Annotated in this window: 184 protein-coding genes, 2 tRNA genes, 1 other RNA gene, 1 pseudogene and 1 riboswitch (1 of these 189 only partly in view); of the genes and pseudogenes, 58 read left to right on the top strand and 130 right to left on the bottom strand. The window is 39.5% G+C overall.

Translation table 11 applies throughout. From position 1 onward, the window contains the following. Window positions 1–485: 485 nt before the first annotated feature. A tRNA-Arg gene (locus tag IFO69_RS16900) sits at window positions 486–559 on the bottom strand. 242 nt (window positions 560–801) lie between these two features. On the opposite strand from IFO69_RS16900, the gene IFO69_RS16895 reads away from it, so the two are divergent. Then, window positions 802–1,539: a porin family protein gene (locus IFO69_RS16895; RefSeq protein ID WP_192011300.1), complete on the top strand. Its 738-nt coding sequence runs from the start codon at window positions 802–804 to the stop codon at window positions 1,537–1,539. A gap of 56 nt (window positions 1,540–1,595) precedes the next feature. Here the strand turns inward: IFO69_RS16895 and IFO69_RS16890 are convergent, their stop codons facing one another. The 3 genes from IFO69_RS16890 to rpoN all read right to left on the bottom strand — a co-directional run bounded on the left by IFO69_RS16890 (window position 1,596) and on the right by rpoN (window position 4,452). Continuing rightward, entirely contained in the window at window positions 1,596–2,375 is a 780-nt protein-coding gene (locus IFO69_RS16890) for an enoyl-CoA hydratase/isomerase family protein (RefSeq protein ID WP_192011299.1), read from the bottom strand. A 2-nt stretch (window positions 2,376–2,377) separates the two neighbouring features. Next, window positions 2,378–2,914 carry a phosphatase PAP2 family protein gene (locus IFO69_RS16885; protein WP_317173480.1) on the bottom strand — a complete coding sequence of 179 codons (537 nt, stop codon included), beginning with the start codon at window positions 2,912–2,914 and terminating at the stop codon, window positions 2,378–2,380. 86 nt (window positions 2,915–3,000) lie between these two features. Next, window positions 3,001–4,452 carry an RNA polymerase factor sigma-54 gene (gene rpoN, locus IFO69_RS16880; protein ID WP_192011297.1) on the bottom strand — a complete coding sequence of 484 codons (1,452 nt, stop codon included), beginning with the start codon at window positions 4,450–4,452 and terminating at the stop codon, window positions 3,001–3,003. Window positions 4,453–4,657: 205 nt separating this feature from the next. Here rpoN and asnS point away from each other — a divergent pair, with 205 nt between their 5' ends. Next, window positions 4,658–6,109, top strand: coding sequence for an asparagine--tRNA ligase (gene asnS / locus IFO69_RS16875; RefSeq protein WP_192011296.1), 1,452 nt, complete (start codon window positions 4,658–4,660; stop codon window positions 6,107–6,109). Window positions 6,110–6,158: 49 nt separating this feature from the next. Here the strand turns inward: asnS and IFO69_RS16870 are convergent, their stop codons facing one another. The 14 genes from IFO69_RS16870 to IFO69_RS16805 form a co-directional block, all read right to left on the bottom strand. After that, window positions 6,159–7,670, bottom strand: coding sequence for an NAD(P)H-hydrate dehydratase (locus IFO69_RS16870; RefSeq protein WP_192011295.1), 1,512 nt, complete (start codon window positions 7,668–7,670; stop codon window positions 6,159–6,161). Between the two features lie 11 nt (window positions 7,671–7,681). Then, entirely contained in the window at window positions 7,682–8,980 is a 1,299-nt protein-coding gene (locus IFO69_RS16865; protein WP_192011294.1) for an MFS transporter, read from the bottom strand. A gap of 83 nt (window positions 8,981–9,063) precedes the next feature. Beyond that, complete coding sequence (locus IFO69_RS16860) at window positions 9,064–9,528, bottom strand: ExbD/TolR family protein (protein WP_192011293.1); 465 nt, start codon at window positions 9,526–9,528, stop codon at window positions 9,064–9,066. A gap of 2 nt (window positions 9,529–9,530) precedes the next feature. After that, window positions 9,531–10,163, bottom strand: a complete 633-nt coding sequence (locus IFO69_RS16855) for an ExbD/TolR family protein (RefSeq protein ID WP_192011292.1) — start codon at window positions 10,161–10,163, stop codon at window positions 9,531–9,533. Window positions 10,164–10,169: 6 nt separating this feature from the next. Next, entirely contained in the window at window positions 10,170–10,499 is a 330-nt protein-coding gene (locus tag IFO69_RS16850; protein WP_192011291.1) for a hypothetical protein, read from the bottom strand. A gap of 58 nt (window positions 10,500–10,557) precedes the next feature. Continuing rightward, entirely contained in the window at window positions 10,558–11,373 is an 816-nt protein-coding gene (locus tag IFO69_RS16845) for a MotA/TolQ/ExbB proton channel family protein (protein WP_192011290.1), read from the bottom strand. Window positions 11,374–11,672: 299 nt separating this feature from the next. Further along, window positions 11,673–11,760 (bottom strand) — tRNA-Ser (locus IFO69_RS16840). Window positions 11,761–11,967: 207 nt separating this feature from the next. Continuing rightward, window positions 11,968–13,044, bottom strand: coding sequence for an asparaginase (locus IFO69_RS16835; protein WP_192011289.1), 1,077 nt, complete (start codon window positions 13,042–13,044; stop codon window positions 11,968–11,970). Continuing rightward, window positions 13,041–13,817, bottom strand: coding sequence for a TatD family hydrolase (locus IFO69_RS16830; RefSeq protein ID WP_192011313.1), 777 nt, complete (start codon window positions 13,815–13,817; stop codon window positions 13,041–13,043). The genes IFO69_RS16835 and IFO69_RS16830 overlap by 4 nt, the downstream gene beginning before the upstream one ends. After that, the gene (locus IFO69_RS16825; RefSeq protein WP_192011288.1) at window positions 13,817–14,911 is read right to left on the bottom strand and encodes a glycosyltransferase; all 1,095 of its coding nucleotides are present in this window, start codon (window positions 14,909–14,911) and stop codon (window positions 13,817–13,819) included. Before IFO69_RS16825 ends, IFO69_RS16830 begins: the two co-directional genes overlap by 1 nt. Continuing rightward, window positions 14,908–15,534 (bottom strand): polysaccharide deacetylase family protein, encoded by a 627-nt coding sequence (locus IFO69_RS16820; RefSeq protein WP_192011287.1) that lies wholly within the window; start codon window positions 15,532–15,534, stop codon window positions 14,908–14,910. The genes IFO69_RS16825 and IFO69_RS16820 overlap by 4 nt, the downstream gene beginning before the upstream one ends. Window positions 15,535–15,540: 6 nt before the next feature. Further along, a complete protein-coding gene (locus tag IFO69_RS16815) occupies window positions 15,541–16,752 on the bottom strand; it encodes a PP2C family protein-serine/threonine phosphatase (protein ID WP_192011286.1) in 1,212 nt (403 codons plus the stop codon). A gap of 11 nt (window positions 16,753–16,763) precedes the next feature. After that, complete coding sequence (locus IFO69_RS16810) at window positions 16,764–17,015, bottom strand: hypothetical protein (RefSeq protein WP_192011285.1); 252 nt, start codon at window positions 17,013–17,015, stop codon at window positions 16,764–16,766. A gap of 42 nt (window positions 17,016–17,057) precedes the next feature. Continuing rightward, entirely contained in the window at window positions 17,058–18,179 is a 1,122-nt protein-coding gene (locus tag IFO69_RS16805; RefSeq protein ID WP_192011284.1) for a glycosyltransferase, read from the bottom strand. A 26-nt stretch (window positions 18,180–18,205) separates the two neighbouring features. Between IFO69_RS16805 and ruvC the strand changes: the two genes are divergently transcribed. Next, on the top strand, window positions 18,206–18,778 hold the full coding sequence (gene ruvC, locus IFO69_RS16800) for a crossover junction endodeoxyribonuclease RuvC (protein WP_192011283.1): 573 nt from the start codon (window positions 18,206–18,208) through the stop codon (window positions 18,776–18,778). Window positions 18,779–18,863: 85 nt separating this feature from the next. Here the strand turns inward: ruvC and thiL are convergent, their stop codons facing one another. Continuing rightward, the gene (thiL, locus tag IFO69_RS16795; RefSeq protein ID WP_192011282.1) at window positions 18,864–19,892 is read right to left on the bottom strand and encodes a thiamine-phosphate kinase; all 1,029 of its coding nucleotides are present in this window, start codon (window positions 19,890–19,892) and stop codon (window positions 18,864–18,866) included. Window positions 19,893–19,930: 38 nt separating this feature from the next. Continuing rightward, complete coding sequence (mce, locus tag IFO69_RS16790; RefSeq protein ID WP_192011281.1) at window positions 19,931–20,344, bottom strand: methylmalonyl-CoA epimerase; 414 nt, start codon at window positions 20,342–20,344, stop codon at window positions 19,931–19,933. Window positions 20,345–20,439: 95 nt separating this feature from the next. Here mce and IFO69_RS16785 point away from each other — a divergent pair, with 95 nt between their 5' ends. The 6 genes from IFO69_RS16785 to IFO69_RS16760 all read left to right on the top strand — a co-directional run bounded on the left by IFO69_RS16785 (window position 20,440) and on the right by IFO69_RS16760 (window position 26,265). After that, on the top strand, window positions 20,440–20,766 hold the full coding sequence (locus IFO69_RS16785) for a HesB/IscA family protein (protein WP_192011280.1): 327 nt from the start codon (window positions 20,440–20,442) through the stop codon (window positions 20,764–20,766). Window positions 20,767–20,887: 121 nt separating this feature from the next. Then, the gene (gene gcvT, locus IFO69_RS16780) at window positions 20,888–21,982 is read left to right on the top strand and encodes a glycine cleavage system aminomethyltransferase GcvT (RefSeq protein ID WP_192011279.1); all 1,095 of its coding nucleotides are present in this window, start codon (window positions 20,888–20,890) and stop codon (window positions 21,980–21,982) included. A 57-nt stretch (window positions 21,983–22,039) separates the two neighbouring features. Beyond that, window positions 22,040–22,765, top strand: coding sequence for a 2-phosphosulfolactate phosphatase (locus IFO69_RS16775; RefSeq protein WP_192011278.1), 726 nt, complete (start codon window positions 22,040–22,042; stop codon window positions 22,763–22,765). A 618-nt stretch (window positions 22,766–23,383) separates the two neighbouring features. Further along, complete coding sequence (locus tag IFO69_RS16770; RefSeq protein ID WP_192011277.1) at window positions 23,384–24,505, top strand: aminotransferase class I/II-fold pyridoxal phosphate-dependent enzyme; 1,122 nt, start codon at window positions 23,384–23,386, stop codon at window positions 24,503–24,505. A 1-nt stretch (window position 24,506) separates the two neighbouring features. After that, window positions 24,507–25,103, top strand: coding sequence for a dethiobiotin synthase (bioD, locus tag IFO69_RS16765; protein WP_192011276.1), 597 nt, complete (start codon window positions 24,507–24,509; stop codon window positions 25,101–25,103). Then, complete coding sequence (locus IFO69_RS16760; protein ID WP_225444176.1) at window positions 25,072–26,265, top strand: beta-ketoacyl synthase N-terminal-like domain-containing protein; 1,194 nt, start codon at window positions 25,072–25,074, stop codon at window positions 26,263–26,265. Before bioD ends, IFO69_RS16760 begins: the two co-directional genes overlap by 32 nt. A 66-nt stretch (window positions 26,266–26,331) precedes the next feature. On the opposite strand, the gene IFO69_RS16755 is transcribed toward IFO69_RS16760, so the two are convergent. Genes IFO69_RS16755 through dtd form a run of 3 tightly spaced genes read right to left on the bottom strand, consistent with a single transcriptional unit; the run spans window position 26,332 to window position 28,675 of the window. Next, entirely contained in the window at window positions 26,332–26,658 is a 327-nt protein-coding gene (locus tag IFO69_RS16755; RefSeq protein ID WP_192011275.1) for a nucleotide pyrophosphohydrolase, read from the bottom strand. A gap of 54 nt (window positions 26,659–26,712) precedes the next feature. After that, entirely contained in the window at window positions 26,713–28,218 is a 1,506-nt protein-coding gene (locus IFO69_RS16750) for an ATP-binding cassette domain-containing protein (RefSeq protein WP_192011274.1), read from the bottom strand. A gap of 4 nt (window positions 28,219–28,222) precedes the next feature. Continuing rightward, window positions 28,223–28,675, bottom strand: a complete 453-nt coding sequence (dtd, locus tag IFO69_RS16745; RefSeq protein ID WP_192011273.1) for a D-aminoacyl-tRNA deacylase — start codon at window positions 28,673–28,675, stop codon at window positions 28,223–28,225. Window positions 28,676–28,711: 36 nt separating this feature from the next. Between dtd and IFO69_RS16740 the strand changes: the two genes are divergently transcribed. Next, on the top strand, window positions 28,712–29,896 hold the full coding sequence (locus IFO69_RS16740) for a hypothetical protein (RefSeq protein ID WP_192011272.1): 1,185 nt from the start codon (window positions 28,712–28,714) through the stop codon (window positions 29,894–29,896). Between the two features lie 32 nt (window positions 29,897–29,928). Here the strand turns inward: IFO69_RS16740 and IFO69_RS16735 are convergent, their stop codons facing one another. From IFO69_RS16735 to IFO69_RS16720, 4 genes are read right to left on the bottom strand one after another with little or no spacing between them, the layout of a single operon-like run. Then, window positions 29,929–30,648, bottom strand: a complete 720-nt coding sequence (locus IFO69_RS16735) for an NAD-dependent epimerase/dehydratase family protein (RefSeq protein ID WP_192011271.1) — start codon at window positions 30,646–30,648, stop codon at window positions 29,929–29,931. An 18-nt stretch (window positions 30,649–30,666) separates the two neighbouring features. Then, window positions 30,667–31,278, bottom strand: a complete 612-nt coding sequence (locus tag IFO69_RS16730) for a thioredoxin family protein (RefSeq protein WP_192011270.1) — start codon at window positions 31,276–31,278, stop codon at window positions 30,667–30,669. 35 nt (window positions 31,279–31,313) lie between these two features. Next, the gene (locus IFO69_RS16725) at window positions 31,314–31,730 is read right to left on the bottom strand and encodes a YkvA family protein (RefSeq protein WP_192011269.1); all 417 of its coding nucleotides are present in this window, start codon (window positions 31,728–31,730) and stop codon (window positions 31,314–31,316) included. A gap of 13 nt (window positions 31,731–31,743) precedes the next feature. Further along, window positions 31,744–32,265 (bottom strand): DUF7935 family protein, encoded by a 522-nt coding sequence (locus IFO69_RS16720; RefSeq protein ID WP_192011268.1) that lies wholly within the window; start codon window positions 32,263–32,265, stop codon window positions 31,744–31,746. Between the two features lie 104 nt (window positions 32,266–32,369). Between IFO69_RS16720 and IFO69_RS16715 the strand changes: the two genes are divergently transcribed. Further along, window positions 32,370–32,690 carry a HesB/IscA family protein gene (locus tag IFO69_RS16715; RefSeq protein ID WP_192011267.1) on the top strand — a complete coding sequence of 107 codons (321 nt, stop codon included), beginning with the start codon at window positions 32,370–32,372 and terminating at the stop codon, window positions 32,688–32,690. A gap of 17 nt (window positions 32,691–32,707) precedes the next feature. Then, window positions 32,708–33,208 (top strand): DUF6265 family protein, encoded by a 501-nt coding sequence (locus IFO69_RS16710; RefSeq protein ID WP_192011266.1) that lies wholly within the window; start codon window positions 32,708–32,710, stop codon window positions 33,206–33,208. Here the strand turns inward: IFO69_RS16710 and IFO69_RS16705 are convergent. Genes IFO69_RS16705 through IFO69_RS16690 form a run of 4 tightly spaced genes read right to left on the bottom strand, consistent with a single transcriptional unit; the run spans window position 33,203 to window position 35,786 of the window. Continuing rightward, window positions 33,203–33,664, bottom strand: a complete 462-nt coding sequence (locus IFO69_RS16705; RefSeq protein WP_192011265.1) for a DUF4268 domain-containing protein — start codon at window positions 33,662–33,664, stop codon at window positions 33,203–33,205. The two genes, IFO69_RS16710 and IFO69_RS16705, sit on opposite strands and share 6 nt — an antisense overlap. 3 nt (window positions 33,665–33,667) lie before the next feature. Next, window positions 33,668–34,030, bottom strand: coding sequence for a dihydroneopterin aldolase (gene folB / locus IFO69_RS16700; protein WP_192011264.1), 363 nt, complete (start codon window positions 34,028–34,030; stop codon window positions 33,668–33,670). Further along, window positions 34,030–34,869 carry a DivIVA domain-containing protein gene (locus IFO69_RS16695; protein WP_192011263.1) on the bottom strand — a complete coding sequence of 280 codons (840 nt, stop codon included), beginning with the start codon at window positions 34,867–34,869 and terminating at the stop codon, window positions 34,030–34,032. The genes folB and IFO69_RS16695 overlap by 1 nt, the downstream gene beginning before the upstream one ends. Before the next feature lie 5 nt (window positions 34,870–34,874). After that, window positions 34,875–35,786: a WD40 repeat domain-containing protein gene (locus IFO69_RS16690; RefSeq protein WP_192011262.1), complete on the bottom strand. Its 912-nt coding sequence runs from the start codon at window positions 35,784–35,786 to the stop codon at window positions 34,875–34,877. A gap of 39 nt (window positions 35,787–35,825) precedes the next feature. Here IFO69_RS16690 and IFO69_RS16685 point away from each other — a divergent pair, with 39 nt between their 5' ends. Together IFO69_RS16685 and IFO69_RS16680 are read left to right on the top strand one after the other, a co-directional pair. Then, window positions 35,826–36,455: a 4'-phosphopantetheinyl transferase family protein gene (locus IFO69_RS16685; protein WP_192011261.1), complete on the top strand. Its 630-nt coding sequence runs from the start codon at window positions 35,826–35,828 to the stop codon at window positions 36,453–36,455. 59 nt (window positions 36,456–36,514) lie between these two features. Continuing rightward, window positions 36,515–37,099 carry a redoxin domain-containing protein gene (locus IFO69_RS16680; RefSeq protein WP_192011260.1) on the top strand — a complete coding sequence of 195 codons (585 nt, stop codon included), beginning with the start codon at window positions 36,515–36,517 and terminating at the stop codon, window positions 37,097–37,099. Here the strand turns inward: IFO69_RS16680 and IFO69_RS16675 are convergent. The 3 genes from IFO69_RS16675 to IFO69_RS16665 all read right to left on the bottom strand — a co-directional run bounded on the left by IFO69_RS16675 (window position 37,092) and on the right by IFO69_RS16665 (window position 40,609). After that, on the bottom strand, window positions 37,092–37,940 hold the full coding sequence (locus tag IFO69_RS16675; RefSeq protein WP_192011259.1) for a transglutaminase-like domain-containing protein: 849 nt from the start codon (window positions 37,938–37,940) through the stop codon (window positions 37,092–37,094). The two genes, IFO69_RS16680 and IFO69_RS16675, sit on opposite strands and share 8 nt — an antisense overlap. Window positions 37,941–38,013: 73 nt before the next feature. Continuing rightward, window positions 38,014–39,639 (bottom strand): acyl-CoA carboxylase subunit beta, encoded by a 1,626-nt coding sequence (locus IFO69_RS16670; protein ID WP_192011258.1) that lies wholly within the window; start codon window positions 39,637–39,639, stop codon window positions 38,014–38,016. 172 nt (window positions 39,640–39,811) lie between these two features. After that, a complete protein-coding gene (locus tag IFO69_RS16665) occupies window positions 39,812–40,609 on the bottom strand; it encodes an N-acetylmuramoyl-L-alanine amidase family protein (RefSeq protein ID WP_192011257.1) in 798 nt (265 codons plus the stop codon). 64 nt (window positions 40,610–40,673) lie between these two features. On the opposite strand from IFO69_RS16665, the gene IFO69_RS16660 reads away from it, so the two are divergent. After that, window positions 40,674–43,436, top strand: a complete 2,763-nt coding sequence (locus IFO69_RS16660) for a putative LPS assembly protein LptD (protein WP_192011256.1) — start codon at window positions 40,674–40,676, stop codon at window positions 43,434–43,436. A gap of 13 nt (window positions 43,437–43,449) precedes the next feature. On the opposite strand, the gene IFO69_RS16655 is transcribed toward IFO69_RS16660, so the two are convergent. From IFO69_RS16655 to IFO69_RS16645, 3 genes are all read right to left on the bottom strand, one after another. After that, window positions 43,450–44,667, bottom strand: coding sequence for an arginine deiminase (locus IFO69_RS16655; protein ID WP_192011311.1), 1,218 nt, complete (start codon window positions 44,665–44,667; stop codon window positions 43,450–43,452). A gap of 197 nt (window positions 44,668–44,864) precedes the next feature. After that, a complete protein-coding gene (lysS, locus tag IFO69_RS16650) occupies window positions 44,865–46,583 on the bottom strand; it encodes a lysine--tRNA ligase (RefSeq protein WP_192011255.1) in 1,719 nt (572 codons plus the stop codon). 18 nt (window positions 46,584–46,601) lie between these two features. Then, on the bottom strand, window positions 46,602–47,789 hold the full coding sequence (locus tag IFO69_RS16645) for a proline dehydrogenase family protein (protein ID WP_192011254.1): 1,188 nt from the start codon (window positions 47,787–47,789) through the stop codon (window positions 46,602–46,604). Between the two features lie 544 nt (window positions 47,790–48,333). Here IFO69_RS16645 and IFO69_RS16640 point away from each other — a divergent pair. The 6 genes from IFO69_RS16640 to IFO69_RS16615 all read left to right on the top strand — a co-directional run bounded on the left by IFO69_RS16640 (window position 48,334) and on the right by IFO69_RS16615 (window position 54,732). Further along, window positions 48,334–49,437: a chorismate mutase gene (locus tag IFO69_RS16640; RefSeq protein ID WP_192011253.1), complete on the top strand. Its 1,104-nt coding sequence runs from the start codon at window positions 48,334–48,336 to the stop codon at window positions 49,435–49,437. A gap of 31 nt (window positions 49,438–49,468) precedes the next feature. Next, the gene (gene aroB, locus IFO69_RS16635; protein WP_192011252.1) at window positions 49,469–50,506 is read left to right on the top strand and encodes a 3-dehydroquinate synthase; all 1,038 of its coding nucleotides are present in this window, start codon (window positions 49,469–49,471) and stop codon (window positions 50,504–50,506) included. Continuing rightward, window positions 50,503–51,714 carry a 3-phosphoshikimate 1-carboxyvinyltransferase gene (locus tag IFO69_RS16630; protein WP_192011251.1) on the top strand — a complete coding sequence of 404 codons (1,212 nt, stop codon included), beginning with the start codon at window positions 50,503–50,505 and terminating at the stop codon, window positions 51,712–51,714. The genes aroB and IFO69_RS16630 overlap by 4 nt, the downstream gene beginning before the upstream one ends. A gap of 144 nt (window positions 51,715–51,858) precedes the next feature. Continuing rightward, the gene (locus IFO69_RS16625; RefSeq protein ID WP_192011250.1) at window positions 51,859–52,692 is read left to right on the top strand and encodes a prephenate dehydratase; all 834 of its coding nucleotides are present in this window, start codon (window positions 51,859–51,861) and stop codon (window positions 52,690–52,692) included. A 6-nt stretch (window positions 52,693–52,698) separates the two neighbouring features. Further along, complete coding sequence (locus IFO69_RS16620; protein WP_192011249.1) at window positions 52,699–53,859, top strand: pyridoxal phosphate-dependent aminotransferase; 1,161 nt, start codon at window positions 52,699–52,701, stop codon at window positions 53,857–53,859. Between the two features lie 18 nt (window positions 53,860–53,877). Next, window positions 53,878–54,732, top strand: a complete 855-nt coding sequence (locus IFO69_RS16615) for a prephenate dehydrogenase (protein ID WP_192011248.1) — start codon at window positions 53,878–53,880, stop codon at window positions 54,730–54,732. 10 nt (window positions 54,733–54,742) lie between these two features. Here the strand turns inward: IFO69_RS16615 and IFO69_RS16610 are convergent, their stop codons facing one another. Both IFO69_RS16610 and IFO69_RS16605 read right to left on the bottom strand, forming a co-directional pair. After that, the gene (locus IFO69_RS16610) at window positions 54,743–55,501 is read right to left on the bottom strand and encodes an ABC transporter substrate-binding protein (protein ID WP_192011247.1); all 759 of its coding nucleotides are present in this window, start codon (window positions 55,499–55,501) and stop codon (window positions 54,743–54,745) included. A gap of 519 nt (window positions 55,502–56,020) precedes the next feature. Further along, a complete protein-coding gene (locus IFO69_RS16605; RefSeq protein ID WP_192011246.1) occupies window positions 56,021–56,488 on the bottom strand; it encodes a type I restriction enzyme HsdR N-terminal domain-containing protein in 468 nt (155 codons plus the stop codon). A gap of 50 nt (window positions 56,489–56,538) precedes the next feature. Here IFO69_RS16605 and IFO69_RS16600 point away from each other — a divergent pair, with 50 nt between their 5' ends. Continuing rightward, window positions 56,539–58,176, top strand: coding sequence for an amidohydrolase (locus IFO69_RS16600; RefSeq protein ID WP_192011245.1), 1,638 nt, complete (start codon window positions 56,539–56,541; stop codon window positions 58,174–58,176). Here the strand turns inward: IFO69_RS16600 and IFO69_RS16595 are convergent. Continuing rightward, window positions 58,173–58,889 carry a ComEA family DNA-binding protein gene (locus IFO69_RS16595; protein WP_192011244.1) on the bottom strand — a complete coding sequence of 239 codons (717 nt, stop codon included), beginning with the start codon at window positions 58,887–58,889 and terminating at the stop codon, window positions 58,173–58,175. The two genes, IFO69_RS16600 and IFO69_RS16595, sit on opposite strands and share 4 nt — an antisense overlap. Window positions 58,890–59,133: 244 nt before the next feature. Between IFO69_RS16595 and hemA the strand changes: the two genes are divergently transcribed. Beyond that, complete coding sequence (hemA, locus tag IFO69_RS16590) at window positions 59,134–60,405, top strand: glutamyl-tRNA reductase (protein WP_192011243.1); 1,272 nt, start codon at window positions 59,134–59,136, stop codon at window positions 60,403–60,405. Window positions 60,406–60,557: 152 nt separating this feature from the next. Then, complete coding sequence (locus tag IFO69_RS16585) at window positions 60,558–62,129, top strand: WG repeat-containing protein (protein ID WP_192011242.1); 1,572 nt, start codon at window positions 60,558–60,560, stop codon at window positions 62,127–62,129. A 66-nt stretch (window positions 62,130–62,195) separates the two neighbouring features. Here IFO69_RS16585 and floA read toward each other — a convergent pair whose 3' ends face one another. The 3 genes from floA to proS form a co-directional block, all read right to left on the bottom strand. Further along, window positions 62,196–63,203, bottom strand: coding sequence for a flotillin-like protein FloA (floA, locus tag IFO69_RS16580; RefSeq protein ID WP_192011241.1), 1,008 nt, complete (start codon window positions 63,201–63,203; stop codon window positions 62,196–62,198). Between the two features lie 3 nt (window positions 63,204–63,206). Next, window positions 63,207–63,668, bottom strand: coding sequence for an NfeD family protein (locus tag IFO69_RS16575; RefSeq protein WP_192011240.1), 462 nt, complete (start codon window positions 63,666–63,668; stop codon window positions 63,207–63,209). Window positions 63,669–63,862: 194 nt separating this feature from the next. Continuing rightward, complete coding sequence (gene proS, locus IFO69_RS16570; protein ID WP_192011239.1) at window positions 63,863–65,344, bottom strand: proline--tRNA ligase; 1,482 nt, start codon at window positions 65,342–65,344, stop codon at window positions 63,863–63,865. Between the two features lie 132 nt (window positions 65,345–65,476). Between proS and IFO69_RS16565 the strand changes: the two genes are divergently transcribed. Next, window positions 65,477–66,751 (top strand): hypothetical protein, encoded by a 1,275-nt coding sequence (locus IFO69_RS16565; RefSeq protein WP_192011238.1) that lies wholly within the window; start codon window positions 65,477–65,479, stop codon window positions 66,749–66,751. A 110-nt stretch (window positions 66,752–66,861) separates the two neighbouring features. Continuing rightward, entirely contained in the window at window positions 66,862–68,361 is a 1,500-nt protein-coding gene (locus tag IFO69_RS16560) for an OmpP1/FadL family transporter (RefSeq protein WP_225444175.1), read from the top strand. Here IFO69_RS16560 and IFO69_RS16555 read toward each other — a convergent pair. The 3 genes from IFO69_RS16555 to IFO69_RS16545 are packed head-to-tail and all read right to left on the bottom strand — an operon-like array spanning window position 68,351 to window position 70,518. After that, window positions 68,351–68,881: a shikimate kinase gene (locus tag IFO69_RS16555; RefSeq protein ID WP_192011237.1), complete on the bottom strand. Its 531-nt coding sequence runs from the start codon at window positions 68,879–68,881 to the stop codon at window positions 68,351–68,353. The two genes, IFO69_RS16560 and IFO69_RS16555, sit on opposite strands and share 11 nt — an antisense overlap. A gap of 1 nt (window position 68,882) precedes the next feature. Next, a complete protein-coding gene (locus IFO69_RS16550; RefSeq protein WP_192011236.1) occupies window positions 68,883–69,974 on the bottom strand; it encodes a BT_3928 family protein in 1,092 nt (363 codons plus the stop codon). Continuing rightward, window positions 69,967–70,518, bottom strand: coding sequence for a DUF1599 domain-containing protein (locus IFO69_RS16545; protein WP_192011235.1), 552 nt, complete (start codon window positions 70,516–70,518; stop codon window positions 69,967–69,969). The genes IFO69_RS16550 and IFO69_RS16545 overlap by 8 nt, the downstream gene beginning before the upstream one ends. 15 nt (window positions 70,519–70,533) lie before the next feature. Here IFO69_RS16545 and folP point away from each other — a divergent pair, with 15 nt between their 5' ends. Continuing rightward, on the top strand, window positions 70,534–71,418 hold the full coding sequence (gene folP, locus IFO69_RS16540; RefSeq protein ID WP_192011234.1) for a dihydropteroate synthase: 885 nt from the start codon (window positions 70,534–70,536) through the stop codon (window positions 71,416–71,418). Then, on the top strand, window positions 71,415–72,281 hold the full coding sequence (gene cdaA, locus IFO69_RS16535; RefSeq protein WP_192011233.1) for a diadenylate cyclase CdaA: 867 nt from the start codon (window positions 71,415–71,417) through the stop codon (window positions 72,279–72,281). Before folP ends, cdaA begins: the two co-directional genes overlap by 4 nt. Before the next feature lie 44 nt (window positions 72,282–72,325). Here cdaA and kbl read toward each other — a convergent pair whose 3' ends face one another. Beyond that, entirely contained in the window at window positions 72,326–73,519 is a 1,194-nt protein-coding gene (kbl, locus tag IFO69_RS16530; protein WP_192011232.1) for a glycine C-acetyltransferase, read from the bottom strand. 169 nt (window positions 73,520–73,688) lie between these two features. Here kbl and IFO69_RS16525 point away from each other — a divergent pair, with 169 nt between their 5' ends. Continuing rightward, entirely contained in the window at window positions 73,689–74,645 is a 957-nt protein-coding gene (locus tag IFO69_RS16525) for an NAD-dependent epimerase/dehydratase family protein (RefSeq protein WP_192011231.1), read from the top strand. 8 nt (window positions 74,646–74,653) lie between these two features. After that, on the top strand, window positions 74,654–75,139 hold the full coding sequence (locus IFO69_RS16520) for a copper resistance protein NlpE (RefSeq protein ID WP_192011230.1): 486 nt from the start codon (window positions 74,654–74,656) through the stop codon (window positions 75,137–75,139). A gap of 17 nt (window positions 75,140–75,156) precedes the next feature. Here IFO69_RS16520 and IFO69_RS16515 read toward each other — a convergent pair whose 3' ends face one another. Next, complete coding sequence (locus IFO69_RS16515; RefSeq protein WP_317173482.1) at window positions 75,157–75,498, bottom strand: Spx/MgsR family RNA polymerase-binding regulatory protein; 342 nt, start codon at window positions 75,496–75,498, stop codon at window positions 75,157–75,159. 168 nt (window positions 75,499–75,666) lie between these two features. Between IFO69_RS16515 and IFO69_RS16510 the strand changes: the two genes are divergently transcribed. After that, window positions 75,667–76,713, top strand: coding sequence for a DUF3667 domain-containing protein (locus IFO69_RS16510; RefSeq protein WP_192011228.1), 1,047 nt, complete (start codon window positions 75,667–75,669; stop codon window positions 76,711–76,713). 33 nt (window positions 76,714–76,746) lie between these two features. Here the strand turns inward: IFO69_RS16510 and hemL are convergent, their stop codons facing one another. From hemL to IFO69_RS16455, 11 genes are all read right to left on the bottom strand, one after another. Further along, window positions 76,747–78,036: a glutamate-1-semialdehyde 2,1-aminomutase gene (gene hemL, locus IFO69_RS16505; RefSeq protein ID WP_192011227.1), complete on the bottom strand. Its 1,290-nt coding sequence runs from the start codon at window positions 78,034–78,036 to the stop codon at window positions 76,747–76,749. 11 nt (window positions 78,037–78,047) lie between these two features. Then, window positions 78,048–79,718 (bottom strand): ABC transporter substrate-binding protein, encoded by a 1,671-nt coding sequence (locus IFO69_RS16500; protein ID WP_192011226.1) that lies wholly within the window; start codon window positions 79,716–79,718, stop codon window positions 78,048–78,050. A 222-nt stretch (window positions 79,719–79,940) separates the two neighbouring features. Next, complete coding sequence (guaA, locus tag IFO69_RS16495) at window positions 79,941–81,470, bottom strand: glutamine-hydrolyzing GMP synthase (protein WP_192011225.1); 1,530 nt, start codon at window positions 81,468–81,470, stop codon at window positions 79,941–79,943. A gap of 207 nt (window positions 81,471–81,677) precedes the next feature. Next, complete coding sequence (locus IFO69_RS16490; RefSeq protein WP_192011224.1) at window positions 81,678–83,087, bottom strand: Gfo/Idh/MocA family protein; 1,410 nt, start codon at window positions 83,085–83,087, stop codon at window positions 81,678–81,680. An 80-nt stretch (window positions 83,088–83,167) separates the two neighbouring features. Further along, complete coding sequence (locus tag IFO69_RS16485; RefSeq protein WP_192011223.1) at window positions 83,168–84,148, bottom strand: amidohydrolase family protein; 981 nt, start codon at window positions 84,146–84,148, stop codon at window positions 83,168–83,170. Next, window positions 84,149–84,973 carry a class II fructose-bisphosphate aldolase gene (locus IFO69_RS16480; RefSeq protein WP_192011222.1) on the bottom strand — a complete coding sequence of 275 codons (825 nt, stop codon included), beginning with the start codon at window positions 84,971–84,973 and terminating at the stop codon, window positions 84,149–84,151. 8 nt (window positions 84,974–84,981) lie between these two features. Continuing rightward, window positions 84,982–85,926 carry a carbohydrate kinase family protein gene (locus tag IFO69_RS16475; protein WP_192011221.1) on the bottom strand — a complete coding sequence of 315 codons (945 nt, stop codon included), beginning with the start codon at window positions 85,924–85,926 and terminating at the stop codon, window positions 84,982–84,984. Continuing rightward, window positions 85,919–86,842, bottom strand: coding sequence for a 1-phosphofructokinase family hexose kinase (locus IFO69_RS16470; protein ID WP_192011220.1), 924 nt, complete (start codon window positions 86,840–86,842; stop codon window positions 85,919–85,921). Before IFO69_RS16470 ends, IFO69_RS16475 begins: the two co-directional genes overlap by 8 nt. Before the next feature lie 8 nt (window positions 86,843–86,850). Next, window positions 86,851–88,020, bottom strand: coding sequence for an SIS domain-containing protein (locus tag IFO69_RS16465; protein WP_192011219.1), 1,170 nt, complete (start codon window positions 88,018–88,020; stop codon window positions 86,851–86,853). 482 nt (window positions 88,021–88,502) lie between these two features. Next, window positions 88,503–89,570, bottom strand: coding sequence for a M42 family metallopeptidase (locus IFO69_RS16460; RefSeq protein ID WP_192011218.1), 1,068 nt, complete (start codon window positions 89,568–89,570; stop codon window positions 88,503–88,505). A gap of 97 nt (window positions 89,571–89,667) precedes the next feature. After that, entirely contained in the window at window positions 89,668–91,251 is a 1,584-nt protein-coding gene (locus IFO69_RS16455; RefSeq protein ID WP_192011217.1) for an acyl-CoA carboxylase subunit beta, read from the bottom strand. A 200-nt stretch (window positions 91,252–91,451) separates the two neighbouring features. On the opposite strand from IFO69_RS16455, the gene IFO69_RS16450 reads away from it, so the two are divergent. The 3 genes from IFO69_RS16450 (at window position 91,452) to IFO69_RS16440 (ending at window position 94,153) form a co-directional block, all read left to right on the top strand. Then, window positions 91,452–92,417, top strand: coding sequence for a Ppx/GppA phosphatase family protein (locus tag IFO69_RS16450; protein ID WP_192011216.1), 966 nt, complete (start codon window positions 91,452–91,454; stop codon window positions 92,415–92,417). A gap of 52 nt (window positions 92,418–92,469) precedes the next feature. Continuing rightward, window positions 92,470–93,546: an Ldh family oxidoreductase gene (locus tag IFO69_RS16445; protein ID WP_192011215.1), complete on the top strand. Its 1,077-nt coding sequence runs from the start codon at window positions 92,470–92,472 to the stop codon at window positions 93,544–93,546. Window positions 93,547–93,661: 115 nt separating this feature from the next. Further along, window positions 93,662–94,153 (top strand): OsmC family protein, encoded by a 492-nt coding sequence (locus IFO69_RS16440; protein ID WP_192011214.1) that lies wholly within the window; start codon window positions 93,662–93,664, stop codon window positions 94,151–94,153. Window positions 94,154–94,167: 14 nt separating this feature from the next. Here IFO69_RS16440 and IFO69_RS16435 read toward each other — a convergent pair whose 3' ends face one another. Further along, complete coding sequence (locus tag IFO69_RS16435; RefSeq protein ID WP_192011213.1) at window positions 94,168–95,244, bottom strand: mannose-1-phosphate guanylyltransferase; 1,077 nt, start codon at window positions 95,242–95,244, stop codon at window positions 94,168–94,170. Window positions 95,245–95,252: 8 nt separating this feature from the next. After that, window positions 95,253–96,221 carry a KpsF/GutQ family sugar-phosphate isomerase gene (locus tag IFO69_RS16430; protein ID WP_192011212.1) on the bottom strand — a complete coding sequence of 323 codons (969 nt, stop codon included), beginning with the start codon at window positions 96,219–96,221 and terminating at the stop codon, window positions 95,253–95,255. 100 nt (window positions 96,222–96,321) lie between these two features. Between IFO69_RS16430 and recQ the strand changes: the two genes are divergently transcribed. Genes recQ through IFO69_RS16410 form a run of 4 tightly spaced genes read left to right on the top strand, consistent with a single transcriptional unit; the run spans window position 96,322 to window position 101,781 of the window. Further along, complete coding sequence (gene recQ, locus IFO69_RS16425) at window positions 96,322–98,499, top strand: DNA helicase RecQ (RefSeq protein ID WP_192011211.1); 2,178 nt, start codon at window positions 96,322–96,324, stop codon at window positions 98,497–98,499. Between the two features lie 17 nt (window positions 98,500–98,516). Beyond that, entirely contained in the window at window positions 98,517–99,809 is a 1,293-nt protein-coding gene (gene purD, locus IFO69_RS16420; RefSeq protein WP_192011210.1) for a phosphoribosylamine--glycine ligase, read from the top strand. Between the two features lie 57 nt (window positions 99,810–99,866). Further along, the gene (gene ricT, locus IFO69_RS16415; RefSeq protein WP_192011209.1) at window positions 99,867–101,312 is read left to right on the top strand and encodes a PSP1 domain-containing protein; all 1,446 of its coding nucleotides are present in this window, start codon (window positions 99,867–99,869) and stop codon (window positions 101,310–101,312) included. A 7-nt stretch (window positions 101,313–101,319) separates the two neighbouring features. Continuing rightward, on the top strand, window positions 101,320–101,781 hold the full coding sequence (locus IFO69_RS16410; protein WP_225444174.1) for a gliding motility lipoprotein GldH: 462 nt from the start codon (window positions 101,320–101,322) through the stop codon (window positions 101,779–101,781). Between the two features lie 6 nt (window positions 101,782–101,787). Here IFO69_RS16410 and IFO69_RS16405 read toward each other — a convergent pair whose 3' ends face one another. Both IFO69_RS16405 and IFO69_RS16400 read right to left on the bottom strand, forming a co-directional pair. Continuing rightward, entirely contained in the window at window positions 101,788–105,768 is a 3,981-nt protein-coding gene (locus tag IFO69_RS16405; protein WP_192011207.1) for an AAA domain-containing protein, read from the bottom strand. Between the two features lie 6 nt (window positions 105,769–105,774). Further along, window positions 105,775–106,587: an SDR family oxidoreductase gene (locus tag IFO69_RS16400; RefSeq protein ID WP_192011206.1), complete on the bottom strand. Its 813-nt coding sequence runs from the start codon at window positions 106,585–106,587 to the stop codon at window positions 105,775–105,777. Between the two features lie 195 nt (window positions 106,588–106,782). Here IFO69_RS16400 and rlmD point away from each other — a divergent pair, with 195 nt between their 5' ends. After that, window positions 106,783–108,189: a 23S rRNA (uracil(1939)-C(5))-methyltransferase RlmD gene (gene rlmD, locus IFO69_RS16395; RefSeq protein ID WP_192011205.1), complete on the top strand. Its 1,407-nt coding sequence runs from the start codon at window positions 106,783–106,785 to the stop codon at window positions 108,187–108,189. A gap of 2 nt (window positions 108,190–108,191) precedes the next feature. After that, complete coding sequence (locus tag IFO69_RS16390) at window positions 108,192–108,566, top strand: hypothetical protein (RefSeq protein ID WP_192011204.1); 375 nt, start codon at window positions 108,192–108,194, stop codon at window positions 108,564–108,566. Window positions 108,567–108,621: 55 nt separating this feature from the next. Here the strand turns inward: IFO69_RS16390 and IFO69_RS16385 are convergent, their stop codons facing one another. The 5 genes from IFO69_RS16385 to rsmA form a co-directional block, all read right to left on the bottom strand. Then, the gene (locus IFO69_RS16385; RefSeq protein WP_192011203.1) at window positions 108,622–109,020 is read right to left on the bottom strand and encodes an HIT family protein; all 399 of its coding nucleotides are present in this window, start codon (window positions 109,018–109,020) and stop codon (window positions 108,622–108,624) included. Between the two features lie 49 nt (window positions 109,021–109,069). Continuing rightward, a complete protein-coding gene (greA, locus tag IFO69_RS16380) occupies window positions 109,070–109,543 on the bottom strand; it encodes a transcription elongation factor GreA (RefSeq protein ID WP_192011202.1) in 474 nt (157 codons plus the stop codon). 153 nt (window positions 109,544–109,696) lie between these two features. Then, complete coding sequence (locus IFO69_RS16375; RefSeq protein ID WP_192011201.1) at window positions 109,697–110,632, bottom strand: 2-hydroxyacid dehydrogenase; 936 nt, start codon at window positions 110,630–110,632, stop codon at window positions 109,697–109,699. A 48-nt stretch (window positions 110,633–110,680) separates the two neighbouring features. Beyond that, a complete protein-coding gene (gene mgtE / locus IFO69_RS16370; RefSeq protein ID WP_192011200.1) occupies window positions 110,681–112,048 on the bottom strand; it encodes a magnesium transporter in 1,368 nt (455 codons plus the stop codon). Further along, window positions 112,036–112,818 carry a 16S rRNA (adenine(1518)-N(6)/adenine(1519)-N(6))-dimethyltransferase RsmA gene (gene rsmA / locus IFO69_RS16365; protein ID WP_192011199.1) on the bottom strand — a complete coding sequence of 261 codons (783 nt, stop codon included), beginning with the start codon at window positions 112,816–112,818 and terminating at the stop codon, window positions 112,036–112,038. The genes mgtE and rsmA overlap by 13 nt, the downstream gene beginning before the upstream one ends. Before the next feature lie 54 nt (window positions 112,819–112,872). On the opposite strand from rsmA, the gene IFO69_RS16360 reads away from it, so the two are divergent. From IFO69_RS16360 to accC, 8 genes are all read left to right on the top strand, one after another. Continuing rightward, window positions 112,873–114,309 (top strand): leucyl aminopeptidase family protein, encoded by a 1,437-nt coding sequence (locus IFO69_RS16360; protein WP_192011198.1) that lies wholly within the window; start codon window positions 112,873–112,875, stop codon window positions 114,307–114,309. A 6-nt stretch (window positions 114,310–114,315) separates the two neighbouring features. After that, complete coding sequence (gene pdxA / locus IFO69_RS16355; RefSeq protein ID WP_192011197.1) at window positions 114,316–115,338, top strand: 4-hydroxythreonine-4-phosphate dehydrogenase PdxA; 1,023 nt, start codon at window positions 114,316–114,318, stop codon at window positions 115,336–115,338. Window positions 115,339–115,412: 74 nt separating this feature from the next. Next, window positions 115,413–115,985, top strand: coding sequence for a YceD family protein (locus IFO69_RS16350; RefSeq protein WP_192011196.1), 573 nt, complete (start codon window positions 115,413–115,415; stop codon window positions 115,983–115,985). A gap of 18 nt (window positions 115,986–116,003) precedes the next feature. Continuing rightward, the gene (rpmF, locus tag IFO69_RS16345) at window positions 116,004–116,195 is read left to right on the top strand and encodes a 50S ribosomal protein L32 (RefSeq protein WP_015264052.1); all 192 of its coding nucleotides are present in this window, start codon (window positions 116,004–116,006) and stop codon (window positions 116,193–116,195) included. Between the two features lie 315 nt (window positions 116,196–116,510). Next, on the top strand, window positions 116,511–117,509 hold the full coding sequence (locus IFO69_RS16340; protein WP_192011195.1) for a beta-ketoacyl-ACP synthase III: 999 nt from the start codon (window positions 116,511–116,513) through the stop codon (window positions 117,507–117,509). A 24-nt stretch (window positions 117,510–117,533) separates the two neighbouring features. Next, complete coding sequence (gene efp, locus IFO69_RS16335) at window positions 117,534–118,097, top strand: elongation factor P (RefSeq protein ID WP_192011194.1); 564 nt, start codon at window positions 117,534–117,536, stop codon at window positions 118,095–118,097. A gap of 103 nt (window positions 118,098–118,200) precedes the next feature. Then, on the top strand, window positions 118,201–118,668 hold the full coding sequence (accB, locus tag IFO69_RS16330) for an acetyl-CoA carboxylase biotin carboxyl carrier protein (RefSeq protein WP_192011193.1): 468 nt from the start codon (window positions 118,201–118,203) through the stop codon (window positions 118,666–118,668). Window positions 118,669–118,698: 30 nt separating this feature from the next. Continuing rightward, window positions 118,699–120,048 carry an acetyl-CoA carboxylase biotin carboxylase subunit gene (gene accC / locus IFO69_RS16325; protein ID WP_192011192.1) on the top strand — a complete coding sequence of 450 codons (1,350 nt, stop codon included), beginning with the start codon at window positions 118,699–118,701 and terminating at the stop codon, window positions 120,046–120,048. Between the two features lie 130 nt (window positions 120,049–120,178). Here accC and IFO69_RS16320 read toward each other — a convergent pair whose 3' ends face one another. Next, the gene (locus tag IFO69_RS16320; protein WP_192011191.1) at window positions 120,179–120,799 is read right to left on the bottom strand and encodes a hypothetical protein; all 621 of its coding nucleotides are present in this window, start codon (window positions 120,797–120,799) and stop codon (window positions 120,179–120,181) included. 1,093 nt (window positions 120,800–121,892) lie between these two features. Here IFO69_RS16320 and IFO69_RS16315 point away from each other — a divergent pair. Further along, the gene (locus IFO69_RS16315) at window positions 121,893–122,858 is read left to right on the top strand and encodes an NAD-dependent epimerase/dehydratase family protein (protein ID WP_192011190.1); all 966 of its coding nucleotides are present in this window, start codon (window positions 121,893–121,895) and stop codon (window positions 122,856–122,858) included. A gap of 35 nt (window positions 122,859–122,893) precedes the next feature. On the opposite strand, the gene IFO69_RS16310 is transcribed toward IFO69_RS16315, so the two are convergent. Beyond that, window positions 122,894–123,457: a DUF3109 family protein gene (locus IFO69_RS16310; RefSeq protein WP_192011189.1), complete on the bottom strand. Its 564-nt coding sequence runs from the start codon at window positions 123,455–123,457 to the stop codon at window positions 122,894–122,896. A gap of 135 nt (window positions 123,458–123,592) precedes the next feature. Here IFO69_RS16310 and rnpB point away from each other — a divergent pair. Further along, window positions 123,593–124,015: RNase P RNA component class A (rnpB, locus tag IFO69_RS16305), an RNA gene on the top strand. Window positions 124,016–124,039: 24 nt separating this feature from the next. Next, complete coding sequence (locus tag IFO69_RS16300; protein ID WP_192011188.1) at window positions 124,040–125,197, top strand: sigma-54-dependent transcriptional regulator; 1,158 nt, start codon at window positions 124,040–124,042, stop codon at window positions 125,195–125,197. A 187-nt stretch (window positions 125,198–125,384) separates the two neighbouring features. On the opposite strand, the gene IFO69_RS16295 is transcribed toward IFO69_RS16300, so the two are convergent. Next, window positions 125,385–126,389, bottom strand: a complete 1,005-nt coding sequence (locus tag IFO69_RS16295) for an acyl-CoA synthetase family protein (RefSeq protein WP_192011187.1) — start codon at window positions 126,387–126,389, stop codon at window positions 125,385–125,387. 75 nt (window positions 126,390–126,464) lie between these two features. Here IFO69_RS16295 and IFO69_RS16290 point away from each other — a divergent pair, with 75 nt between their 5' ends. Further along, on the top strand, window positions 126,465–127,136 hold the full coding sequence (locus IFO69_RS16290; protein WP_192011186.1) for a hypothetical protein: 672 nt from the start codon (window positions 126,465–126,467) through the stop codon (window positions 127,134–127,136). A gap of 59 nt (window positions 127,137–127,195) precedes the next feature. Here IFO69_RS16290 and IFO69_RS16285 read toward each other — a convergent pair whose 3' ends face one another. Then, complete coding sequence (locus IFO69_RS16285; protein ID WP_192011185.1) at window positions 127,196–129,610, bottom strand: alpha-ketoacid dehydrogenase subunit alpha/beta; 2,415 nt, start codon at window positions 129,608–129,610, stop codon at window positions 127,196–127,198. Window positions 129,611–130,043: 433 nt separating this feature from the next. Here IFO69_RS16285 and ald point away from each other — a divergent pair, with 433 nt between their 5' ends. After that, complete coding sequence (gene ald, locus IFO69_RS16280) at window positions 130,044–131,159, top strand: alanine dehydrogenase (protein WP_192011184.1); 1,116 nt, start codon at window positions 130,044–130,046, stop codon at window positions 131,157–131,159. 82 nt (window positions 131,160–131,241) lie between these two features. Here the strand turns inward: ald and IFO69_RS16275 are convergent, their stop codons facing one another. The 4 genes from IFO69_RS16275 to hutH are packed head-to-tail and all read right to left on the bottom strand — an operon-like array spanning window position 131,242 to window position 136,695. Beyond that, window positions 131,242–132,240 (bottom strand): formimidoylglutamase, encoded by a 999-nt coding sequence (locus IFO69_RS16275; protein WP_192011183.1) that lies wholly within the window; start codon window positions 132,238–132,240, stop codon window positions 131,242–131,244. Window positions 132,241–132,249: 9 nt separating this feature from the next. Further along, window positions 132,250–133,479: an imidazolonepropionase gene (gene hutI / locus IFO69_RS16270; RefSeq protein WP_192011182.1), complete on the bottom strand. Its 1,230-nt coding sequence runs from the start codon at window positions 133,477–133,479 to the stop codon at window positions 132,250–132,252. After that, complete coding sequence (gene hutU, locus IFO69_RS16265; protein ID WP_192011181.1) at window positions 133,479–135,152, bottom strand: urocanate hydratase; 1,674 nt, start codon at window positions 135,150–135,152, stop codon at window positions 133,479–133,481. The genes hutI and hutU overlap by 1 nt, the downstream gene beginning before the upstream one ends. Window positions 135,153–135,165: 13 nt before the next feature. After that, window positions 135,166–136,695, bottom strand: a complete 1,530-nt coding sequence (gene hutH, locus IFO69_RS16260; protein ID WP_192011180.1) for a histidine ammonia-lyase — start codon at window positions 136,693–136,695, stop codon at window positions 135,166–135,168. A 110-nt stretch (window positions 136,696–136,805) separates the two neighbouring features. On the opposite strand from hutH, the gene IFO69_RS16255 reads away from it, so the two are divergent. From IFO69_RS16255 to IFO69_RS16245, 3 genes are all read left to right on the top strand, one after another. After that, entirely contained in the window at window positions 136,806–137,684 is an 879-nt protein-coding gene (locus IFO69_RS16255; RefSeq protein ID WP_192011179.1) for a LysR family transcriptional regulator, read from the top strand. A 203-nt stretch (window positions 137,685–137,887) separates the two neighbouring features. Continuing rightward, window positions 137,888–139,810, top strand: coding sequence for a family 20 glycosylhydrolase (locus IFO69_RS16250; protein WP_192011178.1), 1,923 nt, complete (start codon window positions 137,888–137,890; stop codon window positions 139,808–139,810). 70 nt (window positions 139,811–139,880) lie between these two features. After that, complete coding sequence (locus tag IFO69_RS16245; RefSeq protein ID WP_192011177.1) at window positions 139,881–140,684, top strand: endonuclease/exonuclease/phosphatase family protein; 804 nt, start codon at window positions 139,881–139,883, stop codon at window positions 140,682–140,684. A 76-nt stretch (window positions 140,685–140,760) separates the two neighbouring features. Here the strand turns inward: IFO69_RS16245 and agaR are convergent, their stop codons facing one another. Beyond that, entirely contained in the window at window positions 140,761–141,522 is a 762-nt protein-coding gene (agaR, locus tag IFO69_RS16240) for a transcriptional repressor AgaR (protein WP_192011176.1), read from the bottom strand. 659 nt (window positions 141,523–142,181) lie between these two features. Between agaR and IFO69_RS16235 the strand changes: the two genes are divergently transcribed. After that, the gene (locus IFO69_RS16235; protein ID WP_192011175.1) at window positions 142,182–142,889 is read left to right on the top strand and encodes a hypothetical protein; all 708 of its coding nucleotides are present in this window, start codon (window positions 142,182–142,184) and stop codon (window positions 142,887–142,889) included. On the opposite strand, the gene IFO69_RS16230 is transcribed toward IFO69_RS16235, so the two are convergent. From IFO69_RS16230 to IFO69_RS16215, 4 genes are all read right to left on the bottom strand, one after another. After that, window positions 142,873–143,934 carry a hypothetical protein gene (locus IFO69_RS16230; protein WP_192011174.1) on the bottom strand — a complete coding sequence of 354 codons (1,062 nt, stop codon included), beginning with the start codon at window positions 143,932–143,934 and terminating at the stop codon, window positions 142,873–142,875. The two genes, IFO69_RS16235 and IFO69_RS16230, sit on opposite strands and share 17 nt — an antisense overlap. Window positions 143,935–144,069: 135 nt before the next feature. Next, window positions 144,070–145,014: a fasciclin domain-containing protein gene (locus IFO69_RS16225; protein ID WP_192011173.1), complete on the bottom strand. Its 945-nt coding sequence runs from the start codon at window positions 145,012–145,014 to the stop codon at window positions 144,070–144,072. Between the two features lie 131 nt (window positions 145,015–145,145). Then, window positions 145,146–145,616 (bottom strand): hypothetical protein, encoded by a 471-nt coding sequence (locus IFO69_RS16220; protein ID WP_192011172.1) that lies wholly within the window; start codon window positions 145,614–145,616, stop codon window positions 145,146–145,148. A gap of 1 nt (window position 145,617) precedes the next feature. Then, window positions 145,618–146,871: a sulfite oxidase gene (locus IFO69_RS16215; RefSeq protein ID WP_192011171.1), complete on the bottom strand. Its 1,254-nt coding sequence runs from the start codon at window positions 146,869–146,871 to the stop codon at window positions 145,618–145,620. A 313-nt stretch (window positions 146,872–147,184) separates the two neighbouring features. Here IFO69_RS16215 and IFO69_RS16210 point away from each other — a divergent pair, with 313 nt between their 5' ends. Continuing rightward, window positions 147,185–147,496 (top strand): hypothetical protein, encoded by a 312-nt coding sequence (locus IFO69_RS16210; protein ID WP_192011170.1) that lies wholly within the window; start codon window positions 147,185–147,187, stop codon window positions 147,494–147,496. Window positions 147,497–147,556: 60 nt separating this feature from the next. Here the strand turns inward: IFO69_RS16210 and IFO69_RS16205 are convergent, their stop codons facing one another. From IFO69_RS16205 to rplJ, 49 genes and pseudogenes are all read right to left on the bottom strand, one after another. Further along, on the bottom strand, window positions 147,557–148,210 hold the full coding sequence (locus tag IFO69_RS16205) for a TenA family protein (protein WP_192011169.1): 654 nt from the start codon (window positions 148,208–148,210) through the stop codon (window positions 147,557–147,559). Next, complete coding sequence (gene thiD / locus IFO69_RS16200) at window positions 148,194–149,033, bottom strand: bifunctional hydroxymethylpyrimidine kinase/phosphomethylpyrimidine kinase (RefSeq protein WP_192011168.1); 840 nt, start codon at window positions 149,031–149,033, stop codon at window positions 148,194–148,196. Before thiD ends, IFO69_RS16205 begins: the two co-directional genes overlap by 17 nt. Further along, on the bottom strand, window positions 149,030–149,677 hold the full coding sequence (gene thiE / locus IFO69_RS16195; protein ID WP_317173479.1) for a thiamine phosphate synthase: 648 nt from the start codon (window positions 149,675–149,677) through the stop codon (window positions 149,030–149,032). The genes thiD and thiE overlap by 4 nt, the downstream gene beginning before the upstream one ends. Next, window positions 149,667–150,467 carry a hydroxyethylthiazole kinase gene (thiM, locus tag IFO69_RS16190; RefSeq protein WP_192011167.1) on the bottom strand — a complete coding sequence of 267 codons (801 nt, stop codon included), beginning with the start codon at window positions 150,465–150,467 and terminating at the stop codon, window positions 149,667–149,669. The genes thiE and thiM overlap by 11 nt, the downstream gene beginning before the upstream one ends. A gap of 54 nt (window positions 150,468–150,521) precedes the next feature. Next, window positions 150,522–150,621, bottom strand: a riboswitch (TPP riboswitch). 55 nt (window positions 150,622–150,676) lie between these two features. Then, window positions 150,677–151,678 carry an LLM class flavin-dependent oxidoreductase gene (locus IFO69_RS16185; RefSeq protein ID WP_192011166.1) on the bottom strand — a complete coding sequence of 334 codons (1,002 nt, stop codon included), beginning with the start codon at window positions 151,676–151,678 and terminating at the stop codon, window positions 150,677–150,679. A gap of 138 nt (window positions 151,679–151,816) precedes the next feature. Beyond that, window positions 151,817–152,695: a cysteine synthase CysM gene (gene cysM / locus IFO69_RS16180; RefSeq protein ID WP_192011165.1), complete on the bottom strand. Its 879-nt coding sequence runs from the start codon at window positions 152,693–152,695 to the stop codon at window positions 151,817–151,819. Continuing rightward, entirely contained in the window at window positions 152,696–153,538 is an 843-nt protein-coding gene (locus IFO69_RS16175; protein ID WP_192011164.1) for a serine O-acetyltransferase, read from the bottom strand. It lies immediately after the preceding gene. Between the two features lie 15 nt (window positions 153,539–153,553). Next, the gene (locus tag IFO69_RS16170; protein ID WP_192011163.1) at window positions 153,554–154,126 is read right to left on the bottom strand and encodes a hypothetical protein; all 573 of its coding nucleotides are present in this window, start codon (window positions 154,124–154,126) and stop codon (window positions 153,554–153,556) included. Then, on the bottom strand, window positions 154,107–154,394 hold the full coding sequence (locus IFO69_RS16165; RefSeq protein WP_192011162.1) for an FtsB family cell division protein: 288 nt from the start codon (window positions 154,392–154,394) through the stop codon (window positions 154,107–154,109). The genes IFO69_RS16170 and IFO69_RS16165 overlap by 20 nt, the downstream gene beginning before the upstream one ends. Before the next feature lie 167 nt (window positions 154,395–154,561). Continuing rightward, window positions 154,562–155,839, bottom strand: a complete 1,278-nt coding sequence (gene eno, locus IFO69_RS16160; protein WP_192011161.1) for a phosphopyruvate hydratase — start codon at window positions 155,837–155,839, stop codon at window positions 154,562–154,564. A gap of 25 nt (window positions 155,840–155,864) precedes the next feature. After that, window positions 155,865–156,959, bottom strand: a complete 1,095-nt coding sequence (carA, locus tag IFO69_RS16155) for a glutamine-hydrolyzing carbamoyl-phosphate synthase small subunit (protein ID WP_192011160.1) — start codon at window positions 156,957–156,959, stop codon at window positions 155,865–155,867. 130 nt (window positions 156,960–157,089) lie between these two features. Beyond that, window positions 157,090–157,623, bottom strand: a complete 534-nt coding sequence (gene rplQ / locus IFO69_RS16150; RefSeq protein WP_192011159.1) for a 50S ribosomal protein L17 — start codon at window positions 157,621–157,623, stop codon at window positions 157,090–157,092. Window positions 157,624–157,629: 6 nt separating this feature from the next. Then, window positions 157,630–158,619 carry a DNA-directed RNA polymerase subunit alpha gene (locus IFO69_RS16145; RefSeq protein ID WP_192011158.1) on the bottom strand — a complete coding sequence of 330 codons (990 nt, stop codon included), beginning with the start codon at window positions 158,617–158,619 and terminating at the stop codon, window positions 157,630–157,632. A 34-nt stretch (window positions 158,620–158,653) separates the two neighbouring features. Then, window positions 158,654–159,256 carry a 30S ribosomal protein S4 gene (gene rpsD, locus IFO69_RS16140; protein ID WP_192011157.1) on the bottom strand — a complete coding sequence of 201 codons (603 nt, stop codon included), beginning with the start codon at window positions 159,254–159,256 and terminating at the stop codon, window positions 158,654–158,656. Between the two features lie 18 nt (window positions 159,257–159,274). Further along, window positions 159,275–159,673, bottom strand: coding sequence for a 30S ribosomal protein S11 (gene rpsK, locus IFO69_RS16135; RefSeq protein ID WP_192011156.1), 399 nt, complete (start codon window positions 159,671–159,673; stop codon window positions 159,275–159,277). A gap of 15 nt (window positions 159,674–159,688) precedes the next feature. Continuing rightward, a complete protein-coding gene (gene rpsM, locus IFO69_RS16130; RefSeq protein WP_192011155.1) occupies window positions 159,689–160,066 on the bottom strand; it encodes a 30S ribosomal protein S13 in 378 nt (125 codons plus the stop codon). A gap of 5 nt (window positions 160,067–160,071) precedes the next feature. Further along, window positions 160,072–160,188: a 50S ribosomal protein L36 gene (gene rpmJ / locus IFO69_RS16125; RefSeq protein ID WP_009034194.1), complete on the bottom strand. Its 117-nt coding sequence runs from the start codon at window positions 160,186–160,188 to the stop codon at window positions 160,072–160,074. A 6-nt stretch (window positions 160,189–160,194) separates the two neighbouring features. Further along, window positions 160,195–160,413: a translation initiation factor IF-1 gene (infA, locus tag IFO69_RS16120; protein WP_186754549.1), complete on the bottom strand. Its 219-nt coding sequence runs from the start codon at window positions 160,411–160,413 to the stop codon at window positions 160,195–160,197. Window positions 160,414–160,415: 2 nt separating this feature from the next. Further along, complete coding sequence (gene map, locus IFO69_RS16115) at window positions 160,416–161,189, bottom strand: type I methionyl aminopeptidase (protein WP_192011154.1); 774 nt, start codon at window positions 161,187–161,189, stop codon at window positions 160,416–160,418. Between the two features lies 1 nt (window position 161,190). Then, a complete protein-coding gene (secY, locus tag IFO69_RS16110; RefSeq protein ID WP_192011153.1) occupies window positions 161,191–162,507 on the bottom strand; it encodes a preprotein translocase subunit SecY in 1,317 nt (438 codons plus the stop codon). 3 nt (window positions 162,508–162,510) lie between these two features. After that, on the bottom strand, window positions 162,511–162,957 hold the full coding sequence (rplO, locus tag IFO69_RS16105; protein ID WP_192011152.1) for a 50S ribosomal protein L15: 447 nt from the start codon (window positions 162,955–162,957) through the stop codon (window positions 162,511–162,513). Window positions 162,958–162,959: 2 nt separating this feature from the next. After that, window positions 162,960–163,139 carry a 50S ribosomal protein L30 gene (rpmD, locus tag IFO69_RS16100; RefSeq protein WP_225444173.1) on the bottom strand — a complete coding sequence of 60 codons (180 nt, stop codon included), beginning with the start codon at window positions 163,137–163,139 and terminating at the stop codon, window positions 162,960–162,962. A gap of 4 nt (window positions 163,140–163,143) precedes the next feature. Further along, a complete protein-coding gene (rpsE, locus tag IFO69_RS16095; RefSeq protein WP_192011150.1) occupies window positions 163,144–163,662 on the bottom strand; it encodes a 30S ribosomal protein S5 in 519 nt (172 codons plus the stop codon). Between the two features lie 6 nt (window positions 163,663–163,668). Continuing rightward, window positions 163,669–164,019, bottom strand: coding sequence for a 50S ribosomal protein L18 (gene rplR / locus IFO69_RS16090; RefSeq protein WP_192011149.1), 351 nt, complete (start codon window positions 164,017–164,019; stop codon window positions 163,669–163,671). Between the two features lie 7 nt (window positions 164,020–164,026). Continuing rightward, a complete protein-coding gene (gene rplF, locus IFO69_RS16085; RefSeq protein WP_192011148.1) occupies window positions 164,027–164,584 on the bottom strand; it encodes a 50S ribosomal protein L6 in 558 nt (185 codons plus the stop codon). Between the two features lie 10 nt (window positions 164,585–164,594). After that, window positions 164,595–164,990, bottom strand: coding sequence for a 30S ribosomal protein S8 (rpsH, locus tag IFO69_RS16080; RefSeq protein WP_192011147.1), 396 nt, complete (start codon window positions 164,988–164,990; stop codon window positions 164,595–164,597). 82 nt (window positions 164,991–165,072) lie between these two features. Continuing rightward, the gene (gene rpsN, locus IFO69_RS16075; protein ID WP_015264104.1) at window positions 165,073–165,342 is read right to left on the bottom strand and encodes a 30S ribosomal protein S14; all 270 of its coding nucleotides are present in this window, start codon (window positions 165,340–165,342) and stop codon (window positions 165,073–165,075) included. A 2-nt stretch (window positions 165,343–165,344) separates the two neighbouring features. Then, the gene (gene rplE / locus IFO69_RS16070; protein ID WP_192011146.1) at window positions 165,345–165,905 is read right to left on the bottom strand and encodes a 50S ribosomal protein L5; all 561 of its coding nucleotides are present in this window, start codon (window positions 165,903–165,905) and stop codon (window positions 165,345–165,347) included. Then, window positions 165,898–166,242 (bottom strand): 50S ribosomal protein L24, encoded by a 345-nt coding sequence (gene rplX / locus IFO69_RS16065; RefSeq protein ID WP_225444172.1) that lies wholly within the window; start codon window positions 166,240–166,242, stop codon window positions 165,898–165,900. Before rplX ends, rplE begins: the two co-directional genes overlap by 8 nt. Window positions 166,243–166,244: 2 nt before the next feature. Beyond that, on the bottom strand, window positions 166,245–166,613 hold the full coding sequence (gene rplN / locus IFO69_RS16060; RefSeq protein ID WP_015264107.1) for a 50S ribosomal protein L14: 369 nt from the start codon (window positions 166,611–166,613) through the stop codon (window positions 166,245–166,247). 2 nt (window positions 166,614–166,615) lie between these two features. Beyond that, on the bottom strand, window positions 166,616–166,876 hold the full coding sequence (gene rpsQ, locus IFO69_RS16055) for a 30S ribosomal protein S17 (protein WP_192011145.1): 261 nt from the start codon (window positions 166,874–166,876) through the stop codon (window positions 166,616–166,618). Window positions 166,877–166,883: 7 nt separating this feature from the next. Further along, window positions 166,884–167,078: a 50S ribosomal protein L29 gene (rpmC, locus tag IFO69_RS16050; RefSeq protein WP_192011144.1), complete on the bottom strand. Its 195-nt coding sequence runs from the start codon at window positions 167,076–167,078 to the stop codon at window positions 166,884–166,886. 8 nt (window positions 167,079–167,086) lie between these two features. After that, complete coding sequence (rplP, locus tag IFO69_RS16045; protein WP_192011143.1) at window positions 167,087–167,506, bottom strand: 50S ribosomal protein L16; 420 nt, start codon at window positions 167,504–167,506, stop codon at window positions 167,087–167,089. A gap of 24 nt (window positions 167,507–167,530) precedes the next feature. Further along, window positions 167,531–168,262, bottom strand: a complete 732-nt coding sequence (gene rpsC, locus IFO69_RS16040) for a 30S ribosomal protein S3 (protein WP_192011142.1) — start codon at window positions 168,260–168,262, stop codon at window positions 167,531–167,533. 9 nt (window positions 168,263–168,271) lie between these two features. Beyond that, window positions 168,272–168,661, bottom strand: a complete 390-nt coding sequence (gene rplV / locus IFO69_RS16035) for a 50S ribosomal protein L22 (protein WP_192011141.1) — start codon at window positions 168,659–168,661, stop codon at window positions 168,272–168,274. Window positions 168,662–168,663: 2 nt separating this feature from the next. Beyond that, a complete protein-coding gene (rpsS, locus tag IFO69_RS16030) occupies window positions 168,664–168,942 on the bottom strand; it encodes a 30S ribosomal protein S19 (RefSeq protein WP_018475621.1) in 279 nt (92 codons plus the stop codon). A gap of 2 nt (window positions 168,943–168,944) precedes the next feature. After that, window positions 168,945–169,769 carry a 50S ribosomal protein L2 gene (gene rplB / locus IFO69_RS16025; RefSeq protein ID WP_192011140.1) on the bottom strand — a complete coding sequence of 275 codons (825 nt, stop codon included), beginning with the start codon at window positions 169,767–169,769 and terminating at the stop codon, window positions 168,945–168,947. 13 nt (window positions 169,770–169,782) lie between these two features. Further along, on the bottom strand, window positions 169,783–170,070 hold the full coding sequence (rplW, locus tag IFO69_RS16020; protein ID WP_192011139.1) for a 50S ribosomal protein L23: 288 nt from the start codon (window positions 170,068–170,070) through the stop codon (window positions 169,783–169,785). A gap of 4 nt (window positions 170,071–170,074) precedes the next feature. Continuing rightward, the gene (gene rplD, locus IFO69_RS16015; RefSeq protein ID WP_192011138.1) at window positions 170,075–170,704 is read right to left on the bottom strand and encodes a 50S ribosomal protein L4; all 630 of its coding nucleotides are present in this window, start codon (window positions 170,702–170,704) and stop codon (window positions 170,075–170,077) included. 4 nt (window positions 170,705–170,708) lie between these two features. Beyond that, window positions 170,709–171,341, bottom strand: a complete 633-nt coding sequence (rplC, locus tag IFO69_RS16010) for a 50S ribosomal protein L3 (RefSeq protein WP_186754497.1) — start codon at window positions 171,339–171,341, stop codon at window positions 170,709–170,711. 250 nt (window positions 171,342–171,591) lie between these two features. Next, window positions 171,592–171,897, bottom strand: coding sequence for a 30S ribosomal protein S10 (gene rpsJ, locus IFO69_RS16005; RefSeq protein ID WP_192011137.1), 306 nt, complete (start codon window positions 171,895–171,897; stop codon window positions 171,592–171,594). 11 nt (window positions 171,898–171,908) lie between these two features. Next, on the bottom strand, window positions 171,909–174,029 hold the full coding sequence (gene fusA / locus IFO69_RS16000) for an elongation factor G (protein ID WP_192011136.1): 2,121 nt from the start codon (window positions 174,027–174,029) through the stop codon (window positions 171,909–171,911). A gap of 6 nt (window positions 174,030–174,035) precedes the next feature. After that, a complete protein-coding gene (gene rpsG, locus IFO69_RS15995; RefSeq protein WP_192011135.1) occupies window positions 174,036–174,503 on the bottom strand; it encodes a 30S ribosomal protein S7 in 468 nt (155 codons plus the stop codon). 22 nt (window positions 174,504–174,525) lie between these two features. Then, window positions 174,526–174,906 carry a 30S ribosomal protein S12 gene (gene rpsL / locus IFO69_RS15990; RefSeq protein WP_186754486.1) on the bottom strand — a complete coding sequence of 127 codons (381 nt, stop codon included), beginning with the start codon at window positions 174,904–174,906 and terminating at the stop codon, window positions 174,526–174,528. Between the two features lie 96 nt (window positions 174,907–175,002). Then, a pseudogene (locus IFO69_RS15985) lies at window positions 175,003–175,331 on the bottom strand (DUF3467 domain-containing protein). A 63-nt stretch (window positions 175,332–175,394) separates the two neighbouring features. Then, window positions 175,395–179,708, bottom strand: coding sequence for a DNA-directed RNA polymerase subunit beta' (rpoC, locus tag IFO69_RS15980; protein ID WP_192011134.1), 4,314 nt, complete (start codon window positions 179,706–179,708; stop codon window positions 175,395–175,397). Between the two features lie 51 nt (window positions 179,709–179,759). Beyond that, on the bottom strand, window positions 179,760–183,635 hold the full coding sequence (rpoB, locus tag IFO69_RS15975) for a DNA-directed RNA polymerase subunit beta (protein WP_192011133.1): 3,876 nt from the start codon (window positions 183,633–183,635) through the stop codon (window positions 179,760–179,762). A 153-nt stretch (window positions 183,636–183,788) separates the two neighbouring features. Next, window positions 183,789–184,166: a 50S ribosomal protein L7/L12 gene (gene rplL / locus IFO69_RS15970; RefSeq protein WP_192011132.1), complete on the bottom strand. Its 378-nt coding sequence runs from the start codon at window positions 184,164–184,166 to the stop codon at window positions 183,789–183,791. A gap of 53 nt (window positions 184,167–184,219) precedes the next feature. Beyond that, a protein-coding gene (gene rplJ / locus IFO69_RS15965; RefSeq protein ID WP_192011131.1) for a 50S ribosomal protein L10 crosses the window boundary here: on the bottom strand, window positions 184,220–184,486 show its 3' portion. The gene runs 270 nt beyond the window's last position; only the last 267 of its 537 coding nucleotides appear in the window; its start codon lies beyond the right edge, outside the window; it ends in the stop codon at window positions 184,220–184,222.

Below are 184,486 nucleotides of genomic sequence, written 5' to 3'. Positions count from 1 at the left end.
TCGCTGTGCAAAGCTCCGAAAAAGAATCCTGTTTCGCAAAACAATCTTTCAATTATTTTTTTGAAACCTTTTCACTGCAAAACCTCCGCTTTGTTCCGTCTTTCCGAAACCCGATCCCCCTTTGGGTCTGCAAAGGTGAGGATTTTTTTCCGTTTCGCAACAACTTTTTTATAATTAATTTTGCGAAAGTTTTTTGAGGTTAATTCACCAAAAGAACCCATTTAACTCGGCTACTTTTTATTTTCAAAACCTAATTCCCTCGTTTGGGATTGCAAAGGTGAGGAAGTTTTTTTTAACCACAAAGATTTTTTTCAACTTTTTATTTAATAAAAACCAAGACAACTGATTTTCAAACCAATAAAGAGTAAAGCCCATCGTGATTCTTCAAACATTTCTAATACGCCCCTTCTTTCAAGCATAAATGAACCCCGAAAATTCTGAAAGTCCATTAAAAAAGCTCTTGTTTCTTTTAACAAGAGCTATTGTGACCTCGCCAGGATTCAAACCTGGAACCTCTTGAGCCGTAATCAAGTGCTCTATTCAGTTGAGCTACGAGGCCATCATTTAGGATTGCAAATGTAGATGTTATTTAAATATAATCAAAACCATAAAGCCATTTTGTACACAAAAAACCAAAACACCTTCAAAATCACTCTGTTAATATAATATAAAGGAATAAAAACCTTCCCTTCTATGCTTCAGGACATCCTTCAATTAAGAATAATTAAGATAAAAAGCCCCTACAATCAAGTAAGTTTTTATAATTTAGCCCATTGAAAATTAAATACAAAATACTCTTTCATGAAAAGACTTATAATTATTTTGCTCGTTTTTGTGCTCCCTATCAGTTTATTTGCACAAGAAGGTAAAACTACCAACCCTATACAAGGAAGGCCAGACATTAAAGGAGACCTATTTTTGGATCTAGGTTTTAATATACTTAATAATCGGCCTGAAGATTTAAGCACAAAGTTTTTCGCTTCTAAAACCGCAAACATTTATTTCCAAAGACCAATAAATTTGGGAGAAAAATCAGGATGGACACTTAATCCTGGAATTGGTCTTGGCCTTGATAAACTCGCCTTCAAAGACAACATGACTTTGATCAATGACCCCGATAAAGGAACAAACTCAAGCCAGTTAGTTGATATTGATGACATATATGGTGAAGGCATTTCTGTAGATAAAAACACCATGGCACTAAATTATGTAGATATTCCGGTCGAAATACGTTACCATTTTAACAAAAGCGACTACAACGAAGGCTTCAGGATTGCTCTAGGAGGTAAAGTAGGTATGCTATATGAAGCGCATACTAAAATCAAATTGACAGATTCGGATGGTGTAAATAGAAAAATAAAAGACTCCCAAGAGTTTGGGCTTAATAAATTCAGGTATGGCGTGTATACTCGAGTAGGACTATCAGGCTTTAACCTTTGGGCTTATTACGGACTGAACGATGTCTTCAAATCAGGACAAGGCCCTTACGAAACAGAATCTACCCAATTTAATTTCGGGATGTCTGTAGCACTGTTTTAAAGCTATATTGTTAAAGACTTAAGTTTAAAAAGCCTTCCAGCTAGCTGGAAGGCTTTTTATTTGAATTTGGGTTTCCTCTTTTCTAAAAATGCCATCACCCCTTCCTTAAAGTCGGAAGACTTGCCTGCTCTCTCCTGAAAATCGGCCTCCATGGAAAGGACCTCTTTTAGGTTCATTTCTTGGGCATTATTTAACATCTCCTTAATTAGCCCTACCGAACTAGCAGATGAATTTGCATAAATCTCCACAAACTGTAATACGACATCATCCAAGTTCATGGCCTCGACAGATTTATTGATCAAACCAAGCTTTTCTGCTTCATCTGCATAAACCTTTCTCCCCGTAGTGGCCAATTCAAATGCCAAGGGATACCCCAGTCTTTCAAGTAGAAAATAATTGGAGCCGGCATCCATAATCAATCCAATGTGAGCAAAAATTTCTGCAAGATACGCCTCTTTGTTGGCTATGATTATATCTGTAGCCAACGCCAAAGAGCAACCCGCACCGGCAGCCACTCCATTTAGTTTACAAATGATTGGCTTTTTACTATTTCTCATTTTCAGAATTAAAGGATTGTAAAGATCCTCTATAATTTCTCTGAATGGGATATTCTCCAAATCTCCACCAACCGATTTCAAGTCTTGGCCACTGCAAAACGCTTTTCCTTGCCCTGTCAGCACTACACTCCTTATACCATCGTCCTTTTTTACTTCATCAAAAGCCCAGCTAAGCTCAAGTAATAATTTCTTATTTAAGGCATTAAATACATCAGGGCGATCCAACACCAATTCTACACAAGTTCCTTTATGATGATATTGAAGATGTCGTAATTCCATATTTAACTTAACAAATAATAGTAAAAAGAAACAAAACAAGTCCCAAAGCCCAAACAAAAGCCTGCCAATAATTCTCCTGGTTTATGGGCATTGAGGTAAAGCCTACTGGAAGCTACTGCGCCACATAATACAATCGTTACGATCATCGGATACAATAACGAAGCACTTGGGTATTTCCAGCTAAGTACAACCATTATAGCCAATAATCCTGAAAGGCCTGTTAAGTGAGCACTGATCTTCCAAAAAAAAGTAACCAGCGTCAATAAAACAATTGAGCCTGTCATAGTAACCAGACTAAAAACAATTAAATCATCATAATTAAGCCTGAGATAAAAAAAATAGGTTACTATAATATAAAAGATACTCACCGTGGTAAATGGCAAATACCTTTCCCTTTTACTTGCCATATGCAAACTTGGGATGGACTCCATATATTTCATACCTATTACACTAAGCATAGGAATTAATAATGTACTGACTACAACCATCAACAACATCGACCCTTTTATTTCATGAGGTACCTGTGTCGCTTGTGGCACAAGATACAAAATTAGTGTAAACACCAAAGTAGGCACTAATAAGGGTTGAAATATTATAGAAAGGGTCAGGGCAATATTTCTGTTCACTACAGTTCTTTTCTTAGTCTAGCAACAGGAATCTGAAGTTGCTCTCTGTATTTGGCCACAGTTCTCCTGGCAATATTGTACCCTTTCTCATTTAATAGCTTTACTAACTTATCATCCGAAAGCGGCTTTCTTTTATCTTCATTATCTACCATCTTTTGTAACACACTTTTTACTTCTCTGTTACTCACATCTTCTCCACCATCTGTAGAGATCCCTTCAGAGAAGAAATATTTTAATGGGTATACACCGAATTCTGTTTGAATCGCTTTACTATTGGCCACTCTGGAAACAGTGGAGATATCCATATCTATTTTCTCTGCAATGTCCTTTAGGATCATAGGCTTCAACTTGGTTTCATCCCCTTCCACAAAAAATTCCGACTGATAATCCAGTATTGCATGCATGGTTTTTAAGAGCGTTTGTTGTCGCTGCTTAATCGCATCAATAAACCACTTCGCTGCATCTAACTTCTGCTTAACGAAACTTACCGTATCTTTCAGCTTTTTATCCTTCTTATCACTCTTCTCATAAGCCTCGAACATTTCAGAGTAAGATCTGCTCACTCTAAGTTCAGGCGCATTTCTCGAGTTAAGGCTGATTTCAAATTTTCCATTTACATTATTCAAAATGAAGTCAGGAATTATATACTGCGTTCTCATCAAACCATCTGAACCTCCTCCCGGCTTTGGATTCAACTTGGTGATCATATTAATCACTTCTTTCAAGTCCTCCTCTTCGAGGTTACACCGCTTTAAGATTTTCTCGTAATGTTTTTTGGTGAATTCCTCAAAACAATCACTCAAAACTTGCAGTGCTTTTTGAACGATTTCATCTTCCTGATGCTCTTTTCGCTCCAACTGAATAATAAGACATTCCTGAAGGCTTCTAGCTGCTATCCCGGCCGGATCAAAATTCTGGATTTTTCTGAGAACTTCCTCAACCTCGTCCAAGTCAGTCTCTATATTTTGACTAAAAGCAAGGTCATTAATAATTGCCTCCAAGTCACGCCTGATATATCCATCACTTTCAATGCTGCCTATCAATTGTCTTCCGATTACTTTCTGATGCTCATCCAATCTTAAAAAGCTTAATTGGGAAAGCAACTGCTCGTGTAAAGAGGTACCACTTGAAAGAGGCATTTCCCGATCTTCATCATCTGGAGAATAATTCCCATCCCCCTGCATTTTATAGCCCCCATAATCATCTGTCAAATAATCGTCCAGATTGATATCCTTATCATCTTTATTATCTTCCTCATAGTTGTCCTGCAATATCTCCTCTTGCTGTTCGCCGTTCTCTTCCTTTCCTTCTTCTAAAGCGGGGTTGATTTCAAGTTCTTCTTCTACCCTTGCCTCCAGCTCAGCAGTTGGTACTTGTAACAACTTGATAAATTGAATCTGTTGGGGACTCAATTTTTGTGAAAGTACCTGATTTAAATTAAGTTTTTGCATATATAGCGTACTCTAAAATATTTCTTTTCTTAAAAATAATTGGCTTTTCAAAAGGAACCTACTCCTTGGTCAATTTGCCCATTCAAATTTAGGAAATTACAGCAAAATTTTGACAAAAAGCTTATTATATCGTTTTTTTGCATTCCATTTTAAAACATTGATTAGCTTTACTTGTCAATTATATAGCAGATAACATTCAACTCTTATGGCATTCAACAAACGATCAAAGATTAAATTATTGCTGGAAAGTGATAAAATCGGAGAACAGGCTACTATCATGGGCTGGGTCAGAACAAAAAGAAGCAACAAAAGCGTATCTTTTATTGCTGTTAATGACGGCTCTATTATTAACAATTACCAAGTAGTTGCAGACCCGAATGTCATTAATGAGGACACTTTAAGGAGAATTAATACAGGTGCTTGTATTAAAGTAACTGGAAAAGTAGTCGCTTCTCAAGGATCAGGTCAAGATTCTGAGCTAGTAGCGGAAAGTATTGAGGTATTGGGTGAGGCTGATGCTGAAAAATACCCATTACAGCCTAAAAAACATTCCATGGAATTCCTTCGTGACATTGCCCACTTGAGGATGAGAACCAATACTTTTGGCGCTGTATTCAGAGTCAGACATGCCTTGGCTTTCGCCGTGCACCAATATTTTAATAACAAAGGTTTCTTTTACATTCACACTCCTATTATCACTGCTTCTGATGCCGAGGGAGCAGGTGAAACTTTTAAGGTTACCACTTTAGACCTTAAAAACCCACCTTTAACTGAAGAAGGTAACATCAATTATACTGAGGATTTCTTTGAAAGAGAAACCAATCTAACCGTATCTGGTCAATTGGAGGGTGAGTTGGCTGCCATGGCCCTATCAGAGATTTACACTTTCGGCCCGACATTCAGAGCTGAAAACTCAAACACAACAAGGCATTTGGCTGAATTTTGGATGATCGAACCAGAAATGGCTTTCTACGATGCCGAAGACAATCAAGATTTAGCTGAGGATTTCCTTAAGTCCATCATCTCTTATGCGATGGAAAACTGTAAGGAAGATCTAATGTTCTTAGATAAAAGAGCTGCGGAAGAAAATGCCAAGAAACCGGTGAACGAACGCAGCGAAATGGGATTGCTAGAAAGACTTCAATTTGTGGTAGAACATGACTTTGAAAGGTTGACCTATACTGAGGCCATTGAAATCCTTCGAAACTCTAAGCCGAACAAAAAGAAAAAGTTCAAATACCTAATTGAGGAATGGGGAGCTGATCTTCAATCTGAACATGAAAGGTTCTTGGTGGAAAAACACTTCAAAAAACCAGTCATCCTGACAGACTACCCTAAGGAAATCAAAGCTTTCTATATGAAGCAAAACGAGGATGGGAAAACTGTTGCTGCAATGGATATTCTGTTCCCAGGTATTGGTGAGATTGTTGGGGGATCCCAAAGAGAAGAAAGCCTTGAAAAACTAACAGCCAGGATGGATGAGTTGAAAATTAGCCAAGAAGAACTGTACTGGTATTTAGATACGAGAAGATTCGGGACCACCCCACATGCTGGTTTTGGGCTCGGATTTGAAAGAATGGTCCAATTTGTCACTGGAATGGGGAATATCAGGGATGTGATAGCCTTTCCAAGAACACCTGGAAACGCAGAATTTTAAGAAAGATCAAGTTAAAAAGAAAGCTCGAAGATATCTTCGAGCTTTCTTTTTAGTCTATTTTCAGTAAAATATATGTTCTTGGGATCGCCTCAACAATATCAGAAGCTATTGTCCCCCTTAATCTATTTTTTGAAGCTATTTGTCCGGCCAAGCCATGTTGATAAACTCCACAAACAGCCGCATTTTCGACAGAATAACCTTGACCAAGAAAAGAAGTAATCATTCCCGTAAGCACATCACCAGAACCTCCAGTTGCCATATGCTTATTTCCAGTTGAATTAAAATACTGTTTTCCATTAGGAAGTGAAATTGCGGTATGTGCCCCTTTAAGTATCAATATGCATCCGTGTTTCATAGAAAATTCCAGAGCCTTGTCAAGTCTTTCTTTATGATTTTGGCAAGGGCCCACCAGTCTCTCAAATTCCTTCACATGCGGGGTAAGGATTACATTCTCATTCAAATAATTTAGAAGACCTGGTTGTTTGGCAAGGATATTTATGCCATCCGCATCAATTACCAAAGGGCCTTTATAATTTTCAAGAAATTTTCCCAGAAAACAGCTAGAGGTTTGGCTTGTTCCCATTCCAGGCCCTATGCCAATGGCATCGAACCGAGACAAACTTTCGCTGTCCACTGAACCAGCCAGTTCATTTTCACCTTCTCCAGTTAAAACTTGAGCTTCAGGCAGACTACTTTGCAATATCCCCATGCCACACTTGGGAGCTAAACAAGTAACAAGGCCACTTCCTGTCCTCAATGATGCTGTAGCTGCCATTTTTAAAGCGCCCATAGAACCATAGCTTCCACCACAGACCAAAACTTTCCCAAAATCCCCTTTATGGCTAAACCTTCCAAATCTTAAATGCCGCTTAGCCACATCTTTATATTGCAAATAATACTTACCTTCTGAAAACTGCCCAAAGAAAGGCTGGCTAATACCAATATTAGCTACCTTCAAATGACCAACAAATCCTGCATGCTCTGGGAATAATAATGAATATTTAGGAAACTGAAAGCTAATAGTAATATCAGCAATGAAAGCGTCACCTTCAACACATTCATCGGATGGCAAACCAGAAGGAATATCCACTGCTATTTTGTTTACATGGATAAGCCTATTTAACCTTTTTACCAAAGCTAAAAAATCGCCAGACAGCGGTCTATTAACTCCAATTCCCAAAAGAGCATCTATGATCACATCAAAATCAAATTCGATATGTTGGATATCTTCTTCTGTCAAGCTTACTGCAGGTAATTTGTCAGGTAGCAATTCTCTATTTAACCTACAGTCAGCTGATGCATTATCATGATCCCCTACCAAGAAAACAACTACATCAAACCCTTTTCTCCATAATAACCTTGCAATTGCTAAACCATCTCCCCCGTTATTACCGTGCCCACAGCAAATACCAATTCTATCATTTCTATGGTATTTCTTTTCAAACCAATCACAAAATGCCTGGGCGGCATTTTCCATAAGTCGGTGCGACGTAATTCCTCTATCACTAATAAAGTCAGCATCTAATTTCTTTACTGATCTTCCAGAAATTATTTCAAGCATCTTTCTTTTCGTTAAGTATTTACCAATTTATATCCCGGGAACCTAACTCGCAACAAAAACATCATACCCAATACAAAAAATATTCCAAGTACTAAAGAGCTAACTCTCATACTTCCAGTAAACTGTTCTATAAACCCATATGAAAAAGTACCAAATACAATCCCAAACTTTTCAGTAACATCATAAAAGCTAAAATAGGAAGCAGTATCTTTTGTCCCTTCTGGAATCAGTTTAGAATATGAGGATCGGGAAATAGCTTGAATTCCTCCCATAACTAAACCAACCACAAATGCCAATGCGTAAAACTCCAATTCTGTAGTTACAAAGTATGCAGCAAGGCAAATTCCTATCCATATGATCACCATGCTCATAAGGGAAAACTTATTCCCTTTTAGCTTAGAAATCCAAGCAAAGAAGTAGCTTCCCAAAATAGCCACTACCTGAATGATCAAAATTGTAATGATCAGTTTATCACCTTCCAGTGCCAATTCCTTATCTCCAAATGAAGCAGCCATATACATTACTGTCTGAACGCCCATGCTGTAAAACAAAAAGGAAAGCAAAAACTGCTTCATATCAGACTTCCTCCTTACTTCATTAAAGACAGTACGGATTTCTTTGTATCCAGCCCAAAGCAAAGAAGTCTCTTGATCCTTTTTCCTGGAATTTCTAGGCAAAACATTAAACGGAATCAATGCAAAGCCTGCCCACCAAACACCTGTCATCAAAAAAGACCATCTAGCAGCAACTCCTCCATCTTCAATTCCAAAGAACTCTGGCTTTTGAATCATCAAGAGATTAATGATGAGTAAAATTACACTTCCTATATAACCTAATGCGAAACCCTTCGCACTAAGCATATCATATTCATCACTATTACTTATCTCAGGTAAGAAAGCATTGTAGAACACAATACTACCGGCATATCCTATACTGGCCAAAACACTACAAATAATACCAAATTCAAGATTCGATCCATCAAAGAAAAATAAACTTATACAAGATATAGAACCCAATAAGGCAAATATCTCCATAAAGAGTAATTTCTTTCCACCATAATCAGCCATACCGGACAAAAGTGGTGAAAGGATGGCTATAACAAGGAAAGAAAAGGAAATCGACCAGGAATACAAAACCGTATTCACAATATCAAATCCAAAAAAAGATACTATATCACCCCCAGAAACAGACTTGGTGACACTATTATAATATACTGGAAATATCGTGGAAGTAATCACTAGACTATAGACTGAATTGGCCCAGTCATACATAGCCCATGCAAAATGCACTTTTTTACGGTCAAGATTCATCCATGTGGATTTTATTTGATATCAAAATAAAAAAGCTACCTTATGCGATAAGGTAGCTTTTTTTAATCTTCAACTATTTCCAGTTACTCAGCTGTTGTTTTACCAACCGAAGCATAAAGAATTTTTCTTGCATCTGCTTCTCTAAGTTCTAGCTGTATATCAGCTATCGGCCCCATTTTCACATCACGGTCAGCCTTTAGGGAAATATAAATTTGATCTCTTTCAGCTTCCGATAAGTTATCCTTCTCTTGGTTAACCCAAAGCAAAATATCATTGGTAGTGATCAAAGCATCATTTGCCTGAATTCTTGGTTCGCTACCATACATACTAGGATTTTTAGGCTTACCTACGTAAAGGTAAGATATCAGAGACTTTTTCTCTAGCTTTTGAAGCTGAGAAGCCTGAGGCAACTTCTGCTCTACCAGTAACTCTTGTTCTCTCAATACAGTGGTCACCATAAAGAAAAACAAAAGCATAAAGATAATATCCGGCAAGGCTGATGTAGGAATACTTTCCTCAGTCTTTGTTTTTTTCTTAAACTTAGCCATAATTATTCTCCTGTTTTATCTGGTTCAGCGATCGATATTGCCATTGGGATATTCTCCTTACCTCTTTCCATCAACTCTTTCTCGGCTGCACTTCTACTGGACAGTGCCCTGTATTCATCAGCTGTCAATCCCACTCTTTCAGCATAGATCTCAAAATACGCTTTCTTAACTAAATCAAGCACCTCTAGGTATAGCTCGTAGCTGGTACCACGATTGGTCTTGATAGATACTACTGCTTCATTAGGGTGATCAGAGGACTCTGGACTTCTACCTGCCTCTCCTTTCAGTGAAGGAGGTAGGCTATTAAAAAGATCCATATTCTCTTGATCAGGATTTCCAAAGTTTAAAACAAACTCTTTAACTTCCTGATCCAATCCCTCGGAGTTATCCCTGAAATCATCTTCAACCAGTAATTGGTCGTTTGAATTGATCAATATTTTAAAAATATTTCTCTCATTCTTTTTAATATCAGGTGGTGGCACATTAGGATCTTGCTTAGGAGGCAAGATGGTCGTGATACCTTTGTCAGAAGCAATTGTTGTTGTTACAAGAAAGAAGATAAGTAGCAAGAAGGCGATATCCGCCATGGAACCTGCATTTACCTCCTGACTCATTCGGTTTTTCTTTCTTGCCATCTTAAATTACTTTATGATTTTACTTATTTCAGTAAATACAATTCCTACTAATGAAAGAAAGAATAGTATGTAAGTAGTTAGCAATACTCCTCCAACAGCCTTAGAAGCTCCTGGGGTTAAGTTGAACGGTTCAACGGCGAATTTTGGTAATACCTCATCTCCAGACACAGAGTAGGCAATGAAGAACAATACCGCAACACCAATTACACCGACACCTATCTTAAGCAAACTTTTTGGGTTATCGATTGACTTGATCAAGGGCATTACTATTGCAAATAATATCCCCAATCCAATCAACAAATAACTCACATATAGCATGATATCGTAAGAATCCATATCGTTTAGTTCTTTGGTTGATAAATTTTATTTAATGAAAGCTACAAACAGCAGACTATTATTTAGTCAACTTGTGCTTAACAAGGATATCTACCAAAGTGATAGAAGCATCCTCCATATCGTTTACCAAAGAGTCGATTTTCGCCACACAATAGTTATAGAACAACTGTAGGATAATCGCTACGATCAAACCAGCTACAGTGGTCAAAAGGGCAATTTTAATACCACCTGCTACAAGAGATGGAGAGATATCACCAGCTGCTTCGATAGAGTCAAAGGCACCGATCATACCAATTACTGTACCCATGAAACCAAGCATTGGAGCAAGGGAGATAAATAGGGAAATCCAAACCAATCCTTTTTCCAAACGGCCCATTTCAACAGAACCATAGGCAATGATTGACTTTTCAACCATCTCAATACCTTCAGAATATCTCATCAAACCTTGGGTAAAGATAGAAGCTACTGGACCTTTAGTGCTTTTAGTAACATCTTTAGCAGCTTCGATACCGCCTTGGTCAAGAGCATCTTCTACTTTAGCAAGAAGTTTTTTGGTGTTGGTAGTAGAAAGGTTAAGGGTAATGATTCTTTCCAAAGCTACTGCAAGACCCAAAATCAAACAGATCAATACCGGAGTCATAAAGGTAGGATCACCTTCGATGAACTTATCCTTGATTATTTGGTGGAACGGTTGGTCTTCTACCACGATCTCGTCATCAGCCATCACTGGCGCAGGATCTGGAGCGACTTCTTCCTCCATCATCATTTCAGTAGTGTCTCCAGCAGAAGTCTCTTCTGCGGTGTCTTGTGCTTTTGTGATAACCGGAGATAAAAGCAGTCCGGTAAGCATGAACAAAGCGATTAACTTTTTCATAATTTAGTTTTTAATAGACTTTAAATAAAGGTTAAACGGTTTCTAATTTTAATATTGAGCTTTTAAAGATATAATTTTTTCAATTCAAATGACAAGGGATGATGTTATAATTTTTTCCTTATATCTAATACTACTCCCCATTTTCCATACTTCCTTACAAGGTAACCATCTTTTTATGAACTAAAAAAGCTTTACTTATAAGAATGACAAACGGTAAAATAATTATGAATCAGAGCAGTAGTTTGAAAGAACATTATTGGCCATCCTATATCCAAATGGTATTGACAGGGTGTAAAGTGCAGAGAGGAAGGGATTCGAACCCTCGATACCCTTTAGGGGTATACACGCTTTCCAGGCGTGCTCCTTCGACCGCTCGGACACCTCTCTGTATTTCTCGCTAACAATCGAAGCGACAAATAAATATATAATATTTAGTTCCTGCAAATAAACGAAAGCTTATTTAAGCAAAAATACGCGATTTCAGGCTGTATTCAAACATTACCCATTACTAGCAACCTGATTATCAACCCTTTGTTTTATTGAAAAATTTTATATTTCTTATGGCTATTTGCAAGAAAATTCATCGAAGCCTGATCAATTGCTGGTCAATGACATCTCTCCTGCAATAGGAGTTATCAGCTTCCTTCTAATTTCATCCTCATCCGTCTCATTGGCAAGCAGGAACATCATCTTACATATGGCAGCTTCTGAAGTAATGTCTCCTCCACTAAGCACCCCAAGTCGCTTTAGTTCTTTACTTGTTTCATACCTACCTTGGATTACCCTACCACCATTACATTGGGAAACATTTAGAATAATTATCCCTTTCTCTACTGCTTTCTGAACACTTTCGATAAACCAAGGCTCAGTAGGACTATTTCCCGAACCATAGGTTTCCATTACCACTCCCCTTAAACCTTCAATTCTGAAACAACTGTCTATGACTTCAGATGTAATCCCCGGAAACAGCTTTAGGATCATTACCCGCTTATCCAGCTTGTTGAGGTACTTTAACTGCACCCCTTCCTTAAATGGCTTAATGGCAGAGTAATTATAATCGATCACAATGCCCGACTCAGCCAGTGGAGGATAATTTTCAGACTCAAATGCATCAAAATGCACACTCTGCATCTTCTTGGCCCTATTACCTCTCAGCAACAAGTGGTTAAAAAAGATACAAACTTCAGGTACGATAGGCTTGCCATTGGCTTTGGAAATAGCTATCTCCAAAGAAGTCATCAGGTTTTCCCTAGCATCTGAGCGCATTGCACTAATGGGAAGTTGGGCTCCAGTAAAGATCACGGGTTTACTCAGTCCTTTTAGCATAAAGCTCAGCATTGAAGCCGAATAGGCCATAGTATCTGTCCCATGAAGCACCACAAAACCATCATAAGTATCATAATTTTCATATATGATATAAGCCATATCCACCCAATGCTGCATATTGACATTAGAAGAATCTATCGGTTCGGGAAATGATATCACCGTAATGGCAATATTCATATTGGTCAAATTGGGTATCTTCTCCAGGATCTGACCAAAGTTAAAGGGCACCAAGGAACCTGACTCATCATAAGCCATTCCCAAAGTCCCCCCTGTATAAATGATCAAAACTGAGGATTTGATTTCGCTCTTTGCGGCGGTATTTAATCTTACGATCTTATAATTCATACATTAGATCGGTTAAAAACTTTGTTGGCATTCAAATTAGTAATTTCAGCGACCTTATCAATTGTACTCTCTGTCAAATCGCCTACTCTTTCTGCTATAATTGGAATATATTCTGGAGAATTTCTTTTCCCTCGATGCGGCACAGGAGCCAAATAAGGCCCGTCCGTTTCCAAAACGAGATGTTCAAGGCCTATTTCAGGCAACACTTTATCCAAACCTCCATTTTTAAATGTTGACACACCACCTATGCCCAACAAAAATCCCATATCAATAATTTCCTTTGCTTGACTAAGGGAACCAGTAAAACAATGAAAAATCCCAGTCAAAAGATCATCTTTCTCTTTCCTTATAATTTCAATGGTCTCATCAATGGATTCCCTACAATGAAGTATGATAGGCAGATGCTTTTCTTTTGCCCAAGCAATCTGAACCTTCAAAGCCTCCTTTTGCAATTCAAAAAGACTTTTATCCCAATAAAGATCCGTACCTATCTCCCCGATGGCGACAAACTCACGCTTGGCCAACCAATCCTCCATAATGTAGAGCTCTTTTTCAAAACCCTTCTTCACATCACAGGGATGCAGCCCCATCATGGGGACGCACATGTCTGGGTATTTTTGCTCAGCTTCCAACATGGCATCTATGGATTCCACATCCACATTGGGCATATATATCTTATCCACACCATTCTCCCTACACCGTTGAATCACCTCATCTCTATCACTATCGTACTTTTTGGAATAAATATGGGCGTGGGTATCAATAAAATGCATCAGTATCTCCTCTCTTTCCAATTAATTTTCGAAGGCCAAAAATAATACACTATTGTTGACCATGAAATTACTAGATGATAAACTTCAAAAATAAATAATTCTCCCCAATTCACTTTACCCTTACAATTATGGGTTAACTTCTTAATAAACGCAGCTTGAACCCATATTTTCCCTAACCATATTAATCCTCCAAGCCATATGTTAAAAACAAGCACTGTAATGATGGCAGGAAAAAACAAAGCCTGCAGTACCAGCAAAAGTTTCCATCGAAAGGGTAAGCTCAAAGCTCCACGCATCCATCGCTTTCTTTGGCGCATCAGCTGAAAAAAGTTTTTTTCGCCCTTAGTATATACCAAACTTCTAGAAGTCATTTGATGAACTGGATGATACCCTTTTTCCATCACGGCTTGTCCAAGTGCAAAATCTTCCGTCACTGAAAATCCAAGTGACTCATAGCCTCCAATAGCTTCATAAGCCTCCCTGCTTACCAGCATATTGTTCCCGACAGCAGTTAATAGTTTCCCCAAATCTGCGGTGACTTTAATCATCCCAAGGGTAATCCACCAATCCATTCCTTGAAGCCTCTCAAAGATATTTTCACCCACCACCTCTGTCACTCCAACTATTAGCCCATATTGGGGTTCAAAAGCGCTAACCATTTCCTCTACCCAAAACTCATTAGCCCTGCAATCCGCATCTGTAAACAGCAAAAGCTCTCCATTGGCCACTTGTGCCATTTGTGCCAAAGCATTGGCCTTGCCATTAAGATGGGAATAGCGCGTTTCTATTTCCACATAAGTACGATTGGAAACTTTATTGGACCAACCTCTTAAAATCTGTCCCGTATGGTCTTCACTTTGGTCATTACCTACTATAAATTCAATCTTTTGAGGAGGGTAATTTATAGACTCAAAAGACTTAAGGCATGCTTTTATAGTACCGGCCTCATTTCGAGCAGGTAAAAGAACCGACACCATAGGTAAATCAACATTCCTTTTACTGTAATCTTTAAAATTGAAACGAATAAAAAAAAACAATAGGAAGTCCTGGACCAATAACAAAACAACTAATATCAATGCAATGAAGAGCATCATAACACTTCGGTTTGATATTTTTGGTCTTGTAGATAGTCTAGGTATGATGGTAAAACTTTCTTGATAATAGAGACCGTTTTTAGCTGATCATGAAATAATATAATTGAACCATTTTGGGTGTATTTTATTGTTTTGGACAAACATTGCTTTGGAGGTTGTCGCGGATCATAATCTCCCGAAAGCACATCCCACATGATGATTTGGTATTGATCTGAAAGCACTGTTAACTGGCTCCGTTTTAATCTCCCATAAGGAGGCCTAAACAAGCCTGTCACTTTACCGGTTACCTCCTGGATGATATCATTGCAAAAAGACACATTATTAATATAAGTTGCGGTGTTTACTCTATTCCCCTGTAAGTGGTTAAAAGTATGGTTACCGATTTGGTGTCCTTCTTCCACTACCCTCTGAGCAATTTCCGGGTATTTCTTAACATTATCTCCTACCATGAAAAATGTTGCCTTCATTCCCCTTTCAGATAGCTGATCCAAAATATAAGGGGTGATTTCCGGAACAGGTCCATCATCAAAAGTCAAATAAACCTTAGCCTCCTCCCTGGATTTATTCCAGACATATCTTGGAAAAAGGCGTTTGATAAGTCGAGGCACATAATGAATGATCATAGCCCATTATTTGAAGCGAATACTCAACAAGGTGATGTCATCCCTACGAGCTATCTCTCCAGAAAATTCATTCCATTCCTCAAAAAAAACTTCATGGAAATATTCAGGGGAAATGCAATTGTTCCTATTGACAAAAGACATAAACCGTTCCTCTCCATATTCTTCATCATTTGCATTGAAAGCTTCTGTCAAGCCATCTGTATACATGTGTAAGGTAAAGTCACTTAATCCAGAGCGCTCACCTTCTTCTAAAAACGGTAACTGCTTAAAGGCCCCCAAAATGGTAGTCCCTGCTTCCAAAAGCTCACTTTTACCTTCTTTCTCCCAACAAAGCACAGGCGGATTATGACCTGCATTGATAAATTTCAGTGTTTTGGTCTTATAATTATAATGCCCTAAAAAGAAAGTAATGAACCTTTCCCCATTAGTGTTTTCAAATATGGTAAAGTTTAACTGTTCCGCAACCATCTTCAAGTCAGATGAGCTTCTGAGCAAAGTTCTCAATGCCGCCTGAAAGTTGGACATTAACAAAGCCGCTGGCATGCCTTTGCCTGACACATCAGCAATACAAAAGAAAACTTCATCTTCCGATTTCTCTATCAAATCATAATAGTCCCCACCAACCGTGCTATGGGGGTAGTAAGTTACTTTTGCATCAATTTTATCCTTAACAGGTAAGGTAGCCGGAAACAACATCCGCTGCACATTGCTGGCGATTTCCACTTCACGCTTCAACCTTTCTTGCTCCAATTGCCTTCTAGCAAATCGTTTGTTTTCTAATGCCACTACCAGGATATTGGTCAACGCCTGTGTAAAGTCGAGATCTAACTCCTGTTCAGTATCTTTTATTTTTAGCAGTAAAATAGCGAGCATCTTATCCTTATGATAAACCGGAACATATATATCCAGTTCATTAAATGAATAATCCTCCGGCATCACTAAATTCAGCTTCCCAATTTCCCGATTATCATCCACATCAGTGTGAGGAATAAGCTTGGGAATATTTTGCTTCACCCCATGTTTTACCCTTTCTTCAAATCCTTCTGAATTGGCCACATACAAAACCAAAGACCTAATATTAAGATGCACCAAACAGGTAAACTTAAATATGTTGAGTAGAACAGATTCTGTTTTGTTCTCATTGATGGCCTGCGTGATTTCCAGCAGAGCCTTGAGCTCAAGTTCTTTTCTTTGATATTTTACTGTTTCTGCAGTCAAACCCTTGTCATTTACATTGTATTGTGTTCCATAAGGCCTTTCTTGGTAGCCAGATAATAATAAGCCCTTCCTTCTTTCACTACCTCCACTTCATCAAAAATCTCTCTATCAGGCTCCTTTAAGCATTTGATCAGTTCCCTTTCATAAAGCCCTTGTAAGACCAGCAATAACCGCTCTTCTTCCCAACCAAGCGTCTCTTTAAGGTAGCTAAAAGGCTGTACAAAATACAATTCGTCCATTAATTCATACTCTTCCTCTGACATCCTAATCTAATGTTTAAGTAAATTTAGGTCTATTCAAACACATTACCTTCCTTTCCACTTGAATTTCCCGAAAAATGAAGACAAAGCCACAACAATCACAAAACAAGGATGACAGAAACTCGCGTAAATAAAACTTAAAAAAGGTGCTTTTATTTCATATCCTTCCAAAACTTTATTCATCACAACATACTCCACACCTAATTTAAGTACCCAATAAAGCAAAAAAAGAAGCGGCATCCAGCCAGACCCCAATAGTAGCAGCGGACTTAACAAACTAGCCAAGGAAAACCCAGCGGTCACCACTGCTCCAAATGCATTTTCCATGGATTGATGCTGGTTCCATTTACTAATCCATCGCGCCCTTTGTGCAAGGAATAAGCTCCAGCTTTTTTGTGCCTTGGTCCTAACCAATACTTTTTTATCAGTGAAATAATGAATTGCATGATGTCCAAATGCCCTTACCATTTTCTCCAACAAAAACGAATCATCTCCTGAGCGCTGTTCACTGTTTCCTTGATAACCACCCAAATGTTGGAAAGCTTCTTTTCTGTAACCCATATTAGCAGCACTACACATGATGGGTTTATTGATCTGAAAAAAGAAATTGGTCATCAACAAAATACTGGACCATTCTATTTGTTGGAATTGATTGAAGTTACTTTTTCTGTCTTCTGACATCACAGGCCCAGCCACCATTTGAACTTTGGGGTCGTTAAAAGGCTGAAGCATATTTTCGACCCAATCTGTAGGCAAAACACAATCAGCATCAGTCGTTAAAATAATATAGCCGTTGGAAAGAACCACTCCTTGTTCAATCGCTCCTTTTTTCCCTTGCTCCTGACTTTGGACCATTAAAAAATGGCTATAACTTTTTCCTTTGATCCAGGACTCAACGTATTCTGCCCCACCATCTTCGCTGTCATCATCAATCAAAATAACCTGCAAGCTTGGATAAGTTAATTTCTCCAAGCTTTCCAACAACTTGGGTAATTGGCTCTTTTCATTCCTAAAAGGAACCAATAAGGTAACTGGATAATCGAAAATATTCATTTTCTCTGTAGTCTTGCCCTTTGACTTACGCCAAAAAACGGCCAGCATCACCAATATGGCCAAATAAATAACCAAGGCTCCAAAAAAGAAAAATGCCAAAAGATTCATGCCCATGGGAGGATTTCTACTAAATTGCGCTAATGGGCAAAATAGCGAAAAAGGAGGTGAAAGAACAAATCATTTTAGGAATTGATCCCGGCACAAATGTGATGGGCTATGGATTGATTTTGGTAAAAGGAAATAAATATGAGACCATACAATATGGTGTTATCCACCTTAAGAAATATGGTTCTCATGAACTAAAACTGAAAAAGATTTTTGAACGGATTATCGGCATTATCGATGAATTCTTGCCGGACAAAGTAGCTTTGGAAGCTCCCTTTTATGGACAAAATGTCCAGTCTATGCTGAAGTTAGGGCGGGCTCAAGGAGTGGCGATGGCAGCAGCGTTGGCCAGGGATATCCCCATTGCCGAATACTCTCCCAAAAAAGTAAAACAATCTGTCACTGGAAATGGTAATGCCTCCAAAGAACAAGTGGCTGAAATGCTCAAAACACTTTTAAAAATTGAATCAATCCCCAAGCTATTGGATGCTACCGATGCATTGGCTGTGGCACTATGCCACCATTTCCATGATGGACGATTACAAACACGAGGAAGAACCGCAGGATGGAAAGCCTTTTTGGAAGAAAATCCTGATAGGGTCAAATAAAAAACCACAGCTGGTAGCAAAAAAGAATCAATTCTCTCTTTTCATCTTTCCAACTGTGGTTAATAATACTCAATAGCCTTTGCTTCTAAAAGTGCACCCAGCCTTGTGCTTTTAGCTGAACGGCCGTTTCACTTTTTGTCACCATAAACTTCCCTTCATCTGCTTTGGTCACATGACCGATAAAATGAATATCTGGGTGTTTTTCCAACTTATGAAAATCATCTTGACTGATCGTAAACAACAATTCATAATCCTCTCCCCCATTCAAAACACAAGTAATCGGATCTAAGTTGAACTCTACCGCTGTATCAAAGGTTTGCTTATCGATTGGTAATTTATCCTCATAAATCATTACCCCGACATTGGATTCTTTACAGATATGAAAAAGTTCAGAGGCTAGTCCATCTGAGACATCCATCATAGCTGTAGGAACCACATCCAACTCCTTTAGCTCATGGATGATATCCATTCTGGCGTCGGGTTTAAGTTGCCGGCCTGTCACATAAGAGTACTTATCCAATTGAGGTTTCATATTAGGGTCAGCCATAAATACCTCTTTTTCTCTTTCCAAAACCTGAAGGCCGATTAAAGCTGCTCCTAGATCCCCAGTAACACAGATAATATCATTTACTTTGGCTCCAGAACGATATACTTCCTTGCCTTTTTCTACCTCTCCAATAGCAGTTACAGAAATTACCAAACCGGACCTTGAACTGGTGGTATCTCCTCCGATAACGTCAACATTATAATGTTCTGCTGCGGCATTAATTCCTGCATATAAAGCCTCCACCGCCTCCACAGAAAATCTATTGCTCAAGGCAATACTTACAGTTATCTGTTTGGGAAAGGCGTTCATAGCTGCTACATCTGAAATATTGACAGCAACCGCTTTGAACCCCAAATGATGAAGTGGTGCATAGGAAAGATCAAAATGAACCCCTTCAAGTAAAAGGTCAGTAGTGATTACCTTTACCTTGTCCCCTGCATCCAATACCGCTGCATCATCACCGATTCCTTTTAAAGTTTCCTGATGTCGTATTTTTATTTTACTATTCAACTGATCAATCAGACCAAACTCTCCCAGTTCTCCTATTTCTGTTCTCTTTTCACTCATGATATACTTTTCTTAAGCTTTTCTGTTCTTTCAAGAATTTATTCTAAACTTGAATCTATCTCCTGACACAATTCCACCAAAACACCATTGGTGGATCGAGGGTGCAAAAATACAATTAATTTATGATCCGCACCTCTTTTTGGTACATCATTGAGCACTTCGAAACCTGCTTCTTGAAGTCTTTTCATTTCTGCATAAATATCATCAACTGCAAATGCAATATGGTGCAATCCTTCATTTCTTTTTTCGATAAACTTACGAATAGGACCTTGACTATCACTTGACTGAAGCAGTTCTATCTTGGTTTCTCCCACTTGAAAAAAAGAGGTAACAACTTCCTCTCTTTTTACCGCTTCTTCTTTATAAGATGGCTTACCAAGGAGCTTTTCAAACAATTCTGTGGATTTTTTTAGGTCTTTCACAGCTATTCCTAAGTGCTCGATTTTTCTCATGCGCTAAATTTGTATATTTGTAGTAGGAATTATTTCTAAGTTAAGCATGTTTATAGCTTAATCTAAATTCACTTGAACATTAATCTACAGAAAATATGATCATCGTTTCAGACAAAGCAAAAGAGCGGATCCTAGAATTGAAACAGGAAGAGGGCAGAAAGGACAATGAGAATATCCGAGTATCGGTAAAGGGCGGTGGCTGCTCGGGCTTGATGTACGACCTAGGCTTTGACGAGAACATTGCCGATAGTGACAAAGTATTTGAAGACAATGGAATCAAGATCCTTGTAGATAAAAAAAGCTTACTTTACTTGGCTGGCACCACCTTGGAATTCACCGATGGCCTGAACGGCAAAGGTTTTCAATTTGTCAACCCTAATGCTTCCCGCACTTGCGGATGTGGAGAAAGCTTCGCCATCTAAAAAGCAAATCGAACAAACTCATTTTAAAGACCGGCCTAAATAGTCGGTCTTTTTTGTTTCCTTTCTCGTTTTTTAGGGCTCATTTATTACCTTTGCCGAAAAGGAAATAAGACCCAAGTATATGGAAAACACAATCAAAAAAGTCGCGCTTAACGACAAGCACATTGAATTAGGAGGAAAAATGGTGCCTTTTGCAGGATATAATATGCCTGTCAGGTATTCCTCAGACAAAGAAGAGCACAATACTGTTAGAAATGGCGTAGGCGTTTTTGATGTTTCCCACATGGGCGAATTTATGGTCAAAGGCCCCAATGCTTTGGCCTTGATCCAAAAAGTCACTTCCAATGATGCTTCCAAGCTGGTCATTGATCAAGCACAATATTCTTGCTTTCCAAATGAAAAAGGAGGAATCGTGGATGACTTGATCGTCTACAAGATGGGCGAAGAAGAATATATGCTGGTAGTCAATGCTTCCAATATCGATAAAGATTGGGATTGGGTAAATCAACATAACACTGTAGGAGCCGAGTTGGAAAACATTTCTGATGAAATCTCTCTATTTGCTGTTCAAGGCCCCAAAGCAACTGCTGCATTACAAAAATTGACATCAGTGAAATTGGATGAAATCAAATTCTATCATTTTGCTATCGGTGAATTTGCAGGTATACAAGACGTCATTATTTCTGGAACGGGATACACTGGAGCTGGTGGCTTTGAGATTTATGTCAAAAATGAAGATGCCCTTGCTGTTTGGGATGCGATATTTGAGGCGGGTGCTGAATTTGACATCAAGCCTATTGGCCTTGGTGCCAGAGATACATTGAGATTGGAAATGGGGTACTGTCTGTATGGCAACGACATTGATGACACCACCTCACCTCTTGAGGCAGGTCTTGGCTGGATCACCAAATTCACCAAAGATTTTATCAATAGTGATAATTTAAAGCAGCAAAAAGAGGAGGGTGTTTCCAGAAAATTGGTAGGTTTTAAGTTTAAAGACAAAGGTATTCCAAGAGCCCACTATCCGATTCTCAATGAATCAGGTGAACAAATAGGAGAAGTTACTTCTGGAACCATGTCACCTAGTATGGGGATTGGCATTGGTTTGGGGTATGTGGATATCGCTTATGCAAAGCCGGGTACAGAAATCGCCATTAGTGTGCGAAACAAAAACTTGGCTGCTGTAGTGGAAAAACTACCTTTGCTAAAGAAATAAAAAAATCATTTAAATATAGAGTTCCTGTGCTGTATACAGGAACTCATTGCTTTTATTATGCCTAAAATCGAAGTCTGTCTAAGCCCTGAACTGGTACATCTGCACGATTTAAAAAACAAAATTGTAGTAGTTGTTGATATTTTTCGTGCCACCTCTACCATGATCACAGGATTGGCCAATAAGGTATCTTCAATAACTCCGGTGGCGGGTTTGGAAGCTTGCAGAAACATGAAATCCAAAGGCTATATCATAGCTGGAGAAAGGAATGGTCAAACTGCAGAAGGTTTCGAACTGGGAAACTCGCCACTAAGCTATCTGAACAATGCTTATGCCGGAAAGAAGATTGCCGTTACTACTACCAACGGAACACTGACAATTGAGAAATCAAAAAAAGATGCCGCTGAAGTTTTAATAGGGGCATTCTTGAATTTGCAGGCTACAGCAGATTACCTTATTCAGCAAGGCAAAGATGTGGTCATCCACTGTGCCGGATGGAAGGGGATGTTCAACTTGGAGGACTCTTTATATGCTGGCGCTTTAGTAAGTGTTTTGGCCAATGAGTTTGACTTTGATTGTGACGGCGCCATTGGAATGAAAGCCCTTTTTGAACAAAACCAAGGGGACCTTAAAAGCTTTCTGAGCCAAGCTTCCCACGCCAAGAGATTGCAAAACCACAATATTGATGCGGATATTGACTTTTGCCTGACTTTGGACAAATACAACTTCGTCGGAAAACTCGAAGGTGAGGAATTAGTAAAAGTATCACTTAATAAGGTGGTTTAACCACGGAGGTCACCAAGGATTCACAGAGAACACAGATATTTTATATTAAACATCATTTTGACCACAAGATGTTTAGTCTAAGAATCTATCACTCACCATCAATCCCCTCCCCTGAAGTGTATCTTCCCTTGCTTTACCAGGACTTAAGGTGTGGACAAGCCTAAGTCATTGATAAGAGAAACACGGATAAAACACGGGATAAACACGGGTTAAAGCAGGAACGTTAAAAATGTTAAATTCGTTAATACAGGACCGTTTTCATATCAGTCACCTGATTTTCCACAGACTGTCCAGTCCGTGTCGGTGATTTTCTTGTTCTAGCTGGCGGTATACAAGATGAACCAATCATTTCTGTACGATCAGTGCTGTCTTTGTGAGAATATTCTGAAGCGTAAAATATACTGTTGTGATAGCGGATATATTTAATAATAAATACACCTGTTATCAATTTTTCCCAAAATACAACTTTCTCCTTCACCTTCTTTAACCAAACCTCAGAGCACTTTGGGGCACCTCTGCTTTTTCTGTGATTCTTTAGACTATATTTCACTTGGGTCTTCCATCTACTTTGTGGTTTATCCTTTGCAATTCGGTCAATAGAATTTACCTTTGTGTTCCATGGAAAAGCACCACCAATTTATCCAGTCCAGATTGGATCAAGCGGCCTCTTCCAATAAATTGAGGACGCTTAAAACAACTTCCCCTCATAAAGTGGACTTCTTTTCTAACGATTACCTTGGTTACTCCACAAAAGGTCTGCTCAATCAACCAACCCCTCAAACTTCCTCTCCGCAATGGACAGGAGCCACTGGCTCCAGACTAATCAGTGGAAACCATCCTGAAATAGAGCTTTTGGAGCAGGATTTTGCTGATTTCATGGACAGCCCGGCAGCGCTACTTTATAATTCCGGCTATATGGCCAATGTAGGTCTACTTTCCGCATTGGGAGATAAGGAAAGCTGTTTTGTTTTTGATGAGCATGTCCACGCCAGTATTAAGGAAGGAATGCGTCTGGGCTTTGGACAAAAGATAGCCTTTAAACATAATGATCTGTTAGACCTCGAAAGAAAGCTTAAATTGCAGGCAGAAAAAGGCAAAAGAATTTTGGTGCTCACAGAAGGATTGTTTTCCATGCATGGGGATATCCCTGACATCAAAGAAATGCTCGCTCTTTGCCAAAAGTACCAAGCAGCCTTGATCATTGACGAAGCCCACTCTCTTGGAACTTTGGGACAGGATAAAAAAGGAATTTCAGCTTCATCCTACGGTCATCCAAACCTTTTTGCCAGGGTGATTACCTTTGGTAAAGCTGCCGGAGGGCATGGAGCAATGGTATTGGGTTCTAGCAAGCTCAGGGATTTCCTGATTAACTTTAGTAGGGCATTTATATATACCACTGCACCATCTATCGACCAGGTAAACAGCATTAAGGCTGCTTTAGACTTATTTAAAAATAAATATAATTTTCACCAACTTGATCAAGCAATTCAAACCTATTTGGACATGGTCAAGGAGTTACCTGGTAACTTTTCCCGAAACCCAAGTCCAATTCAGTATTGGCAATGTGCTGATATCCCCAGACTGAAGGAAAAAGTGAAATTATTACATCAATCAGGCATCAATTGCTATGCTATTCTATCACCTACGGTAAAACCTGGAGAGGAAAGAATTCGGCTGGTACTACACGCCTTTAATACTAAAAAAGAAATACAAGAGCTTATCTGCTTGTTGAATAAATAAAATGAACAATAAGGTATTTGTTACAGGAATAGGAACAGGAATAGGCAAAACAGTTTGTTCGGCAGCCCTTTGCAAAACATTTGGACACGCGTATTGGAAACCTGTGCAATGTGGTGATCTCGACCAATCTGACACCATTTTTATTTCCAAATATTCGCCAGGGACTTATATTCATCAAGAAGCTTACAGGTTAAAAACACCTCAATCCCCTCACTTGGCTGCACAGCTGGAGGATATTGAAATTTCCCTTCCTGCTTCACTTATTCCAAAAGGCACCGAAAAACTTTGTGTAGAGGGGGCCGGAGGACTTATGGTTCCCTTCAATGAAACTCAAACCTATCTGGATTTTCTATTGGAATCAAAACTGCATCCGGTAGTGGTCATCAGGCATTATTTGGGCAGCATCAACCATAGTTTGCTGACACTGCAAGCATTGACCTCGGCAGGAATTAAGGATTTCACCATAATCTGGAACGGTGAAGAAAATACTTCTTCCGAAAGTGCTATTTTGAAACGATTCACCCCTGTAGCACAATACAGAATGGATGAATGGGATATAGATAAAAATGAATTGCCGCATCTTAAAAATATCGGGTGAGATGAATTATCGTGAAGAGATGAGACCGGAGAAGAATAAAATTGGCATCACTAAAGCCATGGGAATTAATCCTTTAGGGCTATATGAATCTCAAGAAAGACAGAGGTACACTAAAAAGGAACATTCTTTTGACCAAAACCATAGTGGAGATTGGAAAGCAAGCGTTTCTCTCAGTTTATGGAAAAACATAAACGCGTACATCCAAGACCTGGGGCATAAACCAGAACGCTTTCCAGAGGAAGCCAAACTGCTTTCTTACCTCATCAACAAATTGGATTTACAACCTTCAGAAGGTCAGATGATCAATGCGGCCACTTCAAGGGGAAGCATTGATTTCCTATCCAGAATGCAGCTGGAAAACCCAAGTCTGCCTGTCTGGACTTCCCCTCATTCTACTTTAGGCTTTGCCAGCAGTTGGCCCAGCTTATTGCATGAATCAGATAGTTCCCTTTTCTTTCAATCCTCCACTTGTAGCAGCTTTGGACTGACTTTACAAAATGCCTTTGCATGGCTGAGTAGCGGTATGGCGGATAGTTTTATCGCCGCAGCAGTGGAATGCCCCACGGGTCAATTGACCATAGACCAAATGAAGGCGATTCGAATTTATGCCAATGGAGCGAATAATAACTACCCTTGCAGGTCCATGGATTTCGAGAAGGAACAAAATACCATGGTACTCGGTGAAGGGGCTTACGCTTTCGAGCTAAAGAAAAACAATAACAATGTACTTGCCTATTTGGATGGGGTGGGTTCGGCTGTAGAAAAGATCCACCATTCCACCGAATTATCCTCCCAAGGAAATTGCATATTAACTGCAGCAAAAAGGGCCTTAAATGCTGAATCTACTTCAGGTATTGATTTAATCATCGGACACTTTCCTGGCACCAAACTGGGAGATATAGCTGAAAAAAATGCTTACCAAACCGTCTTTGGCAACAAAGTTCCTTATACTATTTCCAACAAGTGGAAGATTGGACATTCACTTGGTTCCAGCTTAGCGGCCAATTTGGATTTGGCCATCTCCATCTTGCAAAACCAAGAACTGCCGGCATTACCCGACTACATCAAAAATGACTGTGCCCCACCTATTGCCATCAGAAGAATCTTGATTACAGCCTTAGGGTTTGGCGGGCAAGCTATCTGTGCGGTGGTTGGAAAATAGATTTATGATATTAGACGCTAGACATGAGAAAAATCTTATATCTAGGGTCTAATATCTAACTTCATATCATTTCAGCTTGTCATTGTTTTTGTGCCGATCAATATCTCTGATATTTTTCTTCTCAAAATTCTTTTCCAGAGCCTTAGTTAGGTCCACCCCTGTTTGATTGGCCAAGCAGATTAATACCCAAAGCACATCGGCCATTTCATCTCCTAGATCTTTGCCCTTGTCGCTTTCCTTAAAGGACTGTTCACCATATTTCCTGGCCATGATCCGCGCCAACTCTCCCACTTCTTCTGTCAAAATAGTCATATTCGTCAGCTCATTAAAATACCTTACCCCAACCGTTTTGATCCAATGATCTACCTTTTCTTGTGCTTCTTCTATCGTCATCTTTTTTTATTACAGCTTCCTTATAAATAATCGTTTTTTCTTTTGAGTTTGACATCAAACCATCTTCACTACTTTCCCTTCTTCCAATACCAATTCTCTATCCACCACTTTTGGAATATCTTCTTCATAATGGCTTACATAAATCATCGAAACATCGGGATGCCTTCCAATATGGTCGATCGTCTCACGGAACAAAATCCTTTGCTCATCATCCATGCCTTGAGCAGCCTCATCAAGGATCAATAGAGCAGGAGATTTTATTAGGGCCCTGGCCAAAAGGCAAAAGCGCTGGTTCTCCAATGGAATCTGGTGCAAAAGCATTTGGGCCACATGTTCTATCCTAAAGAGCTTCAACCATTCCATGGCAAGTTGCTCTTGCTCCTCACTTACTTTTTTAAACAAGCCAATAGAATCAAATAAACCAGAAAGCACCACCTTCAAACAGGTCTGGTTTCTGGGAAAATACCTGGCCAGTTCTGGTGACACAAAACCTATGGGGCGCTTGATATCCCAAATCGTTTCTCCGGTTCCTCGCTTTCTTCCAAATAGCACAATATCATTGGCATAAGCCTGAGGATTCTCTCCATTGATCAAACTTAGCAAGGTAGATTTACCCGCTCCATTGTGTCCTTTTAGAACCCAACATTCTCCTTGTTCCACTTCCCAGTTGACCTGATCCAAAATCACCTTGCCATTATATTGTATATGGATCTGGCTCATCTTTACCAGCGTATCAAATCGCTTAACCGGATTATTCTGGATCAATTCATCCAGCTTTTTATGATCAAATTGTGAAAGCGCTGCATGGTTGATCAGATCTCTTTCGTGAAAATCTTCTCTTCTCTCCAACTGCACAATTTTACCTCCATCCAATATAGCCACGTTTGTGATGGCATTGGGAATTTCCTCTGGAGAAGTCGTCATGATCACCTGAATCCCGGATGCTACCATGGCTTCCAATACCTCTCCAAAATGCTTTCTGGTATCTACATCCAAGCCGGTCATAGGTTGGTCCATTAGGAAAAGCTTTGGATTGCGTAAAAGCGCTCCCGCAATGGCCAGCCTCCTACTTTCACCATTGGAAAGCTTGATCAGAGATTTATCTTTTAAAACCTCCAAATCCAGTAACTCCATCACTTTTTTGACCGTCCAAGGTCCATCTTGCTTTGCCTCCACTTCTATCAGGTGTTCTACAACTGTGTCAGCCTCTTCAGATTCGGATGAATTGAAGCGTTGCTGATAATAAAAGTTTTGAAGGTTAGATTTATTGGTAAAAGTATATCTCTGGGAGACTACGGCAATCAAATCCCTAAAGCTATTGATCTTCCCTTGAGCTGTCATTTCCTTTTGATAATCCACGGCAAAGTCCCTAGTTACCCTACCCTCTGAAAGTACAGTCTTACCCAAAATGGTATCCAAAAAAGCGGTTTTCTCCGAACCTGAAGCACTTAGAATAGCCCAATTCTCTCCTTCCTGCATTTGGAAGTTCAGGCCCTGAAAAATGTTCCGGTCTAAATACCTGACATGAGCATTTTCGGTTGATAGAAACAAGGCACCCATCCTTTTAAACTTTATTTTTTGAATCAATACTGATGGTTACCGGCCCATCGTTCACCAAAGCCACTTTCATATCCGCCCCAAACTCTCCTGTTTGAATGGTTTTGCCCATTTCACTTTCCAACTGCTGAATAAATGACTCATACAACCGAATGGCTGTATCAGGCTTGGCCGCTTTGATATAGGATGGCCTATTTCCCTTTTTAGTACTGGCATGCAAGGTAAACTGGCTGATCAAAAGTATATCCCCGTCCACATCCAACAAGCTCTTGTTCATCACTCCATTCTCATCACCAAAAATCCTCAAGTTGACAATCTTCTTACTTAGCCAAGTGATATCCTCAGCATTGTCTGCCTCTTCAATCCCCAACAAAACCATCAAGCCTGCCCCTATTTCTCCCTTAATTTCTCCATCAATTTTCACTGAAGATTCCGAAACCCGCTGAATAACTGCTATCATTGTAATCGTATTTTTGAAATAAAACCTTGAAGTTAATTGAAATCAGCTAAGATTTACAGTTTTCCGGATGTCATTTTGGCTATTATCATCAGCCTAATGGGCTTTGTGGTTTTTAATTGGTTTCAATATTCATTACAGCATGAGTTGAATGGGCTTTTTGATGCCAATCAATATCAAAAGTCCTATGAATTCTTCAGGGGAAGCTTGGAAACCTATAGACTCAACTACCCCTTTAGTGTCCGCATATTAGTTCCTTGGTTGGCCGCCCAACTTCCATTTGATGACATTTACACAAATTTTAAAATTATAAACCTTCTTTTTGGAATAGCCTGGATACCTGTTTGGTTTTATGTTGCTCCGACTGTGGGATTGGACCGATTCAAAACTTGGCTGGGATGGTTTTGGATAACTTTCCATTGGGTGGGCATTTGGAAGGCCAATCTTTCCGACCCTATTACCGTAGACTTACCGCTTTACCTATTCCAACTTTTGCTGCTTTTGGCTTTGACCCAAAGGAAGTGGTGGCTTTTGATATTAATCGCGCCTATTGCTACCATTCAAAAAGAATCTTTTTTACCTATCCTTGTTGTGCTCTGCCTTTATCCCGGGATTCGATGGTTTCAAAAGGGTAAAAGAATACAGTTTATCTATTTGTTAGTGGCACTGGCATTAAGTTTTATTACCTTAAAAACTACCAGTCTTTATTTCCCCGGAGCAAATACTGGAAAAAATGCCATTATCAACCTTTTTAATAATACACTTGGTTTGATTGGTCATCCCGACCTGTTGCTTAGATGGGGGCTTTCACTATCCTTGGCTTATGGAGCTTTTATATGGATTATGATTTGGAATAGAAAACTTTTGATCTATTCAGAAAATGAATTCCAAAAAGTATTGTTTCCATTAGTTGGTGTATATCTATTCTTTAGTCTCTTTGCGGGAGGAGATTTTACAAGAATCGCATTTCTTGGAGCTCCATTTATGATGCTCCTGTTTCTGCAGAAATTAACCCTGTCTTTCCGCCAATGGATCATATTATTGGCGATAAGTATTCCAGTTCAGCGTTTATTCGAATTTATTCCTGATGGTGGAAGTGATTTTGAAAATTGGAAGACATGGTATCCTGAATATGCGCCTTGGAACTGGGTAGTAATCTACTTGGTATATACATTGCTTTTAGCTTTGATTAGCAAAAAATACTTAAAGGTAAATCCATCATAGTCACTAAGAAAGTGTCTTTTCTCAATTTACCTTCATTCAAAAACCTGCATTTGTTTGGATTCTATAATTTTCACCACTTCCAGTTCATCATTGAGCGCTTGGTGAATCATGGCTTTTGCCACCTGATGATCATAGATGGGTTTGTACTTTTTGAACAGGCCAAATGAAGTAAAGGCTTTCATCACAGCTTTACCGACTGACTCCCCTATCCTCGTCTCCTTTCGATCTCCCAATAAAATTGAAGGCCTGAAAATGCCTAAGTATTTGAAAGGAATTACCTTTAAGTCCTCTTCCACTTCTCCTTTTACTTTATTGTAAAAAATAGATGACTGTTGATCTGCCCCAAGCGAACTAACATACAAAAATTTACTGGCTCCCCACTGGTGTGCCCACCTTGCAAAGTTGATCACAAAATCATGGTCAATTTTATAGAAATTCTCTTGCGACTTGGCCTTTTTGATCGTTGTTCCCAAAGCACAAAAAGCATGCATTTGCACGTCCTTCGTTTCTATTGATCTTATCAGTTCATGATTATCGCCACCAAAATCAAACTCCCTGAGTTTATCCAACAGACTGATTTGATCAATTTTTTGAAAATCCACTACCACCTGAATTAATTTATGATGCTTAAAGGCCAGTTCCCTTCTTGAAACTGAAACCACATAATCATAGGCCTTTTCCTTGAACAGTTGATGAAGCAACTGTACACCTATTAACCCAGAAGCTCCCGAAACTAATGCGATGGTCTTCATACTGAAATTGGTATATTTCTACTTACTTAATAAAGTAATAAAATCACGCTCAAGCGTTTGATTTTTATCTTTGGCGTACCATAAATGGACACGATTATTAAAATCTTGTTGGGATATACCTTGTGGATCTGCTTTGTAATTCATCACCATTTTTTGTAATTCACTAGGCCTAGGACCCCAGGTAAACAACTCTTCCAAAGTTACCATGTCCAAAGCAATCAATTTTGGGATGGAACGACCTCCATTGGTAAGGTAACCGTCCATTACTTCCAAGTTTTCATCTCTTAGGATGTACTTAACTTCAACAAGGTCAGAAAAGGCTGCCAACTTTTCAAGATAAGGCATATTTTGTGCACCATCTCCACACCATCCTTCCGTCAAAACCAACCACACTTGTTTTCTGTCAATTTTCTTAATCAGTTCAACTGCTTCCTCTCCTACAGTGGATGTTTTGTCCCAACGTTTCATCCTTTGGATATTGATCCGTGTATATTCGATCATAGAATCCGAATGATTGTTACCTGTAGTCTTCTTTTCAGAAAACAGTTGATCAATTAATTCTTTGTATCGTGTATAGCTCATCGCTTGGTCAATTAGCTCATGGCTAATCGAAGAAGTAATGGTATTCATATCGTTTCCTTGTTTTTCAGCCTTAACAAGACTGACTATACCTTAGTTCTTTCCCATTCTAAAAAATCATAAATATCACTTTGGACACTTTTGGTAATGGCCAACAAAACGGATAGATCATCGACAAACCCTAAACCAACGATAAAATCAGGAATTAGGTCAAAAGGCATAACAAAGTAAAGCAAACCTAAAACCAAAAGCACCAATGTTTTGGTAGAAAAACTACGATACTCATTTTTATAATAGGCTTTCACCATTCTGAGCACCACATCGATATAGAATTTTGATTCCTTGACAGTAGGGTTTTCAGCTAATTGGTGGAGTTTATCAGTGACTTTTTGAATAAGTTGCTGCACTTTCTCTTTGCTCTCCACTATCTTTTCAGCTTTGGCCTGATAAAGCCCTTTTGCTCTATCCAGTAAATTCCCTTGTTCACTCTTCCAGTTTGCCATAATGTCTTTTTCCTTAGAAGTATACCCTGATTTCAGATTTCACCTTTTGTAACGCAAAAGAAATGCCATCGTTTTTCTGTTCTAAAGATAACTGGAATATCTTCTTGGCCAAATCCATTCCCTTGGCTTCAGGATTTACTTCTTGCATGGCCCTATTGACCAAGGTAATGACTCCCTCTACAGCATTGCGAACACTCTCCCAAGCCTCATCAGAAAAGTAAACTTGCTGCGCCAAATTATGGTTGAACTCTTCCCTGATTTCACTCAGCAAGAGACTATGAAGTTCCCTAGCGGAATAAGCTTGATCATTCACCCTCCTTACCAAATTATTGGGTGTGAGCCTTTCAAGCAATAAACACAAGCGCTCTGCAGCCTGAAGACGAATAGGTAATACAGTGTCAGAATTTCGGGTTTTCAAAGTAATCAACTTGGCTTCCCTTTCTTTGGACAAAAAGGACACAATAACCAAATACATCCCATAAATTACCAGCCCGGCTGGTACAATGATCTTTAACAATTCAATAAAATACGCCATTCACTATTTTCGATTAATACCCGAATATCTAAAATATTTCAAAGAGAAGTTGATTATTTGTCATTATTTTTGAACTAACAAATCAATCAGAACATTTACTAGGCATGCTGATACCGATTACCATTACAGAGAAGGCCCAAGAAGAAATTAAAAGTATCATGGAGACCAAGAACATCCCCTCAGACTACTCCTTGAGAGTAGGTGTTAAAGGAGGAGGTTGTGGCGGCATGTCCTATGCTTTGGGCTTCGACAAATCAAAGGATGGAGATGAGCAATTTGAATTGGAGGGAATCCCTGTGCTGATTGAAAAAAAACATGTGATGTTCTTGATGGGCATGCAAGTAGATTTCTATGAGGGTAATGATGCACGCGGATTTACCTTTGTCAACCCTGACATTCCTAAAAGACATGATGTAAAAGAGTAAAACCTAACCCCACTGCTATGAAAAAGATCTTCTTATTCCTTGTTGCCTGTTTTGTAACTATTAACCTTACTTTGGGTCAAGAGGTTCTCAAACTAAAAGAGGGTGAAAAAGCGGCACCTGGTAACCTTTCTGATTTGAACTGGATGGTTGGATTTTGGAAAGGAAATGGTTTTGGTGGTGAATGCGAAGAACTTTGGTTGCCACAACAAGGGAACAGTATGGTGGGTATTTTTAGGTTTATAGAAAATGGGAAGTTGGTCTTTTCAGAGTATATGGCTATTCTGGAGGAAGAAGGAAAACTTCAACTAAAAGTCAAGCATTTCGGGGCCAATTTCACTGGATGGGAAGAAAAAGAAGAATGGGTCAATTTTCGCTTTATCAAAACTGAAGAGCAAACGGCATATTTTAGTGGACTTACCATTCGTCGTGAAGGAGAAAAAATGATCCTTAAGCTGGCTATGGAACATAATGGAGAATCCTCCATTGAAACATTTGAGTATATTAAAGAGAACCTATAAAAAGTCTTCAAAAGCCGGTTTCACATTAGACCAAAATTCATCAAGGGCAATGATGCGGGGCTTGAGGAAAGAAATGATTTCAGACCAGCTATCACGTTCCATAACATTGACACCGTCAATTCTTTTTTCTATTATCGAAACCACCTTGCCATATTCATCTTGGGCATGAAGCTGCCAATCCCACTCTTCTCCCAAAGTTCCGTGCAATATCTTCTTGAAAGTCTCGAACTGCTCAAATACCAATTCCTGTATTTCTGTATCCTTGTGGTTGATCTCTATTCCAATAGAGGCATAGCCTCTTTCGGCTTTCATCCTAAAAAACACTTGACCAACATGGGTTTTGTAGTTTTGCCAGTTGACCCGACTTCCTTCAGCTGAAGGTACCGGTTTCATATATTGCCCAAAGGCTGTCCAAAAATCCTTTTTGGTTTTGGTGATTTCCGCTCGTTTATACACTTATTAATAATCTTCTGGATAGGATACTTTTACCACTGAGTAATTGACCACTCCTCCCAATGCAGGGTTATGCTTTTTGATAATGATGTCGATGGATTTCAACTGAGGATAAGCTTTTAGAATATCCTGAACCATCAAATGTCCCAAATGCTCCAAAAGCTTTACAGGCTCTTCCATATGAGATTTGGCGATTTGGTAAAGACGTGCATAATCCACCGTTTCATTCAAATCATCCTCCAGCATTGCCTTTTTGAAATCAGTATCCACATGAATATCTACCGTAAATCGGTTTCCCAATTTCTTTTCTTCAGTAAATACTCCATGAAATGCATGAAACTCTATTCCTTCTAAAGCTACCTTTCCCATCAATCAAACTGGTCAAAAAACGAACCTGACTCTTTTTTCCTACTAGTATTTTCTGAAGGTTCTTCAATCTTACTTGGGGTTTCTACTTTTATTTCAGGTACTTCAGTTTTTTCTGGTTTTTCTCCTTCCTTCTTGCTTTCCAAGGGAAGTTCTGCTTGCTGGGAAATTGGAGGCTTTTCTTCCGGAATTTCACTTTTCTTTTCAATTACAAAAGTATGGGACTTTTCCTTTAGTTGGTTGGGAGCACTTTCATGACTAAAAGAAGGTGATTGTCTGCTCAAATCTTTGACAGCCTTGGTATGGGTAGCCATATCCAAGCGTTTGATATCTTCTTGGGATTGCTTGATGTTTTCTAAACTATCAGTAGCCAAGTTTTTCAAGTTCCGTATTATTATCTCCCTCTGTGCCAATAAATCTTCATAACTCTCCACCAAGGTTCCAACATCAGCTTTGAGGTCTTCAATAATCCTCTTGGCTCTACTTTCAGCCTCTTCTATGATGCTACGGGATTTATTTTTAGCCTCAGAAATCATCGCATCCGAATTCATCTGGGCTTCCTTTAAGATCAGTTCTGCCGTCTTGTTCGCCTGCTCTATCATGCTGGCTCCTGTATCCTCAGCCGCTTTGAGTGTTTTAAAAAGTGAATCTTCCACTTCCCTGAGCTTTGCAGATTCTTTTTCCACCTGCTCCAGCTTGATTTGAAGTTCCCTTTTTTCATCCATTTCCCTTTCCCATTCCTGAGAAAGAGACACTAAAAAGGAACTCACTTCATCTTTATCAAATCCTCTGAAGTTTTTCTCAAATGTTTTTTGGCGGATTTCTAACGGCGTTATTTTCATATATCTTATTGAAGTTCTATTTCCCAAATGGAAATGGTCCGGTCATCACTCACTGCTATAATTTGTTGGGTATATTTACTCCAAATCACCTTGTTGACTGAAGTTCCATGCCCTGCATGTCTGGATTTATCAATTACCTTTTTAAGCTGCAAAGTAGCAGTTTCCCACAGCTTAATGGATTTATCCATACTACAAGTTACAAAATATTTACCATCTTCTCGAAAGGCAAGATAGTTGATCGCATACATATGCGCAACGATATTTTCCTGCAGCTTATATGCTTTCGTGTCCCATATTTTTAGATGCGCATCCCGACCTCCACTGATCAGTAATTTCCCATCAGGAGAATAACGAAGTGCAAAAACGGAATTAGTATGTTCGTCCAGTTTTTTTACCGGAGAAAAACCATTGAGATCAAACACCTTCACAGTATTATCACTGGACCCAATGGCCAAATGCTCTTTTTCGACATCCAGGGCCATTACTCTAATATTCTTTTCCCCTAGTTTGACGTGCTTCAAAATAGAACGCTCCTCAATATCCAAAACTGTAATAACACCATTCCCAGTTCCTACAAAAGCTTGGTTCTTAAAGATCTTAATATCAAAAATTGCATGATCCGTAATTTTCAGAGACCAAATTTCCTTATTGGTGTTTAAATCGATGACATGTACGCCTTCAAAATTGTGTCCAATAAACAACAAATCGCGCTGATCATCTATGGCCAAAGCATAGACGGAGTGAGGTAATTTAGCGATCAGTTTTCCATCTTTGGGAGCGTCCAAATCCCACTTCACTACCATCCCATCTCCCGCACCAGTATAAAAATAACGAGGATCATTTCCCTCTACCAAAGCAAAAATACTATCATTGTGTCCAGTAAGTGTATAAAGTTTATTTACTTGAATTTTTGGCATATATTGCATTTTGAATCACGTAACCTTCTCCTCGGCTGTATGCAAGCAAAAATAGAAAAAATAAGTCCTTTATCTGCTTTAGCCATTAAGAATATTGAAGAGCAGGAAAATAAAACTGTGGATTTTTTGAGTTTCAGGGAGAAGCTTTCTTTTGCCAACATCAGTCATCCAGAGAAGCGTAAAGAATGGAAAGGGGCACGGCTGGCCATCAAGTCAGCTCTGGATGCGATCAACATGGCCTATCCTGGTTTCTACAAAGATGAACATGGAAAATCCTACCCAATGGATGGATATGGCAATGTTTCCTTGACCCATACCCAAGGGTTAGCTGCTGCTATTTTTCATAAGGAAATGCCAGTGGGAATAGACATCGACTACATCAAAGAAAAAGTGGTTAGGCTTGGCCCCAAATTTCTTGACCCGACAGAAATAGCGTTCCTTAACAATGATCCTGTACTGTACACCATTGCTTGGTCTGCGAAAGAATCTATTTTCAAGTGCCAAGGCAGAAAAGGGATCAGCTTAAGACAACATATCCTTTTATCTCCCTTCGATATCAATGATAGAGTTATAAAAGGAAAAATTTATGACACCGACTTTGCCGACCATTATTACTCTGTAAAGGTGGAAAGACAGCATGACTTGATCATGACCTACACCATTTGGTAATTTAACAATCTCTTTAGCCTGATTTTTGTAATAAAAGAAAACAATCAACCACTCTCCAAATGAAAAAACTTGTATTATTGATATTAACCGTTTTAATCTTTAACGTGGCCTCTAATGCAAGGCAAATAGTATCCTTTGAATTGGAGGACATTACTGGCAATACCACTTTTAAACTTCAATATTACAATAAATCTCCTGCTGTTGTTTTGATTTTCACATCCAACAATTGTCCTTTTGCCAAGCTATATGAAGATCGTTTGATCAGCCTGCAGAAATCATATGTAGATAAGAGTGTGATCTTTGCCTTTATTAATCCCCACCATGGGCAAAGTGAAGAAGAGTCCACAAATGCCATCAAATCCAAAATTGCTCAGAAAGGAATTAGCTTTGCTTATTTGCTTGACTCTAATCAATTGGTCACCAAAAGTCTAAAAGCTTCAAAACTACCAGAAGCTTATGTGCTGACACCCAGCCCAACTGGGTTTTCTATTGCCTATCATGGCGCGATTGATAATAATGCCCAACTACCCAATCAAGTTACCAAGCAATACTTAAAAACAGCCATCGACCAAGTAATGGCCGATCAGCACCCCATTCCTAACAGTCTCCGAGCAGTAGGCTGTAATATCGTTCCCCTCAATTGATTGATCCAAGAATTTCCAAAAGCTGTCGAATTTCCTCCACCTTCTCTGGCTCTCCCAATTTTTCGAAAGAAACAGTTAAGTTTCTTAAAGTTCTTCGGAGAATATCGATATGGGCACAAGGCTCAAAAAACTCCTCTTTGGGCTCAATCTTCAGGTGCTCCAAATAATTATTGATATCCTGCTTGCTAAAAATCAGCCCTTTATTAAATGCATTGATATAAAATGTAGTAGCTTCTGACTTGTAGGTCAACACGAACAAATTCGGCAAATTGACACCAAAAACCGGCAGACCTAATTTTTGAGCTACCAAATAATAAACAGCACACAAACTTATCGGGTTTCCTTTTCGAGTGTCCAGCACATTGCTGATCATGCTGTTCCCGGGAGAATGAAAATTTTTTGTATTAGCTGAAAACTTCAGTTGATTGAACAATACATTATTGATCAGCCGAACTTGGTCATATGGAGAAATATCCGTTTTGAAAGCCGTCCACACTTCAAAATAAATTTGGTGCATATCCGCATTCATGGACTCAAAATCCAAATCGGGATATTGATAAGTATTCAATATCCAAAGCCCTTTCAACAAATCCTGTTCTTCAGACAGTTTCCATTGCTCCAACCTTTCTTTAAGGAGTGAAAACTGAAGCTCGTGTACGAGCTCCTCTATTTCCTTTTGTAATTCCGGGTTAAAGCTACTTTCCCACTTCTTTTCCAAAAAAGGAATTACGGCATTACCTAGAGAGATGATTTTATCTTTCACATGATCTTTTACTTCACGATCTGAATCATCCAACAAAGAAACCAATGCATGTAATTCTTTTTCTGTAAGCTTTCCCATATAGTATTGCCCCGATAACAGGGTTTGAAAACATCTAGATTAATGTCAAATTTTACTAAGCTCAAATTTACGATCAAGTTTGAATAACTCCTACATTAAAGCGTTCAATGATGGGCGCATGATTGGCTGCCGTTATGCCTGTTGAAATCACTTTTCTGGTTTCTTGAGGGTCTATCACCCCATCAACCCATAATCTTGCAGCCGCATAGTACGGGCTCAATTCCTCTTCATATTTGTCCGAAATATCCTTTAATAGTTTCGCTTCATCTTCAGGGCTTATTTCCTTGCCCGCCTTTTTAAGTGAAGCCACTTTTATCTGTAGTAAAGTCTTTGCTGCAGATGCCCCAGACATCACTGCCATCTGAGCTGTAGGCCAACTGTAAATCAATCTTGGATCATAGGCTTTGCCGCACATGGCGTAATTTCCTGCCCCGTAAGAATTGCCAATGATAATGGTAAACTTGGGAACCACGGAATTGGCCATTGCATTGACCATTTTGGCCCCATCTTTAATGATCCCCCCATGTTCCGCCCTGCTACCGACCATAAAACCACTTACATCCTGAAGAAATAACAAAGGTATTTTACGTTGATTACAGTTCATGATAAATCGTGCCGCTTTATCCGCTGAGTCTGAGTAAATCACTCCTCCCATCTGCATTTCCCCCTTCTTGGTTTTTACCATTTTCCTTTGATTAGCTACAATGCCCACAGCCCATCCATCTATCCTTGCCGTACCACAAACCAAGGTCTGGCCGTAGTCGGGTTTGTATTCGTCAAAAGAACCTTGATCTACTAAGCCTTTCAACAGTTCATGCATATCATAAGGTTTGGCCCTATCGATAGGAAAAAGGGATAATAATTCTTCGTAAGAACACTCTGGTTCGAGAGCTTCCACCCTATCAAAACCGGCATTCTCTCTCGCCCCAAGTGTATTGAAAATACGCTTGATCGCATCTAAACAATCTTGGTCATTATCATATTTATTATCAGTGACCCCTGAGATCTCACAGTGTGTGGTAGCTCCACCTAAGGTTTCATTGTCTACGGACTCTCCAATCGCTGCTTTTACCAAATAAGACCCTGCCAAAAATATGGAACCTGTATTATCCACGATCAAAGCTTCATCGGACATAATCGGCAAATATGCCCCTCCTGCCACACAGCTTCCCATAATGGCCGCAACCTGAACAATCCCCATAGCCGACATCTTCGCATTGTTTCTAAACTGTCTACCAAAATGTTCTTTATCCGGAAATATTTCATTTTGCTTCGGAAGAAACACACCAGCACTATCTACCAAATAAATAATGGGGAGTCTATTTTCCATGGCCACTTCTTGTGCCCTAAGGTTCTTCTTGGCGGTCATGGGAAACCAGGCACCAGCTTTCACAGTGGCATCATTGGCTACTATCACACACATGCGGCCACTAACCTGGCCTATGCCTGTTATTACGCCAGCGGACGGACAGCCCCCCTCTTCCAGATACATTTGATCTGCAGCCAAAGTACCAATTTCTAAAAATTCACTCCCTTCATCCAATAAATAGTCAATCCTCTCTCTTGCTGTCAGTTTGCCTTTTTCATGTTCTTTGGCGATTCGCTTCTCTCCTCCCCCCTGCTTGACTTTGGCGACCTTTTCCTTTAAAAACCGAAGTAATTCTTCGTGCTGTTCTTTGTTTGTTTTGACTTCACTCATGGGTTTATAAACTTGATTGCATTTGCCAATCGCCATTTGTCGATTTAATGGATGGCGAAAAATTGACTTATTCCAATATATAAAAATTCAAATGATATTGGTCTTGATTTCTTAAAAACTCAACCATAAAAAAGCCAGCTGGTCAGCTGGCTTTTTTAATTAGTAGGGCCTTTCAATATGACTCAATCTCTTCCTTATAGGCTTTAATGGATCTGTATATGGCCGATGCCAAATAAGCTTGGCCATTCTCACTGTTCAGGTATCTTTCTTCATTGGAATTGGAAAGAAAACCAGTTTCCACCAACACACTGGCCATACTGGATCTCCAAAGGACCATAAGAGGCAGTTGCTTTACACCACGACTTCTTCTGTTCAGCTTGTTCTTGAAATCGTTCTCTATCTTTTGTGCCAAAGAAAGGCTGCTTGCAAAATAAGCCTTCTGCATCAAATTAAACATCATATAGGATTCTGGAGATTTAGGATCAAAACCCTCATAGTTCTCTTTATATCCATCCTCCATGAGTATCACGGAGTTTTCTCTTTTTACGATTTCGAAGTTTCTCTTCAAATCATAAGATCCCATCACGTAGGTCTCTGTACCATAGGCAGCCGAAGGTCCCGCATTGCAATGAATGGACACAAATAAATCTGCTTTATTTCTATTGGCAATGTTAGCCCTCTCCTCCAGTTCAATAAACACGTCTGTTTTTCGTGTATAGATCACTTCAACATCTGGAATATACTTTTCTATGTAATTACCCACTTTGAGCGCAATGGATAATGCTACATCCTTTTCTTTTGACCTTCCTCCGAGTGTACCAGAATCCTTACCTCCGTGTCCAGCGTCTATAACAACCCTTCTCAATTTAAACTCCCGAACCTTCTCCCCAGCAGGAACAAAAGCCGAAAGCAATGCAAAGCAGGTGAGAAAAGAAATTATTATAACATTTTTGATACTGGTTCGTTTCATAAACATTATTAACGTTAACTTTACGCGAAATTTAAAAATTTTTGAAGCAAATAGAAGTAAATCTGTGCAGAATATTAAGGTAGCTTATCTTTCCTTTATCTTACTCATAATTTCCCTTGGAGCCTCCATGGCTCAGAAAACTTTCAGGAACCCTGCTGAGAAAGAGATCATTGCACCAGAGTTACCCTCACCAATCGATTCTATCTCCCCTACACTGCCCGATAGTTTAATTTTGAATGACTCCATTCCTTCAATTGACTCAGCAAAGGTTGTGCCCAAAGGAGACATTGAGACCACCATTAGGTATGCTGCTCAAGACAGTATTCTCTCCAACTTCAAAGAAAAGAAAGTTTACCTTTATAATAAGGCGTGGTTTGAGTATGGGGACATCCGGTTGGATGCTGATTACATAGAAATCAACTGGGAGAAAAATGAACTTTATGCCTCTGGTGTCAAAGACTCCACTGGCACGGTACAAGGAAGCCCTATCTTTAAGGAAGGAAGTAGTACTTATGAAATCCGAAAGGACATGCGCTACAACTTCAAAACCAGTAAAGCCATTATTTCCGACGTAGTTACAGAACAGCAAGAAGGACTCCTACGCGGCGAAACAGTAAAAAAAGATGATGAAGGAAATGTCTATCTAAGCCATGGCTTTTACACCACTTGTAATCTAGCAGAGCCTCATTGGCACATTTCTTCCAGTAAAATAAAATCCGTAGAGGGCAAACAAACCATTTCTGGTCCCTTTAACCTTTACTTCAATGGCATCCCAACACCAGTAGGTTTGCCTTTTGGTTTTATTCCAGATCAGAAAGAAGAACAAGTTTCCGGAATTATTATCCCTTCTTATGGAGAAGAAAGAAGGAGAGGTTTTTACCTGAGGGATTTTGGCTATTACTTCGCTTTTAATGATTACATCCATAGTCGATTGACTGGAGAAATCTACTCAAAAGGTGGCTATGGCGTAAAAGCTGCTACAGCTTACAAAAAGCGTTATCGCTACAGTGGTGGATTCAATGTGGATTATCAACAATTCCGAAGTCCAGAAACAGAAGCAAACCCGCTGGACTATACCACTATTTGGGTCAACTGGAGTCACAGTCCTGAATCAAGAGGTAATTCGCGGTTTTCCGCTTCCGTAAACGCAGGTACTACCAATTATAACAACTTAGTGGTAAACCCTACCAATTACATGCGGAATACCAATTCAGAATTTACTTCAAACATTTCATATAGTAAAACCTTTACGGGAACCCCATTTAGCATGTCCGCTAATCTAAGACATTCGCAAAATGTTCAGACAGATGAGGTTTCTTTGGTTTTACCTAATGTTTCGGTCAATATGAACCGCCAAACACCTTTTAAAAACTCCAAGTTCGAACCTTTGAAAACCTTGAACTTTGCCTGGAATTTTGAGTTACAAAACTCCATCAATAATAAGGTGGTTCAGGAATTGGGCATTGAAAACGAATATTTGCAAAATGATGCTTTTGAGGATGATTATGAGGCACCTGATGTAATTCCATTTACTTGGGCTAACCTACCAAAACTCTTCAAACAAGCAGAAAATGGTTTCAGACAATCCATCCCGGTTTCCTCTAATTTCACCCTTTTTAAGTACTTCACAGGAACTGCGGGCTTCCAATACACAGAACTTTGGTACTTGGACAGGATCAATTATTTCTACAATGCACCAGAAGAACGTGTGGATAGAATCTTAGAAAATGGCTTTAGCAGAGTAGGTTATTATAACACCTCCTTTAACATGGCCACCAATATCTATGGTTTTTACACTTTTGGCAAGAATTCAAAAATCGAAGCCATCAGACACCATGTGCAACCGACTATAGGCATGTCATTTACGCCTGATTTCTCTGACCCAAAATATGGTTATTATCAAACTGTTCAGGTAGATGAAGAAGGAAATACGCAAATGTACAGTAGGTTTCAAGGTTTTCTTTATGGAGGGGCACCAAGAGGAGAATCAAGGTCACTGAATATTTCAATTAGAAACACGTTGGAGGCCAAAAAGAGAATTGAAAGTGATACCACAGAAGCCTCAACGAAGAAGTTTCCATTATTACAGTCATTCAACATCTCAACCAATTACAACTTTGTGGCTGACTCCTTTAACCTTGCTCCCATCAGCATGAGCACAAGAACTACTTTCTTTGACAATAAAATCTCGGTTGCTCTTTCTGCGACCTTAAACCCTTATGCTACCCAGGCCTATTACAATGAGTCTACAGAAGAATACTACACCCGTAGAACCAGTGAATACGCATGGAAAAACGGCCAGGGCATAGGAAGTTTTAGCAGGGCCAACTTAAACATCAACGGTAGTTATAACCCAAGAGGTGCCGAAAAAACTCCAGCAGATACCCGAGAAGAACTTACCAATGACTTCCTCCAGCAAGGTGGGCAAATGAATGATTTCGTCGAAAACGAAATTGAACGAATAGCCAATGACCCTAGCCAATACATCGATTGGAGTATCCCTTGGAACATCAACTATGGTTACAACCTGAGTTATAGTAAAAGTGACAATTCTGGGAAGACCAATATCACCCAAGCCATCAATTTATCCGGAGACATCAGTTTCTCAGAAAAATGGAAAGTCAACTTCAACACCGGCTTGGACTTGTCCACTCAAAAGATCACCCAATCCATGATCGGCATCGCCAGAGACCTTCACTGCTGGCAAATGAATGTCAGCTGGATTCCATTCGGCTCATTCACAAGTTATAACATTGACATTAGGGTAAAAGCTAGTATCCTACAAGACCTCAAGGTATCCAGAAGAAGATCCTTCTTCGATTATTAATGTAAACAGCGAATTAAATTTTAGCTCGGCTCAACGGCATGGTCATGCATCTTGGGCCACCTAAGCCTCTACTCAGTTCTGAAGAAGGAATATCTAACACTTCCACCCCCATGTCCCGCAACGCCCTGTTGGTATGCTTGTTTCTTCTATAGGAAATTACTTTTCTCGGGCCAATCGCAAAAACATTAGCACCATCAAACCATTGTTCTCGCAAAGCAATATCTTTATTGCCGTTTCCTCCCAAATGAATCACTTCCAAATACGGAATTTCCTTCTCTAAAACAGTCAACAATGACTCTTTCAGTACAGTCCTCTTAATATGCACCTGATCTCCATCGTTGCTTTTAAGGGTATAAAGAGAGGTTTGTAAAACTGACTCCAAAGCATCAGGATAGGTCAAAACCAAATTCTCATCCAACACTGTGAACACTGTATCCAAATGCATAAAATTTCTTTGCTTGGGCATATGAACTTCATAAACCCGCTCCACGGTTCCCTCAGCCAGCAAAGCCTTGGCCACATGGTAGATGGCTTTCTCATCTGTTCGCTCAGAATTACCAATAGCTACTGCTTTTTCTGAAAGCACTATCACATCACCTCCTTCTATACAAGCAGGGTTGTTGTGCCCATCTACCGGATAGATTTTATTTACACCCCCTTTAAAATCCGGATGATTTTCAAAAATTGCCCTGATAACATTGGCTTCCCTTTGACGACCTTCCATCTTCATACTTGAAAAAATCATTCCTCCTGGAGTGAGGGCAGCAGGGTCTCTTTGAAAATATAAATTGGGACAAGGTGGAATAATAAAAGCATAATCCATAAGGTCCACCAAAGGCAGCTTACTAATCTTTTTTTTGAGTTCATGTACCTTGATTCCTGCAATTAATGCAGTAGCGCATTCTGAAGTAGACAACCTCCCCAAAATACTTTCCGTGAAATGGGACAACCTAGAAAATGAAAGCGCCTCTTCCATCATTTTAAAAAGTATTTTGTCATCTGCCATGGTTTCCATCAAAAGCTCATGAAGACTTAAAACCTTAGCACCAGTGGTTTGTTTGATGATATTGGTAAAGTAATCATGCTCCACCTGCATGGCCTCTAAATAAGGAACATCCTCAAAAAGCAACAACTCTTTATTATAAGGTGTAAGACGATCTATTTCCTTTCCAGGACGATGCATAAGCACTGTCTTAAGTGTTCCAAATTCAGAGTTAATTCTCAGGTCCATCATGTTTTTACTTACCTAAATTTATTTCATATTTAACAACAATGTACAATAAATACTACCAATTACGAAACAAATTACCTCCATCATTATCATTGACATAAAAAAAGGGTTGTACTGTCTGGTACAACCCTTTTTTATAATGTGTTTTCAGTGAATCACAAAATCACAACTCACTGACAAGAAGCCTCCTACAGATTTTAAGCCAACCAACTGGCTACTTCATCCTTGCTAGGATTCTTTGCGTCCAGCTTAAGCTTTTTCCTCCTTCCACAAACATCATTAAAGAGTTTATTGGCATCTTGCTCCTTTAATTGCTCGATAGTGTGAATATTCAAATCCCTAATGGCAGGCACCAAGGCAGGATCAACACCCAAGGCAATAAAGTCTTCGTCCGTAGCGATTTTCACTTTTTTCTCTGGTCTCATCTGAGGGAAGAAAAGTACCTCTTGAATAGTAGAATTATCTGTCAACAGCATGGTTAGCCTGTCTATCCCTATACCCAAACCAGAAGTTGGAGGCATCCCATATTCCAAAGCTCTTAGAAAGTCTTCATCCATCGCCATTGCTTCATCATCTCCTCTTTCTGCCAACTTCAATTGGTCCTCAAAACGTTCACGCTGATCAATCGGGTCATTCAACTCTGTATAGGCATTGGCTATTTCCTTACCATTCACAAACAGTTCAAAACGCTCCACCAAACCTTTCTCCGTTCTGTGCTTTTTGGCCAAAGGTGTCATTTCGATTGGGTAATCGGTTATGTAAGTTGGCTGAACTAAATTGGCTTCTACTTTTTCACCAAAAATTTCATCAATCAACTTCCCTTTGCCCATGGTGTCATCCACTTCAATGCCAAAGTCAGCACATACACCTCGCAGTTCTATCTCATTCATTTTACTCACATCAACTCCAGCATATTCCTTGATGGAATCAAACATGGTCAATCTTCTGTAAGGACCGGCAAAATCAATTTCTTTATCCCCTACTTTAACTTTAGAAGTGCCATGGACAGAAACAGTAACCTTTTCCAATAGGTCTTCTACCATTTCCATCATCCAGATATAGTCCTTATAGGCCACATAAATTTCCATAGAAGTAAACTCTGGATTATGAGTCCGATCCATCCCTTCATTTCGGAACATTTTCCCAAACTCATATACTCCATCAAACCCTCCTACAATCAATCTTTTTAGATAAAGCTCATTGGCAATACGCAGATAAAGTGGCATGTCCAATGAATTATGGTGAGTACCAAATGGTCTGGCAGCAGCACCACCATGAACAGCCTGTAAGATAGGAGTCTCTACTTCCAACCAACCGTGATCATCAAAATACCTTCTCATGTTTGAGATGATTCTTGACCTGGTGATGAAAACATTTTTCACTTCTGGATTAACGGTAAGGTCAACATATCTCTGTCTATACCTTAATTCCGGATCAGTAAACCCATCAAAAACATTTCCTTCTTCATCTCGTTTCACGACAGGAAGTGGCTTCACTGACTTTGCCAAAACGGTCAACTCAGTAACATGAAGCGAAATTTCTCCAGTTTGTGTCGTGAAAACATACCCCTTTACACCAATGTAATCCCCTATTCCAAGCAACTTTTTGAAAACTGTATTGTAGAGCGTCTTATCCTCTCCTGGACAAATATCATCCCTCCTTACATAAATCTGCAATCTACCTGAGGAATCCTGAATTTCACCAAAAGAGGCAGACCCCATGATCCTTCTGCTCATCAAACGTCCAGCTATAGAAACATCCTTATAGTCCGTTTTATGGTTTTCATAGTTCTTATGGATGTCTTTCGAAGTGACATTGATAGGAAACTGAACAGCAGGATAAGGATCTATCCCCAGTTTCATCAAGGCTTCCCTGTCTTTTCTTCTTTCTATCTCTTGTTCGCTCAGTAATTGCATTTGCTTAGATATATTAATTTATTTTTTGATAGCTGCTCTTCGTGCTATCTCATTTTTAATCAAATCAAACTCTCTACTGCTTTGACCAGCCACACTGGTATTTTCCGCAGCTCTTCTATATAAATAAGGCATCACAGACTCCACAGGCCCGTAAGGCACATATTTGGCTACATTATAGCCAGCAAAGGCCAAGTTGTAAGATATGTTATCACTCATCCCATAAAGTTGAGCAAAAAACACTCTCTCATCCTCTGGTTTCAAACCATGAAGATTCATCAATTCAGTAAGGATAATATTACTCAGTTCGTTGTGCGAGCCACTGACCAGATAAATACGATCTTTATTCTCAATACTGAACTTTAGAGCTGCATTGTAGTCTTTATCAGAATCCTCTTTTGTATCCTGAATAGGACTTGGATAGCCCATATCTTCTGCTCTATCTCTTTCCTTTTCCATGTATGCCCCTCTCACCAACTTGGCACCAACATGGTAACCTTTAGATTCAGCTTCTTGATGGGCCGACTTCAATAAACCGAGCATATCTTTTCGGTACATTTGAAAGGTATTGTAAACAATGGCTTTTTCCCTATTATACTTCTCCATTGCTTCATAAGCTAGATCGTCAATTACATCCTGGAACCAACTTTCCTCTCCATCTATCATGATGCGCACATCGTGCTCATAAGCTGATTTACATAATGCATCCACACGGTCTTTTAGCCTCTCAAAAGCCTCTTGTTCTTTTACACTGAGCTTTTGACCAGCTTGTACCTTTGTCATGATCTTGTAGCTTCCTAGCCCTGTAACTTTAAAAACAGTAAAAGGAATCTCCGTTGCTCCGGCTGATCTTTCAATGGTTCGAAGGATCTCATCCCGGGTGAAATCATAACTTTTTTCTGTCCCCTTCCCCTCTACGGAATAATCCAATATGGTACCTATACCATACTGTTTTAATTCCTCAATGGACTTAGAGCAATCTTCAATGCTCTCTCCTCCACAAAAGTGGCCGAACATGGTTTTTTTCATGATCCCTTTTATTGGCAATTTCAATTTAAAAGCTACATCAGCCAGACCAGTGCCCAACTTCACAGCCAGATTACTATCCATCACCGCAAAAATGAGATACATTTTTTTCAACTCTACATCCGTCCTGGATGCAAAGGCAATCTCTGTATTCTCAAAAGAAATATTGGGTTTTGTATTCATCGTTTTGAATCAAGGTGCAAATATATAAAAAAACGTCTTCAGACGCTGTTTTTAATCCTTATTTATATTGAACAAGAAGCCTGCCAAGCTCTATGATCGACATGCCACCAACTCTCTAATTTCCACTGAGTAATCTCAGTCCGCGAATGTAATATTGAATCAAAGAATTTTATGCATATTTTCCCGAAAAAAACACACAAAATTTGTTTTTGCATTTTTAAAAAAAACACCTTTTTACACCAAATAAAATACCGCAAAAAAGCCACATCCTTTCATATTATATCTCTCAGAACAGAACACAATTAAGAAATACTGAATTCACAAAAAAATAATTTAGTTTTTATTGTTTTTTAAATTTCCACATCCTAATTTTGAAACCATGATTAAACAAGCAGCAACATATTTTATCTTTTTCTTTTTTTACTTTCGTCCTCAAGGTCGAATCGGAGCTGCTTATTGTCTGGATAAAAAATAAAATTCATACATAAACTTAAAAAGCCCGATTCGAAAGAGTCGGGCTTTTTTATTTCAATCAAATAACAAAATGAAAGATCACTTAAAAACGTCAGAATGGGGCTTAGGCCTAAAAGGTCACACGATCATCGCCGGACCTTGTAGCGCTGAAACTCCAGAGCAGGTAGAAAAAGTTTGCCTAGAAATGAAAAAGGAAAATATCATTCCTTCAATTTTCCGTGCTGGAATCTGGAAACCAAGAACTAGACCAGGAAGCTTCGAAGGCATTGGTGAAGACGGACTTAAATGGATGGAGATTGTCAGGCATCATCTTAATATCCCTATCACTACCGAAGTTGGTAATACTGCCCACGTTGAATTGGCCTTAAAACACAAGGTTGATGTGCTTTGGATTGGTGCCAGAACAACTGTCAACCCTTTTGCCGTTCAGGAAATCGCCGAAGCGCTACGAGGAACTGATATCCCTGTTATGGTCAAAAACCCAATGAATCCTGACCTTCAATTGTGGATCGGTGCTCTGGAAAGACTTCACGCTGTGGGAATCAACAAGCTTGCAGCCATTCACAGAGGTTTCAGTGATGCATATGATAAGCGATTCAGAAACAAACCTAACTGGTCGATGCCTATCCACCTTAAGAGAGAATGGAAAGGAATGGAAGTGATCAATGATCCAAGTCACATTGTAGGCAAAAGAGATGGTATTCTAGAAGTTTCTCAAAGAGCCATCAACTTTGGCTTGGATGGCTTGATGATTGAAACCCACCATGATCCTGATAATGCATGGAGTGATGCCAAACAACAAGTTACACCTGCTCAACTAAAAGATATTCTTTCTAAAATCGATTTCAAAAGCACTTTGGGTGCCGAAAAACCAAGCGAAAGACTTAGCGACCTAAGAACAGCTGTTGACCATTTGGACGATCAGTTAATCGATCTTTTGGTTGAAAGATTCTCAGTTATTGACCAAATCGGTTCACATAAGAGAGAGCACAAATTAACGGTATTTCAATCTGACAGATGGAAACAAGTGATGGACTCCAGAACCGATAAAGGTGTGGCGAAAGGACTAAGCGAAAAATTCATGAAGGAGTTGCTTTTCACTATTCATGAGGAGTCTGTAAAAAGACAAGAAAAACAGCTTAGATCAGGCGATCCAGTAAAAAAAGATGCCTAAGTAATTTATATTTGTAAATAAATAAAATCCCTTGGAATCAATCATTTTCTCATCGCAAATAGCAACCGACTTGGAAAGGTATCTTAAAAGCAAGAGCTTTTCCAAATTAGGTCTTATAGCAGATAGTAATACCTATCAAGCTTGTTATCCATTAGTTCAGGAAACACTTCCTCCTCACGAACATTTTCAGTTTGAAGCAGGAGAAATCAATAAAAACCTGGACACCTGCAAGGACATTTGGCAATGGATGACAGATTGCGGATTTGACAGAAAATCACTGATCATCAATCTAGGAGGTGGAGTTACTGGAGATATGGGTGGATTTTGTGCCAGCACCTACAAGCGTGGCGTAAAATTCATCAATATCCCCACCTCTCTCCTTTCACAAGTAGATGCCAGTGTGGGCGGTAAGCTTGGCATTGATTTCAACGGATTCAAAAACCACATTGGAGTATTCAATGAACCAGAAACTGTAATTATCTCTGATGCTTTTTTGAAGACTTTACCCCTACCGGAACTTAGATCTGGTTACGCGGAAGTCATCAAACATGGACTGATCAAAAACGAGAATTACTTCAGAAGTCTAAAGCTACATAATTGGGAAACCCAAGCCTGGAAAGACATTATTGAAAAATCGGTTTACATCAAAAAAGATGTGGTCAACAAAGACCCAAAAGAAGAAGGGTTAAGAAAAATCCTCAACTTTGGTCACACTGTTGGTCATGCAGTGGAGTCCTTTTATCTTGACACAGAGAGGCACCTTCTGCACGGAGAAGCAATAGCCATTGGAATGATTGCTGAGGCCTATTTATCCCATCAGCACATTAGACTTCCCAAAGATGAACTTGATACCATTATCGAAACCCTTTTGGGAATATTTGGCAAAGTTGAAATCCCTAAGGAAGACCTCGATGCCATTGCTCAACTGTGCTTCCAAGACAAGAAAAATGATGGAAAGACCATCAATTGTTCTCTCTTGAAAAAAATAGGAGAGTGCGATTACAATATTGCCGTTAGCCTTGATGACATCATTGAATCCCTAAATTTTTACAACGCTCAACATCCATGAACAATATAACATTAGCGCCTAAACCAGGTTTTGGTGAGGTCACTATCCCATTGCCTTCCTCAAAAAGCGAAAGCAACAGGGTATTGATCATTGATGCGCTTACAGAGGGAGAAAACGATATCTCCAATTTGGCAGAAGCAAGGGATACCCAAACCATGATCAGACTTCTTCGAGAAGATCCTGAGATTTTGGATGTCTTGGACGCTGGTACCACCATGCGTTTTTTAACCGCTTATGCCGCTTTGTCAAATAGAAAAAAAACGCTGACAGGCACTCCTAGAATGTGTGAAAGACCAATTGGCATATTGGTGGACGCACTTAGAAATATTGGAGCTAAAATCAAATACAAAGGGAAAGAGGGATACCCTCCATTGGAAACCCAAGGCTTTTCTGAGCAACTCACCGATCATGTCAAAATCCGTGGAGACGTAAGCAGCCAGTATATTTCTGCTTTATTGATGAATGCCCCCCTGCTTCCCAAAGGGTTGACTTTGGAGCTAACCGGAAAAATTGGATCAAGGACTTATATTGAAATGACACTGGAGCTGATGAAACAGTTTGGTATCCAATATACTTTCCATGATAATATCATTAATGTACCTCACCAATCTTATAAAAACACAGCCTTTGCAGTGGAAAGCGATTGGTCAGGAGCCAGCTATTGGTTCAGTCTTTTGGCCTGTGCTGAAAAAGGCTCATTGTTCCTAAAAGGTCTCAAAAAAGACAGCCTTCAAGGAGACTCAAAAGTCGTAGACATCATGGACAAATTGGGCGTTCAAAGTGAATTCACCAATGAAGGAATACAACTCACCAAAAAGCCAGTTACCGGTCTTCAGGAATTTGACTTTACCCATTGCCCAGACCTGGCCCAAACAGTTGCAGTGACCTGTGCTATCATTGGGCAAAAAAGTAAATTCACAGGACTGGAAAGCCTAAGGATCAAAGAGACGGACAGGATTTATGCTCTTCAGCAAGAGCTGGCCAAATTCAATGCCCAATTAGTGGAAGAAGAAAACGAAGTGTTTACACTTATTCCATCCACAGGTATTCCTGAAACAGTAACCATTCACACCTATGATGACCACAGAATGGCCATGGCATTTATGCCTTTAGCCACCAAAACGAAAGTCATCATTGAAGACAAAGAAGTAGTCAACAAATCCTATCCAAGCTTTTGGAAACATTGCGAACTGGTGGGCGTTTTGTAAATACTTAAAAGCTGTCTATCAAATGTGGACAGCTTTTATTTTCCCCACAGGAACCATTCTAGTAAAAGTCAATCTATTGATATTTTGCATGGACTGATCTAATTACACAGGACAATTCTAACACTTGACCTAACCTCCACAAAATTGAAATCTCCACAACAACGAGTAGCCATTCAAGGCATCAAAGGATCCTACCACTATCAAGTAGCACTAAACAAATTTGGTTCTGAAATCAATGTCATAGAATGTTTGAGCTTTTCCGAATTAGTGCGAAAAATTATCAATGAGGAAGCTGATATTGGGGTATTAGCTTTGGAAAACTCTATTGCTGGAGCCATCCTTCCCAATTATGATTTGATGGACAGAAACAACCTCAGCATCATTGGGGAATTTTATCTTCCCATCGCCCACCAACTGATGGCATTGAAGGGTCAAAGTATTGAAGATATCAAAGAGGTACGCTCCCACCCAATGGCTTTATTGCAATGCAAAGCTTTCTTTGAACATTATCCCCACATCAAATTGATTGAGGATCTTGACACTGCTGCGGTAGCCAAAACCATTAATGATGAAAAACTAAAAGGTGTCGGCGCGATTGCCGGGAAATCAGCTGCCGAATTCTACCAATTGGACATTCTGGCTTCTGACATACAGACGATCAAAAATAACTTTACAAGGTTTTGTATTGTCCAAAAGGAAAACAAGGCTAGTGAAAACAGCTCTTTCGACAAAGCTTCAATCAAACTGATCATTAAAAATGAACCTGGAAGCCTAGCTAAAGTACTGACTACAATGAGTGAGCACAATCTGGACCTCTCCAAAATCCAGTCACTCCCTGTTATAGATGAACCTTGGAATTATGCTTTTTTTATTGATATGATATTCAACAATATTAAAGACTATCATGAAACAATCGAGATCCTCACCAACAGAGGCCATAAAATCAAAGTTTTGGGAGAGTATAAAAGCACTAAATAACCTACCATGATCAAGCCCGCAGAAAGACTAAACCAAGTTAAAGAATATTATTTTTCTAAAAAGCTCCGAGAAGTTGCCAAACTAAAAGCAGAAGGTCACCCAATTATCAATATGGGAATTGGCAGCCCAGACTTGCCTCCCCACCCAAGTGTAATTGAGGCATTAAATAGCACCAGCCAAATGGAAACATCCCATGGCTATCAAAGCTATCAAGGCAGCCCCGCACTCCGGGAGTCCATTGCTGCTTTTTACCAAAAATATTACGACACCACTTTATCTCCTGTGGATGAAATACTTCCCATGATGGGGTCCAAGGAAGCCATCATGCATATTTCAATGGCTTACTTAAACCCTGGAGATAAGGTCTTGATCCCAAATCCCGGCTATCCGACATATTCGTCTGTCACTGAATTGGTAGGTGCTAGAGCTATGTATTACGATTTAAAGGGTGATAGTCGTTGGCTCCCTGACTTTGATCAGTTAAATAAACTGGCAGAGGAAGGAATCAAACTAATGTGGGTCAACTACCCCCATATGCCCACTGGGGCAACAGCCAATATTGAAATCTTAAAGAAACTAGTAGATTTTGCTAAGGACCACCAAATCCTATTGGTCAATGACAATCCTTACAGCTTTATCCTTACAGAAAAACCTTTTAGCATCCTTTCCATCGAAGGAGCTAAAGATATTGCTTTAGAGCTTAATTCCCTAAGCAAAACTTTCAATATGCCCGGTTGGCGCGTAGGGTTTCTTTGCGGCCAAGTCAATTACCTTAAGGAAGTTTTAAAAGTAAAAAGCAACATGGACTCAGGCATGTTTTTGGGAATTCAAGCAGGAGCCATTGCCGCCCTAAATTTGGAAAGTAGTTGGTTTGACCAAATGGACAGTATTTATCAAAAACGTAGAGAACTTGTCTGGAAATTAGCTGAAAGAGTAGGTGCTATTTGCGAAAAAGAAAGTGCTGGCATGTTTGTTTGGGCCAAATTAGCTGATAAAACCGATCCGATGGCCTTGGTGGACAAACTGCTTTATGAAAACCATATTTTCATCACTCCCGGTGATATTTTTGGAAGTAATGGCCATGGTTATATTAGGTTTTCCTTATGTGTGCCTGAGGACACCATACAGGAAGCTTTGGATCGTATCAATATATCTTGGAATAAATAGTCTGTAAAACAAAACAATATGGAGCTAAAAAAAATACACATCATTGGATTAGGACTTTTAGGTGGCTCATTTGCTTTAGGGATTAAAAAAGCCTTTCCATCCGTTAAAATAAGCGGAACAGACAGAAATCCTACGCACCTAGATGAAGCGATTTCCTTGGGTATTATTGATGAAAAATCGGACCATCACCCGCAGGGTGCGGACATCATCATCATCGCAACGCCGGTACATACCATCAGTCCACTCCTTCAAAAAATCCTGGATGAAATCCAACCCGAGACTTTAGTCATGGATTTTGGCTCAACCAAAGAGGAAATTTGCAAAGCAATTAGCCTACACCCCAAAAGACAAAACTACTTGGCTGCTCATCCAATTGCTGGCACGGAATACTCTGGACCTGCAGCAGCTCTTCCGGACTTGCTTCTCAACAAAATCATGATTTTATGTGAGCTGGAAAAAACTGACCTTCAACTCAAAGCTAAAGCCTATGAAATATTTGAAGCGCTTAACATGAAAATTAGGTTTATGGAACCTCACGATCATGACAATCAACTGGCCTTTGTTTCACACCTTTCCCACATCAGTTCCTTTATGCTAGGCAAAACAGTTTTGGACAAAATGGAAAATGACAAAAACATTTTCAATATGGCCGGAAGTGGCTTCGCTTCCACTGTTCGATTAGCCAAAAGCTCCCCCGATATGTGGACACCGATTATGCAGGAGAACAAAACAAATATTCTAGAAGCCCTAAATGGTTACATAAAAAATCTGATCGATTTCCGTGATAATTTAGTCAATGATGAATACGAAGAGCTTTTCGATAAAATGAAAAATACCAATCAAATTGGAAACATTTTGGATCTGAAAAAATAATGGATGACTGTTAGATTGATTTGAAATACTCTGGAGCCTGTAACAGTCTTGTTCCATACCAAGAAAACATTTCTCCATCCACCAGTTTCACTCTTGCCCTTGGTATTGCTGTCCTATAAAAACCCATGTGTTTTTCCTTAAAGGGAAAGGGCTCCGAGCTTAGCAAAACATAATCAGGGTCTAGTGAAATGAGCTCTTTCAATGAAATAGAAGGATAACGTTCTTCTTCGATTGGGTTTTTAAAACCCGCTTTCCCCATCATATCGTTGATAAACGTATTCTTCCCTGCCACCATGATAGGATCTTGCCAAATCAAATACACTGCTGTACCTCTTTGAGGGAAAGTCTGTTTAAACTTTTCAGTTAAATTTTTGGCAATAATGTAAGCTTCCTGTTCTTTTCCTGTTATCAGCCCGACTTCTCTTATCATTTCTAAAGCATCCTCGAGTTTGAAAACATCACTCATCCAAACCGGATAATCTTTGGCCAACCTCTCAATTCCTTCTTTGTAATTCTCTTCTTTATTCCCAATAATCAAATCTGGACGAAGTTCCTTAATCACATCAAAACGAAACTGCTTAGTACCACCTATTATCTTTTTCTCTTGTTTTATACGAGAAGGATGAATACAAAATTTAGTCACTCCCACCAGCCTATCTTCCAGCCCAAGATCCAATAAAAGCTCCGTTTGAGATGGTACCAATGAAATAATCCTTTTGGGGATTTTCTCTATCCAAACCTCCCTTTCCATTTGATCTCTATAATACATGATCCTATGATAATTGTCTTCTATTCACTAAAAACGGAGCAATTGTAGAAATAGCAAAAAAAATCCCCGAAAATTTCGGGGATTTTTTTCACCTATTAAACCGTATAAAGAAAGTTCTACTGTTTCATTTAATCAAATAAGTTTTTAAAATTCTGTTAGGGCGTTGACAAATTGAAATTTCTCAACCCCTATCCAATAATCTTAGGGTTTATACCTGAAAGGCCTTGATTCTATCAAAATTAGAAAAAGTTTTTGAAATTAAAAACTTTCATTACCTTTTTAATAAAACATAAAAACTTATGATTAACATTCATTTATCAATACCGTCCGCTTTCACGATTTAGCATTATAAAAAATTAAGTATAGCAATTATTTAAAATTTTTAGTAAACCATGGATTTAGATCCTGTGCATAGTTCATTATCAATCAACACATTAATCGCTCAGCTAGATTTACAGAAAATAGGATTTTACTTTAATATTTAAATAGGTTCAAAAAAACAACTCAAAGCTCTCCTCTTTAAAACTGAGGAAAAGTTTGTATTTGCCGGTAAGATTTTGTGTGTTCCACATACTCTAAACATACATGCTGGACGCCATTGCTAATCGCCATAAACCGAGCATTGATGGTTTTGTTATAGACACAAACTTGTTCTACCACTTTCTGGTCTAGTTTCACTTCAGGAGCTTTACATTCTACCAATAAAAACGGACTGCCTTCTCTATCGAGCACCAAAATATCAAAACGCTTGCTCAGTCGATTATACCTCAGCCCCCTTTCCAAAGCAAAAAGACTCTTGGGGTATTTTTTGTACTCTACCAAATAATAGATAAGGTGCTGCCTAACCCATTCTTCGGGTGTCAAAACCAAAAACTTCTTTCTTAAAGCATCGAAAATACTTAATTTCCCATTTTCAGTTGTAATCTTAAAATCTGTAGTTGGCAAGTTAAGTGGAGCCTCTAGAAAAGGAAAGTCTGCTGCTGTCATGCTACAAATATCCAAGCTTAATACATTAAATGAAACTAAGCACTCGAAAAATGAAATCGCCTCAAGTAAAATATCTATTTAGCGCACTTCTTTTCTCCTTCTTTTCTTGCCAAGAAAAAGAAGCCGTAGATCTAATCGTGCACAATGGAATTGTGTATACAGTAGACCGTGGTTTCTCCAAGACTGAAGCTTTTGCTATTACGGACGGTAAATTTACTGCTATTGGTTCTAATGATGAAATTTTAAACTCATTCAATGCTCCTGAAATCATCGATCTGAAAGGCAAGTTTGTTTATCCAGGGCTAATAGACTCTCACTCTCATTTTTACCGATATGGCCTTAGCTTGAAAGTAGCCGACCTCAATGGCATTGATTCTTTCGAAAAAATAATCGAGGCTGTTAAATCCCACAAAGAGCAACACCCCAATCAAGCTTGGATTCTCGGTAGAGGGTGGGACCAAAATCTGTGGAATGAAAAAGTTTTCCCAAACAAAAAACTTCTGGATGAAGCTTTTCCAAACACCCCCGTTTTACTTACAAGGATCGATGGTCATGCTGCTATTGCCAACCAAAAAGCCCTAGATATGGGAGGTATAACAAGCAATACCAATGTTAGTGGAGGAAAAATCGTTGTGGAAGCAGGTGAAGTCACTGGTGTTTTGGTAGATAATGCAATAGACCTAGTATCTTCCAAAATCCCACCAGTCAGCAATATTCAAGCAAGAAAAGCTCTGCTTGAAGCCCAGAAAAATTGCTTTGAAGTAGGATTAACAACCGTTGTGGATGCTGGGCTGGACAAAGAAACCATTGAATTGATCGAAATCATGCAAAAGGAAGGTAGTTTAAAAATGAGAATTTATGCCATGATCACCCCTTCCAAAAACAATCTCAAATATTACTTCGACAAGGGCCCGTTCCAAAACGAGTCATTGACAGTCAGAAGCTTCAAGGTCTATGGTGACGGGGCTTTAGGTAGTAGAGGAGCAAGCCTGCTCGCCCCTTACCATGATGCCCCAGAAGAAATTGGCTTTCTACTCGATACCCAAGAAAACTTCCTTAAACTTGCCGAGCAGTTCAACGAACACGGGTTCCAGATGAACACACACTGCATCGGTGATTCGGCCAATCGGGTTTTATTGAACATTTATGCCAAAGTACTCAAAGGAGAAAATAACAAAAGGTGGAGAATAGAGCACGCCCAAGTAGTCAATCCTTTAGATGTTGAAAAATTTTCCATCTACAATATCATTCCATCCGTACAACCGACCCACGCTACTTCAGACATGTACTGGGCCAAAGACAGGCTTGGCCCTGAAAGGATCAAACACGCTTATATTTTCAAAGATTTGATGAATCAGAATGATATGATCGCATTAGGAAGTGACTTTCCTGTAGAGAGCATAAACCCTTTATTCGGATTTCATGCTGCCGTAGCCAGAAAAGACGCCAATAATTGGCCCGAAGAAGGCTTCCAATCAGAGAATAAGCTGAGTAGGAAACAAGCTTTGAAAGGAATGACAATTTGGGCTTCTTATGCTAATTTTGAAGAAAACTTAAAGGGAAGTATCGAAAAAGGCAAGGTGGCTGACTTCGTTATTACTGAAAGAGACATCATGACCGCTCCTGAAGAAAACCTGCGAGATATCAAAATAAGCTCAACTTATTTGGGAGGTGGGAAAGTTTATTAAAAGCTCAAATAAGGCTTGAGTCTATTGACCCATTCCTCCGAAAATATTTTAATGGTCAAAATATCTTCTGGAGATTGGTAATTCCCATGCTGCTCCCGATATGCCACAAGAACCTTGGCTTCTCCATATTTTATATAGGGATGGGCTGAAAGCTCTTTTGCGCTAGCTGCATTTATATCCAATTTGTGCGAGATGGAAGGTTCAAAGGTGAAATAATCAAAAACCCGCTTAGCCACTTCCTCATCAAGACCATAAACTTCCATTATTTGCTCTCGGTAATATAGACCTCCTAGGCTTTCCCTGAATTTCACTATCCTGCCAGCAAGCTTCTCTCCAATCCCGGGCACAATTTGTAATACCGAGGAATCTGCCTCAGCAAAGCTTATCTTATTAAGTACAGGATTTTTTGTTGCAGCCTTTCTCCACCGATTAGTATCTTTTTGCTCTTTGGAAGGTGTAGAAACTAAAGTAAAGGAGTTTTTCTTCACCACACTGTCTTCCTCCTTTATTTCCATATCCGCCAATAACAAACTATCCGCCAAAGCTAAATAGGATTTATAGTCAGCCTCCAATTTTTGACGTTGATAAGCCTCCCAAATGATAGGTAAAAAAGCCGTAAATAAAATGAAAGGAATTACCAACGTAAAGCCTCTGGCTTCTCGCTGGCTAAAACCAAAGTAACTTTTCAAAAAGTAAAAAAATGATCTTTTCATAACAACCGAGCTTAAACAATCCGCAACAAATAAGTATCAAACAATTACGCTCAATAGACTTCATCTATTGTCCATAAATTAATCATATTGGAATTAATTTCAAATATTTAGCATTATTGCAGTGACATAGAACAGAAAGAAAGCCCTGAGTTATTTAGACAGATTTTAAATTACCAACAGCAATTGCGAAATAATTCATTTCGTGCGCTTTCTGTGATAAATTTGTAGTCTAAAATTACTGATAATGCAGCATAAGTTTAAAGCCATTAGTCTTTCCTATAAAAATGCTCCTGTAGAAATCAGGGAAATTATAGCGCTGGACGACAAGGCGATTCACTCACTTCTTGTAAAATTAAAGGAATTTTTCAATGTTAAGGATACTTTAATTTTATCTACCTGCAACAGGACAGAAGTGTATTATGCGCATGAGCTTGACTTAAGTGTTGAAATTATCAAGCTTATCGGAACTGAAAAGGGCCTTCATAATGTCGTTTCTTATCTAGAGTATTTTGATATTATCCAAGATGATAAAGAAGCTATCCAACACCTTTTCAAAGTCTCTATGGGCTTAGAAGCTCAGGTAGTTGGTGACATGCAAATCTCTAATCAAGTCAAAAGAGCTTATCAGGCAGCCTCTGACATGGAAATGGCTGGGCCTTTCCTTCATAGGCTGATGCATACCATCTTTTTTACAAACAAAAGGGTCGTTCAGGAAACGGCTTTCAGGGATGGAGCAGCCTCTGTTTCCTATGCGGCTGTAGAACTGATTGAAGAACTTACTTCCAACACTATCAATCCACGAATTCTTTTAGTGGGATTGGGTGAAATTGGAGAAGATGTAGCCAAGAACATGGTTTATATCCCAAATGCCGAAGTAACCCTGACCAACAGAACCCATGAAAAAGCGGTTCGTATGGGGGCTGAACTTGGCCATAATGTCATTCCATTTGAAGAAGTTTATGATGCCATGGACAAAGCAGATGTGGTCGTATCTTCCATTGCAGCATCAGACCCTTTTATCACCAAAGAACTGACCAAAAAGTTCAACATCCAAAGCTATAAACTGTTTGTTGATTTATCTGTGCCAAGAAGCATAGAAACAACTGTGGAAGATGTTCCCGGAGTACTTCTTTATAATGTAGACAATATCCAAAGCAAAGCCACAGAAGCTTTGGAAAGAAGGCTTGCTTCAGTACCTCAGGTTGAAGGCATCATCGAAGAAAGCATAGAGGAGTTTTACGATTGGAAAAAAGAAATGATGGTATCCCCTACTATCAACAAATTGAAAAATGCCTTGGAGCAAATCAGAAAAGAGGAGTTAGAGCGTTATTTAAAAAATGCCAGTGAACAGGAATATGCTGTAATTGACAAGATCACCAAGAGCATGATGCAGAAGATCATTAAAGTTCCTGTAGTACAACTCCGTGCTGCCTGCAAAAAAGACCAAGCTGAAGGAATGATTGATATCATATCGGATCTTTTTGATCTTGAAAAGGAGAACACCAAGCACGCATAAACAATATTTATTTTACCAAAATGCTTTTCAAACCTGCTTAAGCAATGCTTTTGACGGTATTTTTTACTTAGTCCCTTTTTGTTTTTTACATTTTTTGAAAAACACCAACATTCCTCTTACTTTAGAGTCCAAATTTAAACTGCATCTTTTCAATGACAAGTAATTTAAAGAAGTGGATCATCACTGCATCCATGTCACTGATTGCTTTTAGCGTCTGCCAAGCCCAGGTATATGAGGTCTATGACACCCAACTAAATCTGGTACAAAAAATCAACAATGATCACATCTTCTTATTGAGTGAATCCATCCGTGTAAGTGATAAAGATCAAAAACTAAAACTACTCAATAATAATTATGAACCTTTTCTTAACCTGGAAGGATCAGAAATATATCAATATCTAAGCCCTTGGATACTGGTAAAGGGCAATGACAAATATGGCGCCTATCATGAATATGGAGAGCAAATCTTGAAGCCAGAGTATGACCATATTGACACGCATTATAACCAGCTACTAGGGAGAAAGGGAAACACCTACTTCCACTATGATATTGGAACCAAGGTACTGAAACCGATTGGATCTTTTGAGTCAGCTTATATAGCACAAAATGGACAGGTTATTGCAAAAATCCCTGCTGGATATATGTTACCTCTATCTGATAACCCCAACCAAATTTATCAAGACCTACAACCAGTTTCAGACGGTGCTATTATCTCCCATGAGCCAAGTGGATACGGTCTGATCAATCGGAAAGGTGATTACATTTTAGAACCAATTTTAGATACTCTAAAGCACTTGGAAGGTGAATTTTTCTATGGCTATAATGAAAACCAGTACATGCTGCTAAAAGCGACAGAGGATGATGCTGACATCAGGTACAGCAGTTACCACAAAATCACATTGGAAAATGATGTAATCCTTGAGTACATTCATGGAAGACTACGAAGGATAATGAAGAATGATGGAATTCTTCTGGATATTATGGGTATGGACCATGTAACCCGTATCGATAAAGATCACTATAATGTTTACTTCAAAAACGGCAGGGTCGGTCTTTTGGATAGCAAAGGTGTATGGCGAGTAGTTCCATGCGACAGTGTCACCTCGATCCTTCCTGGGCAAGAAGAACTTTATGGAGCCTTAAAAGACAGGCATTTTGGCTTTGTAAATAGAGCTGGGAAATTGGTTATCCCTAACAAGTTCGAAGCTGTCAACAAATTCTCAGAGGGCTTAGCTGGTGTAAAGTTGGGAAATCTTTGGGGCTACACTGACAGGAATGGAACAACTGTCATTTCACCACAATACGATGAAGTAGGGGAATTCCATCGTGGTGTAGCTATTATAAAAAAGGATGGTCGAGTGAACCTGTTAGATAAAAGCGGCAAGGAACTGCTGCCCCAATATTATGAGCAGATTTCTCTCTCAGATGACCAATATTACATCACTGAACAAGAAGGCCTCTATGGCATAATAGACCCATTGGGAAAAGAAATAACCGCACCAATTTTCGAATCTCTCCGCAGGGAAGGATATGATAAAATAATAGTTCAAAAAAATAACAAGTTCGGTATCCTTAACGAATCAGGAGAACTTTCATTACCAGTCTATTATCAAAATATACTGATCGATAATGGAACTCAAAAAATACTGGCAGAAGACATTTATACCCCTCCTGTTTTAGAGGAAGCTAAAGGAGGAAGAAAGAAAAAGAAGAAAAGTAAATAAGGCTTAAAAAGTAAAAGCCAAGGTTGCTCCACCTTGGCCTTTACTTTTTTATTTCTTAGAGCAACTCTATTTGTCTCCCTTCGATTTGTTATCTCCTTTTTTACCTTCATCGGGCTTCGCAATGGAATCCCGCATTTCTGTATCGGATTTAATGTTTTCCATTTTATAATAGTCCATAATCCCGAGATTTCCAGAACGAAAAGCTTCTGATATGGCTTTTGGCACTTCTGCTTCTGCCTCTATCACTTTCGCCCTCATCTCTACATTACGGGCTTTCATTTCTTGCTCCAATGCAACCGCCATGGCTCTTCGCTCTTCGGCTTTGGCTTCGGCTACCTTTAAATCGGCAGAAGCTTGGTCAATTTGTAGTTTTGCCCCAATATTTGTTCCCACATCTATATCAGCGATATCAATGGACAGGATTTCAAAAGCAGTCCCTGCATCCAGTCCTCTTTCGAGCACCAGCTTAGAGATTTTATCAGGATTCTCCAATACACTCTTATGCGTTTTGGCTGAACCGATGGAGGTAACAATCCCTTCTCCTACCCTTGCCAAAATGGTATCTTCTCCAGAACCACCAACCAACTGAGCGATATTGGCCCTCACTGTTACCCTTGCCTTGGCGATAAGCTGGATACCATCAGCAGCCACTGCTGCTACACTTGGTGTATTGATCACTTTAGGGTTAACGGAAATCTGTACCGCTTCAAACACATCTCTACCGGCCAAGTCAATGGCAGTAGCTTGCTTAAATGACAAGTTGATATTGGCTTTATCGGCGGAAATCAAGGCCCGGATCACATTGGGAACATTCCCTCCAGCCAAATAGTGCGTTTCCAGTTCGTTGGTGGTCAAATCCAAGCCTGCTTTCGTTGCAGTTATCAAAGAATTGACGATAATGCTTGGTGGTACTTTCCGGATCCTCATACCAATAAGTTCTCCAATACCCACCTTGACATTGGCGAAAACGGCCGTAATCCATAAGTTGACAGGCACAAAATAAAGAAAGATAAATAGCAATATCAGCCCACCAAAGGCTGCTATTAAGATGATTGCCGAATTAGACACTTCCATAGTTTATTGTTTAATGATAATTCTATTATTTTCTAATTGTTGAATTTGTACTTTCTGACCGGCAGATATAAACCCCATATTGGACTTTACTTCATATATCTTATCTCCAAACTCTGCCTTTCCGTATGGCTTGATATCTGAAATTGTTTTCCCCTCCTGCCCAACGGTCAAGCCTGCCAGCCGATCATCATAGGCACGACTACTCACAGTATCTTTCAGTGAAAATCGTTTCCAAACACCTGACTTAAATCCATAAAGAATCACCCCAACATTCGCCAAAACAGCTCCACCAAGAACATACATTGCCACTTGAAAGTCATAATGCTGAAAACTGTAATAAACCCCAAGGCCACTAAAAATTATTCCTAAAATCCCTACCAAGGTAGTTCCTGGAACGAAAACAACTTCCAGAAGTACAAGCACAAGACCGACGAGCAATAGCCCAATAATAATAGCCCAAGTCATAAAAATTCAAATTGATTAGCTGAAAATAGAGAGATTTTTCGGGATTATAAAACTAAACAAAAAGTTTGATTTTTTGAGCAACAGGAGCTCTCCCCCCATAAAAACACAAACCGCATCAAACTAGCTGTCTATGGTTCAGTTACCATTCACAAACTGTCTGATGCGGTTGATTTATTTTTCAGGAAAATAATTATTTAATAGGCTTTAGCAAAAAACACTCTGCCTTTTGACGGATTTCCAGTGAGCACACAGCTTCCGGACTCTTCAACGCGACCCAAAGGAATGCACCTGATAGTTGCCTTGGTCAATTCTTTGATTTTCTCTTCTGTTTCAGAAGTACCATCCCAGTGCGCTGACACAAAACCTCCTTTTTCTTTGATCACTCTTTGAAACTCTTCCCAGCTGTTTACCTCAGTAGTATTTTCTTCTCTGAATTTCAGGGCCTTTTGGTAAATGCTATTCTGAATATCATCCAACATTTCTGTAACGTATTGACCAATTTCCACCTCATTTAAGTTGATCATCTCTTTTGTCAACGTATCTCTCCTCGCAACTTCTACGGTATTGTTAGCCAAGTCCCTTGGACCTAAAGCTATTCTTAAAGGAACACCCTTGAGCTCATATTCCGCAAACTTCCAGCCCGGCTTATGGGTATCTCTGTGATCAAACTTAACTGAAACCCCCAATGGTTTAAGTTTGTCCATGATCTCATGAGCTTTCTCTTCTATGGCCTGCAATTCTTCCTCACTTCTAAAAATCGGAACAATCACTACCTGGATAGGCGCCAATTTAGGAGGTAGGACTAAACCATTATCATCTGAATGCGCCATAATCAAAGCTCCCATCAAACGGGTACTTACACCCCAAGAAGTCCCCCAAACCAGATCAAGTCCTCCTTCTTTGGTAGCAAACTTCACATCGAAAGCTTTGGCAAAATTTTGACCGAGAAAGTGGGAAGTCCCAGCCTGTAAAGCCTTTCCATCCTGCATCATTGCCTCAATACAATAAGTCTCCTCTGCTCCTGCAAAACGTTCATTCTCTGTTTTTACCCCTTTCACTACAGGTACACCCATAAACTCTTCCGCAAACTGTGCATAGACATCCATCATCTGCACGGTCTCCTCAACTGCCTCTTCTCTTGTGGCGTGAGCCGTATGACCTTCTTGCCATAGAAATTCAGCTGTCCTTAGAAAAAGCCTTGTTCTCATTTCCCATCTGACCACATTCGCCCATTGATTTACTTTTAAAGGCAAATCCCTGTAAGATTGAATCCAGTTTTTATACGTGCTCCAGATAACCGTTTCAGAAGTTGGGCGTACAATCAATTCTTCTTCCAATTTCGCTTCCGGATCCACAATTACCGATTTCCCATCTTCAGAATTTTTTAATCGGTAATGGGTCACCACTGCACACTCCTTGGCAAAGCCCTCCACATGGCTTGCCTCTTTGGATAAATAGGACTTGGGAATAAATAAAGGAAAGTAAGCATTGCTATGCCCCGTATCCTTAAACATCTGATCGAGCTGCTGCTGCATTTTTTCCCAGATAGAATAGCCATATGGCTTAATAACCATACAGCCTCTTACTGCCGAATTCTCTGCAAGGTCAGCCTTTTTTACTAGTTCGTTGTACCACAGTGAGTAGTCCTCACTTCTCTTGGGCAGTCCTTTGCTCATGAGTATAATTTGTTGTTTTGAAAAAACTCTTTAACTTTCGCTTCCATTTTGGGAAGCAAATATAATTTAAAAAATTATAACCCTCCTCCGAAGTGCACGTATATAGTGTTACGAGTTGTAAACTAAATAACTATGAGAAAATTTACATCATACCGATATCTTGGTTTCCTTGCTGCTTTAGGCCTTGTATCATGCAGCAGTAGCTATAGTGCTATGCAAGGAGAGTCGGATGACTTATATTTTATGGCATCAGATGATGCGGTGGTTATGTCCAATGCCGTAGCCAACAATACACCTAAAAACTTTACCGACTATGCTGCTGTTAATGCGGCTAGTCAATATGATCAAGAAAGTTTTTCAGCAAAAAATGTTAATCCGGAATATATCGCCAAGTATCAGGTTCAAAACGATACTGTAGCTGATGAAATTGTTTACTTTGATGATGCCGCCGTTCAGAGCACTGAAGGAGATGGTGACGTTAATGTATACAATAATTTTTATGGTTACAATGACCCTAATGGTAACAATAGGTCGTCATGGAATTTCAGTCCTTCTTTTGCCTTTATGTATCCGGGGCCTTTCGGATTCTATCCTTCTTTTGGCTATGGAGGCTTCTACGACCCATTCTGGCCAGGGTATGGATTCAGGCCTGGTTTCAATATGTCCATTGGATTCGGAATAGGTTTTGGAGGTTGGGGTTCCAGACCTTTTTATAGCCCATTTTACGACCCTTTCTGGGGACCTAGTTTTGCTTACGGTGGATATTATGGAGGTTACTATGGCGGATATTACGGTAGACCTGTAATCATCAACAACATATATACTGGTGAAGGAAGACAAATCGTAAGGGCTGCCAGATCCAGAAGAGGTAGTTCAGTAGCAACCAACTATACCAGAAGAAGTGTTGCTACAAATCCAGGTACTTCACGTACTGCAGCCCGTCAAAGCGCTGTAAGTAGAGTCGATAATTCTAGAAGAAGTAATACTGATTTCAGTAGATCTGAAAATGATTATTTCAGTGGAAGAAGTAGAGTAGCTTCAGCTTCTCCAAGTAGAAGAAGTACCAACTCAGCAGTAATGACTCGTCCTAGCAGCTCTACAAGATCTAGAAGTGCTTATGCTCCTACATCTAGCAGTAGCCAAAGAAATGTGACTACAAGATCTGCAAACAACTCAAGATCGAGTTATTCTACTCCAAGTAGAAGTTCTTCTCCATCTTATAATAGAAGCAGCAGTTCTTCAAGTAGAAGCACATATTCTACACCATCAAGAAGTTCAAATAGTACATATACACCTTCCAGAAGTAGTAGCGGAAGCAGCAGCAGAAGCGTTGGTAGTTCATCGCCATCCAGGAGCTCAGGAGGCACTACCAGAAGTTCTGGAGGATCAAGAAGAGGGGGAAATTAATCCCCCTTTTTTTACCACTTTTTTATCTCCAGCCGTTAAATAATCAAACACCTTCTTAAAATTTAATGTTAGCCATTTTCATGGCAAAAGGGAATTGTATTAGTAAAAATATGAGAGGAATAAAAACGACTATATTGGGAATGCTTCTTTTTGGAGGAGGATTCTCTTTAACAACAGCCCAAGCTCAAACATTCGAGGATGCCTTGCGATATAGTAAATACAATGCTTCAGGATCTTCCAGAATCATGGGAATTGGTGGAAGCCAAATGGCCATTGGTGGAGATGTTTCCAATATTTCTGGAAACCCTGCAGGTTTAGGCTTCTTCAGAAGGTCTGAATTTAGCTTTACTGCCGGATATGAAAATTGGAAGTCCAATGCAAGCTTCATGGGACAGACTCAAGAAAACAACCAAGGCAATTTTTCATTACCCAATGTCAGTGTGATTATCAATAAGACCAAGGATCCTCTCAATACAGATAGTTGGAGGGGACATTCATTTGGGATCAGTATCAATCGCACCGCCAATTTTAATAGTAGATATGGCTACTACTCCAACTTGGGAGGTACAACTTCACTGTTGGATTATTATGCGGATGACTACAACCAGTTTGGTGAACCCGCTATTGGCGACCCTGCCGGACTTCCTTTAGACGTAGGGTTAGTTTACAATGATGGAGGAACTTTCTACCCATCTGACTACACTTATAACCCAAATGATGATGGCTCTCCAAATTATAATGATCCCATCTTCCCTTTTCAGGACGAATATGTAGAAACAGAGGGAAGTATGAATCAGATCACATTTGCCTATGGTTCCAATTTCAAGAACAAATTGTTTATAGGGGGATCACTGGGCATCACTTCTATTACTTTCTCTTCTATCAAAACCTATAATGAAGAGTTTATAGATGATAATGACAACAACTCATTATACTATTCTTTAAGGGAAAACCTATATCATAATGGCACGGGAATCAACTTAAACTTAGGTTTGATTTACAAACCAATTGACCAAGTCAATTTAGGACTATCTTTTAGCTCTCCTACTTGGACCAGGTACGATGAAGAATTTGATGCAGATATCTTTGCTGATTATTATGATCTTAATGGGAACCCAGAGGATAACGCAGATGCGGTTAGTGACATCTACTTATCTTCTATCAACTTAAGAACACCTATGAAATTAAGCGCTGGAGCAGCCTTTTTTATTAATAAAAATGGGTTCATTTCAGCGGACATAGATTATATAGATTATTCCACGATGCACCTCTCCTCTCCTGATTATTCCTTAGACGGATCAAATGATGTCATTTCATCACTAGCTGGCAGTGCCATTAACTATAGGGTAGGCGGAGAATTGAGATTGAATATGTTTAGATTTAGAGCAGGGACTGCCTATTATGGCGACCCTTTCAATGACTCTGATTTGGATAGATCACAAATGCAGTTTACTGGAGGTATCGGGGTTAAGCTTCCTAAAATGTACATTGATTTAGGAATAGTCAATAGCCAGTTTGATACCTTTTACACTTCCTATCCTGGCGCAGAGCTAACGACCATTGAGAATAACGCTACAAAAGGTCTATTGACCCTTGGGTTTAACTTTTAAAGTAGGACATCAACTCAGAAATTAAATGCTCAGTGGAAATATCATCTCCACTGAGCTTTATTTTTGCCTTATCATAAAAGACACCCCGCTCCGCTAGTAGATTTTGTAGCTTCAGGATTATTTCACCGGTATCCAAACCTTGGAACATAGGGCGTTTTTCTACCTCATTCTTGGTAAGCCTTTGCAAAATCTGATCTAGATTTACATCCAAAAACACAGAAATCCCACTATCATTGATCAAATCCATGTTATCATTAAAACAAGGTGCTCCACCCCCTGTAGAGAGTACAAATGACCGATCAATACTCAATAAATCTTGGAGAACTTTTGTTTCTAAATTTCTAAAATACCCTTCTCCCTTATTCAAGAATATTTTAGGAATTTCCAAGCCCTCAGTCTTTACGATTTCCTCATCCAAATCATAAAAGTCAAAATTAAGTTGCTTCGCTACCTGCTTCCCTAGAGTCGATTTCCCACAACCTGGCATTCCTATTAAAACAATCTTCGGTGAATATGTCATATCAATGGCTTAGCAGGCTAGAAACCTCTTCTATATTAGGAGTATTATTAATATGATATTTTTTGATAACCGTTCCATTGTCCATAATCACTATCCCTGGATTGGATCGGATAATGGTTTTAAGGACAGTGGCATCACCATAATAATAAGGCAGATCCCAATCATGCTCCTCCATCAACCCTTCAACCTCTTCTGATGAACTCGCTGTAATGATCATAGTCTCCAGTCTATCTTGGTTTATCAAACCATCTAAAGCATTTAAGGATGCCTTGTCCATCTTTTCAAAATTACTGATCAATATCAATATTTTCTGACCTCTGAGCACCTCATCCGTAAAATCACCATCATCATTCCAAATCGCAAAATCAGAAATTTTCGGTAGAGCCTCAGGATTCTTTAATTGCATATCCACAAACTCAAAACTTTCATCTGAAGGATATTCATCCATCACTACCTCTTCCCCATCCTTTTTCATGATATAGCGATATTCCAATGTACCGGAAGGCTGCATGGCTTCAGGTATATTCACCCCTATCTTGTAAGCTCTAAAGTCAATAAATGGCAAATTTCTCACAGCTAAGACAGAAAAAACTAAAGTGAGCAACAAGCTACTTGCTACCACAATACCAACTCCCATTGATCGGTTATCCTTAAGGTCCTTCTTGAAAACAAACAAAACCAAAATCATCCCCAATAAAATAATATCCTTGATAAAGGACTCCCAAGGGGTCAATTTAATGGCATCTCCAAAACATCCACAATCTGTGACTTTGTTAAAATAGGCAGAGTAAAAAGTCAAGAACGTAAAAAACACTATCAAAATTAAAATTAAGTTTACTGTGATGTTCTTACGGTAGTTCAGTAACAACATGACACCCAAGCCTATTTCCAACACAATAAGAAAAATAGAAAGTGACAAAGCGAATGGTCTTAACACTTCAAAAAAGCCAGCTATATCATGAGAAAACACTTCAAAATATTCTTCCAGTTTGATAGATGTTCCGACTGGATCATTTGCCTTGATCAGTCCTGAAAAAACAAATAGACCACCAACTAAAAACCTGAATAGGGTCAATATAATTTTTTTAAGCATTTTGGGCTTCATTTAATTTAATAAGACAGAAAACAGAGTAATTGATCATATCTTGATAATTGGCGTCCACCCCTTCAGAAGCCAATGTTTTCCCTTTATTATCTTCTATTTGCTTTACTCTGTATAATTTCATTAGGATAAGGTCTGTCATGGAAGAAACACGCATATCTCGCCAAGCCTCTCCATAATCATGGTTCTTATTTTCTAAAAGTCCCCGAGTCGCATCTACCCACTTTTCATACATAGGTTCAAGTTCTTCATATCCTATTTCCAACCGTTCATCATCTAGCAAATCCAATTGGATAAGTGCTATTAGGCAATAATTAATAATACCGATAAATTCATCCTGAATAGGGTCACTTACACGCTGAGACCCTTTTTCCTGAATAGATCTAATTCGCTGAGCCTTAATGAATATTTGATCAGTTATTGAAGGCAACCTGAGCACTCTCCAGGCAGTGCCATAATCGATGGTTTTCTTCTTAAAAAGTTCTTTACAAAGGCTGATAACTTGATTATATTCGCTTACTGTTTGCGTTTTCAAAGCAATTTTAATTAAATGAAAGATAGTCCAAAGTCTTCTTCAGAAACCGAAGATAAATTATTTCATTCAAAAATAACACTTCAAATTAAAGGAAAGCTCATTATGCTGGATGATCCCTGTGTGATGGGTATTTTGAATGTCACACCGGACTCGTTCTTTGCGGATAGTAGAATTTCTGATGACGAAAGACAGCTCCTCAGCAAAGCCGAAAAAATGGTTGAGGATGGCGCTGTAATTTTTGATCTGGGAGGATATAGTAGCCGCCCTGGCGCTGTAAATGTGTCTACAGGAGATGAAATCAAAAGAGTTATTCCTGCTGTCCGCTCTTTAAAAAAACATTTTCCAGATATATTACTTTCGGTTGATACTTTTAGGCATGAAGTAGCCAAAGAATCCATATCCGAAGGCGCTGATATTGTGAACGATATATCCGGAGGAGAACTTGACCATAATATGATTCCGACTGTTGGATCAATGGATGTTCCTTTTATCTGCATGCATATGCGTGGAAATCCCGAAACCATGCAGTCCAAAACGGAGTATAATAATATAGAAAAAGAAATTTTATCTTTTTTTAACGAAAAACTGAACCAATGTCATAAAGCTGGCATTAAAGATGTAATAATTGACCCTGGGTTTGGTTTTGCGAAAACGACATCACAAAATTATAGGATTCTTAAAAATTTATCTTATTTTAAGACTATAAAAAACCCTATATTAGCAGGAGTCTCTAGAAAATCTATGATTTACAAAACTTTGGACATTTCTCCAGAGGAGGCCCTTAACGGAACAACCGCCCTGAACATGGCAGCTCTGATTAATGGAGCTAAAATTTTAAGAGTACATGATGTAAAAGAAGCAACCCAAACCATAAAATTATATAAAAACATATACCCTTGACACTACTTTTCAAAATAGGATTTTTAGACGTTTCTATCGTCAATATTATAGACATCACATTGGTAAGTGTACTCATTTACCAAGTCTATAAATTGATGCGAGGTAGTGTGGCCATCAAAATATTTTTAGGCTTCTTATCGCTATACCTAGTTTACTTGGTGGTAAATGCCGCAAAAATGGAGTTATTATCCATCATCTTGGGGCAATTTATGGGAGTAGGTGTTATTGCTGCAATTATTCTTTTTGCTCCAGAAATCAGGAAATTCCTCCTCATCATAGGGAAGACATCCATCTTATCCAATGAAAACGTCCTTCAGGAATTGCTTTTCTGGAGAAAAAAAGGAACCATGGCTTTCAACATTACCCCCATCATTGAAGCATCTAAATCCTTGGCAGGAACCAGCACTGGAGCTTTATTGGTGATCTCCAGAAATTCTGAATTGAAATTTTATGCTGAAAGTGGTGACTTGATTGACGCTGTCGTCTCCAAAAGATTATTGATTTCTATTTTCAACAAATATAGCCCACTTCACGATGGTGCTGTAATCATTTATAATGGAAAGGTAAAAGCCGCAAGATGCATCCTTCCTGTCACAGAAAAAGAGGTCCCAGCTCAATTTGGATTAAGACATAGGGCTGCCATAGGAATGTCCGAGGCCACTGATACCTTAGTCTTGATCGTTTCAGAAGAAACAGGACAGGTATCCATGGCCAAAAATGGAAATATCCTCCATAACCTTTCTTTTCAGGAACTAAGAGAAATGCTCAACAGCTATTTAGCTGGTGCAGACATTGATGATAAATTTGAATTCATCAACTCTTTTGAAAATAAAAAATTAAAACAGCGAACTGCTGAGGCATAAAAAAAGCAACTCAAATGAGTTGCTTTTTTTATGCTACTTTTTGGTTAAATAACACCAAGCTCCTTTCCTACTTCCGTAAAGGCATCAATGGCTGCATCCAAGTGCTTTTTATCATGTCCAGCAGAGATCTGTACCCTGATTCTCGCCTGACCTTTTGGCACTACAGGATAATAGAAACCAATTACATATATGCCTCTTTCTAGCAACTTTTCTGCCATCTTTTGAGAAAGCACCGCGTCATACAACATAATTGGAACAATCGGATGTACCCCTGGCTTAATGTCAAACCCAGCGGCTGTCATTTTTTCTCTGAAGTACTGTGTGTTTTCTTCCAGCTTATCCCTTAATTCAGTTGTACTGGACAAAAGGTCAAATACTGCTATTGAAGCACCTGTGATAGACGGAGCCAAAGTATTTGAAAATAGATAAGGACGTGATCTTTGTCTCAAAATATCAATGATTTCTTTTCTTCCAGAAGTAAATCCTCCTGAAGCACCGCCCAAAGCCTTCCCGAGTGTTCCTGTAATGATATCCATCTTGCCCATCACACCCTTCAATTCATGAACACCTCTACCAGTCTTACCAATAAAGCCTGTAGAATGACACTCGTCAGACATGACAATCGCACCATATTTTTCAGCTAATTCGACTATCTTATCCATTTGTGCAATTGTACCATCCATAGAAAAAGCACCATCTGTCACAATTAACTTTTGCTTTGCTCCCTTTTCATTCGCATCCTTTAGCTGCTGCTCAAGGTCCTCCATATCATTGTGCTTGTAGCGAAACCTCATGGCTTTGCATAAGCGCACCCCATCGATAATAGAAGCATGGTTCAAAGCATCTGAGATAATGGCATCTTCAGGGCCTAACAATGGCTCGAAAACTCCCCCATTCGCATCAAAAGCAGCTGCGTAAAGGATGGTGTCCTCCGTGCCTAAAAACTCACTGATCTTATTTTCAAGTTCTTTGTGGATATCCTGTGTTCCGCATATAAATCTCACAGAAGACATTCCATAGCCATGACTGTCAATCGCATTCTTTGCAGCTTCGATCACTTTAGGGTGACTTGACAATCCCAAATAATTATTAGCGCAAAAATTCAATACCTCTTTCCCTTCTTGGGTTTTGATCTCTGCCCCTTGTGGAGAGGTAATGATTCGCTCTGTCTTATAAAGCCCTGAATCTATTATTTCTTTCAGTTCCTTGTCTAATTTTGATTTTAAACTTTCGTACATAATATATTTGGATTTTTATTTCGTATTATTGCTACGGAAAAACTTTCGTATAAATGTAATTGAAAATATTTATAAATGGTAAAATTGAATTTATTAATTTTACCATTTATAAACCCTAAACTATTAAAAAAGACCTTGCTAAAAAGATTTAGCTAGGCTGCTAGAGATTATGGAAAGGATTTTAATAACGGGAGCAGCAGGCCAATTAGGCTCAGAACTTACGCAAGCTTTGGTTGATATTTACGGAGGAGACAATGTAATTGCCACTGATATCAATGGAGCTGCAGCCCATAAATTTGACTATTGTCAATTTATTCCTCTAAATGTGCTGGACAATGACCAAATGGTCAAAATTATCAAAGAGGAAAAAGTCACACAAATTTACCATTTGGCAGCCATTCTTTCTGCAACAAGTGAAAAGAACCCGTTATTTGCTTGGAAACTCAATATGGACAGCCTATTATCCATTTTGGAAATAGCTAAAGAGTACAAGCTCAACAAAATATATTGGCCTTCTTCAATTGCCGTTTTTGGCCCGAGCACTCCTATGAAAAATACACCTCAGGACTGTGTCATGGATCCCAACACCGTATATGGTATCTCCAAACAAGCAGGAGAAAGATGGTGTGAATATTATTTCCAAAAATACAATGTCGATGTAAGGAGCCTTCGTTACCCTGGATTGATCGGTTACAAATCATTACCCGGTGGTGGCACCACGGATTATGCGGTTGATATTTTTCATAAAGCAATTGAAGGGGAACATTTTGAATGCTTCTTAAGAGAAGATTCATACCTTCCTATGATGTACATGCCTGATGCAATCAAAGCCACTATCGACCTAATGCATGCTCCAGCCGAAAAAATCAAAGTGAGATCAAGCTATAACTTGGGAGGAATCAGCTTTTCACCAAAAGAAATTTACGAAAGCATTAAAAAGCACCATGCTGACTTTGAAATAAGTTATAAGCCTGACTTCAGACAAAACATTGCGGACACTTGGCCAGATAGCATTGATGACAGCGCTGCTAGAAACGACTGGGGGTGGGAACATTCTTATGGATTAGAAGACATGACTAAAGATATTTTGGCTAACTTGCCTACCTATTTAGTCAACTTTAAATAATCAACCGCATGAATAAGAATTTAGTGTTAGCCCTTGGGATGGCAGGGATCTTGGCTTCCTGTGATGCACCAACATCGGAAACAGCGAATGAAGAATCTTCTTTAGAAAAAGTAAATGAAGCAGATCATGTTCTAGCAGAGGGAGCTTCAACTTGGACTACTTATGAAGGAAGTATCCCTTGTGCAAGTTGTAGTGAAATCCAAATGACCCTACGTATAGAGAACAAAGCTGACAAAACTGAAAGGGAGTACACCCTTACCGAGGTATACAAAGGCCGTCAAGAGGGTGAAAGAACTGTTGAGTCAAAAGGAACCTATGAGGTCTCTTATGGAATAGAAGGCGATCAAGGAGCGATGTTAATTACATTGCTGGACGAAAATGGCAATCCAGTAAATACTTTCCTCCAAGATAAAGAGAGCAACAACTTCATTTTGTTAGATAAAAACAATAAAATTATCAAATCAGATCTGAATTATACATTGACAAAAAAATAAAGCCTGAGTTTCAGGCTTTATTTTTTCTCCACGATTCTATCTTTCTGAAAACCTACCAATACCTCTCCATCGGGATAAACCATCACTGGTCGCTTGATCATACTACTGTTCTCAATGAGCAGCTGTAATGCTGATGAGACTGCTTCCAGCTGACTCTTATCCTCTTCACTAAGCTTTCTGTAAGTAGTTCCTCGCTTATTTACCAAAATATCCAAAGGGATTTTCTTTAAAAAAGACTTCAGCAAGTCCTCAGAAGGAGCCTGTTTTTTATAATCCACAAAATCATAATCTACATTTTGCTCCTCCAACAACTTGAATGTTTTCTTCATAGTATCACAGTTTTTGATACCATAAACCATTAATTTATCCACCATATATTTTTTTAGCTTTAAACAGTTTTACAATTCCTCACCAAAACTAATAGCAAATTCTCACACCATCAATTTTTGAGAGAATAATCAGGCTACTCATAACTGTTTCAAAACTTCATACAAAACTGTATATTAACATGCTCAATCCATGATTTTATGAAAGACGAAAGAAAATTAGCTTTTTGCCTTAACTGTGATCAAAACCTCGATGAAAATGACAACTTTTGTCCAAACTGCGGCCAAGAAAACATGGATCAAAAAGTACCTTTCCAAGTTTTTATACATGATTTCTTTTCCAATTATCTCAACTTTGACTCTACTTTTTTCAGAACCATCCCACCTTTTCTGAGCAAACCCGGGAAACTCACTCAAGTATTTAATGCAGGCCAAAGAAGAAAGTACATTCACCCAATCAGACTGTATTTAATGCTGTCACTTTTCTACTTTTTTGCCATCAGTATCATTATCCCCCCTGATATTGTGGATCGAATCATGACTAGTCAGCTGACTGATGAAAAAACCAAAAATGCCATTAAAGTCAACTTAAACGACTCCCTTAACTCAAGTGATAAAGCTGAACTGGAAAAAATAGTTGGGAAAGAAGAATTGAATAACCTCAACAAACAATTAACATCTGCCGACACTTCTGCTTTTGACTCTATTCCAACCAGATCACCTTGGCTAGAATTAAAGTTAGCTGCCCAAGACCAACAAATTAGCGATAGTTCCTTCAAAGCGTCACTTCAAAAAAGCAGCTTTGGCCTCACTAATAACTTTGACATAAAGGCTCAAAGAAACTTCATTGCTAACTCTAACATTTACATTATCAATTCAGCAAGAAATCTCCCAATCATGATGTTTTTTCTGTTGCCGTTTTTTGCATTGCTTTTGAAACTACTCTTTTTAAAAAGTTCCAAATACTACATTGAGCACCTTATCCATTCATTACATATCCATAGTTTTGCCTATTTGATTTATGGATGTGGCATCTTTCTGCTCAATTACGAATTAGGCAACTTATCCTTAGTAGGCATTGTCTGTTTTGTTGGAGTAACCACCTATGCCTACATCAGTATTTTGAAAATCCACACGCAAGGGTGGCTTAAATTACTTATAAAGTTCTGGATCCTAGGATTTATTTATTTTAACCTTCTTGCTATTGCTGTTGGCACTGAACTTTACCTTTCCTTAATCACCCTATAAAAAAGTCTGCTTAAAAGTAAGCAGACTTTCAGTTTATAAAATCTCTTTCAAGGATTCTTCATTTGCCTGAATAATGTATTCTATATGCTCTTCTTTGAGGGATGTAGACAAAAACAAACTCTCAAATTGTGAAGGAGGCAAATAAACTCCCCTCTTCAGCATGGCTTGAAAGTATTTGCCAAACAGTGCAGTATCGGAAGTTTTAGCTGTTTCAAAATCTATGATTTTTTCTTCAGAGAAGAATAAACTGTACATACTTCCTAAATGATTCATGGAGTAGTTCAATCCTAGCTTAGACAAACTTTGTTTGACACCACCTACCAACTTATTCCCAATTGACTCCAATTGATTATACACTCCAGGCTCTTGATCCAAGTATTGTAACATTGCCAAACCTGCAGCCATGGCAATAGGATTGCCAGAAAGAGTTCCTGCCTGATAAACTGGCCCCACAGGAGATACAAAATCCATGATTTCTTTCTTACCGCCATATGCTCCCACAGGCATTCCACCTCCAATAATCTTACCCATGGTAGTCAAGTCTGGAGTTACACCAAAGACTTCCTGCGCACCTCCTTTGGCCAATCTAAAACCTGTCATCACTTCATCAAAAATCAGTACAATTCCTTCTTCATCACAGAGTTTTCTTAAACCTTGTAAAAACCCCTCCTCTGGAAGCACAAGGCCCATATTCCCAGGGACTGGTTCAAGAATAATGGCTGCTACTTCTGCCTTATTAGCCTCTATTAGTTGTTCAACTGACTCTAGATCATTATATAGGGCAAGAAGTGTATCCTTTGCTGTACCTATTGTTACACCTGGAGAGTTGGGTGCCCCCATTGTGATGGCTCCAGATCCAGCAGCTATCAAAAATGAATCGCCATGTCCATGATAATTACCTTCAAACTTGATAAACTTATCTCTGCCGGTAAAGCCTCTTGCTAATCTCACTGCAGACATAGTGGCTTCAGTACCTGAATTCACCATCCTTACTTTCTCTACAGAAGGCACCATTTTGGTTATAAGCGCTGCAATCTCAATTTCTTTTGCTGTTGGAGCACCAAAAGATGTCCCACTTTCCATTGCCTTGATAACTGCTTCCTTTATAACAGGATGGTTATGTCCCAAGATCATAGGCCCCCAACTATTAATAAGCTCTATATAGCGATTATCATCCTCATCATATAAATAAGCCCCATCAGCCTTTTTGATAAACAATGGATCACCTCCAACTGCCTTAAAAGCCCTTACTGGAGAATTAACTCCTCCGGGTATAAAATTTTGAGCGTTCGCAAAAAGCGATTTACTATTACTAATATCCATTAAAACTGTAATTACTTAATTTCTTCTAGTTTGCCTTGGTTCAATTTCAAAACAGGTACATATTGATTTGAGTGACTGTTTCTGAAGTTAAGACCAAAACCCAATCCGCCATCAGTTTGACCTCTCTGATCCAAGTTCTTTCTAAAATCAAACCCTGTGCGGCTATTGATTACATTGGCTACCCATCCCATCAAATCATACCCTATATAAGCATACGCTCCAGGATAAGCATTGAACCTTTCAAAAAACCTAAACCGATAATCCTCCACCTCTTTCTTGCTTAAGTTAATTGAGTTGTTGCCGATATAATTCAAATCATTCCCTTCCAGCATATCAAAATTGGCAAAATTGAAATACAACCAGCTATCCATTACAAAAACCGGTGTTTCAGTTGTCAAAGACTCTAGAAGTGATAATGTCGGCGATGCTATATAAGGATCGTCAGAGAAAATCACTACCTGATCAACATTGGCGGTCATGCCTGGTCTCATTCCTATTTGCTCTAAGAAATTGCGAATATTGTTAGACCCAACCTTTTGATTATAAGCGACGCGATAACCTCTCTTTCCTGCTTCACTTGCAAACTGACTGGCCATAAGTTCATCTCTGGAAGAGCCTGAGTAAGCTAGGGCAATTCGGTTTCCGGTAACGTGTCTTCTACTATAATCCAATAGCTTATCTACAATTACTTCCGTGGAAGGTCTAAATAAATAAGCATAATCTTTCCCTTCAAAATTGGCCTTCATATTTGATACGGGATTGATAAAAGGTATTTTATGTTGCTCTGCAAATGATGATACCAGCTCTGTCTCTTCTGGATAAATCGGACCGATGATGATATCTGCCTTTTTGAAGAAAGAATCCTCCAAAATTTTTCTAACCACTTCATTTTTTCTTTCCGTATCGAAAGATTTTACATTGATATCAAACCCCTTCCTTTTTGCATCCTCAACGGCCATATCAATGCCTTGATAGAGTTCAAAAACAAAATTATTCCCCTCTAAATTCCTCACCCCTGATCCACCTTGATAATTAAAAGGCAAAATGATTGCCACATCAAGCTCTTGATTTTTTATTTTATCCATTGATGTGCTTCCCTCAGCACCACCGATGTTCATTTCTTCAAGTTCTGCCAAAACTACTTTTTCATTGGAAGACAAAACTGACTGAGACAATAACTTCTCTTTCAAGGCAATACTATAACCCTCATTGTTCTTGAAAGCTGACCAGTGTGCTACCATAAAACTTACAGCAGCATTCTTGCTCAAAAAATCATAACTTGCTTTATACCCATCTTCAACGAGGGATTGATCATCGATTTTTGCAATCTCACTTAAACCTGCATAAGCCTCATTTTGGGCAAAATCACTAAGGGCCAAAAGGTACAATGCCTCATCTTCCCTTTCCCATTTATAGTTTTTTAACAGCTGCTCTAAAGTGGCCTGTGCCAATTGATACTGTTGGTTCTTATAGGCAGCCCTTGCAAAATGGTAATGAGCGTATAAAGATAATTTGCCATATTTTTTATAGTCCAAATATGGACGCAACTGATCCATCGCCTCTTCCTGTTTCCCGCTATCTATCATTTGAACTGCTGAACTGTACCCAGTACCTGTCTCTTGGGCAAAAAGAGGAAGCTGAATCAGCATAATCAGCAGAAGGAGTATATTAATTTTTTTCATGGATAAACATTAACTTACTGTGTGGTTACTTACAAGGCAAAGGCCGTGACTCTCGACAACTATAGCAGACAAGGTTAAGTTGACGGACCCAAGTGAGGCCATCACCAATGACTGCTGTCATTTTGAATCAAATTTTATACCTTTCTAAGGCGGTTCACGAATTTAATTGATTTTGATACAAAACCAGACAAAAAAAGCCTGATTTACACCAGGCTTTAATTATTATTCCCACTCAATAGTTGCAGGTGGTTTTGAACTGATGTCATAAACGACCCTGTTCACTCCTTTTACTTTGTTAATAATTTCATTAGAGATTTTCCCTAAAAACTCATACGGCAAATGAACCCAATCAGCAGTCATGCCATCAACTGAAGCTACTGCTCTAAGAGCCACCACTTTCTCATAAGTCCTCTCATCACCCATTACCCCTACAGATTGTACTGGCAATAGAATCGCACCTGCTTGCCAAACCTCATCATAGAGTTGATCATCTTTCAACCCTTGGATGAAAATATGATCAACCTCTTGCAGTGTAGCTACCTTTTCAGGAGTAATATCTCCTAGAATCCTGATAGCTAACCCAGGTCCAGGAAAAGGATGTCTTCCGATTATATTTTCGGGGATTTGCAAAGCTCGTCCAACTTCTCTAACACCGTCTTTAAACAAGGTATTTAATGGCTCCACTACTTTAAGCTTCATAAAGTCTGGCAAACCTCCTACATTGTGATGTGACTTAATCGTAGCAGAAGGACCATTTACAGAAACAGACTCAATTACATCAGGATAAATGGTTCCTTGGCCTAACCATTTTACCCCCTGGATCTTGTGTGCCTCATCATCAAACACCTCAATAAAAGTATTTCCAATTGCTTTACGCTTATCTTCAGGGTCGGTCTTTCCAGCCAAGGAATCATAAAAACGTTGCTTGGCATCAACCCCTATCACATTAAGTCCAAGGTGCTTATAAGAGTCAAGTACCTCTTCATATTCGTTCTTACGTAGCAATCCATTGTCCACAAATACACAAGTAAGGTTATCACCTATCGCCCTATGGATCAAAGTAGCCGCAACAGAAGAATCTACTCCACCTGACAAGCCCATCACGACTTTATCATCTCCTAACTTCTCTTTGAGTTCAGCGATAGTAGCATCTATAAACACATCTGATGTCCAATCCTGGCTACATCCACAAACTTGAACCACGAAGTTTCTCAGTAGATTTTTGCCTTCTAAGGAATGGGTCACTTCAGGGTGAAACTGGATGCCAAAGGTATCTTCATTAGGTACTTTAAATGCTGCAACTTTTACAGAAGGAGTACTTGAAATCACATCCCATCCTTCTGGGAGATCCTTGATTGTATCTCCATGTGACATCCAAACTTGAGAGCCGTGAGACACCTCGTGAAATAAATCAACATGTTTATCTATAAAGCTTAGATTAGCTCTTCCGTATTCTCTGATTTCTGATGGGGCTACATTTCCGCCGTATTTCTGGGCCAAAAGCTGAGAGCCATAACAAACTCCTAACAAAGGTAATTTGCCGCGAAATTGATCAAGGTCCAAATCTGGAGATCCTTCATCCCTAACGGAACAAGGACTGCCCGACAAGATGACACCTTTGATGTCTGAAGTAATTTCCGGGATGTTGTTGAATGGATGGATTTCACAATATACATCGAGTTCTCTTACTCTTCTGGCTATAAGCTGTGTATACTGCGAACCAAAATCTAGGATTAGTATCTGTTCTGCCATGCGCAAAGTTAACCACACTTCAAGAAACGAAAAAATAGTTTTATAAAATTTCGAAATAATATTTGGAAAAGGATCAATATCCAAGACCTACTCACAGAACTCACCTCTTGGTTATCTTTCATCATTGACCCCTTTTTTGACCTATTACTGAAAAGGAAAAGCCCTGACCGTAAGGGTCAAGGCTTTAAAGACTATTTTTGTTTAACCTTAAACTCTTACTTTAGTAGTTCCACCACCTTCTAATGTAATGCTTACTGGAGCATTGGTTTTCCAAGCACCACCAGTGAAATCAGGCACATCGATAGAGGTAGCTCGATTGGCAACAGACCATTCTGACAAAGGAGAGATCGCACTCCAAAGCGCTGCATCATAAACATCCTGATCCAATGGCAAACCATTTCTCAAGCAGTCCACTAATCTCCAAGTCATCATGAAGTCCATACCTCCATGCCCACCAATTTTCTTGGCCATCTCACCCACTTTCTTGGTGATTTCAGGAGTATACTTCTCTTTTAGCTCATTCATTTGCTCATCAGTAAACCATCTGTGACCAGTAGCCACTCCTTCCTTAGGCCATTTTCTAGCGATCCCCTTTGTTCCACTAACCAAGTGAATTCTAGAATATGGTCTTGGAGAAGTCACATCATGCTGGATCATAATGGATTTACCTTTTTTGGTTTTCACCACCGTTGTGTTCATGTTGCCTCTGAAGTCCATATTGGCATAGGAAGCAAAGAAATCATCTTCTTCAGCCAATTCCTGAGCATGTCTCTTCATCATAAAGTCATTACTGGACAAAGAAGTCAAATAATCCATTTGGTCTCCCCTGTTGATGTCCATGATCTGGCAAATTGGGCCTAATCCATGTGTTGCATACAAGTTGCCATTCCTGGTACCATTCTCTTTTAGCCTCCACATATCTTGATACCCCTCTTTGTTGAAATTCAATCCCAAAAGGTCATGCAAATAAGCTCCTTCCCCATGAATAACATCACCAAAGAAACCATCTCTAGCCATGTTTAAGGTCATCATTTCGAAGAAATCATAGCAGCAATTTTCCATCATCATGCAGTGCTTCTTGGTGCGCTCCGAAGTCTCCACCAATTGCCAGCATTCTTCCAATGTTTTCGCTGCAGGCACTTCAATTGCCACATGTTTACCAGCTTCCATGGCATATACCGCCATTGGCACGTGCCAATCCCAAGGAGTAAGGATAAAGATTAGGTCAAGATCATCACGATCTACCATTTTTTTCCAGGCATAAGCAGAGCCTGAATAGGTCTCTGGTTTGTGAGGCGTACCTTTAAGCTTTTCCTTAACCTTATCTACATTTTCTGGAAGAAGGTCACAAATCCCCTTGATCTCAACACCCTGGATTTTGCTCATTCTCTCTACGTGACCTGGACCACGCATCCCCAAACCGATAAAGCCCACACGAACTACATCCAGCTTAGGAGCTGCATAACCTGACATGTTAAAGCGTTGGTCATGCTTCTTTCTACTTTGTTTTAATACATTATCTAATTCTGCTTGAGTAAAACCACTCATTCCAGCGCCTACCAACCCCATACCGGCCAGACCAGATAGCTTAAGAAAATCTCTTCTATTATTGCTCATAATAATGACTTTATGGTTAGTGTTATTGTTTTATTTTTATCCAATGACCAAAGGCAAAACAAGGTTATTGCTCAGTAACCTTAGAAACCATACACCTTTGCAGCATTGGAGTAGAATACTTTTTGAAGCACCTCTTCAGGTAAGTTGAGACCTTTGAATTTGCCCGAAAACTCTGGGGCCTCCAATTCTTTGTCTGTTGCAAAGAATTCCCAGTGGAATTTCCATAAGTGCTCAAACCTTTGGGCCAACTCATCATTCCCAAAAGATCCATCATCGATCACATCTGTCCCATAGATGATTTTATCTTGGTACTTGATCATAAAATCCCGCACATCTTCCCATCTATCCTTGGCCTGTAACTGTAAATGACAAATACGCTCTGCAAGGTCTGTGATCAGATTTGGGTATTTATCCAGACGTTTGGCCACTTCATCAATACTCCATTCCATACTCAACAGGTGCAACCCTACAAACTGAAGCTTAGGGTATCTCTCCAGGATTCTATCCCTGGCTTCCATTTGAGCTTCGTAGGATGGACATTCTGGATGAAGGTACATATGGTATTCTGGATGTCCTGAAAAGTAGTTACGATCAGAGTCCACCGTCATTTCCTCCAGTGGCAACCAACAATTTTTTGGTTCTCCTTGATGTCCTATCAACAAAATATTGTTGTCTTCAAGATACCTGAAAATTGGACTGAGACTTTCATCATCAATCATGATAAATCTACCATCCTTATCCTGAAGGTCCATTCCGATGTTCTTCCAAATTTTAACACCAACAGCACCGTTTGCCAAACCTCTTTCTATCTCTTGGATGGCTTTTTCAGCCCAACCGGGCTCTCCCCAGCCATCAGCTGAAAAGGAAGTGATATACCTGATTTTGCCTGGATATTTTTGATCCAATTCCTTAAGGACTTTCTCCTGATCAACAATCGAATCGAAAAAAGGGATATCAGTATTGATGGATAGAAATGAAACCCCATGCTCTAGCGCCTTTTCCATTTTGCCAATGGAATTAGTATTTAAATGAACATGTGCGTCTATTAATGGGCGAATCATTTACTTATTATTTTTCATAATGTCCAACTTATAGCTTACCAAGTCAATTACTTGTTGGGTAGCCTTAGGAAAGACTTTTCTCAAATCAATCTCTTCATTTTCCTTCAGCAATTGCTGCAAGGTCTTCATGAAGATATTTTTAATTTCAGTAGCTAAGTTCACTTTACAAATCCCTCTTGAAATCGCCTCTCTCAACTGCTCTTCTGGCACACCAGAACTACCATGAAGCACCAAAGTGGCCGGAGTGACTTCAGCAATACTGCTCAATAAATCAAAGCGCAATTTAGGCTCTTCTTTGTAAAAGCCATGGGCTGTTCCAATAGAAATCGCCAAGGCATCTACTCCTGTTTCCTCCACAAAGGTCTTTGCTTCCTCTGGTGTAGTAAAACCCTGATGCTCGTGTGACTGACCAAGCTTTGCAACAAAACCTAGCTCTGCCTCAACGTGTGCACCATACTTATGGGCCCTCTTCACTACTTCTTGGGTGATTTTTACATTTTCCTCAAAAGGCAACTCACTGCCATCTATCATCACCGAATCAAAACCTGCATCCAGGCAAGCCTGAGCCAGTTCCACACTTCCTCCATGATCCAAATGAATCCAACCTTCAACACCATACTCCTCCAATGCTGCCCTACCCATAGCAACAGCCGTATTCAATCCCATATAATCTATAGAACTCTTGGTTAGCTGAAGGATAATAGGTTCGTTTAATGCTGACGCTGCCTTTAAAACCCCTTGCAAGGTCTCCAGGTTGTAAAAGTTGGTAGCCAACAAGCCACGCTTCTGACTCGTAAATTCTCTTAACTTATCTTTGATTTTCATGACAATGATTATATTTCTTGATCTAAAATCGTTTTTGCTCTCTCCCTCACTCCATCTAGAGATTCAAAGGCCCCCGTTCCTCCAGCTGCTGTTGTGTTCAATGCTCCAGTAAGGTTGCCAAAACTGAGACACTCTTCCCATTTTGCACCTTGCAAAAACTTGTAAATAAAACCTGCATTAAAGCTATCACCCGCTCCAATGGCATCAATAAATTGATTGTTTATAAATGGTTCTGCCTTGATGATCTCTCCTTGGTGATATACCAAACCGCCTTTGATTCCCATCTTGAGTGCGACAATATTCGCATGTGCCTTTAAAGTTTCCAGTCCAGCTTCGATTGTTTCCTTTCCGGTCAGAGAAAGTAACTCGGACTCATTCGGAAGAAAAATATCCACATAGGGAAGGCAGGATTGATAATCAAAATCCCACTTATTATCAGGATCAACCTGTAAGTCCAAAGAAGTGGTCAACCCTGCTTCCTTCGCCTTTTTGAATATTTCGGTAATATCTTGCTGGATTCCTTTTTGTAAAAAGTAATTGGACAAATGAAAATGTCGGTACGCACTTACCTGTTCCCAAGGAATATCATCAATGGTCAAAGCTTCCATAGCCCCGCAATAAGTCACATTGGCACGATCCTGATCATAGTTCATCACGACGGTCAGACCTGTTTTCAACTCCTCATCACTAGAGATAAATGTAGTATCTACCTGTTTTGACTGAAGGGTGTTACATACCAATTGGCCAAAGTCATCTTTACCTACTTTTCCACAAAAGGCAGTCCCTACCCCCAGCGTTGCAATATTAGAAGCAAAAATGGCTGAAGAACTACCTAAGGTCACATCCATCTTCCCTGCAACCTTTTCTTCACCCATCTCAGGAAACCCTTGAATTTGATTGAGTATAAGATCAATATTTAGTTCTCCAACAACAAATAGATCCTTTTTATACATAGTTTAGTTCTTTAATCTTAACCTGAGTAAGCAATCGCTCCACATCAGACTGATATAACATCCCCAAATCCTCTCTTAAACAATTGGCTGCACCAAAAGCTACTCCATAGCCCGCTATTTCTTCCACGGAAAGTCCTCTATACACACCCAAGGCAATACCTGCTGTCAAACAATCTCCACTCCCAACAGTACTCACCACCTTGTCAATGGTAACATTAGCATGAATAACTTTACCGAGATATCCCAAAAAAAGTCCTTCCTTACCTCTGGTCAAAGCTACCAAATCCACTTTTTTACTTAGCTGTTGGATAGCTTCCAAAGGATCCTCTGTCTGACAAATTGCTTTAGCTTCGTGCTCGTTGAGGTGCAGGCCAAAAAATCCCTTATCCAAAGCTTTTTCCAGCATGACACCAGAGCAATCCAGAATTACTTTCTTTTGTTGTTGCTTCGCAATGTCTATGAGATCACTATAAGCAGTATCAGGAGATTGTTTAGGCCAAGAACCAGACAAAACAGCTAAACTGGCATTTTCCAAATTTAGCTTAAATGTCTGTAACATTTCTTCATAGCTCTCTTCAGCCATAGCTGGTCCTGGCTCCAGTAACTCTGTATGATTCAAGTCTGAACCAGCAGACAAAAAGGTGTAACACTTTCTGTTTGCTCCATTTAGCTCTGGACCAAAACAGGGGATACCCAAGTCCTTACAGGCTTCCTTGATCCATTGACCTGAATGACCAGCCCAATTACCTAACAAACCTGTATCCTGCCCCATCTCCCTAAGCGCCATAGCTACGTGCACCCCTTTACCTCCAGGGAATTCCTGCTGCTTTGCAATGCGATTGGCTACTCCTCTTTCGAAAGAGGGTAGCCACGCATAAGTGTCTATAGAAGGATTGGGGCAAACTGTAAGAATCATTTATCCTATTACTTTTCGTAAATTATCACACCTTGAACTACCCGGCTAATCGCTCCACTCACGGAAGGATTGTCTGGCTTAAGCCCTAACTCCAGGCATTTATAGAAACCTAAGAGTTGGCCAACCATAGTGGCAGGCAAAACATTGAAAACATCTTGACCTTGGCCTCCGGCAACTTTGATGTCCATGATAGAATTGAAGCCTTCAGTAGCATTGGCCGCAAAACTAATTGTCTTTATATCTCGCTTATCTTGTCCGATGCTATCTGCCAAATCCTTTTCATATTGAGCTACATGGGCATCTTTTGAAAACAGGTAGACCACGATAGAATCTTCATTCGCTACAGCTCTAGGCCCATGCCTGAACCCTAAGAACGAGTCGTGTTTACAAACCACCTGACCATCTGTCAACTCCTGAAGTTTCAAGTGGCATTCTCTCGAAATACCAAGCATAGGACCTGAACCAAGGAAAATCACACGCTTAAAATCACGTTTCGCCACAGCCTCAAACTCAGAAAGCTTATTTCTCAAAATATCATTGGCAGTCTCTACAGAAGCATTAAATGCAATTTGTAATGCATCTATCTCATTGATTCCGGCCACTAGTAAAATGGTCAGCAACATGGAAGTAAAGCTTCCAGTCATGGCCAAACTATTGTCATTGGACGCCTCTGGAAGAACGATTGAAAAACAATTGCCCTCACAGTCATCCGCATATGCCGCTAACTTACCTTCTGCATTACAAGTAATGATCAAATGATAAATATCCGAACAATGCTTATCTGCCAACCTTACTGCTTCTACACTTTCAGGACTATTCCCAGACCTAGCAAATGAAACCAAAACAGTCGGAACCTCTTTAATAAAAAATAACTCTGGATGGGTCACTAAGTCAGTAGTCGCAAGAGCTTGCGTAAGCAAACCCGTCTTTTGCTGAACCACTCCTTGTGCAGACTCTCCAATAAATGCAGAAGAACCTGCTCCCGTAAGGATAATTCTAGCATTGCCTTTTTCAAAAATTGGCTGCAAGAAGGCCTTGATCTCTTCCTGCATTTGAGAAATCTGATCAAAAACATTCACCCAAAGTTCCGGCTGTCCAGAAATCTCCTTGGCTGTGTGAAACGCCCCCATCTCTTCTGCCTTTTCGGCATCCAAAGTCAAATAAGTCGTTTGTATCATATCTTTGTTTATGGTAAAGTCACTTTTTATTTTTTTACTCTCGCCTCCTCCTTAATCCTCGATACTGATTTTATCTGGTGATTGAAACTTGTAACACTTTATAAATCACCAGTAAACTCTTTCGTTTCATATACACATCAAATTAAACGAAATAAAATGAAACAAAAAAACTTCAATTTATTTTTTATTCAAATCAAATCATTCACTTCAATGATGTTAAAGAAGAAATTAAAAAAAATTCCGCCTGACAAGTATTCTACAAAATCAAAATAAGACTGAAGACCCTAACACAGTAATTTAAATAAAACCGCAAAAACTCCGATCGATTCCACTTCATTTTACAAAGGCCATAAAATAAACTATTGACTGGTTTAAAAAATTTCACAACCTTTCGATATAATACTGCCTTTTATTCTCAACCTCCATAAACAAAAAAAGTCGGGATTCTCCCGACTTTCATAACTATCCAACTTTTAAGATTATTAGTCAAAATATTTGAAATTATAATCTGGGTCCAATTCTTCCAAAAATGCAGTAATAAGGTCAATAACACTTTGAATATCCTTTTTACTGGCTGTCTCAACTGTGGTATGCATGTACTTTAAAGGTAAGGAAATCAATGCTGAAGGAACCCCTTCATTGGAATAGGCAAAGGCATCCGTATCTGTTCCTGTACTCCTAGAAGCAGCAGCTCTTTGAAAAGAGATTGTTCTCTTCTTGGCCACTCCAATGATCAAATCCAATAGCTTTTTGTGAACAGAAGCCCCGTAAGTAAGTACAGGACCATCGCCCGCTACCTGTTCACCACTAGTGATCTTATTGTACATGGGAGCCGTAGTATCATGGCAAACATCCGTGATGATCGCTACATTGGGCTTTATTTTAGCAGCAATCATTTCTGCTCCTCTAAGCCCTATTTCCTCTTGGACGGCATTGACGATATATAGGCCAAAGGGAAGCTTTTTACCTGAATCATGAAGTTTCTTGGCGACTTGGGCTATCATATACCCACCAATGCGATTGTCCAAAGCTCTTCCAGCGTAAAATTTTCCGTTGAGATCCATTAACTCATCCTTAAAAGTCACCACACATCCCACATGGATTCCCATTTCCTCCACTTCCTCTTTTGTGCGAGCTCCTACGTCTATGAAAATGTTTTCCAAGGATGGCTTACTTTCTTTTTCCCCTTTTCTCACATGAATGGCTGGCCAGCCAAAAACCCCTGGAATGATTTTTTCATCTGTATGGATATTGACCCGCATGGATGGTGCGATCATATGATCAGAACCTCCATTTCTTCTCACATAGATATATCCTTCTGGTGTTATATAATTCACAAACCAACTGATTTCGTCAGCATGAGCCTCAATAACCACTTTAAAAGGAGCTTCAGGATTGATCACACCAACAGCTGTTCCATAACTGTCTGTAAAATACTGATCGACGTAAGGTTTTACATAATCCAACCAAATCTTCTGCCCTGAAGCTTCAAAGCCAGTTGGAGAGGCGTTGTTAAGGTACTTGAATAGAAACTGTTCTTCTTGCTGCATATTGATAAAATACGTTTGGTATTTACTCTATTATTTAAACTTATTTGACTGATTCGTTATTTCTCTGAAATTGATTCAAGTTAATACAAAGGAAAATTTATAGTGGAATATTGCCATGTTTCTTTTTGGGAAGAACATCCACTTTGTTCTGAAGCATCTTAAATCCACTGATCAATTTCTGCCTAGTGGTCGATGGAATAATTACTTCATCAATATATCCTCTGTGTGCTGCCTTATACGGATTAGCAAATTTCTTGGTGTATTGATCAATTTTCTCCTGCAGTTTTTCATCTGGTTGATCAGATTTGGCAATCTCCTTTCTAAAAATAATTTCTGAAGCTCCTTTCGCACCCATCACCGCAATTTCTGCTGTTGGCCAGGCAAAATTGAGGTCAGCGCCAATATGCTTGGAATTCATCACATCATAAGCTCCTCCGTAGGCCTTACGCGTAATTACAGTAATTCGTGGAACGGTTGCTTCTGAAAAAGCATAGAGCAACTTGGCTCCATTGGTAATAATACCATTCCACTCCTGATCTGTACCCGGCAAGAAACCAGGGACATCGACCAACACCAAAAGCGGCACATTGAAACAATCACAAAACCGAACAAAACGTGCTGCTTTGACAGAAGCGTCATTATCCAAAACTCCAGCTAAAGACTGTGGCTGATTACCGACCACTCCTACACTACGTCCAGCAATTCTCGCAAAGCCCACCACCATATTATCTGCAAAATTCTTGTGTACTTCTAAAAACGAATCTTCATCTACAATACCATGGACAACCTCTCTCATATCATAAGGGTGATTAGGGTTTTCAGGAATTACACTATCCAATATTTTTCTTGACTCATCTTCTTTCAAATCATAAGGATAAATGGGCGCATCATCTTCACAATTTTGAGGGATATAACTTAGAATACTTTTAATATGTTTGATACAATCCACTTCATTCGTACATGAAAAGTGGGTCACGCCACTTTTCACGCTATGGGCACTTGCTCCTCCTAACTCTTCTGCAGTTACATTCTCCTGGGTAACCGTCTTCACAACATTTGGACCAGTTACAAACATATAAGATGTTTCTTCCACCATTAGTATAAAATCCGTTATGGCGGGAGAATAAACAGCTCCTCCAGCACATGGTCCCATTACTGCTGAAATTTGGGGTATTACTCCTGAAGCTAAGGTGTTTCGATAAAAAATATCGGCATACCCACCAAGGGAGTTTACACCTTCTTGAATCCTGGCCCCACCGGAATCATTCAACCCTATAATAGGGGCGCCATTCTTCATGGCCATATCCATGATTTTGCAAATTTTTTCAGCGTGGGTCTCAGAAAGAGACCCTCCAAAAACAGTAAAGTCTTGTGAAAACACATAGGCCAACCGGCCATGAATCTCCCCATAACCTGTTATCACTCCATCGCCCAGATAGTATTCCTTATCCAAGCCAAAATCCTTACAACGGTGCATCACGAACTTGTCTATTTCCTGAAAAGATCCTTCATCCAACAATAAATGAATCCGCTCTCTTGCAGTTAGCTTACCTTTTTTGTGCTGAGCAGCTATTCTGTCCTTCCCTCCCCCCAACAAAGCTTCTTGATTCTTTTTTTCCAATAACGCCAGTTTCTCTTTATTTCCCGGTAATGTATACACACCTTTTGTTGAACTTTTCATGGATTTATCGCAGTAAAAATTGTTACAAAATATTTTTCAATACCCTTTAAGGTAAGAAATTTTCCGATGCTTTCTGGCACATTCATACCACCGACCCTTTCTACATCGAGTTTATCAATTCCCTCGTATATATCTCATTATTAACATAGAGCTTTTTTAAATAAACTTTATATATTCGCACAACTAAAAATAAGGGCTTAATGACACATGAGAAAGTAGCCATTATCGACATGGGCACCAATACATTTCACTTGTTATTGGTTGAATTAACTTCAGAAGGTTTCCAAACCATCTATAAGGAAAAAATCCCTGTAAAAATTGGGCAGCAAGGTATCAGCAAAAATGCCATTCACCCTGATGCCCAAAAAAGAGCCATGCATACCATCGGCCATTTCAGGAATTTGATCAATGGAGAGGAAATCCAAAAAGTATATGCTTTCGCTACAAGTGCCGTTAGAAGTGCTACCAATGGTCCAGCCTTGGTTCAGGAAATAAAGGAAAAATTTGACATTAAAGTAAATGTCATCGATGGAGAGCAAGAAGCCCAGCTCATCTATGAAGGCATTCGCTTTAGTGGATCACTTGGAGATGAAAATAGCCTGATGATGGACATTGGAGGTGGATCTGTTGAATTTATCATTGGCAATGAACAAGAAGCGCTTTGGAAACAAAGTTTTGAAATTGGAGGCCAAAGGATGCTGGACTTGTTCCATTACCATGACCCCATCCATACGGAAGAAGTAACCAAACTTAAGACTTATTTAGAAGAAAGACTCCAGCCCCTTATTACTGCTTTAGAAGTTTATAAACCGAAAAGGTTGGTAGGTGCCTCCGGTACTTTTGACACGCTTACCGATATGTACTACGCCTCTGCCCATCGGACCAAAACCAAAACCCAAAAAGTCTTCCACCTTCCCCGCACAGAGTTTGAATTGCTTGCCCAAAAGCTGGTCACGCTTAATAAGGATCAAAGGCTAAAAATACCCGGAATGATCCCCATGAGAGTGGACATGATTGTGGTAGCTTCCTGTCTAATTGAATTTATCCTTCAATTTGTAGATGCATCAGAACTTGTTTGCTCCAATTATGCGTTAAAGGAAGGAGTTATTGCAAAAATAATCTCAAAACAGCCTATCATTCCTTGCGAAGGCATAGAAAAATCATGATTTCTAATCAATATCAACTTATCACCGGATAAGTCAAAATATATTTTGCGCCATGAATTTTAACTTTGAAGGATTATTCTCGTTCACGAAGAATATTTTCCTTAAAATCGGATGTCCAGAAAAGGATGCCCAAACTGCTACCGAAGTCTTATTGTCAGCGGATTTGAGAGGTGTCGACTCACATGGAGTCGCAAGGCTCTCTGGGTATGTCAGGTTATGGGAAGCCGGCCGAATCAATGCCACTCCAAATGTACGCGTAGTTCATGAAACACCCAGTACAGCAGTAGTTGATGGTGATGCAGGGTTAGGACTGGTGGTAGCACCAATCGCCATGCAAATCGCCATTGAAAAGGCTAAAAATGCGGGTACAGGCTGGGTATCCGTAAAAAACTCCAACCATTACGGCATTGCAGGACATCATGCCATGCAAGCCTTAAAAAACGACATGATAGGTCTTTCCATGACCAACGCAAGCCCTTTGGTAAGCCCTACATTCAGCAAAGAGCGCCTTTTAGGCACCAATCCAATTGCTGTTGCTATTCCTGCCAATAAAGAACCAGCATTTGTTGCAGACATGGCTACTACTACAGCAGCCAATGGAAAACTGGAAATACTACAAAGAAAAGATGAGCAGGCCCCGTCCGGCTGGATACAAGACAGTGAAGGTCATCCAACCACCAACCCTTATGGTGTAAAAGAAGGAGGAGCCTTATTACCTCTAGGCGGTGATAGGGAACACGGTTCTCATAAAGGCTATGCTTTGGGATCCATAGTCGACATCTTCTCAGCTGTGCTTTCAGGAGCCAATTATGGCCCTTGGGTTCCGCCATTTGTTGCATTCCTCCAGCCAGACCCCAACCCAGTTGGAGACGGCATTGGCCATTTCTTCGGTGCCATGCGTGTAGATGCTTTCAGACCCGCTGATGAATTTAAAGACCATATGGACAACTGGATCAAAAGATTCCGATCGGCCAAAACAACTCCTGGAAACGAAAAGGTATTGATCCCGGGAGACCCTGAAAGAGAACTGGAGCAAGAAAGAATGAAAAAAGGCATCCCTCTTCTGAAACCTGTAGAAGACGATCTTAGAACACTTGGAGAAAAATTCGACGTGCCTTTTAAGTTTTAAACAATTAAAAATTAACCTTTACTCATCGCTTCTCTGTGATATCAGGGAAGCGATTTTTTCTTTTTGTAAAGCGTTTGTTTTGGAAAATTCAATTGATTTTTCATAACTTATCCACATGTCAAAATTCCATCATTACCAGACCGTTTTGGAGTGGACCGGCAATACAGGCATGGGCACTCGGGGCTATTTGGCCTACCAAAGAAACTTTGAAATCACGGTAGAAGGCAAGCCTCACCTCTTGGGAAGCTCTGACCCACATTTTAGAGGAGATAAAAGCAAATACAATCCTGAGGAGCTTTTTCTGGCCAGTATTGCCTCTTGTCACATGCTCTGGTATCTACACTTATGTGCCGAAGCAGGTGTAAGTGTGACAACTTATGAAGACCATTCCGAGGGAATTATGCAGGAGAATAAAAACGGATCAGGACAATTCAATGAAGTAGTCCTATATCCAGTGGTAACAGTTGAAAATGAAAGCATGAAACCCAAGGCCATGTCACTGCATGAAGAGGCCCACAAACATTGTTTCATTGCCAATAGCTGCAATTTCCCCATTCGGCATAAACCTGTGGTGAGAATAGCCCAGAAACATTCTTTAGACAAATAACTGGAAAGGTCTTTCTAAATATAATCTTCACCTTTGTTCTTTGCATCTGCAACAAACTCCTTGAACTTATTTTCAGCATCAAGCTTACAGATCAAGATCACATTCTCAGATTCATTGATCAAATAATTATCCAAACCATGGACAACCACAAGCTTTTGAGGGGACACTTTGATATAGCTGTTTGTGGTGTCATACAACACCGCATTGGCATCAACAACATTATTATTCTTATCTCTTTCCTTGAGCTGGTGAATACTCAACCAAGAGCCCAGGTCTGACCAACCAAAATCACCGAGCAACAAATAAACTTCATCCGACTTTTCCATAATGCCCAAATCAATGGAGACATTCTTCACAAGAGAATAAGCGCGCTTAATAAATCCGGCTTCATCTGGAGAATCATAAAATTCCATTCCCTCTTCAAACACTTCAGCCATCTCAGGCAAATACTTTTCAAAAGCCCTAATAATCGATTCATTTTTCCAAATGAACATCCCACTGTTCCAAACAAAATCACCACTCTCCAAAAAAGTTTTGGCCAGCTTTTTCGTAGGCTTTTCTGTAAAAGTCTTTACCTTTTTGACCAAACCTAACTTAGGCTTCTCGATGTATTGGATATAACCATAACCGGTCTCTGGTCTATTGGGTTTGATGCCAATGGTAATTAAATGATGGGCTTTTTCAGCCTCCTTAAGTCCTTGCTTGATCTTTTGCTGAAATGGCAATTCATTAATTACCAAATGATCGGAAGGGGTTACAATTACCCTAGCATTAGGGTCTTTTTTCTTTATTTTATAGCTGGCATAGGCAATACAGTTGGCCGTATTTCTTCTTAAAGGTTCTCCCAAAATTTGCTCATCAGAAATTTCCGGCAACTGTTCCTTTACGATATCTACATACATTTTATTGGTAACCACCAAAAAAAGTTTAGGATCCGAAAACTTCACAAAACGGTCAAAAGTCATTTGTAGCAAAGTCCTGCCTGTGCCTAAAATATCCAAAAATTGTTTGGGGTAATTGTTTCTACTATATGGCCAAAATTTAGAACCAATTCCTCCGGCAAGTACTACAATATATGGTTTATTTTGCATAATTATTTTTAAACAATCCCCTCCTTCATTAAATCATGAATATGAATAAAGCCTAAAAGGCTTTCCTTTTTCATGACAACAAGCTGAGTAATATTATGCTCCTTCATCTTGTTCAAAGCCCTGATGGCATATTCTTTATGTTCAATGGTTTTTGGATTTTTCGTCATAATATCTTTTGCTTTCACTTGGCCAAGATCCCCCCCTTTTTCCAGCATTCTCCTCAAATCCCCATCAGTAACAATCCCAACCAAGTTTTGTGCTTCATTTAAAACTGCCGTAGCCCCAAGTCTTTTACCACTAATTTCTAAAATAACTTCCTTTAAATCTGCCGTTTCTTTCACCATCGGTACAGATTCTTTTACCACCAAATCGTCTACAGTAAGATACAATTGCTTGCCCAGCGATCCTCCAGGATGGTACTTGGCAAAATCATCACTACTAAATCCTCTAGCTTCCAGAAGACAAACAGCCAATGCGTCACCCATGGCCATATGGGCCGTGGTACTGGTTGTGGGGGCTAAATTTAACGGACAAGCTTCAGCTTTAATCGTTGCATTCAAAACAAAATCAGCATGGTCAGCAAGATAACTATCCGTATTGCTCACCAATGCCACAAGTTTGGACCCCATCCTTTTCAGCATGGGTACTAAAACTTTTATTTCTGGCGTATTACCACTCTTCGAAATACAAATTACAAAATCTTCTTTTTGAATCATACCCAAATCTCCATGAATAGCATCCGCTGCGTGCATAAATAATGCTGGCGTACCAGTAGAGTTTAGGGTGGCTACAATTTTTGTGGCAACGATGGCACTTTTCCCTACCCCGGTAATCACCACACGTCCGTTTGAATTCAGGATTCCAGTTACACAAGACTCAAAATCTCCATCAATATTATTGGCTAAATTCTGTACCGCTTCTGCTTCTGTCTGAAGAACTTTTATGGCGCTGTTTTTAATATTTTTTATTATATTCAATTTTACCGAGGGTTATTATTAAATTTGTACAAAGGTAAAATTATTTACTTTAATTATTTAATGAAAAGCATTCGGCACATCATTAAAAAGACAGAATGGAGTGGATATAAAAGTTAAAGAAAACCTCAAGAAGATTTTTGGCTTCAATCAATTCAGAGGTAACCAGGAAGCTATAGTTGATAATATTCTGCATGGCAATAACACCTTTGTCATCATGCCCACCGGCGCAGGAAAATCACTATGTTATCAACTCCCGGCCGTCACCAGTGAAGGGACAGCTATTGTTATTTCTCCGTTGATCGCCTTGATGAAAAACCAGGTAGATCAGTTAAACGCATTCGGCATCAATGCCCACTTCCTAAACTCTACTTTGAGCAAGTCAGAGTCAAACAGGGTAAAAAAAGAAGTCCTTTCCGGAGCCACCCAGTTACTGTATGTAGCTCCTGAATCCCTCACTAAAGAAGAAAACATTGAATTTCTAAAATCAGCCAAGCTCTGCTTTGTAGCTATAGATGAGGCCCACTGTATTTCAGAATGGGGCCATGATTTCAGACCAGAATATAGAAAGATCAAGTCCATCATTGGTCAGATAGGAGATAATCTTCCAATCATTGCGCTTACCGCTACCGCCACGCCAAAGGTCCAACAAGACATTCAGCGTAACCTGAACATGGAAGAGGCGGATTTGTTTAAATCTTCCTTTAACCGGACCAACCTATATTATGAGGTTCGGCCAAAAGTAAAAAATGACACCAAAAAGCAACTGATCAAGTATGTAAAGTCCCATAAGGGGAAATCCGGAATCATCTATTGTTTGAGCCGTAAAAAAGTGGAAGAAATAGCTGAACTGCTTAAGGTAAACGGGATCAATGCAGCGCCTTACCATGCAGGACTTGAATCAGCAACAAGAATCAAAAACCAAGACGACTTCTTGAATGAAGAAGTGGATGTAGTTGTGGCTACGATTGCGTTTGGAATGGGCATAGACAAGCCCGACGTTCGCTATGTCATTCACTATGACGTCCCTAAATCACTGGAAGGATATTACCAAGAAACTGGAAGAGCAGGAAGGGATGGATTGGAAGGACATTGCTTGATGTTCTACAAGTATGATGACATCATCAAGCTTGAAAAGTTTAATAAGGACAAGCCTGTCAACGAAAGGGAAAATGCCAAAGTCCTTTTACAGGAAATGGCAGCCTATGCAGAAAGTTCAGTATGTAGAAGAAGGGTCTTGCTCCACTATTTTGGAGAAAGTCTCAATGAAGACTGTGGTTTCTGTGACAATTGTAAAAAGAAAAAAGAGTCCTTTGACGGACAAAAAGATATTCAAATAGCCATAGAGGCTGTAAAAGAGACCAATCAAAGATTCAGTCTCGAACATGTTGTCAATGTCATCCGTGGTGAGCAAAACGAATACATGGAAAGCTACAATCACGACAGCCTCAAAGTTTTTGGTGAAGGCCAAGACTTTGATGAAAGGCATTGGAAATCTGTCATCAGGCAAGCCATGATTCTTGGCTTTCTGGAGAAAGACATCGAAAACTACGGTGTCATCAAGCTCTCTCCCCTCAGTGAGGAGTTTTTGAATTCTCCTCATGAAGTTATGCTAAGCAAAGATCATGATTTTGAAGAGATGATCGAAAACGATGAAGCCGAAGAAATCAGCAATTCCAACAAAGCTTATGATGAAAAGCTTTTTGAACTGCTCAAAACAGAAAGAAAAAAAGTAGCTAAATCCAAAGGACTACCTCCTTATGTGATCTTCCAAGACCCTTCTTTGGAAGAAATGGCGACTGTATACCCTACCACAAAGGAAGAACTTGCCCAAATTAATGGGGTTGGTATGGGAAAAGTCGCTAAATTTGGAGCTCCGTTTCTGAAACTAATAGAGAGTTACGTTGAGGAAAACGACATTATTACTGCTTCGGATGTTGTGGTTAAAACAGCAGGCACTCGCTCCAAAGTTAAAATCTCCATCATCCAACAAGTGGACAGGAAAGTCGATTTAGACGAAATCGCCTCCAACCTGAACATTAGCATGACGGAGCTGCTTCAAGAAATAGAGCAAATCATCTATAGTGGGACCAAATTGAACATCAATTACTATATCCAAAATATCATGGATGAGGACAGGGAAGACACCCTTCACGACTATTTCATGTCAGCTGAGACAGACAACATCAGAGAGGCACTAAGCGAACTTGAAGATGAAGATTTTGGTGAAGAAGAAATCCGAGTCTACAGGATCAAGTTCATTTCAGACCATGCCAATTAAAAATTAGATTTAAATTCATGAATATATTATTATTAGGTAGTGGAGGTAGAGAGCATGCCTTTGCTTATAAAATTGCCAATAGCCCAAAATGCAATCAACTTTTCGTAGCCCCTGGCAATGCTGGCACAGCATCAATAGCTACGAATGTATCCCTTGGAATTACAGATTTCCCAGCACTTAAATCCTTTGTGCTAGACAATGCTATCGACATGGTTGTGGTAGGCCCTGAAGAACCTTTAGTCAAAGGTGTAGCAGACTATTTTGCAGACCAGGAAGAAACCAAAAACCTACCAGTAGTAGGACCAAAGCAACTAGGCGCTACTTTGGAAGGGAGTAAGGATTTTTCCAAACAATTCATGCAGCGTAACAATGTTCCTACCGCCGCTTCAGAAACCTTCACTAAAGAATCCATCGAAGAAGGTCTCCAGTTTATCAAATCCCAGAAATTACCGATCGTTTTAAAAGCGGATGGGCTTGCGGCTGGAAAGGGCGTTTTGATCTGTGAGAGTTTAGAGGATGCTGAAAACTCTTTCAAAGAAATGTTGCTAGAAAGCAAGTTTGGAGCTGCTTCGGATAAGGTAGTCATTGAAGAGTTCCTTACTGGAATTGAACTATCTGTGTTTGTAGCAACCGATGGGAAAAGCTATAAAATCCTTCCAGAAGCTAAAGATTACAAGCGTATTGGAGAAAAGGACACCGGATTAAATACGGGAGGCATGGGAGCTGTAAGCCCTGTCCCTTTTGCAGACGCATCTTTTATGCAAAAGGTAGAAGAAAAAGTCGTGAAACCGACCATTGAAGGACTTGAAAAGGAAAAGATTGATTACAAGGGCTTTATCTTCATAGGACTAATGAACACCAATGGGGAGCCTTATGTAATCGAGTACAATGTCCGTATGGGTGACCCTGAGACCCAGGCTGTACTCCCACGAATCAAGAGTGATTTTGTGGACCTTCTTTATGCTATCGGCTCTGGTAAACTTGCCGATTATTCCCTTGAACTAGAAACATTCACCGCCACTACTGTAGTAATGGTAGCTGGAGGTTACCCCGGTGCTTATCCAAAAGGCGATGTGATCAGTGGCCTGGGAGATTCCAATGGCAGCAGCATCACCTTCCATGCTGGCACCACTCAAAACGAACAAGGTAAAGTAGTAACCAATGGAGGAAGGGTCCTAGGAGTGACCGGTAAAGGAGGAAGTGTTGAAGAAGCGTTATCAAACGCGTATACCAGAGTAAATGAAATTACCTGGAAAGATGTCTATTACCGAAAAGATATCGGGCAAGACATCCTAAATTATGGTAAATGATACCATAATTTATTCACGAGGAATCCCCTGTGGATTCCCTAAATAATAGATAGAGTTATGGCAGGATGTAGTAGCTGCTCGACCACTTCAGGAAGTGGAGGGTGTCAAAACAATGGCACTTGTGGTACGAGCGATTGTAATAAAATGAATTCCTTTGACTGGCTGTCCCATATGGGCATTCCGTCAGTGGACACCTTTGATATAGTAGAGGTAAAGTTTAAAGGAGGCAGAAAGGATTACTTCCGAAATGTAAATCACCTAAAACTGACCACCGGTGACCCTGTGGTCGTAGACGTCCCAAATGGCCACCATATCGGATATGTTTCCTTACAAGGTGAATTGGTGAGGCTGCAAATGCAGAAAAGGAAAATCAAGAATGATGACAATATCCTTAAGATTTACAGACTTGCCAATCAGAAAGACTTAGAAAAATGGGAAGAATCCAAAAATCGTGAAATCCCAACTTTATACAGGACCAAGCAGATTATTGATGAAGTGAAATTGGAGATGAAGTTGTCTGATGTCGAATACCAGGCAGATAGTTCCAAAGCCACTTTTTACTATTCAGCAGATGATCGTGTGGATTTCAGGGAACTGATCAAAATTCTTGCCTCAGAGTTTAAAATCCGTGTGGAGATGAGACAAATCAGTCTTCGCCAGGAAGCAGGAAGACTGGGAGGTATTGGTGTATGCGGGCGCGAGCTTTGTTGCTCCACTTGGATTCATGACTTCAAAAGTGTCAGCACATCAGCGGCAAGATATCAGAATTTATCTCTAAACCCCACCAAGCTTTCAGGCCAATGTGGAAGGTTAAAATGCTGCCTTAACTATGAATTGGACACTTACATGTCTGCTTTGGAGGATATCCCAAACATAGAAAAACCATTGCTGACTGAAGCAGGGCAGGCAAAACTCCAGAAAACCGATATTTTCAGAAAGTTGATGTGGTTCAGCTACAACAATGAAAATAATTGGTATTCGATAGATTGTGATAGGGTCAAAGAAATCATTGAAATGAACGAAGAGGGCAAAAAGCCTTTTAGTTTGGAGTTAAATGACATGATGGATGTTGAGGATGACAAAAACAAATCCAATATGGATTTGGAGATGCTCGACAAAAAATTCCAGAGCAAAAACAAAAAACGGAAAAAACGGAAGCCTAAAGCCAAAGCTCCTAATCAATCTGCTGGCCAGCAACAACAGCCAAAGGCTAATCAACCAAACGCTCCACAAGAAAACCAAGGTGAGCGCCAAGGTAACACGCCTTCTAGGTCTAAGAATCAAAGGAGAAAGCCCTCAAACAGAAAACGAGGTGAAGGAAGCCCTAAACCGGCCAATGCTTCTCCTCAAAACAAACCTGCTAGAGAACCCAAAAGTACTCCTAGCAAAGAGCCAAATACTCCTCAAGCATCCAATCAACGACCTAAGAGTAACAAAAGAAGAAATAATAATCCAAGAAGGAAAAACAACCGCGGAAATCAAGGCAACAACAACAATGATTAGTCAACCGATGTTAAGTCGATTAGTAACTTTAGCATTAATTCTTACATCATTTTCCGCTTGTAACAATTCTCGGGTTTACGAGGAGTATCAAGGAATGCAGAAAATGTCATGGGCAGTAACTGACACGGTTACCTTTGAAGTAGATAGTCATAAAGAACGAAAAGTACTATCAACCTTCAGGGTAAAATACAATGACAGTTATGATTATCAAAACCTTTATGTGAGGTACATTTTAAAAGATAGCCTTAACAACACCTTGGACAATGAGCTTTTAAATTTAAATCTCTTTGATCCAAAGACAGGAAAACCACTTGGTGAGGGGTTTGGTAATGCATTCACCCAAATAGACACTCTTCCCCTTAAAAACCTAAGTACCAATAGCAAAATCAAGGTTCAGCTCATCCAATATATGAGAAGCAATGAGCTAAAGGGAATTGAATCTGTAGGAATCAAATTAGAGAAGGAGTGATGATCATCACTCCTTCTCTTTTTCCAGTTTTATCTTGGTTTGCAGTAAATCTTCTCTATCCATCCAATGTTGTCGGCTGAAAACAAAGCTGACATTCCAGCCTTTTTCTTTCAATAGCTGGGGATGATAAACAAACGCCTCCTTGGCAGTCTTGGCTGCAAAAAGTCGATTATCGTCTGTCAATATCGCTCCAATGTATTGATCTCCTTCCAGTAATTCTAAGTCCATCATTCTTGAAACCGAACTATCTTTCACCTTATGGTTACCATAAGTACCTATTAATTTATCCTTAAGATACCAAGATGCCTCAAAGCCACCCGCTGTCTTTTCCTCAATGCTTATCGATTCTCCTTTAGATACTTTTTCTGCATACTCCAAGTAATCCCTTAGCACTTTTACTCCGGGGTTGATCAAATGGCTGTTTTTAAAATCCGAATGGTCAATACTGGATACTACAATAACCTTTCTTCTGGCCCTTGTAACTGCTACATTAAGTCGGTTAGCTCCGCCCTCTTTTGAAAGCAGCCCAAAATTCGCACTAAATTTACCCGCTTTGTTCTTGGCATAACCAATGGAAAATATAATGATGTCAAATTCATCTCCCTGAACATTTTCAATATTTTTGATCTTTATCTTTAAATTTTTCAGTGCCTTATTTTCCACGACCTTATCATTGATCAGCTCCATCTGAAAATAGTTAAAGGTAATGACTCCAACCGAGAGTGGCTTTTCCTGATCCTTCAAAAAGTTTAAAATCTCTAACACTTTTTCTGCCTCCACTTGGTTGGTTTGCTTATCCCAAACCCCATCCACTTTGATCCATTGATAAGCTTGTTGTTCCTGATTCATGGATGTCATTTCAGGAAGCATGGTCAATTGCCCCTCATAAAAGTGTTTGTTTGAAAACTCAATCAAGGACAAATGCCTACTTCTGTAATGCCCCTCTAAACTGTATTTTTTGAAATAATTGGAAGCCAAATCAAGTAAAGATGTTGATTCCAACTCTATCCCCTCTTCCTCAGTTTCCAACCTCACCTTATAAAGATCAAATGGTTGCAACTGCTGACTATCTCCTGCAATTACTACTTGCCTGCCCCTGAGCATTGCTGGCAGGCCTCTTTCAGCAAAACATTGGGAAGACTCATCAAAAACCACTAAGTCAAACCTACTATTCATGGGAAATAAAGCAGATACAGTTTCTGGTGATGCTAACCAACATGGCACCAATTTGAACACTTCTTCCTCAAACTTCTCTACCAATTTTTTCACACTCCATATTCGCTTCTTCTTATTTACCTGATGGGACAAATCCCTATAGGTAACTAGGTTGTTGAGGCGGTTATAAGTCAGTTTTTTAAAGGTGTTTTCCCGTAATCTTAGTTCTGTAATGAAACGACTCAATTTTAACTTTTCCTCTACCGCCAAAGAAAACCCTTCCAAAATATCCTTGACCTTATGCAAGCTCATTTGCTGCAGTACAGGATATTTTTTTTCAATATGTTCAATCCAGCCAAACCTCAATCCAGCCAAAAAAATTTGTCTTAAGCCTTCAAAATCCCTACCGGGATATTCATCAATCAGTTTATTGATCACCTCTTTGTCAATAGCTCTTAATTTTCTTTTTAGCCTGTCCAAAGCTACCATTTCAGTAAAATCCTGAGTAATGGTCTCTTGGACTTTGACTAACTTTTCATCATCAGAAGCGGTTAGCAGGTGCTTTATCTGAATATCACTGAAATAATTCCTCCAAACCTGAGATTTGAACTCTATCAATCCATTGATTCCAATAAACTCATGCAAAATCCTTCTAAACTGTTCATGATCTACCTTTTCAAATATTAGATAAGGAGTCAGCACTCCTAAATCCTCCAAAATAAACCTAGCCTTCATGGCTTCTGTTAAGATGTGTAACTCATGGTTGAAAACAGTAAAATCAAAAGGCTTTTGAGGCAAGCTAACCCACTCCTTTCTCTCCAAAAGCGTATATTGGTGATTGATATTCAGCCTATTCTCCAACATCTTCACCAATACCATTAAGCCTTCTTTATCGTCTTCTAGCCCATTGGTTTTCAGGAGACTCCACACTTCTTTGAATTCCTTTTTATAAAACTTCAAAGACAAAGACTTCCACCAGGAATCTTTTATTTGAAGGAAATGAAGCACTTTTTGATACATATGCTCCACCTCAACATCTAAAACTGACCATTCTACTCCTTCCTCAGAAAGCAACTTCTTCACAATATCCACTTTGTTTTCTAGCCATAACAAATCCAAATCTCCCTTGGGGTATTTCATCAGCCTCTTTAAGACCAAATAAATATCCTCATTGGAGATCACACCTCGCAACTCCTCCAGTCGCTTATTTTGCTCATAAGACTGGTACATCAAAGGAAAATCAAATGGTTGGTACAACAGGTCAGAAAGGATATTTTCCGCTGTAGATTTCAAATCTTTGATTTCATCCAAATTCTCATTGAACCGATGAATGGCATTGGCTGTAAACTCTGCAAAATCTACCCGGTGAAGCCAGAATGAATCGGCGCTTTCATACTTTGGATAGTAATATACATACTCTTTGAAATCCATTAAAAATTCATCCAAATCTCCCCAGTGATAGTACTTATAATACTGTGTAAGGTTCAAATGTTCATCATCAAAAGAAGAACTGATATAAAGTTCCTTGATAGGCGCTCCGCACTCTTCGGTATTGAAAAGGGCATGCCGGTAATCTTCCAGAAACTCTGAATGGTTTTCTATTGCCCGTACTGTCTGGCTGAAACTTCTTTCAAGCTGGATGGCATCTAGACTCCTATTCAGTTCTTGATAGTTTTCCAAAGAGCTTATCTGGCTAGAAAGCTTCTTAAAAAGGTCATTTCTATCAGCACGAAAATCATGCACTAAAGCCAAAAAAGCCCCAAAACCTTGTTCTCTTAGGCGTTGATTTACTACATCCAGGGCAGCACGCTTTTGTGACACTACCAAGACTTTTTTCCCTCTGGAAACAAAGTCAGTAACCAAATTGCAAATCAATTGGGACTTTCCTGTTCCTGGGGGGCCTTCTACAACACAAGAACCTCCTTCTCGAACAAAATTTAAAACCTCTTCTTGACTTGCATCCAACGGAAAGGTATTAAACAAATTGCCTTCGACATAAGTAGATCTATCTTCCTTATCCTGTGTAAACCAATCCGTGAAAAGCTCTTCCAAATCTTTGGCGGAATATTGGGACTTAAGCTCTTCATAATCTCTCACCAAAAAAGAACTTTTCTGAGAAAACTGTCCAAGAATCGCATAAGGCTTTAGTTCCAGTATGCCTGTTTTCCAATTCTCTTCTGATGTTGACCGATTGGTATCTTTAAACTCCTCTAGTTTATTTTCAAAAAGCTCCTGTGTAAAATTAAGAGACAGCTCTTTTTTGAGATATTGATACAGCTCGGTCCTAAAGGGTGTCGGTTCTTTACTGAAATTCTCCAAGGCATTTTCCCACCATTCTTTTTTAAATACCTGCTGGTTAGCCTGGGCATAAGCCAACAGAAAGGCTTTATTAATAAAAGGCTGGTCACCGGACTTTTTCTTGATTTGCCACTCCCGACCTTCCAATGCCAATTTCACCGGAAAAAACAGCAATGGGCATCTGATCAATTGGTCATTGGCCAACTTCCCCTCCACAAATGGCCAAGCTACATAAAGGTTCTTTTCTCCACTTTCCTCCTCTGCCAACTTTACTTGCAACTGAAGTCTTTTTAGTCTATTGGATATTTTATTTATAGATGAATCACGGGCATCTTCAGAAGAAATAAGTGGAATTGTTTTCTTCCTACCCAAAAGTTCTTCAACATAATCAAAGGGATTATCCGTTTTTAAAAACTGGAGTTCTTTCAGGTCTATCATTTGAGAGGTAATCAGCTTAGGAAGGTAGATGGATCTGTTTCTAGCTGACAAATCCATCAGCCTATTCATATAAACCTGAAAGATATCCTGTATCATAAGCAATTATTTAAATGGAGAATCCTTTTCTTTAGCCATGTGATTATAAACGATTCCATCCATTATTCCTGGTATCCATTTATTCAAAAACACAGCCAGTTTTCCTTCTCTGGTCAAAACCAAGTCCCTCCGTCTCTTTACAGTTGCTTTTAGGATATGTTGAGCCACTTCTTCAGCCGACATCATGTCATTCTCATTCCTTGGAGACTCTCCTTGTGAGCTGCCATCAGCTGTCAAAGCATTATTTCTGATATTGGATGCTGTAAATCCTGGGCAAGCCACCAGTACATGCACGTCCCTTTTCATGACTTCTGTTCTGAGTGATTCCAAGAAGCCATTCATGGCATATTTACTGGCGGTATAGGCAGTTCTTGCAGGTGTTCCTCGATACCCGTTTATAGAGGAAACTCCAATGATTGAACCCTTGTTTTTTATTATTTGTGGCAAGCAATATTTGGTAGCATATACCGTCCCCCAAAAATTGGTATCCATCACTTTATGAAATATTTCTGTATCCAGTTCCTCAAACAAGGCCCTCATGGATATGCCAGCATTATTGACCAAGATATCTATCTTTCCAAAATGTGTTTGCACTTTTTCAGCCATCATGCGATTGTCATCTTCAGAACCCGCATCTGCCAAAATCCCCAAGCATTCTACCCCTTCTCGTTGTAATGTCACCAAGCTATTATCAAGCTTTACTTGATTTCGTCCAGTTATGGCTACTTTAGCCCCTTCTTTCCCAAAAATCATTGCACACGCCTCTCCAATTCCAGAGGTCGCCCCTGTCACGATAACTACCTTGTCTTTAAACTTCATTGTTCATTAAAACTTTAAGCCTAAAGATAATCAATTCACAATATTTGGCAGGATTCGAAAAAAGAATATTGTTCGAAAGATCTATTTTACATTTCCCCTCCTATTGAAGAACATTATTCAAAAACCCATCAGAGTTCCTTTGACACTTGCCGTAGCCTTGTGGCTTTTCAAAGATTATGATTAATTTTGCAGCCTATGTCGAGAAAGATGAAAAATAAGGTTCTAGAAAACCTTACGATAGAGCGGATAGCTTCTGAGGGCAAAAGTATAGCCCATTATGAAGGCAAAGTAGTATTTGTGCAGCAAGTTGCGCCAGGAGATGTGGTGGACGTCCGCATCACCAAAGGGAAAAGCAGCTTTATGGAGGGTGAAGCGATTAAAATCCACAAATATTCGAATGACCGTGTGGAGCCTTTCTGTTCTCATTTTGGCGTCTGCGGTGGATGCAAGTGGCAACACATCAACTATGACCTACAGCTTACCTATAAGCGCCAACAGGTCTTGGACCAGTTTCAGAGAATTGCCAAAGTGCCCATTCCAGAGGTCAAGCCTATCATTGGCTCTGCCAAAACCCAGTATTACAGAAACAAATTGGATTTCACCTTCTCCAATAACCGTTGGTTGACCCGAGAAGAAATCAATTCCGGAAAAGAGTTTGAGCGAAATGCTCTTGGCTTTCATATTCCTAAGCGGTTTGATAAAATCGTAGATATAGAACATTGTTACCTGCAAGGGGACATTTCCAATGATGTCAGAAATGAACTGAGGGACTTCGCCTTAAAAAACAATATCAGCTTCTTTGATATGATCAAGCAAGAAGGTGTCTTAAGGAACTTGATCATTCGCACCACTTCAACAGGAGAGACCATGGTGATTGTTCAGTTCGGAGAAGATGCATCAGAGGAAATTCAAAAAGTAATGGAATTCTTGGCAGATAGATTCCCAAATATCACTTCTCTGCTTTATATCATCAATCTCAAAAAGAATGAAACGTTTCATGACCAGGAAATTCATATTTTCAGAGGTCGGGATTATATCATAGAGCAAATGGAAGGCCTCGAATTTAGAATTGGCCCTAAATCTTTCTACCAGACCAACTCTGAACAAGCTTACGAGCTGTATAAAGTCACCCGGGAGTTTGCCGGATTGCAAGGTAATGAGGTAGTGTATGACCTCTACACCGGAACAGGAACCATCGCCAACTTCGTGGCCAAAAAAGCCAAACAAGTCATTGGAATTGAATATGTGGAAGCTGCTATAGAGGACGCAAAACTAAATGCCAAAGTTAACGGACTGGAAAACACCCTGTTTTACGCAGGGGATATGAAAGACATGCTTACAGATGAGTTCATTAGTGAACACGCTGCCCCTGATGTCATCATAACTGATCCTCCTAGAGCTGGAATGCATGAAGACGTGGTTAAGATGCTTCTCAAATTAGAAGCTCCTAAAATAGTTTATGTTAGTTGCAATCCAGCCACTCAAGCCAGAGATGTAGCACTTTTGGGAGAGAAATACCAAGTGGATATTGTTCAACCAGTAGATATGTTCCCACAGACTTACCATGTAGAGAATGTAGTATTACTGACTTTAAAAAAATAAAGATGAGAGACGATAATGATCCAGAATTGAACGGCAAATACTTGGGTACAATCACCAAGGATTTTGTAAAAGTAGCCGATACGTTAAAGGAAGCATCTTACCAAGTAAGGTCTAGGAAATTTTCTAAGCACCCAATCTTTCCAGTTTGCAAAACAGAACAGCCAATAGGTCAATTATTGATCGGTAACAAAGAAGTAAAAGTGGATTGGAATTATTACATCACTTACCTAGATGAATTCATCCAGAGGAAATTGGTGGATGAAAAATCAATAGAGGATTTTAAAAAGGCTTATAAGGATCCTGATGAGTTCTGCTGTTTATTTGTAGTAGATGAAGAATTCACCAATTTTGTATATATCCCCTATCCAAATGATTAAAATTAAAAAGGCCCTGCATGTACTACAGGGCCTTTTTAATGAAATTAATTTTCTATTAGAGTTCTACAACCCCTTTGATTTTTTTAGCAATCTCCGCCATTTCTTCATTTTCCAATTTAAGCTTTGGACGAGTGAAATTGATATCGTCCATGGTATTCAAGGGTACCAAGTGAACATGAACATGAGGGACTTCCAAGCCAATTACTGCTACTCCCACCCTTGTACACTTTATGGTTTTGTCAATGGCCTTTGCTACTTTTTTAGCAAAAATATTTAAGCCTGAAAGGACATCATCTTCCAAATCGAAAATATAATCTACCTCTTGCTTGGGAACAACCAATACGTGTCCTTTTACTAGGGGCATAATATCTAGAAAAGCGATGTAATGATCATCCTCAGCCACTATGTGGCCAGGAATTTCTCTATTGATGATTTTTGTGAATATACTTGCCATGGGATAAAAATAAAAAATCCCGAATGGATTACCATCGGGATTAAGCTATTTAGTAATTAATCTCTAATACTTCAAATTCCACTACTCCAGCCGGGGCATTAATCTGGGCTATCTCTCCCACTTTTTTACCTAAAAGGCCTTTACCAAATGGAGAAGCCAATGAAATTTTATTGGATTTCAAATCTGCCTCCTCCTCGGAAACAAGGGTATAAGCTACTGTCATGCCATTTTTGACATTTTTGATTTTAACAGTACTAAGAATGCCCACTTTTGACATATCCATTTTGGAATTATCAAGCACTCTGGCATTTCCCACAACCTCTTCCAGCTTAGATATTTTAAGTTCAAGCAATCCTTGAGCATCTTTGGCTGCATCATATTCAGCATTCTCACTCAAATCTCCTTTGTCCCTTGCTTCTGCGATTTGCTTCGCAATATCATGTCTTCCTTTAGTCTTCAATTCTTGAAGCTCATCCTTTAGCTTCTTAAGACCCTCTTCAGTGTAATATTGTACTTTTCCCATAGTCAATTTAATTTACAAAGCTTGAAAAATAAAAGAACGGCCTCATTGCTGAAGACCGTTACCTATTCTTGCTTTTATTTGTGTCTTAGGCAAATATAAACATTAGTAAACGATAATACAATTTTAAGGTTTAGATTTGTAAACGCCCTAATATCATTTAAGGGGGAATTTTCCCTTGATTTTAGCCACCAAAACCTGATTGATTTTTTCATAGGATTGAAATGTCCAACCAGCAATATGAGGAGAGAACATGACATTATCTCGCTGCACTAATCTGTCGAAAGACATTTTTTGTGCACTGCTTAAAGTGTGTAGCTTTTCATTTTCCAGTACATCCAGCAGTGCCCCTTTCAAAACTCCATCTGACAAGGTTTCATTAAGTGTATCTAAGCTAATAACTTCGCCTCTGGCAGTATTGATCAGATAAAAAGGCTTCTTAAACCCTCTCAACACTTTCGTGGTAAAGAAGTTTCTGGTTTCATCAGTTAGCGGAACATGAATACTCAAAATATCTGCTTGCTCTTGAATAGTTTCAAAACTAGCTTCATTTGCATTTTCATCCCCGTAGCCTTCTCGGTATTTATCATAAGCAAGTACCTTTACACCAAAGCCCTTCAACCGCCTGGCAAAAGCTTGGCCCATATTACCATACCCAAAAACCCCAACAGTTTTACCTTGAAGCTCTTCTCCTCTATTTCCTTCCCTATCCCAAATCCCCTTTCTTACTTCACTATCTGACTTATGAAGGTTATTAAAAAGTGACAGCAACATGGCCACTGCATGTTCCCCAACGGCATCCCTATTCCCCTCAGGAGCATGGAAAAGTTCAATATTATTTTCAGCTATATAGTCTAAATCAATCTTATCCAACCCTGCTCCGGCCCGGGCAATAAACCTAAGCTTATTTGCTTCTTTTAACAAAGGCTCATCCATAGGAGTTTTGGAGCGAATGATCAACCCTTCATATTCACCGACAACTTCCAATATTTCCTTTCTGTTGATTTCAGGACGGTAATTAACTTCAAACCCAGCTTCCATTAAAAGAGGTGTAATGCTAGGATGCATTTCATCTATGATTAAAATTTTCATTGGTTCAAATTTTCAAAAACTAATTTAGTGGTTATTATATGATTTGTTTTATAGTTTCAGGAGCATCATTGCTACCAGGAAATAAACCGCCAAGCCCAAAAGGTCGTTGGCCGTGGTAATGAACGGACCTGAGGCCATGGCTGGATTGATTCCAAATTTGTCCAAAACAATAGGGGTCACTGTACCCATAAAGGATGCGAGCAAAACCACACTAAACAACGCCAATCCCACCACAATACCAAATTCCACTTTATTTCCATATACAAACACCACTGTTCCAAAAACGAGTAAAGCCAAAACGATTCCATTTAAAACCGCTACCAAAAGAACCTTTGCGAAACGTTTTCCTATACTTTCTGCAAAGACGGATTTTGCTGCCAATGACTGAACCACTAAGGAAGATGACTGAATGCCTACATTCCCTCCTGTCGCGGTGATCAAGGGTATAAATGAAGCCAACTCAACATATTGCCTCAAACCTTCATCAAAAATCCCAATAATACGGGCTCCCATCAAGCCTCCAAAAATACCGATCATAAGCCAAGGTAATCTTGCCTTGGAAAGTCTAAAGACGGAATCAGATTCTTCTACATCATCTGAAATACCCGTCATGGCCTGCATATCTTCTTCTGCTTGGTCGCGAATTACGTCCAATACGTCATCGACCGTTATCCTTCCCACCAGTTTATTCTTTGCATTAACTACCGGCAAAGCTTCCAAATCATATTTACGCATGATTTCTGCTATCTCTTCCTCGTCCATATATGTCGGTACGGAAATCAAATCCTCTTCGTATATGTCCTTTATTTTTGTGTCGGAGGAAGACAAGATGATCTTTTTCAAAGCCACTCTGCCTATCAAACTCTCTTTGTTATCCACCACATAAATAGAATAGATTTTCTCTACATTTTCAGCTTGGCGTCGGATTTCATCTATGGTTTGTACGACTGTCCAATTGAGGTTAGCTTTGATAAATTCCTTAGCCATCAAGGCACCTGCGCTACCTTCCTCATAACGCAGCAGCTCAAGAATATGTCCTGATTTTTCTTTCTCCTGAAGGAAACTGATGACCTCTTCCCTATCTTTCACCACCAACTGATGAAGGATATCCACAGCATCATCGGACTCCATTCGGTCAAGCAATGAGGCTAGTTCTGGAGAATCCATTTCCTGCACTATCTTGAACTGAGGTTCTTCATCAAGCTCAATCAATATATCAGCCGCAAATTCCTTGTCCAACACCCTTAGCACAAAAAGGGCATCCTCCATGTCTAACTCATCAAGCAATGAAGCTACGTCAGCTTCATTGGCCCCATCCATAGTATCGCGGATAAAAGCTATATCTTCTGCTTCAACACTCTCCTTTAAGGACTCGAGGTATTCTTTGGAGAGTTCAAATTCTCTTATTTTTTCCAAGATGCTTGCAGTTTATTGGTTAGTGAAATAAACTCTTGTACACTTAGTTGCTCGGCACGTTTATCTAAAATTGGATCTTCTCGCATTTCCTCTGACAATCCCATGGACTTTAAGGCATTTCTCAAAGTCTTCCTTCTTGTACTAAAGCCTTGTTTTACCACACGAAAAAATAGTTTTTCATCACAAGGCAGGATTTCCACCTCATTTCTTTTCAACCTGATCACCCCGCTATCTACTTTGGGCGGCGGGTCAAAGACATCAGGCGGAACAGTGAATAAATATTCTATATCATAAAACGCCTGTAAAAGCACACTTAAAATCCCATATTCTTTGTTGCCATGTGGCGAAGCGATTCTTTTCGCTACTTCTTTTTGAAGCATGCACACCACTTCTACCACTTTATTCCTTTCACTCAACACTTTAAAGAAAATCTGGGAAGAAATATTATAGGGAAAATTACCGGCAATGATGTACTCTCCATCAATAACCTTTCCAAAATCATGTGCCAAAAAATCAGCTTCTATGATCTTATCTCCCAGCTGAGAGTACTTTTTATTCAAATAGGCAACAGACTCTTTATCAATATCTACCAAATACAGATCCCAGTTTTCTTGTAAGAGAAAATCTGTCAAAACACCCATACCTGGGCCAATTTCCAACACCTTCTTCACCCCCCGATGTCCAGACACCGCCTTGGCTATATTTTCTGCTATGCCCAAGTCCGTCAGGAAATGCTGGCCTAAATGCTTTTTTGCTCTGACTTTCTCCATCTTTAGTTCTCTGATAAAATTATAGTAAATTGCCAACCAAAATTAAGACAATATATGCTAACCGCCATAAGATTACTAGACTCTCCAGCAAATCTTCTCAATGAAACAGGAGTAGTTTTTGTATCAAAGGAAGATGATATCAAAAACATTCCGATAGAAGATTCCAAGTCAGCCTATATTCTGGATCAACTTTATAAGAAGAACAAAATGTCCTTTAGTTGGTCTGACGAGAACACAAACTTGACCTTTCTCAAAAGTAAAGACCACGATGAGAATGCCTATAAACTGGACTTGGCCAGAAAAGCAGGGGCTACTTCTTGGAAGTCATTAAAAGAAGCTGAACAACCTAAAGTTTTTTACTACGGAAAATCAGAAAAGCTTTTCCTAGCCTTTTTGGAAGGTGTTTTATTAGCCTCGTATAAATTCACAAAATACAAAAGTAACCCGAAAAGCTCCCCCAAGACTATTGAGGTAGTTTGTGACATCATTGAGGAAGGCAACATTGACGAACTCTTGACTGTCACCAAGGCAACTTATGAGGCGAGAAACTTGGTCAATGAGCCTGTTATTCATCTAAATGCTGTCCAACTTGGACTTGAAATCGAACGACTTGGAAAAGCTTATGGGTTCGAAACAGAAATTTTTGATGAGAGCAAAATTGCTTCTTTGAAAATGGAAGGACTATTGGCGGTAAACGCAGGAAGTGAATTGCCTCCAACATTCTCGATCCTACATTATAAGCCCAAAACCGGAAAGAAATTCAAAAAGCCAGTTATTTTGATAGGCAAAGGAGTAGTTTATGATACGGGTGGACTGAGCCTTAAGCCAACCACCAATTCGATGGACTTTATGAAAGCTGACATGGCAGGCGCTGCGGCCGTAATCGGTGCCATTTGTGCAGTTTCCAAACTTGGACTTCCACTTGAGGTAATTGGCCTGATCCCTGCCACAGATAATAGGCCTGGATATAATGCCGTCACTCCCGGAGATATTATTACCTTTGCCAATGGTAAAAGTGTAGAAATCCTAAATACAGATGCAGAAGGCAGGTTGATTTTAGCGGATGCCCTTATTTATGCTAAAAAGTACGACCCAAAATTGGTGATTGACTTGGCTACCCTGACAGGGTCTGCAGCTGCAGCATTGGGAAAGGAAGCTGCTGTCATGATGGGAAAAGCATATGATGAAGAAAAAAGTTTCTTAAAAATAGCTGGACAAGAAGTTTTCGAAAGACTGGTTGAATTCCCGCTTTGGGATGAATATGGAGAAGGGCTAAAGTCCTCTATTGCCGACATCAATAATTTGGGAGGCCCATCCGCTGGCGCCATTACTGCAGGAAAATTTTTGGAGCATTTTATAGACTATAACTGGATCCATATCGATATTGCAGGCCCTTCTTTCATCAAGTCCGGGGAAGACTATAAACCTGCTGGGGGAACTGGATATGGGGTAAGGCTCATCACTCAGTTTTTGAAAAATATTTCTAATTGATCACTCATGAATCATAAAAAAAATAAACCCGTATTAGGTATTACCATTGGGGATATCAATGGAATAAGTGCAGAAGTCACCATGAAAGCCCTCATGGATAACCGGATCCTAAAACAAATCACTCCGGTCATCTATGCACATGGCAAGGCCATGACTTTCTATAGAAAGCACCTTAAGCTGGAAGAGTTCAATTTCATGCAAATAAGAAGCATTGAAGAAATCCATCACAAAAAAATCAATGTGATCAATGTAGTGGAAGAATGTCCAGAAGTAATGCCAGGAGTGGAAACATTGGAGTCAGGAAAGATGGCTTTGGCATCCCTTGACCATGCCATCAAAGACTTGAAAGATGAAAAAATCGATGCTTTGGTCACTGCTCCTCTGAATAAAAACAACATCAATTCAGCAGAATTGAAATTTGTAGGCCACACAGAATACCTTACTGAAGCATTTAACTGCAATGACAGCATGATGTTTATGGTAGCTGAAGACATGAGAATTGGGCTCGTATGTGGACATGTACCTTTAAGTGAAGTCGTTGCTAATGTTACAGGTAAACGCATTAAGCAAAAACTGAAAATCATGTTGAAATCGCTCAAAGAAGATTTTGGTATAGAAAAACCAAGAATAGCGGTTTTGGGTTTAAATCCACACGCAGGCGAAGATGGGTTATTAGGAAAAGAAGAAGAGGAAATCATCAAACCAGCCATACGTGAATTTAAAGACCAAGGTCACTTGATCTTTGGCCCATATGCTTCAGACGGTTTCTTTGGCATGATGCACCAAAAGAAATTTGACGGAATATTGGCCATGTACCATGACCAGGGGCTAATCCCATTCAAGACTTTGGCTTTTGAATCAGGTGTTAATTTCACTGCTGGACTGCCCATAACAAGAACTTCTCCTGATCACGGAACAGCCTATAACATAGCTGGAAAGAACATTGCCGACGAAGGTTCTATGCGCTCAGCCATATTTACAGCATACGATATCATCTCCCAAAAGGCTGACTGGGAAGAAGATGATTAAAATAAATTAGTGGTATATTTTATATTTATAAAATAGTTCACTAAATTTGCGGTCTTAATTTAGCAGGAGGAATAGTGAAATTCTGGAGAGCTTACGATATTGACATCATCAAACTTAACGAAGGAAAGCATGAGTTTTCTTTTAAAGTAGGCGATGAATTCTTTGATCATTTCAAAGACAATGATATAGTAGAAAAGGGAGATTTAAAGGTCACTGTGCTTCTAAAAAAAGAAGCCAATCTCCTAGAGGCAATTTATAAAATAGATGGTTCTGTAGAATTGACCTGTGACAGAAGTCTGGAAAAATTCGATCAGCCTCTTCATTCGGAAGAAAAGATCATCTATAAATACGGCCCGGAAGAACAGGAAATCAATGAAGAAATCTTCATGATTACCCGTGACACACCGAGCATCAATATTGCCCAGTTGATATATGAATTTGTAATTCTTGCCTTACCAGCAAAGAAAATTCACCCTGATTACAAAGAGGATGAGGATGAGGAAGATTTGGACAGTACAGGCGAGTTTGTATATTGGTCGGACGAACTATCTGAGGAAGACCCCGAAGAGGGTGACACCGAAGATAGCAAAGAAGACCAAATAGATCCCAGATGGGAAGCTTTAAAAAATATTAAGAAAAAAGATTAATCTAAAAATTGTATAGAGATGGCACATCCTAAACGAAAAATTTCGAAAACCAGAAGAGACAAGAGAAGAACGCATTACAAGTTAACCGCTCCAGGTCTTGCACAATGCCCTACTACAGGTGAGTACCACCTTCCTCACAGAGCTTACTGGCTAGACGGTAAACTGTACTATAAAGGACAGGTAATCATTGAAAAAGAAGTACTTGCATAAGCAAGCGAAAAATATCTTAAGTCAACTGCGAAAATCGTAAGTAACTCACATACTAAATCCATTTGGGAGAACCCGAATGGATTTTTTTATGACCTCAAGTGGTCATTTGATCTGGATGGCTTCAAATATGCTTCATTTAGCATTCTACTTGTGAAAATACTTGGTGGTAAAGCACATTTTAAATAATTTTGGAAGCCTAATTTATTTTGATACAGTTACTATAGAGAGAAACGGTTCAAAATAGTAAAATTAAAGGGCAAATGATTTGAAAGCATCTCACCCAACTGGTGAGCATTTGCCCAAAACACAAATTAAATGGAAAAAACTAGAGCAGTCATTACCGGAGTACATGGATGGGTTCCTGACTATGTCCTTACCAACAAAGAACTGGAAACCATGGTAGATACCAATGACGAGTGGATCACTACCAGAACCGGAATCAAAGAAAGAAGAATACTCAAGGGCGAGCACCAAGGGACTTCCGTTATCGGAGCCAATGCCATCAAAGGATTATTGGAAAAAACCGGCACAAACCCTGAGGATATCGACCTTATCATCTGCGCTACCGTTACCCCTGATATGCCATTCCCTTCTTGTGCAAACGTAATTGCTCATAAGGTAGGTGCTGTAAACAGCTATAGCTTTGACATATCTGCAGCTTGCTCTGGATTCCTTTATGCCCTAACCATGGGAAGCCAGTTTATAGAAACAGGCATGCACAAGAAAGTTATCGTTGTAGGAGCGGATAAAATGTCTTCAATTGTTAACTATGAAGACAGAACTACTTGTATTATTTTCGGCGATGGTGGTGGAGCAGTATTACTTGAACCTACTACTGAAGAGCTTGGTGTAATGGACTCTATTCATCATTCAGATGGATCTGGCGCTCCTTATCTTCACATCAAAGCAGGAGGAAGCCAAAATCCTGCAACACTTGAAACTGTCAAGGCCAAAGAACATTACGCCTATCAGGAAGGATCTACTGTATTTAAGTTCGCTGTCACTAACATGGCTGAAGTAAGTGCAAAGATCATGGAGAAAAACCACCTTACCGGTGATGATATTGCCTGGTTGGTTCCTCACCAGGCAAACAAGAGAATCATAGACGCTACTGCAAACAGAATGAATGTTGGACCTGAAAAGGTCATGATCAACATTGAAAAATACGGCAACACAACGGCCGGAACACTTCCTTTGTGCCTTTGGGACTACGAGTCGAAACTCAAAAAAGGAGACAACTTGATCCTTGCCGCTTTTGGAGGAGGATTTACTTGGGGATCAGTTTACCTTAAATGGGGATACGATCCTAAATAATTAAACAATCACAAAAAGAATCATATGGCAAGTACTGCAGATTTCAAAAATGGTCTTTGCATGGAATTTAACCATGACATCTACAGCATCGTGGAATTCCAGCATGTAAAACCAGGAAAGGGAGCCGCTTTTGTAAGAACAAAACTTAAAAGCCTGACCACTGGAAAGGTACTAGACAAAACCTTCAACGCTGGAGAAAAAGTCACTACTGCCAGGGTAGAAAGAAGGGAACATCAGTTTTTGTATGCAGATGATATGGGATACCATTTCATGGATACTGCTACCTTTGAGCAGATTCCTATTGAGGCAAAACTCATAGAAAGAGCTGACCTGATGAAAGAGGGACAGATCGTTGACATCTTGATTCATGACGAAACAGATACGCCACTAGGTGTAGAACTACCTCCTTTTGTTGAGTTGATGATCACTTACACAGAGCCAGGTATCAAAGGCGATACAGCGACCAATGCATTGAAACCTGCTACCCTAGAGACAGGCGCTACGGTAATGGTTCCTTTGTTTGTGGATCAAGACATTATGATTAAGGTAGACACTAGGGATGGCTCCTATTCAGAAAGAGTAAAATAATTTTTAAAGCTATGTGATTTTGCTAAATTACATGGCTTTACAGTTTTTATAAACCCATTAAAGGACTCTTGACTTTTTGAGAGTTTAAGAAAAAAACAAAATTATGAAAGCGAAAGAAATCCAAGAACTTATAGACTTTATTTCTAACTCTGGCCTAGCCGAAGTAAAAATCGAAACAGACGAACTTAAACTGTCTATCAAGAAAAATTCTGAAATACAAACTGTAAAAGCAGTTGAAGCTGCTCCAGTTGCACCTTCAGTTGCTCCAGCACCTGCAGCAGCTCCTGCGGCTGAAACTCCAGCTGCACCAGCCGCTGACACATCTAGCTATGTAGAAATAAAATCTCCGATGATTGGAACATTCTACACCACCCCAAATCCTGATTCGGATGCATTTGTACACGTTGGAGACACCATTAAGTCAGGGCAAACGGTATGTATCATTGAAGCTATGAAACTATTCAACGAAATTGAATCTGAAGTTTCAGGAAAAATCGTTAAGATTTTGGTAGAAAATGCTTCCCCTGTAGAGTATGACCAACCATTGTTCTTGGTTGACCCAGCTGGATAATCTTGTTTTTTCATTAATCTGTAATCAATCGTGTTTAAAAAAATATTAATTGCCAACAGAGGAGAAATTGCGCTAAGGGTCATTCGTTCTTGTAAGGAAATGGGGATCAAAACAGTTGCTGTTTACTCCACTGCTGATAAAGACAGTCTCCATGTAAGATTCGCTGATGAAGCTGTTTGCATAGGAGCAGCTCCTAGTAGGGAGTCCTATTTGAATATTCCTAGAATAATCGCCGCTGCCGAGATCACCAATGCAGATGCCATCCATCCAGGATATGGCTTCCTTTCTGAAAATGCTGAATTTTCAAAAATATGCGAAGAGTACAACATCAAGTTTATTGGTGCTAGCTCAGACATGATAGACAAAATGGGAGATAAGGCTACAGCTAAAGCCACCATGAAAGAAGCTGGTGTTCCTACCATACCAGGATCAGAAGGCTTGCTGGAGTCCATTGAGCAAGGTGTTAAAATTGCGACAGAAATGGGTTATCCGGTAATTCTTAAAGCTACTGCCGGTGGTGGTGGCCGAGGCATGAGAATTGTCCGAGAAGAAAGTGAATTCAAGAAAGCTTGGGATGACGCAAGACAAGAATCTGGAGCAGCATTTGGTAATGACGGACTTTACCTTGAAAAATTCGTAGAGGAGCCAAGGCACATCGAAATCCAAATAGTGGGAGACAGTAATGGAAAAGCCTGCCACCTCTCAGAAAGAGATTGTTCTATACAAAGAAGGCACCAAAAACTAGTAGAAGAAACTCCTTCTCCATTTATCACCGATGAGTTGAGGGAAGCTATGGGTACGGCTGCTATCAAAGGAGCTGAAGCCATAGGTTATGAAGGCGCTGGTACTATTGAATTCCTTGTGGACAAGCACAGAAACTTCTACTTTATGGAGATGAACACAAGGATCCAGGTAGAGCACCCAATCACCGAAGAAGTTACTGACTTTGACTTGATCAAAGAGCAAATAAAAGTGGCTGCAGGGATTCCAATTTCTGGCAAAAACTATTATCCGAAGCTTTACGCAATGGAATGCCGAATCAACGCAGAAGATCCTGCCAATGGTTTCCGTCCAAGCCCAGGCAAAATTAATAACCTCCACCTTCCCGGTGGACGTGGTGTTAGGGTTGATAGCCATGTTTATGCTGGCTATATCATTCCTCCAAACTACGATTCTATGATTGCCAAGCTTATTGTAAGTGGACAGTCAAGAGAAGAAGTTATTGTGAGAATGAAAAGAGCACTCGAAGAGTTTGTGATTGACGGCATCAAAACCACCATTCCTTTCCACTTGGCTTTATTGGAAGACCCTGAATTCAAAGCAGGTAACTTCACAACAAAGTTTTTGGAGACTTTTGATTTCTCTGTGATTAAAGGTTAAGAAAAGTATCAAATCATATAAAGAAAAAGGGATTCAGTAATTACTGAATCCCTTTTTCTTTAATATAGCTACAAAAATGCCTTTATATCCCCTACAAAAAACGATAAAATACTTTTAAAGCATAAGGTTATTAATCACAATCAACTTCCAACTTTGCGCCAATGTAGATTGAATAATAAGGAAACCTCTTTAAGATAACTTCATAGTATTCCCAATCAACTCCCGTAGCTACTTCTGCTACTCCAATGTGCGTGGTAAACTTGCCTGGATCTAACTCTTCCGGTGTTGGCATTACTTCAAAACCTTGCACTTTTACATTCTCTACATCGGAACCAAAATACCATTTTTCATCATCAATCCTAACAAGCATCTTAACATACTCTCCAAACTCAGCTCCTTCTGGCATTTCCTTCACATCTAATTCTTTAAACTTTACCGCTCCAATATATTCCTCCGTAGTAACCGACTCCAAATACACCCATTTAATCTGCTCTTTTTCTTCATGATCTTCTTGGTAAATAGGAACTTCAATAAAACGAGCATTATCATCGGTACCAGAATATTGAAAACCAATTGCCCAAGCTGACTGTGATGTAAAACATTTACTTTCCTCCTCTACTTCTGGTAGAGGTTCATCTATTTCTAGCCTTTCAGGAATTGGAGGATCAAAATGATCACAAGAGGTACTTAACGCTATTATTCCAATCATAATGACGGTAAGTTGAATTTTGGGCATTAAAAAATTCTTCATCACATTTTTGTTTAGTTACGAGTCAATCAACAACACTAAGTTAGTAAAAAAAATATTTAAAATCCAAATTAAAGTATATAAACAACATTTTTATATAAACAATCTGAAATTACGTTTTCCAAACCTTTTACACCTAAAAACTCAAAAATTAACCAGACAACCTACTCTAAATCAGTTGAATCAGTAGAGAGTATCATTACCCAACTTTTTTTTATCAAAAAAATAATTAAAAAAAAATCATAGACATATACTTCCATGAGACTGAAATTTCTTTTCTGATTATCCGCTATGATGCCAATAACCATACCTCCTTTTCTCAAGTGGTCGGAAGCCTGTCTAACTGCCAGGTAGAACTGAAGCCTGAAGCAGTGGATACCTCAATCAAACAAAACGATCGTTTCCATTCGCTTTTAATCTTTTCTGGTATAGTTGCGGATATACCTATTAGTAAAAATGTTTCCTTACACGTAAATCACTTGTTTAACCTATTAAATGGATCAACTCAAACGTTTATAATGTAGCTGTTCTTCAGTATGCATTTATTAAAGCCCGATGCTACAATTTGACCAAAGTAGGATAGAAACCTTTGTGTAGGTCGAAATATGTTGCGTGGGATAGAAGGATTCCCAAGGTTCTTATAACCAAAATATTGAAAGGTATGTCCCAAAGTTTTTCCAGGACTTAAGGTGTAGACTAGCCTAAATTGCTGATAAAAGAAACACGGCTAAAACACGGGATAAACACGGCTTAAGTAGGGGTTAAATACGCGTTAAAGAGTCAATGTTAAGAATGTTACATTCATTAATATGGACCATTTTGACACCAGTAATCTGACTCCCACTGTCTGTCCGCTCGCAACGGAGATTCCACGGAACTAGGAGAAGCAGTAGAAAGGTTTAGACAATCATTTCTGTGAGATCTGTACTGTTTTTGAGGGAATGTTTTGAAGGGTTAAATGTAATGGTGAGATAGCGGATATACAGATTTTCTTTTAAGACAAACTAGTGAAAAATAAAATTATCCAATGATTATGAACCATCTTTAGCATTTTCTGGTATCTTTAATATAACCTACCCCCAAATCATTCTTGCCTATGCAAACTATACTTGGAGCTGGAGGAATTATAGCAAATGAATTGGTTCGGGAACTTCGTACCTATACGGAAAAAGTGCGTCTGGTAAGTAGAAATCCCGTCCGGGTGAATGAAGCAGACCAAACCTTTTCTGCTGATTTACTTGATTTAGGCCAAACCAAAAATGCCTTGAAAGGATCAACTGTTGCCTATTTGACTGTTGGGTTTCGGTACAAACTGAAAGTTTGGGAAAAGGCTTGGCCTCAAGTAATGAACAACGTGATAGAGGCTTGCAGGGAAGAAAATGTTAAACTGGTTTTCTTCGATAATGTCTACATGTACGACCCTAAGTGCATGGGGCATATGACAGAAGACACTCCTTTCAGGCCTATTAGCAAAAAAGGCCATATCAGAGCTAAAATAACAGAGCTACTTCTCGAGCACATTGCAAAAGGAAACATCAATGCCCTCATTGCTAGATCTGCTGATTTTTATGGCCCTTCCATTTCATTAAAAAGCCTCTTAACTGAAATGGTTTTTAAACCATTATCAAAATCAAATTCTGCCAAATGGCTGGCAGATCCTCACCAAGCCCACTCCTTCACTTACACCCCTGATGCCGGTAAAGCTACTGCTTTACTAGGCAATACCCCTGATGCTTTCAATCAGACTTGGCACCTCCCTACCGCCCCCAAGCCACCAACAGGCAAGGAATGGGTTCATATGGTAGCAAAAGAAATGGGGAACATTCCAAAATATCAAGTTATACCAAAATGGTTCTTCAAGACTTCAGGGGTCTTCGTTCCATTTATGAAGGAATTATCAGAAATGATCTACCAATATGATCGCCCTTATATTTTTGACAGTTCTAAATTCGAAGAATTATTCTTCTTTAAGCCCACATCTTACCTAGAAGGAATCAGAAGAATAATCCGCTCGGATCATCCATCTCTGGTCAAACACAAAGACGACCTGCTTTACACTTAAAAACAGGTCGTCCTATCATTTGCGCTCTAAGAAAACTAGCCTTCAATATCCCTCACCAATTCTTCATACCAAGCTTCGCCATACTTCCTTATCAAAGCATCCTTGACAAACTTATATATGGGAACATTAAGTTCTTTTCCTAAGCCACAAGCAGGACTGCAGATATCCCAGCGATCATAATTCAGCGCATCATACTCATCATACTTTGTCACCCTTACCGGATACAAATGACAGCTTATCGGCTTTTTATAATCAATATCTCCATTGATATGGGCCTCTTCAATACCACATTTTAACGTTCCTTTTTCATCTATTATGGCATAGGCACACTCTCTATTGTCTCCTATCGTGGGGGTACCTTTATCTCCATCCTTATCAATCACCCAAGTGCCTTGTTCCTCAATTACCTTTCTCCCCTCTTCAGTGATGTACTTTTTTACTTTTGGATAAATTTCTTCCAATATCTTGGTTTCATCATCCTCCAGTGGTGCGCCGGCATCTCCTTCCACACAGCAAGCCCCCTTACACTTTTCTAAATTACAAACGAAAAAGTGCTCCTTTAGATCATCACTGAGCACGGCATTTCCTACTAATATCATAACGCTGTCTTTTCTCCTGCACAAAGTTAGGAAAAGTAAACAGCTTATCTGCAACAAACGCCACGCTTTCACAGCTAATCATAACAAATACGATTGTAAAATTCTTAAATCAGCAGAATTTATCTTATTTTGCAAGGTGCAAGCCGACTTGTCGCCAAGGTATTCCCTGGAATCTACTTGGAGGAAAGTCCGGGCAACATAGAGCGCCATACTTCCTAACGGGAAGGGGCAAGGTTGGAGACGGCCTTGTTACAGACAGTGCAACAGAAAACAAACCGTCCTGATAGCTATCGGGATAAGGGTGAAAAGGTGGGGTAAGAGCCCACCGGGTTTCGGGTGACCGCAACTGCATGGCAAACCTTATGGGTTGAAAGATCAAATAGGCCCCGGTCCAAGAGCTGCTCGTTCAATCCTGATTTGGACTTGTCCATAATCAGGAAACCGGGGCGGGTAGATCGATAGATCCAGATTGCGAAATCTGGGCTAGATAAATGACAAGTATCTTGCCGGTAACTATCGGCAAAGAAACAGAACCCGGCTTATAGGCTTGCACTTTTACACTTTTAACCAAATAATCACTTTATGCCTAAAATCTTGATTATTGATGACGAAAAAGTCATCAGGTCTACTTTAAAAGAAATCTTAGAATACGAAAACTACGACATACATGAAGCCCAAGATGGTGCTGAAGGGCTAAAAATGATCGAATCCCAGGATTTTGATTTAGTCTTATGTGATATTAAAATGCCTAAAATGGACGGACTGGAAGTTTTGGACAAGGTTAGCCAAATGGACAAACAACCTCAGTTCATTATGATTTCCGCCCATGGATCTATAGAATCTGCTGTAGAAGCCACCAAAAAAGGTGCCTTTGACTTCATCCCAAAACCTCCGGATTTAAACAGGCTTTTACTCACCGTAAGAAATGCTTTGGAGAAAAAAGATTTGGTTACTGAAACCAAAGTTCTTAAAAAGAAGCTTTCCAAAAAACTGGACATGGTGGGAGAGTCAGAAGCCATCAATCAAGTAAAAGATACTATAGAGAAGGTAGCTACGACTGATGCTAGGGTGCTAATCACTGGCCCTAATGGCACTGGAAAGGAACTGGTAGCCCACTGGCTTCATCAAAAAAGCAACCGAAACAGTTCTCCTTTTATTGCCGTTAACTGCGCGGCCATCCCTTCTGAATTGATAGAAAGTGAACTCTTTGGACACGAAAAAGGGGCTTTCACATCTGCCAATAAACAAAGGCAGGGGAAATTCGAGCAAGCGAACGGTGGAACTATTTTCCTTGATGAAATAGGAGACATGAGCCTCTCTGCTCAAGCCAAAGTGCTAAGAGCATTACAAGAGCATAAAATCACAAGAGTGGGTGGCGACAAAGACATCAAAGTAGATGTTCGCGTCTTGGCTGCAACCAACAAAGATCTTAAAAAAGAGATCGAAGAAAACAATTTCAGAGAAGACCTTTACCATCGTCTCAGTGTAATTCTCATTCAGGTTCCTGCTCTTAAGGACAGAAAAGAAGACATCCCTTTATTGGTAGACCGGTTTCTTGGTGATATTGCCAAGGAGTATGGCACTGCTAAAAAAGATATTGAAGAAAAAGCAGTAAAAAAACTTATGGAATACCCGTGGACTGGAAACATCCGCGAGTTAAGGAACGTGGTAGAAAGACTGGTCATCCTGGGCAGCCAAACCATCACTTTGGAAGAGATAAAAAAATACGCTGATTATTAAATCAGCGTATTTTTTTATCCTTTTACTTCTTGACTGTCCAATACCTTGGCGTACGCTGGACATGGCTTGCTAGATGCGCATGCTCCCATTGCTAAAAGACAGGAAGCCAAAATAATAGCTGCTAGTTTTCTCATAATAATTAATTTATTGCAAATCAAATATGTCCAATTCTGTAAGGAATACAAAATTAATTCACCATTAAATTACAGCCTCTAATCTCACTGTTATCAAATCGACCTAGAATTTCCAGCGTCCCATCCTCCTGATACCTCCCCAGGTCCTGTGTCTCTATAAATGCACAAGAATGGAAATTCGCCAAATCAATAATATTTACACCTCCTTGATTTCTTTTGGCCCACGTCAAAGGATCATTGATATCCCTAAGGTAAATACGCATGGAATGAGGCAAAACATACTTCCCATCTCCTTTTGAATATGCTTGGGACATCAATTCGGTCATACCATATTCTGAATGCACTTGACTTATCTTGAAAGCTTTCTTTAGTATCTCATGAACCTCCTCACGGATCATCTCTTTACGCCTACCCTTCATCCCACCTGTCTCCATCACAATAAGATTATCCATTTCTGGAAACACATCATTAAATTGTTCTGCCAAATCCAACAGAGCGAAGGTCACCCCCAACAACAGCACCTTTTTTCCATCATTCCGAGTTTTTAAAGCATGAAGCTTCTCGATCAAAGCCTTATAATTATATAAATAAAATCCTGAATCCTCCGAACCGGAGTGCTTGATAAAATAATCTGCCATGGCCACCAATGAACTTCCCTTTCTTTCCAAGTACGCAGGCAATAAGGCTAAAATGTGATAATCTCTCAAGTCGCCATAAAAATCTTCAAATATCCTTTCAGCATGTTTTAAATAAGCTTCTTCGGACCAAATGAAATGCTTGCTCGTAATTTGACCGGTAGTTCCACTACTGGAATAAAAAGAAGAGAAAGCATCTTTTTTTCCACAAACAACCGGGAATTTCTTAAAAAACTGAATAGGCAAAAAAGGGATTTCTTCTACTTTTTTCACCGCTTTAGAATCTACTCCTCTAGCCTCCAAATAAGACCTGTAGATGGCATTTTCTTTTGCTTGAAATTGAAAAAGATCCAAAGCCAATTTTTCAAAGTCAGCCTCCTTCATACTTTCCAATTGGCTTGAAAAACTTTTGAAATAATTCATCGTTTTATTATCTATAGTGGACAAATTTAAGCAAATTTAGGATTGCCATACTTATAATTAATTTTCACAAGCAATATGAAAGCAAAAAGCTATATATATGTCTTGATCTTAACTTTTTTATTGGGAGCCTGTGTGTCTCCACCCGATAATTTCCCCACAGTTCCTGAAATCAGCTTTGCTGATGTTTCCTATGTTGAATTGGACAACTCTATCGACTCATTATTAGTTTCCGTTAAATTTAGAGATGCCGAAGGAGATCTAGGACTGGATGCCCGAGACATCAATCCTCCATTCCACCCTTTAGAGTATCAGAGAGATGGCCAAGGTAACTTGATTACTTATGCCAACCGTCCATCAGAAGCACCTTCTTACAACCCTATTGATTGGGTGATAGACCCTATTGTGGACAATGTAGAAGTAATGGACACCATTTGGGTGGAGCAAAACCCCAATTTTAGCAACATATTCATCCAGTTCTTTATCAAGAGAAACGGAACATTTACTGAGTTCAAATGGTCTGACCCTCCCTACTACACTACTTTCAATGGCCGATTTCCAGTCATCTTAGAAGGAGACAACCAAAGGGCAATTGAAGGAACAATCAAATATTCTATGAGATCTTCAGGTTGGAGGTCCATTTTCAGAAATGACACTGTTAGACTTGATATTCAAATTCAAGATCGGGCCTTAAACAAAAGCAATACCGTATCCACTCCAGAGTTCACACTGAATCAAATATCAAAATAAAAGAGAGGCTGCCTTGATAGGCAGCCTCTCTTTTATTTTATAATTAGGTACTGGTTCAATCACCACATAGGATAGCTTACAGGATCAACCTCATTCATGATTTCATATGCTTTCTCAACCAAGTCATCCGAACTTGGCTTGGAGAAATAGTCTCCATCTGAAGAGTAAGCTGGTCTATGCGCTTTAGCCGCAATAGTAACAGGCTCTGAATCCAGCAAATAATAGGCTTTTTGTTCTTCCAGTACTTTCTGCATCATATAAGCCGTTGCTCCACCAGGAACATCCTCATCAGCAAAAATCACTCGATTGGTTTTCCTTATCGAGTCTATAATCATATGATGTACATCAAAAGGTAATAATGTTTGCACATCAATCACCTCTATTGATACACCTAACTCATCAAGTTGTTCGGCAGCTTCCAAAGCTATTCTACACATGGCACCATAAGTCACCAATGTAATGTCATTACCTTCTCGAAGAATCTCTGGTTTACCAAGCGGAACTGTAAATTCCCCCACATTGAGGGGCATTTTTTCCTTTTGACGATAAGCATTCAAACATTCAATCATCAAAGCAGGCTCATCACTTTTAAGCAAGGTATTGTACATTCCTGCTGCTTGTGTCATATTTCTTGGTACACAAACCAATAAACCTCTCAAACTTCCCAAAATCGCACTCATTGGTGAGCCAGAATGCCAAACACCTTCCAACCTATGTCCCCTTGTCCTTACTATTAGAGGTGCCTTTTGACCTCCTTTAGTTCTATAGTGAAGACTCGCAAGATCATCCGTCAGGGTCATCAAAGCATAATATAAATAATCCAAATATTGGATTTCTGCAATCGGACGCAAACCTCTTAGCGCCGCCCCAATCCCTTGTCCAATGATTGTAGTTTCTCTGATACCAGTATCTGTCACCCTCAATTCTCCATGCTTCGCCTGCAAACCAGTAAAAGCCTGATTCACATCACCAATCTTCCCCACATCTTCGCCAAAAGCAAAAACCCTTGGGTCCCTACTCAGCATCTTATCAAAGCAAGCTTGAAGAACTTCTCTCCCATCTACCAAATGTTCATCATCTGAATAATCTGCTGGAATTACATTTACCTTCTGGTTACTTTCAGAGGATTCAGAATACAGATGACTGTTATACCTGCTATGGTTTTTCTCTTTTTGATCTTCGTACCAGTTTTTAAGTTCAAATCTCACCTCAGGTTGATCAAATCTCATTAACCACAAAGCCTTTCTGACCGCACCAATAACATCCTTACGGATCGGGTTGAGCGTTTTGGACAATTCATCAGCTAACTGGTTGAGTGCCGAAATCTGCCCACTATTTTGCGCGGCAGACTTAATCAGCTGAACGGCATCGTTCAATTCTTCCTTAATACTTCCAGAAAATGCTTTCCAAGCTTTTTCTTTCTGCTCTTTCACAAACTTCACCGCTTCGCGGTCGATCTCCTCCAGTTCCTCTTCTGTCGCCAGTTCATTCTCCAGAATATATGATCTGAACATCAGGATACAGTCATGGTCATTTTCCCACTGAAGTCTTTCTTTAGATTTGTACCTTTCATGAGAACCAGATGTAGAATGACCTTGAGGCTGGGTCATCTCAATGACATGTACCAAAGCAGGCACAAATTCTTCCCTGGCCAACTTCTCAGCCTTTTCATAAGCTTGATGCAAAGCCTCATAATCCCAACCTCTTACTACTATGATTTCAAGACCAGGCTTCTCTCCATCCCTTTGAAAACCTGACAGGGCTTCTGAAATACTTTCTTTTGTTGTTTGATATTTATTAGGAACTGAGATACCATATTCATCATCCCAAACCGAAACTACCATTGGAATCTGAAGTACCCCGGCAGCATTGATAGTTTCATAAAACATTCCTTCTGCTGTGGAAGCATTTCCGATTGTTCCCCAGGCGATCTCCTGACCTAACCCTTTGAATTCTTCAATCTCTTGAAGGTCTTTGTTTTCTTTGAAAAGTTTAGAGGCATAACCCAAGCCCACAAGCTTTGGCACCTGACCAGCGGTGGGTGAAATATCTCCAGCTGAATTTTTCACATTCCTGATATCCTTCCAACTCCCATCATCATTCAATGACCTGGTGGCAAAGTGACCATTCATCAACCTTCCCGCAGAGGCAGGCTCTTCTTTCACATCTACGTGTGCATACAGCTGTGCAAAATATTCCTGAAGTTTCAATTCTTCAATGGCCAACATAAATGTTTGATCCCTATAGTAACCTGAACGGAAGTCTCCATCCTTAAAATACCTGGCCATAACCACTTGCGCCAACTCCTTCCCGTCACCAAAAATTCCAAACTTCGCTTTGCCCATAAAGACCTCCTTTCTTCCCATCAAGGAAGCTTGGCGGCTTTGTTGAACAATTCTGTAATCAAATAAAATCTGGTCTTTTTCTAATTTAAGATTAACCTTATTTTGAGGTAACGTTTCCACTTCTATCATATTTATAAATTAACAGCTATATTGGGTTTTTTCAAGGTACTCCAAAAATACTGATTTTTAGCTTTTATACAAATATTCCACTAAAGTATAAAACGTCAACCACAATAAAAAATTCCAAAAAACACATATAACAACAAGTCAATTGAAACAATATTCTGATAATCATAAAAAGGCATCAAAATTACATATTTTTAAATTTATCATAACTTCCTTTAAATGAATGTCAATTTTTAGAAAAATACGGACAAAATAAAAAACATCAAAAAAACATTGGTTTAGAACTTTATGCATATTTAAAATTTTAAAAAAAATTAAATTTTAAAATACAGGATTTTACATATACCAGTCAAAATAATACCTAAGTACCTAACAAGCAATCACATTTCTGTTAGTATATTTGCGACACATAAAGTACATCCAAACAATTCAAACTATGATTATAGGGATTCCTAAAGAGATTAAAAACAATGAAAACAGGGTAGCCATTACCCCTGCGGGTGCCCAAGAACTTGTAAAAAGAGGACACACTGTATATGTCCAACATACCGCTGGAGAAGGTAGTGGATTTCCTGACGAAGTATACGTTGAAGCTGGTGCCAAAATCCTTACTACTATTGAGGAAACTTATGCCATCGCTGAAATGATCATGAAGGTAAAAGAACCAATTGAGCCTGAATATGATCTTATTAGAGAAGACCAACTTTTATTCACTTATTTTCACTTTGCATCTCATGAGCCTCTCACCAAGGCCATGATCAAGAGCAAATCAGTATGTCTTGCTTATGAAACAGTTGAAAAAGCTGGAGGCGGACTTCCTCTTTTGGTCCCGATGTCAGAAGTGGCAGGCAGAATGGCCACTCAAAAAGGCGCCAATTATCTTGAAAAACCATTAGGAGGAAAAGGAATTCTTATGGGCGGTGTACCAGGAACCCTTCCTGCTAAAGTCTTGATCTTAGGAGGTGGTGTCGTAGGCACTCAGGCGGCATGGATGGCTGCTGGACTCAAGGCAGATGTAACAATACTTGACGTTTCTCTTCCAAGAATGCGTTATTTGTCAGACGTTATGCCTGCCAATGTAAAAACAAGAATGTCAAATGAATTCAACATCAGAGAATTGATCAAAACTGCCGACTTGATCATCGGTGCTGTTTTGATCCCTGGAGCCAAAGCGCCTCATTTGATCACTCGTGATATGCTTAAAGACATGCAACCTGGAACTGTACTGGTTGACGTGGCTGTGGACCAAGGTGGATGTATCGAAACTTGTAAGCCAACGACCCACGAAAACCCTACTTTTATCATTGATGATGTGCTTCACTATTGTGTAGCCAATATGCCTGGAGCTGTGCCTTATACTTCAACTGTGGCATTGACCAATGCTACGCTACCATACGCTATTCAATTAGCAGAGAAAGGTTGGAAAAAAGCATCTCAAGAAAATAAAGAGTTGGCTAAAGGCCTTAATGTCATCAAAGGAGATGTTGTTTATAAAGCAGTTGCAGAAGCATTCGATTTAGAATACACTCCAGTTGAGAACTATTTGTCTTAATGAGGAATATATCAACCCAAATTTAAGGCTGCCCAAAGAGGCAGCCTTTTTTTATTCTAAACTTAAACTAATTTCTTTTGCTCTAGTACTTCTTATTTGCTTTAACATAATCACTGACCAAATAAGCTACTAACTTTGCAGTATTCTGATCAGCCCTACCATCCTGCATTCGAACAGCCCCTTCACAAATATGTAAATAAGCAACCTTTTCTTCAGAAGCCATATGATGAACATACTGCCGAGCCTGAATAGCTGACACCCCTACTGGGCTCATCGCACTGGACAAAACACCTTCTATCACATCAAGATCCAACTCTACTCCATAAGTATCATTCATCACGAACTCCTTCGCCCTCTGCATGGATTGTTCAAAAGAAAATTTCTGCCTCAGAAAAATATCTTCCCAAAATATCACGTCAATTTCAGGTGACTTTTTCATCTCGTCGATCATGGCCTGAGAATTATAGTTTTCACTCAACCCTAAAACCGCATATTTCTGTAAATAGCCAGCTTCAAAAGCATACCTAAAGCCATTTCCACTATGCCTTCCTTCCTTCATCCTGAAATCAGCATGTGCATCCAAATTTACGGCATTGATAGCTGGAAAAGGTAATTTGCGAATCGCATAAAGTCCCTCCACAACACCTTTAATAATTGGATAACAATTATTGTGTCCCCCACCAATTACAATAGGGACTTTTCCAGCCAAAACCACCTGCTCAACCAAGTCGCTCACCGCCACATCTACTTGCTCAACTGTATTTCTCCAAGCCTGAACAGAAGCTTCACTTGCCGGAAGGATTCCAGAAAAATCAAAACTCCCTAGAATAGAAAGCTCACTACCGTTGAAGCCATTTGTGCTTTGAATATTTAAGAAAACATCCAAAAAAGGTCCCCAAAGGCTTTCTGTTCCAGTTTTGCCTAAATTGCCCCTGACACCAATCGACTCAGGCACTCCTATCAACACATACTTTTCCCCTTCCAGCCCTAGCCTTATCTTTTCTCCCAACTTGGTTTCCCCTTGCCTCTTAGAAACCCTTTGGTCTAAGTCGTGTTGATCAAATTGATTAAAAAAACTCATTTAACTTCACTAAAATTTCCCAGCCACCATAACCTTGTCGATTAGATTATCTCCAAAAGCATATGGCAAATAAGCTAATGAATTCATGGGCTTGGTAAATACCAAATTAGCTTTTTTCCCAACCGTAATACTCCCTAGCTCATGTTCCAATTCCATAGCGCATGCTGCATTCATCGTAACTGCATTAACCGCTTCCTCTGGTGTCATTTTCATCTGAACACAAGACAAAGACATCAATAATGGAATGTTTCCACTTGGTGAGGAACCTGGATTATAATCTGTTGCTAAAGCAACCCCCAAGCCTTCATCTATCATTTTTCTAGCAGGAGGGTACGGCATTCTTAGAAAAAAAGCCGCTGACGGAAGCAATGTAGGAATGGTCTGACTTCCTTTCAAAACTTCTATCTCCTCCTCCCCTATACTTTCTAGATGGTCAACAGAAAGCAGGTCATTGGCCACTCCAAACTGAACACCTCCTGAGTTGGTAAGTTGATTGGCATGTAGCTTTCCTTTGAGTCCAAATTTATTTGCGGCATCAATCACTCTTTGAGTCTCATCAGCATCAAAAAAGCCTTTCTCAAAGAAAACATCCACATATTCAGCCAATCTTTCTTCCGCCACCTTTGGTAACATCTTGTTACAGATCAATTCAATATATCCTTTGTGATCATTTTGATATTCTGGAGGAAATGCATGAGCCCCCAAAAAGGTAGCTTTGATATCCATATCAGATTGTTCCTTAAGCCTCTTGATGACACGAAGCATTTTCAATTCACTTTCTACACATAGTCCATAGCCACTCTTGATTTCAATGGCACTTGTACCCATTGCACGAACCTCCACCAATCTTTTCCATGCCTGATCAAATAGTTCATCTTCTGATGTATTTCTGAGTAAAGCAGCAGAATTTAAAATCCCCCCTCCTTTTTTAGCGATTTCTGCATAACTCAAGCCTTTGATCTTATCTACAAATTCACTCTCACGACTTCCTGCAAAGACCAAATGAGTATGGGGATCACACCAAGCGGGCAATACAAACTGCCCTGTCGCGTCTATACAAGTTTGTAAGGAGAGCTTTTCGGGCTTGAGTGCGTCCATTTCACCAAAACCCATAATCCTATCTCCTTCCACTTCCAAGTAGGCATTTTCGACGGAAGGTAGCTCAGCCATTTCTTTACCTCTTAAAAACTTTGATTCAGTTCTTACACCGCACAGTGACTTGATATTAATAATCAGCATTAAATTCTTTCATTTAGACCCAAACCATGTTTCCTGGCTGTTTGCTGCGCAATTTCATAACCAGCATCCGCATGGCGAATCACCCCCAGCCCGGGATCATTTCTCAATACTCTCTTCAATCGCTCCTCAGCGGCTACTGTTCCGTCAGCCACTATTACCATCCCAGCATGTATGGAATAGCCCATGCCAACACCTCCACCATGGTGAAGGGAAACCCAGCTGGCACCTCCGGCTGTATTCATCAAGGCATTAAGAACCGGCCAGTCTGCTACTGCATCAGAACCATCCTTCATCCCCTCTGTCTCCCGGTTTGGAGAAGCTACTGACCCAGTATCCAAATGGTCCCTACCTATCACGATCGGAGCTTTCAACTCTCCTTTACTGACCATTTCATTGATCGCCAAACCGGCCTTTTCTCGCTCTCCTTGCCCCAGCCAGCAAATCCTTGCAGGAAGCCCCTGAAATGCGATCCTTTCCTGTGCCAACGTAATCCACCTTTTCAGTGACTCATTTTCAGGAAATAATTTCAAAATCATCTCATCCGTTTTGCGAATATCCTCAGGGTCACCAGATAAAGCTGCCCATCTGAAAGGTCCTTTTCCTTCACAAAACAAAGGGCGAATAAACGCTGGCACAAATCCGGGGAAGTCAAAGGCATTCTTTAGGCCTTTCTCTTTGGCCCTTGCCCTTAAATTATTTCCATAATCAAAAGTCACTGCTCCCATTTTTTGGAATGCAAGCATTAATTCCACATGCTTGAACATCGAATCATACGCCAATCGAATATATTCTGCAGGATTGCTTTCTCTAAGCACATTGGCTTCTTCAGCGGACAATATATGCGGATAATACCCTGTCAATGGATCATGTGCCGAGGTTTGGTCGGTCAATGTATCAGGCAAGATGTTTCTTTCCCGAAGTCTTTCCAGCAATTGAACTGCATTAACTGGAACTCCAATGGAAACAGCTTTATTCTCTGTTTTCGCTTTCAATGCTTCATCAATGGCATCATCTAGATCATTGACCATCAGGTCAAGATAACGGGTTTCCAGTCGTTTTTTGATACGCCATTCCTCTACTTCTGCTACCAAACAAACTCCTTCATTCATGGTGATGGCTAGGGGTTGAGCTCCACCCATACCTCCAAGCCCGGCTGTTACATTCAGTGTTCCTTTTAGGCTTCCACCGAAATGTTGTTTAGCCAATTCAGCATAGGTTTCAAATGTGCCCTGAACTATCCCTTGAGAACCAATATAAATCCACGATCCTGCAGTCATTTGACCATACATCATCAAGCCTGCTTTTTCCAACTTGTCAAAATGCTCCCAATTAGCCCAATTAGGTACCAACTGCGAATTGGAAATCAATACTCGGGGAGCATTAGAATGGGTAGGCACAATACCAACAGGCTTCCCAGATTGTACCAAAAGGGTCTCATCGTCCTCCAATATTTTCAAGCCTTTGATGATCATATCCAAAGACTCTATATTTCTTGCCGCTTTACCTCTACCTCCATACACAATAAGGTCTTCTGGTCTTTCTGCCACCTCCGGATCCAGGTTATTGAGTAACATTCTCAAAGCAGCTTCCTGAAGCCAGCCCTTACAGTTCAACTGACTGCCAGTTGGGGTTTTATATTTTTCTTGGGTATATTTTGATGATACAATAGTCATATATATAATAGTATTAATGGTTAATAAAATCACTCAGCTGACGCTTCCTGATAAATTGAATGGTACATTCAATATCCTTAGCTAAGACACGGTCCTGAGTATTAAAGCTCACTTCTTTCCGATATTCTGCTATCATTTTCTCTACAGGCCTTGAGCTTTTGGATGGCCTTCTAAAGTCCAATGCTTGAGCGGCGGTCAACAGTTCTATGGCTAAGATTTTTTCCAAATTATTGAGAACTCTAAGGCATTTCGTGGCGCCATTGGCACCCATGCTGACATGGTCTTCTTGACCGTTGGAAGACACAATAGAATCAACTGAAGAAGGTGTGCACAATTGTTTGTTTTCACTTACCACACTGGCAGCGGTATATTGAGGAATCATCAAGCCTGACTGCAGACCTGGATCATTGACCAAGAAAAGGGGCAAACCTCTTTGTCCTGACAATAGTTGGTAAGTCCTTCTCTCGGAAATGCTTCCAATTTCCGCCATAGCAATGGATAAATAATCAAAGCCTAATGCTAAAGGCTGGCCATGAAAGTTACCTCCTGAAAGGATCTGATCTGCTTCCGGAAAAATGTTTGGATTATCAGTTACAGCATTAGCCTCTTGTTCAAAAGTATTCTTGACAAACCCAAGGGTATCCTTAGAAGCTCCATGTACCTGGGGAATACACCTGAATGAATAAGGATCCTGAACTTGTTTTGCTTTGTATTGTGCAATTTCGCTTCCTTCCAACAATTTACGGATAGCAGCTGCAGTATCTAATTGCCCTTGATGAGGACGAATCGCATGGATCAAATGATTAAATGGTTGAACATTACAGTTAAATCCATCAAGGGAAGCCGCAGCAATCAAGTCTGCCCATTCAAATAAATACTGAGCCTGATTAACAATATGCACACCATAACTGAGCATAAACTGCGTCCCATTAATCAAAGAAAGCCCTTCTTTGGACCTTAGCGCAATTGGTTCCCAATTAAAATGATCCAACATTTCTTGACTAGACTTGACCTTACCCCCATGATAAACCTCCCCCAGACCTACAAGCGGAAGGCTCAAATGTGACAATGGAGACAAATCTCCTGAGGCCCCTAAAGATCCCTGATTATAGACCACTGGTAATACATCGTTGTTATAAAAATCAATCAATCTTTGAACTGTCTCCAACTGTACACCAGAATGCCCTTGAGCCAATGACTGTATTTTGGTAAGCAACATAATTTTCACCAAATGCTTAGGAACCTTCTCTCCTACTCCACAAGCATGCGATTGGAGCAAATTGTATTGCAACTGCTGTATCTCTTTTCTGTCGATCCGAACATGCTGCAAGTACCCAAATCCAGTATTGATCCCATAGAATAAAGCTTCTTCATCTTCATAGATCTTCTTATCGAGATATGCCCTACATTCTTGGATCTTATCAGTTGCTTCCTTGGATAGCACCAACTTCTTATTACTTTTCACCACCTCACTCAATGAATCCAAGCTAAACAGTCTGCTACTGATTTCATGGACTTTTCTATTTGCCTCAACTTCTATCATACAAGTCTTTGATTTAAAACAGGTTTATATTCCGATACAAATTTCCTTAAATTGATTAATAATAAAAAATAGTATTAAATTCACTTATTAATAACCAAAAGTGATTAGTGATGGAAATTCGCCAACTCAAATATTTCATGGTATTATCAGAAGAGCTGCATTTTCACAAAGCCGCCGAGAAACTATGTATCGTTCAACCTGCTCTCTCAAAACAATTAAAATTGCTAGAAGAAGAGCTGGGAATAGCATTACTTCAAAGAGATAAAAGAAATGTGAAGCTAACAGCTGCTGGCAAATATTTCAAAGCAGAAATTAGGGTAATATTAGACCAACTTGAATTGGTCAAAAGCCATACTAGACTAATCCAAGAAGGCGAAAAGGGAGAAATTAGAATTGGCTATGTAGGATCCTGTATCCACACTTTCTTACCTGATGTTTTAACAGAAATGCATAATTCCTTTCCCCATATCCAAACCTACCTCAATGAAATGACCTCATTTACCCAACTGAAGGCCATAAAAAATGGAGAACTGGACATTGCCTTCTTGAGGAACCCATACCCTGATCCATTATACGGCAGCCAACTAGTCTTTAGGGAAACCTTTTCATTGGTCTTACCAGAAAACCACCCCACTGACGAGCATAATTTTCAAGAGCTTTCGCAATTAGCAGATGAAGAATTTATCCTTCCTACAAGAGCTGATGGAGAGCTTTATTATCGTTTGCAGTTAAGTATTTGTGAAGACAGTGGCTTTTCACCGCGAATAGCCCATGAAACAGTTCACGGACATACTGTACTGAACTTGGTGGGGCATGGGCTAGGAATTACATTTTTACCTACCTCTTTTAAAGAGGTATCCAACGCTGCTGTAAAGTTCATCCCTCTACCCAACATCAATCAAAGAGCGGAAATCACTGCGCTATGGAACAAGGAAAACCCTAACCCCAGCCTCAAAAAACTATTAAACTTTATCCCTCGACCGGAATAAATCAATTAAACCTTGGTAGCAGACAATTACCATTTATAAAAAACCTCGACAAACAGACTTATCTAAATTATTTTTTTCATTAACTTTCTACTCCTTTTAAAAACAATTACAAAAAGTCAGTTTATGAAAGTTTCAGAAAAAATATAACCTTCTTTTATCTTCACATTGACCCAAAGATCTATCAAAGCAAATAAATTAAAAGTATGAAAAAGCAACTTTGGATGATTGTATTGTCTTGCCTTTGCCTTGGCACAGCCCAAGCACAAAAGAGCAATATTCCATCCATCATCCCCAATCCGGCCAGTATAGAGCTACTTAATGGCCAATTTATCCTTAATGAAGAAGTATACATTATCGCCAAGGATGAAATTTCAAGAAAGTCAGCCTCAATTTTCAACGATTTTCTTCAAAAGCAATATCATCTGTCTCTGCCCATCACCGAACAAGACCAAGAAGGGAGTACAATTAAATTAAACCTTACATCCAACACTGAAAAACCTGAAGCTTACCATCTAAAAGTAGAAAACGATGGCATCACTATATCCGGTGACCACAGCGGCATTTTTTATGGCCTCCAGTCAACGCTTCAGTTAATCTCCTATAATGGAACGCAATTAATCGTACCTGCTATAAACATTCAGGATGAGCCTGAGTTTGCCTACAGAGGTATTATGCTCGATGTGAGCCGCCACTTCTTCGAAGTAGATCAGATCAAAAAAATGATTGATTTAATGGCCTATTTTAAATTCAATAAAATGCATTGGCACTTGACAGAAGACCAAGGCTGGAGATTGGAAATAAAAAAATATCCAAAGCTAACAGAAATTTCAGCTTGGAGGGACAGCACCATCATTGGCCAGTATTATGATTTTAAACCGTTTATTTATGATGGTGTTAAGCATGGCGGTTACTATACCCAAGAAGAAGCCAAGGAAGTGGTAAAATACGCTGCTGAAAGAATGATCACCGTGATTCCTGAGATAGAGCTCCCTGGCCACAGTTCCGCTGCATTAGCTGCATACCCTGAATTTGGTAGTTTCGACATGGATGGCGACAAACCTGAGGACAGTAAACCTTTATCAGGCAGCATTATGGCCATGAAAGAAAATGGAGAACCATATGACAATGACCTGAATACACAAGTACCAGGTTTCTGGGGAGTACATCCCAACATTTATGGTGTCAAAGAAGAAACTTTTCAATTCCTTGAAGATGTATTGACAGAAGTAATGGAAATCTTCCCAAGTGAATACATCCACATTGGCGGTGATGAAGTACCGAAAGACCATTGGAAAACTTCACCAATTTCCCAAAGGCTAATCAAAAAGGAAAAGTTAGCTGACGAGCATGAACTGCAAAGCTATTTTGTAACAAGAATGGAAAAATTTCTTAACGAAAACGGAAGAAAACTAATCGGGTGGGATGAAATCCTTGAAGGAGGTTTAGCACCAAACGCCACTGTTATGAGTTGGAGAGGGGAAAAAGGAGGAATCGCTGCTGCAAAAATGAGCCATGATGTCATTATGACTCCAAACAGCCACATGTACTTTGACCATTACCAAGCCGAAGACAAAACCACCGAACCTCTTGCAATTGGCGGATTTCTACCCTTAGAAAAAGTTTATAGCTATTCCCCAATACCTGAATCATTATCATCAGAAGAGCAAAAGTTCATCTTAGGCGTTCAAGCCAACTTATGGACAGAATACATTGCCACAACCAATAAGATGGAATACCACCTATTCCCTCGAGCTTTGGCACTCTCGGAAGTAGCTTGGACCAATGGCAATAACAAGAACTTTAAGGAGTTCTCAGAAGATAGACTTCCAACCCGACTAGCAGAACTGGAACAAATGGAGGTATTTTACAGGGTTCCTGAAGCAGATGTCCAAATTACCAAGGATGCTAAAACAGGAAGACATAAAGTAAATATCACCTCCTTTGTCAAAGGCAGCAAAATCTACTATACAGTGGACGGACACAAAGCAGATCAAACTGCCAACCTCTATAGAGGGGCTTTCCTTTCACCTTTTACAGGAACAGACCAAGACAACTTGATCCTAAACTATATCATTGTAACTCCTAAAGGAAGACAAAGCAATCAGTTCTCTGTAACTATTGAATAGCACTTACTAGGGTTGGCGGAATTGGCCAACCCTTTTTTATTTCACCATAAACTTCGCAAAACCTAAAACAATGAAAACCGTCAAAACTTTACTCACCCTCATTATAACACTTACGCTCACATTAATCTCAAAAGCGCAAAATACAGAATTCACTATTTTGACCTATAATATATATCATGGAGAACAAGCCTATCAGAAAGGAAAACCAAACTTGGACGACATTGCCAAGTTGATCAAAGATATCGACCCTGATTTTGTAGCTCTCCAGGAGGTTGACAGTATGACCCAAAGAACCGCTGAGGTTTATGATGGCAAAGCTGTTGACTTGGTAAATAAATTGGCATCAAAAACAGGAATGCACGGCTTTTTCGCCAAGGCAATCGACTATAGTGGCGGAGGATATGGAGAAGGACTACTCAGTAAAAACCCTGCAGAATTAAGCAAAATAGACTTACCGATTCCTCAAGGTGGAGAAGGAAGAGCAATGGCCATAGCCAGTTATAAGCTCAAGAATGAGCAAACCATTACCTTTGGGGCTACCCATTTGTGTCATCAATTCGATTCTAACCGAATTGCTCAGACAGAAGCAATTGTAGAGCATCTAGAGAAAAAGATTGGACCGAGCATAGTTGCCGGAGACTTAAATTTCAAGCCTGAAACCACTCCCTATAAAATTTTAGAAAAAGGTTATATCGATGCCGCAGCCTCGTATGGCAATCCTCTACCAACTATCCCTTATGAAAACCCAAGATCACGAATCGATTACGTATGGCTCTCCAAAAATTCAAATTGGGAAATCACTGAAGTAAAAGTAATCCCTGTTGGTTTCTCCGACCATATGCCAGTTTTGGTAAAAGTGGTTCTAAAAGACTGAAAAGCTTCAAACTAACAAAACATAAAAAGGCCTTGAGGTATAATCTCAAGGCCTTCTAAATTACTTAATGAGACGGTTAACTTGCTATGATGACCTCTACATTGTTTCTTTCTAGCATTTTAACATATTCAGTCTCTATCCGATCATCAGTAATCACTTTGTGTACACTGTTGAACCCTGAAATAAAAGCTAAACCAATTTTCTTAAATTTAGTTGAATCCGAAACCACAATCACTTCTTCAGCAATATCGATCATGATTTGATTGAGATAAGCTTCTTCCATGTAATGTGTAAACACCCCTACATCAGCTTTAAACCCATCCACTCCTAAAAACAATTTGTTACAGTGAAGCTGCTTTAAATTCCTTTCTGCCATTGGCCCGACCAAAGACATAGAAAACTCCTTTAGAAACCCTCCAGGCATCATCACCTCAAGGTTATCATAGCTAGCAAGATTATTTACAATATCCAATGCATTACTGATCACTGTTAACCTTTCGAATTTCCCTAAATTATTGGAAATCTCAAAAGTTGTAGTTCCTGAATCCAGGATAATAGAGTCATTCTCTTCTATCATGGACACGGCCTTTTTACCGATTTTTCTTTTGAGGTCAAGGTTGATTTTTTTCTTTTCAGTGACCGGCAGGGCCATATTATTCGTCTTGAATGCGCCACCATGTGCTCTCACTAAAAGTTTATTTCTTTCTAAGTTGGCCAAGTCATTTCGGATAGTCACCTCACTTACGCCCATCTCTTTACTAAGCTCACTTACATTAACCTGACCATGTTCATCCAAAACCTCCAAAATCCTGGACCTACGCTGCGCCGTCTTTTTCATAGTTCTTTTCTCTTAATTTCAAATAATATCATTTTCTTAAAAAATCTTTCGAAAAATACAGATTAAGTTTCACTTATCAAACACAAGAATGATCATTTAAACCAAAAAACCAACTATTTATTAAGCTCTTTCTTTACGTTTCCCATGTTTTAACAATTAATACATGAAAATTATAAAATATTATTTTCGTTTGAACTTTAAGTAAATATTACTCAAAATACAATTTCACAAAAACATAAAGTTTATACTTTCGATTTCAAGACATCTTACCACAACTAGGAAGCAACTACTTCAATTAGTCTTCTCTATAAATCAACCTATTATATACATTTAACTATTACTCTCTTCGTTTCCTTATCTAATAGATAAAAAATAACAATACTTTAATCGTATTTCAAGCATTCAATCAATTTAAAACGTTTAAATAAAAAGAATTCAAAACAAATTTTATTTTCGTTTTGTTTGTATATTAACTTTTTTTTCACAACCTTAGCATCAAGATAAAGATTATCTGGTTTGTTAGGGTTATTTTTCAGAAAAAGCCGATCTCTGTTTCCACACATTGAAGATCGGCTCTTTTTTTTGCTTAATTTCTAATCCTTTAAATAATAGTCTTAATTTCGAGATGATATCAACTAATTGAAAGCCTTACAAATCTTATGAAAACAAGCCTAACATTATTTCTTCTCGCGTTGTTTATCTCGCCTATCTGTGCGCAAGAAATCCCAGAAGGATACACCTTGGTGTACCAACAAGATTTCGAAACAAAAAATGCTCTTAGCGATTTCGAAATGACGGATAGTAAAGCTTGGCTGCTTAGCAAAGGAACCAAAGGTAAATCACTTGAAATCAATAAGGCAAGCGACTATACCCCTCGAGTTCGTTCACCTTTTAATATTGCTATGCTCAAGACCAAAACACTGGGTAGTTTTATACTTGAAGTGGAACTTCAGCAAACAGGCAAAGAATATGGCCACAGAGACCTTTGCCTATTCTTTGGGATGAAAGACGCTGAGAATTTCTATTATACCCATATAGCCTCCACCCCTGACCCACACGCACATAACATTTTCTTAGTTAATGATGAACCTAGAGTGGCTATTGGAGAATGGATAAACGACGGAATCAACTGGGGAAAAACCGACGATTGGCATACTGTCAGAGTAATTCGTGACATTCAAAAGGGCACAATTGAGGTTTATTTCGATGATCTTAAAAAACCAATTATGAAAGCAACAGACAACCATTTTGACTATGGACATGTCGGTTTTGGCACATTTGACGATATTGGAAAATTCGATAATATAAAAATCTGGGCTCCTGGAGAGGCTATCCTGAAGAAATCATTTTTCAATCCATCTCACTAAATTGGGCCAACTCCTCATCTATGTAATCATTCCAGCGCTCTTGGGCAGACCTATTCTGCCCATGACTGGTCTCTTCATCATAAGCTTCCTGCATCTGGTTCATTTCCCGGTAGGTCTCTATATAAAGATACCCGATGGCTCCATCATAATTGTCAGGCTCCAAATTTAACATACTCACTTTCTCCTTGAAACGTTCTACCACAATCTTTGTAATATCAAAATGCCTTCTTTCATGGTTGAGACCATAGGCATCTTTTGCACTTCCCTTTACCCATGAAGAAGATTTCAGCATAAATATTTTTGTTTGAAACTTGACATGAACAACGCCATTCATCACCTCACTATCTCCCTCCCATGCAAAACTTGTAAAAATGGAAGCGGCAAACTTGCTCCCTGTGTGTGGTCTAGCTTTAAAATCTTCCCAAACCAAAGGCCTATCAGTGTTATAAAATACTGTATCACCATTTTCCCTTAGATCATGATCTACAAACTCAAGTTTGACACTTTTAGCCAATTTAATATTTGTCTTGACTTGTTCATTCATCCAATTATTAAAATACTTTACGGAACTGGAAAGAGACTGTTTTAGCGCGGTAGTCACCACCTCATAATTACCTAAAGACCTCTTGTAACGCGCACCACCATTATAATCCATTAAATGAATTAAGCTATCTCCTTTAGAAAGATTAAACACAAACCCAAGATCAACAGTCCCTTCTAAAACTCCAGACTCTAAGCGTTTTTCTATCACTTGGCATTTTTTTATTTGCACCACAATTGGGCGAAGAGTTTTATCTTGAAGAAATCCTTTCTGAAAGTAAGCTCTCAATCCATGAACAGCCCCTCCTTTAATCTCCAAAGGCTCTAAAAATTTTGCTTCCCTACTGGTAAACAAGCCTCCAATAGTGGCCTTTTCTCTTCTTAAGTCAACCACATCTTTAAAGTAAAATTCTCTAACTGTAACCGGGATTTTATCAGGATTCAAGATGATATAGGTAGAAGCAGTCTGGGCAAACAGTGTACTTATTGAAAAAAAATACTTCAAAATAAAAAAAATCGAAAAGCCCAATATTTTCATATTCCTATCCATGCTTCAGCCTCTAACTAAAAACTTATCTTTGTAAGATAATAAAAAACTGTTGGAAGGAATCCAACAGTTTTAAAATCTTGAAGAATTGAATTAAGGAAGTATCACTTCATTGATCACATGTATCACTCCATTAGTAGCATGAATGTTTAGCATACCCGAATTAAGGGAAGCCCCTCCGACAGTCCCAGCACTCAAATCTACTTCTAACATAGTGCTCGTGTTCAATGTCGTCAAGGATTCTCCTGTTCTTAAATCTTGTGAAAATGCTCTTGATGGAACCACATGAGCTGTCAACACGGCTGTCAATGTTTCAAGAGGAATGTCATTATAATCACTCCAGGATGGATTGGAATCATATAATGCCTGAAATGCAGCATCAGTAGGTGCAAAAACAGTCAAATCTCCTTCATCACCACTGACTGCATCCACCAAATTTGCCCTTTGAAGAGCTCCAACTAACTGGGTAAACTCAGGGCTGTTAGCGGTAGTCATACTTACTGCTATCTCGGCTATTGATTGAGAAGGAGGCACTATCACGTAATCTAACACATGAATCACCCCATTGCTGGCTTCAATATCGGTATCCACAATTTGTGCACTACCATTTATCCATAAATTCCCGTCGGATGCTTGACTCACGTAAAAGCTATCTCCACTTGCAGTCTGGACTTCTCCAGTACTAACACCAGACGCCATCACTTCTGAAGCCAACACATGGTAAAGTAGAATATCAGAAAGTTGATCACTAGCCAACAGATCGGTAGCGGCAAGTGCATTATCATCTAAGAAAGACATAAAAGCATCATCATTGGGAGCAAAAACAGTAAACGGGCCATCCCCTTCAAGGGTTGATACTAAATCCGCCTCCACAACAGCCGATTCTAAAATCGTAAAATTAGGACTATCAACGACAATATCCACTATACTATCCTCTTCTATTGGCATGGGTTCATCTTCATCTTTGCAAGCGGTAAAGAATAACCAAGCAAAGAGTAGCACTGGTAGAAATGGGACTTTTTTACTTGTAGTTTTCATGGTTCAGTTGTGTTTAGATTATAATTGTAAATACAACTTATAAACATGTGTTGATTTAAATTGTTTAATATTTATTGAAATTTATTAAACAAAAAAAAGAAGAATTATCAGATTTTTAAAGTCACTCCCCCCTACTCTTTCAGCTCATACCATTCTATATCAACCAAATTAGGTCTTCTCCCCCTTTGAATTGGCGCGTAATATTCAGACAAATAGCTTACGATAATCTCTTCATTGCTCCCTAAATCCCATAGTCCCTGAGTTTCTTGCATCCAATCTATCAAAGCCATCCACCTCTCCTTTGAACCTCTATTTTGAATAATCAAATCAGCAGCATGGCAATTTGTACAGTTCGCAATAACTGTTTCATAACCTTCTTCAGCTACTAAGCCTGTTGACATATGTATGCCATCTTTTACTAAATCCCCTTCTTGCACGTTTACTTCAGCTAAATCAGTTGACCCAGTATCTTTGCTTTTATGTATAAAATCAGGATTTATATTGACCAAAACCAAAGCTCCTATCATAATAACAATTAAAAAGGACAAGCCCAGCATTAAGCCTAAAAGCTTTTTCAAAGATTTTATTAAATCATTTTCCATCTTATCCTACTTTTATTGCTATTCGATGACAGGCATTATTTAGGTAGCCTTTAGGATTCCAGCCAGGCACTACCATTGGCTGAGACACCCCATTGGCATCAGTAGCCTTTGCCCACACTTCATAGTACCCTTGTTGAGGAAAGCTCAATTGAGTTTTAAAGTGCTGCCAAGCCAGCCTATTGACTGGCTTTTCCAATTGACACTTTTGCCAAGTTTGGCCAAAGTCAATAGAAACTTTCATATCGCTTACTTCCAATTCACCAGCCCATGCGTGTCCCCTCACCTCTAATGATTTTCCCTTTGCGATCATTGCACCGGTTTTGGGATAAGTAATCAAGGACTTAACAGGCATTGATTCTATGATACACATGTCCTCATTAGCCACTTCTTCTCCTGGTGCAACAGGCTTGCACGGCACTCTATAGGAAGGAGCTTCCATCTTAGCTCCATCGTGAACAATGTTTCTTACCGAAATCCGGTTAAGCCATTTTCCAGAAGCTGAGGCAGGAAAACCTCCTGCCACCAACCTAAGAGGAAACCCATGTGCCAAAGGAATATCTTCCCCATTCATAGAAAATGCCAATAAAGTCTCATCCTGAAGGGCTTTATAGATGGGCACTCCCCTTGAAATAGGCTCCTTATCCGGATTTCCACTTAAATGAGTATCTGCAGCATGATAACCCACATAAACAGCTTTATCAGTTATACCTACATCCTCCAAAACATCCCGTAACCTCACCCCTGTCCAAGAAGCACAGGAGACCGCTCCAGTCTTCCACTGATTGCCGCTTGCAGGTGGGTAGAATTCACTTCTTCCATTTCCCCCACATTCCAAGGTAAGCTGGTAAGTGTAATGGTCAAACTTACTTTTCAAATCTTCAAGTGAATAACTTTTGATGGCTTTCACTGCTTCGCCATCCACCGTTAACTTCCACGTAGCTTTATCCACTTTCTCTGGGATCAAACCATTATTCCGTACAAACATTTTGTCTGCAGGAGTCACTTTATCGTCCAAAATATGCGGCTGAGATTCTAAGTTCCAAGGCTTATTATTTAGGATGATCAAATCCTTGTGTTTTTTGAATAGCTTATACGGATCATCATCTTGAAAAACAACAGGAACATAATCTTTGGGCATACTGCTTCCAAAGACGATATCGGCACCAATTATGGCTGACAACGTACTCAAACTTATGTTTCTTAAAAATCTCCGCCGGCCGGTTATTGCTAAACTTTGGATTTTATCTTCAGTCATTACTATAATTATTTTGCTTCAAAAGTTTCTTCCATTCAAGCTTCCAATTAATCACTTAATTCAAACTATTCCAAAAATAATTAAGCTTCAAATACTTAAACCTCCTTAGGTTATAAAGGGTTTTTTGAAAAGTTTAAGTGGTACAAAGAATGACAAGCCATATGTCAATTTGCTTCCACAAATTGAAGAACAATTAAACAATTGATCCCGCTACAACAATCTAAAAATACTTGAACACTCCCTTTTTCTATTTGGCATAATTGTAGACAACTTAATTGAAGTAGACAATTGAAAAAACAACCACTTACTAACTATGAAAAAAATAGCATTTGTTTTTGCATTTAGTGCTTTCACAATATTGACAGCTAAAGCAGCTCCTTTATCACCCATTAATGGTTCTTACGCTCTTTTTCAAGATAACAAAAAAGAAATCGATGCTGAAGACCTCCCAAAGGCTGTTAAAAAAACCATTTTAGAAAGTAAAGAAACCAAAGCAGTCCCCATCTATAAGGCTTATGAGCTAACCAACCCGGACAGCACCATTACATACAAAATTTCCTTTGGGCTTGAAGAACCAGAATTTTCTAAAACCTATGATGAAGAGGGAAATGAAGTTAACGATTAGTCATGTATTTACCAACTAAACAAAGGCAGCCTAAAAACCCCAGGCTGCCTTCGTTATTTTTTAAACCGGCCAACTCTCCAACCTGTAAGCACTTTCCCAAAACATCCATTCCAGTTTAGAGGCCATTTCAAATGCCTCCAACATCTTTTCCTGCAAAGGCTCACTGGTATGTGAAGCTATCTCATCAGTAATGGAAATAGCTTTTGACACAGCTAAGGCAAATTCCTCTCCCGAATAAGTATCTATCCAGTTTTTGTAAGGATTGTTTCCTGTCTTTTGATTTTCAAAAATAAAATCACCAACCTTTTTGTAGATCCAAAAACAAGGCAGTATAGCCGCTACAGCCACCTCAATATTTGCAAAACCAGCTTGATTGCGGATATAGTTTGTATAAAGCAAGCAAGAGGGAGATGGCTCTACCTCATCAGGAATACCTAACTCTTTAAAATAACTTTCGTGCAAAGCCCTTTCAACCACTATTGCTCCAGATGCGAATTCTGAAAATGCCAATACATGATCCAAAGAATCCATCCTTCCACTGATGGTGCTCAACGCCTTCCCAAACTCTCCAAGATAAAAAGCATCTTGGGCCATATAGAACTTAAATTTGTCCTTTGACAATTCCCCACTCATCAATTCTTGATTGAAAGGAAGCTTCAAAATCTTATCGTATAGGGGTGTTATCCTTCCCCACGCCTTATCTGACCATTTCATGCTTAATCATTCTTATAGGTTCATAAAAGTGGTTTAAGGGACCATTTCCCTGACCAGTCTTCACTTCCATTCCTGCTTCAATTGCCGAATAGACATATTCTCTTGCTTGCTTTACTGATTCTTGAACAGTCAAACCCCTTCCCAAAAAAGAAGCTATAGCTGAAGAAAGTGTACAGCCTGTCCCATGGACATTTTTAGTTGTCAATTTTGTACTTTCAAATGTCTCACAAGATTTCTCCGCTACCAACACATCCCGAACTACATCACCATCTAAATGTCCTCCTTTGACCAATACGTACTCAGGGCCCAGTTTCAGGATTTCTTCGGCCGCCTGTTCCAGCTCATCCTTAACAAGAATTTCTCTTCCAAGGATTACGCTTGCTTCATCTAAATTAGGCGTCAATATATGTGTCAATGGAAAAAGCTCCGACTTAATTACTTCAACCGTCTCTTGTTGTATTAACCGATCTCCGCTTGTAGCCACCATTACTGGATCAAACACAATTGGTATTTCAGGATATTTTTTCAATTCCTTTGCAATAGCCATCACAACCTCAGGCCTACTGAGCATGCCAATTTTTATGGCATTAGGAGTGATATCGGTAAGTATAGACTGAAGCTGAAGAACAATATGCGCTACAGGAATATCATGAATATCGCATACACCCAAGGTGTTTTGAGCGGTTGTGGCAGTTATCACACTTGTCGCGAAGCAGCCCAAAGCAGACATCGTTTTTATATCTGCTTGAATTCCTGCTCCACCACCGCTGTCTGAGCCAGCAATGGTCAAAACAGGCACATATTCTTTGTTTTGATGATTCATGTCAAAATGGCTTTCTCTATTTCATTTCTAATAGACGCTGCAGCTTCTTCAGGGCTTTCCGCACTACAAATGGCTGAAACCACGGCCAAACAATCCGCACCCGCTTCAATTACCTGCTTTGCATTATCTATTTTTATATTCCCTATAGCTACCAATGGTTTGTTCGTTATCCTTTTGATACTTTGTATACCTTCCAAGCCCCACTCAGTGATCGTATCAGTTTTGGTTGGTGTGGAGAAAACAGGACTAACACCATAATACCATGCCTTTGATGCACCTGAACTTTCCAGTTGATGTAGCTTTTCAATGGATAAACCAACAGGAAAGTTTTCTCCCAATAATTCTTTGGCAATATCCATACTACTATCAGATTGACCAATGTGCACCCCGTTTGCATTTACAGCTTTAGCAACGGACAAACTATCATTTACAATCAATGGCACATTATACTTGGCACAAATTTCTTTTGCCCTTTGGGCTTTTGTAATAAAATCCCTTTCGAAAAGCTCTTTCTCTCTAATTTGAACAAGGTCTACACCTCCTTTAATCGCTTCCTCCAAAACCCAAAAGAAGTCCCTGCCCAAACAAGCCTTTTGGTCGGTTACCATATAAAGACGAAATGGAAATGTCCTATTAGTCTTCACGATGTTTTACTTTAGCCAATTGATTAACATGCTTGTCTTCTAGCTGATAAAGTGAATCATAAAAGTTCAACTGGAGCGTGCCTGGCCCAAAGGAATTCTTTGCAGCAATCTCTCCAGATAAGCCCATCAAAGTCATTCCAGATACGGTTGCTTGAAAATAGTCCTTTTCTACAGCCATAAAAGCAGCAATTAATGCAGTAGCTGTACATCCCATCCCTGTTACTTTACCCATTAATTCATGGCCGTTTGCTATTTCCACCACTCTATTTCCGTCTGTCACAAAATCCGTAGCGCCGGAAACACACACAATAGCTCCCGACTCCTTCGCAAGCTGCATTCCATAGGACAAAGCATCATCTGAGGAATGTGTACTGTCCACTCCTTTTGTTTGAACATTAGCTTTTGCCAAGGACATAATTTCTGAAGCATTTCCCCTTATTACATTAGGTTTAAAGCCTAGCAAACGGGTAAGGGTTTCATTTCTATAGGCCGTTGCACCAGCTCCTACTGGATCTAAAATCCACGGTGTATCGCGTTCATTGGCTTTTTTGACCGCTAATAACATACTGTCCACCCAAAACTCATCCAAAGTCCCAATATTGACCACCAAAGCCCCAGCTATGTTCACCATGTCTGCTACTTCCAATTTGGCGTGTGCCATGACTGGAGAAGCGCCAAGCGCCAACAAAGCATTGGCCGTATTGTTCATCACGACATAATTGGTAATGCTGTGCACCAAAGGGGATTTTTCCCTCACTAATTTTAAATTCTTGATTATAGACTCCTTCATATCATCATCTTAAAAAACTTTAGGAGCCTTGCAAACCTGAACAGGATTACATTTGGAATACCATTAACTTTTTCCTTCGTCGGTGCTAACCGTTTCAGGTTCGAAGGGTATCATCTCAGTTCTAACATCCATCAGAACACCCCTAAAGTTTGATTATACGTGAAAGTACGACTTTAAATTGACCACTCAAAAGTTGGGGTTGTCAAATATTAAGAAAAGCAAGATGCAGCTATTTCATATGACCTTAGTCTGTCTTCATGGTCATAGATATGAGAACAGATCATGATTTCATCCACCTGAACCAACTCTTGAAATTTAACAAGGTCATGCTTAACCGAGGATGCCGACCCCACAAAGGAACAGGCCATCATTTGGTTAATGGTGGCAGCTTCTTCTTGGGACCATAATCCATTCATGGATTCGACAGGTTTTTTCAAGGGGTAGGACTTTCTTCTGACTATCCCCAAAGCCATCTGGTAAAAAGAAGTCGCTAAACTATGTGCTTTTGCCTCTTCATCGGCGGCAATAACATTTACACAGGAAATCACATAGGGCTCAGCAAGGTACTCAGATGGCTGAAAATTCTCCTTATAATAGCTTATGGCATCAAGGAATTGAGCAGGAGCAAAATGACTGGCAAAAGCATAGGGCAGGCCTTTTCTCGCAGCCAATACTGCACTGCTCATGCTACTTCCAAGCAGATAAATTGGGATTTCTAACCCTTCTCCTGGTATTGCTCTAACTTTCCCATCAATATTTTCATCTGACAGATACATCTGCAATTCCTCTAAATCATTGGGGAATTCTTCAACTGTTTCAAGCCTATCTCTTCTTAAGGCTCTGGCCGTCAATTGGTCAGTCCCAGGAGCTCTTCCCAACCCTAAGTCAATTCTATTAGGATACAAGGTGGCCAATGTACCAAACTGTTCGGCCACCATTAAAGGGGCATGATTTGGAAGCATTATTCCACCTGACCCCACTCTGATAGTCTTGGTCTTTGCAGCCACATGCCCAATCAACAACGCTGTTGCTGAGCTTCCTACATTGGCCATATTGTGATGCTCCGCTAGCCAAAATCTACTATAACCTAAACCTTCTACACGTATCGCCAAATCTTGACTTCTGTCAAATGCGTCTCTCGCGTCATAACCTTCTCTAATAATTGCTAAATCTAAAACGGAAAATTCCGTTTGGTTAAGCTTCTTGCCCATTTTTACCTTTACTTTTCTAAACTTACTTTCCAACGGTTTTGCTCGAATATTCGTTCTATAATTATGATTTTATTGGAATAAAAAAGCCGAAGCTTTAAATGGTAAAACTTCGGCTTTTAGCTATTTGCTTAAAACAATTTATCCAAACAAGTCTGAACTCAAATATCGATCTCCCCGATCACAAGTAATGCAAACAATGACACCAGAATCAAGCTTTTCAGCCAATTTCACTGCAGCATGTAAAGCTCCTCCACTACTCATTCCAGCTAAAATACCTTCTTCTTTGGCCATCCTTCTTGTCATCTCAGTTGCTTCCTCTTGACTTACATCAATGATCTTATCCACCCTTGAAGATTCATAAATCATAGGTAAAAACTCTGGAGACCACCTTCTTATGCCCGGAATACTCGATCCATCTGTAGGTTGGGTTCCTACAATTTGAACTGAAGGCTTTTGCTCTTTCAAATACCTTGACACCCCCATAATGGTTCCTGTAGTCCCCATTGCAGAAACAAAATGGGTAATTTCACCATTTGTATCTCTGAGAATTTCTGGACCTGTCCCTTCATAATGTGCTTTGTAATTATCTGGATTGGCAAATTGATTAAGGATAAAATAACCTTCATTTGCAGCCATTTCTTCAGCCAAAGTACGAGAATATTCAATGGTTTTAGCAGCAGGGGTTAGGATCACCTTTGCACCGTAAGCCTCCATAGAAACCACTCTTTCTTTTGTAGAATTATCAGGCATGATTAAAGTCATGTTCACTCCCAACACCTTGGCAATCATAGCCAGTGCAATCCCAGTATTCCCACTGGTAGCCTCTACCAACTTATCTCCAGGCTTAACATCTCCTCGATCCAAGGCACTTTTTATCATACTAAATGCAGCCCGGTCTTTCACACTTCCCCCCGGGTTTTGCCCCTCTAATTTACAGAAAATCTTTACTTTAGGATTGGTGGGAATATGTTCTAACTCCACTAAAGGAGTATTTCCAATCAACTCAAACAATTTCATTTAAGCATCATTTTTAAAAATGTACATATCCGTGGTCTCTGCACTGGCATCATACATTTTGGTTTGGTAATATATCTTACTTTTTCTGGGAATACTTTTTGTCAACCATACATTTCCTCCAATCACACTACCTGCTCCAATAACCGTTTTTCCTCCCAGTATCGTTGCTCCTGCGTAGATCACTACATTGTCTTCAATAGTTGGGTGACGTTGAATATCAGCATCCTCTTTATTGACGCTCAATGCCCCTAAAGTAACACCCTGATAGATTTTGACATGATTTCCTATTATCGTAGTCTCCCCGATAACCACTCCAGTTCCATGATCTATGCAGAAATACTTACCAATTTGGGCTGCCGGGTGTATGTCTATTCCCGTTTTGCTATGCGCAAACTCGGTAATCATTCTAGGGATTAACCTCACGCCTTGCTGATGCAAAAGATGCGCAATCCTGTAGGCAGCTATGGCATAAAAACCGGGATAACTTCTGATCACTTCTGTTTTTGACTTGGCAGCAGGATCGCCTTCATACATCGCCTCAATATCATCATGTACAGCATCAAAAACAGCCTCAAGACCATCAAAAAAGTCAAATGCTGCCTGATCACTATCCTTGCTTACCAACTTTTTGTTTCTACCCAAAATACCCTGGAGTTGGATTTTGTAATAGTTCAACTTATCGTCTACTTCATGTCCATCTTGGAGTACATTTATCGCGTATTCTGGGAACAATACTCCAAGTACTCCTTCAAAAAACTCATGGACAATTCTAGGAGAAGGACAGTCAGGGCACTGTTTGTGCGCTGCGTAGATTTTATTGATAAAAGATTTTTTGAAATCCATTGAAAACTATTGCTGTTAAAGAACAAAACCAGCCCTGATCACATATGGTTCAGTATAGATCAAATTTTGATTATCATAGAGGACGTTATATAGCAAGGTAAAGTTCATACCTCCTCGTCTTCCAAAAGGTATGAAATATCCACATCCTAAAAAAAGTCCTGGAACCCACTCTCGTTCAGAAAAGACATTATTGCTATTGTCATATCGATATGCTTCTACATTTAAAGTTTCATATTCGGCATGAGCAAACAAATTAGGCAAAACATTATAACGGTTAAAAATCCTTCCCCCATAAACATTTGAAGAAGAACCAAAATCTTTGTATTTCAAATATTGGTATGTAAGTCCCAAACCAGCAGAATACTTATCTGTAATCATCACCCCAACAAGTGGGGAAACATCCACATAAGTAATATAGCCAAACTGTAATCCCAGGTTTCCTCCAAAATAAAGTCGCTCACTAAAAGGAATCTGATCATTCTCGTCATAATAAATTTCCTTTTGGGCCAATGCCTTTTCTGAGAGCCCTAAAAGCATCCACAAAAAAATTGCAAAAAGCATTACTTGTTTACTCATCGATGATAACATATAAATCTTCAGTTTTTTTCTTCATTAAGTATCTTTCACGAGCAAACTTTTCCAAAAGTTCATAATTGCTGAGTAATTCTTCTCGCTCTTCCTTTATTTTCCTTTTTCGTTCTATATAAAAATCCCTCTGATCTTCAAGTTTGGATAATTTTGAACGCAAGGTAAACTGGCTGATGATATCATTTGTATCAATAAAAACCATCCATACGATGAAAAGGACAGTGAAAATAAAATAGAAATTCTTGGTGTATTTGAGGTACTTTCCCATGGCTTTGAAAGTTTAATTGGAACAAATATAGGGAATAGAAATGACTAACGATCCAGTAACTTTATACAAAATAGGCAAGGAATGCCACAAAACCATAAGTTTCAAAGGATATAAAACAAAAAAGCATCCGCCAAGGCGGATGCTTCTAAAACTTAAAATGTTTTATATTATTTTCCTGGGAAATAGGCTGTTTCAGCCAATAACTCTTCAATTCGAAGCAATTGGTTGTACTTCGCCATCCTATCAGAACGAGAAGCTGAACCAGTCTTGATTTGACCTGTATTGCAGGCAACAGCCAAGTCAGCGATAGTAGAATCTTCAGTTTCTCCAGATCGGTGAGACATTACAGCTGTAAATCCAGCCTTGTGAGCCAAATCAATGGCATCCAAAGTCTCAGTCAAAGTACCGATTTGGTTTACTTTGATCAAGATAGAGTTAGCCGACTTTTCTTCTATACCTCTTTTCAAGAACTTCACATTAGTCACAAAAAGATCATCGCCTACCAATTGAACTTTATCTCCAATTTTGGCAGTCAGCATTGCCCAACCTTCCCAATCTTCTTCAGCACATCCATCTTCGATAGAATCAATTGGATATTTTTCAGTCAACTCAGCAAGATATTCTACTTGGCTAGCTCTATCTCTGGCTACCCCACCTTCTCCTTCAAACTTCTTATAGTTATAAGTGTCGTTTTCGAAGAATTCAGAGGATGCACAGTCTAGTGCAATTGTAATATCAGATCCAGCTTTATATCCAGCCTTAGAGATTGCATCCAAGATACACTCCAATGCTTCCTCAGTACCTCCAGAGAAGTTTGGTGCAAACCCACCTTCATCTCCAACTGCTGTACTAAGACCTTTATCGTGAAGAATTTTCTTCAAATTATGAAATACCTCGGCACCCATTCTCATAGCTTCAGAGAATGTAGGGGCACCAACAGGGCGAATCATAAATTCTTGGAAAGCGATAGGTGCATCAGAGTGAGAACCACCGTTGATGATGTTCATCATTGGAACAGGTAGGGTCTTAGCATTGACGCCTCCCACATATCTGAACAATGGAAGCCCTAAATCATCAGCCGCAGCTTTTGCTACTGCAAGGGAAACTCCTAGAATGGCATTAGCTCCCAGCTTAGACTTGGTATCTGTTCCGTCCAAATTGATCATGATCTCGTCAATTCCTCGTTGATCAAAAACGGATTGACCTATCAATTCTGGTTGAATGATTTCATTAACATTCTCAACAGCTTTCAAAACTCCTTTTCCAAGGTACTTTCCTTTATCTCCATCACGAAGTTCTACCGCCTCATTAACACCTGTAGAAGCTCCACTAGGCACTGCTGCTCTTCCAAAAGCTCCACTGTCAGTAAGTACATCTACTTCCACGGTAGGGTTACCCCTTGAATCTAAAATTTGTCTAGCATGAATTGCTTGTATCAATGTCATAATACTAAAAGGTTTATAGGTTGTTTCAATTATTGTTGATTAAAGAAATAAAGTCATCAAACAAGTACCTTGAATCATGTGGCCCTGGAGAAGACTCTGGGTGATATTGTACAGAAAAAGCTGGACGATCTTTCAATTTGATTCCTGCTACTGTATTGTCATTTAAGTGAACGTGAGTAATCTCTACTGATGGATTATTCTCGGTATCTTCTCTTACCACATTAAATCCATGGTTTTGGGAAGTGATCTCACTTTTTCCACTTAGTATATTTTTGATCGGATGGTTTAATCCGCGATGACCATGGTGCATTTTGTAAGTTTTGATACCTACTGCTTCAGCCAATAGCTGGTGTCCTAAACAAATACCAAATACTGGCTTGTTTAATGCTAGGATTTCCTTGATAGTATCTACAGCGTAATCCATTACTGCTGGATCACCTGGGCCATTCGATAGAAAATATGCATTTGGCCCCCATGCTTCCATTTCTTTTAGGGAAGTCTTAGCAGGAAACACCTTGCAATATACACCTCTATCTACAAGGTTTCTAAGGATATTCTTTTTGATACCGAAATCCAAACATGCTACCTTGATAGATGCATTCTCATTACCTACAAAGTAAGGCTCTTTCGTACATACTTTGGAAGATAATTCCAAACCAGCCATATCAGGAACTTTTTCCAGTTCTTTCTGCAAGTCTTCTAAATTATCAAACTCTGAACTGATGATGGCGTTCATCGCTCCTTTTGAACGGATATGCTTAACGATCTTACGAGTATCCACATCTGCAATACCAGTAATACCATTGCTTATGAGATAATCGTTCAATGACTGAGAGGCATCTAACCTACTATAAACTTCCGAAAAACTATTGACTACGATTCCGGCAATAGTAGCTGAATCAGATTCTACTTCAGTATCAATCACACCATAGTTACCAATATGTGGTGTAGTATTGACGATGATTTGGCCAGTGTAAGAAGGGTCAGTATAAATTTCCTGATACCCAGTCATACCTGTATTAAAGCAGATTTCACCGCCATTAGTACCATGTTTACCAATTAGGGTTCCGTGAAATACGGTACCATCTTGAAGAAGGAGGGTTGCTTTTTGTTTGTCCATTTATTGAAATTGAATGCCCAAATTTAAGGATTTTATCACTAAGAGACAGGATAATTTTCAAAAGGATAATAAAAAAGGGATTGAACCAAAGTCCAACCCCTCTTTATATTTAATATAATGAATGCATTTATTATTCAGACTTTTCAGTTTCTGAACCTGCATCGCTATCTGCTGCTTTATCTTCAGAAGCACCAGCATCTTCTGCTTTAACTTCTGTAGCACCGGTTGCCTCAGCTGATTTACCAGTACCTCTTCGGCTTCTTCTGGTTTTCTTAACTTCTGGCTTAGCTTCTTTCAACATCAATTCGTTGAAATCAACCAATTCGATGATACACATTTCAGCATTATCACCAAGACGGAATCCAGTTTTAATGATTCTGGTATATCCACCTGGTCTATTAGCTACTTTCTCAATTACTTCACCAAACAAAGCTTTGATAGCTTCTTTGCTTTGCAAATAAGAAAATGCAATACGTCTGTTATGCGTAGTATCTTCTTTGGCTCTAGTCACTAGAGGCTCTACATATTTCCTCAACTCCTTGGCCTTGGCAAGCGTAGTAGAAATACGCTTGTGAAGAATCAGAGAGGCAGCCATGTTAGAAAGCATAGCTTTCCTATGAGAAGCCTTCCTGCCAAGGTGATTAAATTTCTTACCGTGTCTCATCTTTTATTATTCTTCGTCAAGTTTATACTTAGATATGTCCATGCCGAACTGTAGTCCTTTTTCTTGGATCAATTGTTCCAATTCAGCAAGGGATTTTTTACCGAAGTTTCTGAATTTCATCATATCAGAAATCTCCAATCTTGCTAAGTCTCCCAATGTTTTCACATCAGCAGCTTTCAAGCAGTTAAACGCCCTAACAGAAAGATCAAGATCGCTAAGCGGAGTCTTTAGCAACTTACGCATATGCAAGAATTCTTCATCAATCGGCTCAGGTGAATCACCACCTGGAGTATCAATAACCATAGTTTGGTCAGAGAACAGCATAAAGTGTTGGATAAGGATCTTTGCAGACTCCTGCAACGCTTTCTCTGGGTGAATAGAACCGTCTGTAGTTACCTCAAGAATCAACTTCTCAAAGTCAGTCTTTTGCTCTACCCTTGTGTTCTCCACGCTGTACTTTACATTCTTGATAGGAGTAAAGATAGCGTCAATCGGAATAACTCCGAACACCTGCTCTTTGGGCTTTGACTCTTCTGCAGGAAGGTATCCTCTACCCTTTTCTACAGTAAGCTCTATTTCAAAGCTCTTAGAGTCGTCCAAGTGGCAGATAACCAAATCTGGGTTCAAAACCTCAAATGAAGAGGTGAACTTAGCGATATCTCCAGCTGTAAACACATCTTGGTTCTTGACTTCCACAGTAATCTTACCATCTATAGAGTCGTGGATTTTCTTAAACCTAACCTGCTTAAGGTTAAGAATAATATCAGTAACGTCTTCCACAACGCCTTCAATAGTAGAGAATTCATGAACTACACCAGGTAATTTCACCGAGGTGATGGCGTAGCCCTCTAGGGAAGAGAGCAAGATTCTTCTCAGCGCATTACCAATTGTAACCCCGTAACCTTTTTCTAGTGGTTTAAAGGTGAATAAGCCGTGGAAGTCATCAGCTTTTTCCATCACCACTTTTTCGGGCATTTGAAATGCAAGTATGGACATATCAATAGTTCTTTTAAGTCAGAAAGTTTAGTTATTACTTAGAGTATAGTTCGACGATAAGTTGTTCCTTGATATTCTCAGGGATATCCTCTCTTACAGGGATACTTACAAACTTACCAGCTAACGAATTATTATCCCACTCTAACCATGAGTAGCGATTTGCTCTACCCGCAAGACTAGAAGTAATTGCTTCAAGAGACTTAGATCTCTCTCTAACAGATACAATGTCACCAGGCTTCAAAGTATATGATGGAATGTTAACCAATTCACCATTTACCAAGATATGCTTGTGAGAAACTAATTGTCTTGCTCCTCTACGAGTTGGAGCGATACCCAATCTGAAAACAGTGTTATCCAGACGAGCTTCCAACAATTGTAGAAGGTTCTCACCTGTAATACCTTGCTTTCTGGAAGCGATATCAAACATTTTTGAGAATTGTCTCTCCAAAACGCCGTAGATGTATTTTGCTTTTTGCTTTTCAGCAAGCTGAATAGCATATTCTGATTGCTTCTTTCTTCTACCTCTTCCGTGTTGACCAGGAGGATAGTTTTTCTTCTGAAGTGCCTTGCTTTGTCCTTCTATAGGCTCTCCGAATTTTCTAGAAATTTTCGCTTTTGGACCTCTATATCTAGCCATTCTTATTTCTTAGTTAAATTAAACTCTTCTACGTTTTGGAGGACGACAACCATTGTGAGGAAGCGGAGTCACATCTATAATCGTAGTTACATCAAGACCTACATTTTGCAATGTTCTGATAGCAGATTCTCTACCAGCACCAGGACCTTTTACAAACACTTCAATTTTTCTCAAGCCAAGGTCGTATGCCACTTGTCCACAGTTCTGAGCTGCCATTTGAGCTGCATAAGGAGTGTTCTTTTTAGAACCTCTGAAGCCCATTTTACCGGCAGATGCCCATGAAATCACCTGACCTGCATTGTTGGTAATGGAAATGATGATGTTGTTAAAAGAAGCTTTGATGTGGGCTTGGCCTACAGCTTCAACCTTAACAACTCTCTTTTTTCCTTTAGCTTTATCGTTTCTTCTCTGAGCCATAATCTATATCAAGATTTATTTAGTTGCTTTCTTCTTGTTAGCAACAGTCTTTCTCTTACCTTTTCTAGTTCTAGCGTTGTTCTTAGTCTTCTGACCTCTTACAGGAAGTCCTTTTCTGTGACGAAGACCTCTGTAACAACCAATATCCATCAATCTTTTGATGCTCAACTGTATCTCAGATTTCAAAACACCTTCAGTCTTGAATTCTTCTGCGATAATATTTCTAATAGCGGTAGATTCATCATCTGTCCACTCACCGGCTTTTTTATCAAACGATATTCCTGCTTTTGTAAGGATCGCTCTAGCAGAGCTTCTACCTATACCAAAAATATAGGTCAAGCCAATCTCACCGCGCTTATTGTCGGGAATGTCAACACCTGCAATTCTTGCCATAATTTTTAACCTTGTCTTTGTTTAAACTTAGGATTCTTCTTGTTGATGACGTAAAGCTTTCCTTTTCTTCTGATCACTTTACAGTCTACACTTCTCTTCTTAATAGATGCCTTAACTTTCATGACATTTTATTTATATCGATATACAATTCTGCCTTTTGAAAGATCGTATGGAGACATTTCTAACTTAACTCTATCTCCAGGGAGGATCTTAATGTAATTCATTCTCATCTTACCGGAAATATGAGCAATCAATTGATGTCCATTCTCCAGTTCCACTTTAAACATAGCGTTGGATAACGCTTCTATTATAGTACCATCTTGCTCGATAGATGCTTGTTTAGCCATATTTAGAATTTAAAATTTTCTTCTATGTATTGATGCGTAGTTAGTATTTCAGTCCTATCTTCAAATATCGCTACGGTATGCTCATAATGCGCCGAAGGCTTTCTGTCAGCAGTTCGGATAGTCCATCCATCTCTTTCTTGGACGACATTCCTCGTGCCTAAGTTGACCATTGGCTCAATGGCTATTACCATCCCGTTTTTCAACAAAGGACCACTTCCTTTTTTTCCATAATTAGGAACCTCTGGGGATTCGTGAAGACTCTTGCCAACTCCATGTCCTACAAGCTCTCGTACTACTGTGTAGCCCTTGGCTTCTACAAACTTTTGTATGGCATTGCCTACGTCACCAATCCTGTTCCCAAAAACAGCCTTTTCAATACCGAGATACAATGACTCTTTTGTTGCTTTGAGCAACGACAATACTTTTTTGGAAACTTCACCGACAGGGTAAGTATAAGCGGAATCGCTATGAAAACCTTGGTGAAAGACTCCACAATCTATTGAGATTATATCGCCATCTTTCAAAACATAATCACTTGGAAAACCATGAACGACTACTTCATTCACGGAAATACAAAGTGATGCGGGAAAACCATTGTATCCTTTAAAAGAAGGTACACCTCCGTGATCCCTTATAAATTCTTCAGCTATTTTATCTAAGTAAGAGGTCTTTACCCCTTCCTTTACAAGTTTGGCTACTTCTCCGTGAGCCTTACCTAATATTTGAGCACTCTCCTTTATTAACTGGACTTCATCAGAAGTCTTGTAATGTATCATATTATGCTACTGCGTAATTAGAAGGATTGTTCTTCATGTTGCCACTTTTCATCATTCCTTCATAGTGTCTCATCAATAGATAACTTTCGATTTGTCTTAAAGTATCCATGATTACACCCACCATAATCAAAAGAGAAGTACCTCCATAGAACTGGGCAAATTGGTTACCCACTCCAGCTATCATAGCAAAAGCTGGCATAATTGCCACAAGAGCTAATAACACTGCACCTGGCAAGGTAATTCTGGAAATGATGTTATCTATAAAGTCAGCGGTTGGAGCACCAGGCTTTACACCAGGAACAAAACCACCATTTCTCTTCATATCCTCAGCAATCTGTTCAGGGTTAACCGTAATTGCCGTGTAGAAGAATGTGAAAAGGATAATCATAATAGCAAACACCAAATTATACTGCCAAGATGTCGGATTACTAAAGGTACTTCCAATATAATTGGCAATATCACTTTCTGATGACCATACTTGAGCAATCAAAGCAGGTACAAACATCAAAGACTGCGCAAAGATGATTGGCATAACTCCTGAAGCATTCACCTTGATAGGGATATACTGACGCTGACCACCATAAACCTTACCTCCTACTACTTGCTTAGCATATTGAACTGGAATTCTCCTAGTAGCTTCTGTTAAGGCAACTACCCCAACCACTACAAAGAAAAGAACCGCAGCTTCGATCAATAACAACAGCATGCCTGATGTACCTTTAGATACTGTTTCAGCGATAATCGCTCCAGGTAAGCTTGATATGATACCGATCATGATCAGCATTGAAATCCCGTTTCCAATTCCTTTTTCAGTAATTTTCTCTCCTAGCCACATGCAGAACATGGTTCCAGAAACCAATAATACCAATGAACTGAATACGAACAATACATTGCTCACCATAATCGCTTCAGCAGGAATTGTAGCCTTGATATAACCAATGCCTTGAGCCAAAGTGATTAGAATCGTCAATACCCTTGTGATTTGATTGATTCTTTTCCTTCCAGACTCACCTTCCTTTTGAAGTTTTTGGAAATAAGGAACTCCAACAGTTAATAGTTGCAACACAATGGAAGCAGAAATATAAGGCATAATACCTAATCCAAAGATAGAAGCATTACTAAATGCTCCTCCCAAGAATGTGTCAATCAAACCAAATATACCCTCTGAGGAGGCTCTTAGCTGGCTCGGATCTACTCCTGGTAATACGATGTAAGAACCCAATCTGAATACAATCAGAAAACCGATTGTATTCAGGATACGGATCCTTAAATCTTCAATAGAAAAGATATTCTTAACTGTTGAGATAAATTTTTTCATTTGTTAAATCTTGTTAACAGTTCCGCCCAGTTTTTCGATGGTTTCTGTAGCAGAAGCTGAGAAATAATGTGCACTTACGTTTAATTTCGCCGTAAGTTCGCCTCTTCCTAGGACTTTTACAACATCTTTTTTAGAAACCAATCCATTTTCCACCAAAGTATCAAATGTAACAGTATCAGTATTAAGCTTTTCAGCTACTGATTGTAATACATCTAAATTAATTGGTTTGCATTCGATTCTATTAAGACTCTTGAAGCCAAACTTAGGAACTCTTCTTTGAAGCGGCATCTGACCACCTTCAAAACCCAATTTCCGGCTGTAACCAGATCTTGATTGAGCACCTTTGTGACCTCTTGTAGACGTTCCTCCTCTACCAGACCCTGTACCTCTACCGATTCTTTTTCGGTTTTTTACAGAACCTTTAGCGGGTTGTAATGTATGTAGTTTCATAATTAGGCTTCCTCCACTTTTACAAGGTGACTAACTTTTCTTATCATTCCAGAAATCTGAGGAGTATTTTCCACTTCTACAGATTTGTTGATTTTACCAAGTCCCAAAGCAACCATAGTTGCTTTTTGGTTCTTTGGTCTATTTATCGTGCTTTTGATTTGCGTTACTTTTACCTTCGCCATGATCTTACCCGTTAAATACTTTTGATAATTTAACTCCACGTTGTTGTGAAACCGCGATTGCATCTCTCATTTGAGACAAGGCATCAATGGTAGCTTTAACCACGTTGTGAGGGTTAGAAGATCCTTTGGACTTAGCCAATACATCTGTAACACCAGCACTCTCCAATACAGCACGCATCGCACCACCAGCTATAACTCCAGTACCTGCTGCAGCTGGCTTGATCAATACCAAGCCACCACCGAATTTACCGATAGCTTCATGAGGAATAGTTCCTTTTAAGATCGGCACTTGCACCAAACTCTTCTTAGCGTCCTCTATACCTTTGGTAATAGCATCGGTAACCTCATTAGCTTTTCCTAAGCCGAATCCCACGACACCGTTACCATCTCCTACAACTACTATAGCAGAAAAAGAGAATCTTCTACCACCTTTCACTACTTTTGCTACTCGGTTGATAGCTACTACTTTTTCTTTAAGCTCTGTATCTGTTGCCCTAATGGGTTTTTTTCTTAACTGGGACATAATTAATTAAAATTTAAGGCCACCTTCTCTTGCACCTTCGGCAAGAGCTTTTACATTACCATGATATAAGTAGCCACTTCTATCAAAAACTACTTCTGTGAATCCGCCTGCTACTGCACGCTCTGCCAACTTTTTACCTACTTCCTTAGAAACGGAAACATTAGCATTTTCCTTAGCGCCAAGCTCCTTAGAAGAAGCTTGTGCTAGCGTGTGACCTTTAAGGTCGTCAATTAGTTGAGCGTATATTCCCGTATTACTTTTAAATACGGACAAACGAGGTCTTTTATCAGTACCAGAAATTTTCTTTCTGATGCTTCTCTTGATCCTAAGTCTTCTTGAATTCTTATTAAAAGCCATCTCTCAATTATTTTTTAGCGGCAGTTTTACCAGCCTTACGTCTAATTTGCTCTCCTACAAAGCGGATACCTTTACCTTTGTATGGCTCTACTTTACGTAGGGACTTGATTTTAGCGGCTACTTGCCCGATCAATTCCTTATCAATACCCTCTAGGGTTACCAATGGGTTTTTACCCTTTGGGGTCTCAGCGTTCACTTTAATATCTTCAGGAAGAGCAAAAAAGATACTATGAGAGTACCCAAGAGAAAGTTCTAACACTTGTCCTTGGTTAGCGGCTTTGTAACCTACACCCACTAGTTCTAATTCTTTTTTGTAACCTTCACTTACACCAACAACCATGTTGTTGATCAAAGAACGATACAGGCCATGAAGCGACTTATGTCTCTTCGATTCTGTTGGTCGGGTCAACACTACTTGATTGTCTTCCACCGCAACGGCAATGTCGGGATTCACATCCTGAGATAGTGTACCTTTGGGACCTTTAACAGTAACAACATTTCCTGTTGCCACGTCTACAGTAACACCCGCTGGTAGATTTATTGGTTTTTTACCTATTCTTGACATAACGGTATTATTAATATACGTAACAAAGCACTTCCCCGCCGATACCTTCGGTACGGGCTTCTTTATCAGTCATCACACCTTTAGAGGTGGAGATAATCGCAATTCCTAGGCCGTTGATTACTCTAGGAAGTTCATTTTTAGGTGCGTATTTTCTTAGACCTGGCTTACTTACTCTAGAAAGACTAACGATGGCATTTTGCTTAGTAGCAGGGTTGTACTTCAAGGCAATTTTAATTGTTCCTTGAGGTCCATTGTCCTCGAACTTATAGTTCTGGATATAACCCTTATCATGAAGCACCTTCGTAATCTCCTTCTTGATATTAGAAGCAGGTATCTCAACGATACGGTGAGAAGCCTTTATGGCATTTCTCAACCTGGTCAAATAATCAGCTATTGGATCAGTCATATTAATATAAGTCTAACTGCACGCTCTTTCGGGCGTGCAAAGTTACACATTGATTCTTAGAATAAAAACTTTTATCTGATTTTTACCAGCTCGCCTTAGTTATACCAGGAATTTTCCCTGCAGAAGCCATTTCTCTAAAGGTAACCCTGTTGATACCAAACTTCCTCATATAACCTTTAGGACGGCCAGTCAATTTACATCTGTTGTGTAGTCTTACCGGAGATGCATTTTTTGGCAGTTTATCCAGTGCTTCATAGTCACCAGCTGCTTTCAATTCAGCTCTCTTCTTGGCATACTTTGCTACAAGACGTTCTCTTTTTCTTTCACGAGCTTTGATCGACTCTCTTGCCATAATTATTCTTCTTTATTATTATTTACAAAAGGCATCCCGAAAGCTTTCAACAAAGCATAACTCTCTTCATCTGTATCGGCAGTAGTCACAAATGTGATGTCCATACCAGAGATTCTGTTCACTTTCTCAATGCTGATTTCTGGGAAAATAATCTGCTCAGTGACACCTAGGGTATAATTACCTCTACCATCGAATCCTTTGTCGCTGATACCTTTAAAGTCCCTTACACGTGGAAGCGCTACAGTAGTCAACCTATCAAGGAATTCATACATTTTATCTCCTCTAAGAGTTACTTTAGCACCAATTGGCATTCCATCTCTCAACTTAAAGTTGGAGATAGAGTTCTTGGCTTTAGTAGCGACCGCTTTTTGACCAGTGATCAATGAAAGTTCTTCTACACCTTGGTCTACCAATTTCTTATCTGCAACAGCTGCACCGATACCTTTGTTAAGGACAATTTTTGTCAACTTAGGTACCTGCATTACTGTTTTATATTGGAACTTCTCCTTTAGGGCAGGAGCAATTTCCTTTAAATATTTATCTTTTACTCTAGGATTAGCCATTGATCACCTCCCCGGTTTTCTTAGAATATCTAACTAATTTTCCATTTTCACCTGGCTTCTTACCTGTTCTGGTAGCTTCACCAGTTTTAGGATCTACAAGCATAAGGTTACTTGCGTGAATGGCAGCTTCTTTCTTTTCGATACCTCCTTGAGGGTTGTTTGCTGTAGGTTTAACATGCTTAGTTACCATGTTAAGTCCTTCAACAATAGCTCTGCCCTTCTCCAAGTTTACCGAAAGTACTTTACCAGTCTTACCTTTATCATCGCCTGCTAATACTTTTACAGTATCTCCAGTTTTGATGTGCAATTTTGGTTGCTTATTCTTTTTTCTTTGCATGATTACAATACTTCAGGGGCCAAAGATACGATCTTCATAAATTGCTTCTCTCTCAGCTCTCTTGCTACAGGACCAAAGATACGAGTACCTCTTGGCTCATCGTTATTGTTCAAAAGAACAGCTGCGTTATCTTCAAAGCGGATATAAGATCCATCTTTTCTTCTAACTTCTTTTCGAGTTCTTACGATCACCGCTTTAGAAACGGTACCTTTTTTCATATTGCTGGAAGAAAGAGCAGACTTTACCGTCACGACAACTTTATCTCCGATAGAGGCATATCGCTTACCGGTTCCTCCCAGTACTCGGATAACAAGCACTTCCTTGGCACCTGAATTATCCGCTACACTTAATCTGGATTCTGACTGTATCATGATTATTTAGCTCTTTCTAATATTTCTACTAATCTCCAACGCTTGTTTTTACTCAGCGGACGAGTTTCACTTATCTTAACGAGGTCTCCTTTTCCACACTCGTTATTCTCGTCATGAACCATAAATTTGGTAGTCTTAGCAACAAACTTACCGTAAATTGGGTGCTTAACCCTTCTTTCTACGGCTACAGTGATGGACTTGTCCATTTTGCTGCTGACTACTTTTCCTATTCTTTCTTTACGTAGATTTCTCTCTGTAGCCATTTTCTTATTATTTAGCTAGTTGTTTGGCAGTCAAGAAAGTCTTTAATCTAGCGATAAGCTTTCTTGTCTCACTTATTCTATTGGGATTCTCAATTGGAGAAATTGCATGTGCAAAACGTAACTTAGTTAGTTTCTCTTGCTCAGAGGCAATACGCTCAATGATTTCACTCTCGGAGAGTGCTTTGATTTCAGAGTTTTTCATAGTTCCTATTATCCTACGTAATCTCTACGCACTACAAATTTTGTACTCACTGGAAGCTTCTGCTGCGCTAGACGAAGTGCCTCTTGGGCCAACTCTTTGCTTACACCCGTAGCTTCAAAAAGGATAGTTCCCGGCTTGATTACTGCTACCCAGTATTCTGGAGCACCTTTACCTTTACCCATACGAACCTCAGCAGGTTTCTTGGTGATAGGCTTGTCAGGGAATATTCTGATCCATACCTGTCCCTCTCTCTTCATTGCTCTTGTCATGGCAATACGAGCGGCTTCAATTTGACGGGAAGTAATCCATCCTGCTTCTAAAGACTTGATGCCAAAGTTTCCGAAAGCGAGCGTATGCCCTCTTTGCGCGATGCCTTTGACACGGCCTTTTTGCATTTTTCTATATTTAGTTCTTCTTGGCTGTAACATGATTTCTCACTTATAGGGTGAAAATTAGTTATTTCTCTTTCTTCTCTTTGGTCCGCCTTCTCTTCTTCTTCTGCCTCCGGCTCCACCTGATTTTTCGTTGGCAATTCCAGCATTTGGAGAAAGATCTCTCTTACCGTAAACTTCACCTTTGAAAATCCATACTTTGATACCAATGATACCATAGATGGTGTTTGCTTCAGAGATAGCATAGTCGATGTCAGCTCTCAATGTATGCAAAGGAATTCTTCCTTCTTTGTACATTTCTGATCTTGCCATCTCCGCGCCACCAAGACGTCCTGAAAGTTTGATTTTTATTCCTTCAGCTCCTACTCTCATTGTAGCGGCAATGGATTGCTTCATTGCTCTTCTAAATGAAATCCTAGCTTGTAGTTGTTGAGCTATAGACTCTCCTACCAACTTGGCATCCAACTCAGGACGCTTGATCTCAAAAATATTGATTTGAACATCTTTGCTGGTAAGCTTTTTCAGCTCTTCTTTAAGTTTATCGACTTCAGCTCCGCCTTTACCTATAACTACTCCTGGACGGGCAGTATGAATAGTAAGGGTGATTCTCTTAAGCGTTCTTTCGATAATAACTTTTGCAATGCCTCCTTTAGGAATTCTGGCATACACATATTTTCTGATCTTCTGATCCTCATATAGTTTGTCGGCAAAATCTCTGCCGCCGTACCAGTTAGAATCCCAGCCCTTAACGATACCTAGTCTAAGACCAATAGGGTTAACTTTTTGTCCCATATTCTAATCTTAATTAGCGTTTTCTTTTGTTTCTACTTCATCAGCGGTAACCTCAGTGTTGAAAGCATCAACTACTAGAGTCACATGATTTGATCTTTTACGAATTCTGTGGGCCCTACCTTGAGGAGCAGGTCTTAGTCTTTTCAACATACGACCACCGTCTACTTGAATCATCTTAACATACAAGTCAGCTTCTTCAAGTTTTGCATCTGGATTTTTTGCCTGCCAGTTTGCAATGGCAGAAAGCAAAAGTTTTTCCAACTTAATCGCACCATGGTTAGGTGTGAATTTCAATATACTCAAGGCGTTACCTACTCTCTGTCCTCTTACCAGGTCAGCTACAAGACGCATCTTACGAGGCGATGTAGGAACATTATTTAGTCTTGCTATTGCTTCCATGATTATCTCTTTCCTTTATCTTTTTTGGCAATGTGACCTCTAAAGTTTCTTGTAGGAGCAAATTCACCAAGCTTGTGACCTACCATATTGTCTGTTACAAATACCGGAATGAATTTGTTCCCGTTATGCACAGCAAAGGTATGGCCTACAAAATCCGGAGAGATCATAGATCTTCTTGACCAAGTCTTGATTACAGACTTTTTGCCGGATTCGTTCATTGCATCTACTTTTTTGGCCAAATGATGGGCTATATAAGGACCTTTCTTTAATGAACGTGCCATAATTATTTAGATCTTTTACTAACGATAAACTTATTTGAATACTTTTTAGGAGATCTGGTCTTCTTACCTTTAGATAGCAAACCAGTCCTAGATCTTGGGTGTCCTCCAGAGGAACGACCTTCACCACCACCCATTGGGTGATCGACAGGGTTCATAGCTACACCTCTTACTCTAGGTCTCTTTCCTAACCAACGGTTTCTACCAGCTTTTCCAAGCACAACGTTCATGTGATCCGCATTAGACACAGTTCCTATAGTAGCTGTACAAACACCTAGTACCAATCTCATTTCACCTGAAGGAAGCTTAATTGTAACATACTTACCTTCTTTGGCTACTAACTGAGCATAGCTACCAGCACTTCTTGCCAAAGCACCACCTTTACCAGGCTTCAATTCCACATTGTGGATAATGGTACCCAAAGGAATGTTTTTCATCTGTAGGTTATTGCCTACTTCAGGAGCTACTGCTTCACCAGAAACTACTGTTTGACCTACTTCCAAACCTTCCGGTGCGATGATGTATGCCTTGGCACCATCAACATAGTATAGCAATGCCAAACGTGCTGTTCTGTTAGGATCATACTCGATCGCTTTAACAGTAGCAGGAACATCATATTTATTACGCTTAAAGTCTACGACTCTAAGTCTTCTCTTATGACCACCGCCCAAATAGCGCGCAGTCATTTTTCCAGAGTTATTTCTACCACCTGACTTCTTCAACGGAGCCAACAATGACTTTTCTGGCTTTGATTTGGTGATCTCATCAAAAGCCGGAGCCATTCTAAATCTGGTACCGGGAGTTACAGGCTTTAATTTTTTAACTGCCATGATTCTGATTCAATTAAATTTCTCCGTAAAAGTCAATTACTTCTCCATCGGCTACTTGTACAATAGCTTTTTTGAAAGCATTGGTATAACCGGATACTACTTTACTTTTTGTGTATCTTGTCTTCTGCTTAGCTGCATAACGCATAGTCCTTACAGATACCACTTTTACACCAAACATTTTTTCAACGGCTGCTTTGATTTCTGGCTTCTTAGCAGTTTTCTCAACTACAAATCCGTAAACGCCACTTTCGTTCATTGCAGAAATCTTTTCCGTAATCAAAGGCTTCTTTAGTATATCCATTGTATTACTTCGTTAAAAGGGTTTCTAACTTACTTACTGAACCTTCACAAAGCACCAATGTATCAGCATGAAGCAAATCATAAGTATTCACGTCATTTACTGTTTTTACTTGTGCCTTTGGTAAGTTTCTACTTGACAAATAAACATTCTTGTTAGCTTCTGGAAGCACAAACAATGTCTTCTTATCCGCCAATGAAAGACCTGACAACAACGATACAAAGTTCTTGGTTTTGATAGAATCAAAGTTCACATCTTCCAATACTGTAAGACTGTTGTCCTGTACTTTGTAAGTAAGGGCAGACTTTCTTGCCAATTGTTTTACTTTCTTGTTCAACTTGAAAGAATAATTTCTTGGTCTAGGACCGAATACTCTTCCTCCTCCTCTGAACAATGGAGATTTTATAGAACCAGCTCTGGCACCACCTGTACCTTTTTGCTTCTTGATTTTCTTAGTTGAGCCGGCTATCTCAGCCCTCTCTTTGCTCTTGTGCGTACCCTGTCTTTGGTTGGCCAAAAACTGCTTCACATCCAGGTAGATCGCATGATCATTAGGCTCGATCGCGAAAATGTCGTCAGAAAGACTCACCTTTCTACCTGTCTCTTCACCGTTATGTTTTAATACTGCTAATTCCATTTGATTACTTCTCTAAAATAACGAAAGAATTTTTTGGACCAGGGACAGAGCCACTTACCAAGATCAAGTTCTTTTCAGGATAGACTTTCAAAACTTTAAGGTTCAAAACCTTCACGCGGCTACCGCCCATTCTACCTGCCATTCTCAAACCTTTGAATACTCTTGAAGGCCAAGAACACGCACCGATAGAACCTGGGTGTCTTTGACGATTGTGCTGACCGTGGGTCGCACCACCTACACCACCAAATCCGTGACGTTTTACTACACCTTGGAAACCTTTACCCTTAGAGGTACCGATAGCATCCACGAAGTCTCCTTCACCAAATACCTCACCGGCTTTTACAGTTTTCCCTAAATCCACCTGACCTTCAAATTCAACTCTGAAGTCTCTGAATTCTACAACTTTCTGCTTAGGTGTGGTACCGGCCTTTTTAAAGTGACCTAGCAATGGCTTAGGAGTGTTTTTCTCCTTACGCTCACCGTACCCCAACTGAACAGCGCTGTACCCGTCTGTTTCAACATTTTTTACTTGCGTCACTACGCAAGGACCAGCTTCTATTAACGTGCATGCAACATTACGTCCATCGGCACTGAAAATGCTAGTCATTCCTACTTTTTTACCTATTATTCCAGACATCTTCTGTTATATAATATAATTATGCACAAGTATTTACACACTTGTGCCTTTTTAAGGACTGCAAAGTTAGTAATTTATAAACACCTAACAAATTACAACTTATATATTTTCAAACATTTACGAAAATATTCTTCTCTGCCTCACCTATTTAGCTAACTTTAGACCAAATTTTATAGGTGAAATCCTTAACAAAAGAAAGACCTGTACTCTTGGTGAGCACAGGTCTTTTAAACTTTCTAGGATATCTAGATCAAACTTTGATCTCTACATCAACACCACTTGGAAGTTCGATTTTCATCAAAGCATCCACAGTTTTGGAGCTGTTAGAATAGATATCTACCAATCTTTTGTAAGTACACAATTGATACTGATCTCTAGCCTTCTTGTTTACGTGCGGTGACTTCAACACCGTAAACTTTTCCTTCTTAGTAGGCAATGGAATTGGACCAATCACAACGGCACCTGTAGTTTTTACCGCTTTTACAATCTTTTCTGATGACTTGTCCACCAAAGTGTGATCGTAAGACTTAAGTTTTATTCTTATTTTCTGATTCATTTCTTTTAAGTTTAGGCTTTAGCTCCTTTCACTTCAGCAATAACACCTTCAGCGATATTGTTAGGAACAGGCTCATAATGAGAGAATGTCAATGAGGCAGTTGCTCTACCCGATGAAATTGTTCTAAGGTCAGTAATATAACCAAACAACTCTGACAATGGTACAGCAGCTTTGATTACTGAAGAAGTACCTTTTGTATCCATTCCTTTCATCAAACCTCTTCTTCTGTTCAAGTCACCAGTAATAGGACCTGTGTATTCATCTGGAGTAACCACATCTACTGACATTACTGGTTCAAGTAACTGAGGCTTAGCTTTCTTAGCAGCCTCCTTGAAACCAATTCTTGCGGCCAATTCAAATGAAAGGGCATCAGAATCGACATCGTGGAAGGAACCATGGAAAAGTCTAACTTTCATGGCCTCAACAGGATATCCAGCCAAAGGACCATTCTTCATAGCCTCCTGGAAACCTTTTTGCACAGCAGGGATGAATTCCTTAGGAATAACACCACCCACAATACCATTAACGAATTCCAAACCTGGCTTGATTTCTCCTGTCTCAGGATCAGCTTCTTTTGGTCCTAATTCGAATACGATATCGGCAAACTTACCTTTACCACCAGACTGTTTCTTATAAACTTCTTTATGCTCTACGTTTCCGAACAAAGCTTCTTTATAAGCAACCTGAGGAGCACCTTGATTTACCTCTACCTTAAATTCTCTTTTCAGACGATCCATAATGATATCAAGGTGAAGTTCACCCATACCTCTTAGAATAGTCTGACCAGTTTCATGATCTGTGTTTACCTGCAAGGTAGGATCTTCTTCTACCAATTTGGCGACAGCCATACCCAACTTGTCAACGTCAGCTTGAGTCTTAGGCTCAATAGCATAACCTATAACAGGCTCAGGGAAAATCATGGACTCCAATACAACTTTGCGGCTTTCAGCACAAAGTGTATCACCAGTCTTAATATCTTTAAACCCAACAACTGCGCCGATATCACCAGCTTCTAGTCGTTCAATTTGATTTTGTTTGTTAGCGTGCATCTGGAACACACGTGAAATACGCTCTTTATTTCCAGAACGGCTATTGAATACGTAAGAACCAGACTCAAGCACACCTGAGTAAGCTCTTACAAAACAAAGACGGCCTACAAATGGGTCAGTAGCAATTTTAAAAGCTAGACCTGCGAAAGGCTCACTTCTATCTGGAGCGATTGAAATTTCCTTCTCTTCATCTTCAAGATCATGAGCGATGACATTGTCCTTATCCAAAGGAGAAGGAAGCAACTCCATCACCAAATCAAGCATGGTCTGCACTCCTTTATTTTTGAAAGAAGATCCGCATACCATCGGTACGATCTTCATATCAATGACAGCCTTTCTTAGGGCGGTAAGAATCTCTTCTTCTGTAATAGAATTTGAATCCTCAAAGAATTTCTCCATCAAAGACTCATCATACTCTGCTACTGCTTCCAATAAATGCTCTCTCCACTCAGCTGTCTCTTCCAAAAGATCTTCCGGAATCGGCACCTCTTCGAAAGTCATTCCAAAATCATCTTCATTCCAAACGATTGCCCGGTTGTTGATCAAATCAACTACACCTTTGAATTTGTCTTCTGAACCGATTGGGATTTGCAAAGGAACTGCATAGCTGCCAAGCATTTCCTTTACTTGTTTACATACGTCAAGGAAGTTAGCACCTGCACGGTCCATTTTATTAACGAAACCGATACGGGCTACTTTATAATTATCAGCTAGTCTCCAGTTAGTTTCTGACTGAGGTTCAACACCATCAACCGCACTAAATAAAAACACAAGACCATCCAATACCCTTAGTGAACGGTTAACTTCTACTGTAAAGTCAACGTGACCAGGAGTATCAATGATATTGATTTGATATTTTTTGTCTCTGTATGGCCAGAAAACAGTAGTCGCAGCAGAAGTAATAGTAATACCCCTCTCTTGCTCCTGAGCCATCCAGTCCATTGTAGCTGCACCATCATGCACCTCACCAATTTTGTGGGATACACCAGAGTAAAAAAGAATACGCTCTGTGGTGGTGGTTTTTCCGGCATCGATATGGGCAGCGATACCAATGTTTCTTGTTAATTTTAAATCTCTTGCCATCTTGTATTAAAATCTAAAATGTGAGAATGCTTTGTTGGCTTCTGCCATTCTGTGGGTATCGTCCTTCTTCTTAACAGCGGCACCTTCACCTTTAGAAGCAGCTATGATTTCACCAGCAAGTCTGTCCATCATAGTTTTTTCACCTCTTTTTCTGGCAAAAGTAATCATCCACTTAATACCTAGTGATGTTTTTCTTTCAGGTCTTACCTCCATCGGCACCTGGAAAGTAGCTCCCCCAACTCTACGACTCTTCACCTCTACAGATGGAGTAATATTGTTAAGCGCTTTCTTCCAAACCTCAAGACCATTCTCACCCAACTTCTCTTCTACTTTCTCAACAGCATCGTAGAAAATTCTGTAAGCAATACTCTTCTTCCCATCTACCATAAGACAGTTTACGAACTTGGTCACCAAAGTATCATTGAACTTCGGATCAGGAAGAATATATCTCTTTTTTGGTTTCGCTTTTCTCATTGTTCTGTTTGTTTTCTAATAATTATTTCTTGTCCTTAGGACGTTTCGCACCGTACTTGGAGCGACCTTGCTTACGGTCTTTTACTCCTGCAGTATCCAATGCACCACGGATGATGTGATAACGCACACCTGGAAGATCCTTCACACGACCACCTCTGATCAATACGATAGAGTGCTCTTGCAAATTGTGTCCTTCTCCTGGAATGTAAGCGTTCACTTCTTTTCCATTTGTCAATCTAACCCTGGCTACTTTTCTCATTGCCGAGTTAGGTTTCTTTGGTGTAGTCGTATACACCCTGGTACAAACACCCCTTCTTTGAGGACAAGCATCCAAAGCTCTTGACTTGGATTTTGACTCTAGGGTAGTTCTACCTTTTCTAACTAACTGTTGTATAGTAGGCATTAACTGAAAATTTATTTACTTCTTTAACATATGAAATTTGGACTGCAAAGGTAATCAAATAGGTAAAACAAACAAAATTAACAGGTTATATTTTAATTAAGCCTCTCCTAATGTCCCTCCAAAATTCATTGGGAACTCTGGTGTTTCCGTACCTGACTCGATTTTGCCAAATGCATTCTCGTATTTATCTATATTATCTTTCAAAGCAGACAATAACCTTTTCGCATGATCAGGAGTCATAATAATCCTTGATTTCACCTTGGCTTTTGGCACCCCAGGCATCAATCGAATGAAATCTATCACAAACTCAGAGTTGGAATGGGCAATCATTGCCAAATTAGAATAGATACCCTCTGCTACTTCCTCCGACAGTTCTACATTGATCTGCTGATTGCTTGGTCTTTTTCGTCTTTATTATCTTCCATTATTACTTCAATTAAAAAAGGCCTGTGTAAAAACAGGCCTTTTATATAAAGCTTAATTCAAAATCACTTTACGGCTTCTTTTGTCTTGCGCGCACCTTTTTCTTTTTCAGCAGAGGATAGTCTTTCATAATCCTCCTTGGAACCTACAATGATATCTTTGAAATATCTCTGCCCAGTACCAGCTGGAATCAAGTGACCTACAATCACATTTTCTTTCAAACCAAGCAACTCATCACGCTTACCTCTGATGGCTGCTTCACTCAATACCTTGGTAGTTTCCTGGAAGGAAGCTGCTGATATAAAGCTTTCGGTTCCCAAAGAAGAAGCAGTAATACCTTGAAGGGTTGGTTTAGAAACCGCTGTTTCAGCATCTCTCACCTGTACCAATTTCAAGTCTTTACGCTTCAAGCTTGAATTCTCATCTCTAAGTCTTCTAGCTGTGATAATCATTCCTGCCTTCAGGGTTGCAGAATCTCCTGGTTCCATGACAACTTTCTTATCGAGAATATTGTCATTTTCCTCACGGAAAGCCCACTTATCAACTACTTGACCTTGAAGGAATCCAGTGTCACCTGCATCAAGAATTTCAACTTTCTGCATCATTTGGCTTACAATAACCTCAATGTGCTTATCGTTGATTTTCACACCTTGTAGTCGGTATACTTCCTGAATCTCATTCACCAAATATTCCTGAACTGCCGTTGGACCTTTAATTGAAAGGATATCATTTGGTGTAATGGCTCCATCAGACAATGCCTCTCCAGCCCTGATAAAGTCATTCTCCTGAACCAAGATGTGCTTAGAAAGAGAAACCATGTAACGCTTCTTCACACCATCCTTAGATTCAATAAAGATCTCACGGTTACCACGTTTGATACCTCCATAGGTTACCACTCCATCAATTTCAGAAACTACTGCAGGGTTAGATGGGTTACGCGCCTCGAAAAGCTCCGTTACCCTTGGAAGACCACCGGTAATATCTCTTGTTTTACCTACAGAACGAGGGATTTTAACAAGAATTTGACCAGCTCTTACTTTGTCTCCTTCTTCAACCGCCAAGTGAGCTCCTACTGGGATGTTATATCCTTTGGTCTCTTCACCATAGTTTACAACTACAGCAGGGTTTTTGGTTTTATCTTTGGTATCGATAATTACTTTCTCTCTATAGCCAGTTTGGTCATCAGCTACTTCCTTATAAGTAATACCTTCTATAATCGAATCAAATGAAACTTCTCCATCAAATTCGGAAAGAATCACGGCATTATATGGATCCCAAGTACATAGTGAATCTCCTTTACCAATCTTTTGACCGTCTTTAACATTAAGTATCGCACCGTAGGGAACGTGATTTGACACCAAAGTCTTACCAGACTTAACGTCATTGATCTTGATCTCACCAGACCTTCCCATAACGATAGATACAGGATCTCCATCTTTGTTGGTAGAGTCAATCCACCTTAATTCTTCCTCAAACTCAACAACACCCTCAAACTTGGCATTGATACTAGCTTCTACGGAAATGTTTGAAGCTGTACCACCTACGTGGAACGTTCTCAATGTAAGCTGTGTACCTGGTTCACCGATTGATTGTGCAGCGATAACTCCTACAGATTCACCGTTTTGAACAATACTACCTGTAGTTAGGTTTCTACCATAGCATTTGGTACAAACTCCTCTTCTTGATTCACAAGTCAATACAGACCTGATCTCAACTTCCTCAACTGCAGATTCATCAACAATTTTGGCTAACTCATCAGTAATCTCTTGTCCAGATTGGATAATCACTTCTTCAGTAATAGGATCAATCACATCATGAACAGAAACCCTACCAACAATACGCTCAGAAAGTGGCTCTACAATCTCATCATTATCTTTTAAGGCTTGAACTACAAGACCTCTCAAGGTGCCACAGTCTTCTTCTGATACAATTACATCCTGAGCAACATCTACCAATCTTCTGGTCAAATAACCAGCATCGGCTGTTTTCAAGGCTGTATCGGCTAGACCTTTACGTGCACCGTGGGTAGAGATAAAGTACTCCAATACATCCAGCCCCTCTTTAAAGTTGGAAAGGATTGGGTTTTCAATGATCTCACCAACAGAACCTTGAAGGTTTTTCTGTGGCTTGGCCATCAATCCCCTCATACCACCTAACTGACGAATCTGTTCTCTCGAACCCCTTGCACCTGAGTGCATCATCATATAGATCGCATTGAATCCTTGCTTATCATCCTCCATCTGCTTCATCAAAATACTGGTCAGATTAGAGTTTGTTCTAGTCCAGATATCAATTACCTGGTTGTAACGCTCATTATCTGTAATCAGACCCATCAAATAGTTGTTCCATACTTGATCTACCTCATCTTTTGCTTTGGTGATCAATGGCTCCTTATCTTCAGGTATAATCACATCATTAAGTCCCATTGATAGACCACCTTGGTAGGCCATCTGGAATCCTAGATGTTTGATGTCATCCAAGAATTGGGCACTTCGAGCAATACCACATATTTTAACAACCTCAGCAATGATCTGCTGCAGTTTTTTCTTGGTCAACAATTCGTTTACATACCCAACTTCCTCAGGTACAAATTGGTTAAAGATCAATCTACCTGCAACGGTGTCAATGATCTTCTCAACTAGAGAACCATCTGCTTCCCTTACAGTTACTTTACACTTGATCAAGGCATGCTGAGAAATCACTCCTTCGTTCAAGGCAATCACAACATCTTCTTCACCATAGAAAGTCATACCTTCACCTGCTACAGGTAATTCTGGAGTAGACTTTCTGCCTTTGGTCACATAGTATAGACCCAAAACCATATCCTGAGAAGGTACAGTAATAGGAGCACCATTGGCAGGGTTAAGGATGTTATGAGAAGAAAGCATCAAGGTAGACGCCTCCAAAATCGCTTCATGTCCAAGTGGTACGTGAACAGCCATCTGGTCACCATCGAAATCGGCGTTGAATGCTGTACATACCAATGGGTGAAGCTGGATAGCTTTTCCTTCTATCAATTTAGGTTGGAAAGCCTGAATACCCAATCTGTGAAGTGTTGGAGCACGGTTTAGCAATACAGGGTGTCCTTTCAATACATTTTCAAGGATATCCCATACTACTGGGTCTTTTCTGTCTACAATCTTCTTGGCAGATTTTACTGTCTTAACAATACCTCTTTCGATCAGCTTTCTGATAATAAAAGGTTTGAAAAGTTCTGCTGCCATATTCTTAGGCAAACCACATTCGTGAAGTTTCAATTCAGGACCTACCACGATTACAGAACGACCAGAGTAATCCACACGCTTACCAAGCAAGTTTTGACGGAAACGTCCTTGCTTTCCTTTAAGCATATCAGATAATGACTTCAAGGCTCTGTTACCATCAGACCTTACAGCATTTACCTTTCTTGAGTTATCAAATAAGGAATCTACTGCCTCTTGAAGCATCCTCTTCTCATTTCGAAGGATTACTTCAGGAGCTTTGATATCGATCAATCTTTTCAGACGGTTATTTCTAATAATTACCCTTCTATAAAGATCGTTCAAATCAGAAGTGGCAAAACGTCCACCATCCAAAGGAACCAATGGCCTCAATTCCGGTGGAATCACAGGAACCATTCTTACCACCATCCACTCAGGACGGTTTTCAATTCTGGTTCTTGCATCTCTAAATGCTTCCACTACTTTCAAACGCTTCAAAGCTTCTGCTTTTCTTTGTTGAGAAGTATCGGTAGCAGCTTGGTGACGAAGGCTATAAGAAAGATCATCAAGATCTAGTCTTGACAACAACATTTCTATGGCTTCTGCACCCATTTTGGCGATGAACTTATTCGGGTCATCATCATCAAGCATTTGGTTTTCTTTTGGAAGTTTATCCATGATATCCAAATACTCGTCTTCTGTCAAGAAATCTAGGTACTGTAGGCCATCTTCAGCTTTGATACCCGCATTGATGACAGCATATCTTTCGTAGTATACAATTTGATCCAGCTTCTTGGTAGGAAGACCTAGCAAGTAACCAATTTTGTTAGGAAGAGATTTGAAGTACCAGATATGCGCCACAGGAACCACCAATTCGATGTGTCCCATTCTTTCTCTACGCACTTTCTTTTCAGTAACCTCTACCCCACATCTGTCACAAATGATACCTTTATATCTTATGCGCTTATACTTACCACAATGACATTCCCAGTCCTTAACAGGCCCGAAAATTCGCTCACAGAATAGACCGCCCATTTCAGGCTTATACGTTCTGTAATTGATGGTTTCAGGTTGGGTTACCTCACCATGAGAGCTATCCAGGATGGATTCCGGAGAAGCCAAACTAATAGTGACTCTGGAAAAGTCGTTGTTTAGTTTTTTGTTTTTTCTGAACGCCATAATATGTTTTGTGAGTATGTGAAGGGCCTTTCGGCCCAATTTGATCTAATTTTAGTCTAAAGTAATTTCAAGAGCCAAACCTCTCAATTCATGAACCAATACGTTGAATGATTCTGGAATATTAGGTTTAGGAAGGTTCTCTCCTTTTACAATAGACTCATACGCTTTAGCTCTACCGATCACGTCATCAGACTTGACAGTTAGAATCTCTTGAAGTACGTGTGACGCTCCGAATGCTTCCAGTGCCCAAACTTCCATCTCCCCAAAACGCTGACCACCAAACTGGGCTTTACCACCCAATGGTTGTTGCGTAATCAATGAGTATGGACCTATAGATCTGGCGTGCATCTTATCATCTACCAAGTGACCTAGCTTCAACATATAGGCTATACCTACTGTTACAGGCTGGTCAAACTTCTTACCAGAAAGACCGTCATAAAGGTAAGTTCTTCCGAAGGAAGGCAAACCTGCTTTATCCAACTCAGCAGCCACTTCTTCTGTAGTAGCTCCATCAAAGATCGGAGTAGCATATTTCTTACCTAATTTTTGTCCTGCCCATGCAAGAACAGTTTCAAAGATCTGACCGATATTCATACGTGAAGGTACCCCAAGTGGGTTAAGCACGATATCCATTGGTGTACCGTCTTCCAAGAAAGGCATGTCCTCATCACGAACAATCTTCGCCACAATACCTTTGTTACCGTGACGACCTGCCATCTTATCACCCACTTTCAGCTTACGCTTCTTAGCCACATAAACTTTAGCTAGTTGAACTATACCTGCTGGCAACTCATCACCAACTTCAAGAGTGAATTTATCTCTCTTGAACCTACCAGAAATTTCATTTCTAGTATTGGTGTAGTTTTTCACCAATTGTTGGATCAAACTGTTAGTATGCTCATCATCAGTCCAATCGTCCAAGATGATATCAGAAATAAGGTTCGCTTCTTCCGGAACATTGTAATTACTCTCATCTCTGTAAGGATTCTTAGCAGGGAACAAGTTATTCTCAATATTCTGATGGTTGAACTTCACTCCTTTACTGATGATTTCATCACCAAATTTATGTTTCACACCTTGCGAAGTTTTTCCTTCTACGATGCTCAATAATTTGTTGATCATCTTAGCTCTAACACCAAGAAGTTCTTTGGTGTATTTCTGCTTCAATTTTTCAACTTCAGCCTTCGCTTTTGCTCTAAGGTCTTTATCCTTCTTAGGTCTTGCAAATAGTTTGGTTTCTATAACCACACCATTCAAAGATGGAGAAGCTTTCAATGAAGCATCTTTTACATCACCTGCTTTATCTCCAAAGATCGCTCTCAATAGCTTTTCTTCAGGAGTTGGGTCTGTCTCTCCTTTTGGAGTGATCTTACCAATGATGATATCTCCTTCTTTAAGCTCAGCACCTATACGGATAATTCCGTTTTCGTCAAGGTTCTTAACAGCCTCTTCGGAAACGTTAGGAATCTCAGAAGTCAATTCTTCTTCGCCACGCTTGGTGTCCCTAACTTCAAGTTGGAATTCCTCAACGTGAATAGAAGTAAAGATATCCTCTCTTACTACCCTTTCAGAAATTACAATTGCATCCTCAAAGTTGTACCCTTGCCAAGGCATATAAGCCACCTTAAGGTTCTTTCCAAGAGCCAATTCACCTTCATTGGTGGAGTAACCTTCTACTAACACCTGACCTTTAGTAACCCTTTGTCCTTTCAGGACAAGAGGAGTCAAGTTAATGGTAGTATCCTGGTTAGTTCTTCTGAACTTGATCAAGTCGTATGACTTGTACTCATCGCTGAAGTTAACCAATAGCTCATCGTCGCTCAAATCGTATTTGATAACGATTTTCTTCGCATCCACAAAATCAACTACACCATCTGCCTCAGCAATGATCAATGATCTTGAGTCAACAGCTGCTTTTGCTTCTAGTCCAGTCCCCACAATTGGAGACTCAGCTTTCAACAAAGGAACAGCTTGACGTTGCATGTTGGATCCCATCAAAGCACGGTTGGCATCATCATGCTCCAAGAAAGGGATCAATGATGCAGCAACAGATACAATTTGGTTAGGAGCAACGTCCATATAGCTGATTTCTTTTGGTTCCAACACAGGGAAGTCACCTTCAAATCTAGCTTTTACACGGTCATTGACAAAAGTTCCGTCTGCTTCCAACGGAGCATTTGCCTGAGCGATATTATTGTTATCTTCTTCTTCTGCAGTTAGGAATACAATATCTTCAGATTCCATACCTGCTTTTCCTTCCTTCACTTTTCTATATGGCGTTTCAAGGAATCCCATAGAGTTTACCTTGGCATGCACACAAAGTGAAGAAATCAAACCAATGTTTGGTCCTTCAGGAGTTTCAATGGTACAAAGACGGCCATAGTGTGTATAGTGAACGTCACGAACCTCGAAACCGGCTCTTTCTCTTGATAGACCACCAGGTCCCAATGCAGAAAGCCTACGCTTGTGAGTAAGCTCAGCCAGTGGATTGGTTTGGTCCATAAATTGAGAAAGCTGGTTGGTACCAAAGAACGAGTTGATGACAGATGAAAGCGTTCTAGCGTTGATCAAATCAACAGGCTTAAAGTCTTCATTGTCCCTTACGTTCATACGCTCGCGAATAGTTCTGGCCATTCTCGCTAGACCTACACCGAACTGGCTATATAACTGCTCCCCAACGGTTCTAACCCTTCTATTGCTTAAGTGATCAATATCATCGACAACCGCTTTAGAGTTGATTAGTCCGATAAGGTATTTTACAATGTTTATAATATCTTCAGTAGTCAGAACTATTTTGTCTGAATCGATATCCAATCCAAGCTTTTTGTTAATTCTGTACCTACCTACTTCTCCTAAGTCATAACGTTTGTCAGAAAAGAACAAACCATGAATCACCTCTCTTGCAGTAGCTTCATCAGGTGCTTCAGTATTTCTTAACTGTCGATAAATTACCTCAACAGCTTCTTTTTCTGAGTTTGAGTTATCTTTTTGGAGGGTATTATAAATGATAGAATAGTCTGCAATATTTACATCATCTCTGTGGAGAATGATGCTTTTAGCACCAGAGTCCAAGATCAATTCAATATCTTCTTCAGAAAGGATAGAGTCTCTTTCAAGAAGGACTTCGTTTCTATCAATTGAAACTACTTCACCGGTATCTTCATCCACAAAATCCTCTACCCAGGTTCTTAGCACACGGGCAGCTAATTTTCTTCCCACTACCTTCTGTAGTTTTGCCTTGCTGGATTCTACCTCTTCGGATAAACCGAAAAGATCCAAAATAGCTTTATCAGAACCATAACCTATGGCTCTCAGCAATGTGGTTACCGGAAACTTTTTCTTCCTATCAATGTAAGCATACATTACATTGTTAATATCGGTAGCAAATTCTATCCAAGATCCTTTAAAAGGAATAATTCTGGCAGAATAAAGCTTGGTACCATTGGTATGCTTACTTTGAGCAAAGAAAACACCTGGCGAACGGTGCAACTGGGATACAATCACCCTTTCAGCTCCATTGATCACAAAAGAGCCTTTTTCGGTCATGTAGGGAAGGTTCCCTAAGAATACCTCCTGCTCAATTGTCTCAAAATCCTCATTGTCCTCATCAGAACACAACAAGCGAAGTTTTGCTTTCAACGGAACAGAGTAAGTCAATCCCCTGTCAATACATTCACCGACACTATATTTAGGCGGGTCTACTGTATAGTCAATAAATTCAAGAGTGAAATTTTCTCTGGAATCACTAATCGGAAAATTCTCAGAGAACACCTTGAAAAGCCCATCCTGTCTCCTCTTCTCAGCAGGAGTATCCAATTGGAAAAAATCTTTGAATGATTGCAACTGGATATCTAGGAAATCCGGATAGTCTTTGACTACCTTAATAGATGAGAAACTTTTCCTTTCGGTTTGATTCTGGATAGCCAAGGCAGTATATGTTTATAGTGATAATAAATAACTAAATGCGGCAATTTCCGCTTAGAATAGTGCAATTTCCTGACTGTGCACAAACAGGAAAAGACCTGACTTAAAAGTCAGGTCTAATCAATAACCATCACCTATTAGATGAGGTTATTCAAATTATTTAAGCTCTACTTCAGCACCAGCTTCCTCAAGTTGCTTCTTAAGTGCTTCAGCTTCGTCTTTTGCAATACCTTCTTTGATAGCCTTAGGAGCGCCGTCTACTACTTCTTTAGCTTCCTTAAGACCAAGGCCGGTCAATTCTTTAACCAATTTAACTACTGCCAACTTCTGTCCACCAGCAGCTTTCAAGATCACGTCGAAAGAAGATTTTTCTTCTTCACCAGCACCTTCACCAGCACCACCAGCTACCATTACTGGAGCAGCTGCGGCAGCAGGTTCGATACCATACTCGTCCTTCAATATTGCGGCTAATTCACTAACCTCTTTAACAGTCAAGTTAACTAACTGCTCAGCGAATGCTTTAAGATCTGCCATTGTATTATTATTTAAAATTAACTGATTTTTTTACTTAATTGATTTGAATGATATTATGATTCTCTTTCAGAAAGAGTTTTAACAAGTCCAGCCAAAGTATCCTGACCGCTCTTAAGCGCAGAGATAACATTCTTGGCAGGAGACTGAAGCAATCCAATAACTTCGCCCAATAGTTCTTCTTTGGACTTCAAAGATGACAACATTTCCAAATTGGATTCACCAATAAAAACGTCGCTATCAATTGAAGCTCCTTTGAAAACTGGTCTAGTTTCTTTTGATCCAGCCTTTTTTCTGTATTCTTTAAGAATCTTAGCAGGTAG

Source organism: Echinicola arenosa, assembly GCF_014841125.1.
Lineage (GTDB): Bacteria > Bacteroidota > Bacteroidia > Cytophagales > Cyclobacteriaceae > Echinicola > Echinicola arenosa.
The sequence above is the reverse complement of the archived record's forward strand: the minus strand, read 5'-3'. Positions and strand labels throughout refer to the sequence as shown.

Excerpts from the sequence above, each read along its gene's own strand:
- IFO69_RS16895 (WP_192011300.1), top strand. The coding sequence starts at position 802 with ATGAAAAGACTTATAATTATTTTGCTCGTTTTTGTGCTCCCTATCAGT.
- IFO69_RS16890 (WP_192011299.1), bottom strand. The coding sequence starts at position 2,375 with ATGGAATTACGACATCTTCAATATCATCATAAAGGAACTTGTGTAGAA.
- rpoN (WP_192011297.1), bottom strand. The coding sequence starts at position 4,452 with ATGCAAAAACTTAATTTAAATCAGGTACTTTCACAAAAATTGAGTCCC.
- asnS (WP_192011296.1), top strand. The coding sequence starts at position 4,658 with ATGGCATTCAACAAACGATCAAAGATTAAATTATTGCTGGAAAGTGAT.
- IFO69_RS16870 (WP_192011295.1), bottom strand. The coding sequence starts at position 7,670 with ATGCTTGAAATAATTTCTGGAAGATCAGTAAAGAAATTAGATGCTGAC.
- IFO69_RS16865 (WP_192011294.1), bottom strand. The coding sequence starts at position 8,980 with ATGAATCTTGACCGTAAAAAAGTGCATTTTGCATGGGCTATGTATGAC.
- IFO69_RS16860 (WP_192011293.1), bottom strand. The coding sequence starts at position 9,528 with ATGGCTAAGTTTAAGAAAAAAACAAAGACTGAGGAAAGTATTCCTACA.
- IFO69_RS16855 (WP_192011292.1), bottom strand. The coding sequence starts at position 10,163 with ATGGCAAGAAAGAAAAACCGAATGAGTCAGGAGGTAAATGCAGGTTCC.
- IFO69_RS16850 (WP_192011291.1), bottom strand. The coding sequence starts at position 10,499 with ATGGATTCTTACGATATCATGCTATATGTGAGTTATTTGTTGATTGGA.
- IFO69_RS16845 (WP_192011290.1), bottom strand. The coding sequence starts at position 11,373 with ATGAAAAAGTTAATCGCTTTGTTCATGCTTACCGGACTGCTTTTATCT.
- IFO69_RS16835 (WP_192011289.1), bottom strand. The coding sequence starts at position 13,044 with ATGAATTATAAGATCGTAAGATTAAATACCGCCGCAAAGAGCGAAATC.
- IFO69_RS16830 (WP_192011313.1), bottom strand. The coding sequence starts at position 13,817 with ATGCATTTTATTGATACCCACGCCCATATTTATTCCAAAAAGTACGAT.
- IFO69_RS16825 (WP_192011288.1), bottom strand. The coding sequence starts at position 14,911 with ATGATGCTCTTCATTGCATTGATATTAGTTGTTTTGTTATTGGTCCAG.
- IFO69_RS16820 (WP_192011287.1), bottom strand. The coding sequence starts at position 15,534 with ATGATCATTCATTATGTGCCTCGACTTATCAAACGCCTTTTTCCAAGA.
- IFO69_RS16810 (WP_192011285.1), bottom strand. The coding sequence starts at position 17,015 with ATGTCAGAGGAAGAGTATGAATTAATGGACGAATTGTATTTTGTACAG.
- IFO69_RS16805 (WP_192011284.1), bottom strand. The coding sequence starts at position 18,179 with ATGGGCATGAATCTTTTGGCATTTTTCTTTTTTGGAGCCTTGGTTATT.
- ruvC (WP_192011283.1), top strand. The coding sequence starts at position 18,206 with ATGGGCAAAATAGCGAAAAAGGAGGTGAAAGAACAAATCATTTTAGGA.
- thiL (WP_192011282.1), bottom strand. The coding sequence starts at position 19,892 with ATGAGTGAAAAGAGAACAGAAATAGGAGAACTGGGAGAGTTTGGTCTG.
- mce (WP_192011281.1), bottom strand. The coding sequence starts at position 20,344 with ATGAGAAAAATCGAGCACTTAGGAATAGCTGTGAAAGACCTAAAAAAA.
- IFO69_RS16785 (WP_192011280.1), top strand. The coding sequence starts at position 20,440 with ATGATCATCGTTTCAGACAAAGCAAAAGAGCGGATCCTAGAATTGAAA.
- gcvT (WP_192011279.1), top strand. The coding sequence starts at position 20,888 with ATGGAAAACACAATCAAAAAAGTCGCGCTTAACGACAAGCACATTGAA.
- IFO69_RS16775 (WP_192011278.1), top strand. The coding sequence starts at position 22,040 with ATGCCTAAAATCGAAGTCTGTCTAAGCCCTGAACTGGTACATCTGCAC.
- IFO69_RS16770 (WP_192011277.1), top strand. The coding sequence starts at position 23,384 with ATGGAAAAGCACCACCAATTTATCCAGTCCAGATTGGATCAAGCGGCC.
- bioD (WP_192011276.1), top strand. The coding sequence starts at position 24,507 with ATGAACAATAAGGTATTTGTTACAGGAATAGGAACAGGAATAGGCAAA.
- IFO69_RS16760 (WP_225444176.1), top strand. The coding sequence starts at position 25,072 with ATGAATTGCCGCATCTTAAAAATATCGGGTGAGATGAATTATCGTGAA.
- IFO69_RS16755 (WP_192011275.1), bottom strand. The coding sequence starts at position 26,658 with ATGACGATAGAAGAAGCACAAGAAAAGGTAGATCATTGGATCAAAACG.
- IFO69_RS16750 (WP_192011274.1), bottom strand. The coding sequence starts at position 28,218 with ATGGGTGCCTTGTTTCTATCAACCGAAAATGCTCATGTCAGGTATTTA.
- dtd (WP_192011273.1), bottom strand. The coding sequence starts at position 28,675 with ATGATAGCAGTTATTCAGCGGGTTTCGGAATCTTCAGTGAAAATTGAT.
- IFO69_RS16735 (WP_192011271.1), bottom strand. The coding sequence starts at position 30,648 with ATGAAGACCATCGCATTAGTTTCGGGAGCTTCTGGGTTAATAGGTGTA.
- IFO69_RS16730 (WP_192011270.1), bottom strand. The coding sequence starts at position 31,278 with ATGAATACCATTACTTCTTCGATTAGCCATGAGCTAATTGACCAAGCG.
- IFO69_RS16725 (WP_192011269.1), bottom strand. The coding sequence starts at position 31,730 with ATGGCAAACTGGAAGAGTGAACAAGGGAATTTACTGGATAGAGCAAAA.
- IFO69_RS16720 (WP_192011268.1), bottom strand. The coding sequence starts at position 32,265 with ATGGCGTATTTTATTGAATTGTTAAAGATCATTGTACCAGCCGGGCTG.
- IFO69_RS16715 (WP_192011267.1), top strand. The coding sequence starts at position 32,370 with ATGCTGATACCGATTACCATTACAGAGAAGGCCCAAGAAGAAATTAAA.
- IFO69_RS16710 (WP_192011266.1), top strand. The coding sequence starts at position 32,708 with ATGAAAAAGATCTTCTTATTCCTTGTTGCCTGTTTTGTAACTATTAAC.
- folB (WP_192011264.1), bottom strand. The coding sequence starts at position 34,030 with ATGGGAAAGGTAGCTTTAGAAGGAATAGAGTTTCATGCATTTCATGGA.
- IFO69_RS16695 (WP_192011263.1), bottom strand. The coding sequence starts at position 34,869 with ATGAAAATAACGCCGTTAGAAATCCGCCAAAAAACATTTGAGAAAAAC.
- IFO69_RS16690 (WP_192011262.1), bottom strand. The coding sequence starts at position 35,786 with ATGCCAAAAATTCAAGTAAATAAACTTTATACACTTACTGGACACAAT.
- IFO69_RS16685 (WP_192011261.1), top strand. The coding sequence starts at position 35,826 with ATGCAAGCAAAAATAGAAAAAATAAGTCCTTTATCTGCTTTAGCCATT.
- IFO69_RS16680 (WP_192011260.1), top strand. The coding sequence starts at position 36,515 with ATGAAAAAACTTGTATTATTGATATTAACCGTTTTAATCTTTAACGTG.
- IFO69_RS16675 (WP_192011259.1), bottom strand. The coding sequence starts at position 37,940 with ATGGGAAAGCTTACAGAAAAAGAATTACATGCATTGGTTTCTTTGTTG.
- IFO69_RS16670 (WP_192011258.1), bottom strand. The coding sequence starts at position 39,639 with ATGAGTGAAGTCAAAACAAACAAAGAACAGCACGAAGAATTACTTCGG.
- IFO69_RS16665 (WP_192011257.1), bottom strand. The coding sequence starts at position 40,609 with ATGAAACGAACCAGTATCAAAAATGTTATAATAATTTCTTTTCTCACC.
- IFO69_RS16655 (WP_192011311.1), bottom strand. The coding sequence starts at position 44,667 with ATGGACCTGAGAATTAACTCTGAATTTGGAACACTTAAGACAGTGCTT.
- lysS (WP_192011255.1), bottom strand. The coding sequence starts at position 46,583 with ATGCAATTACTGAGCGAACAAGAGATAGAAAGAAGAAAAGACAGGGAA.
- IFO69_RS16645 (WP_192011254.1), bottom strand. The coding sequence starts at position 47,789 with ATGAATACAAAACCCAATATTTCTTTTGAGAATACAGAGATTGCCTTT.
- IFO69_RS16640 (WP_192011253.1), top strand. The coding sequence starts at position 48,334 with ATGAAAGATCACTTAAAAACGTCAGAATGGGGCTTAGGCCTAAAAGGT.
- IFO69_RS16630 (WP_192011251.1), top strand. The coding sequence starts at position 50,503 with ATGAACAATATAACATTAGCGCCTAAACCAGGTTTTGGTGAGGTCACT.
- IFO69_RS16620 (WP_192011249.1), top strand. The coding sequence starts at position 52,699 with ATGATCAAGCCCGCAGAAAGACTAAACCAAGTTAAAGAATATTATTTT.
- IFO69_RS16615 (WP_192011248.1), top strand. The coding sequence starts at position 53,878 with ATGGAGCTAAAAAAAATACACATCATTGGATTAGGACTTTTAGGTGGC.
- IFO69_RS16610 (WP_192011247.1), bottom strand. The coding sequence starts at position 55,501 with ATGTATTATAGAGATCAAATGGAAAGGGAGGTTTGGATAGAGAAAATC.
- IFO69_RS16605 (WP_192011246.1), bottom strand. The coding sequence starts at position 56,488 with ATGACAGCAGCAGACTTTCCTTTTCTAGAGGCTCCACTTAACTTGCCA.
- IFO69_RS16600 (WP_192011245.1), top strand. The coding sequence starts at position 56,539 with ATGAAATCGCCTCAAGTAAAATATCTATTTAGCGCACTTCTTTTCTCC.
- IFO69_RS16595 (WP_192011244.1), bottom strand. The coding sequence starts at position 58,889 with ATGAAAAGATCATTTTTTTACTTTTTGAAAAGTTACTTTGGTTTTAGC.
- hemA (WP_192011243.1), top strand. The coding sequence starts at position 59,134 with ATGCAGCATAAGTTTAAAGCCATTAGTCTTTCCTATAAAAATGCTCCT.
- IFO69_RS16585 (WP_192011242.1), top strand. The coding sequence starts at position 60,558 with ATGACAAGTAATTTAAAGAAGTGGATCATCACTGCATCCATGTCACTG.
- floA (WP_192011241.1), bottom strand. The coding sequence starts at position 63,203 with ATGGAAGTGTCTAATTCGGCAATCATCTTAATAGCAGCCTTTGGTGGG.
- IFO69_RS16575 (WP_192011240.1), bottom strand. The coding sequence starts at position 63,668 with ATGACTTGGGCTATTATTATTGGGCTATTGCTCGTCGGTCTTGTGCTT.
- proS (WP_192011239.1), bottom strand. The coding sequence starts at position 65,344 with ATGAGCAAAGGACTGCCCAAGAGAAGTGAGGACTACTCACTGTGGTAC.
- IFO69_RS16565 (WP_192011238.1), top strand. The coding sequence starts at position 65,477 with ATGAGAAAATTTACATCATACCGATATCTTGGTTTCCTTGCTGCTTTA.
- IFO69_RS16560 (WP_225444175.1), top strand. The coding sequence starts at position 66,862 with ATGAGAGGAATAAAAACGACTATATTGGGAATGCTTCTTTTTGGAGGA.
- IFO69_RS16555 (WP_192011237.1), bottom strand. The coding sequence starts at position 68,881 with ATGACATATTCACCGAAGATTGTTTTAATAGGAATGCCAGGTTGTGGG.
- IFO69_RS16550 (WP_192011236.1), bottom strand. The coding sequence starts at position 69,974 with ATGCTTAAAAAAATTATATTGACCCTATTCAGGTTTTTAGTTGGTGGT.
- folP (WP_192011234.1), top strand. The coding sequence starts at position 70,534 with ATGAAAGATAGTCCAAAGTCTTCTTCAGAAACCGAAGATAAATTATTT.
- kbl (WP_192011232.1), bottom strand. The coding sequence starts at position 73,519 with ATGTACGAAAGTTTAAAATCAAAATTAGACAAGGAACTGAAAGAAATA.
- IFO69_RS16525 (WP_192011231.1), top strand. The coding sequence starts at position 73,689 with ATGGAAAGGATTTTAATAACGGGAGCAGCAGGCCAATTAGGCTCAGAA.
- IFO69_RS16520 (WP_192011230.1), top strand. The coding sequence starts at position 74,654 with ATGAATAAGAATTTAGTGTTAGCCCTTGGGATGGCAGGGATCTTGGCT.
- IFO69_RS16515 (WP_317173482.1), bottom strand. The coding sequence starts at position 75,498 with ATGGTTTATGGTATCAAAAACTGTGATACTATGAAGAAAACATTCAAG.
- IFO69_RS16510 (WP_192011228.1), top strand. The coding sequence starts at position 75,667 with ATGAAAGACGAAAGAAAATTAGCTTTTTGCCTTAACTGTGATCAAAAC.
- hemL (WP_192011227.1), bottom strand. The coding sequence starts at position 78,036 with ATGGATATTAGTAATAGTAAATCGCTTTTTGCGAACGCTCAAAATTTT.
- IFO69_RS16500 (WP_192011226.1), bottom strand. The coding sequence starts at position 79,718 with ATGAAAAAAATTAATATACTCCTTCTGCTGATTATGCTGATTCAGCTT.
- guaA (WP_192011225.1), bottom strand. The coding sequence starts at position 81,470 with ATGGCAGAACAGATACTAATCCTAGATTTTGGTTCGCAGTATACACAG.
- IFO69_RS16490 (WP_192011224.1), bottom strand. The coding sequence starts at position 83,087 with ATGAGCAATAATAGAAGAGATTTTCTTAAGCTATCTGGTCTGGCCGGT.
- IFO69_RS16485 (WP_192011223.1), bottom strand. The coding sequence starts at position 84,148 with ATGATTCGCCCATTAATAGACGCACATGTTCATTTAAATACTAATTCC.
- IFO69_RS16480 (WP_192011222.1), bottom strand. The coding sequence starts at position 84,973 with ATGAAAATCAAAGATAAGTTAAGAGAATTTACGAGTCAGAAGCGTGGC.
- IFO69_RS16475 (WP_192011221.1), bottom strand. The coding sequence starts at position 85,926 with ATGTATAAAAAGGATCTATTTGTTGTTGGAGAACTAAATATTGATCTT.
- IFO69_RS16470 (WP_192011220.1), bottom strand. The coding sequence starts at position 86,842 with ATGATTCTTACAGTTTGCCCCAATCCTTCTATAGACACTTATGCGTGG.
- IFO69_RS16465 (WP_192011219.1), bottom strand. The coding sequence starts at position 88,020 with ATGATACAAACGACTTATTTGACTTTGGATGCCGAAAAGGCAGAAGAG.
- IFO69_RS16460 (WP_192011218.1), bottom strand. The coding sequence starts at position 89,570 with ATGCAGCAAGAAGAACAGTTTCTATTCAAGTACCTTAACAACGCCTCT.
- IFO69_RS16455 (WP_192011217.1), bottom strand. The coding sequence starts at position 91,251 with ATGAAAAGTTCAACAAAAGGTGTGTATACATTACCGGGAAATAAAGAG.
- IFO69_RS16450 (WP_192011216.1), top strand. The coding sequence starts at position 91,452 with ATGACACATGAGAAAGTAGCCATTATCGACATGGGCACCAATACATTT.
- IFO69_RS16445 (WP_192011215.1), top strand. The coding sequence starts at position 92,470 with ATGAATTTTAACTTTGAAGGATTATTCTCGTTCACGAAGAATATTTTC.
- IFO69_RS16440 (WP_192011214.1), top strand. The coding sequence starts at position 93,662 with ATGTCAAAATTCCATCATTACCAGACCGTTTTGGAGTGGACCGGCAAT.
- IFO69_RS16435 (WP_192011213.1), bottom strand. The coding sequence starts at position 95,244 with ATGCAAAATAAACCATATATTGTAGTACTTGCCGGAGGAATTGGTTCT.
- purD (WP_192011210.1), top strand. The coding sequence starts at position 98,517 with ATGAATATATTATTATTAGGTAGTGGAGGTAGAGAGCATGCCTTTGCT.
- ricT (WP_192011209.1), top strand. The coding sequence starts at position 99,867 with ATGGCAGGATGTAGTAGCTGCTCGACCACTTCAGGAAGTGGAGGGTGT.
- IFO69_RS16410 (WP_225444174.1), top strand. The coding sequence starts at position 101,320 with ATGTTAAGTCGATTAGTAACTTTAGCATTAATTCTTACATCATTTTCC.
- IFO69_RS16405 (WP_192011207.1), bottom strand. The coding sequence starts at position 105,768 with ATGATACAGGATATCTTTCAGGTTTATATGAATAGGCTGATGGATTTG.
- IFO69_RS16400 (WP_192011206.1), bottom strand. The coding sequence starts at position 106,587 with ATGAAGTTTAAAGACAAGGTAGTTATCGTGACAGGGGCGACCTCTGGA.
- rlmD (WP_192011205.1), top strand. The coding sequence starts at position 106,783 with ATGTCGAGAAAGATGAAAAATAAGGTTCTAGAAAACCTTACGATAGAG.
- IFO69_RS16390 (WP_192011204.1), top strand. The coding sequence starts at position 108,192 with ATGAGAGACGATAATGATCCAGAATTGAACGGCAAATACTTGGGTACA.
- IFO69_RS16385 (WP_192011203.1), bottom strand. The coding sequence starts at position 109,020 with ATGGCAAGTATATTCACAAAAATCATCAATAGAGAAATTCCTGGCCAC.
- greA (WP_192011202.1), bottom strand. The coding sequence starts at position 109,543 with ATGGGAAAAGTACAATATTACACTGAAGAGGGTCTTAAGAAGCTAAAG.
- IFO69_RS16375 (WP_192011201.1), bottom strand. The coding sequence starts at position 110,632 with ATGAAAATTTTAATCATAGATGAAATGCATCCTAGCATTACACCTCTT.
- rsmA (WP_192011199.1), bottom strand. The coding sequence starts at position 112,818 with ATGGAGAAAGTCAGAGCAAAAAAGCATTTAGGCCAGCATTTCCTGACG.
- IFO69_RS16360 (WP_192011198.1), top strand. The coding sequence starts at position 112,873 with ATGCTAACCGCCATAAGATTACTAGACTCTCCAGCAAATCTTCTCAAT.
- pdxA (WP_192011197.1), top strand. The coding sequence starts at position 114,316 with ATGAATCATAAAAAAAATAAACCCGTATTAGGTATTACCATTGGGGAT.
- rpmF (WP_015264052.1), top strand. The coding sequence starts at position 116,004 with ATGGCACATCCTAAACGAAAAATTTCGAAAACCAGAAGAGACAAGAGA.
- IFO69_RS16340 (WP_192011195.1), top strand. The coding sequence starts at position 116,511 with ATGGAAAAAACTAGAGCAGTCATTACCGGAGTACATGGATGGGTTCCT.
- efp (WP_192011194.1), top strand. The coding sequence starts at position 117,534 with ATGGCAAGTACTGCAGATTTCAAAAATGGTCTTTGCATGGAATTTAAC.
- accB (WP_192011193.1), top strand. The coding sequence starts at position 118,201 with ATGAAAGCGAAAGAAATCCAAGAACTTATAGACTTTATTTCTAACTCT.
- IFO69_RS16320 (WP_192011191.1), bottom strand. The coding sequence starts at position 120,799 with ATGAAGAATTTTTTAATGCCCAAAATTCAACTTACCGTCATTATGATT.
- IFO69_RS16315 (WP_192011190.1), top strand. The coding sequence starts at position 121,893 with ATGCAAACTATACTTGGAGCTGGAGGAATTATAGCAAATGAATTGGTT.
- IFO69_RS16310 (WP_192011189.1), bottom strand. The coding sequence starts at position 123,457 with ATGATATTAGTAGGAAATGCCGTGCTCAGTGATGATCTAAAGGAGCAC.
- IFO69_RS16300 (WP_192011188.1), top strand. The coding sequence starts at position 124,040 with ATGCCTAAAATCTTGATTATTGATGACGAAAAAGTCATCAGGTCTACT.
- IFO69_RS16295 (WP_192011187.1), bottom strand. The coding sequence starts at position 126,389 with ATGAATTATTTCAAAAGTTTTTCAAGCCAATTGGAAAGTATGAAGGAG.
- IFO69_RS16290 (WP_192011186.1), top strand. The coding sequence starts at position 126,465 with ATGAAAGCAAAAAGCTATATATATGTCTTGATCTTAACTTTTTTATTG.
- IFO69_RS16285 (WP_192011185.1), bottom strand. The coding sequence starts at position 129,610 with ATGATAGAAGTGGAAACGTTACCTCAAAATAAGGTTAATCTTAAATTA.
- ald (WP_192011184.1), top strand. The coding sequence starts at position 130,044 with ATGATTATAGGGATTCCTAAAGAGATTAAAAACAATGAAAACAGGGTA.
- IFO69_RS16275 (WP_192011183.1), bottom strand. The coding sequence starts at position 132,240 with ATGAGTTTTTTTAATCAATTTGATCAACACGACTTAGACCAAAGGGTT.
- hutI (WP_192011182.1), bottom strand. The coding sequence starts at position 133,479 with ATGCTGATTATTAATATCAAGTCACTGTGCGGTGTAAGAACTGAATCA.
- hutU (WP_192011181.1), bottom strand. The coding sequence starts at position 135,152 with ATGACTATTGTATCATCAAAATATACCCAAGAAAAATATAAAACCCCA.
- hutH (WP_192011180.1), bottom strand. The coding sequence starts at position 136,695 with ATGATAGAAGTTGAGGCAAATAGAAAAGTCCATGAAATCAGTAGCAGA.
- IFO69_RS16255 (WP_192011179.1), top strand. The coding sequence starts at position 136,806 with ATGGAAATTCGCCAACTCAAATATTTCATGGTATTATCAGAAGAGCTG.
- IFO69_RS16250 (WP_192011178.1), top strand. The coding sequence starts at position 137,888 with ATGAAAAAGCAACTTTGGATGATTGTATTGTCTTGCCTTTGCCTTGGC.
- IFO69_RS16245 (WP_192011177.1), top strand. The coding sequence starts at position 139,881 with ATGAAAACCGTCAAAACTTTACTCACCCTCATTATAACACTTACGCTC.
- agaR (WP_192011176.1), bottom strand. The coding sequence starts at position 141,522 with ATGAAAAAGACGGCGCAGCGTAGGTCCAGGATTTTGGAGGTTTTGGAT.
- IFO69_RS16235 (WP_192011175.1), top strand. The coding sequence starts at position 142,182 with ATGAAAACAAGCCTAACATTATTTCTTCTCGCGTTGTTTATCTCGCCT.
- IFO69_RS16225 (WP_192011173.1), bottom strand. The coding sequence starts at position 145,014 with ATGAAAACTACAAGTAAAAAAGTCCCATTTCTACCAGTGCTACTCTTT.
- IFO69_RS16220 (WP_192011172.1), bottom strand. The coding sequence starts at position 145,616 with ATGGAAAATGATTTAATAAAATCTTTGAAAAAGCTTTTAGGCTTAATG.
- IFO69_RS16215 (WP_192011171.1), bottom strand. The coding sequence starts at position 146,871 with ATGACTGAAGATAAAATCCAAAGTTTAGCAATAACCGGCCGGCGGAGA.
- IFO69_RS16210 (WP_192011170.1), top strand. The coding sequence starts at position 147,185 with ATGAAAAAAATAGCATTTGTTTTTGCATTTAGTGCTTTCACAATATTG.
- IFO69_RS16205 (WP_192011169.1), bottom strand. The coding sequence starts at position 148,210 with ATGAAATGGTCAGATAAGGCGTGGGGAAGGATAACACCCCTATACGAT.
- thiD (WP_192011168.1), bottom strand. The coding sequence starts at position 149,033 with ATGAATCATCAAAACAAAGAATATGTGCCTGTTTTGACCATTGCTGGC.
- thiM (WP_192011167.1), bottom strand. The coding sequence starts at position 150,467 with ATGAAGGAGTCTATAATCAAGAATTTAAAATTAGTGAGGGAAAAATCC.
- IFO69_RS16185 (WP_192011166.1), bottom strand. The coding sequence starts at position 151,678 with ATGGGCAAGAAGCTTAACCAAACGGAATTTTCCGTTTTAGATTTAGCA.
- cysM (WP_192011165.1), bottom strand. The coding sequence starts at position 152,695 with ATGAAATTGTTTGAGTTGATTGGAAATACTCCTTTAGTGGAGTTAGAA.
- IFO69_RS16175 (WP_192011164.1), bottom strand. The coding sequence starts at position 153,538 with ATGGATTTCAAAAAATCTTTTATCAATAAAATCTACGCAGCGCACAAA.
- IFO69_RS16170 (WP_192011163.1), bottom strand. The coding sequence starts at position 154,126 with ATGTTATCATCGATGAGTAAACAAGTAATGCTTTTTGCAATTTTTTTG.
- IFO69_RS16165 (WP_192011162.1), bottom strand. The coding sequence starts at position 154,394 with ATGGGAAAGTACCTCAAATACACCAAGAATTTCTATTTTATTTTCACT.
- eno (WP_192011161.1), bottom strand. The coding sequence starts at position 155,839 with ATGACATTGATACAAGCAATTCATGCTAGACAAATTTTAGATTCAAGG.
- carA (WP_192011160.1), bottom strand. The coding sequence starts at position 156,959 with ATGGACAAACAAAAAGCAACCCTCCTTCTTCAAGATGGTACCGTATTT.
- rplQ (WP_192011159.1), bottom strand. The coding sequence starts at position 157,623 with ATGAGACACGGTAAGAAATTTAATCACCTTGGCAGGAAGGCTTCTCAT.
- IFO69_RS16145 (WP_192011158.1), bottom strand. The coding sequence starts at position 158,619 with ATGTCCATACTTGCATTTCAAATGCCCGAAAAAGTGGTGATGGAAAAA.
- rpsD (WP_192011157.1), bottom strand. The coding sequence starts at position 159,256 with ATGGCTAGATATAGAGGTCCAAAAGCGAAAATTTCTAGAAAATTCGGA.
- rpsK (WP_192011156.1), bottom strand. The coding sequence starts at position 159,673 with ATGGCTCAGAGAAGAAACGATAAAGCTAAAGGAAAAAAGAGAGTTGTT.
- rpsM (WP_192011155.1), bottom strand. The coding sequence starts at position 160,066 with ATGGCAAGAATTGCAGGTGTTGACATTCCCGACAATAAGCGCGGTGAG.
- rpmJ (WP_009034194.1), bottom strand. The coding sequence starts at position 160,188 with ATGAAAGTTAAGGCATCTATTAAGAAGAGAAGTGTAGACTGTAAAGTG.
- infA (WP_186754549.1), bottom strand. The coding sequence starts at position 160,413 with ATGGCTAAACAAGCATCTATCGAGCAAGATGGTACTATAATAGAAGCG.
- map (WP_192011154.1), bottom strand. The coding sequence starts at position 161,189 with ATGATACATTACAAGACTTCTGATGAAGTCCAGTTAATAAAGGAGAGT.
- secY (WP_192011153.1), bottom strand. The coding sequence starts at position 162,507 with ATGAAAAAATTTATCTCAACAGTTAAGAATATCTTTTCTATTGAAGAT.
- rplO (WP_192011152.1), bottom strand. The coding sequence starts at position 162,957 with ATGAAACTACATACATTACAACCCGCTAAAGGTTCTGTAAAAAACCGA.
- rpmD (WP_225444173.1), bottom strand. The coding sequence starts at position 163,139 with ATGGCGAAGGTAAAAGTAACGCAAATCAAAAGCACGATAAATAGACCA.
- rpsE (WP_192011150.1), bottom strand. The coding sequence starts at position 163,662 with ATGTCCCAGTTAAGAAAAAAACCCATTAGGGCAACAGATACAGAGCTT.
- rplR (WP_192011149.1), bottom strand. The coding sequence starts at position 164,019 with ATGGCTTTTAATAAGAATTCAAGAAGACTTAGGATCAAGAGAAGCATC.
- rplF (WP_192011148.1), bottom strand. The coding sequence starts at position 164,584 with ATGTCAAGAATAGGTAAAAAACCAATAAATCTACCAGCGGGTGTTACT.
- rpsH (WP_192011147.1), bottom strand. The coding sequence starts at position 164,990 with ATGACTGATCCAATAGCTGATTATTTGACCAGGTTGAGAAATGCCATA.
- rpsN (WP_015264104.1), bottom strand. The coding sequence starts at position 165,342 with ATGGCAAGAGAGTCGATCAAAGCTCGTGAAAGAAAAAGAGAACGTCTT.
- rplE (WP_192011146.1), bottom strand. The coding sequence starts at position 165,905 with ATGGCTAATCCTAGAGTAAAAGATAAATATTTAAAGGAAATTGCTCCT.
- rplX (WP_225444172.1), bottom strand. The coding sequence starts at position 166,242 with ATGCAAAGAAAAAAGAATAAGCAACCAAAATTGCACATCAAAACTGGA.
- rplN (WP_015264107.1), bottom strand. The coding sequence starts at position 166,613 with ATGATACAGTCAGAATCCAGATTAAGTGTAGCGGATAATTCAGGTGCC.
- rpsQ (WP_192011145.1), bottom strand. The coding sequence starts at position 166,876 with ATGGCTACAGAGAGAAATCTACGTAAAGAAAGAATAGGAAAAGTAGTC.
- rpmC (WP_192011144.1), bottom strand. The coding sequence starts at position 167,078 with ATGAAAAACTCTGAAATCAAAGCACTCTCCGAGAGTGAAATCATTGAG.
- rplP (WP_192011143.1), bottom strand. The coding sequence starts at position 167,506 with ATGTTACAGCCAAGAAGAACTAAATATAGAAAAATGCAAAAAGGCCGT.
- rpsC (WP_192011142.1), bottom strand. The coding sequence starts at position 168,262 with ATGGGACAAAAAGTTAACCCTATTGGTCTTAGACTAGGTATCGTTAAG.
- rplV (WP_192011141.1), bottom strand. The coding sequence starts at position 168,661 with ATGGAAGCAATAGCAAGACTAAATAATGTTCCTACATCGCCTCGTAAG.
- rpsS (WP_018475621.1), bottom strand. The coding sequence starts at position 168,942 with ATGGCACGTTCATTAAAGAAAGGTCCTTATATAGCCCATCATTTGGCC.
- rplB (WP_192011140.1), bottom strand. The coding sequence starts at position 169,769 with ATGGCAGTTAAAAAATTAAAGCCTGTAACTCCCGGTACCAGATTTAGA.
- rplW (WP_192011139.1), bottom strand. The coding sequence starts at position 170,070 with ATGGATATACTAAAGAAGCCTTTGATTACGGAAAAGATTTCTGCAATG.
- rplD (WP_192011138.1), bottom strand. The coding sequence starts at position 170,704 with ATGGAATTAGCAGTATTAAAACATAACGGTGAAGAGACAGGTAGAAAG.
- rplC (WP_186754497.1), bottom strand. The coding sequence starts at position 171,341 with ATGTCTGGAATAATAGGTAAAAAAGTAGGAATGACTAGCATTTTCAGT.
- rpsJ (WP_192011137.1), bottom strand. The coding sequence starts at position 171,897 with ATGAATCAGAAAATAAGAATAAAACTTAAGTCTTACGATCACACTTTG.
- fusA (WP_192011136.1), bottom strand. The coding sequence starts at position 174,029 with ATGGCAAGAGATTTAAAATTAACAAGAAACATTGGTATCGCTGCCCAT.
- rpsG (WP_192011135.1), bottom strand. The coding sequence starts at position 174,503 with ATGAGAAAAGCGAAACCAAAAAAGAGATATATTCTTCCTGATCCGAAG.
- rpsL (WP_186754486.1), bottom strand. The coding sequence starts at position 174,906 with ATGCCTACTATACAACAGTTAGTTAGAAAAGGTAGAACTACCCTAGAG.
- rpoC (WP_192011134.1), bottom strand. The coding sequence starts at position 179,708 with ATGGCGTTCAGAAAAAACAAAAAACTAAACAACGACTTTTCCAGAGTC.
- rplL (WP_192011132.1), bottom strand. The coding sequence starts at position 184,166 with ATGGCAGATCTTAAAGCATTCGCTGAGCAGTTAGTTAACTTGACTGTT.